This is a genomic window from Micromonospora sp. NPDC005299 (assembly GCF_042872345.1).
Taxonomy (GTDB): domain Bacteria; phylum Actinomycetota; class Actinomycetes; order Mycobacteriales; family Micromonosporaceae; genus Micromonospora.
Genome location: NZ_JBIAKG010000001.1, coordinates 932,500 through 1,100,030, shown reverse-complemented (window position 1 = coordinate 1,100,030; position 167,531 = coordinate 932,500). Strand labels below are relative to the sequence as shown.

The following is a 167,531-nucleotide window of genomic DNA, read 5'->3' as shown; positions in this document are numbered from 1 at the left end:
GGCCGGAAATGTAAGCCCGGTAACGGGTTCAGTTGACCGGTACTAATAGGCCGAGGACTTGACTACTAAGCTGCTACGCGTCCACTGTGCAACTCTGAACGAGCGAACAACCCTGTGGTTGTTTTGACATGTTCATAGAGTTACGGCGGTCATGGCGGAGGGGAAACGCCCGGTCACATTCCGAACCCGGAAGCTAAGCCCTCCAGCGCCGATGGTACTGCACTCGGGAGGGTGTGGGAGAGTAGGACACCGCCGGACAATCTTCCAGTCAGGGCCACCCTTCGGGGTGGCCCTGACTGCGTTTGTGGCCCGCTTCGGTGAATCGCCCCGAGCGGGCCGCCGCGTCTCGTACCGTCGGTGCGAGAACCGCCCGCGCCTGCCCCGTCGGGCGGGCGGAAAACGTGACGTGGTGTACGCGCCGTCCACGATCGGGGCGGACCGGTCGGGGTACCTGCTGATTGTTCGGCCGGAACTGACCGCCAGGCGCTGGCGGAGGCAGGAGTGGTCATGAAGATCGGAATCATCGGGTCGGGGCACATCGGAGGCACCCTCACCCGACGGCTGCGCACGCTGGGCCACGACGTCACGGTGGCGAACTCGCGCGGACCGCAGAGCCTGACCGACCTCGCCGCGGAGACCGGTGCCAGGGCCGGCACGCTGGAGGAGGCCGTCCAGGATGCGGAGCTGGTCGTCATCGCCATCCCGCTCAAGGCGGTGCCGGACCTGCCGGCGGCGCTCTTCGACGGCAAGCTGGTCGTCGACGCGGACAACTACTACCCCGAGCGGGACGGCGACATCGCCGAGCTGCTCGACCGCAGCCTCAGCTCCAGCCGCTGGACGGCAGATCACCTCAAGGGCGCACGGGTGGTGAAGGTCTTCAACAACATCCAGGCCGCGTACCTGATGGACGGCGGCAAGCCGGCGGGCGCGCCGGACCGCATCGGGCTGCCGGTGGCCGGCGACGACGCCGAGGCCAAGCGGGTGGTCATGGAACTCGTGGACGAGCTGGGCTTCGACCCGGTGGACGCCGGCACGCTCGACGAGAGCTGGCGGCAGCAGCCGGGCACCCCGGTCTACGGCACCGACCGCGACGCGGACGGCGTACGGCAGGGGTTGGCCGCGGCGCGGCCCTGAGAGGGCGTACGACAGCGGAAAGCCCGCCGGCGATGTGGCCCGGCGGGGCTTTCCCGTGAGGCGCTGGACGGGCGTCAGGCGGGCGGTTTGGCGCAGATGAAGCGCGGCTCCGGGTCGTAGCGCCAGCTGAACGTCTCCCGCTTCAGCACCTTGCCGTCCTTCTTGATGACCCGGTAGGCGTCCTGGGCGAAGCCGACGCCGCCCGCGGCGGAGATGCAGTCCGGGCCGGGATCCAGGTAGACCGTCCTGGGCTGGGTGATGTTCCGGCGCGGTGCGTACTCCGTCTTGACGCTGTCGTAGATCTTGGTGCTCCACATCGACACGGTGATCGTGCTGGAGGTGTAGGACGTGTCGATCAGGACGCCGTACGGGGTGTTGTTGCGGAACTTGAAGTCCAGCTGCGGCCAGTAGATGGTCGACTCGATGACCGCGGGGTAGCGGCTGAAGTAGAACGAGTGCGGCTTGTGCTCGACGTCCTCCAGCCCCGCGTAATAGCTGGCGTTGAACAGCGTCGTGGTGAACTGCGATACGCCGCCGCCCACGCCCGGCACCAGCTTGCCGCCGACGATGGTCGGCGCGTCCTTGTAGCCCTGGTCGTAGCCGCGCTCACCGGTGTGGCCGTTGAGCGAGAAGGTCTCTCCCGGCCGCACGATGGCGCCGTCCACGTCCTTGGCGGCCTGGACGATGTTCTGGCTGCGCGGCGACGAGAGACCACCGGGGAACCGGGTGGTGAAGGTGGAGACCCGCTCCTTGATGCCCAGCTCGGCGAGCTTGGCCTCGGTCAGCTCGGGCTCGGCCGGCTTCAGCGCCGCGGTCACCGTGCGGCCGTCCGCCCTGGGCAGCACGGCGAGCAGGTCCCGGCCGAGCGCCGTGGCGTCGACCTGCCGGCCGGCCCGGCCCGGCACCACCTTCGGCTTGCCGCCGCTGATGGTCAGCCCGGCGTCCTTCGGCGCGACCTCCAGCTTCGCCAGCCGGTCACCGAGCGCGGCCCGCAGCCGCTTCACGTCGACGCGGGGGGTCAGCCTGCCCGTGTCGTCGGCGGCGAAGCGCAGGCCCCGGGCGATGGCGGTGGGCGGGATGGTGACCTTGCCGCCGTCGGTGGTGAGCGTGACGGGCGCCGCGACGGCCGGCCGGGCCAGCTCGGCGACGAGCCGGTCGACCTCCTCGCGGGTGGTCGCCGGCCACTTCTCGACCAGTGGCACGGTCACCGGCTCGCCGGCCAGCCAGCCGCCCGTCATGGCGTGGGCCGCGCCGGCCGCGTCGACGGTCAGGGCCGGCTTGGGGTAGACCGGCTTGGGTGTGGTGCCGGTGAAGATGATGGCCGGCATGGTCATCTCGCGGCCCTGGTCGCCCATGGCCGTGCGCAGCGCGGCCTCCAGGCGGGCGGTGTCGACGGTGACCACCGGCTCGACCGTGCGGGAGCCGACGAGGCGGCTCACCGGGTGGGCCTCGGCGGCGGCCGCTGCCGCCACGGTGGCGTCCACGTCGATCGCGAGCCCGACGTCGGCCGGCTTCAGCTCGGCGCTCTTCTCGCCGACCGTGACGGTGACCGGGGCGTTCAGCGCCCCGGCCCGGCGCGCCAGCTCGGCGTGGAGCGCTTGGGCCGCCTCGGCCCGGCTCCGACCGCCCAGCTCGGCGCCGAGGACCGTGGTGCCCCGCGGCACGTCGCCCGCGTACGCGTAGGCGCCCAGACCGGTGCCGGCGGCCAGCACGGCGGCGACGATCCCGCCGGCGAGCAGCATGCGCCCCCGGGACCGCCCCGACGTCCCGGGCCCGCCCGCGGCGGGTGCGGCGACCGGTTCCGGCTCGACGTCCGGCCAGCTCACCGCGGTCACCTTCACCGTGGGCCGGTCGTCGGCGGAAGGCACTTTTTCGCCGTACAGCGTCACAGCAACCTCGATCGGAAGTACCACGTGGGGACCGCTTCCCCCACGGGAGACACCTACGGTAACCAACGCCCGAGCCGGCCGGGAGTCTCTGCCCCGAGGGTCGGCGGGGCCGCGGCGTCCGCCGTCCCCGGGTGTCGCCGTCATCACCCCTGGCCGGCCCCCGCGCCGGTCCGGATCGTGGGACGGTGGCCGGGTGCGGACGGATGAGCGGACCCTGGCGTACGGCGGTGGCTGGCTGGACCGGGCGGGGGCGCTGCGCGCCGACCCGGGGTGGGTCGCCGCGCGTCTGACCGACCCGGAGAGCGCACTGCTGCCGCTGTGGCGGGACCGGTGCCTGGTCTCGGCCGACCGGGTGCCGGTGCGCCGCTCCCCGGCCGAGGCGGTGGGGCTGCGCGCCGCCGCCGACGAGACGGTGTTCCTCGGGCTGGACGCCGGCCGGGCGGTGTTCGCCGTGGACCTTTCCGGCCGGGGCGAGGCCGAGGCGTGCGAGTTGGCCGGCGCGGCCGAGGCGGTGGACGTCCGGGCGCTGGTGGGCGCGTTGGGGCCGGCCGAGGCGGCCGCTCAGGCGTACGCCAGGGGGTTGCTGCACTGGCACCGGGGTCAGCGGTTCTGCGGCGGCTGCGGGGCCGCCACGGTGGCCCAGGACGGCGGCCACACGCGGTCCTGCACCGGCCCCGGTTGCGGCCGGCTGCTCTTCCCCCGGATCGAGCCGGCGGTCATCGTGCTGGTCGAGGCGCCCGGTGAGCCGGAGCGCTGCCTGCTGGCCCGGCACCGGGGCGCGGCGGAGCACTCCTGGTCGACCCTGGCGGGCTTCGTGGAGGTCGGCGAGAGCCTGGAGGACGCGGTCCGCCGGGAGTTGGCCGAGGAGGCCGGGGTGGCCGTGGTCGACGTGGCGTACCAGGGCTCGCAGGCATGGCCGTTCCCGGCCGGGCTGATGGTGGGCTTCCGGGCGACGGCGACCTCGACGGAGGTGCGGGTGGACGGCGACGAGCTGGTCGACGCGCGCTGGTTCACCCGGGCGGAGCTGCGGGAGCGGGTGGCGGCGGGGCGCCCGCTGGGCCGGATCGACTCGATCGACCACCATCTGCTGCGGTCCTGGTTGGACGGCCGGAGCTGACCGACCGCCGGACGGTCAGCCGGGTCGGCCAGACGGGTGAACGGCGCATCACCCTCAGCGGTCTGTCAGCGCTCCGTTACCGAACTGTGACGTAGGCCCGTGACAGCTACCACAGGTGAAACGTCTCTGTCTTCCTGTCGCAATAGGGCCGTTTTGCCCTGAGCCCCTTGCTATCGGGATGTTAACCGTTGGTAACCGTGAGAGACCTTGATACCACGACTGTGTTACCCGCCAGTAGCAAGGGACTTGTGAGGTCTGTCGCTTCGCGGGAGCATGCAATCCGCGTACCGCGCGTCCGTCGGCACAACGGGCCCGCGCCGCCCCGCAGCTTTCCCCGTCCCGCGTCGCGTCCCGCGCCGGTGACGCACCCCCGTCGAGGAGGACCTTGTGAGTGAATCGGAGAACCGCCAGATGAGTGGCGGCACCCGCTGGCGTCGTTTCGCCGCCATGATGGTGCCTGCCACCGTCGTGGCCGGCGGCATCGTGCTGGGCATGGCCAACGGCGCCATCGCGGCCTCGTTCGCCGTCTCGGGCTCGACCTTCAAGGTCGGCGCCTCGAAGCTGGAGGGCAACGGCTTCAAGCAGTACGGCGGCTTGGTCAAGGAGAGCGACGGCACGAGCCACCCGGTGGCCGTCTCCGAGATCGCCGACGCCAAGCTGTACGACCTCTGCCAGTCGGTGAACGCCACCACGCCGCTCTTCCCGAAGAAGGTCGTGCTGACCATCAACGCCGGTGGCGACAACAAGCCGGCGACCGCCACCGACCTGCTCATCGACATGGAATCGCTCGAGGGCGACGCCAAGTTCGAGAACATCCAGATCGGCCGCGACGCGGGCGACATGAAGCCGGTGCAGCAGGTCTACCCCAAGTCCTTCGGGCAGAGCGCGGACGTCGTGACCATCACCGACCTGGAGCAGGTGGCCCGTTCCACCAGCGCCGGCGTCTTCACCCTGAACGGCCTGAAGCTCAAGGTGAACATCGGCGACGGGGCCAAGGAATGCTTCTGATCTGATGTCGAGGCCCGCGGAGGGCGCCCTCCGCGGGCCTTGTCCTTGTCTCACGCCGTCAGCACCGCCAGGAGGAGTACGTGACAACCGCCGATACGCAGCAGGCCGGGCCCGGTCGGGTCGGCCAGGCGTGGCGTGGCTTCCGCCGGTGGCGGCGGACCCGGCCGTTCTGGGGCGGGCTCTTCACCGCGCTGGCCGGCCTGGAGATCTTCGGCACCACGCAGATGAGCCTCAACGGCCTCACCTTCCAGATGGGGCCCACCGGCTTCCTGTCCTGGCTGATCCCGGCCATCCTTCTCACCTGCGGCCTGCTGCTCTGGTTCAGCCCACAGCAGCGCATGTTCTACGCGATCGTCGCCGCGGTCACCGCGCTCTACTCGATGATCGGGGTGAACCTCGGCGGCTTCTTCCTCGGCGTGCTGCTCGGCATGATCGGCAGCGCGCTCGGCTTCGCCTGGGTGCCGCGGAGGCAGCCGGCCGCGGAGCCGGCCGGCCCCGTGGAGCCGGCGGAGGAGGACGACGCGACCGGGGAGCCGGAGCCGGCCCTCGTCGACGAACTGCTGCCCCGGCAGCGCGAGGACGAGACGACCGGCGTCCTGACCGACACCCTGCCCGAGCCGCGTAACCCGCTGCGCGAGGCCGCCCCGGCGGACCCGCCCGGCGCCACCGACAGCACCCAGGTGCTGCCGGCCGTCGGACCGGACACGCCGCGGGGCGGCGGGCACCGGGACCCCAGGGCGTACGCGATCCTGTTCGTCGTCGCCACCGTCTCCGCGGCCGGCCTGTTCGCGCTCCGCGGTCAGGAGCCGGCAGTCGCCGCTCCGGCCGCCTGCCCGACCGTCACGGCCCCGGCCCCGAGCGCCTCGGCGTCGGCTTCGGCGTCGGCCAGCCCGAGCACCGCCCCGGCCGAGGAGCAGAAGGACTCGGACGGCAACCTGCTGACCGACATCGTCCACGGCATCACCGACCTGTTCACCGGGGGCGACGACCCCGAGCCCTCGCCCAGCCCGAGCACCTCGTCCGCCGCCCCGGCCGCGGCCGCCGAGCCGGCGGCGACCTCCACCAGCGCCACCCCGACCGGGAGCGCCACCGCCACGCCGAAGCCGAGCGGCAGCGCCACGACGAAGCCGTCCGCCCCGGCGAAGCCGGACGCCGACTGCGACAGCCCAGCCCCGACCAAGCCGAAGCCGGTCGAGGCGGGCAAGTCGCTGCCGAAGCTGGCCGCCGAGCCCAACCAGCCGATCGTCGCCGACCCGCCCTCCAAGCTCACCGGCTCCAAGGTGACCATGACCGGGCTGCGGTTCGAGGGGATCGTCGAGCTGCCCACCCGGGACGGCACCCTCAAGTGCCTGAAGTTCACCATGGACAAGGCCGTGACGGACGATTTCACCCTCCTGGCCAGCGGTCCGGCGGGCAAGAACCAGCGGTACGTCACCGACCGGCTGACGGTCGAGGGTGACGTCGCCTTCTACGCCACCCGCTTCGTCGGGCACCTGCTCGGCATCAAGATCACGCTCACCCCGGACCTGCCGTTCCCCGACGGGATCCCGGTCACCTCGCCGATCCCGATCACCTTCACCGACCCGGTGATGGAGCTGGCCTACGAGAACTCCAAGTCGCTCACCGCCCGGCCGGTGCTCAAGCTCGACCTGAGCTGACCCGGACAGCCAAGCGAAACGGCCGGGAGCCGGAGGATCCCCTCCGACTCTCGGCCGTCGCCGTCGTTCAGAGCCGGGCCAGCGCCCGGCGCAGCGGGTCGAGCCCCAGCGAGCCCAGGTCGAGCGCCTGGCGGTGGAACTCCTTGAGGTCGAAGTCGGCGCCCTTGCGGGCCTTCGCCTCCTCCCGGGCCTGGAGCCAGATCCGCTCGCCCACCTTGTAGGAGGGGGCCTGCCCCGGCCAGCCCAGGTAGCGGTTCAGCTCGAAGCGCAGGTTCTCGTCCGGCACCCGGCAGTGCGCGCGCATGAACTCCCAGCCCAGCTCCGGCGTCCAGCGCTCGCCCGGGTGGAAGCCGAACGGGTTGTCGGCCGGGATTTCCAGCTCCAGGTGCATGCCGATGTCGACGATGACCCGGGCGGCCCGGAACGCCTGCCCGTCGAGCATGCCGAGCTTGTCGCCCGGGTCCTCCAGGTAGCCCAGCTCGTCCATCAGCCGCTCGGAGTAGAGCGCCCAGCCCTCACCGTGCCCGGAGACCCAGCAGAGCAGCCGCTGCCAGCGGTTGAGCAGGTCGGCCCGGACGGCGGTCTGGGCGACCTGGAGGTGGTGCCCCGGCAGGCCCTCGTGGTAGACCGTGGTCACCTCACGCCAGGTGGAGAAGTCGGTGATGCCCTGCGGCACCGCCCACCACATCCGCCCCGGCCGGGAGAAGTCCTCGCTCGGGCCGGTGTAGTAGATGGCGCCGTCGCTGGTGGGGGCGAGGCAGCACTCGATCCGGCGGACCTGCTCCGGAATGTCGAAGTGGGTGCCGTGCAGCTCGCTCATCGCCTTCTCGGCGAGCGCCTGCATCCAGTCGCGGAACGCCTCCTTGCCCTGGATCGTCCGGGCCGGGTCCGCGTCCAGCGCACGCACGGCATCATCGACCGTGGCACCCGCACCCGCGATGCGCCCGGCAACGGTGCGCATCTCACTCTCCAGGCGGGCCAGCTCGGCGAAGCCCCAGGCGTACGTCTCGTCGAGGTCGACCCGGGCGCCGAGGAAGTACTGCGAGGCCAGCTCGTAGCGCTCCCGGCCGGCGGCCTGCTTCTGCCGGCCCCGCGGGGCCAACTCGGTGCGGAGGAACTGCCCGAACTCGGCGGTGGCGGCCGTCGCGGCGGCCGCGCCCTTGCGCAGCTCCGCACCGAGCGCGCCCTCCGCGCCGAGCCGCTCGGCCAGGCCGTGGAAGAAGTTGTCGCCGTTCGGGTCGACCCAGATGTCGCACTGCTTGGCGACCTCGACCAGCTGCACCTGCGAGCTGACCTGGCCGGCCGCCGCCGCCTCGCGCAGCGTGCGCTTGTAGCCCTCCAGCGCGCCGGCGAAGCGGTTGAGCCGGGCGGCCACGTTCGCCTTGGCGTCGTCGCCGTCGGTCGGCATGAGGTCGAAGACCATCCGCAGGTCGTGCAGCCCGCTGGCGATCACGTTGACCTCGCTGCCGGTCTCGCCGGCCTCGTAGCGGGCCAGCTCCAGGCCGAGACGCTCCTGCATCGCCTCCTTGGCGGTCCGCTCCGCCTGCGTGTCCGGCTCGGTCACGTCGAGGTCGGCCAGGGTGCGCCGGGTCAGGTCGGCGCGAGCCGCATAGCCCTCCGGGGAGAGGTCGTCGAGCTGGTCGTCGTAGCCGGCGATGCCGACGTAGGTGGCCCCGGTCGGGCTCAGCGGAGCCCAGTCGGCCACGTAGCGGTTGGCGAGGTCATCGATTCGTCCCACGATGCGACCCTACGTGACCGGGCCACCCCGTTGTCGACGGTGTTTGCCGTGTTCGAAGGAGCAGGTCCGGTGTTGTCGAGCGGCTGTGGCGGTCGACACGGCGTCCGATTTTCGCGCGACTTCGTCGTACCCCTGCGGCAGAGTGTCAGGGGTGACAGCGGATTTCACTCCTGACCGGCCGGCGGCGCGGAGCTGGCTGGCCGGGTTCCTCGCACTCGGCGTGATCTGGGGTTCCAGCTTCCTCTTCATCAAGGTGGGGGTGGCCGAGCTGCACCCGCTGCACCTCACCCTCTACCGCGTGGCCACCGGCGCGGTGACGCTGCTGGTGGTGCTGGCCGTGCTGCGCGACCGGCTGCCCCGCGAGCCCCGGGTCTGGGCGCACCTGCTGGTGGTGGCCGCCTTCGGCGTCGCGTTGCCGTTCACCCTGTTCGGCTTCGGCGAGCAGCGGGTCGAGTCGATGCTCGCCGGCATCTGGAACGCCACCACGCCGCTGATCGTGCTGCCGCTGGCGGTGCTGGTGTTCCGCACCGAGCGCCTGACCGTGCGGCGCGCGGTCGGGCTGGGGCTGGGCTTCGCCGGTGTGCTCGTGGTGCTCGGCGTCTGGGAGGGCGTGGGCGGGTCGCACTTCACCGGCCAGCTCATGTGCCTCGGGGCGGCGGCCTGCTACGGGGTGGCGATCCCCTACCAGAAGAAGTTCATCGCGGGCAGCGCGTACTCCGGGCTGTCGCTGTCGGCGGCGCAACTGCTGGTGGCGACCGCGCAGCTCGCGGTGGTCGCGCCCCTGGTGGCGGGCGCGCCGCCGGTGCCCACCGGGCTCTCCGCGAAGGTGGTGGCCTCCGTGCTGGCGCTCGGTGCGCTCGGCACCGGGCTGGCCTTCGTGATCAACCTGCGCAACATCCGGGTTGCGGGGGCGAGCACGGCGTCCACCGTCACGTACCTGATCCCGGTGTTCGCGGTGCTGGTCGGCGCGGTGGTGCTCGGCGAGCGGATGAACTGGCACCAGCCGGTGGGCGCCCTGGTCGTGCTGCTCGGCGTGGCCGTCGCGCAGGGCATGCTCGGCCGGCGCCGGCCCGTCCGGACCCCCGCCGCGGCCGCCCCGCCGGCGGTGCCGGCCGGCCGCTGACGGCCGGGTGGCGGGGTCCGGGGTTCCCGGATACCGCTACCACGGCGAGGTGGCGACCTCTCAGCCGCGGCCGGCCGTCCACTTCACCAGGCGGTCGGCCTTCCAGGTGTTGACCACCCGGTCCGCCGGCACGCCGCAGAGCGCGGCGCGTTCGCAGCCGAAGCGCTGCCAGTCGAGCTGGCCGGGGGCGTGCGCGTCGGTGTTGACGGCGAACCGGCAACCGGCCTCCAGGGCGCGGCGGATCAGCCGCTTCGGCGGGTCCTGCCGCTCCGGCCGGGAGTTGATCTCGACGGCCACGTCGTGCTCCGCGCAGGCCGCGAAGACCGCCTCCGGGTCGAAGTCGCTTTCCTTGCGGGTACGCGCCCGGTGCCCCCGGTCGCCCGGGCCGGTCACCCCCGCCGGCCGGGAGGAGACCATCCGCCCGGTGCAGTGACCGAGGATGTCCAGGTGCGGGTTGGCGATCGCGGCCTGCATCCGGCGGGTCATCTTCCCCCGCTCGTCGTTGAGGCCGCTGTGCACCGAGCCGACCACCACGTCGAGCCGCGCCAGCAGCTCCTCGTCCTGGTCCAGCGAGCCGTCGGCCAGGATGTCCACCTCGATGCCGGCGAGGATGCGGAAGCCTTTCGGCAGCGCCTCGTTCACCGCGGCCACGTGGTCGAGCTGCTTGCGCAGCCGGTCCGCCGTGAGCCCGCGGGCCACTTTCAGCCGGGGCGAGTGGTCGGTGAGCACCACGTACTCGTGCCCCAGCTCGACGGCGGCCAGGGCCATCTCCTCGATCGGAGAGCCGCCGTCGGACCAGTCCGAGTGGGTGTGGCAGTCGCCGCGCAGCGCGTCCCGCAGCTTCGCCGCGGCCTCGCCCAGGTCGGTGCCCTCGGTGGCGACCAGTCGGCGCAGGTAGACCGGCTCCTCACCGGCCAGTGACTCGACCACGCAGCGGGCCGTGACGTCACCGACCCCGGAGAGCTCGGTGAGCTTGCCGCCGCGGGCCCGCTCGGCCACCTCGCCGGCCGGCAGGGCGCCGAGCGCCTTGGCCGCCGACCGGAACGCCCGGACCCGGTAGGTGGCCTCGTTCGCCCGCTCCAGCAGGAACGCGATCCGCCGCAGGTCGGCGATGGGGTCCCGGGCAGTCATGCCCTGCAACCTACGCGCCCGCGCCGCCCGCCGCGCGGTGCTGTGCGGGGGTGTCGGGAGTGGACGCCGGTCAGCCGGCCGCGGCGGAGCCGCTCGGCGCCTTCGGGCAGCCGTGCCGGCGCTGCCAGGCGGTCACCTCGGCGGCCGGCCCGCGGTTGCCCCGCTTGCGCCACGAGTCGAGGTACTTCGCCGGCCAGACGACGCCCCGCCGGATCCACCAGTCGTCGTGGCCGGTGCACTTCGGGGAGAGCCCGAAGTGCAGATGGCAGACGTTGTTGGCGTTGCCGGTGTGGCCCACCTGTCCGAGCTGCTGACCGGCCCGGACGCGGACGCCGGCGTCGACGCCGGCGGCGATCGCGCTCAGGTGCGAGCCGTAGTAGCGGACCCCGTCGTCGCCGAGCAGCGATACCGACAGCCCACCGTTGTTGGGCCCGAGCGGCCCTCGCCGGCTGAACCGGTCCACCCGGCTCACCTCCAGGATCACCCCGTCGGTCACCGCCACCACCGGCTCGCCGCAGTCGGCGAAGATGTCCGTCCCCGGGTACGCGGAGTGGGTGGGGTGGTAGTCGACGTTGCCGGCGCGAACCGGGAAGACGTGCCGCGACTCGGTGCGGCTCGGTGACGGGGACGGCGTGGGCGGGGCGGCCGACGCGGCGGGGCCGGTCGGCTGGGCGGGCTGCGCCCCCGTGGCCGGCGCGCTCGGGCTCTGCCACGAACTGCCCGGCGCCGCGGTGGGTCGGGCGCCCGGGGCGCACCCGGCGGCCAGCGCCGCCACGAGCAGCAGGACCGGGTACGTCGGACGCGCGCGGCGTCCGGTCGATGGCGAGCGCATCCGGTCATCCTGGCAGACCACTACCGTAGGGACGAACGCTGAGACGGGTCCGTCCGGGACGGTCGCTCTGCGTGACGTCGGTACGTCTACGGTCCGTAAAGGGGGCAGCGGTGACGAACGGGTGGCACGGCGTGGCCGGTGAGCCCGGTGCGGGTCCGGTGCGCCCGCTGCCGCGGACACCGTCGGGGCTCTTCCCGTCCGGGGCGCCCATGCGGCCGAGTTACCGCGAGCCCTACCCGGTGACCGGCGCCGGCGTCGCGACCGGCGCGGTGACCGCGTTCGTCTGGTTGCTGCTGTTCGGCCTGCTCGGGCGGGACGTGGCCGGCTACGCCTGGTGGACGCTGCTCGCCGGCGGGCTGGCCTGGCTGGCCGCCGCGGTGCTGGTCCGCCACGGCGACCGGGGAGTTGCCACCGGAGTCGCGATCGTCACCGCGGGTGGCTGGAGCATCGCCGCCGCGGTCGTCGCGGTGCGCTGGGCGCAGAGCGGCGACTGGCCGCTCTGGTGACGGTGCGTGCCGGTTTCGCTGCGTAGCGAAGACCGTCTTGACGTACGCGCGGTGACGGTCCACGCTCGCGGTATGGCCTGGATCACCCCGCCGCGGCTCGACCCCGAGCGGAGCCGCCGCCGCCTGCAACTCCTCGCCGAGTTGGCCGGTGCCCGCACGGTCCGGCAGCGCAAACGGCCGCAGCAGCGGGCCCGCTCCGAGCGCCTCCGCGAACTCATCGCGACCCGCCGGCGCATCGCCGGCTGACCGACTTTCTCCAGGTTCGGCCGGCCCTTCGGGGCGTTGACCGGTCGCCTGCCGACCCGACCGGTTAACGTGCATCGCGTGACGAGTCGGCGTGCTGCCGAGGCCAGTTTGGGGGGACCGTGTCGTACTTCGCTGCTGCCGTGGCGCGCGTCGAGGGCGCCTGGACCGCCGAAGAGGTGAACCTGCGGGGGGCCACCGACATCGAGGAGGTGGCCGACCGGCTGCGCGACGTCGAGCCGGACGCCGACCTCTCCCTGCTGTTCGTCGAGGCCGACGACACGTACCTGGTGATCCTGCGGCTGGACGAGGGGGAGGACCTGCGGGTCTTCGGCTCCGACTCCGCGTACGCGGAGGAGTCCCGGCTGGGCGCGCTGCTGGTCGGGGACCTGAAGACCTCGGTCACCGGGCTGGAGGACGCCGACGAGCCGCGGCCGGCCACCGGGGGCGACGAGGAGAGCGAGCAGCCGGCCGTGGACCCGGAGGCCGACCCGGTGGGCGACGCCGACATCCTCGCCGACCTGGGCATCCCGGCGCCGAAGCTGCTCGCCCTCTGCGGCCACGAGGGGATGATGCCGGCCGACGTCACCGCCGAGGTCTGCCAGGTGCTCGGCTGCGCCGACGAGGTCGAGGAGCTTCGTGAGGTCTGAGCCGCCCGGCCCGGAGTGGACCGGCGGGGCGGAGCCGGCCGACGCCACCGACCCGGCGCTGGAGACCGTACGCCCGGGGCAGCCCACCCCGGGGCGGCCGGCCCGGGTCGGTCCGGGCGCGGACGAGGGCCTGGCCGACCTGGACGGCGTGGGCCGGCGGCAGCGGCACGAGCTGTGGATGCGCCGGGCCCTGGAGGTCGCGGTGACCGGCCCGGACGGGTTCCCCGGCGACGGCGAGGACGCGGTCGAGGACGTCCCGGTCGGCGCGGTGGTCTACGGCCCGGACGGCGCCGAGCTGGCGATCGGCCGCAACGAGCGGGAGCTCACCGGCGACCCGACCGCGCACGCCGAGGTGCTGGCGCTACGCCGGGCCGCCGAGCGGCTGGGTCGCTGGCGGCTCGAGGGCTGCACCCTGGTGGTGTCCCTGGAGCCGTGCACGATGTGCGCGGGCGCGATCGCCCTGGCCCGGATCTCGACGGTGGTCTTCGGGGCGTGGGAGCCGAAGACGGGCGCCGTCGGCTCGCTCTGGGACGTGTTGCGCGACCGCCGCCTCACCCACCGCCCCGAGGTGTACGGCGGGGTGCGCGAGGTCGAGAGCGCCGCCCTGCTGCGCGCCTTCTTCCGGTGAGCAGGGGCCCCTTCCTGACGCCTCAGGTAGAGCAGGGGTTCCCGGTTGACGCGCCCGCAGCGCCTCAGGCGGGCAGGGGGGCCGGACGCAGCAGCGTCGCGGCCACCGCCCGGGCCGAGTCGGTCCACGCGGTCGGGCGCAGGGTGGCCGGGTCCAGCCGGACGATCGACCGGGTGCCGTCGGCGTGGACCGTGGCGCCGTCCACCGAGCGAAACTCGAAGGCGTAGCGGGCGCTGCTGGTGCCGAAGTGCTCCAGCCAGAAGTGGACCGCCACCGGGCCGACCCCGGTGACCGGGGCGCGGTAGGTGATGGTGAACTCCCGGACAGCGTGGAACACGTCGGGGGCGGTGTGCACGTCGCCGCGGAAGGCGACGCCGCGCTCGGCCCAGTACGGCGTCAGGGCGCGCTCCAGCAGCACCGCGTAGCGGGCGTTGTGCAGGATGCCCATGGCGTCGAGGTCGTCGAAGTGCACCGGGACGTGCTCGACGTGACCGAACTCGTGGCTCATGGCTGGCCTTCCAGTAGCAGGGTCGGATCCGGGCAGAGCGCGCGCAGGCGGGTCAGCAGCCCCTGGCGGGCGTGCCGGTAGGTGGCGTCCGGGTCGAGCAGCCGGGAGCGCATGACTGCGCTGATCCCGAGCGCGTCGACCTCGTACGCCAGTTGTGGGACGTCCAGGTCGGCGGGAAGCTCGCCGAGGTCGACCGCCTCCTGGACCAGGCGTTCGAGGAACGCGGTCCACCGGCCGAACGCCTCGGCGAGCCGGTCCCGCACCGGACCGGGGCGGGCGTTGTACTCGAACTCCGTGTTCGCGAAGAAGCAGCCGCCGGGGAGGACCCGGGCGGCGTAGAACTCGATCCGGGCCTCGTGCAGCGCGCGCAGCCGGCGGACGCCCCGGGGAGCGCGCAGGGCGGGGGCGACGATCCGCTCCTCCCACTGCGCCACGGCCCGGTCGACGGTGGCGAGTTGCAGCGCCTCCTTGGAGCGCCAGTGCGCGAAGAGGCCGGACTTGCTGACCCCGAGCCGGTCGGCGAGCTGGGCGAGGGAGAGCCCGTCCAGGCCGACCTCGGTGGCCAGCGACACGGCGGTGTCCAGCACCGCGGTGCGGGTGCGGTCGCCGCGGGCGATGCGGCCGTCGGGGGTCATGCGGGCAGCGTAACGGAAACAAGAACGACCGGTCGTATTTCTTTTTGTGACCCCGATAACGCCGGCCGCCCCGCCACCGGGCGGTGGCGGGGCGGCCGAGGATCGGGTCGGGTCAGGCGATGATGGTGTCGAGGGCGATCTCGACCATCTGGCCGAACGTCTGCTCGCGTTCCTGCGACGTGGTCTTCTCGCCGGTCTTGATGTGGTCGCTGACGGTCAGGACGGTCAGCGCGCGAGCCTTGAACCGGGCCGCGATGGTGTAGAGCGCCGCCGACTCCATCTCCACCGCGAGCACGCCGTAGTCGGCGAGCGTGTCGTAGAGGTCCGGCCGGTCGGTGTAGAAGGCGTCCGCGGCCAGGATCGGACCGACCCGCATGGTGATGCCGCGCCGCTCGGCCACCTCGACCGAGGTGCGCAGCAGCCCGAAGTCGGCCACCGGAGCGTAGTCGATCAACCCGTCGAACCGCATCCGGTTCATGTTCGAGTCGGTGGACGAGCCGATCGCCGCCACCACGTCGCGCAGCTGGAGGTCCTCGGTCAGGGCGCCACAGGAACCGACCCGGATCAGCGTCTTCACGCCGTACTCGTTGATCAGCTCGTGGGCGTAGATGGAGGCGGACGGCATGCCCATGCCGGAACCCTGGACGGAGACTTCGACGCCGTTCCAGCGGCCGGTGAAGCCCAGCATGCCGCGAACCGTCGTGTAACAGCGGGCGTCCTCGAGGTAGGTCTCCGCGATCCACTTGGCCCGCAGCGGGTCACCCGGCATCAGGACCCGCTCGGCGATCTCTCCCGGCTCAGCGCCGATGTGCGTACTCATGGCAAGGATCCTGCCAGGCCGGGCCCGGGGATACCGGTTCGGCGTCCAGACCCGGGGTCCTGTACCCTACTCGGCGGTGGCGTGTCCGAGTGGCCTAAGGAGCACGCCTCGAAAGCGTGTGAGGGTTTACCCCCTCCGCGGGTTCAAATCCCGCCGCCACCGCTCGTGAAATGCGAGAACGCCCGGTCGATCCGTGAGGATCGGCCGGGCGTTCCGCTTCCTGGTCTCAGTTGTGGTCTCAGTCGCTGGTCGCCCTTGGTGCCTGCGCTGAGCTGAGTGAAGATCCTGTTACTCTTCGCGCTTGACCTCGGCGGGCTGGTCGAGCTGCTGCTGCCGCTTGTTCTGCTCGTCGCGCAACGTCTCCACAGTGTCAGCGAAGAGGGCATACGCCTTTGACTCGTCGAGCCCGAGATACTTGCCAACGCGAAGTTCGACCGCCTCGTACTCTCGTTCAATCTCGTCAGCCGTCTGCTGCGAGTTGAAGCTGCGCTCGTGGTATTTGAAATACCCAGTAAATCCTGCTGATAGCCCCACAGCCGCGCTGGCCGCCACGGTCAGCCACCTAGCTTGACTGAAGGCCACGGACGCTGTCGCAATCGCGGAGGTGACTACCGAGCCGATAATAATTACGCTCTGGAAGCGGTTATGAATTCTCCGCGTTCTTCCGGCATCTTCACGGAACTGTGATATTAGGTCAGGAACGTCGTCCCTGTAGCGCTTCTGAGCTAGCAGCGCAGGCTCCTCTTTACTGCTCGTGTTCGTGTCTGCGTCCGCCTGCGTGCGTCGCCGTACTACGTGGAGCTTCTTGATGAAGATGCGAGTCTTCCGCATGCGCTTGTACTGCCAGTAAGCCAGTACTGGTGAGACAAGCAGCGATACGGCGAGTGCTATGTACAGGTGGTTTGAGAAGCGGCTCAAATGTCCGACGCTGGAGAAGGTCGCGACTACTGCGGCGGCGGCGAGCGAGGTGTTGCCGACGAGGATCCAAGCTATCCCGACCTTGCGCCATAATTCTTGGAGGTGGAGCTTTTCTTCTGCGTCGAGGATTTGGCTGCGAACGTAATCGGGGTGCCAGCCCTTGGAGCTGTTGTCGATGACTTCCTTCCACTTTTTCTCGCTCGCAGATCCACTAATTCTTGCCCAAAACCGCGATATCCCCGACCACATGGCGTTACGGTATGGCCGCGCATTTAACCAAACAAGGTGAAACCGTGTCGTCTTTTCGACAGTTGCCTTAGTGCCCTGTCGGGTGCCCCTGACGGCCGGAAGCGCCGGGTTGGCACTGGCAACCTCCGGCCCTTCTGCCTAACTGATGCTGCTCCCGTCTGACCAGAGCAGCCCGCCAACGCGCCGGGCGATGTTCCGCCGGACCTGTGCGGTGAGGTGTTGGTAACGGGCCGCCATGGCGAGGTTGGACCAGCCCATGATGCCCATCACGGCGCGCTCGGCGACGCCGAGGATTAGCAGCACGGTTGGGGCGGTATGCCGTTGCGTCATGCAACCGGCCGTCACGTAGCCCGGCGAGCTTGAGCAGTCGCTTCCACTCGTCGTAGTCGGTGCGCGGGTTGACCGGGCCGCCGGTCGGCGTGGCGAACAACTAGTCACCTCCCTCCCAGAGTTGGGCGGCGGTGACGCGCTCCCGGTCCTGCTCGTCGCGGTGCTTGCGGAGGAGCGCCACCAGCTCGTCAGGGAGCCCGATGCTGCGCCGGCCGGCCCGGGACTTGGTGTCGGCGGTATCGGCCCGCACCTGACGGCGGTCGGGACAGTGCCCGCCGTGCTATCGGCCGCACGGTGAGCGGCACCCGTGCTCCCACCTCGGCCGTTGCCGGCCGCGCCGGACGGTCAGGGTCCCGGCGTTCAGGTCAACATCTGACCAGCGCAGGCCGAGCGCTTCCCCCTGGCGTGGACCGAGCGCGAGCGCGACCGCCCAGCGCGTGCTGTTGCGTCGGCCACGGGTGGCGGCCATCAACCGCTGCACCTCCGCGACCGTGTACGGCTCAATCTCGCTTTCCGGCAGGCACGGTGCCTTGGCGAGGGTGGCCGCGTTCTTGGCGAGGGGCCCCCGGGCGTACGGCCTCGTTGAGCGCGGTTCGGATCGTGCGCGGCGGCGATGTTCTCTACCCAGTGAGTGAGCCAGGTCTTCACCGTCCAGCGCTGGCCGGCGACGCTGCTGCGGATCATGCACCACCCGCGTACGGCGCTCGTCCGGTCCGCGCTCGCGCCGGCCGGCCGGATGTCGCTCACCAACTACCTGGGCCAGTCGGTGGCCGGCCTGATCGCCTTCACCGGCATCGGGTTCGGGCTCGCCGGCACGTTCTCCCCGCTCACGCTCTCCGGCTTCGTCCTGGCGGTGTTCGCGGTCCAACTGCTGATCAGCACGGTGTGGCTGCGCCGGTTCCGCTACGGGCCGGCCGAATGGGCACTGCGCTGGCTCACCAACGCCCGTCGTCCAGCCTTCCTGAACCCGTCCGCCGACCGCCTCGGCGGAGAGGTGACCAGGCCGCCGCAGGTGGAGCAGGCGGGGCCCGATGTGGGGCGACTGCGGGACTCGGCGCGCGGGTGAGGACGCCCACCCGCGCGGATCACCTTCCCCCGCCGACGCTCGGGGCGCCCGGGACCTCCCGGGTGCCCTGGCGCAGCCCCGCCCTCCGGGCCTGCGCGGCGGCGCCGAATCGCGGCAGCGGCACGTCGGCCTCCGCGCGCTCGGCGAAGTGGTCGAGCAGTTCCCGGTGCACGAAGATGTAGCCGTCACCGACCTGGCGCAGGAAGAGGCACTGCACCGCGTGATCGAGGAACGGCAGCAGCGGGTACGGCACCAGGTCCTCCCGGGCGAGTCGCCGCCGGACCAGGGCCTGCTCGATCATCGGCGAGAACGCGACCACGGTGAACAGCAGGAGTGAGGTGCCGCCACCGAGCAGCACCGCGAAGCGGAGCGCCTCGGCCGCGCCGCGGGCCAGCGCGACCGGCACGAAGCCGAGCACGCCGACGCACACGCCGAGCGTAACGAGATCGGCCGCCATGACGGTCAGCCGTTGCCGCAGCAGCGGGCTCGGCAGCTCGCGGCGGTCCGTGCGGGGCGGCAGCGGCCGGAAGTGGAGCTGCACCTGTGCGCTGTCGAGGGCGATCAGGGCGACCACCGTGGCGAGGAAGAACCCGCCGCCGTAGCCGAGGCCGGCGGTCCAGCTCGGCCCGCCGGGGGTGAACCAGCCGGTGAGCCCGCCCACGGCCGCGCCGGTGAGGAGCGCCGAGACCTGGATGAGCCGTTCCAGCTCGGCGACGCTCATGGTCCAGGCGGCCACCCAGCTCTCCGGGGGCCGGTGGTCGCGGTCGCGAATGGTCGAGGTCAGCTCGAACAGGTCGTCGTAGTTGACCGCGTGCATGAACACGGCCAGAGCCAGCAGGCCGCCGGCGACCACCAGGCCGGCCACCGAGCCCAGCGCCCAAGCCGCCGCGCCGAACAGCGCGGCGAGCGCGGCGCAGCCGAGCAGCCGGGCGAGCGCCGTCGAGGTCCACGGCGCGGCCGGACGCCGAGCCGACCACGACTCGTCGATCATGTCCAACACGAAGACCGTCTGGTCGCGCAGGCGCAGCACCCGGGCGAGGGTGGCGAGGTGGTCGGCGGTCCACTCGGGGCGGTACCGGGGATGCGGCCGGCGACGCAGCATGGTGTCGACGTACCGGGTGAAGAGGCGCTCGCGGCCGGAGCCGGCCGAGGTCGTGCCGGGTCCGGCACCGGTCGGGTCCGCGTACGCCAGGGCCATGATGCTGAGCATCAGCGGCGAATTGGCGAGCTGCCAGAGCTCAGGGTCGGCATCGAGCCCCTCCCGCAGCCCACTCAGCCCCGGCCGGTCGAGGTACCGCTCGATCTGGGACCGGTCCAGGGGCTGGATGGCGACCGTGCCGTAGAGGGGCAGTTCCGCCCGGAGCCGTGCGTACTCCGCCTGGCGGCAGCAGACGGCGATCGGGGTGAGCGGCTGCCGCTGGTGGAATGCGGCGATTGCCTCCGCACACTCGTCGCGGTGCTGCTCGCCGACCTCGTCGAGGCCGTCCAGCAACGGCAGGATCTCCCCGGCCGCCACCCATGCGGCTGCCTGCTCCGCCGGGATGCCGTACCGCTCGGTGAGCTGCTCGACGAGCCACCGGTCGAGGGGCCGGCGGAGGGTCGCCCAGGAGGAGAGGTTGAACACGGCCGGGATCGGCGCGTCCGGGTCGTGGTCGGCGCGGTCGAGCAGGCCCCGGGCCAGCTCCAGCAGGGTGGTCGTCTTGCCGGCGCCAGGTGCGCCGACGATGACCACCGCCTGGTCGAGCTGGTCGAACAGGGCCGACATCGAGGTCCGGTCGTCCAGCGAGCCGGTGAAGCCATCCCGGTGGCTGGCCCGCAGGCTCCACGGGTGCTGGCGGTCGTCGGCGGTCGCGGCGATGCCTAGTTCGATCCGCGCCTCCTCGTAGAGGGACCGGTCCAGGACGCTGGTCACCCAGTAGCGGCGGACCCGCTCCAGCAGCACCTTCCGGGCCCGCGCCGCGCCGGCGGTTCCGGTCCGCGGCTCCCGGCCGCGCTGCACCTCGATGACCACCAGGACCGTCACCAGCAGCAGCACCAGCGGCCAGGCCAGCCAGAGGTACGGGGACCAGCGCGCGGGCAGCGCCCCGGTGGCGACGTTCGTGGCCACGCCGAGCAGGGCCACGACGATCACCGGCAGGCCGACCATGACCACCCGACGCATGGGTCGTCTCTACCGTCCCGCCGGGCGGTCGCACAACCCGGGTCCGGTGGCCGGACGGGTCAACAGGGGCCGTAGCCCTCGTCGAAGAGGCGCCGGGCCCAGTCCGCGTACCCGGCGATGATCTTCCGGACCGTGGTGCCGTCGTGCAGGAAGAGGTACGCCCGGTCGCCGCTCCGGGCGAGCAGCCCGTCGAACCGGTTCCTCTCCTGTGGAGTGTCGAGCCGGACCACCCACGGGTACGCGGCGTGCACCGCGTCGACCGGCGTGCCAACGGTGATCCCCTCCGGGGTGCTCATCGGGTCGTCGAGCCAGAGCAGGACGAGCCGGTCGTCGACGAAGATCGGGCTGACCGCGCCGTGCCCGGCCAGTGTCGGCCCGCACGCGTCCTCGTCGGTGCGCAGCACCCCACGTCGGGTCAGGTCCTCCTCGGTGGCGCCGAACTCGGCGTTGCCCAGCCCGTGCAGACTGACCACCTCGGCGGCCCCGACCGGCCGGGCCGGCACGTCCGGCCCCTGTGGAGGGACACCGCTGCCGGCGATCGAGGCGGCCGTCATCAGTGCGGCGATGAATCCGAATTGTCGCAGTTTCATGCAATCCCCCAGTCCCCAACGGGACCGGGGCGGTGAGGTTGCTGGTGTTGGTCGGATTGCCGCAGTTCCCACTCCTCGGCAAGCTCGTCCCAGTAGTCGGCGGAGAGTCCGCGCCGGCCGTGCGCCAGCCAGCCGGCGGTGTCCCGCTCCAGGTGCAGGCCCAGTTCGGCGAACGGGTCGATCCACGGCCCGGGCTCGGCGCCGAGCCGGGCGAGCGCCGCGTTGATCGGCCATTCGGCGCGCGGCCGATCCAGCCGGTCGTCGAAGCAGGGCCCCCAGCTCGGCTCGCCGCCCAGCCAGACCGCCGCGGCCTGGTGGCCGAGCCCGCCGGCGAACTCCGCCTCCAGATAGGCCACCGGCCCCCGCCCGGACCAGCGGGCCAGCAGCTCCCTCAAGGCGGGTGACAGGACGAGCCGGAACGGCTGGTCCGCCGACTTTTCCCCGGTGGCGAAGTCGGGCAGCTCGCCGGTCAGCTCCTCGACCAGCTGCGGGGTGACCGGCAGCAGCGCGAAGTCCTGGCGGAGCGCGGCGAGCACCGCGTGGTCCAGCTCGGCGGTCTGCTCGCGCAGCAGCTCGACGTCGGCGACCACCGCGCTGAGCTGGTAACTCATCCGATCCCCTCGGCGTCCACTGGCTACGGCATCGCGTGACGTTAGCCGCTGACGTGGCGGAGGACGGCCAGGACCCGGCGGTTGTCGCTGTCCGAGGACGGCAAGCCGAGTTTCGCGAAGATGTTCGCCACGTGCTTCTCCACGACTCCGGGGGTGATGACAAGTGCCGCGGCGATCCCGGCGTTGGATCGTCCCTCGGCCATCAGCGACAGCACCTCACGCTCCCGGGGGGTCAGCGACGCCACCCCGGCCGTGTCCTGCCCGGCCCGCATCAGGTGGCCGACCACCTCCGGATCCAGTGCGGTGCCACCGGACGCCACCCGGGTCAGCGCGTCCACGAAATCGGCGACGTCGGCGACGCGGTCCTTGAGCAGGTATCCGACGCCGGTCGGCCGATCGGCGAGCAGGCGGGTCGCGTAGCGGGTCTCCACGTACTGCGAGAACACCAGCACACCGACGTCGGGATGGTCGCGTCGGATGTCGATCGCGGCGCGCAGCCCCTCGTCGGTGTGCGTCGGTGGCATCCGGACGTCGATGATGGCTACATCCGGTACGACGGCGGCAATGGCGGACCGCAGCGCATCCGCGTCGGCCACCGCCGCGCACACCTCGAAACCGCGGTCGGTGAGCAGCCGGACCAGCCCTTCGCGCATCATCGCGGCATCCTCCGCGATCACCACCCGCATGTCGTCGCCTCCGTTCACACGTGTGTGGGCAGCTCGATCTCGACCCGGGTCGGACCGCCGGTGGGACTGTGTACGCGCAGCCGGCCGTCCACGACGGCGATGCGGCGGGCCAGACCGGACAGGCCGGGGCGGTCCGGGTCCGCCCCGCCGATGCCGTCGTCCTCGACCGCCAGCGTCAGGCGCTCGCCGGATCGGACGACGCCGAGCCCGATACGGGTCGCCCGGCTGTGTTTGGCCGCGTTCGCGAGCAGCTCGGAGGCACAGAAGTAAGCGATGGTCTCGATCGCGGGCGCCGGGCGGTCGGGCAGTTCGACGGTCACCGCGACCGGGATGGCGCTGCTCGTCGCGAGCGTCGCCAGCGCGTCGCCGAGACCGTTGTCGAGGACCGGCGGATGGATCCCGCGCACCAGGTCGCGCAGGTCGGCGAGGGCATCCTTCGCTCCGCGGTGGGCGAGCGCGACCAGTTCGCGGGCCTGTGCGAGGTCGGGCGGCGGGCCGTCGACACCGAGCTTCTCGGTCGCCATGCCGAGGTTCATCGCCAGCGTGGCCAGCCGGATCTGCGCGCCGTCGTGCAGGTCCCGTTCCAGCCGGCGCATCATCGCGGCCGCGTCGTCGATCGCGCGGGCCCGGGTGACCTGCAGTTCGCGTACCCGCTCGGCGAGCCGACGCGGACCGAGCAGCCGTCGCATGGCGGCAAGGTCCGGTGTCGTACCGGCCCGCATCAACCACGGTGCGACCAGCAGCATGGCGAGGCCGGCCGCGGCGATGAGGAACGTTCCGGCGAACGTCCGCGTACCGATCGTGCCGAACGGCGTCAGCGCCCACACCGGCCCGAGGCGCGTTCCGGCCGGGTGGTTGCGAAACAGCGGCCACCACACCGGGTAGCTGAGGTTGACCAGGCCGAACACGTAGCAGAACGCGCCGTAGCCCTCGGGGATGGCCAGGGGCACCTTGAGCAGGCCGTACCCGACGGCGCGCCAGCCCGGCCCGTCGGAGACCACGGCGCTGATCCGCTTCGAGAGCCGGGGCGGCGGCGGGTCCACGTGCACGTCGAGCAGCCGGTCGGCAAGTGAGCGATGCACGGCTCCCATCGCGCGCCCGATCGGGGCGGCCAACACGACCAGGAGCGCGATGGTGAGCGGGAACAGGACCAGGAACACCGGTGCGACGGCCGGTACGGGCCGGTGGGACATGGCTCCGGTCGCCCAGAGGATGAGGACGCCCAGGGCCGGCACGATCGCCGGAACGCTCAGGATCGCGGCCGCGCTGACGACGCCGGCGACGCAGAACACCGCCCGGCGCAGGGCCAGTGTGGTGAACGGAGCGCGCAGCGCGGTCATCAGCCCATTGTCGCTGGTCACGCGTCGCGATTGCGGAGCAGCACTCCGCCGCACAGGATCGCCACCGCCGCGTACCCGCACATCAGCGACGCGCTGATCCAGCCGGCGAACAGCCCGGGTACCGGCGAGGTCACCGCGATCGAGTTGAGTAGCATCAGCAGCGGGACGAAGCGGCCGACCGCGATTCCGCTCTCGCCGAACAGGCCGGCCACGATCATCGGGACGAACATCAGACCGAACAGCGTGCCGATCGCGGCGCCCGAGTGCCGCACGATCGTCCCGATGCCGACCCCGATCAGCGCGGTGGCGCCCAGGTACACACCGGTCAGCAGGACCGCGCGCAGGATCGCCGGCTCCCCGAGGGAGGCGGCCGGGATGGCGGTACCGCGGATCGCCAGCTGCCCGCCCAGATAGCCGGCGAAGCTCGCGGCCAGGCCGACGGTGAGAGCCGCGCCGCCGCACACGGCGACCTTCGCGGCCAGGACGATCCGACGCCGAGGGACGGCGGCGAGCGTCGAGCGGATCATCCCGGTGCCGTATTCGCCGGTCACCATCAGGACGCCGAGCGCCCCGAGGAGCAGCTGGGCCAGAATGGCGCCGCCGAGGCTGTTGTTCAGGATCTGGGCGGCGGTGGCGACCGGGGTGTGCCATCGGTACCCGAGTCCCACCCCGGCCCCGGCCGCGGCCATCGAGACCACCGCCGCGATCGCCAGCCACCACGTCGACCGGACGCTGCTCAGCTTGATCCGCTCCATCCGGGCCACGTGCCGGAATCCGTACCCGTTCATGACGCTCCCACTCCGCGATAGTCGGTGGCCTGCGAGGTGAGCCGGAGGAACGCGTCCTCCAGGCTGTCGTCCCCGGCGGCGAGTTCGGCGACGGTCGTCTCGGCCAGCAGCCGGCCGCCGCCGATGACCACCAGCCGGTCCGCGGTCAGCGCCATCTCGGCGATCAGGTGGCTGGACACAAACACCGTCCGGCCCTCGGCGGCGAGTCCGCGCAGCAGGTCCCGGATCCAGCGGATGCCCTCCGGATCCAGTCCGTTGACCGGCTCGTCGAGCAGGAGGACGCCCGGGTCGCCGAGCAGAGCCACAGCGACGCCGAGCCGCTGGCGCATGCCGAGCGAGTACGTGCCGGCGCGCCGCCTTGCCGCGTCGGACAGCCCGACGGTGCGCAGCACCTGCTCGACCCGGGAACCGGGGATGTCGTTGCTCGCGGCCAGTGCGGCCAGGTGCGCACGGGCGCTGCGGCCGGGATGGAACGCCCCGGCATCGAGGAGCGCGCCGACCGTCTTCAACGGCCAGTTCAGGTCCGGGTACTGGACGCCGCCGATCAGTGCCTGGCCATGGTCCGGGGCATCCAGACCGAGGATCATCCGCATCGTCGTCGACTTGCCGGATCCGTTCGGGCCGAGGAAGCCGGTCACCACCCCCGGCTGGACCCGGACGCTCAGCCCGTCGACGGCGACCCGGTCGCCGTAACGTTTGGTCAGCTCACGTAGTTCGATCACACAATCGACGCTAGGCAGCGCCGTCGGCGGTCGGAAGCCGGAAACCATCCGACTCTGCCTGGGGGTTTTCCACCCCCCATCGCGGTCCGACCTGGCTGGTGCCCCGTGACCGCTGACGGCGTACCCGGGCAGGGGCCGACCCGGGTGGAGCCGGCCCCTGCGGGAACGCCGGTCAGCTGGTGAAGCCGCCGTCCGCGTTGATCGTCGCGCCGGTCACGTACCCGCCGTCCGGCCCGGAGAGGAAGGCCACGACGGCGGCGATCTCCGCCGGGGCGGCGTAGCGGCCCAGGGCGGTGAGGCCCCGGATGGCGTCCGCGTTGGGCCCGTCCGCCGGGTTCGCGTCGGTGTCGGTCGGGCCGGGGTTGACCAGGTTCACCGTGATGCCCCGGCCGCCCAGCTCCCGGCCGAGGCCCCGGGTCAGGCCGACCAGGGCGGTCTTGCTCATCGAGTACAGGGCGAGACCGGGGAAGACCGCCCGCTCGGCCACGTTGCTGCCGATGTTAACGATCCGGCCACCGTCGGTCATGTGCCGGACCGCCGCCTGGGCGAACACGAACGGCGCCCGCACGTTGACCGCGATCGTCCGCTCGACCTCGTCCGCGCCCAACTCGCCCACCGGGCCGGTCAGGAACACCCCGGCGTTGTTGACCAGCACGTCCAGCCGGCCGAACTCCCCGGCGACCCGGTCGACCGCGGCGCGCACCGCCGCCGGGTCGGCGCTGTCGGCCGGCACCGCCAGGGCGCGCCGCCCCACCGCCTTGATCTGCTCCACCAGTTCGGTCGCCCGGTCGGCGCGCCGCTCGTACGTCAGCGCCACGTCGGCGCCCTCCCGGGCCAGCCGCAGGGCGACCGCCGCCCCGATACCCCGGCTGCCGCCGGTCACCAATGCCACTTTTCCGTCCAGAACTCCGTTCATGCCACCAGCCTGCTCGGCGGCGGGCGGGGAGTCTGGCGGCGATCAGACGCCGCGTTCGCGACCCGGGGGAAACGCGAAGGGCCAGCCCCGAGCGGGGCCGGCCCTTACGTCGACGGCGGAGGATACGAGATTCGAACTCGTGAGGGTGTTAACCCAACACGCTTTCCAAGCGTGCGCCCTAGGCCTCTAGGCGAATCCTCCGCGAGCCAGGATACAGGTCCCCGACGGCCCGGCCACCCCACCACCCCCTGAAGATCCACCCCGGGTCGGGTAGGCTTGGCGGCACCCCCCGTGCGGCGTGCATCTCGTGAACCTCCCCAGGGCCGGAAGGCAGCAAGGATAAGCGGGCTCTGACGGGTGCACGGGGGGCCTTTCTGTCTCCGGGTGCCGGTAACGTCCCTGCGGGTCAGGTCACGGGGTGGTGGGTGGTCACCCGGGCCCGACCGGCGCAGAATGGCTCGGTCGAGAGGAGGCGGGACGGGTGGCACTGGCCCTTTACCGCAAGTACCGGCCCCGTACGTTCGCCGAGGTCATCGGCCAGGAGCACGTCACCGAGCCGCTGTCGCAGGCGCTGCGCAGCGGTCGGCTGAACCACGCCTACCTCTTCTCCGGCCCCCGGGGCTGCGGCAAGACCTCCAGCGCCCGCATCCTGGCCCGTTCGCTCAACTGTGAGCAGGGGCCCACCCCGGAGCCGTGCGGGCAGTGTGAGTCGTGCCGCTCGCTGGCCCCCGACGGCGGCGGGTCGATCGACGTCATCGAGATCGACGCGGCCAGCCACGGTGGCGTCGACGACGCCCGTGATCTACGGGAGAAGGCGTTCTTCGCGCCGGCCCGCAGCCGCTTCAAGATCTACATCATCGACGAGGCGCACATGGTCTCGTCGGCCGGCTTCAACGCCCTGCTCAAGCTGGTCGAGGAGCCCCCGGAGTACGTCAAGTTCATCTTCGCCACCACCGAGCCGGAGAAGGTCCTCGGCACCATCAAGTCGCGGACCCACCACTACCCGTTCCGGCTGTTCCCGCCCAAGGTGCTCCGGCCCTACCTGGAGCAGCTCTGCGAGGCCGAGGGCGTCAAGGTCGAGCCGGCGGTCTTCCCGCTGGTGGTCCGCGCCGGCGCCGGCAGCGCCCGGGACAGCCTCTCCGTGCTCGACCAGCTCATCGCCGGCGCCGGCCCGGAGGGGGTCAGCTACGCCCGGGCCGTCGCGCTGCTCGGCGTCACCGACTCCGCGCTGATCGACGAGATGTGCGACGCGCTCGCCGCCGGGGACGGCGCGGCCGCGTACGCCACCGTCGACCGGGTCGCGGAGGCCGGGCACGACCTGCGCCGGTTCGCCTCCGACCTGCTGGAGCGGCTGCGCGACCTGATCGTCCTGCAGCAGGTGCCGGACGCCGCCGCCAAGGGCCTGATCGACGGCCCCGACGACCAGATCGAGCGGATGGCCGCCCAGGCCCAGCGGCTCGGCCCGGCCACCCTGTCCCGCTGCGCCGACATCGTGCACAACGGCCTGGTCGATATGCGCGGCACCACCGCGCCCCGGCTGCTGCTGGAGCTGATCTGCGCCCGGATGCTGCTGCCCGGCGTGGACGACTCGGCCGGTGGCCTGCTCCAGCGCCTGGAGCGCATGGAGCGCCGGCTCACCCTGGGTGGCGCCGAGCCGCCGTCGGCCGCCGCCGGCTCCGCGCCGGTCGCCCCGGTCACGGAGGTACGCCCGGCGGCTCCCGCCCCGACCGCGGCTGCCGCCGCGCCCGACCCGGAGACCGCCGGCACGCCGGCGGCTGCCGGCGCCCCGACCGGGGCGGCCGCCGCCCGCGCGGCCGCCGCGGCGGCCGGTGCCCGCCCGAACCCGGCCCGCCCCGCCGACCCGGCCGCGAGCGGCCCCGCCCAGCCAGGTCCGGGCGCCCGTCCCGCGGACCGGTCCGGTTCGGCCCCACCGGCCTCGGGTGGCTCCCCGGCCGACCGTTCGTCCGGCGGCCCGACGGCCGACGGTCCGGCGTCCGGTGCTCCCGCCCGGCGTCCGGTCCCGGCCTCGGCGGTGCTGCCCGATCCGGCCACCCCCGAGCCGCCGCGCCCCGGCGCGGCCCCGGCCGGCGCGCTGGACGCCGTCGCGGTGCGGCGGGTCTGGCCCGAGGTGGTCGGCAAGGTCAATCGGAGCAACAAGCGGATCGCGGCGCTGATGCGCGACGCGGTGGTCCGCGACCTGGACGGCGACACGCTGGTGTTGACCGTGAAGTCGACCGTGCTGGCGAAGATGGTGGCCGACCACGCCGCCGTGCTCACCGACGCGCTCTACGAGGAGCTGGGCGGCCGCTGGCAGATCCGGTGCGAGGTGGCCGGCGAGCGGGGCGCGGCCTCGCTCGGCGGCCCGGCCCGTCCCTCCGGTTCGTCCCGCGCGACGTCCTCCGACACGGCCCCGGCGCGCCCGTCCGGACCGGCCGGCGCGGATGCCGCACCGGCCCGTCCGGCCGCGGGCCCGGCCCGCCCGGCCGACCCGTCCGACGCACCGGGACACCACGCCGGTGGCTCGCCCGGGGACACCGCCGGCGCGTCCGGTTCCCCGGCGAACCGTGCCGGTGGCTCGGCGGAGGGTCGGCCCGGGAACGCCGCCGGCCCGTCCGGCCCGTCCGGCGGGGCCGTCCGCGCGTCGGAGCCGGCCGGTGGCCCGGCGCGCCGGCCGGCTGGCCCGGCCGCGGGCGGGACGGCTGCCGGCGGGGACGACGACGAGGAGGACTGGCCGGAGCCGGCCCGACCGGGTGGCGCCGGACAGCCGGCGGGGAACGACGCCGCTTCGACGGCCGCCACGGGCGGGGACGACTGGCCCGAGGCCGCCCGTCCGGGCGGGGCGGCAGCCGTGGCAACGGCCACCGCGCCGGCCGCCAGTTCGACGACCGCCACCGCGCCGGGCGTCGCCGCGCCCGTCGTACCGAAGCCGGCCGGACCGCCGGGCACCGCGCCGTCGCGGGCGGGCGGTGGCACGCCGAAGAACAGCGCGATCGCGGCGGCCCGCGCGGCCGCGGCGGCGGCCGCCGCCGGTGGCGGGCCCAGCAAGGGCCCGCGGACGGCACCGGCGACCCGGAAGACCGCGGACGCCGACTGGGCCGGGGAGCCGCCCTACGACCCCGACTACGACGGGCCGGCCGGCGGCCGGTCGGCGGGCGCGGCCCCGGCGGCCTCCGCCTACGAGGGCTTCGACCCGGGCGACGAACCGCTGGACGACGTGATCGACGAGCGGACCGCCCGGCAGTCCAGCGAGGAGCAGGCGGTGCAGTTGCTCCGCGAGGCGTTCGGGGCCGAGAAGATCGACGAGGTGGACGCGCGCTGAGCGCGCGTCGACCGCTGAGGAGCAGTGCCGCCGCCCGACTAGGCTGGGTGCGGCGGATCAGACGAGTGCGAGAAGGAGCCATCCGTGCGCCCAGGTGGACAGCCGAACATGCAGCAGATGCTGAAGCAGGCGCAGAAGATGCAGCAGCAGATCGCCAAGGCGCAGGCCGAGCTGGCCGAGGCGGAGCTGACCGGCACCGCCGGTGGGGGCCTGGTCACCGCCACCGTTGCCGGCAGCGGTGAGCTGAAGGCGATCAAGATCGACCCGAAGGCGGTCGACCCGGAGGACGTGGAGACGCTGGAGGACCTGGTCGTCGCCGCCGTGCACAACGCCGCCGAGGCGGCCCGGGAGCTGACCGAGAAGAAGATGGGCCCGGTCGCGGGCGGGATGGGCGGCCTCGGCCTGCCCGGGTTCTGAGCGGCAGATGTACGAGGGTGCCATTCAGGATCTGATCGACGAGTTGGGCCGGCTGCCGGGCGTGGGCCCGAAGAGCGCCCAGCGGATCGCGTTCCACGTCCTCTCGGCGGATCCCGCCGACGTGAACCGGCTGGCCGGCGCGCTGCGCAAGGTCAAGGAGCTGGTGCGGTTCTGCACCACCTGCTACAACGTGGCCGAGTCGGAGCAGTGCCGGATCTGCCGTGACCCGCGGCGCACGGACGAGGTGCTCTGCGTGGTCGAGGAGCCGAAGGACGTCGTGGCGATCGAGCGGACCGGCGAGTTCCGCGGCCGCTACCACGTGCTCGGCGGCGCCATCAACCCGCTGGAGGGCATCGGCCCGGACAACCTGCGGATCCGGGAGCTGATGACCCGGCTGGGCGGGGGCGACGTCCGCGAGCTGATCCTCGCCACGGACCCGAACACCGAGGGTGAGGCGACCGCGACCTATCTGGCGCTGATGGTGAAGCCGATGGGCATCGCGGTGACCCGGCTGGCCAGCGGCCTGCCGGTCGGCGGCGACCTGGAGTACGCCGACGAGATCACCCTGGGCCGCGCCTTCGAGGGCCGCCGGGCGATCTGACCGGAGCGACGACCGGGCCGGCCGGTCCCGTGACAGGGGCCGGCCGGTGTCGTTCGGGCATCCGGAATGTGGGACGGGTGCGATTCGCCACGTGCGCGCCACCCGGCCGGCAACTGGCCGATTTTGCGGTGATCTGTCCGATCCCACTATCTGCTCGCGGCTGTGACAGTCCTGTTTGCGGGAGATCGGGCAGTGTCAGACCCGGCCGCTTGGTGTCGGCTTGGTAGCGATTGCCTCGCGGGCGTTCCGCATTCTGTGTGTCGTGTCATAGCCTCCCGCACACGGACTGAGTCACAGCTCGGCGTAAAGACATGCGCATGACAGAGGTGAGAGATGCAGGCGAGCAGGCTTAAAGCGGCCGTGGCCCTCGCGGCCGCTGCCGCTCTGGCGGTCGGGGCGTCCGGCTGCGCGAAGAGCGAGCGCGACGAGGACAGCGGTGGGGCGAAGACCGGCGGCACCTTCGTCTTCGCGGGCGCCGGTGACCCGAAGAACTTCGACCCGATCTTCAACGACGACGGTGAGACCTTCCGGCCGATCCGGCAGATGTACGACACCCTCGTGCAGAACAAGCCCGGCACGGCCGACCTGCAGGGTGCCCTGGCGGAGAGCTGGGAGCACGACCCCGAGGGCAAGGTCTGGACCTTCCACCTGCGCAAGAACGTGAAGTTCCACGACGGCACCCCCTTCAACGCCGCCGCGGTCTGCTTCAACTTCGACCGCTGGTTCAACATGAAGGGCGCCGCCGCCCAGTCGCAGATGATCTACTACTCGGACGTCTTCGGCGGTTTCGCCAAGAACGAGGCCGAGGGTGTGGGCAACCCGGTCTACAACAAGTGCGAGGCGAAGGACGACGGCACCGCCGTCGTCACGATGAACCAGTACAAGGGTGCCTTCCCGGGTGCCTTCGCGCTGACCGCGCTGTCGATCGCCAGCCCCGAGGCGCTGAAGAAGTACGACGCCGACACCGTGAAGCAGAACGGCGACTCCTTCGAGTACAGCGCGTTCGCCAACGAGCACCCGGTCGGCACCGGCCCGTTCACCTTCGGTGGCTGGGACAAGGCCAAGGGTGAGATCACCTTGAACCGGAACCCCGACTACTGGGGTGAGAAGGCCAAGGTCGACAAGCTGATCATCAAGATCATCAAGGACGAGAACACCCGCAAGCAGGAGCTGCGGGCGGGCACCGTCCAGGGCATCGACTTCCCGGCCCCGGCCGACCGCAAGGCGCTCGCCGGCGAGGGCTTCCAGGTCCTCGACCGCCCGGCGTTCAACATCCTCTACCTCGGCTTCAACCAGAAGAACCCGAAGCTGAAGGACCTGCGGGTGCGCCAGGCCATCGCCTACGCCCTCAACCGCCAGCAGCTCGTCCAGACCAAGGGCCCGGGTGGCACCAAGGTCGCCGACGAGTTCATGCCGGACACCGTGCTCGGCTACGCCCCGGACGTGCAGAAGTACGAGTACAACGTGGACAAGGCCAAGCAGCTGCTCAAGGAGGCGGGCGCCGAGCACCTGACGCTCAACTTCTACTACCCGACCGACGTCTCCCGGCCGTACATGCCGAACCCGCAGGAGATCTTCACCGTCCTGGCCAACGACCTGCAGGCCGTCGGCATCAAGGTCAACGGTGTGGCCCGCCCGTGGAACGGTGGCTACAAGGACGACGTGCAGCAGTTCGGCAAGCACGACCTGCACCTGCTCGGCTGGACCGGTGACTACAACGACCCGGGCAACTTCGTCGGCACCTTCTTCGGCCGCGCCAAGGTCGAGTTCGGTGACCAGGCGATGACCGAGATGTTCGACGCCATCACCAAGGCCGACGGCACGGTCGACGAGGCCGGCAAGAAGACCGCCTGGGAGCAGGTCAACCGCGACGTCGCCGCCAAGTGGCTGCCGGCCGTGCCGGTCTGGCACGCCCCGCCGGCCATCGTGGTCACCAAGGACGTCAAGGGTCTGGTTGCCAGCCCGCTGACCGACGAGCGCTTCAACACCGTCAGCGTTGGCTGAAGTCGCTACTGACCGCTGACGCCGTACGCGGAATCGGCCCGGGCCGGGCTCTCTCTCCCGGCCCGGGCCGACCCGCTGTTACCGAGAATCTGGTGTGTGAGAGATGTTGCGAGTCATAGTTCGCCGCCTGCTGCAGCTGGTGGTGACCCTGATAGGGCTGTCCGCGCTCGTCTTCGTCTGGTTGCGGAACCTCCCCGGCGGCCCGATCGAGGCGCTGCTCGGTGAGCGGGCCACGCCCGAGCGGCGCGCTCTGCTGGTCAAGGCCCTCGGCTACGACCAGCCGGTCCTGGTGCAGTACGGCAAGTTCATGCAGCGGCTGCTGAGCGGCGACTTCGGAAACTCGATCCGGAGCGGCGACCCCGTCACCGAGGTGATCGCCCGCGCCTTCCCGGCCACCATCGAACTGGCTGCGGCCGCCATGATCATCGCCATCGGGCTCGGTGTGCCGCTCGGCTACCTCGCCGCCCGGCACCGCGGCCGGCTGCTCGACAACCTGAGCATCGCCGGCACCCTGCTCGGCATCTCGATCCCGATCTTCTTCCTGGGCTACCTGCTCAAGGACGTCCTCACCCAGAACATGCACTGGTTCCCGCCCTCGGGCCGGATCAGCACCGGCGTGGACAACACCGACATCACCGGCTTCTTCGTCCTCGACGGGCTGCTCACCCGGGAGTTCGACGCCACCGCCGACGCGCTGTGGCACCTGATCCTGCCGGCGTTCACCCTGGCCACCATCCCGCTGGCGGTGATCGTCCGGATCACCCGGGCCAGCGTGCTCGACGTGCTCAACGAGGACTTCGTCCGCACCGCCGAGGCGAAGGGCCTGCGGCACAAGACCATCCGGGGTCGGCACATCCTGCGCAACGGCCTGCTGCCGGTGGTCACCACCATCGGCCTGCAGACCGGCGCGCTGCTCTCCGGCGCGGTGCTCACCGAGCGGGTCTACAACTGGGGCGGCCTCGGCACGCTGATCTACGACTCGATCAGCGGCGGTCGCGACTACCCGGTGCTCCAGGCGCTGATCCTGCTGGCCGCGCTGGTCTTCGTGGTGGTCAACCTCCTGGTCGACCTCTCCTACGCCTTCATCGACCCGAGGGTGCGTGTGCGATGAGTGATCCCATCACCCGGCCCACCGTGGGCACCCCGCGCGAGAGCGTGGACCCCTCCGCCGTCGAGGAGAAGCGCGAGGGCACCCTGCCGCGCGGCATCGACCGGCTCGGCGAGCGCAAGCGCGCCCGGCTGGAGCAGTTGGCCCAGGCCACCGCCGACAAGGGCGGCGTCAGCCTGGTCCGGGACGCGTTCCGCCGGCTGCGGCGCAACCCGACGGCGATCGTCGGCGCGTCCATCGTGGCGCTCTTCATCCTGGTCGCGATCTTCGCGCCGCTGCTCGCGCCGCACGACCCGGCGCAGCGCTTCGACGAGCTGACGAAGAACCTCACCGTCGACAACATCCCCGGGGCCAGCAGCGGGTTCCCCCTCGGCTCCGACCCGCTCGGCCGGGACTTCCTGTCCCGCATGATCCACGGCAGCCGGCAGACCCTCTTCGTCGGCGTGCTCGCCACGCTCATCGGGTTGGGCCTGGGCGTGCTGATCGGCGCGATCTCCGGCGCCTTCGGCGGCTGGGTCGACAACATCCTGATGCGCTTCACCGACGTGATGCTGGCGCTGCCGGCCCTGCTGCTGGCCATCAGCCTGGTGGCCATGGCCAGCCGGTCCAGCCAGTGGACGGTGATCCTGGCGGTGGCCATCGTCAACGTGCCGATCTTCGCAAGGCTGCTGCGCGGTTCGATGCTCGCCCAGCGCGAGAGCGACCACGTGCTGGCTGCCCGGGCGCTCGGCGTCAAGCAGGGATCGATCGTGCTGCGGCACATGCTGCCCAACGCGATGACCGCGGTGATCGTGCAGGCCACGCTCACCCTCTCCACCGCGATCCTGGAGGCGGCGTCGCTCTCCTTCCTCGGTCTCGGTGACCCCGACATCAACCGCGCCGAGTGGGGCCTGATGCTCGGCGTGGACGGTCAGCGCTACTTCGAGGTGCGGCCGGAGCTGGCCTACTTCCCGGCCGTCGCGATCATCGTGGTCGCGCTCGGCTTCACCCTGCTGGGTGAGGGCATGCGCGAGGCGATCGACCCGAAGAGCCGGCGGTGACGGCGATGTCGCGGACCAGCACGTGGCCGGCCCCGGCCGGCGAGAGGAAGTGACCCGATGAGCCTGCTCGACGTACGCGATCTGAGCGTGGTGTTCCAGCGTCGCGGTGAGCGGCCGTTCACCGCGGTCGACAAGGTCAGCTTCAGCGTGGAGCCGGGGCAGACCGTGGGCCTGGTCGGCGAGTCCGGCTGCGGCAAGAGCGTGACCAGCCTGGCGATCATGGGCCTGCTGCCCCGGCGGGGTAACAAGGTCACCGGTGAGGTCAACTTCGACGGCACCGACCTGCTCAGGCTGCGCCCGGACGACATGCGGGACCGGCGCGGCCGGGACATCGGCATGATCTTCCAGGACCCGCTGTCGTCGTTGAACCCGGTCGTGCCGATCGGCATCCAGGTGGCCGAGGTGCTGGAGCGGCACCGCGGGATGGACCGCAAGGCGGCCATGAAGGAAGCCCGCGAGCTGCTCGACGCGGTCGGCATCCCGGACCCGACGCGGCGGCTCAAGGAATACCCGCACCAGATCTCCGGCGGCATGCGGCAGCGCGCGCTGATCGCCATCGCGCTGGCCTGCAAGCCGCGGCTGCTGATCGCGGACGAGCCGACCACCGCGCTGGACGTGACCATCCAGGCGCAGATCCTCACCCTGCTCAAGCAGCTCGTCGACGAGACCGGCACCGCGCTGATCATGATCACGCACGACCTGGGCGTGGTGGCCGGCCTCTGCGACACGGTCAACGTGCTCTACGGCGGCAAGGTGGTTGAGCGGGCCGCCCGGCACGAGCTGTTCGCCCGGCCGCGGCACCCGTACACGCACGGGCTGTTGAGCTCGGTGCCGCGGCTGGACTCGCCGCGGGGCGAGCGGCTGCACGCCATCCGCGGCTCGGTGGCCGACAACATCCCGTGGGTCGAGGGCTGTGCGTTCGCCCCCCGCTGCGACAACGTGGTGGACGCCTGCCTGGAGGGCGCCCCTCCGCTCGAACCCACCGCGACCGGCGGCGACCTGCGCTGCAACAACCCCGTTTCCGAGGAGGTGGCGGTGCCGTGACCGAGTCGACCGAGCGGACCGGACCACTGGTCGAACTGCGCGACGTCAAGGTCCACTTCCCGATCAAGAGCGGCGTGCTCTTCGACCGCACCGTCGGTTACGTCTACGCCGTCGACGGCGTCTCGCTCTCCATCAACAAGGGCGAGACGTACGGGCTGGTGGGCGAGTCGGGGTGTGGCAAGTCCACCCTCGGCCGGGGCCTGCTGCGGCTGGTCGAGCCGACCGACGGCGAGATCGTCTTCGACGGCACCGACATCCGCGCGCTCAAGGGCGAGTCGATGCGCCGGATGCGCCGTCGGATCCAGATGATCTTCCAGGACCCGCTGTCCAGCCTCGACCCCCGCCAGTCGGTGGAGTCGCTGCTGGTCGAGGGGCTCAAGGCGCACGGCCTGGCCAAGGACAAGGCGGCCACCGCCAAACGGCTCCGGGAGGCGCTCGCCGCGGTCGGCCTGCCCGCCTCGGCGCTGAGCAAGTACCCGCACGAGTTCTCCGGCGGGCAGCGGCAGCGCATCGGCATCGCCCGGGCGCTGGTGCTCGACCCGGACCTGATCGTCGCCGACGAGCCGGTCTCCGCGCTGGACGTGTCGATCCAGGCGCAGGTGATCAACCTGCTGGAGGAACTGCAGAACGAGCACGGCCTGACGTACCTGATCATCGCCCACGACCTGGCGGTGGTCCGGCACATCGCCGACACGGTCGGGGTGATGTACCTCGGCGGCCTGGTGGAGGAGGCGTCCAGCGACGACCTCTACCGGGAGCCGATGCACCCGTACACGAGGGCGCTCATGTCGGCGGTGCCGGTGCCGGACCCGCAGGTGGAGGACCACCGGGAGCGGATCCTGCTCGCCGGCGACCTGCCCTCGCCGACGAACCCGCCGGCCGGCTGCCGGTTCCACACCCGTTGCCCGTGGGCCCAGCCGACCCGCTGCGCCGAGGAGCGGCCGGCGCTACGCGAGGTGCTGGGCGGGCACCGGGTGGCCTGCCACTACGCGGAGGACATCGCGGCCGGCCGGATCCGGCCGCACGAGGTGGAGCCGGAGCTGGTGCGGCCGGACGACGGCGCGGCGCCGGGCGACACCGGGGAGCTGATCCCGACCCCGTGACGTGACGACGCGAGGCCCCTTCCCCGGCCGGGGAAGGGGCCTCGTCGCGTTCGGAGTGGGTCAGCCCTCGGGGCGGTGGAGCAGGGCCACCGCGACGGTGTGCACGGCGTCCAGCGCGGCCGGGTCGGCCAGCGGCACCCGGCCGCCGGTCACCGCGTACCACTCGTCGGCGTCCTTGTACTGCACCCGCAGGGTGACCTGGCCGTCGGCGTACTCGGTGCGCAGCGTCAGGTCGCCGGTCACCACGCCGACCTCGTCGGTCATCACCCCGCCCGGGCCGGCCGTGATGTCGCTGGTCCGTTCCGGGGCTCCGGGCGCCGGCGGGGCCGCCGCGGGCGCGGTCGGGGTGGCATCGGCGGACATTCCGGCCCCGGAGACGTCGGCGGGGACGGCCGGCGTGCCGTCGGCCGTCATCCCGGCCGAGGTCGGGCCGGGCGCGGTCGCACCGCCGGCGGCCGCCGCGGCATCCTCGCCGGTGGTGTCCGGTGCGCCCTCCGGCGCCGGCGCGCCACCGGCCCCGGTCACGGCTTGTTCGCCCATGTGCAGCCCTCCAACATGTCGGTGAGGGCGGCCTTCTCGGCACTGGTCACCGTCAGCCGCCAGTAGTGCTTGACCGTCACCCAGTCCGCGGCGTACTGGCACCAGTACGACCGGTTCGCCGGCTTCCACTGGGACGGGTCCTGGTCACCCTTTGCCCGGTTGGAGCGGAGGGAAACCGCGAGGAGCTGCGGCCGGGTCAGGTCGTTGGCGAAGTCGCCGCGCTTCGAGTCGTCCCACTCGTCGGCGCCGGAGCGCCAGGCGTTGGCCAGCGGCACCATGTGGTCGATGTCCACGTCGGCCGGATCGCTCAGCGCCAGCCCGTCGTACGCACTCTCCCAGCGGCCGCCCACCACGTTGCAGCCGGAGAGCTTGATGCCCTCCCCGTCCCGTTGCAGCACGCTGTCCCGCACGTCGCAGTTCTTGCCGGTGTCCCGCCAGTGCGGGAAGCGGGTTCGGCTGTAGCCCTTCATCGACCCGGCAGCGGCGACGGTCAGCTCACCGAGCTGTTGGTCGACGTTGCCGGCGGTGCTGGGCGGCGTGTCCGGCTCGTCGACCGGCACGCATCCGGCCACGCCGAGGGCGAGCACCGCGGTGAGCGCGGCTGCCATCCCGGCTCGGGCTCCTGATCTCGTACGCACAGACGACACCTCTCCAGCTTGCGGGCTCCCGGCGAGTCCGCACAGTACCCGGCGACGGTTTCCGTGATTCGTGGCGTCGGAAGTGGAGGGCCGGGCAGAGTGGTTACCCATGACCGCACCCGCTCCCGCGCTGCGTCTCGGCACCGCCGCCGGTCGCGGCACCCTGCTCGCGGCGATCCTCGCCTCCGGCATGGTCTTCCTGGACAGCACCGTGGTCAACGTGGCGCTGCCCCGGCTCGGCGCCGAACTCGACGCCACCGTCGCCGGTCTGCAGTGGACGGTCAACGGGTACCTGCTCATGCTGGCCGCGTTCGTGCTGCTCGGCGGCGCGCTCGGCGACCGGTTCGGGCGGCGGCGGGTCTTCCTCGTCGGGGTGGTGTGGTTCGCCGTGGCGTCGATGCTCTGCGGGCTCGCCCAGGGCACCGGCTGGCTGATCGCCGCCAGGTTCCTCCAGGGCGCCGGCGGGGCGCTGCTCACCCCCGGCTCGCTCTCGGTGCTCCAGGCCAGCTTCGACCCGGACGACCGGGCCCGGGCCATCGGCACCTGGTCCGGGCTCTCCGGGGTGTCCACGGCGCTCGGCCCGCTGCTCGGCGGCTGGCTGATCGACGCGCTCTCCTGGCGGTGGATCTTCTTCGTCAACCTGCCGCTGGCCGTCGGGGTGGTGCTCGCCGCGCTGCGCTGGGTGCCGGAGAGCTGCGACGAGGCCGTCTCGCGTACCGGAGCCGGCCGGCGGTTCGACGTGGCCGGCGCGCTGCTCGGCGCGCTGGCCCTCGGCGGCGTCACGTACGCCCTGATCGACGCGCCGGCGCGGGGCGCCGGCTCTCCGGCGGTGCTGGCCGCGGCGGTGGTCGGGGTGCTCGGCGCGGTGGTCTTCGTGCTGGTCGAGCGGCGCCGCGGCGACACCGCCATGCTGCCCACCGGGCTGTTCGGCAGCCGGCTCTTCTCGGTGCTGAACATCTTCACCGTGATCGTCTACGCGGCGCTCGGCGGCTTCACGTTCTTCCTCGCCGTCTACCTGCAGAACGTGGTCGGCTGGTCGGCGCTGCTCACCGGCCTGGCCACCGTGCCCATGACCCTGCTGCTGCTGGTCGGCTCGGCGCGGGCCGGGGCGCTCGCCGCCCGGATCGGCCCCCGGCTGCCGCTCACCGTCGGCCCGGTGGTCGCCGCGGCCGGCCTGCTGCTGCTGCGCCGGGTCGGGCCGGGGGCGTCGTACTGGGTGGACGTGCTGCCCGGGGTGCTCCTGTTCGGTGCGGGGCTCACCCTGGTGGTCGCCCCGCTGACCGCGTCCGTGCTGGCCGCGGTGGCGGATCGGTTCGCCGGGGTGGCGAGCGGCTTCAACAACGCCGCCGCCCGGGCCGGCGGCCTGCTCGCGGTGGCCGCGCTGCCGCTGCTGGTCGGCCTCTCCGGCAGCGGCTACGAGCAGAAGACCGCGCTGGCCGCGGCGTTCCGTGGGGCGCTGCTCTGGTGCGCCGGCCTGCTGCTGGTCGGGGCGGTGCTGGCCGGGCTGCTGATCCACCGCCCCCGCCAGCCGCAAGCCCGGCGTTGAGGAAGAGCCCCCTGCCACGCGCGAGGCGTTGACAGGGGGCTTTCCTTCCGTCAGGCGCGGGCGCGGTTGACCGCGCTGGTGACCGCCTTGATCGAGGCGGTCACGATGTTGGCGTCCACCCCGACGCCCCAGACGGTCCGGCCGTCCACTTCGCACTCCACGTACGCGGCGGCCTGCGCGTCCCCGCCGGAGGAGAGCGCGTGCTCGTGGTAGTCGAGCACCCGTACGGCCACGCCCAGCGACTGGAGCGCGTTGACGTACGCGTCGATCGGGCCGTTGCCGACCGCGGTGAGCGGCTGGACCGCGCCGTCGTTGCCGACCCGGGCCTCGATCTCGACCTTGCCCTCGACGGTGCCGATGGCGTAGCCGGCCAGGGTGACGGCCGGGTCGACCTGGTGGTCGACCAGATAGTTGCGGGCGAAGATCTCCCACATGGTGCCCGGCTCGACCTCGCCGCCGTCGTGGTCGGTGACCTGCTGGATCACGCCGGAGAACTCGATCTGGAGGCGGCGCGGCAGGTCGAGCTGGTGCTCGGACTTCATGATGTACGCGACGCCGCCCTTGCCGGACTGCGAGTTGACCCGGATGACCGCCTCGTAGGTGCGGCCCAGGTCCTTCGGGTCGATCGGCAGGTAGGGCACGGCCCAGGTGAACTCGTCGACCGGGACCCCGGCCGCCGCCGCGTCGGTGTGCAGCGCGTCGAAGCCCTTCTTGATCGCGTCCTGGTGGGAGCCGGAGAAGGCGGTGTAGACCAGGTCGCCCGCGTACGGGTGGCGCTCGTGCACCGGCAGCTGGTTGCAGTACTCGACGGCGCGCTTGACCTCGTCGATGTGCGAAAAGTCGATCATCGGGTCGATGCCCTGGGAGAACAGGTTCAGCCCCAGGGTGACCAGGTCGACGTTGCCGGTGCGCTCGCCGTTGCCGAACAGGCAGCCCTCGATCCGGTCGGCACCGGCCAGCAGGCCCAGCTCGGCGGCGGCCACCCCGGTGCCCCGGTCGTTGTGCGGGTGCAGGCTCAGCACCAGGCTGTCCCGGCGGGGCAGGTGCCGGTGCATCCACTCGATCGAGTCGGCGTAGACGTTCGGCATGGCCATCTCGACGGTGGCCGGCAGGTTGACGATCAGCTTCCGGTCGGGAGTGGGGTCGACCACCTCGATGACCTTGGCGCAGACCTCCAGCGCGTACTCCAGCTCGGTGCCCGTGTACGACTCCGGCGAGTACTCGTAGTGGATGTCGGTGTCCGGCGTGTGGATCTCCGCGTACTTCTGGCAGAGCCGCGCGCCCGTCGTGGCGATGTCGGTGATGCCGTCCCGGTCCAGGCCGAAGACCACCCGGCGCTGGAGCGTCGACGTGGAGTTGTAGAAGTGCACGATGGCCCGGCGCGCGCCGCGCAGCGACTCGAAGGTCCGGTCGATCAGGTGCTCCCGGCACTGGGTCAGCACCTGGATGGTGACGTCCTCCGGGATCAGGTCCTGCTCGATCAGCTGCCGGACGAAGTCGAAGTCGCTCTGGCTGGCCGAGGGGAAGCCGACCTCGATCTCCTTGTAGCCCATCTGCACCAGGAGCTGGAACATCCGGCGCTTGCGCTCCGGCGACATCGGGTCGATCAGGGCCTGGTTGCCGTCGCGGAGGTCCACGGCGCACCAGCGGGGCGCGGCCTCGACGCGGCGGGTGGGCCAGGCGCGGTCCGGCAGGTCGAACCGGAACTGCTGGTGGTAGGGCAGGTAACGCTGGAACGGCATCCGGCTGGGGCGCTGCCGGGCGATCGGATCGGTCTCGGCGTCGGTGACAGGTTGAGCCATCTCGGAGTGCTCCCTGGGAACATGTGGCGTCAGCAGATCGGAAGGTGTCGGCGAGATGCCGGGCGACGGTGCCGCGGCGGTGCCGAGAAGAAGTTCGGATGTGCTGGACGGCGCGGTTCAACTCCGCGACGAGGTGCCGGCCGGTCAGGCCTCGTCGCGGCAGCGAAGGAGAAGGTACGCCCGCCACATGACAAGGTCACCCTACGTGGTGAGATCGTCGGTGGGAAGCCAGGTCCGGACTATGGGACCGGTGTCACGGCCTCCTCCGGTGCCACGGCACCCAGGCGCGGCGTCCGCCCGGCCCAGGCCACCGTGGGCACGATCGCCAGCCCGACCAGCGCGAAGACGGCCGCCGTCGGGTACCAGCCCCAGCCGCCGGTGGTCACCCCCAGGGCGGTGAGCCCCGCCGGGGCGATCAGGTACTGCAACTGCGTGCCGAGCCGGAACGCCCCCACGTACGCGCCGCGCTGGGCGGCCGGCGGCAGGGTGGCGGTGAGCCCCCAGGTGCCCGCCGACTCGACCAGCTCGGCGACGATCAGCAGCAGCGCGGCGGCCACCAGCACCACCAGGGTGAGCGTGCCCCGGGTCGCCCCGGAGATCGGCAGGACCAGGCAGAACAGGGCGATCAGCAGGGCGCCCCTGCGGGACGCCCGGGCCGCGCCCGTGGCGGTGTCGGCGCCCCGGCTGGCGCGTACCTGGAGCAGCACGATGAGGACCGTGTTGAGCAGCACCAGCCCGGCGATCACCGTCTTCGGCGCGTCGGTGTGGGTGAGGATCCAGAGCGGCAGCACCGTCAGGTAGAGCGTCTGGTGCGCGGTGAGCAGCCCGGAGAGCAGGGAGACCGCCATGAACGGCCGGTCCCGCAGCACGGCGAACCGGCTCATCGGCTCGGCCGGACGGGCCACCTCGGGCAGCCGGGGCAGCCGCCGCACGAAGAGTGCCGTCACCAGGAAGACCGCCGCGATGAACCAGACCATCCCCCGGTACGCCGCGATCGTGTCCACCGCAAGCACCAGGCCGCTGATCGCCGCACCGAGCCCGAACCCGACGTTCAGCAGCGAGCGCTGGTAGGCCATCGCGGTGACCCGCTCGGCCGAGGGCGGCGCGTTGATCGAGTAGACCTGCACGGCCACGCCCGTCGCGGCGTGCACGGCGGCCAGCGCCACCACCACGGCGAGGAAACCGGCGAAGCCGCCCACGAACGGGTAGGTCGCGAAGAGCGCCGCCTCCAGCACCAGTCCGACCGTCCAGACCAGTTGCGGTCCGTACCGGTCGGTGAGGCCGCCCAGCGGCACGGTGCCCAGCAGCGACACCCCCGCCGCGATGGACAGGCCCAGCCCGACCTGGGCGGCGCTGAGCCCGAGCGCCCGGGTGAAGAAGACGGCGCTGCCGGCCTGGAACAGGCCGTTGCCGATGGCGTAGACCATGGCCTGCACGGCCAGTGCGCGGGTCAGCCCGGCCGGCGGCACGACGTGGTGGACGGCGGTGCGGATGATCTCTCTGGCCCCCATGGCCGGTGAGTGAACCGCGCCCCCCACGTTCCGGTCGAGCCTTTTAGGCTGAGCCGAATCCTGCCTGCGGGGGTACGCGTGTCCGAGTTGCGGTTCACCCTGGCCGACGTCGCGGGAGTGCGGTTCGCCGTCTCGCCGGCCAACGAGACGGTCATGAGCATGTGGGCGCTGGCCGATCCGGCCCGCTACGCCGTGCACCTGCCCTGGATCGACCGGGCCCGGCTGACGCTGCGCCGTCCGGAGGTGGTCGCTCGGGTCCGCCCGCTGGTGGAGCTGACCCGACCGCGCCGCTGGCTGCCCGACTTCCTCACGCCGGCGGCCCGGCCGGGCCTGGAGATGACCGATCAGCTCGCGCAGATCGCCGCGACGCCGCCGGACGTGGTGGTCCAGGACCTGCTGGCGACCACTCCGCGCGGGCCGCTGAGCCCGTTCGGGCAGGCGCTCCTCGCCGACCCCCGCGGGCTGCTGCCGCAAGTCGTCGACGCGATGCGGGTCTGGTACGACGAGGCGATCGCCCCCGACTGGACGCGGATGCGGGCGCTGCTCGACGCCGACGTCGCGTACCGCGCCGCGCAGCTCGCGGAGGGCGGCGCCGGTCGGCTGTTCACGCAGCTCCATTCGAGCCTGCGCTGGTTGGGCGACCGGGTGGTCAGCGACGACCCGTTCGAGCGGGACTTCGACCTCCGCGGGCGCGGGCTGGCGCTGAACCCCAGCATCTTCGCCGACCGGCGGGTGCTGTGGAACCTGCTGGAGGACTCGCTGCCGGCCGGCGCGTACCCGGTCCGGGCGGTGGGCACGCTCTGGGAGACGGTCGAGGCGCCGCCCGGTGACGCCCTGGCCCGGGTGGTCGGCGCGGGCCGGGCCGCGTTGCTGCACCTGCTCGACGCGGCGGCCACCACCACCGACCTGGCCCGGCGCACCGGGATGTCGGGTGGGAACGTGTCGCAGCACCTGGCCGCGCTGCACGCCGCCGGGCTGGTGTCCCGGTCCCGGCAGGGCCGGCACGTCCTCTACCGCAACACCGACGCCGCGACGGTCCTGGTCCGGGCCAGCCGCGGCGGGTGACCCGACCGGTCGGGCGATCAGCCGAGGAGCAGGGCCGCGAGCGGCCGGCGGCGGCGCAGTGCGGTCTCCCGGTCCCGGAGGTCCTCGGGGAGCGCGAACGGGTCCCCGAGCCGGCCGACCGCGGCCACCACCAGGGGCCGGACCTCGACCGCCAGGTCCAGCTCGGTGGCGAGGCAGGCGCGGTCGAAGCGGGTGAGCTGGTGCACGTGCAGGCCGAGCGCGGTGGCCTGCACGGTCAGGTGGGCGACGGCCTGGCCCAGGTCGTAGGCGGCCCGTTCCGGCTCGCCGCCGGTGTGCGCGCCGACGACCAGGGCGGAGGCGTGCCGCACCCAGCGTTGGTCACCCTCGGGCAGGTTGACCAGGATGCGCTTCCACGTCTCGTTTTGCCGGTGGCCGAGCGCGAAGCGCCACGGCTGGGTGTTGCCGGCCGAGGGCGCCCAGCGGGCGGCCTCCAGCAGGGAGGTGGCCTCGTCGCCGGTCAGCTCGGCGGCCGGGTCGAAGGCGCGGGGGCTCCAGCGGAAGGCGAGCAGCGGGGTGAGGTCAGGCATGGGGTGAAGCATCCCTGATGTGCGTTTTGCCCCCGCGATCCGCCCCGGCAGATGTGGCCAAGAGCACCCGTAACGGACATCGGGGTCAGGGCGTTCCCGCGCTCGGGCTGTCGGTCGGCGACGGCGCGTCCCGGCTCACCGGCTCGCCCTCGGTGATCGGCCCGGCCAGCGGCACGGTGGCCGGCGCCGCACCGGGCTCGCCGGCCAGCTTCAGGGTGCCGAAGGCGGCCCGGACCGCGGCCGGCGTGCCGTCCGGCAGGTAGCAGTAGATCCCCACGTCCAGCGGGGCGTTCAGCGAGGCCGAGGTCGACTCGACCGAGTAGCACTCGCCGTTCACCCCGGGCAGCGGGGTGGCCGGCGAGACGGCGAGCGGGGCCCGCCGGTCGGTGAGCACGTCCAGCCAGTCGGTGAACGGGTGCTGCACCCGCGGGTCCAGCTTGCGGGGCACGGCGTCGTCGGCGTCGCCGAGGCGTACGCAGCCGGCCGGCTGCGCCCACCCGGTCGAGGGCAGGGCGCACTGGAAGAGCCCGTCACCGGTGGCGGCGAGCGAGACGTCGACCGTGCCGCCCTGCCCCCAACCGGGCACGTCCACCCGCCAGGTGCCGTCGTTCGCACTGGTCACCGCGACCGTCCGGGTGGTGCCGTCGGCCGGCTCGAAGGTGTACGTGGCGGTGAGGTGCCGGTCCTGGGCGGCGGCGGCCAGCGCGGCGAGCTCGTCCCGGGCCGCGTCCACCTCGGCCGGGACGGGGTCGGCGGTGCTGGTCGGGGCCGGGCTCGGCGGGTCGGCGGTGCAGGCGAGCAGGAGCGCGGGCAGGGTGAGCGCCAGGGCGCCGGTCAGTCGCCGGGCCGCGCGTCGGTGTGCGTGCACCGGGACATTCTGCGGTGCCGGCCGGGCTCCGGGGACCCGCCGACGGGTGTTCCGGCCGGCGTGTCGCGGGGCCGGGCCGGCGCCGGTGAGCCGCCGCACGCCGGGCCGGATGGTGGGATCACCCGATCCGGCGCCGTGCGCCGCCCGATACCCTGGGGAGGTCTGACACGCGCCGCCGGACCGAAGAAACCGGCGGCGCCGGCACGCTCAGGGTCGTCGCTGGGAGGGAGTGCACCGTCGTGGCACTCGTGGTGCAGAAGTACGGCGGGTCCTCCGTCGCCAACGCCGAGCGGATCAAGCGCGTGGCCGAGCGCATCGTGGCCGCCCGCAAGGCCGGCGACGACGTGGTCGTGGTGGTCTCCGCCATGGGAGATACCACCGACGAGCTGCTCGACCTGGCCAACCAGGTCAGCCCGCTGCCGCCCGGCCGCGAGCTGGACATGCTGCTCACCGCCGGGGAGCGGATCTCCATGGCGCTGCTCGCCATGGCCATCCACAACCTGGGCTACGAGGCCCGCTCGTTCACCGGCTCGCAGGCTGGCGTGCTCACCACCTCGGTGCACGGCCGGGCGCGGATCATCGACGTCACCCCGGGCCGCCTCAAGGGCGCGCTGGACGAGGGCGCCGTGGTCATCGTGGCCGGCTTCCAGGGCGTCTCGCAGGACACCAAGGACGTCACCACGCTGGGCCGGGGCGGGTCGGACACCACGGCCGTGGCCCTCGCCGCCGCGCTCGACGCGGACGTCTGCGAGATCTACACCGACGTGGACGGCGTCTTCACCGCCGACCCGCGGATCGTGCCGAACGCCCGGCACATCAAGCACATCACCTACGAGGAGATGCTGGAACTGGCCGCCTGCGGCGCCAAGGTGCTGCACCTGCGCAGCGTCGAGTACGCCCGGCGCGCAGGGTTGCCGATCCACGTCCGTTCGTCATACTCGACCAACACCGGCACGATGGTCACCGGATCGATGGAGGATCTTCCTGTGGAACAGGCACTGATCACCGGGGTCGCCCACGACCGCAGCGAGGCGAAGATCACCATCGTCGGGGTGCCCGACGAGCCGGGTGCCGCCGCGCGGATCTTCGACACCGTGGCCGGCGCCGAGATCAACATCGACATGATCGTGCAGAACGTGTCCACCGAGGGCACTGGCCGCACGGACATCTCCTTCACGCTGCCCAAGACCGACGGCCCGACCGCGATGGCCGCGCTCAGCAAGATCCAGGAGCAGGTCAAGTTCAAGGGCCTGCTCTACGACGACCACGTCGGCAAGGTCTCCCTGATCGGCGCCGGCATGCGCTCGCACCCGGGTGTCGCGGCCGGCTTCTTCGCCGCCCTCGGCGCGGCCGGCGTGAACATCGAGATGATCTCCACCTCGGAGATCCGGGTCTCGGTGGTCTGCCGGGACACCGACCTCGACAAGGCGGTCCGGGCCATCCACGACGCCTTCGAACTGGGCGGTGACACCGAGGCCGTCGTCTACGCCGGCACAGGGCGGTAGCGCGGATGTCGTCGCTGCCCACCCTCGCCGTGGTCGGCGCGACCGGTGCCGTCGGCACGGTGATGTGCCAGATCCTCTCCTCCCGCCGCAACGTGTGGGGCCAGATCCGGTTGCTCGCCTCCGAGCGCTCGGTCGGCCGCCAGATTCAGTGCCGGGGCGAGTTGCTGACCGTCCAGGCGCTCACCGCCGAGGCGTTCGACGGCGTGGACGTGGCGATGTTCGACGTCCCGGACGCGGTCTCGGCCGAGTGGGCGCCGGTCGCGGTCAGCCGCGGCGCGGTCGCGGTGGACAACTCCGGCGCGTTCCGCATGGACCGGGACGTGCCGCTGGTCGTCCCCGAGATCAACCCCGAGCAGGTCCGCAACCGGCCGAAGGGGATCATCGCCAACGCCAACTGCACCACCCTGGCGATGATCGTGGCGATCGCCCCGCTGCACCGCGAGTACGGCCTGCGCGAGCTGGTCCTCGCCTCGTACCAGGCGGTGTCCGGGGCCGGTCAGGCCGGCGTGGACACGCTGCACGCCCAGCTCGGCAAGATCGCCGGGGACCGGGTGCTCGGCTCCCGGCCGGGCGACGTCCGGCAGGCGGTCGGCGACGAGCTGGGCCCGTTCCCCGCGCCGCTGGCGCTCAACGTGGTGCCCTGGGCCGGCTCGCTCGCCGACGGCGGCTGGTCGTCCGAGGAGCTGAAGATGCGCAACGAGTCGCGCAAGATCCTCGGGCTGCCCGACCTCAAGGTCTCCGCGACCTGCGTCCGGGTGCCCGTGGTGACCGGTCACTCGGTCGCGGTGCACGCGGTCTTCGCCACCGAGGTCGACGCCGAGGGCGCCCGCGAGGTGCTGCGCAACGCGCCCGGCGTGATCCTGGTCGACGACCCGGCCGCCGGCGAGTTCCCGATGCCGATCGACGCGGTGGGCACCGACCCGTCCTGGGTCGGCCGGATCCGCCGAGCCGTCGACGACCCGCGCGCCCTCGACCTCTTCGTCACCGGCGACAACCTGCGCAAGGGCGCCGCCCTCAACACCGCCCAGATCGCCGAGCTGCTGGCCAAGGAGCTGACCCGCTGATCCGTCCGGCGTCCGCCCCGCTGCGAGGCGCGGGCGGCCGCGCCGGTCAGGCGGCGGAGAGGTGCACGCCGTCGCGGCCGTGCCGCTTGACGGCGTAGAGGGCCTGGTCGGCGCGGCGCAGGGTCCGCTCCGGGGTCTCGCCGGGCCGCGGAAGGGCGACGCCGACGCTGATCGTCCGGCCGGTGCGGCGGGCGGCCTCGGTGAGCCGCTCGGCGATGCGGACGGCCTCCTCCGGGCGGCTCACCTCGATCACCGCGACGAACTCGTCGCCGCCGGTCCGGTACAGCTCGTCGCCCTGGCGCAGCGCCCCCTCCAGCGCCCGGGCCAGCCCCACCAGCAGCTGGTCGCCGGCCTGGTGGCCGTACGTGTCGTTGACGTCCTTGAAGCCGTCCACGTCGATCGCTAGCAGGGCGGTACGCCCCGGCGTGGCGCTCGCGATCCGCTGCCCGAACGGCCCGGTGTGGCGCAGCCCGGTGAGCGGGTCCGAGCTGGCCTGCTCGCGCAGCCGGGCGAGCGTACGCAGCCGGTCGAGGCAGATCCACGCCTGCCCGGCCAGCAGCTCGATGAGGTTGACCGTGGTCGGGTCCGGGCGCAGCAGCCGCTCGTCGGCGACCAGGAGCACCCCGCCGCCGTCCGGCGGGCCGACCGGCACCGCCACCAGGGTGCGCGCTCCGGCCCGGGTCAGCGGCAGGTAGTCCTCGGTCGGCGGATGCCCCTCCTCGCCCAGCGTGTACGCCGAGCCGTGCCGGTGCGCGCGGGCGATCATCCGGGCGAGCGCCGCCGGGCCGGCCTCGGCCACCTCGGCCCGGATCCGGGCCTCCAGCGCTCCGGGGGTGCCCGTCGGCGTGCCCAGCCGGGGTTCGCGGGGGCCGGGGAGGATCAGCACGGCGGCGGAGAGCGCCGAGACGTCCCGGGCCGCGGCGATCGCGGCGGTCATCAAGTCCCAGTCGGTGGGTGCGGTGGTCATCGCGGCGGCGTGCCGGAGCAGCTTCTCGCTGCGGCTCTCGGCCGGCGGCCCGCCGAGCGCGGTGATCCGGGCGCCGAGCCGGTCGGCCAGCCGCTGCGCGGTCTCCCGCCACCGGTCCGTCTCGACCGGGCCGCTCCACTGGAGGTCCAACACGCCGAGCGGGCGGCCCGCCCGGTCCCGTACCGGCACGCAGATCTCGGCGGTGACGTCGGGGCGTACCGGGAGGTAGTCGGGGTCGGCGGTCACGTCGGGGACGGTGGCGGGCTCGCCGGAGTCGTACACCCGGGCCACGATCGACGGCTCCTGGTTCAGGGGCGACGTGCCGGAGTTGTCGGTCGGGGTCTTCAGCGGCACGGTGGAGAAGACCTGCCAGGCGCCGGTGGCCGCGACGCAGCGGAGCCGGTCGTGGACCTGGAGCAGGATCGAGACGGTCGCCGGGGTGTGCCGGGCCAGCGCCGCGACGGTCCACTGGCACGCCTCCAGCGCGGTCGACGCCATCGGAAGGCGGACCGTGACGTCCCGGACGACTCGCTCGTGATCCACGTCGTTCCTGCTCGGAGGGGGCGGGGCGCGATCAAGGGTACCCAGCGCGGCAGCCGGCGACCTTCGTACACATGTGCTATCCACAGGCTGTGGACGGGACCTGTGGATGCGACAGGGCCGCGCGGTCGGGGGCGGCGACGATAGCGTGAGGGTCCCGGGCTCGTCAGGAGGCGCCGATGCTCATCGCCCAGCTCAGCGACCCGCACGTGACCACCGGCCTGCTCGCCGCCGAGCAGGCGTCCGGCCTGCACCGGGCGCTCGGCCGGGTGCTCGCCCTGCGCCCCCGGCCGGACTGCGTGGTGATCACCGGCGACCTGGTGAGCAACGGCCGACCGGACGAGTACCTCGCGCTGCGCGAGATCATCGGGCGCTTTCCGCTGCCCGTCCACCTCGCACCGGGCAACCACGACGACCGGGAGTCCCTGCTCGACACCTTCGGCGGCACCCCGTACCTGGGTGGCGGCTTCTCGGCCTTCTACCACGTGGACCAGCCGGACGGCACGCTCGTGATGCTCGACTCGCTCGCCCCCGGCGGCGACGCCGGGCGGCTCGGCGACGACCAGCTCGGCTGGCTCGACGGGGTGCTCGCCGGCCGCGCCGAGGTGCCCGCCGTCGTCTGCCTGCACCATCCGCCGGTCGCGGTCGGCGTCCCGGCCATGGACGCCATGGGGCTCACCGACGCCGACGCTCTCGCCGAGGTGATCGGGCGCCATCCCCATGTGGTCCGGGTCGCCGCCGGCCACCTGCACCGGCCGGTCACCAGCGCTTTCGCCGGCACGGTGCTGACCACCGCGCCGAGCACCTGGATGCAGGTCAGCCTGGCCATGACGGACGAGGAGGAGATCGGGTGGGTCGCCGAGCCGACCGCCTTCCTGCTGCACCGGGTGGCCGACGGCGGCTGCGTGACGCACACCGTGCAGGTCAGCCACGCCGCCGGGCGGACCTGCTGGTTCTGACCGGAGTGGAGCGGCTTCTCTGGTACGTCGCGTACGGCTCGAACCTGCACGCGGCGCGCCTCGACCGGTACCTCCGTGGTGGGCGGCCGCCCGGCGGGCTGCGCACGTACCCGGGCTGCCGGGACTGCCGACCACCCCGCCGGACGGTCGCCGGGTCGATCCCCGGCGGCGTCTACTTCGCCGGCGAGTCGCGCGCCTGGACCGGCGGGATGGCGTTCTACGACCCGGAGCTGCCCGGACGAGCGGCCGTGCGGGGCTACCTGGTGACGGTCGAGCAGTTCGCCGACATCGCGGCGCAGGAGATGTACCGGCCGCCCGGGGCGGACCTGGACCTGATCCGGGTGGCGGCGGAGACCGGCCGGGCCACCCTCGGCCCGGGCCGCTACGAGACGCTGCTCCGGGTCGGCACCCGCGACGGCCTGCCGATGCTCACCTTCACGGCCCCGCACCCGGCGTCCGAGGTGGAGTGGGCCTCGCCCGCCCCGGTCTACCTCGGCATGCTCGCCCGCGGGCTGCGTGAGGCGCACGGCTGGGACGTCGCCCGGACCACCGACTACCTGGCGGACCGGCCCGGGGTCGCCGGACACTGGCCCCGCTCCGGGGTTCGCCGACTGGTCGCGGAGACGTGGACGCCGTGATCGGGAGCGCTACCGGGCGGACCGGCAGAACGGGGTCACCGTTCGGTCGGGATCGGCCACCCGGCGGCTGTATTTGCCTGCGCAGAGGTTGTCGGCGCAAGCGTTCCTCGGTGACATTGGCAGCGTCGACGGGCATGCCCGGCCGGCAGTTGTTCGTGGACCAGCAGGCGCCGCACCCTCCTGCTGGTCCACCCTGCGCACGGCGCCGGCTCCCTGGTCCCTGGGGGTCGGCGCCGTGGGCGCCGGACCGGCTCAGCCCAGCAGGGCGTCCCGCAGCGCGGGGGCCAGCACCTCCGGCGGCACCTCGTGGAAGCCACCCGACAGGCTGAGGTGGGTGGCCCGGGGGATCGCCCCGGCGGTCGCCACGGCCGCGTCCCGCAGCCACGGCGGGCTGCCGGTGCTGTCCACCACCACGGTGGGGGCGGCGATCGCCGTGAGCCGGTCGGTGGGCAGGCCGGCGTAGCCGGTGACGGTCGTGTCGTAGGCCAGGGTGTGCGCCAGACCCGCCATCCAGGACCACTCCGGCGCTTCGCGCATCCCGCCGACCGCCTCGGGCGGCACCCCGACCGCGTCGGTCAGGAACAGCGCGACGGCGTCGTCGCGCCGGCCGGCCGACACCAGTTCGCTCAACCGCTCGGCCAGCCCCGGCTTGGGACCCCCGTGCGGGCCGGCCCGGAAGGGCGGCTCGAAGAGCGCCAACCCGGTGACCGGGACCCCCTCGGCCGCCGCGTACGCGGCGAGGATCGCGCCGGAGGAGAGTCCGTAGAGCCGGGCGGCGCCACCCACCCGGTCGATCAGGGCCGCCACGTCCTCGATCTCGCGCTGCACCGCGTACGGCCCGGTGTCACCGCTGTCGCCGCGACCCCGGCGGTCGTAGCCGTACACGGTGAAGTCGGCGGCGAGCGCGGCGGCCAGCGGTCGCGTGGTGCTCCGGTCGTTGAAGGCCCCGCCGACCAGGATGATCGGCGGCCCGTCGCCGGCCGTCTCGTACGCGATGGTGGTGCCGTCGGCGGAGCGCACCGAGTCCACCGTCCAGGTGGTGCCGTTCGTCATGCCTAACTTCCTACTGCAGACCGGCGACAACGGGGAGCCGTGAAGGATTTCACCTGCCCGTCATGTCCGACTCGTCGGGCAGACCGGCACAGGTCGCCGTCCATATTCACCATTCTGTGTGCCGCTCCGGTCGACCTCTCGCCCGGCGGATGAGAAGCTTGCCCCCGGCGGGGCGGTGTCCCCCGACTGCCGCCTTCCGCGATCGACCCCTGTCACGCCACGGATCAGGGTCACCGGGCGAACCATCGTCCGGACACCACGCGCCGGTATCTCACGAGGAGTTCCATGTCCGTCCCCGGGATGCGCCGCCGGGCCGCCGTCGGCCTGGCCGCACTCGCCGCCACCGCGTTCACCGCGGTCGCCGTACACCCCGACCAGGCCGAGGCCCGTCCGAAGCCGATCGACGTCAAGCTGCTCGCCATCAACGACTTCCACGGCAACCTGGAGCCGCCGACCGGTTCCAGCGGCACCATCGACGGTAAGACCGCCGGTGGCGCGGAATACCTGGCCACCCAGCTGGAGATGCTGCGCGGCACCACGAAGAAGGAGCGGGAGCACACCGTCACGGTCGCCGCGGGTGACCTGATCGGCGCCTCCCCGCTGCTCTCCGCCGCGTTCCACGACGAGCCCACCGTCGAGGAGATGAACCTCGCCGGGCTCGAGTTCACCAGCGTCGGCAACCACGAGTTCGACGAGGGCGCCACCGAGCTGCTCCGGATGCAGAACGGCGGCTGCCACCCGGTCGACGGCTGCGCCGACGGCACCCCGTTCAAGGGCGCCGAGTTCCAGTACCTCTCGGCGAACGCCTTCAAGACCGCCACCGGCAAGCCGCTGCTGCCGCCGTACGGCATCAAGAAGATCGACGGCGTCAAGATCGGCTTCATCGGGATGACCCTGGAGGGCACCCCGCAGATCGTCAGCCAGCAGGGCGTCGCCGGGCTGTCCTTCGCCGACGAGGCGGACACCGCCAACAAGTACGCCCGCATCCTGCGCCAGCAGGGCGTGCAGGCCATCGTCGTGCTGCTGCACGAGGGTGGCGTCCAGAACGGCGGCGGCATCAACGACTGCGTCGGGTTCAGCGGCCCCATCGTCGACATCGCGAACCGGATGGACCCGTCCATCGACGTGATCGTCAGCGGGCACACCCACGCCGCCTACAACTGCAACATCAACGGCAAGCTCGTCACCAGCGCCAGCTCCTTCGGCCGCCTGGTCACCGACATCGACCTGAAGATCGACCGGCGGACCAAGGACATCGTCAGCGCCTCGGCGAACAACGTCGTGGTCACCCGGGACGTCCCGAAGGACCCGGCCAGCACCGAGCTGATCAACCGCTACAAGACCGCCCTCGGCCCGGTGGCCGACAAGGTGGTCGGCGAGACCACGAGCGTGCTCACCAAGACCCAGGAGAACCTGTACCAGACCGGGGTCGACGTTAACGGCAAGCCGACGTACCAGACCGGTGAGTCGCCGCTGGGCAACCTGATCGCCGACGCCCAGCTCGCCGCCACCGACAACGAGCAGAACGCGGTCGCCGCGTTCATGAACCCCGGTGGTGTCCGCGCCGACCTCGACGCCGGCCCGGTCACCTACGCCGAGGCGTTCACCGTCCAGCCGTTCGCCAACAACCTGGTGACCCTGGACCTGACCGGCGCCCAGCTCTACTGCATGTTGGAGCAGCAGTTCACCACCGCCAAGGTGCTGTACGCGTCCTCGACCGTGCACTACGTCGTCGACGTCAACGGCACCACCGCGCCGGCCGCGTCGCCGTGCACCGGCACCCGCGTGGTCCGGGGCAGCCTCACCATCAACGGCACCCCGGTGAGCGACACCGCGACCTACCGGGTCACGGTGAACAACTTCCTCGCCGGCGGTGGCGACGGCTTCAGCGTGCTCACCGGTGGCACGAACGCCGTCACCGGCCTGATCGACCTGGACGCCTTCACCGCGTACCTGACCGAGAAGTCGCCAGTCTCCGCGCCGGCGCTGGACCGGATCCAGACCACCGCGGAGGTCCCCGCCGCCTGACGGCCGACCGCATGACGAACGGGCCCCGGAGCGGATGCTCCGGGGCCCGTTCGTGTGCCGCGACAAGCTCAGGCGTGCGCGGGCTCCGGCTCCCGGACCGCGGCGGCGACGCGGCCGTCCTGCGCGGTGGTGAGCAGCCGGCGCAGCGACAGGGCCAGCACCGAGGCGATCAGGCACCCGCCCACCACGACCGCCACCCAGAGCCGGCCGTGCGCCGCGCCGATCAGCGGGCCCGCGGTGACCGGGCCGATGACCCCGCTGATCCCGAAGATCATCGAGCTCATCGCGTTGTAGCGACCGCGCAGCTCGTCGGTGGCGAGCGCGTTGGTCAGCGCCGGCATGACCGGCGACAGCATCGTCTCGCCGAACCCGAAGATCGCCGAGCAGGCCACCACGCCGAGCGCCGCGAGCAGCGCGTTGCCCGTGCCGACCAGTCCGGCCGCGCCGAGGACCAGCCAGGCGGTCGCGAAGACCGCGCCCACCGCGGCGAGCGCGCCGGTCCGGCTCCGCCCCTCCATCCGGCGGATCACCAGCAGCTGGGAGACCACGATCATCACGGTGTTGCCCGCGAGCGCCCACGCCACCACGCGGGGTGACACCTCCACCACCCGCACCGAGTACGCGGCGAAGCCCACCTCGATCTGCGCGTAACCGCAGGTGGTGAGGACCAGGCCGAAGAGGACCAGCCGGCGGAACGGCCGGTCGCGCAGCACGGCGAGATAGCCCCCGGCCCCCGGTGCGGCGTCCGCCGCCCGGTCCTTGACCAGGCGATGGCCGACGTGCGGCAGGGTCAGCAGGATCAGGCCCGGCATCAGGTAGCTCACCGCGTCCAGCACGTAGATGGCCTGGAAGGTGAGCGGCCGGGCGATGTCGACCACCGCGCCGGAGATCAGGCCGCCCACGCCGATGCCCAGGTTGAGCAGCGCAAAGTTCAACCCGAACACCCGCTGCCGCTCACCGTCGCCGGTGAGCGAGGCGAGGATGGTGTTCTGGCCGGACCAGATCGCCGAGCTGCCGACAGCGATCAGCGTCATCACGCCGAACGCCGACGCGGTCGAGTCGACCAGCGCCAGCGAGCCGGTGCCGATCGCCTCGACGGCCAGGCACGGCAGCACCACCCGACGCGCGCCGAACCGGTCGATCAGCGTGCCGCCCAGCGGCGACAGCGCCAACGTCACCGCGCCGAACCAGCCGATCACCAGGCCGGCGCGGGCGTCGCTCAGCCCGCGTACGTCGGTGAGGTAGATGAAGAGGAAGGGCAGGGTGAGGCCGCGCCCGACGGCCGACAGCAGGGTGCCGAGCATGATCCGGCGGGCTTCGGGACGGGCGGGCAGGGCGCGGCGCAGCATGCCTGGATTCTGTTGCCGGGGTACGACAGGCGGCGAACGGTTTTCGGGTGGCCCACCTCACCCCGCTGCTCACGGGGTGAGGTGGGTCTCAGCCGATCGGCGTCGGTGTCGGCAACGCCGACCCGTCGACCGTGGCGGCCGGCGGTGACCCTTCGGTTGCGACGGCCGACGGTGATTCCACTGCCGCCGCGGTCGCCTCCGGAGTCGTACCGGACGGGGTGACTCCCGGCGAGGTGGAGGCGGAGTCCGCGGGCGACGGGGTCCCGGCGGCCGCCGGCGCGGTGGGGCCGGCGGGCGCCGACGGCGCGACGGACGGCGTGTCGGTGGGGCTAGGGGTCAGGCCGGCGGCGGGCATCGGCGTCGCCGCGGTCGGGGAGGGCGTGCCGCCGGTCGTCGCCGCGACGGCCGGGTCCTGCCCGACGATCGCCACGATCTGCGCCTTGAACCCCTCCAGGCGGGCCTGGATCTCCTGGGGACCGAGCCCCCGGATGTGCCGGCCGAACCGCTCGATCTCCCGCCACAGCGCGGTGATGCGGTCCTTCGTGTCGTCGCTCAGCCCCTTGGGCAGGGTGAACACGAGTTGCGAGGCCACCGCGTACGTCTGGCAGTCCCGGCAGGAGTAGTTCACGGCCGCCGACACGTTCTCCGGCACGATCACGTCGGCGGGCCCGACGACGAGCACCACCTGAAACGAGACCGCCACCGTGCGGCAGTCCCGGCAGCTCGCCAGGGCGTAGGCCTCGTTGCGGTTGTCGACGTCGCCCTCGTCCCCGTCGGCCCACACGAGGGCGAACGCCACGTCGTAGACGGTGGAGCCGTCCCGGGTGTTGACCGCCAGGGCCTGGTTGTCTCCCGGGCCCGGCGCCTCCGGCGGGTTGAACGGGAAGACCCAGGTCGATCGCGGGTGGGCCCCGGCCGGCGAGGCGGGCTCCCGGGGCACTAGGACGAGCGCCAGCCGCTGCTCGCCCGGGGTGGGTGGCGTGGTGGCGCCGGGCCAGACGGTGGTCACCGTTCGCCGCTCCCCGACCCGGAGCGGCGGCTCGACCGCCGGCACGGCGGAATGCCGCTGCCCGGCGGGCAGCACGTCGGCGACGGTGCCGCGCTCGTGCTCCTGCACCGGCCGGTACGTCGCCGGGTCCGGCCACCAGGCCCAGACCAGGGCCGCCACCAGCGCGCCGCCGGCCACCACGGCGCCGACGCGGTGCAGCCGCCGGCCCGCCGTGGCCCGCCAGACCGAGCGGACCGTCCGCCGCACCAGCCGGATCAGGAGGTACGCCGTGCCGAGCAGGGGCAGGCAGATGGCGAGCACGGACAGCAGCCGGACGCCGATACTGGGGACGTCCCCGTCCACCCAGTTCGCGACCAGGAGCACCGACTGGCGCCGCAGGCCCTGCCAGGCGGTCGCCACGACCCGGGGCAGGGCCGTCACCATCAGCACCAGCGTGATCAGGAGCAGGGGCACCACGATCAGCACCCACAGGGTCACCACGACCCGGGCCCACGGCTTCAGCACCTTGGACTCCGGGCGGTTCCACCGGGTCGGAAGCAGGCCGAGCAGCGTCGGCTTGATGCGGGCGTAGAGGTCCGGCACCCCGGTCAGGTCCGCCAGGATGTGATAGCCGTCGAAGCGGACGAACGGCGCCAGTTGCCGGAGCATCTGCAGCACCTGGGCCACGATGACGAGCAGCAGCGCGTCCCACCGGGTGATCGCCCAGGTGGCGAAGATCGCCACCGCGACGATCGCGTTGAAGTACAGGCCGCCGAGGTCGACGCGGATCCGGCCCGCCCGTCCCAGGCGGTAGCTGTCGTCGACGTTGGTGTAGAAGGCGGGCCAGACCAGGTACAGGCCCACACCCATGGTGCCGGGGGTGGCGCCGCCGTACCGGCAGGCCGCGGCATGCCCGAACTCGTGGAAGCCGGCCGAGACGATGGTGATGGCGAAGACCAGCAGCAGCAGACCCGGCCTGTCGAACACCTGGTGGGTGGCGGAGGCGAGCCCCTTCTCGAACAGCACCCATCCGGTGGACAGCAGGAAGGCGACCAGGACGAGGGCGACGACCAGGGGTCGGAACAGGACCGCGAACGGCCGGGTGATCCGTCGGGTCACCCGGGGGTTGGAGACCACGAGCCGGAACCGCAGCGCCAGCAGGGGATTGGCCTTGCGTGCCGTCGGGGCGGAGCCGTCGGTTCGCCGGATGAGCCCGAGCGGGCGCAGCTTCTGCTCGGTCAGCATCCGGACGTTGTCCGCGGTGACCAGACGGTCGATCCTCCCGCTGACCAGCGCCGCGATCTCCGGGTAGCCGCGCCGGCCGTCCATCGCCTCGAGAACGAGGTACAGCAGCCGGGTGAGCTGGCAGGTCTGGCCGTCGGCCCGCCGTACCAGCCCGGGTGGCTGGCGGTACCCGGAGCCCGGCAGTTCGCCCAGCAGTTCCAGTCCTGGCGCGTGGGCGGGCACGACCTCCCGCGGGCCGGAGCCGGTGGCCTCGGCGGTGTCCGGGTCCGGTCGGGGACCCCCCGCAGGGCGGAGCACCGTGCTGACGGCGCCCCGCCCTTGCGGGGTGATCGGGCCGGACGGCGAGATGACACTCATCGCGCTACTGGGTGATCTCGGCCTGCTGGTCGGCCGTGGCGCGAGCCGTCACGTCGTCGAGATGCTGGGTGATGATCGCGTCCTGCTGGGAGATGGCGGTGGCGCTGGAGTCCACCGACGCGACGTTCGCGGAGACGGCGGCGTCGATCGGGGCCGCGACGTTGGCGTTGGCGGCGACCGCGCCGGCGACCGGCGCGGCGAGGTCGGCGTCGAGGGCCACGTTGACGTCGACGTTCAGCAGGTCGCCGTCGAGCATCGACGCCGGGTCGGTCGGGACGGTGACATCCCCGTCGTTCGTGTCACCGGCGCCGGGTTCGGTGGTGCCCGGGTCCGTGGGGCCCGCGTCGGTCGTGCCGTCGTCGATCACGTCGTTGGACTGGTCGATCGCGCTGTCCTGGGGAGCGGTGGCGATCGCGTGGCCGGAGATGGTCTGGTCGATGAGGACGCCCTGGTCGGACAGGGCGGCCGCGGTCGAGCCCGTGGAGAGGATGTTGGCACCCACGGCGGCGTCGATCGGGGCGGCGACATTGGCGTTGGCGGCCACCGCGAGGTCGATCGGCGCCGCGAGATCCAGCCCGAGGTCGAGGTCCACGTTGAGGTCGAGGAGAGAAATCACCTCCTTGGTGGGCAGTGCGGTCGCCGCCTCCGCGGCCAACTCGTCCAGGGACAGCGGTGTGAGTTCCGGTGTGCTCACGGTCAGCTCCATTCCGGTACGCGCGTCGCGTGCCACGGTCTCTCATGACGTACGACCGAGTGCATCCGGCATCTCGGGCGCCGCGTGCCGCTCGATCAACGGTGCGGATCTCGGTGCCCCGGATATTCGAGCTCGAAACCTTCCAGCGGGCCCGGGCCGGGCGCCGCCGGTGCGGCTGACCGGCGACCTGTCGGTGCGGTCTGCCATGCTGGCCCGGTGACCACGACCTGGCGCCACCTCCCCGCATCCGCCCGGGAGATCGCCGAGGCTGCCACGGAGGCCGTGACCGCCGCCGCCGAGCGCGACGGTGCGGCGTACGAGCCGGCGGTCGAGCGGCTCGCCGCCGCGGACCGGGCCGGGCTGGTGCTCGGCGGCGTGGTCCGGTTGCTGCTGGAGGAGAGCCACGCGGACGGGCTGGACGGCGACGACATCCGTCAGGTGCTGGAGCGGTGCGTCCGGTCCACCGCGGCATGGCGGCCCGACGTCGACCCGCACGTGCTGCTGGTGCTGCTGGCGAGCGCGCTCGGCGTCTACGACCCGGGCGACGACGACGCACCGCCGGATGCGGCCGCGATCGCCCGGCACGCCCCGCTGCTCGTCGCCGACCTGCTGGCGGCCACCGGGCGGCCCCTGGCCGACTACCTGTCGGCCGCGTTCGCCGAGGTCGCCCGCACCGAACTGCACGACTGACCGCCGTCCGTGACGGTCACGGGCTGGCGGCGAGGAAGACGAACGCGGCGAGCAGCACCAGGTGCACCCCGCCCTGGAGCACGGTCGCGCGGCCCGGCACCACGGTGAGCACGCCGGTCACCGCGGTCAGCGCGAGCAGCGTCAGCTGGGTGCCGCCCAGGCCCAGCAGCAGCGGGCCGTCCAGCCAGATCGAGGCCAGCGCTATGGCCGGGATGGTCAGGCCGATGCTGGCCATGGCCGAGCCGAGCGCCAGGTTGAGGCTGATCTGCACCCGGTCCCGGCGGGCCGCCCGGGCGGCGGCGAGGGTCTCCGGCAGCAGCACCAGCAGGGCGATGACCACGCCGACGAACGCCTGCGGCAGGTTCGCCGCCTCGACGCCCGCCTCGATCGCCGGGGAGATGGTCTTCGCGTCCCCGACCACCGCGACCAGAGCCACCACCAGCAGCGCCAGGCTGACCAGCGCCGTGCGGGTGGACGGCGGGTCGGCGTGCCCGTCGCCGTCGGCGTCCTCGGGCATGATGCTGCCCTCCTGCGTCACCGGCAGGAAGTAGTCGCGGTGCCGGCCGGTCTGCACCATCACGAACAGGCCGTACAGGGCGAGCGAGGCGACCGCCGCGAAGGCCAGTTGCGCGGGGGAGAACTCCGGGCCGGGCCGGCTCGTGGTGAAGGTAGGCACCACCATGCTGAGGGTGGCGAGCGTGGCCACGGTGGCCAGTGCCCCGCCGGTGCCCTCCGGGTTGAACACCGCGATCCGCCGGCGCAGCGCGCCGAGCAGCAGCGACAGGCCGAGGATCCCGTTGCAGGTGATCATCACGGCGGCGAAGACGGTGTCCCGGGCCAGCGCCTGCGTCTTGTCGCCGCCGCTGATCATCAGCGTGACGATCAGACCGACCTCGATCACGGTGACCGCCACCGCGAGCACCAGCGAGCCCAACGGCTCGCCCACCTTGTGCGCCACCACCTCGGCGTGGTGCACGGCGGCGAGCACCGCCCCGGCGAGCAGCGCGGCCACCACCACGATCAGCGGGCCGGGCAGGTCCCGGCCCCAGGTGGCCGCGAGCACCAGAACCGCGATCAGGGGCAGGAGGGTGGTCCAATCGGTCAGGCGGGATCGGATCATGGCGGCCATGACATCAACCTTGCCAGGAAGATTGATCAACCGCCCGTGACCGGAAGCCGGTAACCCCGGTCGGCCAGGTTCCGTGCCAGGCGCCCGGGTGAGCCGCGCCACAACTCGGTGGTGGGTCCGCGAAAGCGAAGAGGCCGCACCCGGTGGAACCGGATGCGGCCGCTTACCTCTGGTCGGGGTGGCCGGATTCGAACCGACGACCTCTTCGTCCCGAACGAAGCGCGCTACCAAGCTGCGCCACACCCCGAGGCGTGCCGACAAATAGTAGCCCACCCGCTCCGATGGTCAAACTCCGTACCCCCGCCCCGGGACGCGGGCCGGTCAGCGGGGAATCAGGGTGAGGATGCTCGCCTCCGGGGGGCAGGCGAAGCGCACCGGCGCGGTGGGATGGGTGCCCAGGCCCGCCGAGACGTGCAGCCAGGAGTCGGAGCCGGGCCAGCGGTGCAGCCCGCGCGCCATCGACCGGGGCAGCCCGCAGTTGGTGACCAGCGCGCCGTAGCCGGGCACGCAGACCTGTCCACCGTGGGTGTGCCCGGCGAGCAGGAGCCCGAAGCCGTCGGCGGCCATCCGGTCCAGCACGGCCGGCTCCGGGGAGTGGGCCAGGGCGATGGAGAGCGCCCCGCCCGCGCTGACCGGCCCAGCCACGGCCGACCAGTCGTCCCGCTCGATGTGCGGGTCGTCCACGCCGGCCAGCTCGATCTCCCGGCCCCCGGCCTTGAGGGTGGTCCGCGCGTTGTTGAGGTCCACCCAGCCGGCGCCGGTGAAGACGTCGCGCAGCTCCTCGTACGGCAGCGGCACGCCCTCGGTGTACTCCCGGTCCGGCAGGAAGTAGGTGAACGGGTTCTTCAGGACCGGCCCGGTGTAGTCGTTGGAGCCGAAGACGAAGGCGCCGGGCAGGTCGAGCAGCGGTTGCAGGGCGCGCAGCACGCCCGGCACCGCGTCCGGGTGGGCCATGTTGTCCCCGGTGACCACCACCAGATCGGGGTCGAGGGCGGCCAGCGAGGCCACCCAGTCCTGCTTGCGCCGCTGGTCGGGCATCATGTGCAGGTCCGACAGGTGCAGTACGCGCAGCGGCTCGGCGTCGGTGGGGAGCACCGGTACGTCGTACCGCCGCAGGGTGAACATGTTGCGCTCGATGAGCGACGCGTACGCCAGGGTGGCCGCCCCGGCGGCGACGGTTCCGGCCGCGAGCCGGAATAGTGTGCGCTTTCGCATGGCGTTCAGGGTAGTTTGACCGTCCATGAGCACGCTGAAGGACCGCCTCACCGCCGACATGCGCGCCGCCCTCAAGGCGCGCGATGCGCTGACCACCTCCACGCTGCGGATGGCCCTCGCGGCCGTCGGCACCGCCGAGGTCGCCGGCAGGGAAAAGCGCGAGCTGAGCGACGACGAGGTGCTCGCGGTGCTGACCAAGGAGGCGAAGAAGCGCCGCGAGGCGGCCACCGCCTTCGCCGACGCGGGTCGCGCGGAGCAGGCCGGCAAGGAGACCGCCGAGGGTGAGGTGCTGGAGCGCTACCTGCCGAAGCAGCTCTCCGACGACGAGCTGGCCGAGCTGGTCTCGGGCGCGCTCGCCGCGGGCGGCTTCACCGGTAAGGCGCAGATGGGCCCGGCCATGAAGGCGGCCCAGGCCGCGGTGGCGGGCCGGGCCGAGGGCGGCCGGGTCGCCGCCGAGGTACGCCGCCAGCTCGGTCTCTGACCGCATCCGACGACGAAGCGGGCGGGCACCCCGGTGGGGTGCCCGCCCGCTGGCGTTGCTCGGGTCAGCCGCGCGGTCGGCCCGGGCGGCCCTGGTTGGGCGGCGGTGGGACCGCCGGCCCGCCGGGACCGGTGCCGGTGCCGGGCTTTGGCTGGCCGCCACCGGCGCTGACCTCAATCATCACCACGCCGCCCTTGATGGTGCGCCCGTCCGGGCTGGTGCCGGCCGCGGTGCCCACCGGGCACTCCGACGGGACCTTGCCGTCGGAGACCACCGGTTCGAAGCCGGCGCCGCGCAGCCGCGACTTGGCGGTGTCGACGGACTCGCACTTCACCCCGGGAATGGAGCGCTGGTCGCCCTCGATGATCTTCCCGCTCGGCGAGGTGAAGTTGATCCGCTCCTTGCCCTTCATGGCGTCCCGCAACGTCTGGTAGACCGCCGGGTTGATGCCCCACGGCACCTCGTTGTGCCTCATCCGCTGGTTGGTCTGCGGCCAGTCCGGGTCGGCCTCGATGCCGGCCACCGCGTACTGCTTCGTCATGGCGACCAGAGCGGAGGTCTTGTCCCCGTCGGTGGTGCCGGACTTGCCGGCCACCGGCGCGTTGACGACCCCGCGGACGTTACCCGCGGTGCCGTTCTTGCACTTCGAGGTCGACGAGTGGTCACCCACCGGGCAGCGCGCCGCGTCCACGGCGGCCCGGGCCACCTCGGTGCTGATCCGCTGTTCGCAGTGCGGGTTGGCGATGTCGAGCTTGTCGCCGTCCGGGCCGCGGATCTCCTGCACCGGGATCGGCTCGCAGTATTTCCCGTCGGCGGCCAGCGTGGCGTACGCGTTGGCCAGTTCCAGCGGGGTGGTCTGCGAGACGCCCAGGGTGAACGCGCCCCACTGGTGCGCGGCGTCCTTGGTGGCGGCGAACTTGGCGTCGTTGGACGCCCGGAAGGTGATGCCGAGCTTCTGCGCGGCCTTCACCACATTCTCCGCGCCGACGCGCTGCTGGAGCTCGACGAAGAAGGTGTTGACCGAAGCGCCGAACGCGCTCCACATGTTGTGCACGCCGGCCATCGACTTCGAGGCGTTCTGCGGGCAGTAGAAGTGGGTGCCCTTGCAGGCGGCCGGGTTGCCCGAGTCGATGATGTATTCCGACTTGAACTGCTCCTGCGCGTTGATGGTGTAGCTGAGCGGGTAGCCCTTCTCCAGGGCCGCCACCAGCGTGAAGATCTTGAAGGTCGAGCCGGCCTGGTAGCCGGTGATGCCGCCGCCGCCGCTGATCAGCGGGTTGACCGTGTTCGGGCGGTTGCCCCGGATCTTCTTCTTGGCCTTCTTAGGGTCGCTAGAGATCTTGTTCTGCGGATGGTCCGGGTCGTCGAGCTTGAAGTTCCGGTTGACCGCGATGGCGCGGACCCGGCCGCTTCCCGGCTCGACGACGGCCACCATCCGGGCCGCCGTCTTGTCCTCGCTCAGCTGGTTGCGGACCGCCTTGTCGGCGCCCTTCTGCGCCTGCACGTCGAGCGTGGTGGTGATGGTGTAGCCACCGCTCTTCAGCCGCCGCTCCCGGTCGTAGGAGGTGGAGCCGAAGGTCTCCTGCTGCATCCACCAGCGGTAGAAGTAGTCACAGAAGAAGCCCCAGGAGCGGGTGTTGGTGGCGACGCAGCCGTTCGGGGTGCGCTTGTTTCTCACCTGGAGCTTGATCTTCTTGGCCTGGTCGGCCTGCTCCTGGGTGATGGCACCGGTCAGCACCATGTTGTCGATGACGTAGTCGCGCCGGCCGACCGCCTCCGGGTAACCGGCCTTGGTGGTGGGGTCGAACGCGGTCGGCGCCTTCACCATGCCGGCGAGCATCGCCGACTCCTGGATGTCGAGCTTGCTCGGCACCTTGCCGAAGTAGACCTGGCTGGCGGCGTAGATGCCGTACGCGCCGTTGCCGAAGGCGGCGATGTTCAGGTAGCGCTCCAGGATCTCGTCCTTGGAGAGCTCCTTGTCGATCTGGAGCGCGTAGCGCATCTCGCGCAGCTTGCGGGCGCTGGTGTCCTCGGTCGCGGCGACCACGTCGGCCGGGTGGGTGGCCGAGTAGGAGATGGCCAGCCGGACGTACTGCATGGTGAGCGTCGACGCGCCCTGCCGCTGGGCCCCGGCCTGGTTGTTGACGAACGCCCGGGCCACGCCGTTGAGGTCCACGCCGTTGTGCTTGTAGAAGTCGTGGTCCTCGGCCGCGATGATGGCCTTCTGCATGACCGGGGCGATGTCCTTGAGCTTCACATCGCGCCGGTTCTCGTCGTACATCGTGGCCAGCGGGGTCTTGCCGTCGGCGGCCAGCAGGTAGGTGATCTGCGGCGACCGGGCCACCGTCAGTTCGGTGGGGAGCGCGCCGAATGTCTCCGCACCGGCCTTCGCGGCAAGTCCGGACATCGCCACCGCGGGGAAGGCCGCCGCAGCGACCACCACGCCGGCCAACAGGCCACAGATGAGTAGCGATGCGGCGTTGGTCAGCACGTTGTGGTCACGTTTCCGCATCCAGGTCACCTCGACAGGGTACGCGAGTAGGGAACGAGGGGCGCGTGGGGAAGTTTCCCCATTTCCTGCGCGCGCTGGCCTCGTTGTGCTAAACGCACGAACCCCGGTGCGTGGTTGCGTGAAACCTGGCAGAAGTCTCCTCCGAACGGAGGAGTGGCGCAGCGTTTCCACCTACTCGGGCGGGGTAGACGGCGGACGAAAGCCCGGGAAGCCGGGAGTGTCCGGAATGATGGATTTCGCCGACAACGTTGCGTAATCAGGCGACTACACAGCATGATGGTGGCGGCGACAGCAGCCACACGTCGTCCGCGCCGCCCTGGGGAGGCCGGCCCGGACGACCGGGGGGATTCGACGGCTGGTCGCGCGAAGTCGGTAGGCACAGCAAGGGGGGACGTGTACAGATGGGCATGATCACTGACTGGCCGTCACTGGCGGCGTGTCAGAACGGGGACCCGGACGCGTTGTTCGTACAGGGCGCCGAACAGAACGTGGCGAAGAGGATCTGCCGGAGCTGCCCAGTTCGGTACGAGTGCCTGGCCGACGCGCTCGACAACCGGATCGAGTTCGGAGTGTGGGGTGGCATGACCGAACGCGAACGCCGGGCGTTGCTGCGGCGTCATCCGCAGGTCACCAGCTGGCGCAAGATGTTCGAGGCGGCCATGAAGAAGAACGCCAAGGAGAAGGCCGGTCGGGACAAGATCCTCGTGACCACGGCCAACTGACCGACGCGCCGGTCGGTCGCGCCGCTCAGCGCCGGCTGATCGCCTCGCCGATCGTCCGCAGCCCGTCGACGTCGTGCACGTCGGCGGGCTGCGCCGTCACCGACACCGCCGGCACCGCCGGGAACGCCTCGGTGAACCGGGCCGCCACCCGCTCCTCCCGTGCCGCCTGCTCGGTGAGCGCGGCGTGTGCCCGCAGCACCTCGGCGGTGCGCTCGTGCCCGCCCGCATCCGCCAGCCGCTCCGCCGCGGCCAGACTGTCCCCCGCGGACAGGTCCGGCGCCGCCGGCCGGTGCACCCGGTTGACCACCAGGCCGGCGAGCGGCATCCGCTCGGCGCCCAGCCGGCCGGCGAAATAGGCGGCCTCTCGGACCGCGTCCGGCTCCGGCGCCGCGACCAGCAGGAACGCCGTCTCCCGGGCCTGAAGGATGCGGTACGTCTGCTCGGCCCGCTGCCGGAACCCGCCGAACATCGAGTCCAGCGCGGCGACGAAGCCGGACAGGTCGGTGAGCAGTTGCGCGCCGATCACCTTCTGCACCACCTTCGAGAACATCCCGAAGCTCGCCGTCACCAGGCTGAACATGCTCCGCCCGCCGCTGCGGGCCGGTGCGAGCAGCAGCCGGAGCATCCGCCCGTCGAGGAAGCGGGAGAGCCGGGCGGGCGCGTCCAGGAAGTCGAGCGCCGAGCGGGACGGCGGGGTGTCCACCACGATGAGGTCCCACTCGCCCCGGGCGTGCAGCTGACCCAGCTTCTCCATCGCCATGTATTCCTGCGTGCCGGCGAAGGTGGAGCTCATGGCCTGGTAAAAGGGGTTGGCGAAGATCTCCGCCGCCTTCGCCGGGTCGGTGTGCTGGAGCACCACGTCGTCGAAGGTGCGCTTCATGTCCAGCATCATGGCGTGCAACTGGCCGCCGCTGGACTCGACGTCGATGCCCTTGACCTGGCGCGGGGTGTTGTCCAGCTCGGTCAGGCCGAGCGACTGGGCCAGCCGGCGGGCCGGGTCGATGGTGAGCACCACCGTCCGCCGGCCGTGCCGCTCGGCCGCCCGCAGCGCCAGCGCCGCCGCGGTGGTCGTCTTGCCCACTCCGCCCGCCCCGCAGCAGACCACGATCCGTACGCCCGGATCGGCGAGGATCTGGTCGACGTCCAGCGGTGGCGCCGCGTCTTCGGAAGGCACCAATCGAGCGTATCGGTCTCGAGGGTCTCTCTGCTCCGTGCCGGCCGCAGGTGTGAGTCAATCCGCCCGGACGAGCGTCTCGGCGAGCGTCTCCAGCCCCGCCCGGTCGACCCCGCCGGGCAGCAGCGGCAGCTCGGTCAGGGGCAGGCCCAGCTCCACCAGCTCGCCGCGGAGCGAGTCCTCCAGCTCCCGGCGTACCTGCTGGTCACGGGCCTCAGAGGCGAGGCCGGCCACGGTGCGGGCGTCGGTCGGCAGGCCGGCGGCGGCCAGGCCGCGCTTCAGCTCGGCGGCGGTCACCGGCCGGTCCGCCGGCACCGGGGGTCGGGCCCCGTTGACGATCACCCGGCCGACCGGGAAGCCGAGCTTGGTCAGCTCGGCGATCGCGTCGACGGTCTCCTGGACCGGCATCTCCTCCAGCAGCGTGACCACGTGCACCGCGGTCATGGGCGAACGGAGCAGCGCCGAGACCCCGTCGCTCTGGGTCTTGATCGGGCCCATCCTGGCCAGCCGGGCGGTCTCCGCGGTCACGTTGAGGAAGCGGCCGATCCGCCCGGTCGGCGGCGCGTCCAGCACCACCGCGTCGTACACCCGGCGCTGCCCACTGGTCCGGGTGGTCGCCTCCTTGACCTTGCCGGTGAGCAGCACGTCCCGCAGGCCCGGGGCGATGGTGGTGGCGAAGTCGATGGCACCCAGCTTGCGCAGCGCGCGGCCGGCCGCGCCGAGCTTGTAGAACATGTCCAGGTACTCGAGGAGCGCCTCCTCGGCGTCGACCGCCAGGGCACGCACCTCGCCGCCGCCCGGCGCGTCGGTCAGGCGCCGCTCCTCGTAGGGCAGCGGGTCGGTGCCGAAGAGCTGGGCGATGCCCTGCCGCCCCTCCACCTCGACCAGCAGGGTGCGCCGGCCGCCGGTGGCCAGCCCGAGGGCCAGCGCCGCCGCCACGCTGGTCTTGCCCGTGCCGCCCTTGCCGGTCACCACGTGCAGGCGGGCCGGCCATCTGCCGGCGGACTCGGCCGGCTGCTCAGTCGCTGCCACCCGTCGAGCCTATCCAGCCGCCGCGGTCAGGCGACCTCGCAGACCCACCAACCCGTCTTCCGCACCACGGTGAAGCGCAGTTCCTGGTCGGCCATCTTCTCGTCGGCCGTGGTCATGGTGACCCTGGTGCTGACCGTGGCCCGGTCACCGGTCTGGTTGTCCACCTTCGGGGTGGTCCAGCGGAACCGCGCGTTCTGGTACTGCCCGGCGTACTTCTGCACCTCGGCGACCTTGGCGGCGATCTTCTCGTCGTCGCGGGACGCCGAGCAGACGAAGGTGGCCGCCGCGCCGGCGTCCCGGTCCTTGTAGACCGCGGTGAGGAAGCCGTCCACCGCGACCGTCGGCTCCTTGGCGCCCTGGCCGTCCTCGGCCTGGCGCAGGGTGAGGAACGCGGCCGTGCCGCCACCGCCGCAGAGCAGGATCGCCGCGACCAGCACGATCGAGGCGATCAGCAGGCCGCGCCGCTTCTTCGGGGCCGCCGGCTGCGGGTACGGCGGGTAGCCGGGCGCCGGCGTGGGCAGGGCGCCGGGGGCCGGCGTGGCGCCGGCGGGCGGCTCCGGGTTGGCGGGACCTCCGGGCGAGCCGGCGGCGCCACCGATGGGCGGTTGGGTCATGTCTTTCCCCCGGGGTGCGGCGCGCCGACGCCGCCCCAGGCGACGGACACGTGATCGAGCGTGGCGGGCGAGCGCGGGCACTCATCCAGACCGGAAGGGTAGCGGTCGGCGGACGGCTTGCCAGCCCCGCGTACGCCGCGCCGGACGTGAGCCCGCCGCCGCCTTTCGGATCGGCAATGTGTCGCATATGTGACTGCAGGTGATCGGGTGTGCGCGTCCCGTTGCCGGGACTCCTCGCAGGTCCTACGTTCGTCGCGACGCGGGGCCGGACCGGGGGCGGGTTCCGAGCCGGATGGTGGTGACTGTGAACAGGTACGAGGCCCGGAGGCAGCGGATGCGCGACGCGGAGAACATTCCCCGAGCCCAGTTTCCCCCCGGTGAACGGGCGGGGCGGCCCGGCGACGCCGAGGGGCCCGGCACGGGAGCGCCGTTCAACGAGCGGTCCTACCGCCCGCCGACCGAGGTGGTCCGCACCCTGGTCCGGCCGGCCGGGCGGGGCCGCGACGAGGAGGAGCCCGGCTACGTCATCCACCTGCCGGTCCGGGTCCCCGACCTGGCGGCGGCCACCGCGCTCGCCGGCACCGTGGCCACCTCGCTGGGGTTCCTCAGTGAGCTGGACGCCGGCGAGACCACCGTCTCCACCGCGGACGACCAGAACAACCGGCACCGGGTCTTCTGCGACCTGCTGCTGCCCGACCGCACCCGGTGCCCGCAGCGGTACGAGCACGAGGGCCCCTGCGGCGAGCCGTCCGGTACGCCCGAGCAGCGTCCCGCGTCCCCGTAACGGCGACGGACCGTAGGCTGTGCCTGACCGAAGTCCATGTCAGGCAAGGGAGCCTTCACCCGATGCAGAAGTGGGAATACGCCACGGTCCCGTTGCTGGTCCACGCGACCAAGCAGATCCTCGACAACTGGGGCGAGGACGGCTGGGAGTTGGTCTCCGTGGTTCCCGGCCCGAACCCGGAGCAGCTCGTCGCCTACCTGAAGCGCCCGAAGGGCTGAGGCCGTGAGCGTGAGGAGTGAGCCGGGTTTGCGAGCCCCGCAGTCGCGAACGAAGGACGGCATGGCATGAGCAACGGACCGCACGCGAAGCTCGCGGAACTCGGCCTGACCCTGCCCGAGGTGACGTCGCCGCTGGCCAGCTACGTGCCGGCCGTCCAGTCCGGGCAGCACGTCTACGTCTCGGGCCAGCTCCCGATCGCCGAGGGCAAGCTGCTCGCCACCGGCAAGGTCGGTAACGGCGTCTCCGCCGACCAGGCGAAGGACCTGGCGCAGCGGTGCGCGCTGAACGCGCTCGCCGCGATCGACTCGCTGGTCGGGCTGGAGAACGTGGTCAAGATCGTGAAGCTGACCGGCTTCGTGGCCAGCGCGCCCGGCTTCACCGGCCAGCCCGGCGTGGTCAACGGCGCCTCCGAGCTGTTCGGCGCCGTCTTCGGCGAGGCCGGCCGGCACGCCCGCAGCGCGGTGGGCGTGGCCGAGCTTCCCCTCGACGCCCCCGTCGAGGTCGAGGTCATCGTCGAGGTCTCCTGACGCTGCATACCCGCGATCTTGCGGTACCGACGGGGCAGACGGCCCGCAAGGGGACATAACCCCTGGCGGTGCCGCAAGATCGCGGGGAGTGGCGGGCGGGGTCGTACGATCGCTGCCATGGGGCCTGTGACCGGAGCCGCAGGGGCGCTCGCGGACGAGCTGCCGGGATGGGTGACGCTGGTGCGTGCCCCGAACCCGGGGCCGATGACGCTCGACGGCACGAACACCTGGGTGCTGCGCGCCCCGGGCGCCGAGCGCGCCGTGGTGGTCGACCCCGGCCCGGCGGACGAGGAGCACCTGGCCGCGCTCGCCGCGCACGGCCCGGTCGGCTTCGTGCTGATCACCCACGGGCACGCCGACCACACCGAGGGCGCGCCGCGGCTGAGTGAGCTGCTCGGCGGGGCGCCGGTGCTCGCCGTCGACCCGGCGCACACCGTGGGCGGCGCGCCGCTGACCCCGGACACCGCGCTCGACGCCGGCCTGGAGATCCGCCTGCTGACCACCCCCGGGCACACCGCCGACTCGGTCTGCTTCCTGGTCGGGCACGGCGACGAGCGGGTCGTCCTCACCGGTGACACCATCCTCGGGCGGGGGACCACCGTGGTCGCCCACCCGGACGGGCACCTCGGCGACTACCTGTCGAGCCTGGAACTGCTCGCCACGTACCGGGGGATCCCGGCGTTGCCGGGCCACGGCCCGGCGCTGGCCGACTGCGGTGTGGCGGCCGAGTTCTACCTGGCCCACCGGCGGGCGCGGCTCGACCAGGTCCGCGCGGCGGTCGCCGCCGGCGCGACCACCGCGCCCGAGGTCGTCGAGCGGGTCTACGCGGACGTCGACCGGTCGCTGTGGTGGGCCGCCGAGTGGTCGGTCCGGGCCCAGTTGGAGTACCTCGGGGTGACCCCCCGGGAATCCGGCGCCGGGGGTACGGGGTTGGAGCAACCGTGACCTGCCCGGTGTGTGGAACCGTCGCCGTACCCGGCGCGCGGTTCTGCCACAACTGCGGAGCCGCCCTGCCGGCCGCCGCCTCGCTGCCCGCCGCCGAGCGGCGGGTGGTCACCGTGCTCTTCGGCGACCTCTCCGACTTCACCTCCTGGTCCGAGGACCTCGACCCGGAACGGGTCGGCGCCGTCACCGACCGGGTGCTGGCCGCCCTGGCGGGCGCGGTCAAGACCTTCGGCGGGCACGTCGACAAGCTCACCGGCGACGGGATCATGGCGGTCTTCGGCGCGCCGGTGGCGCACGAGGACGACGCCGAGCGCGCCGTCCGGGCCGCGCTCTCCATGCAGCGGGCGGTCCGCCGGGTGCTCGACGACGAGCGGGGCGGCGGCGCGCCGCTCGGGCTGCGGGTCGGGCTGAACACCGGTGACGTGATCGCCGGCATCCAGGCCGCGATCGAATACACCGTCATCGGTGACACGGTGAACACCGCCGCCCGGCTCGCCGACGCCGCCGCCGTGGGCGCGGTCTACGCGGGCGGGCGCACCTCCGCCGCCACCCGGCACGTCGCCTCCTGGCGTGCGCTGCGCCCGCTGCGGCTCAAGGGCAAGCGCGAGCCGGTCGAGGCGTACGAGCTGCTCGGCCTGCTGGACGCGCCGGGCACCCGGTCCGGCCTCGGCGACGAGGCGCCCTTTGTGGGCCGGGAGACCGAGATCGGCCGGGTCGCCGGCCGGCTCGCCGAGGTGATCGACCGGGGCGAGCCCCGGGTGCTGCTGATGACCGCCGAGGCGGGGATCGGCAAGTCCCGGTTCGCCGCCGAGGTGGAACGCCTCGCCGCCGGCTACGACGTCGGCGCCGGCCGGTACGCCGCGCACACCGGCGCCCGGGTGCTCTCCGTCCGCTGCGCCGCGTTCGGCGAGCGGCGCCGGCTCGCCCCCCTCGCCGACCTGGTCCGGGCGGCGGTCGGCCTGCCCAACGACGCCGCCACCGCGCTCACCCGGCCCGCCGTCGAGGAGCGGTTGCGCCGGCTCGGGCAGCGCCTCGGCCGGCTCCCCGGCGACCTGCCCCCGCTCGCCGTGGACCAGCTCCTGGCCCTGCTCGGGTACGCCGAACTCCCCGCCGCCACCGAGAACGGCGAGTGGAACGCGGCCTCCCCGCCGCCGGATGCCGAGGCGGTGCCCAACGCGGTCGCCGAGCTGCTCAGCGCGCTCGCCCGGGAGGCCCCGCTGGTGATCGTGGTGGACGACCTGCACGACGCCACCGCCGAGACGATCAAGGCGCTCGCGCTGACCCTCAACCGGCTCAGCGGCCCGGTGCTGGTGCTGCTGCTCGGCCGGCCCGAGCTGGTGCGGACCGCCGGCGCGCTGACCCGCGTCGCGGACGCCGAGGTGCACGGGCTGCCCCCGCTGCGCGGCGCCGACGCCTCCCGGCTGCTCACCAGCTATCTGAGCGGCGGCAAGCTGTCGACGGCCGACGCGGACCGGCTGCTCGCCACCGCCCAGGGCAACCCGTTCTACCTGGCCGAGCTGGTCACCCTGCTGATGGAGCGCGGCGCGCTGACCGCCGGACCGGGGCGGGACGCCAACGTCGGCTGGCGGCTCGCGCCCGGCTCGCTGGGCAGCCGCCTGCTCTCCCGCGACCTGGCCGCCGTGCTCGCCGCGCGCATCGACGCCCTGCCGCCGGACGCCCGCTCGGTGCTGCGGGACGCCGCGGTGGTCGGCGACACCGTCCCCGGCGGCGCGCTGGAGGCGCTGCGCGAGCAGCGCGTCGGGCGGGACGGCCGGCCGGCCGCGGTGGCCGCGGTCGAGCTGGACCGGGCCGTGGAGGAGCTGCTGCAACGCCGCATGCTGCACCGCACCCGCACCGGGTTCGCCTTCGCCACCCCGCTGATGCGGGAGGCCGCGTACGCCGGGGTGAGCAAGGCCGAGCTGGCCGAGCGGCACGCCGCGCTGGCGTCCTGGGCCGCCCCGGAGAGCGCCGACGGCGCCACCGCACCGCCTGGCGGGTTCACCGAGTCCGCCCGGGACGACTTCGTCGCCCAGCACGTCGAGCGGGCCGCGGCGCTCGCCGACGCGGTCAAGCTCCGCCCGGACGCGCCGGCCCGAGCGGTGGCCCCGCTCGGCGTCGCCGCGCTGGGCCGGGCCGCCCGCCGCGCGCTGCGGTCGGGGGAGCCGGCGATGGCCGTCGAGTACGCCGAACGCGCCGCCGAGCTGGCCCGCGAAGGGGTGCCGCTGGCCGACCGGGTGGTGCACGCCCGGGCGCTGCTCCAGATCGGCCGCCCGGCCGACGCGCTCGCTTTCGCCGAGAAGATCGCCGCCAACGCCGGGGACGCGGCGGCCACCCGGACCAGCGCGCTGCTGCTGGCCGGGCAGGCCCACCAGACGCTGGGTGACCCCGCCCGGGCCGAGCGGAGCTGGCAGGAGGCGTTGCAGGTGGCCACCGCCGCCAACCTGCCGACCATGCGCGCCTCGGCGATGCGCCGGCTCGGGATGGCCGACTTCATCGCCGGCCGGCTGGGTCAGGCGAGCAGCCGGCTGGCCGCCTCCTACCAGGTCAGCCTCGCGGCGAAGGACCCGCGTGGGCAGGCCTGGTCGTTGCAGAACCTGGCCTGGGTGACCACCACCCGGGGCGACTTCGCCGGCACCGACGCGGTGCTCGGCCGGGCCGCCCGGCTCTTCGCCGAGCTGAAGGACCCGTACGGGCGGGCCTGGCTGCGCGGCACCACCGCGTTCGCGCGGCTGCTCGCCGGCCGGCTCCGCGAGGCGTGCCGGATGGCGCAGGTGTTCCTGCCGTTCGGGGAGCGGGTCGGCGAGGCGTGGGCGGTGGGCACGCTGCGCGCCGTCGAGGCGTACGCCACCGCCGAGCTGGGTGAGCTGGCCGAGGCGGACCGGGCGGCACGCCGGGCGTACCGGGAGTTCGCCGAGGTCGGCGACGACTGGGGGCAGGGCTTCGCGCTGGTGGTGCGCGGCGTGGTGGCGCGCGGGCTGGGCGAGCCGGAGCACGCCGCCGACCTGCTCACCGACGCCCTCGCGTACGCCGACCGCACCGCGCACCCGCTGCTCACCGGGATGGCCGGGACGCTGCGCGGCTTCGTGGCGCTGGACATGGGCGACGCCGGCACGGCCGAGCGGGAGGCCCGGTCGGTGCTGACCACCGTGGAGCCGCACAACCCGCAGGCCCCCGCCCAGGTGGCGCCCCGGGTGCTGCTCGCCATGGCCCGGCTCGCCGCCGGCGACCCGGCGACCGCCGTGGGGCTGCTCGCCCCGGTCGCCACCACCGCCGCCAACACCCCGTCGCTGCTCTTCTCCCGCCGCCAGACCATGGCCCGGTACGCGTCCGCGCTGCTCGCCTACGGCCAGCGCGAGCAGGCGGTGGACTGGGCGCAGCGGGCGGTGTCCGCTCCCGCCGAGGACGTGCGCAGCCAGGTCATCGCGCGGATGGTGCTGGCCGAGGCGCTCGCCGCCTGCGGCCGCCCGGCCGAGGCGCTGGCCAGCGCCGAGGAGGCGGTGCGGTTGGCGTACGCCACCGAGCAGCGCAGTGAGCGGGCCGTCGCCGACGCGCTCCGCGACCGCCTCGCCGCGCACTGATCCCGACCCCGGTTCTGCCGGTTCCGGGGATGTGCCCGTCGGAGGTGGCGGTTAGCGTGGGGGCGAGGGCCGTCCACGCCGACGGCCAGGGTTGGGGAGGGACGATGAGGCTGCCGCGCTCCGGCGCCGGCTGGACGATCGCGGTGTTCGGGCTTCTGGCGCTGCTGCTCGGCGCGCTGGGGCTGATCTGGCCGGAAACCCAGCTCCGCCTGCTCGGCTTCGAGGTGCCGGCCGAACGCGCCCCGGGCGACTACACCGGCACGTTCCTCACGGCGTCCTCGATGGCCTCGTTCAACATGGGGGTCTACTACCTGCTCGCGGTGGCCACCGAGTGGCGGCCGTTCTACCGGTTCACCGTCTGGTTCCGGCTGGTCACGTTCACCGTCTTCAGCATCGCGGTGCTCTCCGACGTCGCCCCGGACCGGTTCTTCGGGGTCGCCGCCTGGGAGGGCCTGGGCGCGGTCGCGACCGCCGTCGGCCTGTGGTGGGACGCCCGCCGGACGGCCGCCGGGCCGGGCCGGTCGGCCGCGGCGGACGACACCGCTCCGGGCCCGGGCCCGGTTCCGGTGACCGACGCGGTGCACTGAGCGACCCGGACCGTTGGGTATTTTCGAGTCGTGACCGAGACCCCGCCCGGCGCCCTGCGGCTGCCCATCGTGCCCGGTCTGACCGACCTGGAGGTCTTCGCCCGGGGCGGCTACGCCACCGTCTACCGGGCCACCCAGATCTCGGTCGGGCGCGAGGTCGCGGTCAAGGTGGAGAACCGCACGCTGGACAGCGACCGGGACCAGGCGCGCTTCCTGCGCGAGGCGCGGGCGGCCGGCAAGATGTCCTCCCACCCGCACGTGGTGGACCTCTTCGACGTCGGGGTCACCGTCGACCAGCACCCCTACCTGATCATGGAGCTCTGCGACGGCTCGTACGCGGAGCGGATGCGCCGGTGCCCCCTGGGCGCGGTGGAGGCCCGCGATCTCGGCGTGAAGATCGCCGACGCGCTGGCACACTCGCACGCGGCCGGGGTGCTGCACCGGGACGTCAAGCCGGCCAACATCCTCTACTCGCACTTCAACTCGGCGGTGCTGGCCGACTTCGGGCTGGCGGTGCTGGCCGAGGTGCGCGACGCCTCGGTCACCCTGGAGGTGCTCACCCCGGCGTACGCGCCGCCGGAGATGTTCAGCCACAGCCCGCCCAGCCCGGCCGTGGACGTCTACGCGCTCTGCGCCACCCTCTACGCGGTGATGCACGGCCGTCCGCCGCGCTGGCAGTCCGAGCGCAACCCGAGCCTGGTCACCGTGCTGGAGATGTTCCAGCAGCCGATTCCCGGCCTGCCGGGGGTGCCCGAAGAGCTGGTCGACGTGCTGCGGCTGGGCATGGCGAACGACCCGGGCGAGCGGCCCTCCGCCGTCGAGCTGCGCGGCATGCTCGCCGCGCTCCCGCTGGACCCGGGCGGCGCCCCGGTGAGCGGCGCGCCGTATTCGGGGGCTCCGGTCAGCGGCGGCCCGACCACCGGCGGCCATCCGCTGACCCGCGCCGGCCAGCCGAGCCCGCGCCGGCCGGCGGAGGACGCCCACCCGACCGTACCGACCCGCGGCCGGCGCTGGCCGCGGCGCTGGTTCCTCGGCGGGGCGGGGGTGCTCGCGCTCGGCGCCTCGGCCGCGGCGGGCGCCTGGCTGGCCGATGGCGCGCCGGCCGTGGTGTCGCCGACGCCGGTGGCCAGCGGGGCGGTCGAGCCGTCCGGCGCGAGGGTGGCGCCCGGCTGCGCGGCGGGCGACGTCCGCCTGCCGGCGGGTGCCCACTGCGCGTCCGAACTGGAGTGTTACGGCCCGGTACGGCTGCGCCGCGACCGGGCCGAGGCTACCCGGGTGCCCTGCGACGGCCGGCACACCTGGGAGACCTACGCCGAGGGTGACCTGCCGGCCGCGCTGGCCGGTGCGGGCCACGACGCGGTGGTCGCCGACCCGGCCGTCCAGCAGGTCTGCAGCGTCAGCACGTTCCGGCTGGTCAGCGGCGTCCGGCAGGTGACCGGCTGGAACCTGGAGGTGCTGCCGCCGGCCGGGACGGACCTGGACCGCACCTACCGTTGCCTGGCGGGGCGGGGCGTGGACGCGCTGGCCGTGCCGACCCTCATCGGTCGCTGACCCCGTTCGCCGTCCGCTGCTGCCGCACCGCCCGTGGGTCCAGTGCGCCCAGCGTGTCGGCGTCGCCGGGGAAAACGCCGCCGGACGCCCGCAGGTCCCGGACCGCCCGCGGGTCGAGCGCCTCCAACGTGTCGGCGTCGCCCGCGTAGCCGCCGCCCGGCGTGCGGAGCTGCCTGACCGCCCGGGGGTCGATCGCCTCCAGGGTGTCGGCGTCCAATCCGTACGCGGTGGGGACGGGCCACTCGTCGGTCGGGGCGTCGGCGCGGGGAGGGGCCTGCCGGGCGGCCGTCACCGTCACCCCGGCGATCATGCCGAGCAGGACGCAGGCCAGGGCCAGCACCACCGACAGGATGCCGGCCGGGCGCCACACCACCAACGTCACCAGCGCCGCCACCGTCGCCACCGACGCGACGACGGCCTTGACCCGCGCATCGGGCTTCGGGAACGAACTCACCCGACAAGCATGGCCCAGGGCGTCGAGCTGTCAACTGCCGGACCGGTACGGCTCCCCGTCGATGGCGTTCGCGGAGCCGACCATCCTCCATTCGGGAGAGCAGCAAAAGCGTCGATCAAGACAATTTCGTTACATCAATCGGCAATCTGTCGCTTCCGTCCGCGTTTGGCGGGCTACTTCGGCTGGCCTTGATCCCTAAAGTGACGGGTGTCGAGGTCTCCTCGACGGACCCAGTTCCCCACCGGAAGGCAGCCACATGCCACGTGCAATCCGGTCCCTCACCGCAACAGGGATCGCCGGCCTCGTCCTCGCCGGATCGGCGGTCGCGCCCGCCGCGGCCGCGGCCGCGACGCCGCAACCGCCGGCGTACGACCGGACCAGCGCCGCCGAGGCGCGCCGGGTCGACCGCGTGCCCACCCCGAAGCTCGACTGGTACGCCTGCTACGACTACGCCGACTGCGCCACGGTCCGGCTCCCGCTGGACTACGACAACCCGAAGGGCGCCACCACCGAGATCGCGCTGCTCCGGGTCAAGGCCCGCGACCAGCAGCACAAAATCGGCAGCCTGTTCCTCAACCCGGGTGGCCCGGGCGGCTCCGGCACCAGCATCGCGCTCGCCGCACCGTACTTCCTCGGCGACGACCTGCTCGACCGCTTCGACATCGTCGGCGTCGACCCGCGCGGCGTCGCCTCCAGCGACAACGTCAAATGCTTCCCGTCGGTGAAGGACCAGACCCGGGCGTACGCCGGGCTGAACGTCGCCTTCCCGTTCACGAAGGCCGAGGAGAAGGCGTACGTCGCGGCGTCGAAGGCGGTCGGCAAGGGCTGCTCGACCACCGGCAAGCCCCTGACCGGCGCGGCGTCCACCGCCGAGGTGGCCCGCGACATGGACGTGCTGCGCCGCGCGGTCGGCGACAAGAAGCTCAGCTACCTGGGCTTCAGCTACGGCACGGCGCTGGGGCAGTACTACGCCACCATGTTCCCGGACCGGTTCCGCGCCCTGGTGGTCGACGGCGTGCTCAACCCGAACGCCTGGGTCGGCCAGGGCAAGGCCCGCAACCAGCTCCAGGAGACGCGGCTGCGCAGCGCCGACGGCGCGTACCGGGCGCTGCACGAGATCCTGGTCCGGTGCGCCAAAGCCGGCGCGGAGAAGTGCACGCTGGCCTCGGGCGGCGACCCCGTCGTCGCCTACGAGACGGTGGCGCAGCGGCTGCGCAAGAAGCCGCTGGTGGTGGACGACCCGGACGCCGGGCAGTTCACCGTCAGCTACGCCGACTTCGTCGGCGCGACCCTCAGCTACCTCTACGACCCGAGCGGCTGGCAGTACGTCGTGGACCTCACCGGTGAGCTGCTGGTGCTGACCGACCCGACCGCGACCGCGTCCGACCGGGCGGAGGCGCGCACCGCGGTGGCACAGCGGGCCGCCCAGGCCCGCCGGCAGCGGGGATACGACTTCCCGTACGACAACGGGCTGGAGACGTTCCTGACGGTGGACTGCACCGACGCGTACCACCCGAAGAGCGCGGACGCCTGGCCGGCGCTGTCGGCCAAGGAGGACAAGCGGGCGCCGTACTTCGGCCGGGCCTGGGCCTGGGGCACCGCACCCTGCGCCCGCAACACCTGGACCGTGCGGGACGAGGACGCCTTCACCGGCCCGTTCAACCGGACCACCGCCGCCCCGGTGCTGGTGGTCGGCAACTACTGGGACCCGGCGACCAACTACCAGGGCGCGGTCAGCTCGGCCGAGCTGCTGCCGAACAGCCGACTGCTGAGCAGCGACAGCTGGGGGCACACCGCCTACGGCACCTCGGCCTGCGTGACCGGCGCGGTCGACGCGTACCTGCTCCAGGGGACGCTGCCCGCCAAGGGCACGCTCTGCACCGGTGACGCGCAGCCGTTCCAGGACGAGCCGGCGGCCAGTCGGGCGAAGGCCTCGACGAGCGACCTGGCCCGGGCCGGTGAGCCGGGTCGGGGCGAGCCGAAGCGGCTGCCGCCGGTGGTTGCGCCGCTGCCGGCGGTCGGCACGCTGACCGTCCGCTGAGGGACCCCCGGGGTACGGCGGGTGATCGGGCACCCGCCGTACCCCGGGCCCGGACGACGCGGGCGATCGGGACACCGTGGAGCGGGTCCGGCGGGTTAGAGTACGGCCGAACCCCGCTCCCGCCGATCCCGGCCCGAATGCGGGGGCTCTCCGCCGCCGTGATCCGCCCCTTGGCGACCGGCGGTCCTCGACCTCCCGACCAAGAGGATTCCCGACATCCATGTCAAGAAGATGGATCTCTGTCCTGATGTCCGCCGGGCTCGCGCTCGGCGCGCTCGGCATGGCGCAGCCGGTCAGTGCGGCCGACTCCGCTCCTGATGGTGGTGGCCGCGCGAACGCCGGCGTGAAGCCGGGCGCGCGCACGAGCTCAGCGTCCACGACTGCCACCATTCCGGCCGGCTACACAATCCGCGGCATCGACGTCTCCAGCCACGACCACAACCTCGGCCCGATCGACTGGCCGGCCGTGGCGAGCGGTGGCTACAAGTTCGCGTACGTCAAGGCGACCGAGGGGCAGACGTACCGCAACCCCTACTTCGCCGAGGACTACGCGGCGGCCAAGGCCGCCGGGCTGCTCGTCGGCGCTTACCACTTCGCCCGCCCGGACGGGCGTGACCCGGTCACCGAGGCGAACTTCTTCGTCGACAACGCGCAGTTCGCCAAGGACAGCCAGACACTCGTGCCCATGGTGGACATCGAGTGGCCGTACTGGGCCGGTGCGCCGACCTGCTACGGGCTGACCCCGACCGAGATGTCCGGCTGGATCCGGTCCTTCACCGACCAGGTCCGGGCCCGCATCGGCCGGCCGGTGATGATCTACACCAACACCAACTACTGGAACCCGTGCACCGGCAACAACGCGTCCTTCGGCGCCAACCCGCTGGACATCGCCGGCTACACCGCCACCCGCCCGCCCCTGCCGGCCGGCTGGACGACGGAGACCATCTGGCAGTACGCCGCCGGTGACCCCAGCAAGCCGGGCAACTACAGCCAGAACGTGTTCAACGGCGACTACCCGGCCCTCACCCGGCTCACCGGCGCTCCGGCGGCTGCGGCCCCGGTCGCCCTCCGTGCCCGGATCAACAGCCGCTACGTCGTGGCCGAGAGCGCCGGGGCCAAGCCGCTGATCGCCAACCGGACCTCGGTCGGGCTGTGGGAGCAGTTCGACGTGGTCGACGCGGGCGACGGCTTCGTCGCCCTCCGCGCACGCGCCAACGGCCGGTACGTGGTGGCGGAGGGCGGGGGCGGCCAGCCGCTGATCGCCAACCGTACGTCGGTCGGTGCCTGGGAGAAGTTCACCATCATCAACAATCCGGACGGCACCATCAGCCTCCGGGCCAACGCCAACGGCCGGTACGTGGTGGCGGAGAACGCGGGCACCCAGCCGCTCATCGCCAACCGCACGTCGATCGGCCCCTGGGAGAAGTTCGACCGGATCGCCACCTCCTGAGCCGCCGCTGTTGCCCGGCGCCCTGACGAGGGGCGCCGGGCAACAGCGTTTGTCGCCTCAGTAGGACTTGTCCTGGCCGAGTACGTGCTGGGCGACGAAGTTGAGGATCATCTCGCGGCTGACCGGGGCGATCCGGCCGGCCCGGACCGCACCCAGCAGGGTTGCCACGCCGTACTCCGTGGTCATGCCGGCGCCGCCCAGCGCCTGCACGGCGGTGTCCACGGCGAGCGCGGCGGCCTCGCCGGCCGCGTACTTGGCCATGTTGCCGGCAACACCGGCCTCCAGGTCGCGGCCGGCGTCGTAGAGGGTCGCCGCCTTGTGGATCATCAGGCGGGCCAGCTCCACCTGGACCGCCGCGTGGGCGAGCGGGTGGGCGACGCCCTGGTGCGAGCCAATGCTCTTCCCGCCCCACACCGTGCGGGTGGCGGTGTACTCGCTGGCCCGCTCGACGGCGTACCGGCCGGTGCCGGCGCCCATCGCGGCGACCGTGATCCGCTCGGGGTTGAGGCCGGAGAAGAGCGCCGGCAGCCCGGCGTCCAGGGACTCGCCGACCAGCGCGTCGGCGGGCAGCCGGACGTCGTCCAGGTAGAGCAGGAACTGGTTCTCCGGGGACAGGATCTCCATGTCCAGCTTGGACCGCTCCAGCCCGGGGGCGTCGGTCGGCACGATGAACAGCGCCGGCTTCAGCTTCTGTGGAGCTGCGTCCCCTGAGCCGGCACTGCCGTCTCCGACGGCGACCCTGGCCACCACCAGCACGTGCCCCGCCTCGTCGACCCCGGAGATGTAGCACTTGCGGCCGGTCAGCAGCCAGTCGTCGCCGTCGCGGCGGGCCACCGTGCCGAGGCGGTGGAAGTTCGACCCGGCCTCCGGCTCGGTGATCGCGAAGACGATCTTCTGCGAGCCGTCGGCGAGGCCGGGCAGGTGGCGCTTGCGCTGCTCGTCGGTGCCGTGCTTGTTGATGACGGTGGCCGCGATGGCGGGCGAGACCACGAGCAGCAGCAGCGGGCAGCCGGCCGCGGCCAGCTCCTCGCAGACGATGGCCAGCTCGGTGATGCCGCCGCCCCCGCCGCCGTACTCGGTAGGGATGTTGACGCCCAGATAGCCGAGCCGGCCGGCCTCCTGCCACAGCTCGGTGGTGTGCGCACCAGCCTTGGCCTTCTCGACGAAGTAACCGTGGCCGTACTTCCGCCCGAGCGCCCGGACGGCGTCGCGGAGCTGGTCCTGCTCGGGGGTGAGGTCGAAGTTCATCGCGGGTCCTCCTCAAGACTGACCACGGCCAGCACGGCCCCGGTGTCGACCTGGCCGCCCGCCGGCACGGGCAGCTCCGCCACCACGCCGTCGGTCGGCGCGAGCACGGGGTGTTCGAGCTTCATCGCTTCGAGGGTCAGCAGCAGGTCGCCGGCGGCGACCCGCTGGCCGACCTCGACGTGCACCCGGGTGACCGCGCCGGGCAGCGGCGCCAGCAGCGACCCGGCCGCCAGCTCCGCGGTGGGCAGGGGGAAACGGGGCAGCTCGGTGAGGCTCGCCGCCCCGTCCGGGCCGTCCACGAAGACCTCCGAGCCCACCCGGTGTACGCGGAACGCCCGCCGCACCCCGTCGACGTCGAGCACGACGCGGTCCGGGGCGGCCTCGACCACGGTCACGGCCGGGGAGGCAGCGGACCTGGTGCCCTCACCGGCCGGTGACACGGACCAGTCGGCGAGTGCGCCGGTGCGGTCCAGCCGGTACCGGACCTCGATCTCGCCGTCGGGCCCGGCGAGGCGGGTGACCTGCGGGAAGGCCGGCACGTTGCGCCAGCCCGACGGCAGCCCGCCCAGCAGGGGCGCGGACGCCCGACGCCCGGCGGCGCCCGCCAGCGCGGCGGCCAACGCGACCAGGGGGAGCTGGTCGGCGGGGAGCAGCGGGGCGAAGACCTCGGGATGCCGGTCCAGGAAGCCGGTGTCGATGTCCACGGCGCCGAACTCGCGGCTGCGCAGCACCCGGACCAGCAGGTCCCGGTTGGTGGCGACGCCGTGCAGTTCGGCCCGGGCCAGCGCGCCGGCGAGGGCGCGGACCGCCTCGGCCCGGGTGGGCGCCCAGGCGATCAGCTTGGCGAGCATCGAGTCGTAGTGGACGCTGACCGTCGAGCCGTCGGTCACGCCGGAGTCGAGTCGCAGGCCCTTCGTCGGGGTGAACTCGCCGGCCACCCCCGGGATCGCGAGCCGGTGCAGGGTGCCGGTGGCCGGGCGGAAGCCCTGGGCCGGGTCCTCGGCGCAGAGCCGCACCTCGATGGCGTGTCCCTCGGCCGGCGGGGTGGCCGTCAGCGGCAGCGGCTCGCCCTCGGCGACGAGCAGTTGCAGCCGGACGAGATCCAGCCCGGTGGTCAGCTCGGTGACCGGGTGCTCCACCTGGAGGCGGGTGTTCATCTCCAGGAAGTGGACCTGCCCGTCGGGGGCGAGCAGGAATTCCACCGTGCCCGCGCCCACGTAGTCGACCGCCCGGCCGGCGGCCACCGCCGCCTCGTGCAGCCGCTCGCGCACCTCGGCAGGCAGGACGCCCGGCGCCTCCTCGACGATCTTCTGGTGCCGGCGCTGGATCGAGCAGTCGCGCGCCCCGAGGGCCACCACCGTGCCGTGGCTGTCGCCGAAGATCTGCACCTCGACGTGCCGGCCGCGTTCGACGTACCGCTCGATGAAGACCGTGCCGTCGCCGAACGCGGCGGCCGCCTCGCGGCGCGCGCCCGCGACGGCCTCGGCGAGCCCGGCGGCGTCGCGGACCACCCGCATGCCCCGGCCGCCACCGCCCGCGGCCGCCTTGACCAGCACCGGGAAGTCGGTCACCTGGTCGGCCTCGGTCCAGGTCGGCAGCATCGGCACGCCCGCGTCGGCGAGCAGCGCCTTGGCCGCCATCTTGTCGCCCATGGCGGCGATCGCCTTGGCGGGCGGGCCGACCCAGGTGAGCCCCGCGTCGGTGACCGCGGCGGCGAACTCCGCGTTCTCGGCCAGGAACCCGTAACCCGGGTGGACCGCGTCCGCGCCGGCCCGGCGGGCCGCGTCCAGGACCAGGTCGATCCGCAGGTACGTCTCGGCCGGCGTGTTGCCGGGCAACCGGACGGCCTGGTCGGCCTCGGCCACGAAGGGCGCGTCGGCGTCCGCGTCGGAGTGCACGGCGACCGTCTCCACGCCGAGCGCCCGGCAGGTGGCGAAGACCCGGCGGGCGATCTCGCCCCGGTTGGCGACCAACAACCGACTGATCATCAGTTGACCCCTCACATCCGGAAGACGCCGAAGCCGTCGGCGCCCTTCACCGGTCCGTTGTGGATCGCCGACAGGCAGAGCCCGAGGACGGTACGGGTGTCCCGGGGGTCGATCACCCCGTCGTCGTAGAGCCGGCCGGAGAGGAAGAGCGCCCCGGACTGGGACTCGATCTGCTGCTCGACCATCATCCGCATGGCGGCGTCGGAGTCCTCGTCGAACTCGCGGCCCCGGGCGGCGGCGGCCTGCCGGGCGACGATGGAGAGCACCCCGGCGAGCTGCGCCGGCCCCATCACCGCCGACTTGGCGTTCGGCCAGGTGAACAGGAACCGCGGCTCGTACGCCCGGCCGCACATGCCGTAGTTGCCGGCCCCGTACGAGGCGCCGAGGTTGACGGTCAGGTGCGGGACCTTCGAGTTCGACACCGCGTTGATCATCAGGGCGCCGTGCTTGATGATGCCCCGCTGCTCGTACTCGGTGCCGACCATGTAGCCGGTGGTGTTCTGGAGGAAGACGAGCGGGGTGTCGGCCGCGTTGGCGAGCTGGATGAACTGGGCGGCCTTCTGCGCCTCCTCGCTGAACAGCACACCCCGGGCGTTGGCCAGCACACCGACCGGGTAGCCGTGCAGCTCGCCCCAGCCGGTGACCAGCGCCGTGCCGTAGCCGGGCTTGAACTCGTCGAACTCGCTGCCGTCGAGCACCCGGGCCAGCACCTCGCGCGGATCGAACGGCACCTTGAGGTCGGCGCTGGCGATGCCGAGCAGCTCGTCGGGGTCGTACTTGGGTGGCGGGGGGAACGGGTTGCGCGGCGCGGGACCCTGCTTGCGCCAGTTGAGCCGGCGTACGCACTGCCGGGCCAGCCGGATGCCGTCCCGCTCGTCCTCGGCCAGGAAGTCGGCCAGGCCGGACTTCGCGGAGTGCATGACCGCGCCGCCCAGCGACTCGTCGTCGGTGACCTCGCCGGTGGCCATCTTCACCAGCGGCGGCCCGGCCAGGTAGACCTGGGACCGGTCCCGGATCATGATCGTGTAGTCCGACATGCCCGGCACGTACGCGCCACCCGCGGTGGCGTTGCCGAAGACCACGCTGACCGTGGGGATCTTCGCCGCGGAGAGCCGGGTCAGGTCGCGGAACACCAGGCCGCCCGGGATGAAGATCTCGGCCTGGGTGGGCAGGTCCGCACCGGCGCTCTCCACCAGGTTGACCATGGGCAGCCGGTTGGCCAGGGCGATCTCGCCGGCCCGCCGGGTCTTGGCGAGCGCCCAGGGGTTCACCGCGCCGCCGCGTACCGTCGGGTCGTTGGCGACGACCAGGCACTCCACACCCTCGACCACCCCGATGCCGGTGACCGTGCTGGCCCCGACCGGGAAGTCGGTGCCGTACGCGGCCACCGGCGACAGCTCCAGGAACGGGCTGTCCTGGTCGAGCAGCAGCTCGATCCGCTCCCGGGGGAGCAGCTTGCCCCGCTTGTGGTGGCGGGTCACGTACTTCTCGCCGCCACCGGCCCGGGCCTGGTCCAGCGCGGTCTCCAGCTCGGCGAGGCGTTCCAGCAGTGCCTCCCGGTTGGCCCGGTGGGCCGGCGAGGACGGGTCGAGCCCGCTGTCGAGTGTCGTCACAGCGATCCTTCCGTTCGTGACTGCGGGGCTCGCAAACCCGGCTCGCTCCTCGCACTCACAGGCCGATGCCCTTCGCGATGATTTCGTTCATGATCTCGGTGGTGCCGCCGCCGATGCCCAGGATCCGGGCGTCGCGGTAGTGCCGTTCCACCTCGGCGTCGCGCAGGTAGCCGAAGCCGCCGTGCAGTTGCAGCGCCGCGTCGACGACGAAGTCGCAGGCGGCCACCGCGACGTTCTTCGCCATCGCCACCTCGGTCACCACCGGCTGGCCGGTGACCACCCGCTCGGCCACGTCGTGCACGTACGCCCGGGCTGCCTCGGCGCGGGTGTGCATCTCGGCGAGCCGGTGCCGGACGAGCTGGCGGCTGGCCAGCGGGCGGCCGAAGGTGGACCGGTCCCGGCACCAGCGGGTGGCCAGCTCCACGCAGCGCTGCGCGGTGGCGTAGGCCTGGGTGGCCAGGGACAACCGCTCGGTGGCGAACTGCTGCATGATCGCCAGGAAGCCGGTGTCCTCCGGGCCGACCCGGTTCGCCACCGGCACCCGGACGTCGACGAAGGACAGTTCGGCGGTGTCCGAGCAGTGCCAGCCCAGCTTCTCCAGCCGCCGGCCGACCGTGAAGCCGGGCGTGCCCTTGTCGATCACCAGCAGGCTGAGCGCGCCGCTGCCCGGCAGGACGGTGCAGACCGCGGTGGTCACGAAGTCGGCCCGGATCCCGCTGGTGATGTAGGTCTTCGCCCCGTTCACCACGTAGTGGTCGCCGTCCCGCCGGGCGAAGGTGCGGATGCCCGCCACGTCGGAGCCGCCGTCCGGCTCGGTGATCGCCAGCGCGCCGATCATCGTCCCGGCGAGCGTCGGCCGCACGTACCGGTCGATCAGGCCGTCGTCGTGAGAGGCGACCATGTGGGGCAGCGCGATGCCGTGGGTGAAGAGCGCGGCGATCAGCCCGGAGGAGCCGCCCGAGCGGATGATCTCCTCGGTGACCAGGATCGAGTCGAGCAGGTCGCCGCCGCTGCCGCCGACCGACTCGGGGAAGCCGACGCCGAGCAGCCCGACCTTCGCGGCGGTCTCGTGCAGCGACCGGGGCACCTCGCCGGCCCGCTCCCAGTCGTCCAGGTAGGGCAGGACCTCCTTGGTCACGAAGGCCCGGGTCAGCTCGCGGAGCTGCCGCCGCTCGGGAGTGTCCACAATGGTCACGACGGCACCCCCGGGGTGAGGTCGGCGGGCAGGTCGACCAGTCGAGAGCGGAGCAGCTCGCCGAGCGCCTTGGCCTGCGGATCGAAGCGGGTGGAGGCGGCCACACCCTGCCCGAGCAGCCCCCGGATCACGAAGTTGACCGCGCGCAGGTTCGGCAGCTCGTAGCGCTCGACGGTCAGCGGGGCGGTCTCCGGCAGCAGCTCGGCCAGCCGCGCGACGGTCAGGAAGCCGCGCAGCCAGGCCCAGCCGGCGTCGGACCGGGCCCAGACGCCGAGGTTGGCGTCTCCGCCCTTGTCTCCCGACCGCGCCCCGACCAGCTCGCCGAGCGGCGCCCGCCGGGTCGGATGCGACGAGGGGTCCCCTGTTGACGCCTCGCGTTGTCCAGGGGCCCCCGGCGAACACGTGACGGCGGGCGGCGGGATCGGCGTGCGGGTGCCGTCGGGGAGGACGGCGACGTGGGCGACCGCGTCTTGCCGGACCGCGTCGGCGGTGAACACCCCGTACGGGGTGGCGTCGCCGGGCAGGGTGGTCAGCGTGCAGCCCGGATAGGAGGCCAGCGCCAGCTCCACCGCGGCCGCCGAGAAGGCCCGCCCGGCCCGCGCCATGTCGCCGTCCCGCACGTGTACGTGCAGCAGCGCGCTCGCCGCCTCGGTGTCGGTGGCGTCCGGATGGTCGGTCCGCGCCAGCGTGAACTCCAGCCCCTCCTTGCCGACCGCCTCCTCCAGTTGGCCCCGGACCAGGGCCGCCTTGGCCGGGATGTCCAGCCCGCAGAGCACGAACGTCATCGAGTTGCGGAAGCCGCCCAGGTTGTTGACGCCCACCTTGAGGGTGTCCGGCGGGGGCGTGCCCCGGACACCGGAGACCCGCACCCGGTCCGGCCCCTCCTTCGCCAGCTCCACCGTGTCCAGCCGGGTCACCACGTCCGGCCCCAGGTAGTCCGGCCCGCCCACCTCGTACAGCAGTTGGGCGGTGACCGTCTCGACGGTGACCGCGCCGCCCGTGCCGGGGTGCTTGGTGAGCACCGACGAGCCGTCGGCGTGGATCTCGGCGATGGGGAAGCCGGGGCGGTGCCCGCCGTCGGGCAGCTCGGTGAAGAAGCTGAAGTTGCCGCCGGTGACCTGCGCCCCGCACTCGATGAGGTGCCCGGCGACGGTGGCCCCGGCCAGCGCGTCGAGGTCGTCCCGGGTCCAGCCGAAGTGGGCGATGGCCGGGCCGACCGCCAGCGAGGCGTCACTCACGCGCCCGGTGACCACCACGTCCGCCCCGGCGTCGAGGCAGGCCGCGATGCCGAACGCCCCCAGGTACGCGTTCGCGGTCAACGCGTCCGGCCGGGCCAGGGCGTCGCCCTCGACGTATCCGATCCGGACGGTGAGGCCGAGCCGGTCGGCGAGGGCGCCGATCGCGGCGGCCAGCCCCGCCGGGTTGAGCCCGCCCGCGTTGGTGACCAGCCGGACCCCGCGCTCCAGCGCGGTGCCGAGGGTGCCCTCCAGTTGGCGCAGGAACGTCTTCGCGTAGCCGAGCGAGGGGTCGCGCATCCGGTCCCGGCCGAGGATCAGCATGGTCAGCTCGGCCAGGTAGTCGCCGGTCAGTACGTCCAGGTCGCCGCCGTCGAGCATCTCCCGCCAGGCGGTGAGGCGGTCGCCGTAGAAGCCGGACGCGTTGCCGACCCGCAGCGCGGTCACCGGGTCACCCCGCCGCCCGCCGCCTCCCGCTTGCCGCCGGGCGGCCCCGCGAACGCCTGGGCGATGTCCAGCCACTCGTCGGCGACCGGCCCGGTGGCGACCAGCGCCAGATCCGCGCGGTGCCGGCGCTGGATGACCAGCAGGCAGAAGTCGAGCGCCGGCCCGGTGACCCGGTCGGCCGCGTCCGCCGGCCCGAAGGCCCAGGTGTCACCCTGCGGCGCCGTCAGCTCGACGCGGACCGGCGCCGCCGGCACCGGGCGGCCGTGGGCCGCGAAGCTGTGCCCGAGGGTACGGAAGCCCAGGTGCGCGACGTGCCGCAGCCGGGACGTCGGGGCACGCCGGACGCCCAGCGCGTCGGCCACGTCCTCGCCGTGCGCCCAGGTCTCCATGAGCCGGGCGGTCGCCATCGAGGTGGGCGACATCCGGGTGCCGTACCAGGGCAGCTTCTCCCCGGCCGGGACGGCGGCGAGCGCCGTCGCGAGCGTGGCCCGGCCCGCCCGCCAGCGCGCCAGCAGCGCCGCGGCCGGGGCGAGGAACGATTCGGCGCCGTCGTCGACCAGCCGGGACGGGTCCGGGGCGGAGGTGACCGAGGCGAAGAACGCCGCCGCGTCGGTCGCCGCGAGGTGGGCGACGTGGTCGGTCCAGGCCAGGTGGGCGATCTGGTGGGCGATGCTCCACCCGGGCGCCGGGGTCGGCCGCTCCCAGGCTTCCGGCGGCAGCGGTGCGACGAGGGCGTCGAGCTGCTCGGACTCGGCGGCCAGGTCCGCGAGCAGGGCTGTCAGGTCGACCATGGTGCCTCCGGGGGAATCAGTGCGGCCGTGCGCTCCCGGGCGTCGGCGCTGCGGCGTCGGGGGTGAGCAGGGTGGCGAGCTGGCGCTTCCAGGTGTGCAGCAGGGTGGTGCGGCGGGTCGAGTCGTCGCTGAGCAGGTTGGCCACGCCGAGGCCGCGGAGCAGGTCGAGGGTGGCCTGCACCGCCTCGCGGACGCCGGGTCGCCGCTCGTCGACGCCGAGCAGTTCGACGGTGAGCCGGTGCATCTCCCGGCCGACCCGTGCTTCGAGGGGGACCAGGGCGTCGCGCAGCTCGGCGTCGGTGCGGGCGGCCACCCACAGCTCCAGCGCCGCGACGAAGAGCGGCCCGGTGAAGGCGGCGGCGAGCAGGTCGACCACCCCGTCGAGCCGCCGCGGGCCGGCCGGCAGCGCCGCGGCCTCGGTGCGCAGCTCCACGGCCCGGCGCTCGGTGAGGTGGGTGACGGCGGCGGTGACCAGGGCCGCCTTGGTCGGGTAGTGGTGCAGCTGGGCGCCGCGGGAGACGCCCGCCCGGGCAGCCACCACGGTCGTCGTCGTGCCGGACCAGCCGTGCTCCACCAGGCACTCGACGGTCGCCTCCAGCAGCCGGGCCTGGGTGGCGCGGCTGCGCTCCTGTTGAGGGACGCGGGTCGATGCGGTGGGCACGGGGACAGCGTGCCGTCCCCGAAACAAACAGTCAAGCCTGACTTTTTCTGAGCCCTGACCGAGCGATGTATACAATCCATGCGCATAGATCTAGCTGTCGGTCGATGGCTGGACTAACGTGCGCCTCACCAGATCAAGGAGGCGTGCCGTGACTCATCCTCCCGACCCATCCGAGACAGTCGCCCAGGTCGAACGGTTCGGCTACCGGCAGGAACTGAGCCGGACCCTCACCTTCACCGACCTGCTGATCTACGGTCTGATCTTCATGGTGCCGATCGCGCCCTTCGGCATCTTCGGCAGCGTGTACGCCGGCTCCGGCGGCATGGTCGCGCTGGCCTACCTCATCGGCATGGTGGCGATGATGTTCACCGCCATGTCGTACGCGCAGATGGTCCGCGCGTTCCCCATGGCCGGCTCCGTCTACAGCTACACCGGTCGCGGCATCGCACCGCCCGTCGGCTTCCTCGCCGGCTGGGTGATCCTGCTCGACTACGTCCTCGTGCCCGGTCTGCTCTACCTGGTGGCCAGCGTGGCCATGCACTCCCTCGTGCCCGGCGTGCCGGTGTGGGCGTGGCTGGCGGCCTTCGTCGTGCTCAACACCATCGTCAACTACTTCGGCATTCAGATGACCGCCCGGGTCAACCGGGTGATGCTCGCCGCCGAGCTGGTCATCCTCGTGATCTTCCTGGTCGTCGGCGTGATCGCGCTGGCACAGGGCAAGGGCGCGGGCTTCTCACTCCGGCCACTGTTCAACGCGGACACCTTCTCCTGGCCGCTGGTCTTCGGCGCGGTGTCGATCGCCGTGCTCTCCTTCCTCGGCTTCGACGGGATCTCCATGCTGGCCGAGGAGAGCCGCGAGGAGGCCCGGCAGATCGGCCGCGCGATGATCGCCGCGCTGCTGCTGGCCGGTGCCCTGTTCGTCGTGCAGACGTGGGTGGCGGCCCTGCTGGTGCCGGACGCGCCCGGCCTGCTCGACAACGGCGACCCCGAGGGGACCGCGTTCTACGACGCGGCCCGCGTGGCCGGCGGGGGCTGGCTGGCCGGGCTGACCGCCCTGGCCACCGCGATCGCCTGGGGCTTCGCCAACTCCCTGGTCGCCCAGGCCGCGACCTCCCGCCTGCTGTACGCGATGGCCCGTGACCGGCAGATGCCGCGCTTCCTCGCCCGGATCAACCCGAAACACAAGGTGCCGGCCAACGCCACCCTGCTCGTCGCCGCCATCTCCCTGGCGCTCGGCCTCTACATGGCCAGCCGGGACGACGGCATCTCACTGATGTCCACACTGGTCAACTTCGGTGCCATGACGGCGTTCCTGGCGCTGCACGTCTCCGTCGTGACCCACTACGTCGTACGCAACGGCAGCCGGGACTGGTTGCGGCATCTGGTGGTGCCGGTGGTCGGGTTCCTGATCCTGCTCTACGTCGTGATCAACGCCAAGGTCGCCGCCCAGGTGCTCGGGTTCGTCTGGTTGGGCGTCGGGTTGCTGGTCCTGCTGGCCTTCTACCTCACGGGCCGGCGTCCCGAGCTCGCCGCGCTGGTCGACGTCGCCCACGACCGCACCGACGAGCCGGTGAAGGAGCCGCAGTGAAGACCGACGTGGTGAAGTACCGGCCGGAGCCGGACGAACTCTCCTACACCTTCGGCGGGCGCGAGGCCGTGCTCCGGGTGCGCCCGGGCACGATCCTCGAGCTGTACACCGAGGACTGCTTCGGCGGGCGCGTCCGGAGCACCGACGACCTGCCGTCGCAGGTCTGCCAGTTCCCGTATCTCAACCCGGTGACGGGGCCGATCCACATCGAGGGGGCCGAGCCCGGGGACACCCTCGCCGTGCACTTCATCTCCATCGAGCCGGCCCGGGACTGGGCCGTGTCCACCACCTTTCCGCACTTCGGCGCGCTCACCGGCACCCACACCACGGCGACCCTGCAACCCCCGCTCGACGAGCTGGTCTGGCGGTACGACGTCGACGTCGCCGCCGGCACGGCGACGTACCGGGCCCGCCGGGGCGACTACACCGTGGCGCTGCCGCTGGATCCGATGCACGGCACCGCCGGGGTGGCACCGGGTGCCTTCGAGGCACGCATGACGATCACCCCGGACGCGCACGGCGGCAACATGGACACCCCGGAGCTGCGGGCCGGAGTCACCGCGTACTTCGGCGTGAACGTGTCGGGAGCGCTCTTCGCGCTCGGCGACGGGCACTGCCGGCAGGGCCACGGCGAGGTCTGCGGCACCGGCATCGAGGCGGCCATGAACACCACCGTCGTGGTGGACGTCGTCAAGGGGGTCGGCACCCCGTGGCCGCGGCTGGAGTCGGACGACGCACTGATGTCCACCGGCTCGGCCCGCCCGCTGGAGGACGCCTACCGGATCAGCCAGCACGACCTGGTCACCTGGACCGCCGAGCTGGTCGGGTTGGACCAGCTCGACGCGTACCAGCTGGTCAGCCAGGCCGGTGAGGCGCCGGTCGGCAACGTGTGCGACACGAACTACACGATGGTGGCGAAGGTGGACAAGCGCTACCTGGGCGGGGTCGGCGGGTACGACGGGGTGCACGCCCGGCTGCGTGAGACGGCCCGCGACTACCTGACCCACCGCTGACCGGCGCAGGGGCCGGCCGGGTCGTTCCCGGCCGGCCCCGCCACCCGGTGCGGTGGCAGGACCCGCTGCCCGCGGCGCCGCTGTCGAAATGTATTCACAAACTTCCCGATCTCGGGCGGGCGTGGCCGGTCAGCGGCCGTCGCGCGGGCCGAAGACGGTGAGCGCGTCCACGTCCGAGTGGCGGGAGCGCAGGTACTCGTCGGCCCAGGCGGCGGCGTCCGGGAAGCGTGACTCGGCGGCCACGCGGGCGCAGGCGGCGTCCACGTCGAAGCCGGTCCGGCGCAGCTGCACGCCCGACCCGAGCAGCGCCCACCAGGCGCCCGCACCCCCGTACGGCATGCCGACGCTGCCCGGGTTGACCACCAGGCGGCGGTCGACCAGCCGGGTGAACGGCATGTGGGTGTGGCCGCAGACCACCGTGCCCACCTCGGCCGGCAGCCCGGCGAAGACCTCGGCCCAGCGCTCCAGCCGGGAGTCGACCAGCACGACCTCCTCGTCGTCCCGGGGCGTGGCATGGCAGAAGAGCACCTCGCCGAGGCCGGCGACGGGCAGCGTGACGGTCGGCGGCAGCGCGGCCAGCCGGGCCACCTGGTCCTCGCGGAGCTGGGTCGCGGCCCAGTCGGACACCTCGATCTTGGCCGGTCGCCCACCCCGCGCCTCGACCAGCTCGCGGTCGGCGTTGCCGCCGACCCAGCGGGCCCGGTCGCCGAGCGAGGCGAGCAGGTCGAGCACCTCGACCGGCTGCGGCCCGGCCGCGATGTCGCCGGTGAGCACGATCAGGTCGGCGGCGGCCACGTCCGGCTCGGCCAGCACGGCCTCCAGCGCCGGCAGCGCGCCGTGGATGTCGGAGAGAACAGCTACCCGCTCGATCATCGCCCCAGCCTCCGCCGCGACGGGCGGATGGTCCAGCAATTCTGCGCCGGGCAGAGCCGGGACCGGCCCGGACCTCGGTGTCCCTGCGCCGGGCCGGGTTCCGCGCCCCGCGCCGAGGACGGGACCGGCCCGGACCGCAGAGGCGGGCCGGGCCGGGACGTCGGGTGGAGGTGTCAGACCCGCGCGCGGCGGGCCAGGCGCTCCGGGTCGAGGATGATGATGCTCTTGCCGTCGAGCCGCAGCCAGCCGCGCGAGGCGAAGTCGGCCAGGGCCTTGTTGACGGTCTCCCGGGAGGCGCCGACGAGCTGGGCGATCTCCTCCTGGGTCAGGTCGTGGGTCACCCGCAGCACGCCGCCGTCGCGGGTGCCGAACCGGCCGGCCATCTGGAGCAGGTTCTTGGCGACCCGCCCGGGCACGTCGGTGAAGATCAGGTCGGCCAGCGAGTCGTTGGTCCGGCGCAGCCGGCGGGCCAGCACCCGCAGCAGCTGCTCGGCGATCTCGGGCCGGTTGTTCAGCCAGGGCCGCAGGGCCTGCTTGCGCAGCCGGACCAGCCGGGTGTCGGTGACCGCCGTGGCCGTCGCCGTACGCGGGCCGGGGTCGAAGAGCGACAGCTCGCCGACCATGTCCGACGGGCCCATCACGGCGATCAGGTTCTGCCGGCCGTCCGCCGCCCGGCGCCCCACCTTGATCTTGCCGGACAGGAGGATGTAGAGACTGTCACCGGGCTCGCCCTCGTTGAAGACGACCTCGCCCTTACGGACCTCGATCGTCTCCATCTCCTTGGCGAGCGCCTCGGCAGCCTCCGGGTCGACACCCTGGAAGATCCCGCTGCGGGCCAGTACCTCATCCATCGCGCACCTCCGCTTGCGCGTGCCGTCCGTCGGCCGGGTCCGCCGTCCGCTGATCCCTCGCGCGCCGCCAGTCTAGGCGCACATGAGCACGAATCAGAGGTGCACCCCTGGAATCTTGATCGTTGGGCGTAACCTGCCCGACCCGGTCAAGGACTAGGATCCCGCCTCCGGTGCGGGTGGGCGCCACCCGCACCCACCTGTGATCGTAGGGTGACCGGCGTGCTGAGCGAGCCGTTCCTGACCACCCGGCCCGAGGATGGGTCGGACATCCCGCTGCTGGTCTGGCGGGCCGAGGCCCCGCTGCTGGCGGTCGGCTCCGCCCCACTGGGCGGGGGGATCGGCGTACGCGAGTGGGTGGTCAACGCCACCGTGCCGATGTCGTACGACCGGGAGGACCCGGCCGCGCACCTGGCCGAGTTGGCCGACGGGCTCGGCCTGGGCGGGCCCGGCGTCGGGCTGCTGACCGGGGTCGACGTGACCGAGGTGGTGACCCGGACGGACGGCGGCGTCCGGGTCTGGGCGACCGTCGGCCTGGGCATGCCGGTCTGGGCCGCCGCGCCCGCGCCCGCCACCCCCGCCCAGCGGGTCGGCACGGTCAACATCGTCGTGTACGTGCCGGCCCGGCTCGGCGACGCCGCCCTGGTCAACGCGGTGGCCACGGCCACCGAGGCGAAGGCCCAGGCGATCTGGGAGCTGGGGTTGCCGGCCACCGGCACCCCCACCGACGCGGTCAGCGTGCTCTGCCCGGCCGACGGCGATCCGGCCCCGTACGGCGGCCCCCGCTCGGCCTGGGGCGCCCCGCTGGCGCGGGCCGTGCACGCGGCCGTCCTGGCCGGCGGCGCGGGCACCGTCGTGCCCTGGTCCCGCCGGCGGGCGGGCTGAGCGTGGACCGGCCCCGCCCGGCCGACGGCTTTTCCGACCGATCGGCCCTCGTCGTCGCGTCCCCGGGACGGTAGCGTCGCCCACGATGTACGCTCCCGCCCTCTCCGTGCCTCGTCCCCGCCGCCCCGCCGGCCTGCGCGCGCGCCTCGCCGCCGCCTTCGGCGCGGTGCTCGTCGTCCTGCTCGTCGCCGGCTGCGGCGACGCGGGTTCCGGCGACGGCCCCCTCTGGCAGCCGGGCCAGGGCGGGGGATCGACCGCGTCCGGAGGGCCGGCCGAGGGCGACCAGGCCGCCAAGCCGAGCGGTTCGACCGAGAAGTCCATCTCGCTGACCGCGACCGGTGACGTGATCATGGGCAACGCCCCGTCCCGGCTCCCGGCCAACGGCGGGAAGGGCTTCTTCGACGACGTCAAGGCCGCGCTCAAGGGCGACCTGGTGATGGGCAACCTGGAGGAGCCGCTCACCGACGACACCGGCGCCGGCAAGTGTGGCCCGAAGCCGAATAACTGCTACCAGTTCCGGGCGCCCCCGGGCTGGGCGGCGCACCTGCGCTCGGCCGGGTTCCAGCTGCTCAACCAGGCCAACAACCACGGCTACGACTACGGCCAGCAGGGCTACGAGAACACCCAGTCGGCGCTGGAGGCCCACGGGCTCAAGCACACCGGCGCGCCCGGCGAGATCACCGTGATCGACGTCAAGGGCGTGAAGGTCGCCGTGGCGGGCTTCTCGTCGTACCCGTGGTCGAACAGCCTGGTCGACATCGACGCCGCGAAGCAGGTCATCACCATGGCCAAGGGCATGGCCGACCTGGTCGTGGTGCAGGTGCACATGGGCGCCGAGGGCCCCGACCGCACCCGGGTGACGCCGGGCACCGAGAGGTACGTCGGGGAGAACCGGGGCGATCCGATCCGCTTCTCGCACGCCGTGATCGACGCCGGCGCCGACCTGGTCATCGGGCACGGCCCGCACGTGCTGCGCGGCATGGAGTTCTACAAGGGGCGCCTGATCGCCTACAGCCTGGGCAACTTCGCCGGCGGCGGGAAGTCGCTGAACAGCGCCGGCCGGCTGGGCTGGGGTGGCGTGCTGAAGGTCTCGCTGACCGCGGAGGGCCGCTTCGTCGGCGGCCAGTTCACCTCGACCGCGATGAACAGCGTGGGCCGGCCGGCCGTCGACGGGCAGGACCGGGGCCTCGGGCTCGTCCGTGAGGTGAGCCGGTCGGACTTCCCGACGACCGGCGCCAAGCTCGACGGGAGCGGCAAGATCAGCGCGTCGGCGGGTGGCTGAGGACCACCGCACCCGCGTGGGCCCGACGGGACGTCGTCCCCGCGACGTAGGCTGACCGGCGTGACCACGTCCTCCCCCGAGACCGACCTCGGTCGCACGCGCCGTGCCCGGCGGATCGGCCGGGTGCTGACCGAGACCCACCCCGACGCGCACTGTGAACTCGACCACTCCACCGCGCTGGAGCTGGCCGTCGCCACCATCCTGTCGGCGCAGTGCACGGACAAGAAGGTCAACGAGGTCACCCCGAAGCTGTTCGCCCGTTACCGCACCGCGGCGGACTACGCCGGCGCCGACCGGGGGGAGCTGGAGGAGCTGATCCGGCCCACCGGCTTCTACCGCAACAAGACCAGCTCGCTGATCAACCTGGGCCGGGCGCTGTGCGAGCGCTACGACGGCGAGGTCCCCGGCCGGCTGGCCGACCTGGTAACCCTCCCGGGCATCGGGCGCAAGACCGCCAACGTGATCCTCGGCAACGCCTTCGACGTCCCCGGCATCACCGTCGACACCCACTTCCAGCGGCTGGTGCAGCGGTGGCGGCTGACCACCGAGACCGACCCGGTCAAGATCGAGCACGCGATCGGCGCGCTCTACCCGAAGCGCGACTGGACGATGCTGTCGCACCGGATCATCTTCCACGGCCGGCGGGTCTGCCACGCCCGCAAGCCGGCCTGCGGCGCCTGCACGCTGGCGAAGCTCTGCCCGGCGTACGGCACCGGGCCGACCGATCCGGTGGCCGCGGCCAAGCTGCTCAAGGGGCCCCGCGCCGGGGACCTGGCGGCGGCCGTCGGCATCGACCCCGACCTGGTGCCGCAGCAGGCGGTCGCCGCGGAGGTGCCGTGACCCACCGGCTCGCCTACCTGCTCGTCCCGCTGCTCCTCGCGGTCGCCGGTTGCACCGGCACGACCGTCGAGCCGGCGGGCCCGGCGCCGGCCACCCGCGCCGAGCGCCCCTCGCCGTTCGCCGACTGCGCCCCGCTGACCGCCGCGCCGGCCTCCGGCCCGGCCCCGTCCGGCGCCGCCGGGGACCCGCTGCCCGACCTGGCGCTTTCCTGCTTCACCGGGGGCGCCCCGGTGAACGTGCGGGACATCCGGGGGCCCGCGGTGATCAACGTGTGGGCGTCCTGGTGCCCGCCGTGCCGCAAGGAACTGCCCGCCTTCCAGCGGCTCAGCGAGCGGGCCGGCGGCCGGTTCCAGGTGATCGGCGTCAACAGCCGGGACAGCCGCGGCGGCGCGCAGTCCATCGGCGAGGACTTCGGCGTCCGGTTCCCCATGCTGGTCGATCAGGGTGACGCGTTCGAGCGGGCGCTCGGCCGCAACTCCTTCCCGCTGACCGTCCTGGTCGACGCCGACGGGCGGATCCGGCACACCGACTCGACCGGGGCGCTGGACGACGCCCGCCTGGCCGAGCTGGTCCGTACCCATCTCGGGGTGCGGCTGTGACCCGACGGCCGCCGGACTGGCTCGATCCGCTGCTCGGCCGGCTCGGCACCGCGCGGGCCGAGGATTTCACCCGGCTCGCCACCCCGGAGAGCGGCGGCCGGGAGAGTGCCGTGCTGGTGCTGCTCGGCGAGGAGCCGGGCGCCGGCCCGGACGTGCTGGTCCTCCAGCGCGCCGCCACGCTGCGCAACCACGCCGGGCAGCCGGCCTTTCCCGGCGGCGCGGCCGACCCGGAGGACGCCGACGCCAGCGCCACCGCCCTGCGCGAGGCGAACGAGGAGGTCGACCTCGACCCGGCCAGCGTGACCGTGCTGGCCGAGCTGCCCAAGCTGTGGATCCCGGTCAGCGACTTCGTGGTCACCCCGGTGCTCGCCTGGTGGCACGCCCCGCACCCGGTGCATCCGCGCGAGCCGGCCGAGGTGGCGCACGTCGCCCGGCTGCCGGTCGCCGAGCTGGTCGACCCGGAGAACCGGATGCGGGTACGCCACCCGAGCGGCTGGATCGGCCCGGCCTTCTCGGTGCGCGGCATGCTGGTCTGGGGCTTCACCGCCGGGGTGCTGAACACGCTGCTGGAGATGGGCGGCTGGGCCCGCCCGTGGCCGCGTTCCCGGGTGGTGGAGCTGCCGCCGGTCGCCGCCGCCCCGGCCCCCTCGGCCGGCACCGACGCGGTCGACGAGAGCCCGGTGCGCTGACCCGGCGGGGGTCACCCGCGCGGACCCGAAGGTCACGTTCAGCGAGCGGTCAGCTTCTTCCGGGCGCGGTGCCCGTACCCTGGGGGCGTGTCCGCCGTGGATCTCGTACTGCTCCTGCTCATGCTCGTGTTCGCGATCAGCGGATACCGTCAGGGCTTCGTCATCGGGGCGCTGTCGTTCTCCGGCTTCTTCCTGGGCGCGCTGCTCGGCCTCCAGCTCGGGCCGCTGGTCGCCCGGCAGTTCACCGACAGCGGCACCCGCGTGCTGATCTCCCTGGTCGCCATCTTCGGACTGGCTGTGCTGGGCCAGGCGTTGGCCGGCTGGCTCGGCTCCAACCTGCGGGCGGCCATCACCGGGCCGGCCGGGCGAAAGGTCGACGACGCCGGCGGCGCGATCATCTCGGTCTTCGCGGTCATGCTGGTGGCCTGGCTGGTCGCCGTGCCCCTGGGCTCCTCGTCGGTGCCCTGGCTCGCCTCCTCGGTGCGCAACAGCGCGCTGCTCACCGTGGTCGACCGGGTGCTGCCGGACCAGGCGCAGGAACTGTCCACGGCGCTGCGCGACACGGTCGACACCAACGGCTTCCCGGACGTCTTCGGCGACCTCGCGCCGACCCGGTCCCGGCAGGTCTCCCCGCCCGACCCGGCGCTGGCCAACTCCCAGGTGGTGAAGAACAGCCAGCGGGCGGTGGTGAAGGTGCTGGGCTCCGCGCCGAGCTGCGCCCGCCGCATCGAGGGCTCCGGCTTCGTGTACGCCGACGACCGGGTGATGACCAACGCGCACGTGGTGGCGGGCACCCGGTCGGTGGCGGTGGAGCTGCGCGGCGAGCGCTACGACGGCGACGTCGTCGTCTACGACCCCGCACGGGACCTGGCCGTGCTGCACGTCCCGGGGCTGCCCGGGCCGTCCCTGCGCTTCGCCGCCGGTGAGGCCGGCACCGGGGCCGACGCCATCGTGCTGGGCTTCCCCCTCGACGGCCCGTACGACGCCCGCCCCGCCCGGATCCGGGACGTCGACCGGATCACCGGGCCGGACATCTACTCGGCCGGTGACGTGACCCGGGAGATCTACACGATCCGGGCGCTGGTCCGCAGCGGCAACTCGGGCGGCCCGCTGGTCTCCTCGAACGGGCTCGTGCTCGGCGTGATCTTCGCGGCCGCCGCGGACGACCCGAACACCGGCTTCGCGGTGACCGCCGCCGAGGCCCGGTCGGTGGCGCTGGCCGGCGCGGAGCGTACCCGGGGAGTGGCCACCGGCGAGTGCACCTGAGCCGGCCGGCGGTCAGCCGGCGGCGGTGCTCGCCGGGGTCACGTCGTCGTCGGAGCGGCCGACCGGCACCTTGGTCCGACCCCAGGTGAGCGTGCGGTCCAGCACGGCCCGCGCCATGATCGCCACGCAGGCGCCGCCGTTGAGGAAGGACGCCACCACGTCGCTCGGGTGGTGCATGCCCCGGTACATCCGGGTGAGCGCGACCCCGACCGGCACCAGCACGAGCAGCGTCCACCAGGTGACCTTGGCCGGTGTGCTCCGCGCCCGCAGCGCGAGCAGCACCGCGATGCCGACGTAGAGCGCCATCGCGGCCGAGGTGTGCCCCGAGGGGAAGCTGGAGGTCGGCGGCGAGTCGTCCATGTGCTCGACGGCCGGCCGGTGCCGGTCGATGACCATCGTGGTGAAGAGGAAGATCAGCGCCTGCGCGCTCACCGCGGCGCAGAGGAAGAGCGGCTCCCGCCAGCGGTGCAGCACCAGCCGCAGCACCAGCGCCACCAGCACGGTCACCACGACGATCAGTTGGGTGCTGGCCAGCGTGCTGAACACCAGCGAGACGTCGTTCCAGCCGGAGGTTCGGTGCGCGGCCAACTCGCGGTTGACCGCGTCCTCCACGGTGAACGGCCAGGTCGTCGAGAGCACCCGGGTGACCAGCAGGCCCAACGCCACCAGGACGGCGAAGAGCAGGGCGATCGGCAGCAGTACCCGCCGGGCGATCTGGACCGCGACATCGGACATGAGCCGCCCTTTACCCCGGCGAGTGCCGGACTACGCGTGGCGGCCGTCCGAGCCCGGCTCGGCCAACTCCGGCTCGACCCCCTCCCGGGCGGCACGCGCCGGCCGCCGGCCGACCCGGGTCCGCCAGGTGGAGAACGCGGCCGTGGTGGCGGCCACCACCGCCACGCCCAGCAGCCAGCCGCCGACCACGTCGCTGGCCCAGTGCACGCCCAGTGCGATCCGGCTGAGCCCGGTCACCACCGCGATCAGCGCCGCGGACGCCCAGAGCGCGCCGCGCCACGGCCGGCTGTGCCGGGCGAACGGCAGGAAGACCAGCAGGACCACCCCGGCAGCCAGGGTGGCGTTCAGCGCGTGCCCGGACGGGAAGGAGTAGCCGGCCGCCCGCGCCACCGGGTCGAGCAGGTCCGGCCGGTGCCGGCCGACGAGCAGCTTGAGCAGCGCGCCGAGCAGCCCGCCGACGGTCATCGTGGTGACCACCCAGAGGGCCAGCCGGGGCGCGCCGCGCCACAGCAACCACACCACCACCCCGGCGGCGGCCACCCGGAGCGGGCCGGGCCCGAAGACGTGGGTCCAGACCTCCGTCAGCCGGACCCAGGCCGGGTGGTCGAGGGCATACCCGTGCAGCGCGTCGGTGATCGCGGCGTCCAGCCGGGACAGCGGCGACCAGGCGTCCAGCACCAGCAGCGCGAGCAGGGCGAACGGCACCAGCACCACGAACGCCGCGGTGGCGGCCAGGGTCAGCCGGAGACCCAGCGAATGGTCCGGGTCGAGGCGGCGGCGCCGCCAGGACCGCTCGCGGGTGGAAATCAGGCCGCCGGGCGTTTTCATGCGCTGTTCACTACCCAGGGTGGGGCCCGGTCAGACGGGCGGGACCGGTCAGCGGCGGGACTGGCGTAGCCGGCGGACCGCCAGCGCGGCACTGGTGACCAGGGCGACGAACAGGGCGAGCCCGGGCCAGAGCCGCTCCCGGGACGATTCGGCGACCTGGCCGGCCGGGCGGGCCGCCCACCGGGTCTGCTGCTCCGGCGCGGCGATGCTGAACGGGTCGGCGCCCGCCCCGGCGGCGGTGGTGTCCGGGCCGAGGCCGGGCGCCCAGCCGAAGCCCACCTTTCCGGGGGAGCCGTTGTCGTCGAGCGGGTTGCGTGGCACCGAGGGCACGTCGGAGCTCAGCGCCGCCACCGGATCCACCATGCCGTAGCCGAACCGGTCGTCGCGTCCGGTGGGCCCGAGGTCCCGGGCCGTCGTGATGATCCGGTTGACCACGTCCGCGGCCGACATCTGCGGGTACCGGGCCCGGACGAGTGCCGCCGTCGCCGCGACCAGCGGAGCCGCGAAGCTGGTGCCCTGCACCAGCCAGTATCCGCCGGGACGGGCTCCGTTGATCGCGGTGGCCGGGGCGCTGAGCACCGCCTCGTGACCGGTGATGGAGCCGGACCAGAGGTTGTCGTTCCCGTCCAGCCCCGTCACGGCGAGGACGCCCGGCTCACGGGCCGGGTACCAGACCTCGCGGCCCTTCGAGGTGGCCAGGTTGCCCGTGCAGGCGACGACCACGACGTTGCGGGCGAAGGCGTAGTCGATGGCGGCGGCCAGGGCTTCGCTGGTGTCGCTGCCACCGAGGGAAAGGTTGATCACACGGGCGCCGTGGTCGACCGCCCAGCGCACCCCGTTGGCGACGGTGCCGGCGTCGTCGTACCGGTTCTCCTGGTCGAGCACCCGGACCGGAAGGATCTTGGCATCCGGCGCCAGCCCGACCGCGCCGCGGTCGTCGTCCCTGCGCCCGGCGATGAGGCCGGCGACCGTGGTGCCGTGCCCCACCGGGTCGGGCCCGTCGACGCCCCCGGAGACCAGGTCGACGCCGGACAGCACCTGGCCGGCCAGGTCGGGGTGGGAAGCGTCCACTCCGGAGTCGACCACCGCGACGATGACACCGCGACCGGTGGAGGTCTGCCAGGCGGTCTGTGCCTGCAACTTGGCGAGTTGCCACTGCCCGTCGCGGGCCGGGTCGACCCCGGTGAGTTCGTCCACCGGACCCAGCCGGGCGGTTTCCGGTGCGACGGTGGCCGGGGCGGCGTGGGCGGGCGGGGCGAGCGGACCGGCCACGGCGGCCACGACCGCCACCGCGGCGAGCAATGCGCGGCCGCCGAGACGCCGGGGAGGCGCGGTGGGAACTCCCTGCCGATCCCTGGTCACATTTCCCCAGCCATTTCATCGCGTCAGACACATGCTGCTCGGAGATTACCGGTTTTCCCGCGCGCCACGATGCAACTCCGGTCACCCGGGTGGGAGATGGGCCAGCTGGACCAGGCGTACGCCCTCGCGCCGGGTCACCAGCCGACCCCGGCCCGGTGGCAGCGGACCGGCCTTCACCTGCCCGACGAGCGGCCCCTCCTCCGGGCCGCCCGACATCACCAGCCCGGCCGTGGACAGCTCCCGCAGCCGTTGGATGATCGGCTCGAACGAGGTCCGGCCGGCGCCCCCCGAGCGGCGGGCCAGCACCAGGTGCAGGCCGACGTCCCGGGCGTGCGGCAGGTGCTCCTCCAGCGGCCGCAACGGGTTGGTGGGCCCGCCGGCCACCAGGTCGTAGTCGTCCACCAGCACGAACAGCTCCGGCCCGGTCCACCACGACCGGGTACGCAGCTCGGTCGGGGTGACCTGCGGCCCCGGCAGCCGCCCCTGGAGGTAGCCGGCCGCCGACTCGACCAGCTCGGCCGTGTGCGGCGCTGCGGTGCCGTAACCGATCAGGTGCGCCGTCTCGATGGTGCCCATCAGGCTGCGCCGGTAGTCGACGAGGACCACCCGGGCCTGCTCCGGGGTGAACCGCTGGACGATGGAGGTGGCCAGCGCGCGCAGGAACGAGGACTTGCCGCACTCGGCGTCGCCGAAGACCACGAAGTTGGGCTCGGTGGCGAAGTCCAGCAACACCGGGCGCAGGTCCGCCTCGGCCACCCCGATCGGGAAGGCCAGCCCGGAGGTGGCGGCCTGGTCCAGCTCGGCGTAGGGCAGCACCGGTGGGAGCAGCCGCACCCGGGGCGCGGCCGGCCCGGCCCAGGCCCCGGTGATCGCCTTCACCAGGTCCCCGGTCTCGGCGCCGAGACCGGCGACCCGGGGCTCGGCGCCGAGGAAGTGCAGCCCACCTGCGGTGATCCCGCGCCCCGGCCGCTCCTCGGGGACGGTCGCCGCGAGGGCGCGCTTGACCACCACCGAGTCGGCCGGGTCGCCGAGGCGCAGCTCCAGCCGGGAGCCGAAGAGGTCGCGGATCGCCGGCCGGAAGTCCGACCAGCGCAGCGCGCTCGCCACCACGTGCACCCCGTACGCCAGGCCCCGGGTGGCCAGCTCGGTGACCAGCGGTTCCAGGTCCTCGTACTCGCCGCGCAGGGTGTTCCAGCCGTCGACCACCAGGAACACGTCGCCGAACGGGTCGGCGCCCGGGTGGCCCCCGGCCGTCGCCGCGGCCCGTCGCCGCCGCCACGCCGCCATCGACTCCACCCCCGCCTCGGTGAACCGCCGCTCCCGCTCCGCCAGCAGGGTGGCGATCTCGCCGACGGTCCGGCGTACCGCGGTGTCGTCGGTTCGGCCGCTGACCCCGCCGACGTGCGGCAGGTCGCGCAGCGCGCCGAGCGTCCCGCCGCCGAGGTCCAGGCAGTAGACCTGCAGCTCGGCCGGGGTGTGGGTGAGCGCCAGCGCACAGACCAGGGTGCGGAGCAGGGTGGACCGGCCGCTGCGCGTGGTGCCGACCACCGCGACGTGCCCGGCCGCCCCGTCCAGGGCCAGCCAGAACAGGTCGCGGCGCTGCTCGAACGGCTTGTCCACCACGGCCACCGGCACCTGGAGGGCGCCGTGCAGCTCCGGGTTGGCCACCGTGAGCCCGCGCACCGGGTCCGCGCCGACCGGGCCGAGCAGCTCGTCGAGCGAGGGCGCGGCGTCCAGCGGGGGCAGCCACACCTGGTGCGCCGGCGGGCCATGCCCGGCCAGCCGCCCCACCACCAGGTCGAGCAGGGACTCGCCGGTCTCCTCCTCGGCGGGCGGGGCGGCCGGGGTGGCCGGCTCGGGCACCGGCACCAGGTGGGTGGAGAAGGCGAGCAGCCGGGGGCCGGCGGCACCGGCCCCGCCGGCCGGGCCGCCGCGCCGGCGCACCGCGCCGGAGACGTACGCGGCCTTGAACCGGACCAGCGGGTCGGTGCCCGAGCGCAGGTAGCCGTGCCCCGGGCTGCGGGGCAGCTCGTGCGCGTCCGGCACGCCGAGCACCGTCCGGGACTCCAGCGCCGAGAAGGTCCGCAACCCGATCCGGTACGACAGGTGGGTGTCCAGCCCGCGCAGCCGGCCCTCCTCCAGCCGCTGCGAGGCGAGCAGCAGGTGCACGCCGAGCGAGCGGCCCAGCCGGCCGATCTGCACGAAGAGGTCGATGAAGTCGGGCTTGGCGGAGAGCAGCTCGGAGAACTCGTCGCAGATGAGCAGCAGCGACGGCAGCGGAGCGAGCGGGGTGCCGGCCGCCCGGGCCCGCTCGTAGTCGCGCACGCTCGCGAAGTTGCCGGCCCGCCGCAGCAGCTCCTGCCGGCGCATCAGCTCGCCGTTGATCGCGTCGACCATCCGGTCCACCAGCGGCAGCGCGTCGGCCAGGTTGGTGATCACCGCGGCCGTGTGCGGCAGCCGCTCGAACGGCGCGAAGGTGGCACCGCCCTTGAAGTCGACCAGCACGAAGTTGAGCTGCTCCGAGCTGTGCGTGGCGGCGAGGCCGAGCACCAGCGTGCGGAGCAGCTCCGACTTGCCCGACCCGGTGGCGCCGATGAGCAGCCCGTGCGGGCCCATCCCGTCCTGCGCCGACTCCTTGAGGTCCAGCTCGATCGCCCCTCCGTCGGCGCCCACCCCGATCGGCACCCGGAGCCGGTCTCGGGTCGCCCGGGGCGTCCAGCCCTGCTCGGCGGTGAAGCTCTCCGGATCGCCGAGACCGAGCAGCTCGGGCAGGCCGGGCTCGGCGCCGGGCGGGGCGTCCGGTCCGCGTGCCGTGCCGGCCAGCCGCAGCGGGGCGAGCCGGCGGGCGACCGCCTCGGCGTCGGCCGGGTCCAGCGCGTCGGCCGCGCCCACCTCGGCGTGCCCGTCGGCGGAGTGCGAGTGCAGCCGGCCGTCGAGCAGGTCGAGCAGGAGGGCGTACCGGTCGAGCAGGCGGGGCGGCGGGCTGTCCAGGTCGAGCACGGTCACCGCGTCGATCCCGCCGTCGCCGGCCAGGTCGGTGGCGCCGGTCAGGTCGCCGCCGTCGAGCACCACCACCACGTGCGGCCCGTGGGTGGCCGGACCGGCCGGGCTGAAGCGGGACCGACTGGCCAGCACGTCGTCGAGGAGCCGTTCCAGCTCGGCGGCGGAGCTGGTGACCAGCCGGACCGGGCCGAGCGCGTCGGTGCGCGCCGGGTGGTGGGCGTGCGGCAGCCACTTCACCCACTCCCATCCCGCCCGGCGTTCCGGGCCGGCGCAGACCGCGATGAGCAGCTCGTCGGGGGCGTGGAAGACGGCGAGCTGGGTGAGCACCGCCCGGGCCAGCGCCTGGGCGGCCGGGGAGCCGGCCCCGCGGACCCCGCCGGCCGGGCCGCGCACGAAGACCCGGGCGAAGCTGCGCAGCGAGAGCGCCACCGGCAGGTCCGGCACCACCGAGTACGCGTCCAGGAAGCGCCGCAGCGCCCCCGCGGTCATCGGCTCCAGCTCGTCGAGCGGCCGGGTGATCGGCGGGAGCAGCGGGGTGGCCAGCGTCTGCGGCCCGACCCCGACCCGGACCACGGCGAAGTCCGGGTCGCCCGGCCGGCGCTCCCAGACCCGGTGGCTGTCCACCGTCGACCAGAGCCGCCCCGGGTCGGGGTGCCGGTAGTAGAGCCCGGCCCGCTGCGCCCCGGCCGTCTCCCGGACCCGGCGGCGCAGCGCGGCGAGGTGCCGGAGGTATTCCCGGCGGGCGGCCATCATCTCCGACTTCTTCGGGCCGGCGCTGCCCCAGGAGGTCACCAGCATCGCCACCGAGGAGAGCCCGAACATGCCGCCCACCACGTACGAGTAGGCCCCGCCGCCCCGGCCGAACATCATGGCCATGGCCACCGTCCCGCCGAGCATCGGCAGCACCATCAGCGCCTGCTGCCAGCGCCCGCCGGCCACCGCGGGTATCTCCGGCGGCGCCTCCACGGGCAGCTCGCCGGCCGGGATCTCCGGTGCAGGGCGGCGCGGCGGCCGCTTGATGACGACAGTGGACACTCAGCCTCCCCATGGCTCTCGGTAACCCGAGCCTGGCTCATCGTAGGTAAAGTCCACTCGTCCGTCAGCCACCGTTCCCGCTCGATATGGAGAAGCATCGATGACAAGCGGGCTGGCCCGGGTCACGATCAGCGCCCCCCGGCGGCGGGTCGACGTGGCCCTGCCGGAGCAGGTCCCCCTCGCCGAGCTGCTGCCCGAGGTGCTCCGGCACGCCGGGGAGGGCCTGGCCGACGACGGCGAACGGCACGGCGGCTGGGTGCTGCGGCGGACCGACGGCGCGGTGCTGGCCACCGCGCAGGCGCTGCTGCCCCAGGGCGTCCGCGACGGCGAGGTGCTGCACCTCGTCCCGGCCCGCGCCCAGTGGCCCGAACCGGAATACGACGACGTGATCGAGGCGATCGCCGACGGCGCCCGCCGCCGCGGCGCCGCCTGGTCGCCCCGGGCCACCCGGGCCGCCGCCCTGGCCGGGGCGGGCGTGCCGCTGGCCGTCGGGCTGCTCGCCGTGCTGGCCGCCGGCCCCGGGCCACGCAGCGGCTGGCCGGTCGCGGCCGTGGTGGCCCTCCTCCTGGTGCTCGCCGCCACGGCCGCCTCCCGGGCCTACGGTGACGGCCCGGTCGGCGCCACCCTCGGCGGGTACGCGCTGCCCTGGGCCGCCGCGGCCGGCGCCCTGGCGATCGGCTCCGGCGACCCGGTCGGCCCGTTCGGGCCGCTGCCCTGGGTGGGCGCGCCCGAACTGCTCGCCGGCTCGGTGGCGCTGCTGCTGGTGGCGGTGCTCGGCCTGCTCGGGGTGGCCAACCGGTCCCGGGTCTTCCTGGCCGGTGCGACCACCGGCGCGGCCGGCGCGGCGGCCGGCCTCGGCGGGCTGTTCCTCGACCCGGCCGGCACCGCCGCCGTGCTGCTCTGCGCGCTGGTCTTCGCGCTCGGCGGGCTGCCGCTGCTGGCCATCCGGCTCGGCAAGGTGCCGCTGCCGCCGATTACCCTGCCCGCGCCGGCCGGCGGCCCGCCCGGCGTCCGTGACCTGCCCGACCGGGCCCGGGTGCACGCGGCCGTGGCCCGCACCGAGGAGATGCTGACCGGGATGCTGCTCGGGCACGCGGTGCTGGCCGTCGCGGCCACCGCGGTGCTCGCCACCACCGGCGGGCTCGCCGGTCGGCTGCTGGTGGCGGTCGGCTGCGGGGTGCTGCTGCTGCGCTCCCGGCTCTTCGTGGCGGTCCGCCACCGGGTGCCCGCCGTCGCCGCCGGGCTGGCCGGGTACGTCGTGCTCGGTGCGGTGCTGGCCGACCGGGCCGGTCCGGCCGGCCGGCTGGCGCTGACCGTCGGCGGGCTGGCCCTGGCCCTGGTCGCCGTCGCGGCCGGCGCTACCTACGCCCGGCGGCCGGTCTCCCCGTACCTCGGCCGGCTTGCCGACCTGACCGACACCGCGCTGGTCGTCGCGGTGGTCCCGGTGGCGTGCGCGGTGCTCGACCTCTACGACCAGGCCCGCGGCCTGCTCGGCTGACCGGCACGCACGCGGGCCCGGGTCGCTCGGTGGAGCGGCCCGGGCCCGTCGGCGCGGATCAGGTCAGTGCAGGGTCTCGCCGCGCTCGGCGGCCTCCTTGGCGCGCTGGTACGAGGCCACGATCTCGGCCTCGGCCTCGGTGCGACCCACCCAGGTCGCGCCCTCGACCGACTTGCCGGGCTCCAGGTCCTTGTAGACCTCGAAGAAGTGCTGGATCTCCAGCCGGTCGAACTCACCCAGGTGGTGGATGTCCCGCAGGTGCTCCTGGCGCGGGTCCTCGTAGGGCACGCAGAGGACCTTGTCGTCGCCGCCCTTCTCGTCGGTCATCCGGAACATGCCGATGGTGCGGCAGCGGATCAGGCAGCCGGGGAAGGTGGGCTCGGGGACCAGCACCAGCGCGTCCAGCGGGTCGCCGTCCTCGCCCAGGGTGCCCTCGATGAAGCCGTAGTCGGCCGGGTACTGCGTGGAGGTGAAGAGGGTGCGGTCCAGCCGGATCCGGCCGGTCGCGTGGTCCACCTCGTACTTGTTGCGGTGACCCTTGGGGATCTCAACCGTGACGTCGAAATCCATCTCCCACGCTCCCTCGTTTGCCCACGCTGGCTGACGGAAACCAGTGGCGCCGCCCACCGGACGGGGTGAACGTCCCCCGCCGGCTCCGACCGCCGCATAGTGTTCGGACCGAAGTAGTGTCACCCAAGGCGCTTTTGAGCGGGGGAGGAGGGGGTCGTGGGGAGGGAAGATTCACACTACCGCCCCGAGGGGGTTGACGGGCGCGGATCGCCGGGTTCCGGTTCCGCCGGGGCCACCGGCCGCGTGTCGATCCCCGGGGCCAACCTCTCCCACCGCCCCGGGCCGGCTGCCGGGTCCGCCCCGGTCGGCCGCGCCAACCCCGGGGAGTACGGCCACGCCGACCCCCGGCAGTACGGCCAGGCCGCCCCGCGCGACTACGGGCAGGCCGCTCCACGGGACTACGGCCAGGCCGCCCCGCGCGACTACGGCCAGGCCGATCCCCGGCAGTACGGCCAGGCCGACCCACGCGACTACGGCCCGGGTCCGGCCGCGCCGGTGAGCTGGCCCGGGTACGACGCGCCCGGCGGCATCCCGGTGAGCCCGCCGGTGCCCCCGGTCGGCGCGGCCCCGCCTCCGCCGTCGCCCCCGCCACCACGCCGGCGCCGGCTCGGGCTGGTCGCGGTGCTGGCCAGCGTGCTGATCGTCGCCCTGGCTGCGGTCGGGCTGGCCGTGGTCCGGCCCGGCCCGGTGGCCGGCTGGCTGGGCGGCGAGGACACGCCGACCGCCGCCGCGCAGTCGCCCGAGCCGCCCCCGCCCGCCGTGCTGGCCGGCGCGGACGGCAACGCGCCGCTGCCCACCCCCGAGGGGGTACGCGCCGCGCTCGAACCCCTGGTCAGCGCCGCCGCGCTCGGCGAGCGGGTGAACGTCTCGGTGGCCGACGTGGCCACCGGCCAGGCGCTCTACGGCAGCGGGCAGGACAGTCCGACCGTGCCCGCCTCGGTGACCAAGCTGGCCACCGGGGTCGCCGTGCTGGCGGCGCGCGGCCCGGCGTACCGGATCCCCACCCGGGCGGTCGCCGGCGCGACCCCCGGCGAGGTGGTCCTGGTCGGCGGCGGTGACCCGACCCTCGCGGTCGACAAGAACGGCTTCTACCCCGGCGCGGCCCGGCTGGACGACCTCGCCGCCCAGGTGCGCAAGGCGCTCGGCGGCACCGCCCCGACCAAGGTCACCGTCGACTCGTCGCTGTTCAGCGGCCCGGTCTACGAGCCCGGCTGGGACTCCGACATTCCCACTGGCGGGTTCGGCGCGGCGATCACCGCGCTGATGACCGACGGCGCGCGGCGGGACGCGGCGGAGGCCCGCCGCACCGCCGAGGCCACCAACCACGCCGCCGAGCGGGTGCCTCAGCCGGACCTCACCGCCGGCCGGCAGTTCGCCAAGCTCCTCGGGCTCTCCGGTGCCGCCGCCGAGGTGAAGCGGGGCACCGCGCCCGCTGCCTCCGGCGCGACGGCGACCGACCCGCCCGCTGCTGGCGCCGAGCTGGGCAAGGTCCAGTCGCTGCCGCTGGTCCGCCTGGTCGACATCATGATCAGTGACAGCGACAACGTGATCGCCGAGGTGATGGCCCGACAGGTCGCGCTCGCCAAGGGCAAGCCCGGCTCGTTCGCCGGCGGCGCGGCTGCCACCGACCAGGTGCTCGGCGAGCTGGGGCTGCCGGCCGACGAGATCAGCCTGGCCGACGGCAGTGGGCTGTCCCGCACCAACCGGATCAGCCCCTCGCTGCTCACCGACCTGATCACGCTCGCCGGCAACGGCAGCCACCCCGACCTGGCCGCGATCTTCGGCGGCCTGCCGGTGGGCGGCTGGTCCGGCACCCTGGACGAGCGCTACCAGGCGGCGGTGACGAAGGCCGGTGCGGGCGTGGTCCGGGCCAAGACCGGCACGCTCAGCGGGGTGAACGCCATCGCCGGGCTGGTCACCACGGCCGACGGCCGGCTGCTCACCTTCGCCGTCCTCACCGACCGCACGCCGGACAGCCTCGACGAGACCCGGCAGGCCCTCGACCGGATCTCCTCCGCGCTGGCCGGCTGCGGCTGCGGCTGACCGTCCCACCCGGTGCGACCGGCGTCGATCGGCGCTCGCGAGCCCGGGTGGGGGTGTCGCGGCGCGGGTACGGTGGGTTCATGGCGCAGTTCGTGGACTGGGATCTGGCCGCCGCGACCGCGGGGGCGCTGGGCAAGTCGGGCCCCCGGGTGTCGTACGCCGAGGCCACCGACGTGGTGGGCGAGCTGCGCCGGCTGACCGAGGAGGCCGCGGGGCACGTCGCCGACTACACCGGCCTGCGCTCCCAGGTCAGCCATCCGCCGGTCCGGGTGGTGGACCGCCGGGACTGGGCGGCCGCCAACATCGCCGGGCTGCGCGAGGTGATCACCCCGCTGGTGGACCGGCTGTCCGGCGACAAGCGCCCCGGCCCGCTCACCGAGGCGATCGGTTCCCGGCTCACCGGCGTGCAGGCCGGCACCGTGCTGGCGTACCTGTCCGGCCGGGTGCTCGGCCAGTACGAGGTCTTCGCGGGTGACCCCGGCCAGCTGCTGCTGGTCGCCCCGAACATCGTCGAGGTGGAGCGGAAGCTGGGGGCCGACCCCCGGGACTTCCGGCTCTGGGTCTGCCTGCACGAGGTGACCCACCGGACCCAGTTCACCGCCGTGCCGTGGATGCGGGCGTACTTCCTCAGCGAGGTGCAGGCGTTCGTGGACGCGTCGCACGGCGGCGAGCACCTGCTGGAGCGGCTGCGCCGCGCAGTGGCCACGCTCTCCGACGCGGTGAAGGACCCGGACAGCCGGGCCAGCGTGCTGGACATCGTGCAGACCCCGGCGCAGCGGGCCGTGCTGGACCGGCTCACCGCGCTGATGACCCTGCTGGAGGGGCACGCCGAGTTCGTCATGGACGGCGTCGGCCCGCAGGTCATCCCGAGCGTCGAGTCGATCCGGGCGGCGTTCAACCGCCGCCGCGAGTCCGGCAACCCGCTGGAGAAGGCGATCCGCCGGGTGCTCGGCATCGAGGTGAAGATGCGCCAGTACGCCGAGGGCCGCAAGTTCGTGCACGGGGTGGTGGACCGGGTCGGCATGGCCGGCTTCAACAAGATCTTCTCCTCGCCGCTGACCCTGCCCCGGCTCGACGAGCTGGGCGACCCGGACGCCTGGGTGGCCCGGGTGCACGGCGGGGCGGCGAACATCCCACCAGCCGCCGGCTGAGTTGGTGAGCGCGAGGAGTGAGCCGGGTTTGCGAGCCCCGCAGTCGCGAACGAAGCCGGGCACCGTGAGCGCGAGGAGTGAGCCGGGTTTGCGAGCCCCGCAGTCGCGAACGAAGACAGGCTCCCCGCTCGCCCCGCCGGTCGCCGGCGTCCGGCTCGCCGTACGCCGGGCGTTGACCGGGCTGCCCGGGGCCGGGCCGGTGCTGGTCGCCTGCTCCGGCGGCGCCGACTCGCTCGCCCTGGCCGCGGCCACCGCCTTCGTGGCGCCCCGCCTCGGCCGCCGGGCCGGCCTGGTGACCGTCGACCACGGCCTGCAACCCGGCTCGGCCGAGCGGGCCGAACGGGTGGCCCGCTGGGCGCGCGAGGTCGGTCTCGACCCCGTCGAGGTGGTCCCGGTGACCGTCGCCGGCCGGCCCGGCGGCCCGGAGGCGGCCGCCCGCGAGGCCCGGTACGCCGCCCTGCTGGCCACCGCCCGCGGGCACGGCGCGGCCGGGGTGCTGCTCGGGCACACCCGCGACGACCAGGCCGAGACGATGCTGCTCGCGCTGGCCCGGGGCGCCGGCCCGCACGGCCTGTCCGGCATGCCGGCCTGCCGCGAGTGGGACGGGGTGCCGCTGCTGCGCCCGCTGCTCGACGTCCCCCGCGCCGACACCCGGGAGGCCTGCGCCGCGCTCGGGCTCACGCCCTGGGAGGACCCGCACAACGCCGATCCCGTGTACGCCCGCTCGCGGGTCCGCGCCGACGTGCTGCCCGCGCTGGTCCGGGCGCTCGGCCCCGGGGTGGTGGACAACCTGGCCCGGACGGCCCGCCTGCTGGCCGCCGACACCGCGGCCCTGGACGACCTCGCCGCCGCCGCGCTCGCCGAGGTCCGGGCCGCCGAGGGCGGGCTCTCGGTCGACGGCCTGGCCGCGCTGCCGGCCGCGGTGCGTACCCGGGTGCTGCACGCCTGGGCCCGGGATCTGGGCGCCTCGCCGGCCGCCCTGTCGCACCGGCACGTGGCGGCGCTGGACGCCCTCGTCACGGACTGGCGTGGGCAGGGGCCGGCGTACCTGCCGGGCGGCGTCCCGGTCCGCCGCCACGCCGGGCGCCTCACCACCTGACCCGTGCGGCAGCGCCGCCTCGACTCGCCAGCTCGGCGAGGTGGCGGTGTCCCGGGGGCCGGAGCCCGTCGGGACGGCGGAGCGGGGTCGCCGGGAGCCGCCGGAGGCGGTAGACAGACTCATGGCGTACCCCCGACAGCCGTTGCTCGCCCCCCACGGTGCCGTCGCGACCAGCCAACCGCTCGCGGCGGCCGCGGGCCTGGCCGTGCTGCGGCGCGGCGGCAACGCCGTCGACGCGGCGCTGGCCACCGCGATCACCCTGACCGTGGTGCAGCCGTCCTCGAACGACATCGGCGGCGACCTGTTCGCCATCGTCTGGGACGGCGACCGGCTGCACGGGTTGAACGCCTCCGGCCGTTCCCCGGCGGCGCTCACCCGGTAGCTGGTGCTGGCCGCGACGGGCCGGCGCGGTGCGCCGCCGGTCGATGCGCTCGGCGGGGCGCAGGGCGAAGGGTCGACCGTGCCGGCCCGGCCGGACGCTGCTGGTCGAGCCGGACCTCGACCCCGGACTGGTTGCGGGGTTGCGGTCGCGCGGGCACGAGATCACCGTCGCGGCCGAGCCGTCGGTCTTCGGGTACGGCCAGGCGATCTGGCAGGCGCCCGGCGGCGGCTACGTGGCCGGGTCGGAGTCCCGGGTCGACGGCGCGATGCTGGGCTGGTGATCAGGCGTCGACCCGCTCCCGGAACGTCGTCCGGTAGGCGTGCGGGGTGGTGCCGACCCGGCGGGTGAAGTGGTGCCGCAGCGCCGCCGCATCGCCGAACCCGGCCTGGTCGGCGACGTTCTCCACGCTCAGCCGGGTCTCCTCCAGCAGCCGCCGCGCGAGCAGCACCCGCTGGTTGGTCAGCCAGTCGTGCGGGGTCGTGCCGGTCTCGGCGCGGAACCGCCGGGCGAAGGTACGCGCCGCCATCCCGGCCCGGGCGGCCAGCTCGTCCACGGTCACCGTCCGGTCCAGGTGCCCCATGAGCCACTCCAGCACCGGCTCCAGGGTGGGCGCCTCGGGCGCCTTGGGGATGGGCGCCTCGACGTACTGGGCCTGGCCGCCGTCGCGGTGCGGCGGGACGACCATCCGGCGGGCCAGCCGCGTGGCCGTGGCCGAGCCGTGCGCCTGGCGGACCAGGTGCAGGCAGGCGTCGATGCCGGCGGCCGTGCCGGCGCTCGTGAGCAGCCGCCCGTCCTGCACGTAGAGCGAGTTGCAGTGCACCCGGGCCGCCGGGAACCGTTCCTGCAGGTCGTCGACGTGCCGCCAGTGGGTGGTGCAGTCGCGCCCGTCGAGCAGCCCCGCCTCGCCGAGCACGAACGCCCCGGAGCAGACGCTGAGCAGCCAGGCGCCCCGGTCGGCGGCCCGGCGCAGCGCGGCCAGCACCGGCTCGGGGACCGGCGTCGTTCCGTCGCCGTGGGCGGGCACGGCCACCAGGTCGGCGTCCTCGACCGGGGTCAGGTCGGCGGTCGGGGTGAGCAGGAAGCCGGAGCGGCTGCGGACCGGCCCGCCGTCCACCGTGCAGACGTCGAACCGGTAACCGGGGAAGCCGTCGGCGGTGCGGTCGGTGCCGAACACCTCGGCGACGACGCCGAGTTCGAACGCCGCGACCTCTTCGAGGGCCACGACGGCGACGGATCGAATCATGTGACGAGGGTAACCCGACGGGTGGCAGGAAATCGAGGCCCACTGGCATTCCTGCCACTGTCCGATGGGGGCGGCGGCTCGCAGACTTGATGGTGTCCGGTGCGCACCGGCGGCGAAAAACACATCAACCACGCGAAAGCGAGCGCCGCCATGACCGTTCTGCTGCTCCTGCTCTTCCTGCTTCTCCTCGTCGGCGCCAGCGCCTTCGGGTTGACCGCCGACACCCGGGACTCGGCCGATTGGAAGCCGACCGAGGACGGACGCCGCTGGCGCTCCCGCACCTGCTGAGGTGATTTGCCCCGTCTGCGCCGTTAATCCTCGGCGGGACCGCGCCAAAAGGGGCGGCCCCGCCGACGGAGGCCATCCGGCGTACGGCAGGCTAGGAGCATGGCTGACGGCTCCTGGTACGACGCCGACATCGACCACGTAATCATCTCCGAGGCGCAGATCCGCGAGAAGACCGCGGAACTGGCCAAGCAGGTCTCGGCGGACTACGCCCACGTCGAGGACGGTCTCCTGCTCGTCTGCGTGCTCAAGGGCGCGGTCATGTTCATGGCCGACTTCGCCCGCGCGCTCGGCCGCCAGGGCCCGCCCGCCGAGCTGGACTTCATGGCCATCTCCTCGTACGGCCAGGGCACCACCTCCTCCGGGGTGGTGCGGATCCTCAAGGACCTGGACCGCGACATCGCCGGCCGGCACGTGGTGGTCGTCGAGGACATCGTCGACTCCGGTCTGACCCTCTCCTGGCTGCTGCGCTACCTGGAGTCGCGCTCCGCGGCCAGCGTCGAGGTGGTCGCCCTGTTCCGCAAGCCGGACGCGGTCAAGGTGCCGGTCCCGGTGAAGTACGTCGGCTTCGACATCCCGACCGAGTTCGTGGTCGGCTACGGCCTCGACTTCGGTGAGCGCTACCGCGAGGTGCCCTACGTCGGCGTGCTCAAGCCCGAGGTCTACGCCCGGGCCTGACCCCGGCGCCCGGCCGGTCGTCAGCCGACATTCAGCGGGCTCTCAGTCTTCCGGTCTACGGTAGAGGCCGGTGACGTGGAGGCACTCTCCACGCCCGACCCCTCGAACCGCGTGACCGTGCGGGCGGGTGGCCGGGTGGGGAGCTCCCCGCCACGCCGGCTCAAACCCGGGTTCGCCGTACGCGTAAGTGCCGGGCTCGCAAGCTCACATCTGGCGCGAACGGTGTACCGTCGAATGACCGCGGCGCGGCAGTTGACGCGCCTCGGGGTCGGGGCCGGCCCGCACGGCGGCTGCGGCCGCCGCCCGAGGCGGCGACACCATTCAGACGGTCAGGACGTCGATCAGGAGGATGCGGGCGCCTCGGTGCCCGACAACAGCATGGAACGTACGCGTTTCTTCCGCCGACCGGTGGTCTGGATCATCCTGGTCATCCTCGGCGCCGTTGTGCTCAGTCAACTCTTCACGGCTGGCCCGAGCTACCACCGCGTGGACACGTCGGTGGCGCTCGACCAGCTCCACACCGCGAAGATCAATAAGGCGGTCTTCCAGGACAAGGAGCAGACGCTCCAGCTCGACCTGGCCCAGAAGACGAAGTTCGGCGACACCACGACCGACCGGATCGAGGCCCAGTTCCCCTACGAGGTGGGCGGCCAGGTCTGGAACGAGGTCCTGGACGCCAAGGCGGCCAACCGGGTCACCGGCCCGGCCGACACCAAGGTCTCCTCGGACAGCATCTGGGTGAGCCTGCTGGTCAACCTCCTGCCCATCGCGCTGCTCGTGCTCCTGCTGCTGTTCTTCATGTCGCAGATGCAGGGCGGCGGCTCGCGGGTGCTCAACTTCGGCAAGTCCAAGGCGAAGATGATCACCAAGGACACGCCGAAGACCACCTTCGCGGACGTGGCCGGGGCGGACGAGGCCGTCGAGGAACTGCACGAGATCAAGGACTTCCTGCAGAACCCGGCGAAGTACCAGGCCCTGGGCGCCAAGATCCCGAAGGGCGTGCTGCTCTTCGGCCCGCCCGGCACCGGCAAGACCCTGCTGGCCCGCGCGGTCGCCGGCGAGGCCGGCGTGCCGTTCTACTCCATCTCCGGCTCGGACTTCGTCGAGATGTTCGTCGGTGTCGGTGCCAGCCGGGTCCGCGACCTCTTCGAGCAGGCCAAGTCGAACGCGCCGGCCATCGTCTTCGTCGACGAGATCGACGCCGTCGGCCGGCACCGTGGCGCCGGCATGGGCGGCGGCCACGACGAGCGGGAGCAGACCCTCAACCAGTTGCTGGTCGAGATGGACGGCTTCGACACCAAGGGCGGGGTCATCCTGATCGCCGCCACCAACCGACCGGACATCCTCGACCCGGCGCTGCTGCGCCCGGGCCGCTTCGACCGGCAGATCCCGGTCGACGCCCCCGACATGGAGGGCCGCAAGGCCATCCTGCGGGTGCACGCCAAGGGCAAGCCGTTCACGCCCGACGTCGACCTCGACTCGGTCGCCCGGCGCACCCCCGGCTTCAGCGGCGCCGACCTGGCCAACGTGATCAACGAGTCCGCGCTGCTCACCGCCCGCAAGGACCAGCGGGCGATCACCAACGACTCCCTGGAGGAGTCGATCGACCGGGTGATCGCCGGTCCGCAGCGTCGGACCCGGGTGATGAGCGACCAGGAGAAGAAGATCACCGCGTACCACGAGGGTGGGCACGCGCTGGTCGCCTGGGCGCTGCCGCACGCCGCGCCGGTGCACAAGGTGACCATCCTGTCCCGGGGGCGGTCGCTGGGCCACACCCTGGTCCTGCCGACCGAGGACAAGTACACCCAGACCCGGGCCGAGATGATCGACACCCTGGCGTACGCGCTGGGTGGCCGGGCCGCCGAGGAGCTGGTCTTCCACGAGCCCACCACCGGCGCCGGCAACGACATCGAGAAGGCCACCCAGCTGGCCCGCGCGATGATCACTCAGTACGGCATGAGCTCCAAGCTCGGCGCGATCAAGTACGGCACCAGCGGGGACGAGCCGTTCCTCGGCCGCAACATGGGCCACGAGCGGGACTACTCGGACGCGGTGGCCGCCGAGATCGACGGCGAGATGCGGGCGCTGATTGAGCTGGCCCACGACGAGGCCTGGGAGATCCTGGTGGAATACCGGGACGTCCTGGACAACATCGTGCTCGAACTGATGGAGAAGGAGACCCTCTCCACGGCCGACATGGCCCGGATCTGCGCCCGGGTGGCGAAGCGCCCGCCGATGGCCCCCTACCACGGCTTCGGCAAGCGTCAGCCCTCCACGGAGCCTCCCGTGCTCACGCCCGCGGAGAAGGAGACCCTCAAGGCGCAGGCCCAGGCCGACGGCGCCGCGGTCGGCGGGTCTCCCTCGAACAACTCGGACGGTACCCACTGACCACCGACCCGACGGCCAGCTCCCGCAACCGGGGGCTGGCCGTCTCCGCGACCGAGCCCGACGGCGACGACGCGCTCGACTACGTCGCCGCGCGCCTGATCAGCGGCAAGCTGACCGGGCGGCCCGTGGAGGAGAGCGTCGACCTGGGCCGCATCGAGAAGGCGGTCCGGGAGATCCTCGTCGCCGTCGGTGAGGACCCGGACCGGGACGGCCTCCAGCAGACGCCGGCCCGGGTCGCCCGCGCGTACGCGGAGCTCTTCGCGGGCCTGCGGGTGGACCCGGCGCAGGTGCTCAGCACCACCTTCGAGGCCAACCACGAGGAACTGGTGCTCGTCCGGGACATCGACGTGATGAGCCTCTGCGAGCACCACCTGCTCCCGTTCCGGGGCAGCGCGCACATCGGCTACATCCCGGGGCCGGACGGCCGGATCACCGGCCTGTCCAAGCTGGCCCGGCTGGTGGAGGTGTTCGCCCGGCGCCCGCAGGTGCAGGAGCGGCTCACCTCCCAGATCGCCGATCTGCTGATGAACAAGCTGGCGCCGCGCGGCGTCGTGGTGGTGCTCGAGTGCGAGCACATGTGCATGGCGATGCGCGGCATCCAGAAGTCCGGCGCCAAGACGATCACCTCGGCGGTCCGGGGCACCCTCAAGCACGACGCCAAGTCGCGCGCCGAGGCGATGGCCCTGATCATCCCGCGCTGACCGCACCGCACCGGGCCTTTCCCCCACGGGAGGGGCCCGGTGTCGTGTCCGGACTCAGCCCGCCAGCATGGCCAGCAGCAGGCCGGCCGTGGTCAGCACCGCTGGGACCAGGCAGACCAGCGCGCCGAAGCGGGGAGTCCGGTCCACCCGGTCGGCCGGGCGGGGCCGGAACAGCCGCCCCACCGCGAGCCAGCCCAGCATGAACGCGACCGCCGGCAGCGGCAGCCCCACCACCAGCGCGAGCACCGTCACCGGTCCGGTGCCGGTGGCGAGGAGGAGCGTGAGCTGGACCAGCGGCACCACCAGCGCCAGCGGCCCGTAGACCAGCAGGTTGCGGGGGTGCGACGGCCAGCGGGCCAAGCGCGGCAGGCCGCGCGCGGCGAGGCTGTCGTCCGCCGCGTCCGCCCAGCCCCGGGCGGTCCGCAGGGCGGCCAGCACCGCCGCCGGCCCGGCCGCCATCGGCCGGGCCGCCTCGGACACCTCCGGGGGCGTCGGCACCAGCGAGAGCGCCGGGACGCCCAGCTCCCGCAGCCGCGACTGCTGAGGGGCGAGCCGCTCGCGGACCGCGGTCAGCTCCTCCCGGGCCGCCGCCACGGACCGGGCCTGCTCGCCGGCGGCGGTCGCCGCAGCCCGGCGTACGCCGTCGAGCTGGCGGGCGGCGGCCACATAGTCCGCCCAGGCCGCCCCGGCCGGGTCCAGGTCGACCGTCGGGCCGCCGGACCGGGGCGCGGGCACCGCCGTACCGGTCTCACTCAAGGTGCCTCCTCCCCGAACGGCACCAGCACCGTGCCCTGCTCGCCCGGGCCGTCCCAGATCACCGCGCGGCCCGGCCGGGGTCGCCAGAGCACCGGCCGGTCGAAGAGCTGCTCCAGCCGGCTGCCGGGCACGTCGGTGACCACCACGGCGGTGAGCTTGTCCACCTCGCCCTCCGGGCCGAGCAGCCCGGCCAGCGGCGCCACCGTGCGCCACCAGCCGAGCAGGTGCCGGCCGGCCGGCGGCCCCTCCAGCAGCAGCGCACGCAGCAGCTCGGGCGGCAGCTCGGTCGCGTCCGGCACGTCCAACCCGAACACCACCAGGTAGCCCGGCTCGTCGGCCGCCATCGCGGCCCGCAGCCCGGTCACGTCGACGGTCTCCACCCGGTGCCGCCCGGCCAGCTCGGCGGCGAGCACGCCGGCCGGCTCGGCCGAGCCGTTGGCCAGCGGCGCCAGCACGAATCGCGCCGCGCCGGGGTGGGCCGCCGCCGCGCTGCGGACCGCCGTGACCAGCAGCCGCTCGGCCTCCTCGTCCCGTCCCAGCACGGCCAGGTTCCGGCCGGCGGCCGGCCCGAGCGGCACGGCCACCGTGGAGCGCCGGACGTCCACCGCCCGGCCGAGCAGCGCGGCCGGCGCGTGCGCCCGGCCGGCCAGCGCCGCCCGGTGCCGCGGGTCGTTGGCGAGCAGCGGACGGGCGAACCCGGCGAAGACCACCGGCGGGGTGACCCCCTCGGGCCGGGCGGACCAGAGCCGGTGCCGCAGGTCGGCGAGGACCGCCGGGTCCTCGTGCGGGTCGGGGAACCGGATCATCCGCTCGTGGCCGCGGGTCGCGCCGCGGGGGCCGCCCAGCCCGCCGGCGGTGTTCACCACGGCGCTGCCCACCGGAAGGCCGGCGGCCGCGTCATTGGTCGGTTCCAGCACGGCCGAACCGCCGGGCAGTGCCACCCGGACCGGGAACTGGCCGAGCAGTGGATCGCGGGGGCCGCCGATGCCGAGGTCGCCCTCGCCGGCCAGGACCAGGTGGATCCCGTACGACCGGGCGGCGCGGGCCAGCCCGTCGAGCCGGGCCAGCAGGTCGGCGGCGAGCCGGTCCCGATCCCGCAACAGCAGCGGGAAGTTGTCGATCACGCAGACGATCCGGGGCAGCGACTGGTGCTGGCGCAGCTCGGCGTAGCGCTGCCCGCCGGCCCGGCGGGCCGCCTCCTCCCGGCGGTGCAGCTCGGCCTCCAGCTCGCCGAGCACGTCCGCCACGTACTCGCGGTCGGCGGCCATCCCGGCGGCCCGGACCTGCGGCACCCAGGACCGGTCCCGCTCGGTCTGGAGGAACTCCACGAAGGACTCGCCGTCGTCGAGGTCGGCCAGGTAGAGGACCAGCTCGTCGGGGCCGTAGCGGGCCGCCAGGCCGAAGAGCGCGTCGGTGAGGAACGCCGACCGCCCGGCCTGCGAGCGGCCGCTGACCAGCCAGTGCGGGGTCAGCTCGGTGAAGCCCAGGCTGACCGGCCGCCCCGCGGCGTCACCGACCGTCGTGGTGAGCCCGTCGACCGAACCCTCCGCCCAGAGGTCACCCTCCGGCAGCAGGTCGGTGAGGGCCAGGCGGGAGCCGTCCTCGATCTGCCGGACCAGCCGCTGGCACACCCCGGCGACCAGTTCGCCGGGGGGATCCTCGTCGAGGAAGACCGGGCAGTTCAGCCCGCCCGCCGACTCCGCCCCGGGACTGCTGAACCCGGCGGAGGGTGGGTCGCCGACCAGCGCGTACGCGGTGCGCACCGCGAGCGGGGTGGCCTGCGGCAGCGGCGCCCCGGCGGGCCAGCCGGCCACCACCAGATGCAGCCCGGCCCGGGGACCCTGGGCGGCCAGCTCGGCGAGCCGGTCGAGATCGGACGGTGCGGCCCCGTGGGGCAGGGCGGCTACCGTGAGCAGCAGCGTGCGGTCGTGCCCGCGCTGTCGAGCGGTGCCGGCAGCCACCCACTGCTCGGCCTCGGCCAGCACCGCCCGGAGCCCGGACAGGTCGGTCGCGGGCGGCGGCAGCAGGCCCGCGTCGGCGAGCGCCGCGTAACCGGCGAACGTGTCACCCGGGCCGCCGTCGACCGCGCGCGCCAGCAGGGCACCGGCCGGGCTGGCCGCGAACAGCCGCAGCAGCAGAGCCCGGAGCAGCCCCGCCACCCGCGGATCGCCGGCGTCGGCGTCAACGCTCAGGTGTCCACTGCCGAGCAGCGGCACCAGCGCCGGGAACCGGGCGTCGTCCAGCGGCGCCGCGGCGCCGACCCGGACGAACGCGGGCGGACCGTCCACGGGCGGGGTCGTCGGGGTCAGCGTCTCCAGCGGGTCGCCGGCCCAGCCCGGCGCAGCGACCGCCGCCGCGGCCCGGAGCCGCTCGGCCAGCTCGTACTGCCGGTGGTGGTCGGCGGGGGCGGGCCGGATCTCGTCGAGGATCCCGGCCGCCGCGGTCGCGGTGGCCTCGGCCCTGCGGTGCAGCGCGGCGGCCCGGCCGGCGCGCGCCTTCGGACTCGCCACCCGTCCACCTCTCTTCCCGAGGCCGACATCTCCTCCCCGGTGGACGGTATCCCAGCCGGCGGCCGTCCTCCGGGATGTCGGTCGGCGCGGTGCTCGGCTCGGCGGTGAGCAGCCTCACCCGCCGGACGCCGTCCGCCGTTCGCCACGATCCGCCAGTTCTCAGGCATTGGGTACGCGGCGCGCAGCCGATAGCCTCAAAATGTGGAATCAGTGCAGCCCCCCGCCGGTTCCCAGGTCTCCCGCGTACCGGCGCAGCGGACCCCGCCCGAGCAGTTGGCGCCGCCCGCGCCCGCTCCGGCGCCGGTACGCCCGAAGCGGCGGCTGCGCACCGTGCTCGCCGTGGTCGCCGGGGTGCTGGCACTGGTCTGTGCCGGCGGCGGCATCGTCGGTTTCGTGCTGTACGACCGGGCAACCGCGCCCGACCGAAGCGCGCCGGACGTGGTGGTGGCCAACTACATCCAGGCTTTTCTGATCGATCGCAACGACACGAAGGCGCAGGAGTATGCCTGCACGTCCGGCGCCGATCTCGACGCAGTCCGGGCCCTCCGGGCTGAGCTGGAGCAGCGTGAAGCCAACTTCAATGTTGTCATCAAAGTGAGTTGGGGTCCTCTCGCCCGCGCACAGGATGGGGAAGCCGAGTCCGTGACGACGACTTTGGCGATCTCAAGCTCATCGAACGGCCAGCCGCGAAGCAGCCGCCGGGAGGTCTGGCGGTTCCACGTCGTGAATAACGACGGCTGGCGAGTCTGTGGGGGCAGCAAGATCGGTTGAGTGCCAGTCACTCCAGCCAGAGCAGGTGCACCGGCACCTCCAGCGTGGTCGGAGCCTGGCCACGCCAGGCCCAGCGGTACCACTCCAGCTCCGGGGCCACCCGGACGCAGATGTCCCCGTCCGCGCCGGAGTAGGTCTCGGTGACCGCGCGCAGGTCGCGCTGCTCGGTCGCCCCGGTCACGTGCACCACGCGCCGCCCGGTGACCGAGTCGGCCTCGAAGACCGGAGTGGGCGGGCGTCGGGTGGGCGCGTCGAGCGAGACCAGCCGGATGCCCGACTCGGTCGCCCCGGCCGACGGTCGCTCGCCCACGGTCTCCACCCACACCCGCTCCACCGGCACCAGCGGTGCGAAGACCTCCACCTGCTCCGACTCGGCGCGGTACCACTCGTGCTCCGGGATGACCGGCACATAGGTCCGGCTGCCCTGCACCACCCGCTCGTCGGCGCGCAGGTCACCGCGCCAACCGAGGCCGGGCAGGCCGACCAGCACGCGGCGGCCGCGCAGCTCGATCCGGCCGGTGGCCGGGACGACCTCGACCGGGCGGGGCGGCTGCGGGGCCCAGTCGGGCCGGTCCGCGAAGGGGTCGGGCAGCGGGTTGCTCATGTGCCGGTGCGCCTCACGCGGTCCCGTCCACTGGGGCGCCCCGCCCGCGCATGAACGGCACCGGGTTGATCGCGCCCCGGCTGGACCGGTCGCTGTCCACATGCACCTCGAAGTGCAGGTGCGGGCCGGAGGAGTTGCCGCTGGTGCCGGAGAGGCCGATCACCTCGCCCGCCTCCACGAGCTGGCCCGGCACCACCCGGGGGCGCTCGACCATGTGGCAGTAGCGGGTGATGTATCCGCCGGCGTGCAGGATGTCCACGAACCAGCCGCAGCCGCCCTTGTCCGGCCAACCGTCGCGGTCGCAGTCGCGCTTCCCGGAGTGGTCAGGGTCGCAGCGGGCCACCAGCACCCGGCCCGCCGAGGCGGCGTGGATGGGTGTGCGCTTGTCCGCGGCGAGGTCGACCCCGTTGTGGCTGGGCCGCGCTGTGGTGCGGAAGCCGGAGACGACGCCGCCGGGAAGCGGGGCGGTCCAGCCGGAGGCGGCGATCCGGGCCCCGGCGGCGGCGTCGCAGACCGCCTTGCCGGCGATCTCGACGGTCCGGGCGGCCCCGCCGGCGAGCGCGTCCACGATGCGACCCGCCAGGTCCTCGTGCTTGGCGTAGGCGTCCGGGAAGGCGCTGACCTGCACCCGCTGCGCCACCACGGTCAGCGGCCGGTCCTGCCAGTTCCGCACCTTGACCATCTTCTCGTAGAACTTCCGGGCCGTGTACGAGGGAGTCATCCGCTGCTCGACGCTGCCCCACCCCGGCCGCTGCTGGAACAGGCCGAGCGAGTCGTGGTCGGCGCCGACGCCCTCGTGCGGCAGGGCCAGCGACGCCGGCACCTTGCGGTTGGCGAGGTTGCGCAGCCCGGACTCCTGCATCGCGGTGGCCAGCGCGATCACCCAGCCGCGGGCGGGCACCTTCATGTCCTGGCCGACCTTGATGATGACGGCGGCGTTGCGGAGCTGGCCGTCGCCGTACTCGGTGAAGCGCGGCATGTCCCCGGTGAGGTTGACCTGGTAGGCCGGGTCACAGTTCAGGCCGGCGAGCGCACCGTCCTTCTGGTCGCCGCCCAGTTCGGTGAGGAGGAACGCGCCCGCGCCGCCGACGCAGCAGAGCAGGGTGAGCACCATGGTGACCGCGATGAGCAGCGCGCCGACCCGCAGCTTGCGACGGACCGGTGCGGTGGCACCGGACGCGGCGCTCACTGTCGCTCCCAGTCGACCGCGTCCACCAGCCACCGGCCGTCGGGGGCCACCAGTTCGAGCCGGAGCCGGCCGTCGTCGAGTGGAACCAGCACCTCCACGAAGGACTCCGTCCGGGGCCGGAGGGTCACCCCGCCGGTCATCCGGCTGGCGGGCACGGTCTCCGGGTCGGCGCCGGTCATCTTCTCGGCGAGCGCGGGTGTGGAGAGCGGCCGCAGGCGTGACTGCCACGCCTCGCCGCTGCTGCCCGGGCCGGTCAGCCAGGCGGTGGTGAACCGGCTCGCGGTCTGCTCCGGGGTGGCCTCGCCGGGTCGGGTCTTGGGGGAGACCGCCGCCGGCGGGCTCGACAGCACCCCGTCGTCACCGGCATGCGGGTTGGCCGTGCTGATCGGCTGGCTCGGGCGGGTGCTCAGCCCGAGGGTCGAGTCGACCGGGCCGGAGACCAGCCGGGCCGCGCCGATCACGCCGAAGACCAGGACGGCGATCACCAGGGCGACACCGAGCCGGGACCGCAGTAGCCGGGTGAACAGGAATTCCAGTGCCCGCCGCACCGGTCTCACCGTGCCTCGGAGCGGATCCGCGGCGCCGGCTTGGGCGCGGGGGCGCGCTCGGCCGAGTCCGGCCGGTAGACGGCGAAGGACGGCGCCTCCTCGGGCACGTCCGGTCCCGTCCAGTTCGCCTGGCCGCGGCGGGGCCGGGGTGCGGTCGGGCGGCCGGACCCGCGTTCGGCCGGTGGGGCTCCCTCGGGCCGCTCCCGCCCGCCGGTCCGTTCCCGTTCGACCACCGTGACGGTGTGCGCCGGGTCCTCGTGCCGGGCCTCCGGCCGGAGGCTGCGCTGGTCGGCCGTCACGGCGCGCCGCCGCCCCATCGCGGGCTCGGCGGTGCCGCCCGGCTCGGCCACGTCGAGGCGAGCCGCGACCCGCATGTCGCGGAAGAACCGCCGGTGCCAGGAGCCCGCCGAGCTGACCGCCTCGCTGCTGTCCTTGCCGCCGAGCTGCGTGATCCGCCGGTACGGGCGGAGCAGCAGCCAGCCCACCACGCCGCAGAGCCAGACCAGGACCACCTGGAGCCAGCCGGGCAGGGTCGGTGTGTTCATGATCAGATCCACGGCGAACAGGTAGATGGCCGCGCCCGTACCGAAGATGGCAATGTTGAACACTGCGGCGACCACGGCGTTGGCCAGCCGCCGGAGGCCGGCGCTCGCCGGGCGCATCAGCCCGACCGTGCCGAGGATCGGCGCGGCGATCACCGCCCAGCGGAAGATCAGGAAGCCGAGCAGCACCAGCAGCGAGGCGGTCAGGTCGAACATCGCGAAGAGCAGCGAGGCCAGCACCGCGATGAAGCCCGCCCCGATCCGGTCCATGTCCCGGACGCCCTGCAGGTACTCGTACGCCTCCGGGTCCTCCGACTTGATCTGCTCGGCCACCCGGGCCCACTGCTGTTGCTTGGCCTTGATGACCACATCACGGGTGGCGGGGTTCGCGCGGATCGACTCCGCTTCATCCCAGGTCAGCGACTTGGCGTCGTAGAGCGCAAGACCGTACTTCTTGGCGGTCTCGCTGTCGGCCGAGCCGAGCACGCCGCGTAGCCAGTTCCGGTAGAGCATGGTCTCGGTGGCGGTGTCGCTGGCCCGCACGGCCGGGGGCCGGTGGTCCTTGCACGCCGCGGGGTTCGGGTCGTCGCACTGCCCCGGAGGCGTGTCCTTGGAGGTCGGGCCGACGGCGTCGTGCACCACGCCGAGGGTGGTGATCAGGGTGCTGTCGGCGATGTTCGCCGACTTGACCGGCCAGGCGGCCAGGGCGGTCACCGCCACCATCACCAGGATCGCCCAGCCCGCCGTGGTCATGGCGTTGCTCATGTCCGACTGGCGCGAGCGCCAGAGCAGGTAGAGGCCGACCACGCAGATGGTGATGATGCCGAAGACGCTGAACACCTTCTGGTAGACGGCCTTGGTGGCCTGCTCCACGAGCGGGTCGGCCCAGCGCCACATCGTCCGCGGGTCCCAGGCGCGCTCGCGCAGCGCGTTCGACGCCCCGATGATCGCGTTGGCGAACATGAACTCGCCGTTCGCGACCATCGTGGTGAAGCGGTAGTCCGGATGCAGCACCGAGGAGGCGCAGCCGCCGTCGACGTCGTACGTCGTGTAGCTGTATCCGGCGTACCCGTAGTCGCTGTAGAGGCCCTTGGGGCCGGGCTGCTTGGCGGAGTCGGGGCGGGAGGCGAACCATCCGGCCAGGCCGGAGTCCGGCGCGCCGGGCACGGGCGCGTTGCGGCACTCGACCTGGTCCTCGCTGACCGCCTTGAGCTCGGCGACGCAGGCGCGGAAGTTAACCTGCCACTCCTTGGTGCTGCACAGCTCGGCCCGGGCCTGGGCGGCCGGCCCGGCGGCGTACGCGGGTGTCGCCCCGACCAGCGGCCAGGCGATGGTGGCCCCGGCCAGTACGCCGAGCGCGAGGAGGAGCGCCGCGATCCGTGCCCGGGCCCTCGCCATGTCACGCCTCCAGATCAGCCAGGACGGTCGGCAGCTGCCCGGCGGCCTGGGCGACCGCTGCGGGGGTGGTGTCCAGGTGTTCCAGCAGCCCGTCGACGTACGACACGTCGACCCGGACCTTCTGCACGCGACCGTCGACGTCGCGCATGACGAACTCGCGGAAGCCGAGCCGGGCGGCCGAGCCGCTGTCGGCCTGGGACAGCGAGGCGAGGGTGGCCTCGTAGCCGTCGTTGACCGGCACCCGGAGCAGCCGCAGCGCCTCGGAGGCGATCTCGGTGTCCTCGGCGATGCGGCCGACGAACACGGTGGAGACCAGGTTCTGCACGTCGAGCCCGAGGATGTCCTTCGGGTTCTGCGAGGCGACCAGCGCGGCCAGGTTCCACTTGCGGGAGTCGCGGGCGAGGCGGACCAGGAACGACCGGCCGGAGCGCCAGCCCTCCATGAAGTGCGCCTCGTCCAGGCCGACCAGCTTGCGGGAGGACATCGAGCCGCCGTAGCAGCGGCGGACGGCCAGCCGGTGCGCGGTGTGCAGCATCGGCAGGGCCAGCGCCTCCTCGGCCGACCAGTACTCCCGCTCGATCTTGAGGTCGGGCAGCCGGAGCCCGGCCATGGTGATCACGGTGAGCGCCGCGTCGGCGCCGAGCAGCCCCTCCGGCGGACGGCCGAAGAAGAGCATGGCCAGCGGCATCTCGGCGGTGTCGAGGAGCAGGTTGGCCAGCTCCCGGCCGGCGTCGTCGTCGAGCCCCTGCAGGCAGGCCACCACGTCGTCCAGGGTGGAGGCCTCCTCGGCCGGCACCTGGCGTACGGCGTGCCGGAACAGGGTGGCCGTGGACGCCTCCCGGGCCACCTGCGGCGGCACCAGCATCATGCAGATGTCCTGCACCAGCATCCGGCGCTCGGCGCGGGCGTTGGAGACCGCGATCTCGAACTCCCGGTCGCCGGCCGCCCCGGCGCCGAACTCGCTGCGCAGCGGCGTGGGGATCAGCGCGTACGGGGCCAGGGTGCCCTGCTCCGAGCCGGTGAGGTTGAGCACCCGCGAGTACGGCGCCAGCTCGGGCATGGCGCAGAGCCGGGCCAGCGGGCCGGACGGGTCGAGCAGCGTCACCTGCACGCCGCGCCGGGCGGCCAGGTAGCCGAGCGCGCCGAGCAGGGTGGACTTGCCACCGCCCGGCTCGGCGACGAAGACGGCGAGGCCGGAGCGCTCGCGTACCTCCATGGGGAAGTGCAGGTCGAGGAAGACCGGGCGGCGGCAGGTGCCGGCGGTCCGGCCGATCAGGTCGCCGCGCCGGTCGCCGACCGTGGAGGCGGCCTGGGGCAGCGCGGCGGCGAGCAGGTTGACCGGCATCCGCCGGACGTAGCCGGTGTTGGCGATCGGCTCGCCGGGGATGAACTCGCGGGCCAGCCAGTCCTGGTTCTTCGGGTGCTGGAGCGAGATGCGCAGCTCGCGCGAGTAGAGCTGGATGAGCCGGCGGGCCCGTTCCAGGCACTCCTCGCGGGTCCGGCCGCCGACCGCGATGCGGTGCCAGCCGTGTGCGCGGGCCGAGTCCACCGGCAGGCCGGTGGTCATCTCGTCGCCGATCACCAGGGCCCGCTTGGCCAGCCGCTCCAGCTCGGGCGGGGCGTCGATGCCGTGCTCGGCGTAGTCGAGCTGCTGGGAGCGGATCATCCGGAGCCGGTGTTCGAGGTTCCGGAAGGAGTCGCCGGGGCCGAGGATGTCGACCCGCGTGGAGAGCTCCATCGGCCAGGGCAGCCGCTCGTGGAAGTGCAGCCAGGGCTCGTGCCGCTCGGGGATCTCCAGCGGTTCCATCCGGCCGACCGCGAGCACGGCCACGTGCCGTTCCTCGCCGGTCATCCGGTTGACCAGCTTCACGGTGGAGCCGTACGGGGTGCGGTAGCGCTCGACCTGCTCGGTGAGGGCCAGCAGATCGCCGCGTTCCCACCGCCCGTTGGTGATCGGGGACAGCACGCCGGGTGGCGCCATGCAGAGCGCCACCGAGCGGTAGAGCAGCCACTCCAGCTCCTGCGCGGTGACCCGGCGGCCGCGCATGCCGAACGCGCCGAGCACCTCGTCGAACTGCTCGACGGTGCGGCCCAGCCGGCGCCGCTCGCCGTCGGCGGTGCCCCGGCCGAAGGTGCGCAGCAGCCGCTCGGTGAGCGAGTCGCCGAGCGAGCGGCGGGCGAAGGTGACGCCGAGGTAGGTCTGCCCCTCGGCGTGGTTGACCGCCATCAGGTGCCGCTGCGCCGCGACCAGATGGTCGGCCCAGCCGGTGGTGCCGGGCACGTCGGGCAGCGGCGCGGCGGTGTGCGCGTCGATGGTGCGGGCCCACTCGTCGGCCGGGAACGGCCGGGTGGTGCGGCGCAGGTGCAGCCGGAAACCGGCCAGGCCGGCGTACTGCTCGGAGATCGCCGAGAGCAGCGCCTCGCGCTCGGCGTCGGGGCGGAACGCCCAGCGCACCTCGGGCAGCCAGTACCAGGCGGTGACCGTGTTGGGAGTGAAGGTGAGGTGGCCGGCGATCTCGGTGACGGCCAGTTCGACCGAGGGGTCCCGGTCGCCGAACTTGATCTTCGGGGCCCGGACCCGGACCGGCTTGGCGGGCTTTCCGCCGCGCTCCGGGGACCGCTGCCGGGGCGGGGCCACCTCCCGGTTGGGCGGCGGGCTGACCTCGCGGGTGGGGGCGGTGGTCATCTCGCGCCCGTTCGGACGGGCCGGCTCGGCCGGCCGTCGGTCGGGCCGGCGGCCGGGGCGCTCGACCGGGCCCCCGGGCTCGGTCGGCTCCGGCTCGACGGTGGGCCGGAGCGCCGGGAGCCGGTCGCCGACCTGGTGCGGCACCCGGGTACGGGCGCCCGGCGCCGACTCGAGGGCGGGCTGCTCCGGCGGCTCGAGGGCGGCCTGCGCCGCCGGGCGGGCGGCCTCGGGCGCCTCGCGCGGCCGACCCACCGGGCGGCCGACGGGCGGGCCCTCCCGGAGCCGGGCGGCCGCCGGCTGCTCCTCGGGCAGGGCAGGCAGGGCGGGCGGCAATGGCAGAACCGGCTCGACCGGCTCGACCGGAGCGGTGTGCGGGATCGGCAGGGCCGGCTCGACCGGGGTGGCGTGCTGGTGCGGGATCGGGAGCGCCTCCCGGCCGACGCCGCGCCGGGGCGGCGCCACCACCGGCTCCACCGGGACGGGCGGGCCGGCGGGCGGGCTCGCCGGCCGGCGGACCCGGGGCTGCGCGCCGCCGAAGAGGTCGAGGAAGGGGGAGTCGATGTCGCCGCTGTCGGCGACCGCCGGCGCCCGCTGCTCGGAACCGCGGGGGGCCAGCGGCCGGGGCGGCTGGAAGACACCGACGCGACCGTGCTGGGGGCTGGTCACCAGGGCCGGGTCGAGGGTGGCCTCATCCAGCTCCTCGTCCGGTGGGTAGTCGAACGATCGCGCACGGTTACCGTAGGGCCCGGCCGGACGTCCGGCCGGGGAACCCGGCGTGGAAGAGCGACTCATGCGACCGCCTCACCCGCGTCGTTCGTCTGCGCCGTCGGCGTACGCCCGGTCATGCCAGTTCCTCCCGGATCCTGATCCGGCTCGCGACGAGGCGCGGGTCGCGCAGCTCGGCGGCCGGCTCCCGGGTGCGTCGCCAGTCCGTCAGCGCGGTCCGGATGACCATGCGCGCCGGCCGGTCCGGGTCGACGTACCGGAAGATGAACGAGGTGGTCACGATGGCGAGCGAGATCTCCCAGGCGGGAAAGAGCTCGACCTGGAGCGTGAACAACCAGTGGATGAACATGTAGAGGGGTACGAGCAGCATGAACAGGCCGTACTGGGCGTACGGCAGGTGGACGGGAAGGGTGTACCCGGGCGGCCCCAGGTAGACGAGGCGTGCCCGGTAGATGTCGTCGTCGGTGCGCAGCCGCATCGTCGCCCAACGCCTATTCGAAGATCAGGTTGATCAGGTAGTCGCCGACGAAGAAGAGCGTGGCGGCGCCGGCGATGAAGGCCAGCCCGATGATCGCGATGGCTGAGCTGGTCAGCACCTTGGAGATCTCACCGCGGCTGGCCCGGCCGATGAAGATCACGCCGAGCACCGCGAGCAGGATCGGCGCGATCTTGCTGGCGAAGAAGGAGACGACATTGTTGGTGTCGATGCCCTTGGGGGCCGGCTCGGCGAGTGGAGTCGACGCCAGGGTGTGGAGCGCGTGGTCGACGGCTGCGGACGCCGTCCCCATGAGCTCGATGGCGATCACTGGAAAACCTCCCCAAGGTCGCGGCCGGCGGCGCCGCGGTGGTGCACGTGGGCAAAGCCTGGCGGGATGGTGCTCGTTCCACACAGCGTCGGCGACGCTGCGTTCGTCACCCACCACGCAGGGTGGTGAGCTTTGGGAGGATTCTTCCCGCTTCGGCCCTCCCTCCAGGCTTCGCCATCTCGATGCTGGGCAATTCCAAAGCGTACGGCCCGGCCACCTTTGCGACAACCCGCGAAGAGTCGACCCGGAACGGACCCGAAGACCGATCGTACACCTGTTCCAATCGGCACGTCAGGGGCGTCGTCCACCGGGGTCGCCCGGGCCACCGGAAGCCCTGCTGACGACCGGTACTGTCGGGTCCGTGACCGATCTGGTACGGGCGGAGGCCCCGGTGGTGATGGGCGTCCTCAACGTCACGCCCGACTCCTTCTCCGACGGCGGCAGATACGCCGACCTGGACGCCGCCGTCGCACACGGAGTGCGACTGCGGGCGGCCGGCGCGGACCTGGTCGACGTGGGCGGCGAGTCGACCCGGCCGGGCGCCGACCGGATCGACGCGGAGACCGAGATCGCCCGGGTGCTGCCGGTGATCCGCGAGCTGAGCGCCGCCGGCATCCCGGTCAGCATCGACACCAGCCGGGCCCGGGTGGCCGAGGCGGTCCTCACCGCCGGCGCGGACGTGGTCAACGACGTCTCCGGCGGCCTCGCCGACCCGGACATGGCCCGGGTGGTCCGGGACGCCGGCTGCCCCTGGGTGCTGATGCACTGGCGGGGCCACTCGCGCGAGATGCGGGACCTGGCCCGCTACACGGACGTGGTGGTTGACGTGCGGGCCGAGCTGAGCCGGCGCGTCGACGAGGCGCTGGCCGCCGGGGTGGCCGCCGACCGGATCATCGTCGACCCGGGGCTGGGCTTCGCCAAGACCGCCGCGCACAACTGGGAGCTCAGCGCCCGCCTGCCCGAACTGGTCGACCTCGGCTTCCCGCTGCTGTTCGGGTCGAGCCGCAAGTCCTACCTGGGCCGGCTGCTGGCCGACCACGAGGGCAACCCCCGGCCGACCGCGGAACGGGAGGCGGCCACCGTCGCCACCAGTGTGCTCGCCGTGGCGGCGGGCGCCTGGGGGGTCCGCGTGCACGACGTTCGGGGCACCGCCGACGCGCTCGCCGTCTGGCGGGCCACCGGACGCCCGCGTCTGGCCCGGCCCACCACCCACGAGGGAGAGCAATGACCGACCGGATCGAGCTGACCGGCCTGCGCGCGCACGGTCGGCACGGCGTCTACGACTTCGAACGCGCCCAGGGGCAGGAGTTCGTGGTCGACGCGGTGCTCGAACTCGACCTCGCCCCGGCCGCCCGCTCGGACGAGGTGACCGACACCGTGCACTACGGCGAGCTGGCCGAGAAGCTGGTCGCCGTGGTCACCGGCGAGCCGGTCAACCTGATCGAGACGCTCGCCGACCGGCTGCTCGCGGTCTGCCTGGCCGAGCCGCTGGTCGGCGCCGCGACGGTCACCGTGCACAAGCCGGAGGCCCCGATCCCGCACGCCTTCCGGGACGTGGCGGTGACGATGCGGCGTACCCGATGAGCCGGGCCGTGCTGTCGATCGGCAGCAACCTGGGTGACCGCCTCGCCCACCTGCGCGCCGCGGTGGCCTCGTTCGGCGACACCGTGCTGGTGGTTTCCGGCGTCTACGAGACTCCACCATGGGGGGACGCCGACCAGCCCGCGTACCTCAACGCGGCGGTGTTGGTCGGGGACCCGGCGGCGACTCCGCGCGACTGGCTGGCGCGGTCCCGGGCCGCCGAGGCGGCGGCCGGGCGCGCCCGGGACCCGGAGCGGCGGTATGGGCCGCGCACCCTCGATGTGGACGTGATCGCGGTCTGGGACGCGGCCGGGGAGCCGGTGCACAGCGCGGATCCGGAGCTGACGCTGCCGCACCCCCGGGCCCACCTGCGGGCCTTCGTGCTGCGGCCGTGGATCGACATCGAGCCGCACGGCCGGTTGCCCGGGCACGGCTGGCTGACCGACCTGCTGAACGCCGAGCCGCTGGCCTCCGACGCGCTGGAACTCAGTCCGCGCCCCGATCTGGCGTTAGAGTCGGACACATGACCCTGTGGAGCCGGACGGCATGAGCCAGGCGCAGTCCCCGCGCGACCCCGACCGTTTCCGGATGGGTCCGACCCGGATCTCCACGCTGGTGGTGGCCGCCCTGGCCGCCGCCGCGCTGGCCTGGCTGCTGATCAGCGCCTTCTACTACGAGATGGCCCCCGACCTGCCCTGGCTGCCGGTGGTCACGCTGGCCGGCCTGGCCGTGCTGGAGGGGTACGCGGCGGTCAACACCCGCGGCCGGATCGAGCGCCGTCCCGGCCGCGACCCGGTGAACCCGCTGCTGGTCGCCCGGTTCGTGGTGCTCGCCAAGGCGTCCGCGCTGGCCGGGGCCATCTTCGCGGGCTTCTACGCCGGGCTGACCGGCTGGCTCTTCGTCGAGCGGACCAACGCCGCCATGGGCGACCGGCCCGCCAGCGGGGCCGGGCTGCTCGCCTCGCTCGCCCTGGTCGCGGCGGCGCTCTGGCTGGAGCGGTCCTGCCGGGTCCCCGAGCAGGAGGACGACGAGGACCGCGAGCCCGGCGACCGGGAGACTCCGCGCGGCCGCCTCTGATCAGGGGGTTCCCAGCACCTCCCCCCGCAGGTACCGTGCCTGGCGACCGGAGAGCAACGGCCGCCGCCGGTCCGCCCGCGCGTCGGACCGCACGGCCGGCCACCTGGGAGGCGCGGGCCATGGGGTACGACGAGACGGGCCGGACTGCGCCGGTGGAGACGTCGTCCGGCGTGCCCGCGGCCGTGCTGAAGAACGTCTTCGACGACCCCTCCCACGGCGAGCCCGGCCGGGACCGGATCGCCGTGCACGTGGTCTGGGAGTTCCTGCTGCTGCTCGGGCTCGCCGCGGTGACCTGGCTGCTCTGGCGCGAGGACGCGGACGCGCTGCGCGGCGGCGCGCTGAAGACGCTGCTGGTCGACGTGGCCGGGCTCGGGCTGCTCACCCTGGCTGCCGGGCTCAGCCTGCGGGCCGCCACGGTGAACCTGGCGGTCGGGCCGGTCGCGCTGGCCGCCGCGCTGCACTTCGCCGAGCAGGGTGACCGCGGCGTACGGGAGGCCCTGCTCCCGGCGCTGGCGGTGGCGGCGCTCGGCGGGCTGGCGCTCGCGCTGGCCGTGGTGGTGCTGCACGTGCCGGCCTGGGCGGCCAGCCTCGCCGGTGCGGCGGGCGTGATCGTGTACATCGAGCGGCGGACCACCCCGGTCGTGGTGCAGGGCGGCTACGACCCCCGGCGCACCGCCCTCTACCTCTTCGTCGGTTTCGCCGCGGTGGCCGTCCTCGGCGGGCTCTTCGGCGCGATCAAACCGGTCCGCCGGCTGGTCGGGCGGTTCCGGCCGGTCGCCGACCCGGCCCGGCGGCGGGGTGCCGCGGCCGCCACGGTGGCCGCGCTGGCCCTGATCGGCTCGACGGTCCTGGCCGTCCTCGGCGGGGTGCTCATCGCCGCCAACGGGGATGGCCCGGTGACGCCCGCGACCGGGCTCGACTGGTCGGTGCTGGCGATCGGCGCGGTGATGCTCGGCGGCACCAGCGCGTACGGGCGGCGGGGCGGGATCTTCGGCACCCTGCTGGCGGTCTGCACCGTGGAGGTCTTCCTGGCCTGGGCCGTGGCACACGACTGGACGATCAGCCGGTGGGCCGTCGGCGGGGCCACCCTCGGCGCCGGGCTGCTGGTCACCCGGCTGGTCGAGACGTTCGGCCGGCCACGGCCGGCGCCGCCACCGAACGCGGTCCCGGCCGGCCCGACCGGGCCGGGCGACGACGGCGCGATCAGCACCGGCTGGGCGCTGACCCCGCCGCCCGAGCCGGCCGACGCCTGGCCGTCGGTGCTGCCGGTGCGCACCACCGACACCGTCGACTCGTGGGAGTCGCCGCGCTGGGAGAACGAGCCGCGCCGCTGGGACGCCGGGGACCGCTGACCCGGGCCCGACGGCGCCGACGTCGCGTCGGGCGGGCCCGAGCTGATCTCGCCGGTTAGGCTCGGCGGCATGACGGAGACTCCTGCCCCCGGCGGCCGTACCTTCGACGAGCTGGACAAGCTCTCCACCGAGGAACTGCGCGAGCAGGCGTTCCACCTGGCCCGGGAGCGCCGCGACGTCGAGTTCTTCTGGTCGGTGCTGCGGCACATGCCCAACGCGGACGAGGCCGCGATCCTGGACGGCGCCCCCAACTCGATCGGGCCGATCGTCGACGAGGCCAATGCCCTGTGGCGGGAGATGACCGGGCACGGCTACGAAGAGCCGGAGTCCACGCCGCTGCTGCGGGCCGCCTTCATCGACTACCTGATGAAGCACTGAGCGATGACCACCCGCCGATCCTCGGCGGTGGACCGGGTACGCAGGTTTGCCCGGCGCGGCGGGCCGGGAACTGACCGCCCCATGGCCCTCACCAACCGCCCCCGCACCGTCGCCTCGTACGGCACGGCCGCCGGCACCGGCACGCTCGCCGTGCTCCTGCTCGTCGCGGTCTGCGGCAGCCCCATGTACGTGGGCTGGGTGCAGGACCACACCGACCCGACCGGGGCCGGCGGCTGGTTCCTCCGGCTGCTCGCCTGGCCGGCCTGGCGGCTGCACGCCGACGACCCGTCGCAGGGCGTGCTCGCCACCAACCTGCGGGCGATCCTGCTCATCGTGCTGGCCGCGGCGCTGCTCTACCTGCTGCCCGGCCCGCAGGTGGCCCGGGTGGAGAGCTCGGGCAGCCAGTTCTTCTCCGGCTGGGGCGCGTACGCCCTGGCCGCCGGCTGCACGGCCCTGCTGGCCACCCTCCTCGGGCCGCACGGCTCGCTCTTCGCCGCCTTCGAGTCCGCCAGCACCGGCGTCACCTACGGCTTCTTCGCCGGCTGGATCGTCGGCCTGGCCAGCCTCGGCGGACGGGCCTGACCGCCGGATCGTCGGCCTGGCCAGTCCGGTCCACCCAGCGCGGCCGGGCCTGACCGCCGGTTCGTCGGCCTGGCCAGTCCGGTCCGGCGCGGCCGGGCCTGGACCGCTCAGTCCAGCACGCCGAGGCCCAGCACCCGGGATCGGCTGAGCAGCCCCACCGGCCGGCCGTCCTCGGTGACCACCGCGTGCTCGGCGCCCGAGGTGAGCAGCCCGCCCAGCGCGTCGTACGCCGAACCGCCCAGCGGCACGGTCGGCAGGTCGGCCCCGCCGTCGGCCGGGAGCGGGTCGAGCACCTCGCGGGTCACCGGGGTGACCGCCAGCCGGCGGATGCCCCGGTCGGCGCCGACGAACTCGCGGACGAACGGCGAGGCGGGCGACCCGAGCAGGGCGGCCGGGACGTCGTACTGCTCCAGGCGGCCGCCCTCGGAGAGCACCGCGATGCGGTCGCCCAGCCGGACCGCCTCGTCGAGATCGTGGGTGACCAGCACGATGGTCTTGCGGACCTCGGCCTGGAGCCGGAGGAACTCCTCCTGCAGGCGGGTCCGGACGATCGGGTCGACGGCCGAGAAGGGCTCGTCCATCAGCAGCACCACCGGGTCGGCGGCGAGCGCGCGGGCCACACCGACCCGCTGCCGCTGGCCGCCGGAGAGCTCGTGCGGGTAGCGGCGGCCGAACTGCCCCGGGTCGAGGCCGACCAGCTCCAGCAGCTCGTCCACCCGGGCCCGCGTCCGCTCCCGGGACCAGCCGAGGAGCCCCGGCACGGTGGCCACGTTGGCGGCGACCGTCTGGTGCGGGAAGAGGCCGACGTTCTGGATGACGTACCCGATGCGGCGGCGCAGCGTCACCGGGTCGACCCGGGTGACGTCGTCGTCGCCGAGCAGGATCCGCCCGTCGGTGGGCTCGATCAGCCGGTTGATCATCCGCAGCACCGTGGACTTGCCGCAGCCGGACGGGCCGATCAGCACCACCAGTTCGCCGGCCTTCACCTCCAGGCTCAGCTCCCGCACCGCCTCCGTGCCGTCCGGGTAGCGCTTGCGGATGCGCTCCAGGGTGATCGAGGCCGCGCCGTGTCCGGCGCTCGGGGTAACGTCCACGTGTGTCCCTCCACCTGAGCTACCGGGCCGCGCCCGGTAACCCGTGGTTCTCCTGGCAGTACGTGCGGGACAACTCTGACACGATCCTGGCCGCGCTGCGCGAGCACACCTGGCTGACCGCCCGGGCGGTGCTGATCGCTGCGCTGGTGGCGCTGCCGCTGGCGGTGGCCGCGTACTGGTTCCGGTCGCTGGCCGGGCCGATCCTGGCGCTGACCGGGGTGCTCTACACGGTCCCGTCGCTGGCGCTGTTCGCCTTCCTCGCGCCCTACCTGGGCATCGGCGCGATCACCGTGCTCACCGTGGTGGCGCTCTACGCGCTGCTGGTCATCGTGCGAAACGCGCTGGCCGGGCTGAACCAGGTGCCGCCCGAGGTGCGGGAGGCCGCCGAGGGCATGGGATACGGCCGCTGGGGCCGACTGCTCCGGATCGAGCTGCCGCTGGCGCTGCCCGGCATCCTCACCGGCCTCCGGCTGGCCACGGTCTCCACGGTCGCGCTGGTCACGGTGGGCGTGGTGGTCGGCCGGGGCGGTCTCGGCCAGCTCATCTTCGCCGGCTTCCAGAACAACTTCTACAAGGCCCAGATCATGACCGGAACGGTGCTCTGCGTGCTGCTGGCGCTGGTGCTCGACCTGATCCTGGCCGGCGTCGGCCGTCTCCTCACCCCCTGGTTGCGGGGGCGGAGCTCATGAACCCGGTGCAGCAGGCGGTCGTCTGGCTGAACGACCCGCTCAACTGGACGAACCCCGGCGGCGTCCTGGACCGGCTGGGCGAGCACCTGAGCCTGTCCGCGCTGGCGGTGCTGCTCGGCTGCCTGGTGGCCTGGCCGATCGGGCTCTGGCTCGGGCACACCGGCCGGGGCGGCGGCCTGGTGCTGCTGGTGTCCAACGTCACTCTCGCCATCCCGACCCTGGCCCTGCTGACCATCCTGCCGCTGACCTTTCTCGGCTTCGGCCGGCCGGCGGTGGTGGTCGCGCTCGCGGTCTTCGCGGTGCCGCCGCTGCTGGCCACCGCGTACACCGGGGTGCGGCAGGCCGATCCGGAGGCCCGGGACGCGGCGCGCGGGATGGGGCTCTCCGGCGGGCAGGTGCTGCGCCGGGTGGAGTTGCCGCTCGCGGTGCCCTACCTGGCGGCCGGGTTCCGCACGGCCGCCGTCCAGGTGGTGGCCACCGCGGCGCTGGCCTCGTTCGTCAACGGCGGCGGGCTCGGGCAGATCATCCGGGCCGGTTTCGGACTGGACATCGCGGCCGGCGGCGGCCAGATCATCGCCGGCGGCGTCCTGGTGGCCGGGCTGGCGCTGCTCGTCGAGGGGGTGCTGGCGGTGGTCGAGCGGGTGGCCACGCCGCGCCCGCTGCGCCGGGCCCGGCGGTCGGCGAACCGTCGCGCGGCCGACGCCACGGCGGGCACTTGAGTCCCACCGGTGACGATCCGGTGACGAATCTCGCTCGGAGTTTGTCGGTCGGGTCCGGAAGATATTGGCTGGAAGTCGCGGGCGTTCGATCGGATCGCCCGTCGGACACGCGGCCGGCCCGACACGGGTCGCGCCGGGACACGGAAGGCGGGCACTGATGCACGCACGTTCACGGTTGGCCGTAGGGGCGCTCGGCGTCCTCGCTGCGGCGAGCCTCCTCACCGGCTGCGGTGGCGCCGGTTCCTCCGGCACCGACGCGCCCGAGCAGGGTGCCTCCGGGGCCGGTTGCGCCCCGGTGGCGGGCGACAAGCTGGTCGTCCTCACCGACGACAAGAAGCTCCAGAACACCGACAACGTCATCCCGGCGGTCAACGCGAAGGCGGCCACGCCGCAGCTCGTCGCCGCGCTCGACAAGGTCTCCGCGAAGCTCGACACCCCCAAGCTGATCGAGCTGAACCGCGCGGTCGACGTCGACCGGAAGACCCCGCAGGTCGCGGCGAAGGAGTTCGCCGACGCCAACGGGGTGACCGACGGCGTCGAGAAGGGCCCCGGCGGCCAGGTCACGGTCGGCGCCGGCAACTTCAGCGAGAGCCAGACCGTCGCCGAGCTCTACAAGATCGCGCTCACCGCGGCCGGCTACCAGGTCAAGGTGCAGACCATCGGCAACCGCGAGCTCTACGAGCCGGCCCTGGAGAAGGGCCAGGTCCAGGTCGTTCCCGAATACGCGGCGACGATGGCCGAGTTCCTCAACACCAAGGCCAACGGCCAGAACGCCCAGCCGATCTCCTCGCCGGAGCTGGACAAGACGGTCGGCGCGCTGAAGGCGGCCGGCGACAAGGTCGGCATCAGCTTCGGCCAGCCCGCCCAGGCGCAGGACCAGAACGCCTTCGCGGTCACCAAGGCGTTCGCCGACAAGTACCAGGTCGCCACCCTCTCCGACCTGGCGGCCAAGTGCTCCGGCACGGCCACCGTCCTGGCCGGCCCGCCGGAGTGCCCGCAGCGGCCGAAGTGCCAGGCCGGCCTCGTCGAGGTCTACGACTTCAAGGCCGGCTCGTTCAGCTCGTTGGACGCGGGCGGCCCGCAGACCAAGAACGCCCTGAAGACCGGCGCGGCCAGCGTCGGCCTGGTGTTCTCCTCCGACGCCGCGCTCGCCGCGAGCTGACCACCGCCGCCGCGCCGGCGGGCCCCCGGGCCCGCCGGCGCCCCGGCGGCCGCCGGGGCCGGGAGGGAATCCCTGGTCACTGGCTTTACATCGATGCTTTCGGCCCGTTCCCTACCGGGTCAACTCTCGGTAGTCTGCTCAGCCATGCCCGCCTCGGTCGCCCCCGCCGAAAACCGCAGTCCCCAGCTGCTGACCGTCCTGTTCTGGATCGGAGTGGCGCTCGCGCCCCTGGCGGCGCTCATCCTGCTGGTCGCCGACGGCAACGGATCGCTCCGGTTCGGCGCCGTGCTGGCGATCCTGGCCGTGGTGCTGATCGGTCTCTCCGTCGCGCTGCGCGCGGAGAGCGGCGGCGGGGCGTCCGGCGCGGAGGAGTTGCGCGAGGAGATCGAGCAGCTCCGCCGGGAGTTGCGCGGGGAGATCGTGGCCGCCGCCCAGCGCCGCAACCAGGCGCTCGACCAGGTCCAGCGGACCCAGGAGTCGGTCACCACGATGCGCCGACGGCTCGACGCCGCGGCCGCCGGCATCGCCGCCGCCGCGGGACTGACGACGTCCGCCACCGAGGAGGCGGCCGGCGGCCGCGCCCGGGTGTCGGTCACCGAGCCCTACGACGAGGGGCGTGCCCGCACCGAGCCGGGCCGGGCGCAGCCCGCCGCGCGGGACGAGGACGAGGCGGTCCGCCGCCCGCAGGCCGGCAGCCGGTACGGGGCCGACCCCGCCGCCGACCGCCCCGGCCACACCGCCGACCGCCCTCAGGCCGCCGACTACGGCGCCGACCGCCCTGAGGCCGGCGTCTACGGCGCGGACCGGCCCCAGGCCGGCGTTTACGGCGCCGATCGCCCTCAGGCCGGTGTCTACGGTGCCGACCGCCCTCAGGCCGCCAACTACGGCGCCGACCGCCCTCAGGCCGGGGTCTACGGCGCTCCCCGCGCTGCCGAGCCGGACATGCGGGCGGAGTCCCGGCAGGTTGGGGTGGTGCACCACACCGAGACCGTGCACGTCACCACCCGGCACACCATCGTCGACGGGGGCGCCGACCCCGCCGGCAGCCGCTACGGCGGCTACGGCGGCCACTGGTCCCCCGTGCCCGAGGAGCGCTCGTGGAGCGGCGCGGAGCCGGAGGAGCGTCCCCGCGCCGGATACCGGAATGCCGACGACGGGCACACCCGGCCCGGTCGGGACGAACCCTCGCGATCCGCGCAGGTCGGCGACGGCTGGTCCGGGTCGACCGGCTCTCGGGACGAGGCCTCCTGGTCGGGGGCGCCCGGCGGCGAGCACGCGTGGGCGGGCGTCGGCCGGACGTCCGGCGAGGACCGGAGCTGGTCCGCGCGGGAGGGCGAGGACCGTGGCTGGTCCGCCGACCCGGCCGACGACCGGTCCTGGTCGGCGGGATCGGGCGAGCAGCGACCCCGACCGGCCGACGGTCGGACCTGGCGATCGGGCCAGGAGGGGCGGGCGGACGACCGGTCCTGGCCGCCGGGACCCGGCGGCCGCGAGGGGGCGGGCTGGTCCGCCGCCCCGCGCGACGAGGCCGCCCGCAGCGGCCAGGGCGGCTGGGCGGGTCAGGACGCCCGGACCGGGCGGGGCGCCGTGCCGGACCAGGGCGACCGGAGCGGCTACGGCGAGCGGGCGGCCGACGGCTGGGCGGGGACGGATGCGGGCGGGGCGCCGGCCGAGCAGCCCGGTCGGGCGGTGGCCGACGACCCGGACGGTGACTACTGGTCCGAGCTGCGCACCGGCAACCGGTGGGCCGCGGTCCGCGACGACGAGCACGGCCGGGAGATCCGGGTCGGGGAGCGGCGGGCCGCGGTGCACGCCGACGGCGGCGGCACCGAGTACCGGGTCGAGGACCGCTGGGCGTCCGTCCGCGGCGGCGCCGGTTCCGGCGAGCCGGGCGGCGGCTGGGTGGAGGAGGGCCGACCGGCGCTCCCGGCCGGTGGGGTGCCGGTGCCGGACGAGTGGCGGCCCCCGACGCAGCGCAGCGGCCAGCCGGAGTGGCGTCAGGTCGAGCCGGAGCCGGCCCGCTACGGCTACCCGCCGCGCGACGACGCCCCCCGGGCCGGCGGCGCCCGAACCACCGACCACTGGCGCTGACCCCGGCCCGGCGGGCTATTTGTCGATGTCGCCGACCACGAAGAACATCGAGCCGAGGATGGCGATCAGGTCCGGCACCAGGCAGCCCGGGAGCAGGGTCGCCAGCGCCTGCACGTTCGCGTACGAGGCGGTGCGCAGCTTGAGTCGCCACGGGGTCTTCTCGCCCCGCGACACCAGGTAGTAGCCGTTGATGCCGAGCGGGTTCTCGGTCCAGGCGTAGGTGTGCCCCTCGGGCGCCTTGACCACCTTGGGCAGCCGGGTGTTCACCGGCCCGGTGAGCCGGTCCACCCGGTCCAGGCACTGCTCGGCGAGGTCGAGCGAGGCGTACACCTGGTCGAGCAGCACCTCGAAGCGGGCGTGGCAGTCCCCGGCGGTCTTGGTGACCACGGGCACGTCGAGCTGGTCGTACGCCAGGTAGGGCTCGTCCCGGCGCAGGTCCAGGTCGAGCCCGGAGGCCCGGGCGACCGGCCCGGAGGCGCCGAACGCGGCGGCGTCGGTCGCGGACAGCACGCCGACCCCGACGGTGCGGGCCAGGAAGATCTCGTTGCGCCGGATCAGGTTGTCCAGGTCGGGCATCCGGCGGCGGACCTCGCCGATCGCCGCCCGCGCCCGCGTGGTCCAGCCGGCCGGCACCTCCTCCTTGAGCCCGCCGACCCGGTTGAACATGTAGTGGATCCGGCCGCCGGAGACCTCCTCCATCACGGCCTGGATGGTCTCCCGCTCGCGGAACGCGTAGAACATCGGCGTGATCGCGCCGATCTCCAGCGGGTAGGAGCCGAGGAACATCAGGTGGTTGAGCACCCGGTTCAGCTCGGCGAGCGCCATCCGCAGCCAGACCGCGCGCTCCGGCACCTCCATGCCCATCAGCCGTTCGACGGCGAGGACCACGCCCAACTCGTTGGAGAACGCGGAGAGCCAGTCGTGCCGGTTGGCCAGCACGATGATCTGCCGGTAATCGCGGACCTCGAAGAGCTTCTCCGCGCCCCGGTGCATGTAACCGATGATCGGCTCGGCGGAGACCACCCGCTCGCCGTCGAGCACCAGCTTCAGCCGGAGCACGCCGTGCGTCGACGGGTGCTGCGGCCCGATGTTGAGCACCATGTCGGTGCCGAGCTGCTCCCCGCCGGCTCCGGTGCCGACGGTCAGTTCGCGGAGGTCGCCGGCGTCGGTGGTCATGTCCGTCATCGTGCCATGAGCGGATCGAGGGCGACGTCGACCGGTTGCAGCAGCCACCAGTGCCCGCCGAGGCCGGCCGGGTCGGTCAGCTCGGCCACCGCCGACGCGGCGGCGAGGGCCCGCACGTAGCCGGCCGGGTCCCGGGAGGCCAGGCTCAGCGGCGGTCGCCCGCCGTCGGCCCCGAGCGCCCGCAGCCCCTCCCGCTGCGAAACCAGGGTGTACGCACACCGCGCAACCCGCTCACCGGCGGAGGCGACCGAGTCCATGGCCACGTGCGCCGTCACGTCACACGACCCGTCCGGCACCGGCGCCACCTGCCGCCCACCCCGGTACCCGGTGAGGCTTCCGTCGATTGGCCGGTCGTCTCGCAGGTGCCCGTAGTCCATCGTGAGGGCGAGCCCCCGGTCGAGGTGCGCCACCGCGTCCGTCCAGGCCTCGTCGCGGGTCCGCCCGATCTCGGCTCTCGCGCCGGCAGAGGACCACCACCGGTCCAGCCAGTCGGCATCCTCGCCGCTCACCGGGTCGCCCGCCGACTCCTCGCCCGTCGCCGGGTCCACCAGCAGGTACCGCCAGCCCCCGGGGGTGTGCACCGCGAGGTCCAACGGAACGTTGTCCAGCCACTCGGTGGCTACCAGGAGGCCCGTGATGCCCGGCGGGATCTCGTCCCGCCACTCGATCTCCGCCGGCAGGTCCTCCGGGCGCGGCGCCTTCTCGACCGCGACGAGGCGTACCCGCTGGGCCAACGGCACCGGCGCGGCGGCGAAGGACCCGACGGAGGCCGGCTCGGAGGGCGACGGGCGTGCGGCGGCCGTGGTGGTCAGGGCTTCGGGGGAGCCCGCCCGCGGAGGGATCAAGCCTGACCGCCCGGAGCGGGTGGGCTCCCCCGAAACCCCCACCGCGAGCGACAACGACCGCAACAGCTCGCCCCGACCAGCACCCACGTCCACCACGTCCAGACGAGCGGGATGGCCGAGAGCGGCATCGAGAGAAGACACCAACCGCAGCAGGCAGGAGGCGAAGACCGGAGACACGTGGACGCTGGTGCGGAAGTGGGCGGCCGGCCCGGGGCCGGCGACGAAGAAGCCGTCCGGCCCGTAGAGCGCCCGCTGCATCGCGTCACGCCAGCGGAGCGCCATCAGTTCAGTCCTCGTGCCGGGGGCGTCACCGTGCCGACCCTACGGTGGGCGGACGGCCGGCGCCTCCGCGACGTGGGCTGACGTACCAGAAGGGGCCGTTCGGCGCCGCCGGAGCGGGCCGTTCCGCGCCGTCGGTGAAGGTTTTCACACATGCTTGTTTCGGCTCTGTGACCCCGGCGCATACTTGCGATCGACCGGTACCCCCTCCGAGGACTGGATCGATTGCCATGAGCGCACCCCTGCGTTCGCGTCCGGCCGCCCCGCCCCGGGCCGCCGACGCCCCGCTCGTCTTCCCGCGCACCCTCACGGTCGGCGTGATCGGCGCCGGCCGGGTCGGCGCCGTGCTCGGCGCGGCCCTCGCCGCGTCCGGCCACCGGGTGGTCGCCGCCGCCGGCGCCTCCGGGGCCACCAGGGCCCGGATGGCGCTGCTGCTGCCGCAGACCCCGACCCGCTCCGCCGCCGCCGTGGCGCGTGCCGCCACCGACCTGCTGGTCGTGGCGGTCCCCGACGACGCCCTCGCTGGCGTGGTGGCCGGCCTGGCCGAGGCCGGCGCGCTGCGCCCCGGCCAGGTGGTCGCGCACACCTCCGGTGCGCACGGGCTGACCGTCCTGGCCCGGGCCGCCGCCGCCGGCGTCCGGCCGCTCGCGCTGCACCCGGCGATGACCTTCACGGGTACGCCGGACGACCTGACCCGCCTCGCCGGCATCTCCTACGGGGTGACCGCCCCGGCCGAGCTGCGCGCGTTCGCCGCCCGGCTGGTGGCCGACCTGGGCGGCGTGCCCGAGTGGGTGGCGGAGGGCGACCGGCCGCTCTACCACGCGGCCCTGGCGCACGGCGCGAACCACCTGGTGACCCTCGTTAACGAGGCCGCCGACCGGCTGCGCGACGCCGGGGTGGACCGGCCGGAGAAGGTGCTCGCCCCGCTGCTCCGGGCCGCCCTGGAGAACGCGCTGCGCCTCGGCGACGACGCGCTCACCGGCCCGGTCTCCCGGGGCGACGCGGGCACCGTACGCCGGCACCTGGAGCGACTGGTGGCGACCGCCCCGGAATCCGTGCCCCCGTACCTGGCGTTGGCCCGACGGACGGCGGACCGGGCGATCGCGGCGGGCCGGCTGCGGCCGGCCGACGCGGCGCCGCTGCTGGACGTCCTGGACGGCATGCAGGTGTCGGCGTGAGGGTGAGGAGCGAGCCGGTTGTGCGAGCCCCGCAGTCCCGAACTGAGGAGGCACTGATGACGGAGCTGGTGCACAGCCGCAAGGAGCTCGCGGCGGCCCGGGACGCGCTGACCGGCACGGTCGGCGTGGTGATGACCATGGGCGCGCTGCACTCGGGGCACGAGACCCTGCTGCGGGCCGCCCGGGAGCGGGCCGACCACGTCCTCGTGACGATCTTCGTGAACCCGCTCCAGTTCGGCCCGAACGAGGACTTCGACCGCTACCCGCGCACCCTCGACGCCGACCTGGAGATCTGCCGGCGGGCTGGCGCCGACGTGGTCTTCGCCCCCGCCGTGGCCGACATGTACCCGGAGGGCCAGCCGAAGGTGCGGCTGAACCCGGGGCCGCTCGGCGAGGACCTGGAGGGGCTCAGCCGCCCCGGCTTCTTCCACGGCGTGCTCACCGTGGTCATGAAGCTGCTCCAGCTCACCCGCCCGGACCTGGCCTTCTTCGGCGAGAAGGACTACCAGCAGCTCACCCTGGTCCGGCGGATGGTCCGCGACCTGGACGTGCCGACGGAGATCGTCGGCGTACCGACCGTGCGGGAACCGGACGGGCTGGCCCTGTCCAGCCGCAACCGCTACCTGTCGGCGGAGGAGCGGCAGGCCGCGCTGAGCCTCTCCGCCGCGCTGCGGGCCAGCGTCGAGGCCGCCGAGCAGGGCGCGGACGCCGGCACCGTGCTGGCCGCCGCGCACCGGGCCTTCGAATCGGGTACGCCGGGCGCCCGCCTCGACTACCTGGTGCTCACCGACGCCGACCTGGAGCCCGGCCCGGTCTCCGGCGCGGCGCGGCTGCTGGTCGCCGCCTGGGTCGGCGCCACCCGCCTGATCGACAACACGGCGATCCACCTCGCCCCGCGTTCCTGACCCGACCAGATCCCTCGGAAAGGCACCCCGATGCTCCGGACCATGCTCAAGTCGAAGATCCACCGGGCCACGGTGACCCAGGCCGATCTGCACTACGTCGGCTCGGTGACCGTGGACGAGGATCTGCTCGACGCGGCCGACCTCATTCCGGGCGAGCAGGTCGCGATCGTGGACATCACCAACGGCGCCCGGCTGGAGACGTACGTGATCTCGGGCCGGCGGGGCAGCGGCGTGATCGGCATCAACGGCGCCGCGGCGCACCTGGTGCACCCGGGTGACCTGGTCATCCTCATCTCGTACGGGCAGATGGACGACGCCGAGGCGCGCTCCTACCAGCCGCGGGTGGTGCACGTCGACGCCGACAACCGGGTCGTCGACCTGACCGCCGACCCGACCACGGCCGCCCCGGGCACCGCCGGCGATCCCGTCCCCAACCCGCTGGCCGCCGCCCTCAACTGAGCCCGGGCCGCACGCACGGTCTGTCACCGGAAGGTCATTTCCCGCTACCCTGGTCGGACCGTCGGAATCGACGGTCGTCGGGCTGGGGGAGGCGCGATGGGCCGGGCGATGCGGAGCGTCGTCGCCGCGTTGGTCGCGGGGGCGGCGCTGGCCGGGTGTGCCTCGTCTGGCGGGCTGGACGGGGACCTCACCGACGACTGGGGCGCCCTGCCGCAGGCCGGCGCGTTCACCCCGGCCGCCGGGATCTGCCAGGTCGCCGACTTCACCCCCGCCGTCGGCCTGTCCGGCTACGACCCGGTCGGCTGCGACCTGCCGCACCGGGTGGAGACCGTGCACGTGGGGACGTTCACGGTCGAGCGGGCCAGCCCGCCGGTGCTCGGCTCGCCCGAGCTGCGGACCGCCTTCGCCGACTGCGACACCCGGGCCGGCGGCTACGTCGGCGACAACTGGCGGGCCGGCCGGCTGCGGCTGGCCGTGGCGCTGCCCACGGGGCCCGGCTGGGCGGCCGGCTCCCGCTGGTACCGCTGCGACCTGACCGAGCTGACCACGGTCGAGGCGGCGGCGACCGTGGTGACCCGGACGGGCAGCCTGCGCGACGCGCTCAAGGGTCCGTCCCCGCTGCGGCTGGGCTGCCAGCGCACCGGCCGGGACGCCCGCCGGGTGCAGACCCTCACCCCGGTCGACTGCCGCACCGCCCACGACGCCGAGTTCGTCGGGGTGTGGACGGCGCCGGACCGCCCGTACCCGAGGAAGGACGCCGACTGGGCGCCCCTCTACACCGGCTGCAACACCGTCCTGGCGGCGTACGCCGGCGTGCCCGACGACCCGACGCTGCGGTTCCGCAGCGGCGTGGTGGTCCGCCCGCCCGGCGCCGGCCGGTGGGCGGTCGGCGACCGGGGCGTGCGCTGCTACCTCTGGCTCAGCGACCGCACGGTGACCGCCTCGCTCAAGGGGGCCGGCCCGGCGGGCCTGCCGGTCCGGACGCGGTAGCCGAAACCACTCGTCCCGCCCCCGCCGCCCGGGACGAGAGCCCTTCGGGTTGACTGTGCTCATGGACCTTCCGACCGCCGACCTGCCGGCCCTGCCGAGGCTGCTCGCCGCGCCCGCACCCGGCTGGGTGGAGACCACCGACGTGATCGTCGTCGGCTCCGGGGTCGCCGGGCTGACCGCCGCGCTGCACCTGCGCGAGGCCGGCCTGCATGTCACCGTGGTCACCAAGGTCAACATCGACGAGGGCTCGACCCGCTGGGCGCAGGGCGGCATCGCCGCGGTGCTCGACCCGGCGGACACGCCGGCCGCGCACGCGTACGACACCGAGGTGGCCGGCGTCGGCCTCTGCGACCCGGCGGCGGTCCGGGTGCTGGTGGAGGAGGGCCCGACCCGGCTGCGCGAGCTGATGCGGATCGGGGCGGAGTTCGACCGCAACCCGGACGGCTCGCTGATGCTCACCCGGGAGGGCGGCCACCGGGCCGACCGGATCGTGCACGCCGGCGGCGACGCCACCGGGGCCGAGGTGCAGCGGGCGCTGCACGCCGCGGTGCGCCGCGACCCGTGGATCCGGCTGGTCGAGCACGCCCTGGTGCTGGACCTGCTGCGCGCACCCGGCGACGGGCCGGACGGGCTCGGCCCGGCCTGCGGCATCACCCTGCACGTGCTCGGTGAGGGCAGCGAGGACGGCGTCGGCGCCATCCTGGGCCGGGCCGTGGTGCTGGCCACCGGCGGGATGGGGCAGATCTTCGCGGCCACCACCAACCCGGCGGTGTCCACCGGCGACGGGGTGGCGCTCGCGCTGCGGGCCGGCGCGGCGGTCACCGACCTGGAGTTCGTGCAGTTCCACCCGACCGCGCTGATCGTGCCGGCGGGTGAGCCGGGCGCGGGCCTCGCCCAGCAGCCGCTGGTCTCCGAGGCGCTGCGCGGCGAGGGCGCCCACCTGGTCGACGGCGACGGCAAGCGGTTCATGGTGGGCCAGCACGAGCTGGCCGAGCTGGCCCCCCGCGACGTGGTGGCCAAGGGCATCCACCGGGTGCTGCTGGCCACCGGACGACAACTCCAGCTCGGCGCGTCTGACGCCGCGCCGCGACCTGGAGCCGTCGGCGCGGACCACGTCTGGCTGGACGCCCGCCACCTCGGCGGCGACTTCCTGGCCCGGCGCTTCCCGACCATCGTGGCCTCCTGCCTGGCCATCGGCGTGGACCCGGCCACCGACCTGATCCCGGTCGCCCCGGCCGCCCACTACGCCTCCGGCGGCGTCCGGACCGACCTGCGCGGCCGCACCTCGATCCCCGGCCTGTACGCCTGCGGCGAGGTCGCCTGCACCGGCGTGCACGGCGCCAACCGGCTGGCGAGCAACTCACTGCTGGAGGGGCTGGTCTTCTCCCGCCGGATCGCCGAGGACATCGCGGCCGGGCTGCCCGAGCAGGCGAAGCCGGCCGAGGTCGGCGCCTGGGTGGGCGGCCAGGGCTGGCTGGTGCCGGCGGGGGCCACGCCCACCCTGCAACGGGCCATGACCCGGGGCGCCGGGGTGCTCCGGTCGGCGCCCACGCTCGCCGGGACCGCCGCCACCCTCATCGAGCTGGGCCAGGCCCGGGGCGTGCCGCGCACCGCCGACTGGGAGGCGACGAACCTGATCACCGTGGCGTCGACCCTGGTCGCCGCCGCGTACGCCCGCCGGGAGACCCGCGGCTGCCACTGGCGGGAGGACTTCCCGACGGCCGACGAGCGGTGGCGGGGCCACCTGGTGGCCGGGATCGGGGCGGAGGGTTTCTTGACCGAGCGCTGGGAGGCACAGTGAGCGCGAGGAGTGAGCCGGTTTTGCGAGCCCCGCAGTCGCGAACCAAGGTGGCGCTGTGAGCGCGAGGAGTGAGCCGGTTTTGCGAGCCCCGCAGTCGCGAACGAAGGTGGCGCTGTGAGCGCGAGGAGTGAGCCGGTTTTGCGAGCCCCGCAGTCGCGAACGAAGGAGGCACAGTGAGGGAGTCGACGGAACGGGCGCTGCGGGCCGGTGGCCTGGACCCGGAGCGGGTCCGGCGGGTGGTCGTCGACGCGCTCACCGAGGACCTGGGCTCGAACTTCCTCGACGTGACGAGCGTCGCGACCATCCCGGACGCGCAGAACGACACCGCCGACCTGGTCGCCCGCGCCGACGGCGTGGTGGCCGGCCTGCCGGTGGCCGCGGCGGTGTTCGAGCTGGTGGGCGAGGTGACCGGGGCGGACCGTGCCGTCGAGGTGTCGCTGGTGGCTCACGACGGGCAGCGGGTGGCGCGCGGCGACGTGCTGGCCACGGTGACCGGCCCGACCCGGCTGCTGCTCACCGCCGAGCGGACGGCGCTCAACCTGCTCTCCCGCATGTCCGGGGTGGCCACCCACACCCGGGCCTGGGCCGACGCGCTGGCCGGCACCAAGGCGACGGTGCTCGACACCCGCAAGACCACGCCCGGCCTGCGGGCCCTGGAGAAGTACGCGGTCCGCGCCGGCGGCGGCACCAACAAGCGGATGGGCCTGCACGACGTCGCCATGATCAAGGACAACCACAAGGTGGCCGCGGGCGGGATCGGGGCCGCGTTCCGCCGGGTCCGGGAGGCGTTCCCGGACGTGCCGGTGCAGGTGGAGGTGGACACCCTGGCCGAGGCGGTGGAGGCCGTTGAGGCCGGTGCCGCCTTCCTGCTGCTCGACAACATGACCCCGGCGCAGCTGCGCGAGGTGGTCGCCGCGGTGGGCGACCGGGCGGAGCTGGAGGCGACCGGCGGGCTCACCCTGCCGGTGGCCGCCGAGTACGGGGCGACCGGCGTCGACTTCCTCTCCGTCGGTGCGCTGACCCACTCCTCGCCGATCCTGGACATCGCCCTGGATCTGCGCGAGGAATGACCGTCTAGGCTGCCGCTGTGCTGCTCTGCATCGACATCGGGAACACCAACACCGTGCTGGCGACCTTCGACGGCGACAAGCTGGTGCACAACTGGCGGATCAAGACCGACGCCCGGTCCACGGCGGACGAGCTGGGTCTGATGTTCCGCGGGTTGCTGGCAGGTGACGCCGTGGAGATCACCGGGGTGGCCGCCTGCTCGACCGTGCCGGCCGCGCTGCGCTCGCTGCGCACCATGCTGGCGCGCTACTACGCCGACCTGCCCAGCGTGATCGTCGAGCCCGGGGTGCGCACCGGTGTGCAGCTCGCCATCGACAACCCCAAGGAGGTCGGCGCGGACCGGGTGGTGAACACCCTGGCCGCGTACACCCTCTACGGCGGGCCGTGCATCGTGGTGGACTTCGGCACCACCACCAACTTCGACGTGATCAGCGGCCGGGGCGAGTTCCTCGGCGGCGCGTTCGCGCCGGGCATCGAGATCTCCTTCGACGCGCTCGCCGCCCGCGCCGCTCAGCTCCGCAAGGTGGAGGCCACCCGGCCCCGCTCGGTGATCGGCAAGAACACGGTCGAGTGCCTCCAGGCCGGCCTCTACTTCGGCTTCGCCGGCCAGGTGGACCGGATCGTCGAGCGGATGACCGAGGAGCTGGGCGAGGTGAAGGCCGTGATCGCCACCGGCGGCCTGGCCTCGCTGGTGCTCAGCGAGTGCCGCACCATCACCCACCACGAGCCGATGATCACCCTGATCGGCCTGCGAATGGTCTACGAGCGCAACATCTGAGGTGCACGGGAGGGCCCCTCGTCGACGCCTCCGGTAGAGAAGGTGCCCCCTCCTGACACTTCTCAGCGGCGGTGGGAGCGGAACACGAGGGTGCGGTAGGGCAGCTCGACCGTCGCGCGGCCGGCCAGGTCGGGGTGGGTGGCGAAGAGTTCGCGCAGCTCCCGGTCGATCCGCTCCCGCTCGGCCGGCGGGGCGGTGAGCCAGTACGAGCGGGTGTGCAGCATGCCGACCACCTCGTCCGGGGTGAGCGTGGTCGCGTGGGCGAACTCGCCCAGCTCGACCGGCTCGAACGCGGGGCCGAAGTCGCCGTACTTCTCGGTCACGTCGCCGGCGTTGTCCCCCAGGTGGGCGACCCGGGTCAGCTCCGCCACCCAGGCCACCCGCTCGTCGCGGACGTTCCAGATCGGCGCGAACGTGCCGCCCGGCCGCAGCACCCGGGCGATCTCGGCGTGCGCGGGCTCCCGGTCGAACCAGTGGTAGGCCTGCCCCACCAGCACGGCGTCGGCCCACCCGTCCGGCAGCGGCACCGACTCGGCGCTGCCGGCCAGCGCCGTCGTGCCCGGGGTGGCGGCTGCCAGTTGCGCCCGCATCCCCGGATCCGGCTCCACCGGTACGACCTGCGACAACTCCAGCTCGGCGCGTCTGGCGCCGCGCCGCGACCTGGAGCCGTCGTGCCCGAGCGCGAGCACGCCGCGGGTGAGGATGCCGGTGCCCGCGCCGAGGTCCACCACCCGGGTCGGGCCGGCCAGCCCGTCCAGCGCCCAGCGCAGCGCCTCCTCGGGGTAGCGGGGGCGGAACCGGTCGTACTCGGCGGCGGCGGCGCCGAAGGAAAGTGCCTGGGTGACGTCGGCCATGGGCCGAGGCTAGTGCGGCGGCCGGCCGCGCGGGGGTCAGTGGCGGCGCGCCCGGGCGACCAGGGTGCGGTAGGGGAGGTCGACGGTGTCCCGGCCGGCCAGGTCCGGGTGGGTGGCAAGGAGGTCCCGCAGCTCCGCGTCGACCTCGCGCCGGCGGTCCGGCCCGGCGGTCAGGTAGTGCGAGCGGGTGCGCACCATGCCGAGCAGCTCGTCCGGGGTCAGCGGGGTGGCGTGGCCGAACTCGGCCCACTCGGGCGCCGCGAACCGGGGACCGAAGCCGGTCACGGTCTCGCGCAGGTGGTCGACGGTGTCCCCGATCTCAGCGATCCGGTTCAGCTCGGTCACCCAGCCGACCCGGTCGTCCCGGAGGTTCCACACCGCGGCGAAGATCCCGCCGGCCCGCAGCACCCGGGCGATCTCCGGGTGCGCCCGCTCCCGGTCGAACCAGTGGTACGCCTGACCGACCAGCACCGCGTCCGCGTACCCGTCGGGCAGCGGGACCGACTCGGCGCTGCCGTCCCGGGCGGCGACGCCCGGCGTGGCCACGTCGAACTGGGCGCGCATCCCCGGGTCGGGCTCGACGGCGGTCACCTCGTGCCCGAGGGCGAGCAGGCCGCGGCTGACGATGCCGGTGCCGGCGCCCAGGTCGACGGTGTGGGCCGGCGGGGCGAGATCGTCGAGCGCCCAACGCAGCGCGGCCTCCGGATAGCGGGGCCGGTAGCGGTCGTAGTCGGCGGCGGCGGTGCCGAACGAGAGGGCCTCACTGGGGTCGGTCATGGCGGGCAGGTTATCCCGTAACGACCCGGCAGCCCCTTGAGTACGCTCGGGGCCTGACCCCGCCCGAATTCTCCGTCTGAGGAAGCGTGCCGTGACCGAGCAGAACGCCCTGCCAGTAGACCCCGCCGACGACCTTCCGGAGCAGATGAAGGTCCGCCGGGAGAAGCGGGACCGGATGCTCGCCGAGGGCGTCGAGCCGTACCCGGTCGGCTTCCCGCGGACCAGCACGCTGGCGGAGGTCCGCGAGCGGTACGCCGAGCTGCCCACCGACACCGCCACCGGTGACCGGGTCTCGGTCACCGGCCGGGTGATCTTCGTGCGCAACACCGGCAAGCTCTGCTTCGCCACCCTGCGGGACGGCGACGGCACCGAACTTCAGGCGATGCTCTCCCTGGACCGGGTCGGCGCCGAGCGGCTGGACGACTGGAAGCGCCTGGTCGACCTGGGCGACCACGTCGGGGTGACCGGTGAGGTGATCACCAGCCGGCGCGGCGAGCTGTCGGTCCTCGCCGAGGAGTGGGCCGTCACGGCCAAGGCGTTGCGCCCGCTGCCGGTGGCGCACAAGCCGCTCAGCGAGGAGGCCCGGGTCCGCCAGCGCTACGTGGACCTGGTGGTCCGCCCGCAGGCCCGGCAGATGGTCCGCACCCGGGCGACCGCGGTGCGCAGCCTCCGGGACACCCTGCACGCGCAGGACTTCGTCGAGGTCGAGACCCCGATGCTCCAGCTGCTGCACGGCGGCGCGGCGGCCCGCCCATTCGTGACCCACAGCAATGCGCTGAACACTGATCTGTATCTGCGAATCGCGCCGGAACTGTTTCTGAAGCGCGCGGTCGTCGGTGGCGTCGACCGGGTCTTCGAGATCAACCGCAACTTCCGTAATGAGGGCATCGACTCCTCGCACTCGCCGGAGTTCGCGATGCTCGAGACCTACCAGGCCTACGGCGACTACAACACCATGGCCGAGCTGACCCGAAATCTCGTGCAGCAGGCCGCTCTCGCGGTCGCCGGCTCGACGGTGGTCACCCACGCCGACGGGCGCGAGTTCGATCTGGGCGGCGAGTGGCGCTCGGTGTCGCTGTTCGGTGTTCTATCCGAAGCGCTCGGTGAGGAGGTCACCGTCCGCACCGAAAGGTCACGCCTGGTCGAGTACGCGGACAAGGTCGGCCTCTCCGTCGACCCGAAGTGGGGCCCGGGCAAGCTGGTCGAGGAGCTGTTCGAGGAGTTGGTCGTCCCGTCGCTCCAGGCGCCCACCTTCGTCCGCGACTACCCCGAGGAGACCAGCCCGCTGACCCGGGCCCACCGCAGCGAGCCGGGCCTGGCCGAGAAGTGGGACCTCTACGTGCTCGGTTTCGAGCTGGGCACCGCGTACTCGGAGCTGGTCGACCCGGTGGTGCAGCGGGAGCGGCTGGTGGCCCAGGCGCAGCTCGCGGCGCGCGGCGACGACGAGGCCATGCGGCTGGACGAGGACTTTCTCCGGGCGATGGAGTACGGAATGCCGCCGGCCGGTGGTATGGGAATGGGAATCGACCGGCTCCTGATGGCGCTGACCGGCCTGGGAATTCGGGAAACCATCCTGTTCCCGTTGGTCCGGCCCGAGTAGCACACAAGCTTCTCCGGGTCGTTACCGCTTCCTATTGACGGAGCAAGCTGCGGGCGGGCTATTGTGCTCCTGTATTGCAGGAGCACAACCCTGCTCGAAAGGAATGTGGGACGTGGCCAAGCAGATCATTCACAAGCTGGTCGATGACCTGGACGGCGGGGACGCTGACGAGACCGTCAAGTTCGCGCTCGACGGTGTGCAGTACGAGATCGACCTCTCGGCTCCCAACGCTGAAAAATTGCGCGACGTATTCGCGCAGTACATCGCGCACGGGACGAAGGTCGGCCGTGGCGGTGTGGTCGTGGGTGGCCGGGCCGCGCGGGGTCGCGGCGGCGCGACCGCCGACCGCGAGCAGAACAAGGCCATCCGGGCCTGGGCCAAGAAGGCCGGCAAGGACATCTCGGACCGGGGGCGCATCCCGCAGGAGATCGTGGACGAGTACCACGCGAAGGCGGGGCACTGACCCCGACGACCCCCGCAGCGGGCGACACGACGCCGGACCGGAGTGCCACTTCGGGCCGGCGTCGCCGTTTCCGCCCGCCTGCGCCGTCTGTCCGGTCCGTGCGGGGCGTGGGGCAACGGCGTCGCCGGGCGCGGGAAGAAACCGGCGTCCGGGGCAGTTGTCCACAGGCGGTGGGGATCCTGTCCACAGGTTGTGGAAGACCGCGGCCGGGCGCCGACGCCCCCGCCCAGCCCCTCGACCGGGCTTTTCCACCGGCGGTCGAATTTCGCTCTGCGCGTACAGGCGGAGGTACCGGAACACCTCCTGAGCGCGGACGGTTGTCAAAAACGACGCGTGAACGGCCATTCGCGGGGACACACGACCTCAGCGGAGTCGGTCCGCGGCGATAGAGTAAGGAGGCACGGACGCCCGTCCCGGACGTCCGCGCACCGGCCCCGCCGAGATCTGACCATCAAGGCGCACGGCACGTGAGGAGCACGAGGGCATGTTCGAGCGGTTCACCGACCGAGCGCGACGGGTTGTCGTCCTGGCCCAAGAAGAGGCCCGGATGCTCAACCACAACTACATCGGTACGGAGCACATCCTGCTGGGCCTGATCCACGAGGGTGAGGGTGTCGCGGCAAAGGCCCTGGAGAGCCTCGGCATCTCCCTCGAGGGCGTCCGTCAGCAGGTCGAGGAGATCATCGGCCAGGGCCAGCAGGCGCCGAGCGGGCACATCCCGTTCACGCCGCGGGCCAAGAAGGTGCTGGAGCTGTCGCTGCGCGAGGCGCTGCAGCTCGGCCACAACTACATCGGCACGGAGCACATCCTGCTCGGCCTGATCCGTGAGGGCGAGGGCGTCGCCGCCCAGGTGCTGGTCAAGCTCGGCGCCGACCTCAACCGGGTCCGCCAGCAGGTGATCCAGCTGCTCTCCGGCTACCAGGGCAAGGAGCCGGCCGCGGCGGGCGCCGCGCCGGGCGAGGCCGCGCCGTCGACCAGCCTCGTGCTGGACCAGTTCGGCCGGAACCTGACCCAGGCCGCCCGCGAGGGCAAGCTCGACCCGGTCATCGGGCGCGAGAAGGAAATCGAGCGGGTCATGCAGGTGCTCTCCCGCCGGACCAAGAACAACCCGGTCCTGATCGGTGAGCCCGGCGTCGGCAAGACCGCCGTGGTGGAGGGCCTGTCCCAGAAGATCATCAAGGGCGAGGTGCCCGAGACGCTGAAGGACAAGCAGCTCTACACCCTCGACCTCGGTGCCCTGGTCGCCGGTTCCCGCTACCGCGGTGACTTCGAGGAGCGCCTCAAGAAGGTGCTCAAGGAGATCCGCACCCGCGGCGACATCATCCTGTTCATCGACGAGATCCACACCCTGGTGGGTGCGGGTGCGGCCGAGGGCGCGATCGACGCCGCCAGCATCCTCAAGCCGATGCTGGCCCGCGGCGAGCTGCAGACCATCGGCGCCACCACCCTCGACGAATACCGCAAGCACCTGGAGAAGGACGCCGCTCTCGAGCGCCGCTTCCAGCCGATCCAGGTGGGTGAGCCCTCGCTGGCCCACACCATCGAGATCCTCAAGGGCCTGCGGGACCGCTACGAGGCGCACCACCGGGTGAGCATCACCGACGCGGCTCTCGTCGCCGCCGCCACCCTGGCCGACCGCTACATCTCCGACCGCTTCCTGCCGGACAAGGCGATCGACCTGATCGACGAGGCCGGCGCCCGGATGCGCATCCGCCGGATGACCGCGCCGCCAGACCTGCGTGACTTCGACGAGCGCATTGCCCAGGTGCGCCGCGACAAGGAGTCCGCGATCGACGCGCAGGACTTCGAGCGGGCCGCGCAGCTCCGTGACAAGGAGAAGCAGCTCCTCGGCCAGAAGGCCCAGCGGGAGAAGGAGTGGAAGGCCGGTGACCTGGACGTCGTCAGCGAGGTCGACGACGAGCAGATCGCCGAGGTGCTCGGCAACTGGACCGGCATCCCGGTCTACAAGCTGACCGAGGAGGAGACCTCGCGCCTGCTGCGCATGGAGGACGAGCTGCACAAGCGCGTCATCGGCCAGGAGGACGCGGTCAAGGCGGTCTCGAAGGCGATCCGGCGCACCCGGGCCGGCCTGAAGGACCCGAAGCGCCCGTCCGGCTCGTTCATCTTCGCCGGCCCGTCCGGTGTCGGTAAGACCGAGCTGTCCAAGGCGCTCGCCGAGTTCCTGTTCGGCAGCGAGGACGCCCTCATCCAGCTGGACATGTCCGAGTTCCACGACCGCTACACGGTGTCCCGGCTGGTGGGTGCCCCTCCCGGCTACGTCGGCTACGACGAGGGCGGGCAGCTGACCGAGAAGGTGCGCCGTCGGCCGTTCTCGGTGGTCCTCTTCGACGAGATCGAGAAGGCCCACCCGGACGTGTTCAACACGCTCCTCCAGATCCTGGAGGACGGGCGGCTCACCGACGGCCAGGGCCGGATCGTGGACTTCAAGAACACGGTCATCATCCTGACCACCAACCTCGGCACGCGGGACGTCGCCAAGGCGGTGTCGCTGGGCTTCCAGGCCTCTGACGACTCCGAGTCGAACTACGACCGGATGAAGCAGAAGGTCAACGACGAGCTCAAGCAGCACTTCCGGCCCGAGTTCCTCAACCGGATCGACGACACCATCGTCTTCCACCAGCTGCGCGAGAACGAGATCCTCCAGATCGTGGACATCATGATCGCCCGGATCGAGACGCAGCTGCGGAACAAGGACATGGGCCTGGAGCTGACCGACAACGCCAAGAAGTACCTGGCGAAGAAGGGCTTCGACCCGGTGCTGGGCGCGCGGCCGCTGCGTCGCACGATCCAGCGCGACATCGAGGACAACCTGTCCGAGCGGATCCTCTTCAACGAGCTGACCCCGGGTCAGATCGTGGTGGTGGACTGCGAGGGCGACCCGAGCGACATCGACAAGTCCAAGCTCGTCTTCCGGGGCGCCGAGCGGCCGGTGGCCGTGCCGGACGCGGTGCCGGCGGACCTCAGCGGCACCGCCGCCACGGGCGCGGACGACGCCGCGTGAGTTCGGGCAACTGATCGAGGGCGACGGCCCCGGTAGGCGAAAGCCACCGGGGCCGTCGCCTTTCCCGGCCAGGGGCGGACGGCGTGAGCCGGACCGGTGCGGCGTTGGAACGGGTCGGTCAGGTGCGGGGGAGCGGGACCGGCGGGCCGTCGCCGATCAGCCGGAAGGACTCCTCGCCGACCGGCTCGACCAGGCCGTCGGTGACCAGCCCGGCCAGGGCCCGGGCCCGCTGCACGTCGTCGTGCCAGACCTGGTCCAGCCGCTGGTGCGGCACCGGCCCGGTGGCGTCGCGGAGCACCGCGAGGAGCAGGCCGCGTACCTGGCGGTCGGTGCCGGCGTAGCGCTGCGGTCGGCGGGTCGGCCCGGCCGGGGCCTCCTGGCCGGAGGCCCGCCACGCGCAGCTCGACTCGACGGGGCACGCCCCGCAGCGCGGGGCACGCGCGGTGCAGACCACCGCGCCGAGTTCCATGAACGCCGCACTGGCCAGGGCCGCGGCGGCCGGTTCGATGGGCAGCAGATCCTCGGTGGCGACCAGGTCGGCGGGGCGGGTGGCGGGCCCGGCGTCGGGCTCGCCGGCGATCGCCCGGCACACCACCCGCCGGACGTTGGTGTCGACCACCGGGTGCCGCTGCCCGTACGCGAAGGCCGCCACCGCCCGGGCCGTGTACGTGCCGACCCCGGGCAGCGCCAGCAGTTGGTCGAGCCGCTCCGGCACCTCGCCGCCGTGCCGTTCCACGACGGCCACCGCGCAGTCACGCAGGCGTACGGCCCGGCGGGGGTAGCCGAGCCGGCCCCACATCCGGATCGCCTCGGCGGGCGTGTCCTCCGCCAGCGCGGCCGGCGTCGGCCAGCGGGACAGCCACGCCTCCCAGGCGGGCAGCACCCGGACCACCGGTGTCTGCTGGAGCATGACCTCGCTGACCAGGATCGGCCAGGCGCCGATCCCCGGCTCGCGCCACGGCAGGTCGCGGGCGTTGCGCTCGTACCACCGGCTGACCAGGGTGGCGAAGGTGGGCTCAGACATCGCGCCGCCAAGGATGTCACGGGCGACTTTCCCGCGGGTTGGGCGGGGCGGGCGGGCCGTCGCGGCCGGCCGGCGACGACCGGGCAGAATGTCCGGATGAACGAGCTCGCGATCACCGTCATCGGCCGGGACCGGCCGGGCATCGTGGCCGACGTCGCCGAGGTCCTCGCGCGGCTCGGCGCGAACCTCACCGACTCGACGATGACCCGGTTGCGGGGCCACTTCGCGATGACCCTGATCTGCGTGGGCCCGGCCGCCGCCGACGTCGAGGCCGCGCTGGCCCCGCTCGCCGCCGAGGGCCAGCTCCTGGCCACCGTACGCGAGGTCACCCCCGACGGGCAGGCCGCGCCCGCCGGCGAGCCGTACGTGATGGCGGTACATGGCGCGGACCGGATGGGCATCGTCGCGGCGATGACCCGGGTGCTGACCGACGCGGGTGGCAACGTGACCGACCTGAGCACCCGGTTGACCGGTTCGCTCTACGTGGTGGTCGCCGAGGTCGAGTTGCCGCCGGGCAGCGCCGACGAGGTGGCCGGCCGGCTCGCCCGTACCGCTGCGGAGCTGGGCGTGGGGGTCAGCCTCCGCCCGGCGGACACGGACCTGCTGTGACGGCGGAGGAGTACGCCGGCCTGGGCGGCTGGACGCCGGAGAAGCTCGGCCTCCCCGGGGCGGTACGCCCGGTCGTGGCCGCGCCCGCCCCGGTGCTCAGCCGGCCGGGGTCGGCGGTCGACCCGACCTCGGCCGAGGTGGTCCAACTGGCCGCGGACCTGGTCGCCACGATGCGGGTGTCGCCGGGCTGCGTGGGCCTGGCCGCGCCACAGGTCGGGGTGAGCGCCCAGGTGTTCGCGGTGGACGTGACCGGGCACCCGAAGGCGATCACCGTGCACGGCGCCTTCGTGCTCTGCAACGCCACGGTGGTGGAGGCGAGCCGCTGGAAGGCCGGGCGGGAGGGCTGCATGTCGGTGCCGGACCTGACCGGTGACGTGAAGCGAGCCAGCCGACTGGTGGTCGAGGGTGTGCTGCCGGGCAGCGGAGACGCGGTGCGGCTGGTGACCGACGGGTTCGAGGCGCGGGCGCTCCAGCACGAGATCGACCACTGCGCCGGCCTGCTCTTCCTCGATCGGGTGGCCGGGGCGCACGCCGTCTACCAGCGCAAGGTCTATCTCTGACCGGCCGTGGTCCGGCGGTGCCGCTCGGTGACCTCTCCCGTCCATTGTGGATCTACGCGGGGCCGGGGTGGAGGGCCACCGGCGCGTCGCGCGAGCGGGCCGGGCGTAGCGCCGTTACGGTGAACGCATCATGCGTCTGACGGTCGGCCCTCTGTCTCCCGCCGTGTACTGGCGGCGTCGAGCCGTCGTCTTCGGAGCCGGGCTGCTTTTCCTGATTGTCCTGCTCTATTCCTGCACCAGCACCGACCGCACCGGCACCCCGGCGGGCAATCCAGGGGGCTCCGCCTCGGCGGCCGCTCCCGGCCCGACCGGTTCGCTGCTGACACCGCAGTCCGGCAGCCCGTCGCCCACCCCGGGCGACTCCGGCGGCGGCAGCGGGACGAACGGCGGCGGCACGGGCGCCGACAACGGTGGCGGCACGAACGACGGTGGCGGCACGAACGACGGTGGCGCGCCGGCCGCCCCGGTGGCCGACGACGGCACCTGCGCCGACTCGGAGCTCCGGGTGACCCCGGTCGCGCTGCCGGCCACCGCCCAGCGGGGCACGGTGGTCACGCTGCGCCTCAAGGTCAAGAACGTCTCGGAGCGCACGTGCAGCCGGGACGTCGGCGCCGACCTCCAAGAGCTCTACATCAAGGCCGGCGCGGCGAAGGTCTGGTCCTCGGACACCTGCGGCACCGGCAAGGGTTCCGACGTGCAGTCGTTCACGCCGAACTTCGAGCGCTCCTACGAGCTGGGCTGGAACGGGCGGGACGTGAGCCGCTGCGCCAACGGCGTGGCCGCCGGCCCGTACGCCCCGATCGGCACGTACCAGGTCTTCGCCCGGGTGGGCACCAAGCTCAGCGAGCCGGTGAAGCTGACGATCACCGGCTGACGACGGTCAGACGTAGCGCTCCAGGATGGACGCCTCGGCGAGCCGGGACAGCCCCTCGCGGACGCCCCGGGCGCGGGCGTCGCCCACCCCCTCGACCGTCTGGAGGTCCTCGACGGTCGCGCCCAGCAGCCGCTGGAGGCTGCCGAAGTGCACCACCAGCCGCTCGACCACGGCCGCCGGGAGCCGAGGCACCTTGGCCAGCAGGCGGAAGCCGCGCGGGCTCACGGCGGCGTCGAGCGCGTCGGAGGCGGACGGGTAGCCGATGGCCTTGGCCACCGCGACCAGGTCGATCATCTCGGTGGCGCTGAGCAGGTCCAGCTCGACCAGGGCCTCGTCGAGGGTGCGCGACTTCCGGCCCACCGGCAGATAGTCCCGGATGACCAGGGTGCGGTCGGCGTCCACCCCGGCCATCAGCTCGTCGAGCTGGAGGGCGAGCAGCCGGCCGTCGGTGCCCAGCTCCACGACGTAGCCGGCGATCTCGTCGGCGATCCGGCGGACCATCTCCAGTCGCTGCACCACGGCCACGGCGTCGCGGACGGTGACCAGGTCCTCGATCTCCAGGGCGGAGAGCGTGCCGGAGACCTCGTCCAGTCGGAGCTTGTAGCGCTCGAGGGTGGCCAGCGCCTGGTTGGCCCGGGAGAGGATCGCCGCGGAGTCGTCCAGCACGTGCCGCTGGCCGTTGACGTAGAGGCTGATGATCCGCATGGACTGGCTGACCGAGATCACCGGGTAGCCGGTCTGCCGGGCCACCCGCTCGGCGGTGCGGTGCCGGGTGCCGGACTCCTCGGTGGGGATCGACGGGTCGGGCATCAGGTGCACGGCGGCCCGGACGATCCGGGTGCCGTCGCTGGAGAGCACCACGGCGCCGTCCATCTTGCACAGCTCGCGGACCCGGGTCGCGGAGAACTCGACGTCGAGCGGGAAGCCGCCGGTGCAGATCTGCTCGACGATCTTGTCGTAGCCGAGCACGATCAGCGCGCCCGTGCGGCCGCGCAGGATCCGCTCCAGGCCGTCGCGCAGCGCGGTGCCCGGCGCCATGAGGGCGAGGTTGGCCCGCAACGGATCTGCGCCGGCCCCGCCGACGCTTCCGGTGACGCTCACGCTGATGGCACGGGCGGGGGAGCCCACGGCGCCGGTGCGGGCGTGCGGCGTCGTCGCGGCGGGTTTGGTGGCATCGCGGTCGATCGGCACGGGCACAGTCTACGGACTGCGGTGCGGTGGGTGCTCTCGTGGTTACTGTGATGTGTCACGATGTCCGGCTCCCCCGGTCGCCGACCGGTTGCGTCGGCTGTCCGGAATCGCCCGGCCGGTCCCGCCGCACGCCTACGTGCCGTCACTCCGCCGACGCGCGGGCGGCAGCCTGGAGGGCCGCCCGGACGTCGGTGACCTCCATCACCCGCATGTTCTCCGGGGCCACCCCGCTGCTGCCCGGACCGCAGCCGGGCGGCACGAGGGCCAGCCGGAAGCCGAGCCGGGCCGCCTCGGCCAGCCGGCGGGGCACCGCCCCGATCCGGCGCACCTCGCCGGTGAGCCCGACCTCGCCGATGGCCACCAGGTGCGGGTTGAGGGCCAGGTTGAGCCCGCCGGAGGCGACCGCCAGCGCCACGGCCAGGTCGGCCGCCGGCTCGACCACCCGGATGCCGCCCACCGTGGCGGCGAAGACCTCGCGGTCGTGCAGCGTCAGCCGCTCGGTGCGCCGCTGGAGCACCGCGAGCACCATGGCCAGCCGGGCGCCGTCCAGCCCGGAGACCGTGCGCCGGGGGGAGCCGGCGACCGTGGCGCCGATCAGCGCCTGCACCTCGGTCACCAGGGCGCGCCGCCCCTCCATGGCCACCGTCACGCAGGTGCCCGGCACCGGCTCGGAGTAGCGGGTCAGGAAGAGGCCGGACGGGTCGGCCAGGCTGCTGATGCCGCCCTCGTGCATCTCGAAGCAGCCCACCTCGTCGGCCGCGCCGAACCGGTTCTTCACCCCGCGGACCATGCGCAGCGACGAGTGCTTGTCGCCCTCGAAGTGCAGCACCACGTCGACCAGGTGCTCCAGCACCCGGGGGCCGGCGACCTGACCGTCCTTGGTGACGTGCCCGACCAGCACGGTGGCGACGCCGCGCTCCTTGGCGACCGCGACCAGCGCCGCGGTGACCGCCCGGACCTGGGTGACCCCGCCGGGAACGCCCTCGGTGCCGGTCGTGGAGATGGTCTGCACCGAGTCGAGCACCAGCAGCCCCGGCTTGACCGCGTCGAGGTGGCCGAGCACCGCCGACAGGTCGCTCTCGGCGGCCAGGTAGAGCTGATCGTGCAGGGTGCCCATGCGCTCGGCGCGCAGCCGCACCTGGCTGACCGACTCCTCACCGCTGACCACCAGCGACGGGCTGCCCGCGTTGGCCGCCCACTGCTGGGCGACGTCGAGCAGCAGGGTGGACTTGCCGACCCCCGGCTCACCGGCGAGCAGCACCACCGCGCCGGGGACCAGGCCGCCGCCGAGCACCCGGTCGAGCTCGCTGACGCCGGTGGGCCGGGCCCGGGCGGGCGCGGCGCTGATGGTGGCGATCGGGCGGGCCGGCTCGGCGGGCATCCGGGAGCTGACCACCCGGCCGGAGACCAGCGGGCCGCTCACCGTGCACTCGACCACCGAGCCCCATTCGCCGCACTCCGGGCAGCGCCCGACCCACTTGGGGGGCTGGTGGCCGCAGGCGTCGCACTCGTAGGCCGGGCGGGGCTCACGGGCGGCGGCGCGGCCGCGACCGGCGGCGGGGCGGGGCGAGGTCGATCGGGGCGTGCTCACCCCAGGACGCTAACCGGACGGTACGACGAAAGCCCACCCGGAAACGGCGACACCGCCGGGCGTGGCGCTGGCCACGGCGGCGGTGTCGATCGCGCGGTCGATCAGCTGTGGCCGCCGCCCTCGCTGCCGCCCTCCTCGAGGCCACCGGGGTGCCCGGCGCCACCCTCCTCGCGCGGCTGCACCACCGGCGAGGCCGGCGCGGGCGGGGTCAGCGGGACGCCGACGGCCGCGCCAGTCTTGATCACCTTGCCGCCGCCGAAGTCGAAGGTCAGGTTGACCCGCTGGCCGACGAGCAGGTCCTGGTTGAGGCCGACGAGCTGAAGGAACTGCGGGTTGTTGCTGGTGAGCTGGACGTAACCCAGGGCCGGGATCTCGAACCGGGCCGGCTCGCCGGTCGGGGCCGAGCTGGCGGACGGCGACGGGTTGGCCGAGGCGGATCCGCTGGCCGAGGGGGAGCCGCTGGCCGACGGCGACTCCTCGGTGCCGAGCGACCGGCTCGGCGAGGCGCTCGGGTCGGTAGCGGTGGGCGACTGGGAGGCGGGCTCGGTCGGCGAGCCGGTCGGGGTGGCCTCGTCGCTGCCGGCCCCGGCGCCGCTGAGCAGGATCTCCCGGGCGCTGTCGGTGGTGACGGTCACGGTCACCGGCTCCCGGCTGTCGTTGTAGACCAGGACGTTGACCCGGGCCTGGGCGCCGGCCTTGTAGCCCTCGGGGCCGGGGAACTCCAGGTAGAGGCCGCGCACCTTGTAGAGGTTGTCGGGGGTCTGGACGTTGACGCCCTGCACGGACGGGATCTTGTTGGCGGTCTCGGCCACCTGGCCGGCGCCACACCCGGTCAGCAGCAGGCCCGCCGCCGCCGTACCGGCCAGCAACAGGGCCGCCCGCCGGGAACCCCTGATCGAGCGCGTCACGTCGGTCCTCCTCGTCACGATCCCCACCCGGCCGGACGCCGGACACGGGGTGGCCATACCCGCGCAGACCGCGCTCCAGGGTAGTTGGAGCTGATCGAGGCCCGCACGCCGACCCGGTAATGCCACCGTCGAGGGGAACGGTCAGACGACGCGACCGCTGGCCACCAGGAGCACCACATCGATCAGTGCCACCACCATCACGGCTCGGAAGGCGGCCACCGGCCGGGCACCGGCCCCGGTCGCCGTGCGTCCGACGTACCAGCCGAGGGCCGGCACTGCGACGGCGGCGGCGACCGCTGACAGCCCGGCCCACGACGGCGGCCCGGGCGGCCCGACGACCAGCGCGACGGTGGCCGCGAGGAGCAGCCCGGCGGCGGCCCCCCGGCTGCCCGCCGCTCCCAGCCGGTGGGGCAGCCCGCGCACCCCGGTGCGCGCGTCGTCGGCCAGGTCCGGCAGCACGTTGGCGAAGTGCGCCCCGGCGCCCAGCAGCGCGGCGGCGGCGACCAGCCAGACCGGGGGCGCGGGCGCGCCCGGCAGGGCCAGCACCACGAAGGCGGGCAGCGCGCCGAACGAGACCGCGTAGGGCAGCACCGAGACCGGGGTCGACTTCAGCGGCCAGTTGTAGAGCAGTGCCGAGACCAGGCCGAGGGTGGCGCAGAGCGCCGCCGCCGGACCGGCGGCCAGCGCCAGCAGCGGGGTGGCGACGGCGGCCGGCACGGTGGCGCGGGCCAGGATCCGCCGGGAGACCACGCCGGTGGCCACCGGTTTGTCGGTACGCCCCACCGTGGCGTCCCGGTCGGCGTCGATCAGGTCGTTGCTCCAGCCCACGGCGAGCTGGCTGGCCAGCACCGTGAGCGACACGGCGGCGATCCCGCCCGGACCGTGCCCGACGGCCCGCGCGAGCAGCCCGGCCACCACGGTCACCGCGGCGGCCGGTTCCGGGTGGCTCGCCCTGACCAGCCCTAACACCGACATCGACATAAGAGAAGTCTGGTCGTTACCGGGGAGTCGTGCCACGCTCGGTCCATGCGAGACGCGGCACCGGTGTCCACCCCGCCCCGGGTGCTGCCGCCCAACGATCCCCGGCAGTACGACGACCTGGCCGGGGAGTGGTGGCGACCGAACGGCGCGTTCGCGATGCTGCACTGGCTGGCCCGGGCCCGTGCGGCCCTGGTGCCACCGGCGTCCGAAAGGGACGCGCTGCTGGTCGACCTGGGCTGTGGCGCCGGGCTGCTCGCCCCGCACCTGGCCGGCAAGGGCTACCGGCACGTCGGGGTGGACCTGACCCGCTCGGCCCTCGACCAGGCCGCCGCGCACGGCGTGACGGTGGTCCGGGGCGACGCCACCGCGGTCCCGCTCGCGGACGGCTGCGCCGCCGTGGTCTCCGCCGGTGAGCTGCTGGAACACGTGCCGGACTGGCGCCGCGCGGTGGCCGAGGCGTGTCGGCTGCTGCGGCCCGGCGGCCTGCTGGTGCTGGACACCCTCAACGACACCCTGCTGGCCCGGCTGGTCGCGGTGGAGCTCGGCGAGCGGCTGCCCACCGTGCCGCGCGGCATCCACGATCCACGGCTGTTCGTGGACGCCCGTGCGCTGGTCGCCGAATGCGCCCGGCACGGCGTGTCGCTGCGGCTGCGCGGGATCCGCCCCGAGCTGGGCGGGACGCTGGCCTGGCTGCTGCGCCGGCTGCGCGGCACCGACCGTCCGGCCCGGACGGAGCCGCGCATCGTGCCGACCTGGTCGACGGCCGTGCTCTACCAGGGCAGTGGGCACCGGAGCGGGTAGCGGGGGCCGCCCGGGGTAAAGGGGACGCCGAGAAGGGGGCTACATGACTGTGCACGCGCTGGAGGCGGCCCGCAGGTTGGCGCCGCGGCTGGCCGCCCGCGCGGCCGACCACGACCGGGACGGCTCGTTCCCGGTCGACGACTTCGCCGACCTCCGGGAGGCCGGCCTGTTCGGGCTGATGGTGCCGCGCGAGCTGGGCGGCCTGGGGGCCACCTTCGCCGAGTACGCCGCGGTCGCCACCGAGCTGGCCCGGGGCAACGGCGCGACGGCGCTGGTGTTCAACATGCACGCCTCGGTCACCGGCGCGCTGGGCGCCGTGACCGAGGAGCTGGCCGAGGCGCTCGGCGTACCGGACGAGGCGCTGGCCGCCCGGGACCGGCTGCTCCGCGCGGCGGCCGAGGGCGCCTGGTACGCGGTGGCCATGAGCGAACGCGGCGCCGGCGCCCGGCTGTCCCAGCTCAGCACGGTCTACGAGGCGGTCGGGGGCGGCTGGCACCTCAAGGGCAGCAAGACGTTCTGCTCCGGCGCGGGCCACCCCGACGGCTACCTGGTGGCCGCCCGCAGCGCCACCGACCAGTCGGTGGTCTCCCAGTTCCTGGTCCCGGCCGGGGAGGGGATCACGGTCGAGCCCACCTGGGACTCGTTGGGCATGCGCGCCACCTCCTCGCACGACCTGCACCTGGACGTGACCGTGCCGGCCGACCGGCTGCTCGGCGGGGTGGAGGGGCTGGCCCTGGTGGTCGCCCAGCTCATGCCGCACTGGCTGGTGGCCAGCTACGCGGCCGTCTACGTCGGCGTGGCCCGGGCCGCGATCGACGCCGCCGCCGAGCACCTGAACGCCCGCAACCTGGCCGGCCTGCCGGCGGTCCGGGCCCGGCTGGGGCGGGCGGACGCGGCCGTCGCCGCGGCCGAACTGGTGGTGGCCGAGGCGGCTCGCCGGGTCGACGAGGCGCCCGGCGACGCGGAGACCAACCGCTGGGTGTGGCGGGCCAAGCTGCTCGCCGGCACCACCGCGGCCGACGTGGCGGCGTCCATGCTGGAGGCCGCCGGCACCTCGGCCACCCGGCGGGGGCATCCGCTGGAGCGGCTCTACCGGGACGCCCGGTGCGGGTCGCTGCACCCGGCCACCTCCGACGTCTGCGCCGACTGGCTCGGCATCGCCGCGCTCGGCGGCGACCCGGACCGCGACGGCTCGGCGCCTCGTTGGTGAGCGCGAGGAGTG

General features: G+C 73.6%; 150 protein-coding genes, 3 tRNA genes, 1 rRNA gene, 1 other RNA gene and 1 pseudogene. 85 read left to right on the top strand and 71 right to left on the bottom strand.

Features of this window, described 5'->3' with window-relative positions; genetic code table 11:
* The first annotated feature begins 141 nt into the window (after positions 1–141).
* Together rrf and ACFYPD_RS05325 are read left to right on the top strand one after the other, a co-directional pair.
* Positions 142–258: ribosomal RNA gene (gene rrf, locus ACFYPD_RS05330) — 5S ribosomal RNA — on the top strand.
* Positions 259–507: 249 nt separating this feature from the next.
* Entirely contained in the window at positions 508–1,134 is a 627-nt protein-coding gene (locus tag ACFYPD_RS05325; protein ID WP_387109057.1) for an NADPH-dependent F420 reductase, read from the top strand.
* A gap of 74 nt (positions 1,135–1,208) precedes the next feature.
* Here ACFYPD_RS05325 and ACFYPD_RS05320 read toward each other — a convergent pair whose 3' ends face one another.
* Positions 1,209–3,023: a VanW family protein gene (locus ACFYPD_RS05320; RefSeq protein WP_387109055.1), complete on the bottom strand. Its 1,815-nt coding sequence runs from the start codon at positions 3,021–3,023 to the stop codon at positions 1,209–1,211.
* Between the two features lie 193 nt (positions 3,024–3,216).
* On the opposite strand from ACFYPD_RS05320, the gene nudC reads away from it, so the two are divergent.
* The 3 genes from nudC to ACFYPD_RS05305 all read left to right on the top strand — a co-directional run bounded on the left by nudC (position 3,217) and on the right by ACFYPD_RS05305 (position 6,806).
* On the top strand, positions 3,217–4,140 hold the full coding sequence (gene nudC, locus ACFYPD_RS05315; protein WP_387109053.1) for an NAD(+) diphosphatase: 924 nt from the start codon (positions 3,217–3,219) through the stop codon (positions 4,138–4,140).
* A 411-nt stretch (positions 4,141–4,551) separates the two neighbouring features.
* Positions 4,552–5,148: a DUF6230 family protein gene (locus ACFYPD_RS05310; protein ID WP_387109219.1), complete on the top strand. Its 597-nt coding sequence runs from the start codon at positions 4,552–4,554 to the stop codon at positions 5,146–5,148.
* 80 nt (positions 5,149–5,228) lie between these two features.
* Positions 5,229–6,806: a DUF6114 domain-containing protein gene (locus tag ACFYPD_RS05305; protein ID WP_387109051.1), complete on the top strand. Its 1,578-nt coding sequence runs from the start codon at positions 5,229–5,231 to the stop codon at positions 6,804–6,806.
* 67 nt (positions 6,807–6,873) lie between these two features.
* On the opposite strand, the gene ACFYPD_RS05300 is transcribed toward ACFYPD_RS05305, so the two are convergent.
* Positions 6,874–8,544, bottom strand: a complete 1,671-nt coding sequence (locus tag ACFYPD_RS05300; RefSeq protein ID WP_387109049.1) for a DUF885 domain-containing protein — start codon at positions 8,542–8,544, stop codon at positions 6,874–6,876.
* 151 nt (positions 8,545–8,695) lie between these two features.
* Here ACFYPD_RS05300 and ACFYPD_RS05295 point away from each other — a divergent pair, with 151 nt between their 5' ends.
* Positions 8,696–9,667 carry a DMT family transporter gene (locus ACFYPD_RS05295; RefSeq protein WP_387109047.1) on the top strand — a complete coding sequence of 324 codons (972 nt, stop codon included), beginning with the start codon at positions 8,696–8,698 and terminating at the stop codon, positions 9,665–9,667.
* A 60-nt stretch (positions 9,668–9,727) separates the two neighbouring features.
* Here ACFYPD_RS05295 and ACFYPD_RS05290 read toward each other — a convergent pair whose 3' ends face one another.
* Positions 9,728–10,798 carry a PHP domain-containing protein gene (locus tag ACFYPD_RS05290; protein ID WP_387109046.1) on the bottom strand — a complete coding sequence of 357 codons (1,071 nt, stop codon included), beginning with the start codon at positions 10,796–10,798 and terminating at the stop codon, positions 9,728–9,730.
* Between the two features lie 70 nt (positions 10,799–10,868).
* Positions 10,869–11,630, bottom strand: a complete 762-nt coding sequence (locus tag ACFYPD_RS05285; protein ID WP_387109044.1) for a M23 family metallopeptidase — start codon at positions 11,628–11,630, stop codon at positions 10,869–10,871.
* 209 nt (positions 11,631–11,839) lie between these two features.
* Between ACFYPD_RS05285 and ACFYPD_RS05280 the strand changes: the two genes are divergently transcribed.
* The 4 genes from ACFYPD_RS05280 (at position 11,840) to ACFYPD_RS05265 (ending at position 13,657) form a co-directional block, all read left to right on the top strand.
* Positions 11,840–12,136 carry a hypothetical protein gene (locus ACFYPD_RS05280; RefSeq protein WP_387109216.1) on the top strand — a complete coding sequence of 99 codons (297 nt, stop codon included), beginning with the start codon at positions 11,840–11,842 and terminating at the stop codon, positions 12,134–12,136.
* A gap of 72 nt (positions 12,137–12,208) precedes the next feature.
* Complete coding sequence (locus tag ACFYPD_RS05275; protein WP_387109043.1) at positions 12,209–12,382, top strand: hypothetical protein; 174 nt, start codon at positions 12,209–12,211, stop codon at positions 12,380–12,382.
* A gap of 119 nt (positions 12,383–12,501) precedes the next feature.
* Positions 12,502–13,029, top strand: coding sequence for a tRNA adenosine deaminase-associated protein (locus ACFYPD_RS05270; protein WP_387109042.1), 528 nt, complete (start codon positions 12,502–12,504; stop codon positions 13,027–13,029).
* Positions 13,030–13,207: 178 nt separating this feature from the next.
* Entirely contained in the window at positions 13,208–13,657 is a 450-nt protein-coding gene (locus ACFYPD_RS05265; RefSeq protein ID WP_387109213.1) for a nucleoside deaminase, read from the top strand.
* A 64-nt stretch (positions 13,658–13,721) separates the two neighbouring features.
* On the opposite strand, the gene ACFYPD_RS05260 is transcribed toward ACFYPD_RS05265, so the two are convergent.
* The 3 genes from ACFYPD_RS05260 to deoD form a co-directional block, all read right to left on the bottom strand.
* Positions 13,722–14,165 carry an acyl-CoA thioesterase gene (locus ACFYPD_RS05260; RefSeq protein ID WP_387109039.1) on the bottom strand — a complete coding sequence of 148 codons (444 nt, stop codon included), beginning with the start codon at positions 14,163–14,165 and terminating at the stop codon, positions 13,722–13,724.
* Positions 14,162–14,800 carry a TetR/AcrR family transcriptional regulator gene (locus ACFYPD_RS05255; RefSeq protein WP_387109037.1) on the bottom strand — a complete coding sequence of 213 codons (639 nt, stop codon included), beginning with the start codon at positions 14,798–14,800 and terminating at the stop codon, positions 14,162–14,164. Before ACFYPD_RS05255 ends, ACFYPD_RS05260 begins: the two co-directional genes overlap by 4 nt.
* A gap of 112 nt (positions 14,801–14,912) precedes the next feature.
* Positions 14,913–15,620, bottom strand: a complete 708-nt coding sequence (gene deoD, locus ACFYPD_RS05250; protein WP_091266773.1) for a purine-nucleoside phosphorylase — start codon at positions 15,618–15,620, stop codon at positions 14,913–14,915.
* 75 nt (positions 15,621–15,695) lie between these two features.
* Here deoD and ACFYPD_RS05245 point away from each other — a divergent pair.
* Positions 15,696–15,782: transfer RNA gene (locus ACFYPD_RS05245), tRNA-Ser, on the top strand.
* 126 nt (positions 15,783–15,908) lie between these two features.
* Here the strand turns inward: ACFYPD_RS05245 and ACFYPD_RS05240 are convergent.
* The gene (locus ACFYPD_RS05240) at positions 15,909–16,787 is read right to left on the bottom strand and encodes a DUF4231 domain-containing protein (protein ID WP_387109035.1); all 879 of its coding nucleotides are present in this window, start codon (positions 16,785–16,787) and stop codon (positions 15,909–15,911) included.
* A 138-nt stretch (positions 16,788–16,925) separates the two neighbouring features.
* Positions 16,926–17,783 (bottom strand): annotated as a pseudogene (locus ACFYPD_RS05235) (tyrosine-type recombinase/integrase); the annotation flags it as partial.
* A 16-nt stretch (positions 17,784–17,799) separates the two neighbouring features.
* On the opposite strand from ACFYPD_RS05235, the gene ACFYPD_RS05230 reads away from it, so the two are divergent.
* Positions 17,800–18,183 carry a DUF418 domain-containing protein gene (locus ACFYPD_RS05230; RefSeq protein ID WP_387109210.1) on the top strand — a complete coding sequence of 128 codons (384 nt, stop codon included), beginning with the start codon at positions 17,800–17,802 and terminating at the stop codon, positions 18,181–18,183.
* A gap of 19 nt (positions 18,184–18,202) precedes the next feature.
* Here ACFYPD_RS05230 and ACFYPD_RS05225 read toward each other — a convergent pair whose 3' ends face one another.
* The 9 genes from ACFYPD_RS05225 to ACFYPD_RS05185 form a co-directional block, all read right to left on the bottom strand.
* Positions 18,203–20,344, bottom strand: coding sequence for an NACHT domain-containing protein (locus tag ACFYPD_RS05225; RefSeq protein ID WP_387109033.1), 2,142 nt, complete (start codon positions 20,342–20,344; stop codon positions 18,203–18,205).
* A gap of 59 nt (positions 20,345–20,403) precedes the next feature.
* Positions 20,404–20,898, bottom strand: a complete 495-nt coding sequence (locus ACFYPD_RS05220; protein WP_387109208.1) for a hypothetical protein — start codon at positions 20,896–20,898, stop codon at positions 20,404–20,406.
* Between the two features lie 32 nt (positions 20,899–20,930).
* Positions 20,931–21,545 (bottom strand): hypothetical protein, encoded by a 615-nt coding sequence (locus ACFYPD_RS05215; RefSeq protein WP_387109030.1) that lies wholly within the window; start codon positions 21,543–21,545, stop codon positions 20,931–20,933.
* A 41-nt stretch (positions 21,546–21,586) separates the two neighbouring features.
* Positions 21,587–22,231 carry a LuxR C-terminal-related transcriptional regulator gene (locus tag ACFYPD_RS05210; RefSeq protein ID WP_387109027.1) on the bottom strand — a complete coding sequence of 215 codons (645 nt, stop codon included), beginning with the start codon at positions 22,229–22,231 and terminating at the stop codon, positions 21,587–21,589.
* Between the two features lie 14 nt (positions 22,232–22,245).
* Positions 22,246–23,592: a sensor domain-containing protein gene (locus tag ACFYPD_RS05205; protein ID WP_387109025.1), complete on the bottom strand. Its 1,347-nt coding sequence runs from the start codon at positions 23,590–23,592 to the stop codon at positions 22,246–22,248.
* Entirely contained in the window at positions 23,589–24,359 is a 771-nt protein-coding gene (locus ACFYPD_RS05200) for an ABC transporter permease (RefSeq protein WP_387109023.1), read from the bottom strand. Before ACFYPD_RS05200 ends, ACFYPD_RS05205 begins: the two co-directional genes overlap by 4 nt.
* Positions 24,356–25,081 (bottom strand): ABC transporter ATP-binding protein, encoded by a 726-nt coding sequence (locus tag ACFYPD_RS05195; RefSeq protein ID WP_387109022.1) that lies wholly within the window; start codon positions 25,079–25,081, stop codon positions 24,356–24,358. The genes ACFYPD_RS05200 and ACFYPD_RS05195 overlap by 4 nt, the downstream gene beginning before the upstream one ends.
* Positions 25,082–25,253: 172 nt before the next feature.
* Positions 25,254–25,997, bottom strand: coding sequence for an SDR family NAD(P)-dependent oxidoreductase (locus ACFYPD_RS05190; protein WP_387109020.1), 744 nt, complete (start codon positions 25,995–25,997; stop codon positions 25,254–25,256).
* 116 nt (positions 25,998–26,113) lie between these two features.
* A tRNA-Ser gene (locus ACFYPD_RS05185) sits at positions 26,114–26,198 on the bottom strand.
* An 82-nt stretch (positions 26,199–26,280) separates the two neighbouring features.
* On the opposite strand from ACFYPD_RS05185, the gene ffs reads away from it, so the two are divergent.
* The 9 genes from ffs (at position 26,281) to ACFYPD_RS05140 (ending at position 36,633) form a co-directional block, all read left to right on the top strand.
* Positions 26,281–26,371: signal recognition particle sRNA small type (gene ffs, locus ACFYPD_RS05180), an RNA gene on the top strand.
* 107 nt (positions 26,372–26,478) lie between these two features.
* Positions 26,479–29,316: a DNA polymerase III subunit gamma and tau gene (locus tag ACFYPD_RS05175; protein WP_387109018.1), complete on the top strand. Its 2,838-nt coding sequence runs from the start codon at positions 26,479–26,481 to the stop codon at positions 29,314–29,316.
* Positions 29,317–29,424: 108 nt separating this feature from the next.
* A complete protein-coding gene (locus tag ACFYPD_RS05170) occupies positions 29,425–29,733 on the top strand; it encodes a YbaB/EbfC family nucleoid-associated protein (RefSeq protein WP_217809865.1) in 309 nt (102 codons plus the stop codon).
* Positions 29,734–29,740: 7 nt separating this feature from the next.
* Positions 29,741–30,334 carry a recombination mediator RecR gene (gene recR, locus ACFYPD_RS05165; protein ID WP_387109016.1) on the top strand — a complete coding sequence of 198 codons (594 nt, stop codon included), beginning with the start codon at positions 29,741–29,743 and terminating at the stop codon, positions 30,332–30,334.
* A gap of 333 nt (positions 30,335–30,667) precedes the next feature.
* Entirely contained in the window at positions 30,668–32,338 is a 1,671-nt protein-coding gene (locus ACFYPD_RS05160; protein ID WP_387109014.1) for an ABC transporter substrate-binding protein, read from the top strand.
* Positions 32,339–32,441: 103 nt separating this feature from the next.
* Positions 32,442–33,449, top strand: coding sequence for an ABC transporter permease (locus tag ACFYPD_RS05155; protein WP_387109013.1), 1,008 nt, complete (start codon positions 32,442–32,444; stop codon positions 33,447–33,449).
* The gene (locus ACFYPD_RS05150; RefSeq protein WP_387109012.1) at positions 33,446–34,486 is read left to right on the top strand and encodes an ABC transporter permease; all 1,041 of its coding nucleotides are present in this window, start codon (positions 33,446–33,448) and stop codon (positions 34,484–34,486) included. The genes ACFYPD_RS05155 and ACFYPD_RS05150 overlap by 4 nt, the downstream gene beginning before the upstream one ends.
* Positions 34,487–34,543: 57 nt before the next feature.
* A complete protein-coding gene (locus ACFYPD_RS05145) occupies positions 34,544–35,530 on the top strand; it encodes an ABC transporter ATP-binding protein (RefSeq protein WP_387109010.1) in 987 nt (328 codons plus the stop codon).
* Positions 35,527–36,633 (top strand): ABC transporter ATP-binding protein, encoded by a 1,107-nt coding sequence (locus ACFYPD_RS05140; RefSeq protein WP_387109009.1) that lies wholly within the window; start codon positions 35,527–35,529, stop codon positions 36,631–36,633. The genes ACFYPD_RS05145 and ACFYPD_RS05140 overlap by 4 nt, the downstream gene beginning before the upstream one ends.
* Before the next feature lie 60 nt (positions 36,634–36,693).
* On the opposite strand, the gene ACFYPD_RS05135 is transcribed toward ACFYPD_RS05140, so the two are convergent.
* Together ACFYPD_RS05135 and ACFYPD_RS05130 are read right to left on the bottom strand one after the other, a co-directional pair.
* On the bottom strand, positions 36,694–37,173 hold the full coding sequence (locus ACFYPD_RS05135) for a hypothetical protein (RefSeq protein ID WP_387109007.1): 480 nt from the start codon (positions 37,171–37,173) through the stop codon (positions 36,694–36,696).
* Positions 37,155–37,781, bottom strand: a complete 627-nt coding sequence (locus ACFYPD_RS05130) for an HNH endonuclease family protein (protein WP_387109006.1) — start codon at positions 37,779–37,781, stop codon at positions 37,155–37,157. Before ACFYPD_RS05130 ends, ACFYPD_RS05135 begins: the two co-directional genes overlap by 19 nt.
* A 139-nt stretch (positions 37,782–37,920) precedes the next feature.
* Here ACFYPD_RS05130 and ACFYPD_RS05125 point away from each other — a divergent pair, with 139 nt between their 5' ends.
* Positions 37,921–39,357, top strand: coding sequence for an MFS transporter (locus ACFYPD_RS05125; protein ID WP_387109004.1), 1,437 nt, complete (start codon positions 37,921–37,923; stop codon positions 39,355–39,357).
* A gap of 50 nt (positions 39,358–39,407) precedes the next feature.
* Here the strand turns inward: ACFYPD_RS05125 and leuA are convergent, their stop codons facing one another.
* Positions 39,408–41,159, bottom strand: coding sequence for a 2-isopropylmalate synthase (leuA, locus tag ACFYPD_RS05120; RefSeq protein WP_387109002.1), 1,752 nt, complete (start codon positions 41,157–41,159; stop codon positions 39,408–39,410).
* A 239-nt stretch (positions 41,160–41,398) separates the two neighbouring features.
* Entirely contained in the window at positions 41,399–42,670 is a 1,272-nt protein-coding gene (locus tag ACFYPD_RS05115) for an MFS transporter (protein WP_387108999.1), read from the bottom strand.
* Between the two features lie 78 nt (positions 42,671–42,748).
* Here ACFYPD_RS05115 and ACFYPD_RS05110 point away from each other — a divergent pair, with 78 nt between their 5' ends.
* Positions 42,749–43,735, top strand: a complete 987-nt coding sequence (locus ACFYPD_RS05110) for a MarR family transcriptional regulator (RefSeq protein WP_387108997.1) — start codon at positions 42,749–42,751, stop codon at positions 43,733–43,735.
* A gap of 17 nt (positions 43,736–43,752) precedes the next feature.
* Here ACFYPD_RS05110 and ACFYPD_RS05105 read toward each other — a convergent pair whose 3' ends face one another.
* Both ACFYPD_RS05105 and ACFYPD_RS05100 read right to left on the bottom strand, forming a co-directional pair.
* On the bottom strand, positions 43,753–44,283 hold the full coding sequence (locus ACFYPD_RS05105; RefSeq protein ID WP_387108995.1) for a nitroreductase family protein: 531 nt from the start codon (positions 44,281–44,283) through the stop codon (positions 43,753–43,755).
* Positions 44,284–44,368: 85 nt separating this feature from the next.
* The gene (locus ACFYPD_RS05100) at positions 44,369–45,151 is read right to left on the bottom strand and encodes a hypothetical protein (protein WP_387108993.1); all 783 of its coding nucleotides are present in this window, start codon (positions 45,149–45,151) and stop codon (positions 44,369–44,371) included.
* Positions 45,152–45,390: 239 nt separating this feature from the next.
* On the opposite strand from ACFYPD_RS05100, the gene ACFYPD_RS05095 reads away from it, so the two are divergent.
* Together ACFYPD_RS05095 and ACFYPD_RS05090 are read left to right on the top strand one after the other, a co-directional pair.
* On the top strand, positions 45,391–46,656 hold the full coding sequence (locus tag ACFYPD_RS05095) for an aspartate kinase (RefSeq protein ID WP_151462326.1): 1,266 nt from the start codon (positions 45,391–45,393) through the stop codon (positions 46,654–46,656).
* Between the two features lie 5 nt (positions 46,657–46,661).
* Complete coding sequence (locus ACFYPD_RS05090) at positions 46,662–47,720, top strand: aspartate-semialdehyde dehydrogenase (protein WP_387108991.1); 1,059 nt, start codon at positions 46,662–46,664, stop codon at positions 47,718–47,720.
* A 46-nt stretch (positions 47,721–47,766) separates the two neighbouring features.
* Here the strand turns inward: ACFYPD_RS05090 and ACFYPD_RS05085 are convergent, their stop codons facing one another.
* Positions 47,767–49,230: a diguanylate cyclase gene (locus ACFYPD_RS05085; protein WP_387108988.1), complete on the bottom strand. Its 1,464-nt coding sequence runs from the start codon at positions 49,228–49,230 to the stop codon at positions 47,767–47,769.
* Between the two features lie 176 nt (positions 49,231–49,406).
* Here ACFYPD_RS05085 and ACFYPD_RS05080 point away from each other — a divergent pair, with 176 nt between their 5' ends.
* Together ACFYPD_RS05080 and ACFYPD_RS05075 are read left to right on the top strand one after the other, a co-directional pair.
* A complete protein-coding gene (locus tag ACFYPD_RS05080; RefSeq protein ID WP_387108986.1) occupies positions 49,407–50,186 on the top strand; it encodes a phosphodiesterase in 780 nt (259 codons plus the stop codon).
* Between the two features lie 5 nt (positions 50,187–50,191).
* Positions 50,192–50,824 carry a histone deacetylase gene (locus tag ACFYPD_RS05075; RefSeq protein WP_387108984.1) on the top strand — a complete coding sequence of 211 codons (633 nt, stop codon included), beginning with the start codon at positions 50,192–50,194 and terminating at the stop codon, positions 50,822–50,824.
* 252 nt (positions 50,825–51,076) lie between these two features.
* Here the strand turns inward: ACFYPD_RS05075 and ACFYPD_RS05070 are convergent, their stop codons facing one another.
* Positions 51,077–51,877, bottom strand: coding sequence for an alpha/beta fold hydrolase (locus tag ACFYPD_RS05070; protein WP_387108982.1), 801 nt, complete (start codon positions 51,875–51,877; stop codon positions 51,077–51,079).
* A gap of 285 nt (positions 51,878–52,162) precedes the next feature.
* On the opposite strand from ACFYPD_RS05070, the gene ACFYPD_RS05065 reads away from it, so the two are divergent.
* The gene (locus ACFYPD_RS05065; RefSeq protein ID WP_387108979.1) at positions 52,163–53,905 is read left to right on the top strand and encodes a bifunctional metallophosphatase/5'-nucleotidase; all 1,743 of its coding nucleotides are present in this window, start codon (positions 52,163–52,165) and stop codon (positions 53,903–53,905) included.
* Positions 53,906–53,973: 68 nt separating this feature from the next.
* On the opposite strand, the gene ACFYPD_RS05060 is transcribed toward ACFYPD_RS05065, so the two are convergent.
* The 3 genes from ACFYPD_RS05060 to ACFYPD_RS05050 form a co-directional block, all read right to left on the bottom strand.
* On the bottom strand, positions 53,974–55,254 hold the full coding sequence (locus ACFYPD_RS05060) for an MFS transporter (protein ID WP_387108977.1): 1,281 nt from the start codon (positions 55,252–55,254) through the stop codon (positions 53,974–53,976).
* A gap of 88 nt (positions 55,255–55,342) precedes the next feature.
* Positions 55,343–57,844, bottom strand: a complete 2,502-nt coding sequence (locus ACFYPD_RS05055) for a hypothetical protein (RefSeq protein WP_387108974.1) — start codon at positions 57,842–57,844, stop codon at positions 55,343–55,345.
* A gap of 4 nt (positions 57,845–57,848) precedes the next feature.
* Positions 57,849–58,538: a hypothetical protein gene (locus ACFYPD_RS05050; RefSeq protein ID WP_387108971.1), complete on the bottom strand. Its 690-nt coding sequence runs from the start codon at positions 58,536–58,538 to the stop codon at positions 57,849–57,851.
* A gap of 216 nt (positions 58,539–58,754) precedes the next feature.
* On the opposite strand from ACFYPD_RS05050, the gene ACFYPD_RS05045 reads away from it, so the two are divergent.
* Positions 58,755–59,228 (top strand): hypothetical protein, encoded by a 474-nt coding sequence (locus ACFYPD_RS05045; RefSeq protein ID WP_387108968.1) that lies wholly within the window; start codon positions 58,755–58,757, stop codon positions 59,226–59,228.
* A 16-nt stretch (positions 59,229–59,244) separates the two neighbouring features.
* On the opposite strand, the gene ACFYPD_RS05040 is transcribed toward ACFYPD_RS05045, so the two are convergent.
* The 3 genes from ACFYPD_RS05040 to ACFYPD_RS05030 form a co-directional block, all read right to left on the bottom strand.
* The gene (locus ACFYPD_RS05040) at positions 59,245–60,357 is read right to left on the bottom strand and encodes a calcium:proton antiporter (protein WP_387108965.1); all 1,113 of its coding nucleotides are present in this window, start codon (positions 60,355–60,357) and stop codon (positions 59,245–59,247) included.
* Positions 60,358–60,527: 170 nt separating this feature from the next.
* Positions 60,528–60,604: transfer RNA gene (locus ACFYPD_RS05035), tRNA-Pro, on the bottom strand.
* Positions 60,605–60,678: 74 nt separating this feature from the next.
* A complete protein-coding gene (locus ACFYPD_RS05030; protein ID WP_387108963.1) occupies positions 60,679–61,572 on the bottom strand; it encodes a metallophosphoesterase in 894 nt (297 codons plus the stop codon).
* Positions 61,573–61,597: 25 nt separating this feature from the next.
* Between ACFYPD_RS05030 and ACFYPD_RS05025 the strand changes: the two genes are divergently transcribed.
* On the top strand, positions 61,598–62,053 hold the full coding sequence (locus ACFYPD_RS05025; RefSeq protein WP_387108960.1) for a GatB/YqeY domain-containing protein: 456 nt from the start codon (positions 61,598–61,600) through the stop codon (positions 62,051–62,053).
* Between the two features lie 64 nt (positions 62,054–62,117).
* Here the strand turns inward: ACFYPD_RS05025 and ACFYPD_RS05020 are convergent, their stop codons facing one another.
* Positions 62,118–64,565 (bottom strand): transglycosylase domain-containing protein, encoded by a 2,448-nt coding sequence (locus ACFYPD_RS05020; RefSeq protein ID WP_387108958.1) that lies wholly within the window; start codon positions 64,563–64,565, stop codon positions 62,118–62,120.
* Between the two features lie 401 nt (positions 64,566–64,966).
* On the opposite strand from ACFYPD_RS05020, the gene ACFYPD_RS05015 reads away from it, so the two are divergent.
* Positions 64,967–65,287 carry a WhiB family transcriptional regulator gene (locus ACFYPD_RS05015; protein ID WP_387108956.1) on the top strand — a complete coding sequence of 107 codons (321 nt, stop codon included), beginning with the start codon at positions 64,967–64,969 and terminating at the stop codon, positions 65,285–65,287.
* Between the two features lie 25 nt (positions 65,288–65,312).
* On the opposite strand, the gene ACFYPD_RS05010 is transcribed toward ACFYPD_RS05015, so the two are convergent.
* The 3 genes from ACFYPD_RS05010 to ACFYPD_RS05000 are packed head-to-tail and all read right to left on the bottom strand — an operon-like array spanning position 65,313 to position 68,107.
* Complete coding sequence (locus ACFYPD_RS05010) at positions 65,313–66,464, bottom strand: ArsA family ATPase (protein ID WP_387108954.1); 1,152 nt, start codon at positions 66,462–66,464, stop codon at positions 65,313–65,315.
* Between the two features lie 54 nt (positions 66,465–66,518).
* Positions 66,519–67,493 (bottom strand): ArsA-related P-loop ATPase, encoded by a 975-nt coding sequence (locus ACFYPD_RS05005; RefSeq protein ID WP_387108951.1) that lies wholly within the window; start codon positions 67,491–67,493, stop codon positions 66,519–66,521.
* Positions 67,494–67,519: 26 nt separating this feature from the next.
* Positions 67,520–68,107: a hypothetical protein gene (locus ACFYPD_RS05000; RefSeq protein WP_387108948.1), complete on the bottom strand. Its 588-nt coding sequence runs from the start codon at positions 68,105–68,107 to the stop codon at positions 67,520–67,522.
* A gap of 334 nt (positions 68,108–68,441) precedes the next feature.
* Here ACFYPD_RS05000 and ACFYPD_RS04995 point away from each other — a divergent pair, with 334 nt between their 5' ends.
* The 7 genes from ACFYPD_RS04995 to ACFYPD_RS04965 all read left to right on the top strand — a co-directional run bounded on the left by ACFYPD_RS04995 (position 68,442) and on the right by ACFYPD_RS04965 (position 76,298).
* Positions 68,442–68,891 carry a hypothetical protein gene (locus ACFYPD_RS04995; protein ID WP_387109206.1) on the top strand — a complete coding sequence of 150 codons (450 nt, stop codon included), beginning with the start codon at positions 68,442–68,444 and terminating at the stop codon, positions 68,889–68,891.
* A gap of 62 nt (positions 68,892–68,953) precedes the next feature.
* Positions 68,954–69,109 carry a DUF4177 domain-containing protein gene (locus ACFYPD_RS04990; protein WP_013289021.1) on the top strand — a complete coding sequence of 52 codons (156 nt, stop codon included), beginning with the start codon at positions 68,954–68,956 and terminating at the stop codon, positions 69,107–69,109.
* Positions 69,110–69,175: 66 nt separating this feature from the next.
* A complete protein-coding gene (locus ACFYPD_RS04985; protein WP_387108946.1) occupies positions 69,176–69,637 on the top strand; it encodes a RidA family protein in 462 nt (153 codons plus the stop codon).
* Positions 69,638–69,754: 117 nt separating this feature from the next.
* Positions 69,755–70,582, top strand: a complete 828-nt coding sequence (locus tag ACFYPD_RS04980; protein ID WP_387108944.1) for an MBL fold metallo-hydrolase — start codon at positions 69,755–69,757, stop codon at positions 70,580–70,582.
* Entirely contained in the window at positions 70,579–74,160 is a 3,582-nt protein-coding gene (locus ACFYPD_RS04975) for an adenylate/guanylate cyclase domain-containing protein (RefSeq protein ID WP_387108942.1), read from the top strand. The genes ACFYPD_RS04980 and ACFYPD_RS04975 overlap by 4 nt, the downstream gene beginning before the upstream one ends.
* A 104-nt stretch (positions 74,161–74,264) precedes the next feature.
* Complete coding sequence (locus ACFYPD_RS04970; RefSeq protein WP_387108941.1) at positions 74,265–74,747, top strand: hypothetical protein; 483 nt, start codon at positions 74,265–74,267, stop codon at positions 74,745–74,747.
* Between the two features lie 30 nt (positions 74,748–74,777).
* Positions 74,778–76,298, top strand: coding sequence for a serine/threonine-protein kinase (locus tag ACFYPD_RS04965; RefSeq protein ID WP_387108938.1), 1,521 nt, complete (start codon positions 74,778–74,780; stop codon positions 76,296–76,298).
* On the opposite strand, the gene ACFYPD_RS04960 is transcribed toward ACFYPD_RS04965, so the two are convergent.
* Positions 76,285–76,752, bottom strand: coding sequence for a hypothetical protein (locus ACFYPD_RS04960; RefSeq protein WP_387108935.1), 468 nt, complete (start codon positions 76,750–76,752; stop codon positions 76,285–76,287). The two genes, ACFYPD_RS04965 and ACFYPD_RS04960, sit on opposite strands and share 14 nt — an antisense overlap.
* Positions 76,753–77,008: 256 nt before the next feature.
* Between ACFYPD_RS04960 and ACFYPD_RS04955 the strand changes: the two genes are divergently transcribed.
* Both ACFYPD_RS04955 and ACFYPD_RS04950 read left to right on the top strand, forming a co-directional pair.
* Complete coding sequence (locus tag ACFYPD_RS04955; protein ID WP_387108933.1) at positions 77,009–78,793, top strand: alpha/beta hydrolase; 1,785 nt, start codon at positions 77,009–77,011, stop codon at positions 78,791–78,793.
* 247 nt (positions 78,794–79,040) lie between these two features.
* Positions 79,041–80,243 (top strand): GH25 family lysozyme, encoded by a 1,203-nt coding sequence (locus ACFYPD_RS04950; protein WP_387108930.1) that lies wholly within the window; start codon positions 79,041–79,043, stop codon positions 80,241–80,243.
* A gap of 57 nt (positions 80,244–80,300) precedes the next feature.
* Here ACFYPD_RS04950 and ACFYPD_RS04945 read toward each other — a convergent pair whose 3' ends face one another.
* From ACFYPD_RS04945 to ACFYPD_RS04915, 7 genes are read right to left on the bottom strand one after another with little or no spacing between them, the layout of a single operon-like run.
* A complete protein-coding gene (locus tag ACFYPD_RS04945) occupies positions 80,301–81,491 on the bottom strand; it encodes an acyl-CoA dehydrogenase family protein (protein ID WP_387108929.1) in 1,191 nt (396 codons plus the stop codon).
* The gene (locus ACFYPD_RS04940) at positions 81,488–83,479 is read right to left on the bottom strand and encodes a biotin carboxylase N-terminal domain-containing protein (protein ID WP_387108926.1); all 1,992 of its coding nucleotides are present in this window, start codon (positions 83,477–83,479) and stop codon (positions 81,488–81,490) included. The genes ACFYPD_RS04945 and ACFYPD_RS04940 overlap by 4 nt, the downstream gene beginning before the upstream one ends.
* Positions 83,480–83,490: 11 nt before the next feature.
* Positions 83,491–85,092 (bottom strand): acyl-CoA carboxylase subunit beta, encoded by a 1,602-nt coding sequence (locus ACFYPD_RS04935; protein ID WP_387108924.1) that lies wholly within the window; start codon positions 85,090–85,092, stop codon positions 83,491–83,493.
* Between the two features lie 55 nt (positions 85,093–85,147).
* The gene (locus tag ACFYPD_RS04930) at positions 85,148–86,287 is read right to left on the bottom strand and encodes an acyl-CoA dehydrogenase family protein (RefSeq protein ID WP_387108922.1); all 1,140 of its coding nucleotides are present in this window, start codon (positions 86,285–86,287) and stop codon (positions 85,148–85,150) included.
* Positions 86,284–87,969, bottom strand: coding sequence for an acyclic terpene utilization AtuA family protein (locus ACFYPD_RS04925; protein ID WP_387108919.1), 1,686 nt, complete (start codon positions 87,967–87,969; stop codon positions 86,284–86,286). The genes ACFYPD_RS04930 and ACFYPD_RS04925 overlap by 4 nt, the downstream gene beginning before the upstream one ends.
* Entirely contained in the window at positions 87,966–88,760 is a 795-nt protein-coding gene (locus tag ACFYPD_RS04920; protein WP_387108916.1) for a TIGR03084 family metal-binding protein, read from the bottom strand. The genes ACFYPD_RS04925 and ACFYPD_RS04920 overlap by 4 nt, the downstream gene beginning before the upstream one ends.
* 16 nt (positions 88,761–88,776) lie before the next feature.
* Positions 88,777–89,421 carry a TetR/AcrR family transcriptional regulator gene (locus ACFYPD_RS04915; protein ID WP_387108913.1) on the bottom strand — a complete coding sequence of 215 codons (645 nt, stop codon included), beginning with the start codon at positions 89,419–89,421 and terminating at the stop codon, positions 88,777–88,779.
* Between the two features lie 148 nt (positions 89,422–89,569).
* Between ACFYPD_RS04915 and ACFYPD_RS04910 the strand changes: the two genes are divergently transcribed.
* Together ACFYPD_RS04910 and ACFYPD_RS04905 are read left to right on the top strand one after the other, a co-directional pair.
* Positions 89,570–91,009 carry an APC family permease gene (locus tag ACFYPD_RS04910; protein ID WP_387108911.1) on the top strand — a complete coding sequence of 480 codons (1,440 nt, stop codon included), beginning with the start codon at positions 89,570–89,572 and terminating at the stop codon, positions 91,007–91,009.
* Positions 91,006–92,022, top strand: a complete 1,017-nt coding sequence (locus tag ACFYPD_RS04905; RefSeq protein WP_387108908.1) for an acetamidase/formamidase family protein — start codon at positions 91,006–91,008, stop codon at positions 92,020–92,022. The genes ACFYPD_RS04910 and ACFYPD_RS04905 overlap by 4 nt, the downstream gene beginning before the upstream one ends.
* Before the next feature lie 129 nt (positions 92,023–92,151).
* Here ACFYPD_RS04905 and ACFYPD_RS04900 read toward each other — a convergent pair whose 3' ends face one another.
* Together ACFYPD_RS04900 and ACFYPD_RS04895 are read right to left on the bottom strand one after the other, a co-directional pair.
* A complete protein-coding gene (locus ACFYPD_RS04900; RefSeq protein WP_387108905.1) occupies positions 92,152–92,895 on the bottom strand; it encodes a metallophosphoesterase family protein in 744 nt (247 codons plus the stop codon).
* A 173-nt stretch (positions 92,896–93,068) separates the two neighbouring features.
* Entirely contained in the window at positions 93,069–93,746 is a 678-nt protein-coding gene (locus ACFYPD_RS04895; protein WP_007073398.1) for a Crp/Fnr family transcriptional regulator, read from the bottom strand.
* 219 nt (positions 93,747–93,965) lie between these two features.
* On the opposite strand from ACFYPD_RS04895, the gene ACFYPD_RS04890 reads away from it, so the two are divergent.
* From ACFYPD_RS04890 to ACFYPD_RS04865, 6 genes are all read left to right on the top strand, one after another.
* The gene (locus ACFYPD_RS04890) at positions 93,966–94,628 is read left to right on the top strand and encodes an adenosylcobinamide amidohydrolase (RefSeq protein ID WP_387109203.1); all 663 of its coding nucleotides are present in this window, start codon (positions 93,966–93,968) and stop codon (positions 94,626–94,628) included.
* A gap of 85 nt (positions 94,629–94,713) precedes the next feature.
* Positions 94,714–95,910 (top strand): CapA family protein, encoded by a 1,197-nt coding sequence (locus tag ACFYPD_RS04885; protein WP_387108903.1) that lies wholly within the window; start codon positions 94,714–94,716, stop codon positions 95,908–95,910.
* A 60-nt stretch (positions 95,911–95,970) separates the two neighbouring features.
* Positions 95,971–96,750 (top strand): endonuclease III, encoded by a 780-nt coding sequence (gene nth, locus ACFYPD_RS04880; RefSeq protein ID WP_387108900.1) that lies wholly within the window; start codon positions 95,971–95,973, stop codon positions 96,748–96,750.
* Positions 96,747–97,349 (top strand): TlpA family protein disulfide reductase, encoded by a 603-nt coding sequence (locus ACFYPD_RS04875; protein ID WP_387108897.1) that lies wholly within the window; start codon positions 96,747–96,749, stop codon positions 97,347–97,349. The genes nth and ACFYPD_RS04875 overlap by 4 nt, the downstream gene beginning before the upstream one ends.
* Complete coding sequence (locus ACFYPD_RS04870) at positions 97,346–98,038, top strand: NUDIX hydrolase (RefSeq protein WP_387108895.1); 693 nt, start codon at positions 97,346–97,348, stop codon at positions 98,036–98,038. The genes ACFYPD_RS04875 and ACFYPD_RS04870 overlap by 4 nt, the downstream gene beginning before the upstream one ends.
* A gap of 87 nt (positions 98,039–98,125) precedes the next feature.
* On the top strand, positions 98,126–99,304 hold the full coding sequence (locus tag ACFYPD_RS04865) for a MarP family serine protease (protein WP_387108893.1): 1,179 nt from the start codon (positions 98,126–98,128) through the stop codon (positions 99,302–99,304).
* 12 nt (positions 99,305–99,316) lie between these two features.
* Here the strand turns inward: ACFYPD_RS04865 and ACFYPD_RS04860 are convergent, their stop codons facing one another.
* The 4 genes from ACFYPD_RS04860 to eccCa form a co-directional block, all read right to left on the bottom strand.
* A complete protein-coding gene (locus ACFYPD_RS04860) occupies positions 99,317–100,039 on the bottom strand; it encodes a phosphatase PAP2 family protein (RefSeq protein WP_387108890.1) in 723 nt (240 codons plus the stop codon).
* A gap of 30 nt (positions 100,040–100,069) precedes the next feature.
* Positions 100,070–100,867: a phosphatase PAP2 family protein gene (locus ACFYPD_RS04855; protein WP_387108887.1), complete on the bottom strand. Its 798-nt coding sequence runs from the start codon at positions 100,865–100,867 to the stop codon at positions 100,070–100,072.
* Between the two features lie 48 nt (positions 100,868–100,915).
* Positions 100,916–102,229: a type VII secretion-associated serine protease mycosin gene (mycP, locus tag ACFYPD_RS04850; RefSeq protein ID WP_387108884.1), complete on the bottom strand. Its 1,314-nt coding sequence runs from the start codon at positions 102,227–102,229 to the stop codon at positions 100,916–100,918.
* Between the two features lie 81 nt (positions 102,230–102,310).
* Positions 102,311–106,267, bottom strand: coding sequence for a type VII secretion protein EccCa (gene eccCa, locus ACFYPD_RS04845; protein WP_387108881.1), 3,957 nt, complete (start codon positions 106,265–106,267; stop codon positions 102,311–102,313).
* A gap of 100 nt (positions 106,268–106,367) precedes the next feature.
* On the opposite strand from eccCa, the gene eccD reads away from it, so the two are divergent.
* Entirely contained in the window at positions 106,368–107,765 is a 1,398-nt protein-coding gene (eccD, locus tag ACFYPD_RS04840; protein WP_387108878.1) for a type VII secretion integral membrane protein EccD, read from the top strand.
* A 63-nt stretch (positions 107,766–107,828) separates the two neighbouring features.
* On the opposite strand, the gene ACFYPD_RS04835 is transcribed toward eccD, so the two are convergent.
* On the bottom strand, positions 107,829–108,335 hold the full coding sequence (locus ACFYPD_RS04835; RefSeq protein WP_091266984.1) for an inorganic diphosphatase: 507 nt from the start codon (positions 108,333–108,335) through the stop codon (positions 107,829–107,831).
* A 534-nt stretch (positions 108,336–108,869) separates the two neighbouring features.
* Here ACFYPD_RS04835 and dacB point away from each other — a divergent pair.
* From dacB to ACFYPD_RS04810, 5 genes are all read left to right on the top strand, one after another.
* The gene (dacB, locus tag ACFYPD_RS04830) at positions 108,870–110,378 is read left to right on the top strand and encodes a D-alanyl-D-alanine carboxypeptidase/D-alanyl-D-alanine-endopeptidase (protein ID WP_387109200.1); all 1,509 of its coding nucleotides are present in this window, start codon (positions 108,870–108,872) and stop codon (positions 110,376–110,378) included.
* Between the two features lie 80 nt (positions 110,379–110,458).
* Positions 110,459–111,529 carry a zinc-dependent metalloprotease gene (locus tag ACFYPD_RS04825; RefSeq protein ID WP_387108875.1) on the top strand — a complete coding sequence of 357 codons (1,071 nt, stop codon included), beginning with the start codon at positions 110,459–110,461 and terminating at the stop codon, positions 111,527–111,529.
* 88 nt (positions 111,530–111,617) lie between these two features.
* Complete coding sequence (tilS, locus tag ACFYPD_RS04820; RefSeq protein ID WP_387108872.1) at positions 111,618–112,628, top strand: tRNA lysidine(34) synthetase TilS; 1,011 nt, start codon at positions 111,618–111,620, stop codon at positions 112,626–112,628.
* Between the two features lie 121 nt (positions 112,629–112,749).
* Positions 112,750–113,010 carry a gamma-glutamyltransferase gene (locus ACFYPD_RS04815; protein ID WP_387108869.1) on the top strand — a complete coding sequence of 87 codons (261 nt, stop codon included), beginning with the start codon at positions 112,750–112,752 and terminating at the stop codon, positions 113,008–113,010.
* Between the two features lie 28 nt (positions 113,011–113,038).
* Entirely contained in the window at positions 113,039–113,290 is a 252-nt protein-coding gene (locus ACFYPD_RS04810; protein ID WP_387108867.1) for a hypothetical protein, read from the top strand.
* Here the strand turns inward: ACFYPD_RS04810 and ACFYPD_RS04805 are convergent, their stop codons facing one another.
* The gene (locus ACFYPD_RS04805) at positions 113,291–114,253 is read right to left on the bottom strand and encodes a GlxA family transcriptional regulator (protein ID WP_387108865.1); all 963 of its coding nucleotides are present in this window, start codon (positions 114,251–114,253) and stop codon (positions 113,291–113,293) included. It abuts the gene before it with no gap.
* Between the two features lie 150 nt (positions 114,254–114,403).
* Here ACFYPD_RS04805 and ACFYPD_RS04800 point away from each other — a divergent pair, with 150 nt between their 5' ends.
* From ACFYPD_RS04800 to folE, 4 genes are all read left to right on the top strand, one after another.
* A complete protein-coding gene (locus tag ACFYPD_RS04800) occupies positions 114,404–114,541 on the top strand; it encodes a hypothetical protein (RefSeq protein ID WP_387108862.1) in 138 nt (45 codons plus the stop codon).
* Between the two features lie 99 nt (positions 114,542–114,640).
* Positions 114,641–115,216, top strand: a complete 576-nt coding sequence (gene hpt / locus ACFYPD_RS04795) for a hypoxanthine phosphoribosyltransferase (protein WP_262282689.1) — start codon at positions 114,641–114,643, stop codon at positions 115,214–115,216.
* Positions 115,217–115,594: 378 nt separating this feature from the next.
* Positions 115,595–117,604 (top strand): ATP-dependent zinc metalloprotease FtsH, encoded by a 2,010-nt coding sequence (gene ftsH / locus ACFYPD_RS04790; protein WP_387108859.1) that lies wholly within the window; start codon positions 115,595–115,597, stop codon positions 117,602–117,604.
* Positions 117,605–117,639: 35 nt separating this feature from the next.
* Complete coding sequence (gene folE, locus ACFYPD_RS04785) at positions 117,640–118,305, top strand: GTP cyclohydrolase I FolE (RefSeq protein WP_387109197.1); 666 nt, start codon at positions 117,640–117,642, stop codon at positions 118,303–118,305.
* A gap of 54 nt (positions 118,306–118,359) precedes the next feature.
* On the opposite strand, the gene ACFYPD_RS04780 is transcribed toward folE, so the two are convergent.
* Together ACFYPD_RS04780 and ACFYPD_RS04775 are read right to left on the bottom strand one after the other, a co-directional pair.
* Positions 118,360–119,061, bottom strand: coding sequence for a hypothetical protein (locus ACFYPD_RS04780; protein WP_387108856.1), 702 nt, complete (start codon positions 119,059–119,061; stop codon positions 118,360–118,362).
* Positions 119,058–121,571, bottom strand: a complete 2,514-nt coding sequence (locus ACFYPD_RS04775) for an FtsK/SpoIIIE domain-containing protein (RefSeq protein ID WP_387108853.1) — start codon at positions 121,569–121,571, stop codon at positions 119,058–119,060. Before ACFYPD_RS04775 ends, ACFYPD_RS04780 begins: the two co-directional genes overlap by 4 nt.
* Positions 121,572–121,781: 210 nt before the next feature.
* On the opposite strand from ACFYPD_RS04775, the gene ACFYPD_RS04770 reads away from it, so the two are divergent.
* Positions 121,782–122,342, top strand: a complete 561-nt coding sequence (locus ACFYPD_RS04770; protein ID WP_387109195.1) for a hypothetical protein — start codon at positions 121,782–121,784, stop codon at positions 122,340–122,342.
* A gap of 7 nt (positions 122,343–122,349) precedes the next feature.
* Here ACFYPD_RS04770 and ACFYPD_RS04765 read toward each other — a convergent pair whose 3' ends face one another.
* The 7 genes from ACFYPD_RS04765 to ACFYPD_RS04735 all read right to left on the bottom strand — a co-directional run bounded on the left by ACFYPD_RS04765 (position 122,350) and on the right by ACFYPD_RS04735 (position 130,841).
* Positions 122,350–122,946 (bottom strand): hypothetical protein, encoded by a 597-nt coding sequence (locus tag ACFYPD_RS04765; RefSeq protein ID WP_387108851.1) that lies wholly within the window; start codon positions 122,944–122,946, stop codon positions 122,350–122,352.
* A 13-nt stretch (positions 122,947–122,959) separates the two neighbouring features.
* A complete protein-coding gene (locus ACFYPD_RS04760) occupies positions 122,960–124,060 on the bottom strand; it encodes a M23 family metallopeptidase (protein WP_387109192.1) in 1,101 nt (366 codons plus the stop codon).
* A 71-nt stretch (positions 124,061–124,131) separates the two neighbouring features.
* On the bottom strand, positions 124,132–124,692 hold the full coding sequence (locus tag ACFYPD_RS04755; protein ID WP_387108849.1) for a hypothetical protein: 561 nt from the start codon (positions 124,690–124,692) through the stop codon (positions 124,132–124,134).
* On the bottom strand, positions 124,689–126,623 hold the full coding sequence (locus ACFYPD_RS04750; RefSeq protein WP_387108846.1) for an MFS transporter: 1,935 nt from the start codon (positions 126,621–126,623) through the stop codon (positions 124,689–124,691). Before ACFYPD_RS04750 ends, ACFYPD_RS04755 begins: the two co-directional genes overlap by 4 nt.
* Position 126,624: 1 nt before the next feature.
* Positions 126,625–130,101, bottom strand: coding sequence for an ATP-binding protein (locus tag ACFYPD_RS04745; protein ID WP_387108843.1), 3,477 nt, complete (start codon positions 130,099–130,101; stop codon positions 126,625–126,627).
* Between the two features lie 49 nt (positions 130,102–130,150).
* Positions 130,151–130,513 (bottom strand): hypothetical protein, encoded by a 363-nt coding sequence (locus tag ACFYPD_RS04740; RefSeq protein WP_091317037.1) that lies wholly within the window; start codon positions 130,511–130,513, stop codon positions 130,151–130,153.
* 13 nt (positions 130,514–130,526) lie between these two features.
* A complete protein-coding gene (locus ACFYPD_RS04735; protein WP_151465372.1) occupies positions 130,527–130,841 on the bottom strand; it encodes a hypothetical protein in 315 nt (104 codons plus the stop codon).
* A gap of 361 nt (positions 130,842–131,202) precedes the next feature.
* On the opposite strand from ACFYPD_RS04735, the gene folP reads away from it, so the two are divergent.
* The 7 genes from folP (at position 131,203) to ACFYPD_RS04700 (ending at position 135,811) form a co-directional block, all read left to right on the top strand.
* Entirely contained in the window at positions 131,203–132,069 is an 867-nt protein-coding gene (gene folP, locus ACFYPD_RS04730) for a dihydropteroate synthase (protein ID WP_387108840.1), read from the top strand.
* A complete protein-coding gene (gene folB, locus ACFYPD_RS04725; RefSeq protein ID WP_387108837.1) occupies positions 132,066–132,425 on the top strand; it encodes a dihydroneopterin aldolase in 360 nt (119 codons plus the stop codon). The genes folP and folB overlap by 4 nt, the downstream gene beginning before the upstream one ends.
* Positions 132,422–132,949 (top strand): 2-amino-4-hydroxy-6-hydroxymethyldihydropteridine diphosphokinase, encoded by a 528-nt coding sequence (gene folK, locus ACFYPD_RS04720; protein ID WP_387108835.1) that lies wholly within the window; start codon positions 132,422–132,424, stop codon positions 132,947–132,949. The genes folB and folK overlap by 4 nt, the downstream gene beginning before the upstream one ends.
* Before the next feature lie 61 nt (positions 132,950–133,010).
* Positions 133,011–133,499 carry a DUF3180 domain-containing protein gene (locus ACFYPD_RS04715; protein ID WP_387109189.1) on the top strand — a complete coding sequence of 163 codons (489 nt, stop codon included), beginning with the start codon at positions 133,011–133,013 and terminating at the stop codon, positions 133,497–133,499.
* Between the two features lie 119 nt (positions 133,500–133,618).
* Positions 133,619–134,851, top strand: coding sequence for an ABC transporter permease (locus ACFYPD_RS04710; RefSeq protein WP_387108831.1), 1,233 nt, complete (start codon positions 133,619–133,621; stop codon positions 134,849–134,851).
* 69 nt (positions 134,852–134,920) lie between these two features.
* Positions 134,921–135,229, top strand: coding sequence for a hypothetical protein (locus ACFYPD_RS04705; RefSeq protein WP_387108829.1), 309 nt, complete (start codon positions 134,921–134,923; stop codon positions 135,227–135,229).
* Between the two features lie 81 nt (positions 135,230–135,310).
* Positions 135,311–135,811, top strand: coding sequence for a hypothetical protein (locus ACFYPD_RS04700; protein ID WP_387109187.1), 501 nt, complete (start codon positions 135,311–135,313; stop codon positions 135,809–135,811).
* Between the two features lie 107 nt (positions 135,812–135,918).
* On the opposite strand, the gene ACFYPD_RS04695 is transcribed toward ACFYPD_RS04700, so the two are convergent.
* Complete coding sequence (locus ACFYPD_RS04695) at positions 135,919–136,905, bottom strand: ABC transporter ATP-binding protein (protein ID WP_387108826.1); 987 nt, start codon at positions 136,903–136,905, stop codon at positions 135,919–135,921.
* Between the two features lie 2 nt (positions 136,906–136,907).
* On the opposite strand from ACFYPD_RS04695, the gene ACFYPD_RS04690 reads away from it, so the two are divergent.
* The 4 genes from ACFYPD_RS04690 (at position 136,908) to ACFYPD_RS04675 (ending at position 141,566) form a co-directional block, all read left to right on the top strand.
* Positions 136,908–137,594: an ABC transporter permease gene (locus tag ACFYPD_RS04690; RefSeq protein WP_387108824.1), complete on the top strand. Its 687-nt coding sequence runs from the start codon at positions 136,908–136,910 to the stop codon at positions 137,592–137,594.
* Entirely contained in the window at positions 137,591–138,313 is a 723-nt protein-coding gene (locus ACFYPD_RS04685) for an ABC transporter permease (RefSeq protein ID WP_387108821.1), read from the top strand. Before ACFYPD_RS04690 ends, ACFYPD_RS04685 begins: the two co-directional genes overlap by 4 nt.
* Positions 138,314–138,470: 157 nt before the next feature.
* Complete coding sequence (locus ACFYPD_RS04680; protein ID WP_387108818.1) at positions 138,471–139,475, top strand: glycine betaine ABC transporter substrate-binding protein; 1,005 nt, start codon at positions 138,471–138,473, stop codon at positions 139,473–139,475.
* A 144-nt stretch (positions 139,476–139,619) separates the two neighbouring features.
* On the top strand, positions 139,620–141,566 hold the full coding sequence (locus tag ACFYPD_RS04675) for a hypothetical protein (RefSeq protein WP_387108816.1): 1,947 nt from the start codon (positions 139,620–139,622) through the stop codon (positions 141,564–141,566).
* Positions 141,567–141,581: 15 nt separating this feature from the next.
* Here ACFYPD_RS04675 and ACFYPD_RS04670 read toward each other — a convergent pair whose 3' ends face one another.
* Together ACFYPD_RS04670 and ACFYPD_RS04665 are read right to left on the bottom strand one after the other, a co-directional pair.
* Positions 141,582–142,751, bottom strand: coding sequence for an NADH-quinone oxidoreductase subunit D (locus ACFYPD_RS04670; protein WP_387108813.1), 1,170 nt, complete (start codon positions 142,749–142,751; stop codon positions 141,582–141,584).
* Complete coding sequence (locus ACFYPD_RS04665; protein ID WP_387108811.1) at positions 142,748–143,878, bottom strand: SAM-dependent methyltransferase; 1,131 nt, start codon at positions 143,876–143,878, stop codon at positions 142,748–142,750. The genes ACFYPD_RS04670 and ACFYPD_RS04665 overlap by 4 nt, the downstream gene beginning before the upstream one ends.
* Positions 143,879–144,105: 227 nt before the next feature.
* Here ACFYPD_RS04665 and ACFYPD_RS04660 point away from each other — a divergent pair, with 227 nt between their 5' ends.
* The 7 genes from ACFYPD_RS04660 (at position 144,106) to ACFYPD_RS04630 (ending at position 151,054) form a co-directional block, all read left to right on the top strand.
* Positions 144,106–145,053 (top strand): Rossmann-like and DUF2520 domain-containing protein, encoded by a 948-nt coding sequence (locus tag ACFYPD_RS04660; protein WP_387108808.1) that lies wholly within the window; start codon positions 144,106–144,108, stop codon positions 145,051–145,053.
* A gap of 56 nt (positions 145,054–145,109) precedes the next feature.
* A complete protein-coding gene (gene panC, locus ACFYPD_RS04655; protein WP_387108806.1) occupies positions 145,110–145,958 on the top strand; it encodes a pantoate--beta-alanine ligase in 849 nt (282 codons plus the stop codon).
* Between the two features lie 30 nt (positions 145,959–145,988).
* The gene (gene panD / locus ACFYPD_RS04650; protein WP_387108803.1) at positions 145,989–146,417 is read left to right on the top strand and encodes an aspartate 1-decarboxylase; all 429 of its coding nucleotides are present in this window, start codon (positions 145,989–145,991) and stop codon (positions 146,415–146,417) included.
* 96 nt (positions 146,418–146,513) lie between these two features.
* Positions 146,514–147,407: a septum formation family protein gene (locus ACFYPD_RS04645; protein WP_387108801.1), complete on the top strand. Its 894-nt coding sequence runs from the start codon at positions 146,514–146,516 to the stop codon at positions 147,405–147,407.
* Between the two features lie 61 nt (positions 147,408–147,468).
* Positions 147,469–149,208 carry an L-aspartate oxidase gene (gene nadB, locus ACFYPD_RS04640; protein WP_387108798.1) on the top strand — a complete coding sequence of 580 codons (1,740 nt, stop codon included), beginning with the start codon at positions 147,469–147,471 and terminating at the stop codon, positions 149,206–149,208.
* 173 nt (positions 149,209–149,381) lie between these two features.
* Positions 149,382–150,278: a carboxylating nicotinate-nucleotide diphosphorylase gene (gene nadC, locus ACFYPD_RS04635; protein ID WP_387108795.1), complete on the top strand. Its 897-nt coding sequence runs from the start codon at positions 149,382–149,384 to the stop codon at positions 150,276–150,278.
* Positions 150,279–150,295: 17 nt separating this feature from the next.
* Positions 150,296–151,054: a type III pantothenate kinase gene (locus ACFYPD_RS04630; RefSeq protein ID WP_387108793.1), complete on the top strand. Its 759-nt coding sequence runs from the start codon at positions 150,296–150,298 to the stop codon at positions 151,052–151,054.
* A gap of 62 nt (positions 151,055–151,116) precedes the next feature.
* On the opposite strand, the gene ACFYPD_RS04625 is transcribed toward ACFYPD_RS04630, so the two are convergent.
* Entirely contained in the window at positions 151,117–151,908 is a 792-nt protein-coding gene (locus tag ACFYPD_RS04625; protein ID WP_387108790.1) for a class I SAM-dependent methyltransferase, read from the bottom strand.
* A gap of 36 nt (positions 151,909–151,944) precedes the next feature.
* Positions 151,945–152,685: a class I SAM-dependent methyltransferase gene (locus ACFYPD_RS04620; protein ID WP_387108787.1), complete on the bottom strand. Its 741-nt coding sequence runs from the start codon at positions 152,683–152,685 to the stop codon at positions 151,945–151,947.
* 91 nt (positions 152,686–152,776) lie between these two features.
* Between ACFYPD_RS04620 and lysS the strand changes: the two genes are divergently transcribed.
* The 3 genes from lysS to ACFYPD_RS04605 all read left to right on the top strand — a co-directional run bounded on the left by lysS (position 152,777) and on the right by ACFYPD_RS04605 (position 157,770).
* Positions 152,777–154,285, top strand: coding sequence for a lysine--tRNA ligase (lysS, locus tag ACFYPD_RS04615; protein ID WP_387108785.1), 1,509 nt, complete (start codon positions 152,777–152,779; stop codon positions 154,283–154,285).
* Between the two features lie 112 nt (positions 154,286–154,397).
* Complete coding sequence (locus ACFYPD_RS04610; RefSeq protein ID WP_148793152.1) at positions 154,398–154,748, top strand: Lsr2 family protein; 351 nt, start codon at positions 154,398–154,400, stop codon at positions 154,746–154,748.
* Between the two features lie 484 nt (positions 154,749–155,232).
* Complete coding sequence (locus tag ACFYPD_RS04605; RefSeq protein WP_387108782.1) at positions 155,233–157,770, top strand: ATP-dependent Clp protease ATP-binding subunit; 2,538 nt, start codon at positions 155,233–155,235, stop codon at positions 157,768–157,770.
* A 118-nt stretch (positions 157,771–157,888) separates the two neighbouring features.
* Here ACFYPD_RS04605 and ACFYPD_RS04600 read toward each other — a convergent pair whose 3' ends face one another.
* Positions 157,889–158,794 (bottom strand): A/G-specific adenine glycosylase, encoded by a 906-nt coding sequence (locus ACFYPD_RS04600; RefSeq protein ID WP_387108779.1) that lies wholly within the window; start codon positions 158,792–158,794, stop codon positions 157,889–157,891.
* A 96-nt stretch (positions 158,795–158,890) separates the two neighbouring features.
* Here ACFYPD_RS04600 and ACFYPD_RS04595 point away from each other — a divergent pair, with 96 nt between their 5' ends.
* The 3 genes from ACFYPD_RS04595 to ACFYPD_RS04585 all read left to right on the top strand — a co-directional run bounded on the left by ACFYPD_RS04595 (position 158,891) and on the right by ACFYPD_RS04585 (position 160,837).
* Positions 158,891–159,403, top strand: a complete 513-nt coding sequence (locus ACFYPD_RS04595; RefSeq protein ID WP_387108776.1) for a glycine cleavage system protein R — start codon at positions 158,891–158,893, stop codon at positions 159,401–159,403.
* Positions 159,400–159,963: a peptide deformylase gene (locus ACFYPD_RS04590; RefSeq protein WP_387108774.1), complete on the top strand. Its 564-nt coding sequence runs from the start codon at positions 159,400–159,402 to the stop codon at positions 159,961–159,963. Before ACFYPD_RS04595 ends, ACFYPD_RS04590 begins: the two co-directional genes overlap by 4 nt.
* Before the next feature lie 130 nt (positions 159,964–160,093).
* Complete coding sequence (locus ACFYPD_RS04585; protein ID WP_387108772.1) at positions 160,094–160,837, top strand: hypothetical protein; 744 nt, start codon at positions 160,094–160,096, stop codon at positions 160,835–160,837.
* Between the two features lie 6 nt (positions 160,838–160,843).
* Here ACFYPD_RS04585 and disA read toward each other — a convergent pair whose 3' ends face one another.
* From disA to ACFYPD_RS04565, 4 genes are all read right to left on the bottom strand, one after another.
* Entirely contained in the window at positions 160,844–162,028 is a 1,185-nt protein-coding gene (gene disA / locus ACFYPD_RS04580; RefSeq protein ID WP_387108770.1) for a DNA integrity scanning diadenylate cyclase DisA, read from the bottom strand.
* 142 nt (positions 162,029–162,170) lie between these two features.
* Positions 162,171–163,619, bottom strand: coding sequence for a DNA repair protein RadA (radA, locus tag ACFYPD_RS04575; RefSeq protein WP_387108767.1), 1,449 nt, complete (start codon positions 163,617–163,619; stop codon positions 162,171–162,173).
* Between the two features lie 101 nt (positions 163,620–163,720).
* Positions 163,721–164,527, bottom strand: a complete 807-nt coding sequence (locus ACFYPD_RS04570) for a hypothetical protein (RefSeq protein ID WP_387108765.1) — start codon at positions 164,525–164,527, stop codon at positions 163,721–163,723.
* A 141-nt stretch (positions 164,528–164,668) separates the two neighbouring features.
* Positions 164,669–165,508 carry a UbiA family prenyltransferase gene (locus tag ACFYPD_RS04565; RefSeq protein WP_387108763.1) on the bottom strand — a complete coding sequence of 280 codons (840 nt, stop codon included), beginning with the start codon at positions 165,506–165,508 and terminating at the stop codon, positions 164,669–164,671.
* 45 nt (positions 165,509–165,553) lie between these two features.
* On the opposite strand from ACFYPD_RS04565, the gene ACFYPD_RS04560 reads away from it, so the two are divergent.
* Both ACFYPD_RS04560 and ACFYPD_RS04555 read left to right on the top strand, forming a co-directional pair.
* On the top strand, positions 165,554–166,309 hold the full coding sequence (locus ACFYPD_RS04560) for a methyltransferase domain-containing protein (protein ID WP_387108761.1): 756 nt from the start codon (positions 165,554–165,556) through the stop codon (positions 166,307–166,309).
* A 43-nt stretch (positions 166,310–166,352) separates the two neighbouring features.
* Positions 166,353–167,519, top strand: a complete 1,167-nt coding sequence (locus ACFYPD_RS04555) for an acyl-CoA dehydrogenase family protein (protein ID WP_387108758.1) — start codon at positions 166,353–166,355, stop codon at positions 167,517–167,519.
* Positions 167,520–167,531: the final 12 nt, after the last annotated feature.

Coding starts and splice junctions, on each gene's coding strand:
- ACFYPD_RS05325 (WP_387109057.1), top strand. CDS start 508: ATGAAGATCGGAATCATCGGGTCGGGGCACATCGGAGGCACCCTCACC.
- ACFYPD_RS05310 (WP_387109219.1), top strand. CDS start 4,552: ATGAGTGGCGGCACCCGCTGGCGTCGTTTCGCCGCCATGATGGTGCCT.
- ACFYPD_RS05290 (WP_387109046.1), bottom strand. CDS start 10,798: ATGACTGCCCGGGACCCCATCGCCGACCTGCGGCGGATCGCGTTCCTG.
- ACFYPD_RS05285 (WP_387109044.1), bottom strand. CDS start 11,630: ATGCGCTCGCCATCGACCGGACGCCGCGCGCGTCCGACGTACCCGGTC.
- ACFYPD_RS05280 (WP_387109216.1), top strand. CDS start 11,840: ATGCGGCCGAGTTACCGCGAGCCCTACCCGGTGACCGGCGCCGGCGTC.
- ACFYPD_RS05275 (WP_387109043.1), top strand. CDS start 12,209: ATGGCCTGGATCACCCCGCCGCGGCTCGACCCCGAGCGGAGCCGCCGC.
- ACFYPD_RS05265 (WP_387109213.1), top strand. CDS start 13,208: ATGCGCCGGGCCCTGGAGGTCGCGGTGACCGGCCCGGACGGGTTCCCC.
- ACFYPD_RS05260 (WP_387109039.1), bottom strand. CDS start 14,165: ATGAGCCACGAGTTCGGTCACGTCGAGCACGTCCCGGTGCACTTCGAC.
- ACFYPD_RS05255 (WP_387109037.1), bottom strand. CDS start 14,800: ATGACCCCCGACGGCCGCATCGCCCGCGGCGACCGCACCCGCACCGCG.
- deoD (WP_091266773.1), bottom strand. CDS start 15,620: ATGAGTACGCACATCGGCGCTGAGCCGGGAGAGATCGCCGAGCGGGTC.
- ACFYPD_RS05240 (WP_387109035.1), bottom strand. CDS start 16,787: ATGTGGTCGGGGATATCGCGGTTTTGGGCAAGAATTAGTGGATCTGCG.
- ACFYPD_RS05230 (WP_387109210.1), top strand. CDS start 17,800: ATGCACCACCCGCGTACGGCGCTCGTCCGGTCCGCGCTCGCGCCGGCC.
- ACFYPD_RS05225 (WP_387109033.1), bottom strand. CDS start 20,344: ATGCGTCGGGTGGTCATGGTCGGCCTGCCGGTGATCGTCGTGGCCCTG.
- ACFYPD_RS05220 (WP_387109208.1), bottom strand. CDS start 20,898: ATGACGGCCGCCTCGATCGCCGGCAGCGGTGTCCCTCCACAGGGGCCG.
- ACFYPD_RS05215 (WP_387109030.1), bottom strand. CDS start 21,545: ATGAGTTACCAGCTCAGCGCGGTGGTCGCCGACGTCGAGCTGCTGCGC.
- ACFYPD_RS05210 (WP_387109027.1), bottom strand. CDS start 22,231: ATGCGGGTGGTGATCGCGGAGGATGCCGCGATGATGCGCGAAGGGCTG.
- ACFYPD_RS05200 (WP_387109023.1), bottom strand. CDS start 24,359: ATGAACGGGTACGGATTCCGGCACGTGGCCCGGATGGAGCGGATCAAG.
- ACFYPD_RS05190 (WP_387109020.1), bottom strand. CDS start 25,997: ATGAACGGAGTTCTGGACGGAAAAGTGGCATTGGTGACCGGCGGCAGC.
- ACFYPD_RS05170 (WP_217809865.1), top strand. CDS start 29,425: ATGCAGCAGATGCTGAAGCAGGCGCAGAAGATGCAGCAGCAGATCGCC.
- recR (WP_387109016.1), top strand. CDS start 29,741: ATGTACGAGGGTGCCATTCAGGATCTGATCGACGAGTTGGGCCGGCTG.
- ACFYPD_RS05160 (WP_387109014.1), top strand. CDS start 30,668: ATGCAGGCGAGCAGGCTTAAAGCGGCCGTGGCCCTCGCGGCCGCTGCC.
- ACFYPD_RS05155 (WP_387109013.1), top strand. CDS start 32,442: ATGTTGCGAGTCATAGTTCGCCGCCTGCTGCAGCTGGTGGTGACCCTG.
- ACFYPD_RS05150 (WP_387109012.1), top strand. CDS start 33,446: ATGAGTGATCCCATCACCCGGCCCACCGTGGGCACCCCGCGCGAGAGC.
- ACFYPD_RS05145 (WP_387109010.1), top strand. CDS start 34,544: ATGAGCCTGCTCGACGTACGCGATCTGAGCGTGGTGTTCCAGCGTCGC.
- ACFYPD_RS05135 (WP_387109007.1), bottom strand. CDS start 37,173: ATGGGCGAACAAGCCGTGACCGGGGCCGGTGGCGCGCCGGCGCCGGAG.
- ACFYPD_RS05130 (WP_387109006.1), bottom strand. CDS start 37,781: ATGGCAGCCGCGCTCACCGCGGTGCTCGCCCTCGGCGTGGCCGGATGC.
- ACFYPD_RS05125 (WP_387109004.1), top strand. CDS start 37,921: ATGACCGCACCCGCTCCCGCGCTGCGTCTCGGCACCGCCGCCGGTCGC.
- leuA (WP_387109002.1), bottom strand. CDS start 41,159: ATGGCTCAACCTGTCACCGACGCCGAGACCGATCCGATCGCCCGGCAG.
- ACFYPD_RS05115 (WP_387108999.1), bottom strand. CDS start 42,670: ATGGGGGCCAGAGAGATCATCCGCACCGCCGTCCACCACGTCGTGCCG.
- ACFYPD_RS05105 (WP_387108995.1), bottom strand. CDS start 44,283: ATGCCTGACCTCACCCCGCTGCTCGCCTTCCGCTGGAGCCCCCGCGCC.
- ACFYPD_RS05090 (WP_387108991.1), top strand. CDS start 46,662: ATGTCGTCGCTGCCCACCCTCGCCGTGGTCGGCGCGACCGGTGCCGTC.
- ACFYPD_RS05080 (WP_387108986.1), top strand. CDS start 49,407: ATGCTCATCGCCCAGCTCAGCGACCCGCACGTGACCACCGGCCTGCTC.
- ACFYPD_RS05070 (WP_387108982.1), bottom strand. CDS start 51,877: ATGACGAACGGCACCACCTGGACGGTGGACTCGGTGCGCTCCGCCGAC.
- ACFYPD_RS05065 (WP_387108979.1), top strand. CDS start 52,163: ATGTCCGTCCCCGGGATGCGCCGCCGGGCCGCCGTCGGCCTGGCCGCA.
- ACFYPD_RS05060 (WP_387108977.1), bottom strand. CDS start 55,254: ATGCTGCGCCGCGCCCTGCCCGCCCGTCCCGAAGCCCGCCGGATCATG.
- ACFYPD_RS05055 (WP_387108974.1), bottom strand. CDS start 57,844: ATGAGTGTCATCTCGCCGTCCGGCCCGATCACCCCGCAAGGGCGGGGC.
- ACFYPD_RS05040 (WP_387108965.1), bottom strand. CDS start 60,357: ATGGCCGCCATGATCCGATCCCGCCTGACCGATTGGACCACCCTCCTG.
- ACFYPD_RS05030 (WP_387108963.1), bottom strand. CDS start 61,572: ATGCGAAAGCGCACACTATTCCGGCTCGCGGCCGGAACCGTCGCCGCC.
- ACFYPD_RS05025 (WP_387108960.1), top strand. CDS start 61,598: ATGAGCACGCTGAAGGACCGCCTCACCGCCGACATGCGCGCCGCCCTC.
- ACFYPD_RS05020 (WP_387108958.1), bottom strand. CDS start 64,565: ATGCGGAAACGTGACCACAACGTGCTGACCAACGCCGCATCGCTACTC.
- ACFYPD_RS05015 (WP_387108956.1), top strand. CDS start 64,967: ATGGGCATGATCACTGACTGGCCGTCACTGGCGGCGTGTCAGAACGGG.
- ACFYPD_RS05000 (WP_387108948.1), bottom strand. CDS start 68,107: ATGACCCAACCGCCCATCGGTGGCGCCGCCGGCTCGCCCGGAGGTCCC.
- ACFYPD_RS04995 (WP_387109206.1), top strand. CDS start 68,442: ATGCGCGACGCGGAGAACATTCCCCGAGCCCAGTTTCCCCCCGGTGAA.
- ACFYPD_RS04990 (WP_013289021.1), top strand. CDS start 68,954: ATGCAGAAGTGGGAATACGCCACGGTCCCGTTGCTGGTCCACGCGACC.
- ACFYPD_RS04985 (WP_387108946.1), top strand. CDS start 69,176: ATGAGCAACGGACCGCACGCGAAGCTCGCGGAACTCGGCCTGACCCTG.
- ACFYPD_RS04980 (WP_387108944.1), top strand. CDS start 69,755: ATGGGGCCTGTGACCGGAGCCGCAGGGGCGCTCGCGGACGAGCTGCCG.
- ACFYPD_RS04970 (WP_387108941.1), top strand. CDS start 74,265: ATGAGGCTGCCGCGCTCCGGCGCCGGCTGGACGATCGCGGTGTTCGGG.
- ACFYPD_RS04955 (WP_387108933.1), top strand. CDS start 77,009: ATGCCACGTGCAATCCGGTCCCTCACCGCAACAGGGATCGCCGGCCTC.
- ACFYPD_RS04950 (WP_387108930.1), top strand. CDS start 79,041: ATGTCCGCCGGGCTCGCGCTCGGCGCGCTCGGCATGGCGCAGCCGGTC.
- ACFYPD_RS04945 (WP_387108929.1), bottom strand. CDS start 81,491: ATGAACTTCGACCTCACCCCCGAGCAGGACCAGCTCCGCGACGCCGTC.
- ACFYPD_RS04940 (WP_387108926.1), bottom strand. CDS start 83,479: ATGATCAGTCGGTTGTTGGTCGCCAACCGGGGCGAGATCGCCCGCCGG.
- ACFYPD_RS04920 (WP_387108916.1), bottom strand. CDS start 88,760: ATGGTCGACCTGACAGCCCTGCTCGCGGACCTGGCCGCCGAGTCCGAG.
- ACFYPD_RS04900 (WP_387108905.1), bottom strand. CDS start 92,895: ATGATCGAGCGGGTAGCTGTTCTCTCCGACATCCACGGCGCGCTGCCG.
- ACFYPD_RS04895 (WP_007073398.1), bottom strand. CDS start 93,746: ATGGATGAGGTACTGGCCCGCAGCGGGATCTTCCAGGGTGTCGACCCG.
- ACFYPD_RS04885 (WP_387108903.1), top strand. CDS start 94,714: ATGTACGCTCCCGCCCTCTCCGTGCCTCGTCCCCGCCGCCCCGCCGGC.
- ACFYPD_RS04860 (WP_387108890.1), bottom strand. CDS start 100,039: ATGTCCGATGTCGCGGTCCAGATCGCCCGGCGGGTACTGCTGCCGATC.
- ACFYPD_RS04855 (WP_387108887.1), bottom strand. CDS start 100,867: ATGAAAACGCCCGGCGGCCTGATTTCCACCCGCGAGCGGTCCTGGCGG.
- eccD (WP_387108878.1), top strand. CDS start 106,368: ATGACAAGCGGGCTGGCCCGGGTCACGATCAGCGCCCCCCGGCGGCGG.
- ACFYPD_RS04835 (WP_091266984.1), bottom strand. CDS start 108,335: ATGGATTTCGACGTCACGGTTGAGATCCCCAAGGGTCACCGCAACAAG.
- ACFYPD_RS04825 (WP_387108875.1), top strand. CDS start 110,459: ATGGCGCAGTTCGTGGACTGGGATCTGGCCGCCGCGACCGCGGGGGCG.
- ACFYPD_RS04815 (WP_387108869.1), top strand. CDS start 112,750: ATGGCGTACCCCCGACAGCCGTTGCTCGCCCCCCACGGTGCCGTCGCG.
- ACFYPD_RS04805 (WP_387108865.1), bottom strand. CDS start 114,253: ATGATTCGATCCGTCGCCGTCGTGGCCCTCGAAGAGGTCGCGGCGTTC.
- ACFYPD_RS04800 (WP_387108862.1), top strand. CDS start 114,404: ATGACCGTTCTGCTGCTCCTGCTCTTCCTGCTTCTCCTCGTCGGCGCC.
- hpt (WP_262282689.1), top strand. CDS start 114,641: ATGGCTGACGGCTCCTGGTACGACGCCGACATCGACCACGTAATCATC.
- ftsH (WP_387108859.1), top strand. CDS start 115,595: ATGGAACGTACGCGTTTCTTCCGCCGACCGGTGGTCTGGATCATCCTG.
- ACFYPD_RS04765 (WP_387108851.1), bottom strand. CDS start 122,946: ATGAGCAACCCGCTGCCCGACCCCTTCGCGGACCGGCCCGACTGGGCC.
- ACFYPD_RS04760 (WP_387109192.1), bottom strand. CDS start 124,060: ATGGTGCTCACCCTGCTCTGCTGCGTCGGCGGCGCGGGCGCGTTCCTC.
- ACFYPD_RS04750 (WP_387108846.1), bottom strand. CDS start 126,623: ATGGCGAGGGCCCGGGCACGGATCGCGGCGCTCCTCCTCGCGCTCGGC.
- ACFYPD_RS04745 (WP_387108843.1), bottom strand. CDS start 130,101: ATGAGTCGCTCTTCCACGCCGGGTTCCCCGGCCGGACGTCCGGCCGGG.
- ACFYPD_RS04740 (WP_091317037.1), bottom strand. CDS start 130,513: ATGCGGCTGCGCACCGACGACGACATCTACCGGGCACGCCTCGTCTAC.
- folB (WP_387108837.1), top strand. CDS start 132,066: ATGACCGACCGGATCGAGCTGACCGGCCTGCGCGCGCACGGTCGGCAC.
- folK (WP_387108835.1), top strand. CDS start 132,422: ATGAGCCGGGCCGTGCTGTCGATCGGCAGCAACCTGGGTGACCGCCTC.
- ACFYPD_RS04715 (WP_387109189.1), top strand. CDS start 133,011: ATGGGTCCGACCCGGATCTCCACGCTGGTGGTGGCCGCCCTGGCCGCC.
- ACFYPD_RS04710 (WP_387108831.1), top strand. CDS start 133,619: ATGGGGTACGACGAGACGGGCCGGACTGCGCCGGTGGAGACGTCGTCC.
- ACFYPD_RS04705 (WP_387108829.1), top strand. CDS start 134,921: ATGACGGAGACTCCTGCCCCCGGCGGCCGTACCTTCGACGAGCTGGAC.
- ACFYPD_RS04700 (WP_387109187.1), top strand. CDS start 135,311: ATGGCCCTCACCAACCGCCCCCGCACCGTCGCCTCGTACGGCACGGCC.
- ACFYPD_RS04685 (WP_387108821.1), top strand. CDS start 137,591: ATGAACCCGGTGCAGCAGGCGGTCGTCTGGCTGAACGACCCGCTCAAC.
- ACFYPD_RS04680 (WP_387108818.1), top strand. CDS start 138,471: ATGCACGCACGTTCACGGTTGGCCGTAGGGGCGCTCGGCGTCCTCGCT.
- ACFYPD_RS04675 (WP_387108816.1), top strand. CDS start 139,620: ATGCCCGCCTCGGTCGCCCCCGCCGAAAACCGCAGTCCCCAGCTGCTG.
- ACFYPD_RS04670 (WP_387108813.1), bottom strand. CDS start 142,751: ATGACGGACATGACCACCGACGCCGGCGACCTCCGCGAACTGACCGTC.
- ACFYPD_RS04665 (WP_387108811.1), bottom strand. CDS start 143,878: ATGGCGCTCCGCTGGCGTGACGCGATGCAGCGGGCGCTCTACGGGCCG.
- ACFYPD_RS04660 (WP_387108808.1), top strand. CDS start 144,106: ATGAGCGCACCCCTGCGTTCGCGTCCGGCCGCCCCGCCCCGGGCCGCC.
- panC (WP_387108806.1), top strand. CDS start 145,110: ATGACGGAGCTGGTGCACAGCCGCAAGGAGCTCGCGGCGGCCCGGGAC.
- panD (WP_387108803.1), top strand. CDS start 145,989: ATGCTCCGGACCATGCTCAAGTCGAAGATCCACCGGGCCACGGTGACC.
- ACFYPD_RS04645 (WP_387108801.1), top strand. CDS start 146,514: ATGGGCCGGGCGATGCGGAGCGTCGTCGCCGCGTTGGTCGCGGGGGCG.
- nadB (WP_387108798.1), top strand. CDS start 147,469: ATGGACCTTCCGACCGCCGACCTGCCGGCCCTGCCGAGGCTGCTCGCC.
- ACFYPD_RS04625 (WP_387108790.1), bottom strand. CDS start 151,908: ATGGCCGACGTCACCCAGGCACTTTCCTTCGGCGCCGCCGCCGCCGAG.
- ACFYPD_RS04620 (WP_387108787.1), bottom strand. CDS start 152,685: ATGACCGACCCCAGTGAGGCCCTCTCGTTCGGCACCGCCGCCGCCGAC.
- ACFYPD_RS04605 (WP_387108782.1), top strand. CDS start 155,233: ATGTTCGAGCGGTTCACCGACCGAGCGCGACGGGTTGTCGTCCTGGCC.
- ACFYPD_RS04600 (WP_387108779.1), bottom strand. CDS start 158,794: ATGTCTGAGCCCACCTTCGCCACCCTGGTCAGCCGGTGGTACGAGCGC.
- ACFYPD_RS04595 (WP_387108776.1), top strand. CDS start 158,891: ATGAACGAGCTCGCGATCACCGTCATCGGCCGGGACCGGCCGGGCATC.
- ACFYPD_RS04585 (WP_387108772.1), top strand. CDS start 160,094: ATGCGTCTGACGGTCGGCCCTCTGTCTCCCGCCGTGTACTGGCGGCGT.
- ACFYPD_RS04565 (WP_387108763.1), bottom strand. CDS start 165,508: ATGTCGATGTCGGTGTTAGGGCTGGTCAGGGCGAGCCACCCGGAACCG.
- ACFYPD_RS04560 (WP_387108761.1), top strand. CDS start 165,554: ATGCGAGACGCGGCACCGGTGTCCACCCCGCCCCGGGTGCTGCCGCCC.
- ACFYPD_RS04555 (WP_387108758.1), top strand. CDS start 166,353: ATGACTGTGCACGCGCTGGAGGCGGCCCGCAGGTTGGCGCCGCGGCTG.